This window comes from Cobetia sp. BL01 (assembly GCF_056493605.1).
The window spans coordinates 1-230686 of record NZ_JBVBEE010000005.1 but is presented as its reverse complement, the minus strand read 5'-3'; the positions used below and the strand labels follow the sequence as shown (position 1 = coordinate 230686).

The 230686-nt window shown below is 62.2% G+C and carries 196 protein-coding genes, 1 tRNA gene, 1 other RNA gene and 1 pseudogene (1 of these 199 cut by a window edge); 108 read left to right on the top strand and 91 right to left on the bottom strand.

From position 1 onward, the window contains the following. On the top strand, positions 1-152 hold the end of the coding sequence (gene glnK, locus ACZYGA_RS11650) for a P-II family nitrogen regulator (protein WP_024951507.1). The gene continues 187 nt to the left of window position 1, outside the view; the window shows 152 of its 339 coding nt (coding positions 188-339); the start codon falls outside the window, past its left edge; its stop codon occupies positions 150-152. Positions 153-342: 190 nt separating this feature from the next. Here glnK and ACZYGA_RS11645 read toward each other — a convergent pair whose 3' ends face one another. Then, a complete protein-coding gene (locus ACZYGA_RS11645; RefSeq protein ID WP_077379620.1) occupies positions 343-1119 on the bottom strand; it encodes a ferredoxin--NADP reductase in 777 nt (258 codons plus the stop codon). A 281-nt stretch (positions 1120-1400) separates the two neighbouring features. On the opposite strand from ACZYGA_RS11645, the gene ACZYGA_RS11640 reads away from it, so the two are divergent. After that, positions 1401-2348 carry a LysR family transcriptional regulator gene (locus ACZYGA_RS11640; protein ID WP_077379622.1) on the top strand — a complete coding sequence of 316 codons (948 nt, stop codon included), beginning with the start codon at positions 1401-1403 and terminating at the stop codon, positions 2346-2348. Between the two features lie 147 nt (positions 2349-2495). Here ACZYGA_RS11640 and ACZYGA_RS11635 read toward each other — a convergent pair whose 3' ends face one another. Next, positions 2496-2924 (bottom strand): host attachment protein, encoded by a 429-nt coding sequence (locus ACZYGA_RS11635; protein WP_077379624.1) that lies wholly within the window; start codon positions 2922-2924, stop codon positions 2496-2498. 290 nt (positions 2925-3214) lie between these two features. Here ACZYGA_RS11635 and ACZYGA_RS11630 point away from each other — a divergent pair, with 290 nt between their 5' ends. Then, positions 3215-3751 carry a hypothetical protein gene (locus ACZYGA_RS11630; protein ID WP_479399253.1) on the top strand — a complete coding sequence of 179 codons (537 nt, stop codon included), beginning with the start codon at positions 3215-3217 and terminating at the stop codon, positions 3749-3751. A gap of 144 nt (positions 3752-3895) precedes the next feature. Here the strand turns inward: ACZYGA_RS11630 and ACZYGA_RS11625 are convergent, their stop codons facing one another. The 7 genes from ACZYGA_RS11625 to hemE form a co-directional block, all read right to left on the bottom strand. Continuing rightward, on the bottom strand, positions 3896-4624 hold the full coding sequence (locus ACZYGA_RS11625; protein WP_479399255.1) for an amino acid ABC transporter ATP-binding protein: 729 nt from the start codon (positions 4622-4624) through the stop codon (positions 3896-3898). 78 nt (positions 4625-4702) lie between these two features. Continuing rightward, the gene (locus ACZYGA_RS11620; protein ID WP_191236440.1) at positions 4703-5827 is read right to left on the bottom strand and encodes an amino acid ABC transporter permease; all 1125 of its coding nucleotides are present in this window, start codon (positions 5825-5827) and stop codon (positions 4703-4705) included. Between the two features lie 10 nt (positions 5828-5837). Further along, positions 5838-7028, bottom strand: a complete 1191-nt coding sequence (locus tag ACZYGA_RS11615) for an amino acid ABC transporter permease (protein ID WP_136939467.1) — start codon at positions 7026-7028, stop codon at positions 5838-5840. A 229-nt stretch (positions 7029-7257) separates the two neighbouring features. Further along, positions 7258-8283, bottom strand: coding sequence for an amino acid ABC transporter substrate-binding protein (locus ACZYGA_RS11610; RefSeq protein ID WP_077379634.1), 1026 nt, complete (start codon positions 8281-8283; stop codon positions 7258-7260). Between the two features lie 413 nt (positions 8284-8696). Then, positions 8697-9560, bottom strand: coding sequence for a polyamine aminopropyltransferase (gene speE, locus ACZYGA_RS11605; protein WP_077379636.1), 864 nt, complete (start codon positions 9558-9560; stop codon positions 8697-8699). A 271-nt stretch (positions 9561-9831) separates the two neighbouring features. Continuing rightward, on the bottom strand, positions 9832-10203 hold the full coding sequence (locus tag ACZYGA_RS11600) for a VanZ family protein (RefSeq protein WP_136939468.1): 372 nt from the start codon (positions 10201-10203) through the stop codon (positions 9832-9834). 56 nt (positions 10204-10259) lie between these two features. Further along, positions 10260-11357 carry a uroporphyrinogen decarboxylase gene (hemE, locus tag ACZYGA_RS11595; RefSeq protein WP_077380000.1) on the bottom strand — a complete coding sequence of 366 codons (1098 nt, stop codon included), beginning with the start codon at positions 11355-11357 and terminating at the stop codon, positions 10260-10262. Between the two features lie 339 nt (positions 11358-11696). Between hemE and ribA the strand changes: the two genes are divergently transcribed. Together ribA and trhA are read left to right on the top strand one after the other, a co-directional pair. Next, on the top strand, positions 11697-12332 hold the full coding sequence (ribA, locus tag ACZYGA_RS11590) for a GTP cyclohydrolase II (RefSeq protein WP_077379640.1): 636 nt from the start codon (positions 11697-11699) through the stop codon (positions 12330-12332). A gap of 134 nt (positions 12333-12466) precedes the next feature. After that, positions 12467-13150 carry a PAQR family membrane homeostasis protein TrhA gene (gene trhA / locus ACZYGA_RS11585; RefSeq protein WP_479399251.1) on the top strand — a complete coding sequence of 228 codons (684 nt, stop codon included), beginning with the start codon at positions 12467-12469 and terminating at the stop codon, positions 13148-13150. 154 nt (positions 13151-13304) lie between these two features. Here the strand turns inward: trhA and ACZYGA_RS11580 are convergent, their stop codons facing one another. The 5 genes from ACZYGA_RS11580 to xseB form a co-directional block, all read right to left on the bottom strand. Continuing rightward, a complete protein-coding gene (locus ACZYGA_RS11580; protein ID WP_479399249.1) occupies positions 13305-14609 on the bottom strand; it encodes a Fic family protein in 1305 nt (434 codons plus the stop codon). A 607-nt stretch (positions 14610-15216) separates the two neighbouring features. Next, complete coding sequence (locus ACZYGA_RS11575) at positions 15217-15840, bottom strand: glutathione S-transferase family protein (protein WP_176493810.1); 624 nt, start codon at positions 15838-15840, stop codon at positions 15217-15219. 187 nt (positions 15841-16027) lie between these two features. Further along, positions 16028-17950, bottom strand: coding sequence for a 1-deoxy-D-xylulose-5-phosphate synthase (dxs, locus tag ACZYGA_RS11570; protein WP_136939472.1), 1923 nt, complete (start codon positions 17948-17950; stop codon positions 16028-16030). Between the two features lie 12 nt (positions 17951-17962). Then, the gene (locus ACZYGA_RS11565; protein WP_077380002.1) at positions 17963-18862 is read right to left on the bottom strand and encodes a polyprenyl synthetase family protein; all 900 of its coding nucleotides are present in this window, start codon (positions 18860-18862) and stop codon (positions 17963-17965) included. Between the two features lie 26 nt (positions 18863-18888). Next, entirely contained in the window at positions 18889-19173 is a 285-nt protein-coding gene (gene xseB, locus ACZYGA_RS11560; RefSeq protein ID WP_077379650.1) for an exodeoxyribonuclease VII small subunit, read from the bottom strand. A 312-nt stretch (positions 19174-19485) separates the two neighbouring features. Here xseB and serA point away from each other — a divergent pair, with 312 nt between their 5' ends. Beyond that, a complete protein-coding gene (serA, locus tag ACZYGA_RS11555) occupies positions 19486-20736 on the top strand; it encodes a phosphoglycerate dehydrogenase (protein ID WP_077379652.1) in 1251 nt (416 codons plus the stop codon). Between the two features lie 237 nt (positions 20737-20973). Here the strand turns inward: serA and ACZYGA_RS11550 are convergent, their stop codons facing one another. The 11 genes from ACZYGA_RS11550 to ACZYGA_RS11500 all read right to left on the bottom strand — a co-directional run bounded on the left by ACZYGA_RS11550 (position 20974) and on the right by ACZYGA_RS11500 (position 29541). Further along, complete coding sequence (locus ACZYGA_RS11550; RefSeq protein ID WP_077379654.1) at positions 20974-21159, bottom strand: tautomerase family protein; 186 nt, start codon at positions 21157-21159, stop codon at positions 20974-20976. A 298-nt stretch (positions 21160-21457) separates the two neighbouring features. After that, complete coding sequence (locus ACZYGA_RS11545) at positions 21458-22723, bottom strand: dihydroorotase (protein WP_479399247.1); 1266 nt, start codon at positions 22721-22723, stop codon at positions 21458-21460. Beyond that, a complete protein-coding gene (locus ACZYGA_RS11540) occupies positions 22720-23772 on the bottom strand; it encodes an aspartate carbamoyltransferase catalytic subunit (protein WP_479399245.1) in 1053 nt (350 codons plus the stop codon). Before ACZYGA_RS11540 ends, ACZYGA_RS11545 begins: the two co-directional genes overlap by 4 nt. Beyond that, positions 23769-24317, bottom strand: coding sequence for a bifunctional pyr operon transcriptional regulator/uracil phosphoribosyltransferase PyrR (gene pyrR / locus ACZYGA_RS11535; RefSeq protein WP_127736567.1), 549 nt, complete (start codon positions 24315-24317; stop codon positions 23769-23771). Before pyrR ends, ACZYGA_RS11540 begins: the two co-directional genes overlap by 4 nt. Positions 24318-24399: 82 nt before the next feature. Continuing rightward, entirely contained in the window at positions 24400-24855 is a 456-nt protein-coding gene (gene ruvX / locus ACZYGA_RS11530) for a Holliday junction resolvase RuvX (RefSeq protein WP_077379660.1), read from the bottom strand. Beyond that, a complete protein-coding gene (locus tag ACZYGA_RS11525; RefSeq protein ID WP_077379662.1) occupies positions 24848-25405 on the bottom strand; it encodes a YqgE/AlgH family protein in 558 nt (185 codons plus the stop codon). Before ACZYGA_RS11525 ends, ruvX begins: the two co-directional genes overlap by 8 nt. Before the next feature lie 15 nt (positions 25406-25420). Next, positions 25421-26326: a TonB family protein gene (locus ACZYGA_RS11520; RefSeq protein WP_077379664.1), complete on the bottom strand. Its 906-nt coding sequence runs from the start codon at positions 26324-26326 to the stop codon at positions 25421-25423. Between the two features lie 111 nt (positions 26327-26437). Beyond that, positions 26438-27409: a glutathione synthase gene (gene gshB / locus ACZYGA_RS11515; RefSeq protein WP_479399243.1), complete on the bottom strand. Its 972-nt coding sequence runs from the start codon at positions 27407-27409 to the stop codon at positions 26438-26440. A gap of 203 nt (positions 27410-27612) precedes the next feature. Continuing rightward, a complete protein-coding gene (locus tag ACZYGA_RS11510) occupies positions 27613-28359 on the bottom strand; it encodes a 16S rRNA (uracil(1498)-N(3))-methyltransferase (protein ID WP_479399241.1) in 747 nt (248 codons plus the stop codon). 194 nt (positions 28360-28553) lie between these two features. Then, positions 28554-29057 (bottom strand): protein-export chaperone SecB, encoded by a 504-nt coding sequence (gene secB, locus ACZYGA_RS11505; protein ID WP_077379671.1) that lies wholly within the window; start codon positions 29055-29057, stop codon positions 28554-28556. A 64-nt stretch (positions 29058-29121) separates the two neighbouring features. Beyond that, positions 29122-29541, bottom strand: coding sequence for a rhodanese-like domain-containing protein (locus ACZYGA_RS11500; protein WP_077379673.1), 420 nt, complete (start codon positions 29539-29541; stop codon positions 29122-29124). A 457-nt stretch (positions 29542-29998) separates the two neighbouring features. Between ACZYGA_RS11500 and gpmI the strand changes: the two genes are divergently transcribed. The 3 genes from gpmI to ACZYGA_RS11485 all read left to right on the top strand — a co-directional run bounded on the left by gpmI (position 29999) and on the right by ACZYGA_RS11485 (position 34410). Next, positions 29999-31561 carry a 2,3-bisphosphoglycerate-independent phosphoglycerate mutase gene (gene gpmI / locus ACZYGA_RS11495; RefSeq protein ID WP_479399239.1) on the top strand — a complete coding sequence of 521 codons (1563 nt, stop codon included), beginning with the start codon at positions 29999-30001 and terminating at the stop codon, positions 31559-31561. After that, a complete protein-coding gene (locus ACZYGA_RS11490) occupies positions 31554-32843 on the top strand; it encodes a murein hydrolase activator EnvC family protein (RefSeq protein ID WP_167593070.1) in 1290 nt (429 codons plus the stop codon). The genes gpmI and ACZYGA_RS11490 overlap by 8 nt, the downstream gene beginning before the upstream one ends. Positions 32844-33012: 169 nt before the next feature. Continuing rightward, complete coding sequence (locus ACZYGA_RS11485; RefSeq protein ID WP_479399237.1) at positions 33013-34410, top strand: S41 family peptidase; 1398 nt, start codon at positions 33013-33015, stop codon at positions 34408-34410. 139 nt (positions 34411-34549) lie between these two features. Here the strand turns inward: ACZYGA_RS11485 and ACZYGA_RS11480 are convergent, their stop codons facing one another. The 4 genes from ACZYGA_RS11480 to ACZYGA_RS11465 all read right to left on the bottom strand — a co-directional run bounded on the left by ACZYGA_RS11480 (position 34550) and on the right by ACZYGA_RS11465 (position 39425). Next, positions 34550-35878, bottom strand: a complete 1329-nt coding sequence (locus ACZYGA_RS11480) for a UbiH/UbiF/VisC/COQ6 family ubiquinone biosynthesis hydroxylase (RefSeq protein ID WP_479399236.1) — start codon at positions 35876-35878, stop codon at positions 34550-34552. A 157-nt stretch (positions 35879-36035) separates the two neighbouring features. Then, positions 36036-37283, bottom strand: coding sequence for a 2-octaprenyl-6-methoxyphenyl hydroxylase (ubiH, locus tag ACZYGA_RS11475; RefSeq protein ID WP_479399234.1), 1248 nt, complete (start codon positions 37281-37283; stop codon positions 36036-36038). 4 nt (positions 37284-37287) lie between these two features. Further along, positions 37288-38631, bottom strand: coding sequence for a Xaa-Pro aminopeptidase (gene pepP / locus ACZYGA_RS11470; RefSeq protein WP_479399233.1), 1344 nt, complete (start codon positions 38629-38631; stop codon positions 37288-37290). Between the two features lie 152 nt (positions 38632-38783). Beyond that, entirely contained in the window at positions 38784-39425 is a 642-nt protein-coding gene (locus tag ACZYGA_RS11465; RefSeq protein ID WP_077379685.1) for a UPF0149 family protein, read from the bottom strand. A gap of 259 nt (positions 39426-39684) precedes the next feature. Between ACZYGA_RS11465 and ACZYGA_RS11460 the strand changes: the two genes are divergently transcribed. The 3 genes from ACZYGA_RS11460 to ACZYGA_RS11450 all read left to right on the top strand — a co-directional run bounded on the left by ACZYGA_RS11460 (position 39685) and on the right by ACZYGA_RS11450 (position 41069). Further along, positions 39685-40047: a cell division protein ZapA gene (locus ACZYGA_RS11460; protein ID WP_479399232.1), complete on the top strand. Its 363-nt coding sequence runs from the start codon at positions 39685-39687 to the stop codon at positions 40045-40047. An 88-nt stretch (positions 40048-40135) separates the two neighbouring features. Then, positions 40136-40318, top strand: a non-coding RNA gene (gene ssrS / locus ACZYGA_RS11455) — 6S RNA. Between the two features lie 22 nt (positions 40319-40340). Then, positions 40341-41069, top strand: a complete 729-nt coding sequence (locus ACZYGA_RS11450) for a 5-formyltetrahydrofolate cyclo-ligase (RefSeq protein WP_136939481.1) — start codon at positions 40341-40343, stop codon at positions 41067-41069. A gap of 673 nt (positions 41070-41742) precedes the next feature. Here ACZYGA_RS11450 and ilvA read toward each other — a convergent pair. Beyond that, positions 41743-43278, bottom strand: a pseudogene (ilvA, locus tag ACZYGA_RS11445) (threonine ammonia-lyase, biosynthetic); the annotation flags it as partial. Between the two features lie 256 nt (positions 43279-43534). Here ilvA and rpiA point away from each other — a divergent pair. Further along, positions 43535-44206, top strand: a complete 672-nt coding sequence (gene rpiA, locus ACZYGA_RS11440) for a ribose-5-phosphate isomerase RpiA (protein ID WP_077379692.1) — start codon at positions 43535-43537, stop codon at positions 44204-44206. 13 nt (positions 44207-44219) lie between these two features. Then, on the top strand, positions 44220-44915 hold the full coding sequence (locus ACZYGA_RS11435) for a DUF3157 family protein (protein WP_479399231.1): 696 nt from the start codon (positions 44220-44222) through the stop codon (positions 44913-44915). 119 nt (positions 44916-45034) lie between these two features. On the opposite strand, the gene ACZYGA_RS11430 is transcribed toward ACZYGA_RS11435, so the two are convergent. Next, on the bottom strand, positions 45035-45889 hold the full coding sequence (locus tag ACZYGA_RS11430) for an outer membrane protein OmpK (RefSeq protein WP_077379697.1): 855 nt from the start codon (positions 45887-45889) through the stop codon (positions 45035-45037). A 279-nt stretch (positions 45890-46168) separates the two neighbouring features. Further along, positions 46169-47437 (bottom strand): NupC/NupG family nucleoside CNT transporter, encoded by a 1269-nt coding sequence (locus ACZYGA_RS11425; protein WP_077379699.1) that lies wholly within the window; start codon positions 47435-47437, stop codon positions 46169-46171. 307 nt (positions 47438-47744) lie between these two features. Here ACZYGA_RS11425 and ACZYGA_RS11420 point away from each other — a divergent pair, with 307 nt between their 5' ends. Beyond that, complete coding sequence (locus tag ACZYGA_RS11420) at positions 47745-48521, top strand: DeoR/GlpR family DNA-binding transcription regulator (RefSeq protein WP_077379702.1); 777 nt, start codon at positions 47745-47747, stop codon at positions 48519-48521. Between the two features lie 177 nt (positions 48522-48698). Here ACZYGA_RS11420 and waaA read toward each other — a convergent pair whose 3' ends face one another. The 3 genes from waaA to ACZYGA_RS11405 are packed head-to-tail and all read right to left on the bottom strand — an operon-like array spanning position 48699 to position 52617. Then, positions 48699-50021, bottom strand: coding sequence for a lipid IV(A) 3-deoxy-D-manno-octulosonic acid transferase (gene waaA, locus ACZYGA_RS11415; protein WP_479399229.1), 1323 nt, complete (start codon positions 50019-50021; stop codon positions 48699-48701). 2 nt (positions 50022-50023) lie between these two features. Further along, positions 50024-51454 (bottom strand): bifunctional D-glycero-beta-D-manno-heptose-7-phosphate kinase/D-glycero-beta-D-manno-heptose 1-phosphate adenylyltransferase HldE, encoded by a 1431-nt coding sequence (hldE, locus tag ACZYGA_RS11410; RefSeq protein WP_479399228.1) that lies wholly within the window; start codon positions 51452-51454, stop codon positions 50024-50026. Further along, the gene (locus ACZYGA_RS11405; RefSeq protein WP_077379708.1) at positions 51454-52617 is read right to left on the bottom strand and encodes a glycosyltransferase family 9 protein; all 1164 of its coding nucleotides are present in this window, start codon (positions 52615-52617) and stop codon (positions 51454-51456) included. The genes hldE and ACZYGA_RS11405 overlap by 1 nt, the downstream gene beginning before the upstream one ends. On the opposite strand from ACZYGA_RS11405, the gene ACZYGA_RS11400 reads away from it, so the two are divergent. From ACZYGA_RS11400 to ACZYGA_RS11390, 3 genes are all read left to right on the top strand, one after another. Further along, positions 52616-53404, top strand: a complete 789-nt coding sequence (locus ACZYGA_RS11400; protein ID WP_479399226.1) for a 3-deoxy-D-manno-octulosonic acid kinase — start codon at positions 52616-52618, stop codon at positions 53402-53404. The two genes, ACZYGA_RS11405 and ACZYGA_RS11400, sit on opposite strands and share 2 nt — an antisense overlap. A gap of 156 nt (positions 53405-53560) precedes the next feature. Next, positions 53561-54418 (top strand): glycosyltransferase family 2 protein, encoded by an 858-nt coding sequence (locus tag ACZYGA_RS11395; protein ID WP_136939488.1) that lies wholly within the window; start codon positions 53561-53563, stop codon positions 54416-54418. Between the two features lie 2 nt (positions 54419-54420). Further along, entirely contained in the window at positions 54421-55554 is a 1134-nt protein-coding gene (locus ACZYGA_RS11390; RefSeq protein WP_479399225.1) for a glycosyltransferase family 4 protein, read from the top strand. 151 nt (positions 55555-55705) lie between these two features. On the opposite strand, the gene ACZYGA_RS11385 is transcribed toward ACZYGA_RS11390, so the two are convergent. The 3 genes from ACZYGA_RS11385 to rfaD form a co-directional block, all read right to left on the bottom strand. Next, positions 55706-56611 carry a hypothetical protein gene (locus ACZYGA_RS11385; RefSeq protein ID WP_479399224.1) on the bottom strand — a complete coding sequence of 302 codons (906 nt, stop codon included), beginning with the start codon at positions 56609-56611 and terminating at the stop codon, positions 55706-55708. Positions 56612-56613: 2 nt separating this feature from the next. After that, complete coding sequence (gene waaF, locus ACZYGA_RS11380) at positions 56614-57633, bottom strand: lipopolysaccharide heptosyltransferase II (protein ID WP_271302748.1); 1020 nt, start codon at positions 57631-57633, stop codon at positions 56614-56616. A gap of 153 nt (positions 57634-57786) precedes the next feature. Further along, positions 57787-58743: an ADP-glyceromanno-heptose 6-epimerase gene (gene rfaD, locus ACZYGA_RS11375; protein ID WP_077379721.1), complete on the bottom strand. Its 957-nt coding sequence runs from the start codon at positions 58741-58743 to the stop codon at positions 57787-57789. A gap of 170 nt (positions 58744-58913) precedes the next feature. Here rfaD and glyQ point away from each other — a divergent pair, with 170 nt between their 5' ends. From glyQ to ACZYGA_RS11350, 5 genes are all read left to right on the top strand, one after another. Further along, the gene (glyQ, locus tag ACZYGA_RS11370) at positions 58914-59876 is read left to right on the top strand and encodes a glycine--tRNA ligase subunit alpha (protein WP_103751491.1); all 963 of its coding nucleotides are present in this window, start codon (positions 58914-58916) and stop codon (positions 59874-59876) included. Continuing rightward, a complete protein-coding gene (gene glyS / locus ACZYGA_RS11365; protein ID WP_479399222.1) occupies positions 59873-61942 on the top strand; it encodes a glycine--tRNA ligase subunit beta in 2070 nt (689 codons plus the stop codon). Before glyQ ends, glyS begins: the two co-directional genes overlap by 4 nt. A 377-nt stretch (positions 61943-62319) precedes the next feature. Beyond that, positions 62320-62949 (top strand): D-glycero-beta-D-manno-heptose 1,7-bisphosphate 7-phosphatase, encoded by a 630-nt coding sequence (gene gmhB / locus ACZYGA_RS11360; RefSeq protein WP_077379725.1) that lies wholly within the window; start codon positions 62320-62322, stop codon positions 62947-62949. 138 nt (positions 62950-63087) lie between these two features. Beyond that, positions 63088-63600 (top strand): S-ribosylhomocysteine lyase, encoded by a 513-nt coding sequence (gene luxS / locus ACZYGA_RS11355; RefSeq protein WP_077379728.1) that lies wholly within the window; start codon positions 63088-63090, stop codon positions 63598-63600. A gap of 156 nt (positions 63601-63756) precedes the next feature. Further along, on the top strand, positions 63757-64686 hold the full coding sequence (locus ACZYGA_RS11350; protein WP_479399220.1) for an alpha/beta hydrolase: 930 nt from the start codon (positions 63757-63759) through the stop codon (positions 64684-64686). A 152-nt stretch (positions 64687-64838) separates the two neighbouring features. Here the strand turns inward: ACZYGA_RS11350 and gyrB are convergent, their stop codons facing one another. The 4 genes from gyrB to dnaA all read right to left on the bottom strand — a co-directional run bounded on the left by gyrB (position 64839) and on the right by dnaA (position 71325). Next, complete coding sequence (gyrB, locus tag ACZYGA_RS11345; protein WP_084209549.1) at positions 64839-67256, bottom strand: DNA topoisomerase (ATP-hydrolyzing) subunit B; 2418 nt, start codon at positions 67254-67256, stop codon at positions 64839-64841. Between the two features lie 19 nt (positions 67257-67275). Beyond that, positions 67276-68361, bottom strand: a complete 1086-nt coding sequence (recF, locus tag ACZYGA_RS11340) for a DNA replication/repair protein RecF (protein ID WP_077379734.1) — start codon at positions 68359-68361, stop codon at positions 67276-67278. A 224-nt stretch (positions 68362-68585) separates the two neighbouring features. Then, complete coding sequence (gene dnaN / locus ACZYGA_RS11335; RefSeq protein ID WP_077379736.1) at positions 68586-69689, bottom strand: DNA polymerase III subunit beta; 1104 nt, start codon at positions 69687-69689, stop codon at positions 68586-68588. Between the two features lie 148 nt (positions 69690-69837). Then, on the bottom strand, positions 69838-71325 hold the full coding sequence (dnaA, locus tag ACZYGA_RS11330) for a chromosomal replication initiator protein DnaA (RefSeq protein ID WP_077379738.1): 1488 nt from the start codon (positions 71323-71325) through the stop codon (positions 69838-69840). A gap of 838 nt (positions 71326-72163) precedes the next feature. Between dnaA and rpmH the strand changes: the two genes are divergently transcribed. From rpmH to ACZYGA_RS11300, 6 genes are all read left to right on the top strand, one after another. Then, on the top strand, positions 72164-72298 hold the full coding sequence (gene rpmH / locus ACZYGA_RS11325; RefSeq protein ID WP_043331656.1) for a 50S ribosomal protein L34: 135 nt from the start codon (positions 72164-72166) through the stop codon (positions 72296-72298). Between the two features lie 11 nt (positions 72299-72309). Continuing rightward, positions 72310-72699, top strand: coding sequence for a ribonuclease P protein component (gene rnpA, locus ACZYGA_RS11320; protein ID WP_077379742.1), 390 nt, complete (start codon positions 72310-72312; stop codon positions 72697-72699). Between the two features lie 118 nt (positions 72700-72817). Further along, complete coding sequence (gene yidC / locus ACZYGA_RS11315) at positions 72818-74482, top strand: membrane protein insertase YidC (protein WP_479399219.1); 1665 nt, start codon at positions 72818-72820, stop codon at positions 74480-74482. A gap of 215 nt (positions 74483-74697) precedes the next feature. Then, the gene (gene mnmE, locus ACZYGA_RS11310) at positions 74698-76116 is read left to right on the top strand and encodes a tRNA uridine-5-carboxymethylaminomethyl(34) synthesis GTPase MnmE (RefSeq protein ID WP_479399217.1); all 1419 of its coding nucleotides are present in this window, start codon (positions 74698-74700) and stop codon (positions 76114-76116) included. Between the two features lie 136 nt (positions 76117-76252). Continuing rightward, positions 76253-78151 carry an ABC transporter ATP-binding protein gene (locus ACZYGA_RS11305; RefSeq protein ID WP_479399216.1) on the top strand — a complete coding sequence of 633 codons (1899 nt, stop codon included), beginning with the start codon at positions 76253-76255 and terminating at the stop codon, positions 78149-78151. Continuing rightward, on the top strand, positions 78148-79992 hold the full coding sequence (locus tag ACZYGA_RS11300; RefSeq protein ID WP_479399214.1) for an ABC transporter ATP-binding protein: 1845 nt from the start codon (positions 78148-78150) through the stop codon (positions 79990-79992). Before ACZYGA_RS11305 ends, ACZYGA_RS11300 begins: the two co-directional genes overlap by 4 nt. A 136-nt stretch (positions 79993-80128) precedes the next feature. Here the strand turns inward: ACZYGA_RS11300 and ACZYGA_RS11295 are convergent, their stop codons facing one another. From ACZYGA_RS11295 to rdgB, 4 genes are all read right to left on the bottom strand, one after another. After that, positions 80129-81763: a 23S rRNA (adenine(2030)-N(6))-methyltransferase RlmJ gene (locus ACZYGA_RS11295; protein WP_479399212.1), complete on the bottom strand. Its 1635-nt coding sequence runs from the start codon at positions 81761-81763 to the stop codon at positions 80129-80131. Positions 81764-82003: 240 nt separating this feature from the next. Beyond that, positions 82004-82666, bottom strand: coding sequence for a YiaD family glycine zipper/OmpA-like lipoprotein (locus ACZYGA_RS11290; RefSeq protein ID WP_077379755.1), 663 nt, complete (start codon positions 82664-82666; stop codon positions 82004-82006). Positions 82667-82750: 84 nt separating this feature from the next. After that, complete coding sequence (gene hemW, locus ACZYGA_RS11285) at positions 82751-83950, bottom strand: radical SAM family heme chaperone HemW (RefSeq protein WP_479399211.1); 1200 nt, start codon at positions 83948-83950, stop codon at positions 82751-82753. After that, positions 83950-84570 (bottom strand): RdgB/HAM1 family non-canonical purine NTP pyrophosphatase, encoded by a 621-nt coding sequence (gene rdgB, locus ACZYGA_RS11280; RefSeq protein ID WP_479399210.1) that lies wholly within the window; start codon positions 84568-84570, stop codon positions 83950-83952. Before rdgB ends, hemW begins: the two co-directional genes overlap by 1 nt. Positions 84571-85053: 483 nt before the next feature. Here rdgB and ACZYGA_RS11275 point away from each other — a divergent pair, with 483 nt between their 5' ends. From ACZYGA_RS11275 to ACZYGA_RS11245, 7 genes are all read left to right on the top strand, one after another. Next, entirely contained in the window at positions 85054-85704 is a 651-nt protein-coding gene (locus ACZYGA_RS11275; protein WP_077379759.1) for a LuxR C-terminal-related transcriptional regulator, read from the top strand. A gap of 600 nt (positions 85705-86304) precedes the next feature. After that, positions 86305-86970, top strand: a complete 666-nt coding sequence (locus ACZYGA_RS11270) for a LuxR C-terminal-related transcriptional regulator (protein ID WP_255304487.1) — start codon at positions 86305-86307, stop codon at positions 86968-86970. An 11-nt stretch (positions 86971-86981) separates the two neighbouring features. Beyond that, on the top strand, positions 86982-87485 hold the full coding sequence (locus tag ACZYGA_RS11265) for a CsgE family curli-type amyloid fiber assembly protein (RefSeq protein WP_077379763.1): 504 nt from the start codon (positions 86982-86984) through the stop codon (positions 87483-87485). 78 nt (positions 87486-87563) lie between these two features. Then, positions 87564-87977: a curli assembly protein CsgF gene (locus ACZYGA_RS11260; protein ID WP_077379765.1), complete on the top strand. Its 414-nt coding sequence runs from the start codon at positions 87564-87566 to the stop codon at positions 87975-87977. A 27-nt stretch (positions 87978-88004) separates the two neighbouring features. Then, positions 88005-88841, top strand: coding sequence for a CsgG/HfaB family protein (locus ACZYGA_RS11255; protein WP_077379767.1), 837 nt, complete (start codon positions 88005-88007; stop codon positions 88839-88841). Between the two features lie 356 nt (positions 88842-89197). Beyond that, positions 89198-89686: a hypothetical protein gene (locus ACZYGA_RS11250; protein WP_136939501.1), complete on the top strand. Its 489-nt coding sequence runs from the start codon at positions 89198-89200 to the stop codon at positions 89684-89686. Positions 89687-89952: 266 nt separating this feature from the next. Beyond that, entirely contained in the window at positions 89953-91059 is a 1107-nt protein-coding gene (locus ACZYGA_RS11245) for a hypothetical protein (protein WP_084209559.1), read from the top strand. A 149-nt stretch (positions 91060-91208) separates the two neighbouring features. Here ACZYGA_RS11245 and ACZYGA_RS11240 read toward each other — a convergent pair whose 3' ends face one another. The 6 genes from ACZYGA_RS11240 to ACZYGA_RS11215 all read right to left on the bottom strand — a co-directional run bounded on the left by ACZYGA_RS11240 (position 91209) and on the right by ACZYGA_RS11215 (position 98227). Then, positions 91209-91619, bottom strand: a complete 411-nt coding sequence (locus tag ACZYGA_RS11240; RefSeq protein ID WP_077379774.1) for a hypothetical protein — start codon at positions 91617-91619, stop codon at positions 91209-91211. A gap of 120 nt (positions 91620-91739) precedes the next feature. After that, the gene (locus ACZYGA_RS11235; protein ID WP_240499628.1) at positions 91740-93317 is read right to left on the bottom strand and encodes a bifunctional aminoglycoside phosphotransferase/ATP-binding protein; all 1578 of its coding nucleotides are present in this window, start codon (positions 93315-93317) and stop codon (positions 91740-91742) included. 128 nt (positions 93318-93445) lie between these two features. Further along, entirely contained in the window at positions 93446-94738 is a 1293-nt protein-coding gene (gene hemL / locus ACZYGA_RS11230) for a glutamate-1-semialdehyde 2,1-aminomutase (protein WP_077379776.1), read from the bottom strand. Between the two features lie 252 nt (positions 94739-94990). Further along, positions 94991-95830 (bottom strand): bifunctional hydroxymethylpyrimidine kinase/phosphomethylpyrimidine kinase, encoded by an 840-nt coding sequence (thiD, locus tag ACZYGA_RS11225; protein WP_479399208.1) that lies wholly within the window; start codon positions 95828-95830, stop codon positions 94991-94993. A gap of 14 nt (positions 95831-95844) precedes the next feature. After that, positions 95845-96276 carry a protoporphyrinogen oxidase HemJ gene (hemJ, locus tag ACZYGA_RS11220; protein ID WP_084209561.1) on the bottom strand — a complete coding sequence of 144 codons (432 nt, stop codon included), beginning with the start codon at positions 96274-96276 and terminating at the stop codon, positions 95845-95847. A 190-nt stretch (positions 96277-96466) separates the two neighbouring features. Then, positions 96467-98227, bottom strand: coding sequence for a chloride channel protein (locus ACZYGA_RS11215; protein WP_077379782.1), 1761 nt, complete (start codon positions 98225-98227; stop codon positions 96467-96469). 245 nt (positions 98228-98472) lie between these two features. On the opposite strand from ACZYGA_RS11215, the gene argC reads away from it, so the two are divergent. From argC to ACZYGA_RS11190, 5 genes are all read left to right on the top strand, one after another. Next, positions 98473-99516 carry an N-acetyl-gamma-glutamyl-phosphate reductase gene (gene argC / locus ACZYGA_RS11210; protein WP_077379784.1) on the top strand — a complete coding sequence of 348 codons (1044 nt, stop codon included), beginning with the start codon at positions 98473-98475 and terminating at the stop codon, positions 99514-99516. Positions 99517-99662: 146 nt separating this feature from the next. Next, on the top strand, positions 99663-100016 hold the full coding sequence (gene erpA / locus ACZYGA_RS11205) for an iron-sulfur cluster insertion protein ErpA (RefSeq protein ID WP_077379786.1): 354 nt from the start codon (positions 99663-99665) through the stop codon (positions 100014-100016). Positions 100017-100222: 206 nt separating this feature from the next. Next, on the top strand, positions 100223-100984 hold the full coding sequence (locus ACZYGA_RS11200; protein ID WP_479399206.1) for a transporter substrate-binding domain-containing protein: 762 nt from the start codon (positions 100223-100225) through the stop codon (positions 100982-100984). A gap of 157 nt (positions 100985-101141) precedes the next feature. Next, complete coding sequence (locus ACZYGA_RS11195) at positions 101142-101813, top strand: amino acid ABC transporter permease (protein ID WP_077379791.1); 672 nt, start codon at positions 101142-101144, stop codon at positions 101811-101813. A 94-nt stretch (positions 101814-101907) separates the two neighbouring features. After that, positions 101908-102654 carry an amino acid ABC transporter ATP-binding protein gene (locus ACZYGA_RS11190; protein ID WP_479399205.1) on the top strand — a complete coding sequence of 249 codons (747 nt, stop codon included), beginning with the start codon at positions 101908-101910 and terminating at the stop codon, positions 102652-102654. Positions 102655-102695: 41 nt separating this feature from the next. Here ACZYGA_RS11190 and ACZYGA_RS11185 read toward each other — a convergent pair whose 3' ends face one another. Beyond that, a complete protein-coding gene (locus tag ACZYGA_RS11185; RefSeq protein WP_404626175.1) occupies positions 102696-102977 on the bottom strand; it encodes a hypothetical protein in 282 nt (93 codons plus the stop codon). 1065 nt (positions 102978-104042) lie between these two features. On the opposite strand from ACZYGA_RS11185, the gene mnmG reads away from it, so the two are divergent. The 17 genes from mnmG (at position 104043) to rluF (ending at position 122002) form a co-directional block, all read left to right on the top strand. Continuing rightward, a complete protein-coding gene (gene mnmG / locus ACZYGA_RS11180; RefSeq protein WP_077379795.1) occupies positions 104043-105965 on the top strand; it encodes a tRNA uridine-5-carboxymethylaminomethyl(34) synthesis enzyme MnmG in 1923 nt (640 codons plus the stop codon). Beyond that, complete coding sequence (gene rsmG, locus ACZYGA_RS11175; RefSeq protein ID WP_077379797.1) at positions 105962-106612, top strand: 16S rRNA (guanine(527)-N(7))-methyltransferase RsmG; 651 nt, start codon at positions 105962-105964, stop codon at positions 106610-106612. The genes mnmG and rsmG overlap by 4 nt, the downstream gene beginning before the upstream one ends. Before the next feature lie 148 nt (positions 106613-106760). Further along, complete coding sequence (locus ACZYGA_RS11170; RefSeq protein WP_077379799.1) at positions 106761-107528, top strand: ParA family protein; 768 nt, start codon at positions 106761-106763, stop codon at positions 107526-107528. An 18-nt stretch (positions 107529-107546) separates the two neighbouring features. Further along, positions 107547-108512, top strand: coding sequence for a ParB/RepB/Spo0J family partition protein (locus tag ACZYGA_RS11165; RefSeq protein ID WP_084209564.1), 966 nt, complete (start codon positions 107547-107549; stop codon positions 108510-108512). A 392-nt stretch (positions 108513-108904) separates the two neighbouring features. Next, the gene (locus tag ACZYGA_RS11160; RefSeq protein WP_077380014.1) at positions 108905-109309 is read left to right on the top strand and encodes an ATP synthase subunit I; all 405 of its coding nucleotides are present in this window, start codon (positions 108905-108907) and stop codon (positions 109307-109309) included. Positions 109310-109318: 9 nt separating this feature from the next. After that, positions 109319-110182 (top strand): F0F1 ATP synthase subunit A, encoded by an 864-nt coding sequence (gene atpB / locus ACZYGA_RS11155; protein WP_077379803.1) that lies wholly within the window; start codon positions 109319-109321, stop codon positions 110180-110182. Between the two features lie 100 nt (positions 110183-110282). Next, a complete protein-coding gene (atpE, locus tag ACZYGA_RS11150; protein ID WP_011508579.1) occupies positions 110283-110531 on the top strand; it encodes a F0F1 ATP synthase subunit C in 249 nt (82 codons plus the stop codon). 64 nt (positions 110532-110595) lie between these two features. Beyond that, positions 110596-111066, top strand: a complete 471-nt coding sequence (locus tag ACZYGA_RS11145; protein WP_065392628.1) for a F0F1 ATP synthase subunit B — start codon at positions 110596-110598, stop codon at positions 111064-111066. Between the two features lie 13 nt (positions 111067-111079). Next, positions 111080-111622 (top strand): F0F1 ATP synthase subunit delta, encoded by a 543-nt coding sequence (locus ACZYGA_RS11140; RefSeq protein WP_077379805.1) that lies wholly within the window; start codon positions 111080-111082, stop codon positions 111620-111622. 16 nt (positions 111623-111638) lie between these two features. After that, positions 111639-113183: a F0F1 ATP synthase subunit alpha gene (gene atpA / locus ACZYGA_RS11135; protein WP_065392630.1), complete on the top strand. Its 1545-nt coding sequence runs from the start codon at positions 111639-111641 to the stop codon at positions 113181-113183. A gap of 67 nt (positions 113184-113250) precedes the next feature. After that, a complete protein-coding gene (gene atpG, locus ACZYGA_RS11130) occupies positions 113251-114117 on the top strand; it encodes a F0F1 ATP synthase subunit gamma (RefSeq protein WP_065392631.1) in 867 nt (288 codons plus the stop codon). A gap of 56 nt (positions 114118-114173) precedes the next feature. Next, complete coding sequence (gene atpD / locus ACZYGA_RS11125) at positions 114174-115547, top strand: F0F1 ATP synthase subunit beta (RefSeq protein ID WP_479399203.1); 1374 nt, start codon at positions 114174-114176, stop codon at positions 115545-115547. Positions 115548-115576: 29 nt separating this feature from the next. After that, a complete protein-coding gene (locus tag ACZYGA_RS11120; protein ID WP_054556360.1) occupies positions 115577-115999 on the top strand; it encodes a F0F1 ATP synthase subunit epsilon in 423 nt (140 codons plus the stop codon). A gap of 326 nt (positions 116000-116325) precedes the next feature. Continuing rightward, on the top strand, positions 116326-117696 hold the full coding sequence (gene glmU / locus ACZYGA_RS11115; protein ID WP_479399202.1) for a bifunctional UDP-N-acetylglucosamine diphosphorylase/glucosamine-1-phosphate N-acetyltransferase GlmU: 1371 nt from the start codon (positions 116326-116328) through the stop codon (positions 117694-117696). A 208-nt stretch (positions 117697-117904) separates the two neighbouring features. Next, a complete protein-coding gene (locus ACZYGA_RS11110; RefSeq protein ID WP_077379812.1) occupies positions 117905-118684 on the top strand; it encodes a DeoR/GlpR family DNA-binding transcription regulator in 780 nt (259 codons plus the stop codon). Between the two features lie 11 nt (positions 118685-118695). Further along, entirely contained in the window at positions 118696-120543 is a 1848-nt protein-coding gene (glmS, locus tag ACZYGA_RS11105) for a glutamine--fructose-6-phosphate transaminase (isomerizing) (protein WP_077379814.1), read from the top strand. 169 nt (positions 120544-120712) lie between these two features. After that, positions 120713-122002, top strand: a complete 1290-nt coding sequence (rluF, locus tag ACZYGA_RS11100; RefSeq protein WP_479399200.1) for a 23S rRNA pseudouridine(2604) synthase RluF — start codon at positions 120713-120715, stop codon at positions 122000-122002. Here rluF and ACZYGA_RS11095 read toward each other — a convergent pair. Further along, a complete protein-coding gene (locus ACZYGA_RS11095; RefSeq protein WP_479399198.1) occupies positions 121999-122691 on the bottom strand; it encodes a YitT family protein in 693 nt (230 codons plus the stop codon). The two genes, rluF and ACZYGA_RS11095, sit on opposite strands and share 4 nt — an antisense overlap. Positions 122692-123024: 333 nt before the next feature. On the opposite strand from ACZYGA_RS11095, the gene ACZYGA_RS11090 reads away from it, so the two are divergent. Both ACZYGA_RS11090 and ACZYGA_RS11085 read left to right on the top strand, forming a co-directional pair. Then, positions 123025-123852: a DUF72 domain-containing protein gene (locus tag ACZYGA_RS11090; RefSeq protein ID WP_479399196.1), complete on the top strand. Its 828-nt coding sequence runs from the start codon at positions 123025-123027 to the stop codon at positions 123850-123852. Between the two features lie 401 nt (positions 123853-124253). Then, the gene (locus tag ACZYGA_RS11085) at positions 124254-125621 is read left to right on the top strand and encodes a sodium-dependent transporter (protein WP_077379825.1); all 1368 of its coding nucleotides are present in this window, start codon (positions 124254-124256) and stop codon (positions 125619-125621) included. A gap of 483 nt (positions 125622-126104) precedes the next feature. Here the strand turns inward: ACZYGA_RS11085 and ACZYGA_RS11080 are convergent, their stop codons facing one another. Beyond that, positions 126105-126323 (bottom strand): PA3496 family putative envelope integrity protein, encoded by a 219-nt coding sequence (locus ACZYGA_RS11080; RefSeq protein ID WP_077379827.1) that lies wholly within the window; start codon positions 126321-126323, stop codon positions 126105-126107. Positions 126324-126489: 166 nt separating this feature from the next. On the opposite strand from ACZYGA_RS11080, the gene hexR reads away from it, so the two are divergent. The 3 genes from hexR (at position 126490) to ACZYGA_RS11065 (ending at position 131030) form a co-directional block, all read left to right on the top strand. After that, entirely contained in the window at positions 126490-127356 is an 867-nt protein-coding gene (gene hexR, locus ACZYGA_RS11075; protein ID WP_043331730.1) for a transcriptional regulator HexR, read from the top strand. A 144-nt stretch (positions 127357-127500) separates the two neighbouring features. Next, entirely contained in the window at positions 127501-129723 is a 2223-nt protein-coding gene (gene uvrD, locus ACZYGA_RS11070; protein ID WP_479399195.1) for a DNA helicase II, read from the top strand. 206 nt (positions 129724-129929) lie between these two features. Then, complete coding sequence (locus ACZYGA_RS11065) at positions 129930-131030, top strand: TRAP transporter substrate-binding protein (RefSeq protein WP_077379831.1); 1101 nt, start codon at positions 129930-129932, stop codon at positions 131028-131030. 129 nt (positions 131031-131159) lie between these two features. Here ACZYGA_RS11065 and ACZYGA_RS11060 read toward each other — a convergent pair whose 3' ends face one another. Continuing rightward, on the bottom strand, positions 131160-131585 hold the full coding sequence (locus tag ACZYGA_RS11060) for an acyl-CoA thioesterase (RefSeq protein ID WP_077379833.1): 426 nt from the start codon (positions 131583-131585) through the stop codon (positions 131160-131162). Positions 131586-131973: 388 nt separating this feature from the next. Here ACZYGA_RS11060 and ACZYGA_RS11055 point away from each other — a divergent pair, with 388 nt between their 5' ends. The 6 genes from ACZYGA_RS11055 (at position 131974) to cysZ (ending at position 139677) form a co-directional block, all read left to right on the top strand. Then, the gene (locus tag ACZYGA_RS11055; protein ID WP_479399193.1) at positions 131974-132972 is read left to right on the top strand and encodes a PstS family phosphate ABC transporter substrate-binding protein; all 999 of its coding nucleotides are present in this window, start codon (positions 131974-131976) and stop codon (positions 132970-132972) included. A 139-nt stretch (positions 132973-133111) separates the two neighbouring features. Then, positions 133112-135142, top strand: coding sequence for an ABC transporter permease subunit (locus ACZYGA_RS11050; RefSeq protein ID WP_479399191.1), 2031 nt, complete (start codon positions 133112-133114; stop codon positions 135140-135142). Continuing rightward, complete coding sequence (gene pstA / locus ACZYGA_RS11045; RefSeq protein ID WP_479399189.1) at positions 135139-136938, top strand: phosphate ABC transporter permease PstA; 1800 nt, start codon at positions 135139-135141, stop codon at positions 136936-136938. The genes ACZYGA_RS11050 and pstA overlap by 4 nt, the downstream gene beginning before the upstream one ends. Continuing rightward, positions 136935-137780 carry a phosphate ABC transporter ATP-binding protein PstB gene (pstB, locus tag ACZYGA_RS11040; protein WP_077379842.1) on the top strand — a complete coding sequence of 282 codons (846 nt, stop codon included), beginning with the start codon at positions 136935-136937 and terminating at the stop codon, positions 137778-137780. Before pstA ends, pstB begins: the two co-directional genes overlap by 4 nt. 256 nt (positions 137781-138036) lie before the next feature. Then, positions 138037-138762, top strand: a complete 726-nt coding sequence (gene phoU, locus ACZYGA_RS11035; RefSeq protein ID WP_479399187.1) for a phosphate signaling complex protein PhoU — start codon at positions 138037-138039, stop codon at positions 138760-138762. A 186-nt stretch (positions 138763-138948) separates the two neighbouring features. Then, positions 138949-139677, top strand: coding sequence for a sulfate transporter CysZ (gene cysZ / locus ACZYGA_RS11030; protein WP_084207711.1), 729 nt, complete (start codon positions 138949-138951; stop codon positions 139675-139677). Positions 139678-139782: 105 nt separating this feature from the next. Here the strand turns inward: cysZ and phoR are convergent, their stop codons facing one another. The 4 genes from phoR to ACZYGA_RS11010 form a co-directional block, all read right to left on the bottom strand. Then, a complete protein-coding gene (phoR, locus tag ACZYGA_RS11025; protein WP_279855721.1) occupies positions 139783-141078 on the bottom strand; it encodes a phosphate regulon sensor histidine kinase PhoR in 1296 nt (431 codons plus the stop codon). Between the two features lie 7 nt (positions 141079-141085). Beyond that, on the bottom strand, positions 141086-141775 hold the full coding sequence (phoB, locus tag ACZYGA_RS11020; protein ID WP_077379851.1) for a phosphate regulon transcriptional regulator PhoB: 690 nt from the start codon (positions 141773-141775) through the stop codon (positions 141086-141088). 227 nt (positions 141776-142002) lie between these two features. Then, positions 142003-142884, bottom strand: a complete 882-nt coding sequence (gene ubiA, locus ACZYGA_RS11015; RefSeq protein ID WP_084207713.1) for a 4-hydroxybenzoate octaprenyltransferase — start codon at positions 142882-142884, stop codon at positions 142003-142005. Between the two features lie 30 nt (positions 142885-142914). Beyond that, on the bottom strand, positions 142915-143562 hold the full coding sequence (locus tag ACZYGA_RS11010) for a chorismate--pyruvate lyase family protein (protein ID WP_240704350.1): 648 nt from the start codon (positions 143560-143562) through the stop codon (positions 142915-142917). Between the two features lie 151 nt (positions 143563-143713). On the opposite strand from ACZYGA_RS11010, the gene ACZYGA_RS11005 reads away from it, so the two are divergent. From ACZYGA_RS11005 to ACZYGA_RS10995, 3 genes are all read left to right on the top strand, one after another. Beyond that, complete coding sequence (locus tag ACZYGA_RS11005) at positions 143714-144898, top strand: NAD(P)/FAD-dependent oxidoreductase (protein WP_279855719.1); 1185 nt, start codon at positions 143714-143716, stop codon at positions 144896-144898. A 274-nt stretch (positions 144899-145172) separates the two neighbouring features. Further along, positions 145173-145448 carry an HU family DNA-binding protein gene (locus ACZYGA_RS11000; protein WP_024952843.1) on the top strand — a complete coding sequence of 92 codons (276 nt, stop codon included), beginning with the start codon at positions 145173-145175 and terminating at the stop codon, positions 145446-145448. A 178-nt stretch (positions 145449-145626) separates the two neighbouring features. Then, positions 145627-145983, top strand: coding sequence for a hypothetical protein (locus ACZYGA_RS10995; RefSeq protein WP_136939521.1), 357 nt, complete (start codon positions 145627-145629; stop codon positions 145981-145983). A gap of 83 nt (positions 145984-146066) precedes the next feature. Here the strand turns inward: ACZYGA_RS10995 and ACZYGA_RS10990 are convergent, their stop codons facing one another. Then, positions 146067-146483: a DUF2780 domain-containing protein gene (locus ACZYGA_RS10990; protein ID WP_077379862.1), complete on the bottom strand. Its 417-nt coding sequence runs from the start codon at positions 146481-146483 to the stop codon at positions 146067-146069. Positions 146484-146685: 202 nt separating this feature from the next. On the opposite strand from ACZYGA_RS10990, the gene yccS reads away from it, so the two are divergent. Continuing rightward, positions 146686-148938: a YccS family putative transporter gene (yccS, locus tag ACZYGA_RS10985; RefSeq protein WP_136939522.1), complete on the top strand. Its 2253-nt coding sequence runs from the start codon at positions 146686-146688 to the stop codon at positions 148936-148938. An 80-nt stretch (positions 148939-149018) separates the two neighbouring features. Here the strand turns inward: yccS and recG are convergent, their stop codons facing one another. After that, positions 149019-151160 carry an ATP-dependent DNA helicase RecG gene (gene recG, locus ACZYGA_RS10980; protein ID WP_077379866.1) on the bottom strand — a complete coding sequence of 714 codons (2142 nt, stop codon included), beginning with the start codon at positions 151158-151160 and terminating at the stop codon, positions 149019-149021. Further along, positions 151157-152122, bottom strand: coding sequence for a hydrogen peroxide-inducible genes activator (locus ACZYGA_RS10975; protein WP_077379868.1), 966 nt, complete (start codon positions 152120-152122; stop codon positions 151157-151159). The genes recG and ACZYGA_RS10975 overlap by 4 nt, the downstream gene beginning before the upstream one ends. Before the next feature lie 71 nt (positions 152123-152193). Here ACZYGA_RS10975 and ACZYGA_RS10970 point away from each other — a divergent pair, with 71 nt between their 5' ends. Continuing rightward, complete coding sequence (locus ACZYGA_RS10970) at positions 152194-153081, top strand: NAD-dependent epimerase/dehydratase family protein (protein ID WP_077379870.1); 888 nt, start codon at positions 152194-152196, stop codon at positions 153079-153081. A 211-nt stretch (positions 153082-153292) separates the two neighbouring features. Here the strand turns inward: ACZYGA_RS10970 and ACZYGA_RS10965 are convergent, their stop codons facing one another. The 4 genes from ACZYGA_RS10965 to gmk all read right to left on the bottom strand — a co-directional run bounded on the left by ACZYGA_RS10965 (position 153293) and on the right by gmk (position 157422). Beyond that, the gene (locus ACZYGA_RS10965) at positions 153293-153682 is read right to left on the bottom strand and encodes a RidA family protein (protein ID WP_077379872.1); all 390 of its coding nucleotides are present in this window, start codon (positions 153680-153682) and stop codon (positions 153293-153295) included. A 208-nt stretch (positions 153683-153890) separates the two neighbouring features. Next, the gene (locus ACZYGA_RS10960) at positions 153891-156056 is read right to left on the bottom strand and encodes a RelA/SpoT family protein (RefSeq protein ID WP_479399185.1); all 2166 of its coding nucleotides are present in this window, start codon (positions 156054-156056) and stop codon (positions 153891-153893) included. A gap of 111 nt (positions 156057-156167) precedes the next feature. Continuing rightward, on the bottom strand, positions 156168-156419 hold the full coding sequence (gene rpoZ / locus ACZYGA_RS10955) for a DNA-directed RNA polymerase subunit omega (RefSeq protein WP_077379876.1): 252 nt from the start codon (positions 156417-156419) through the stop codon (positions 156168-156170). Between the two features lie 346 nt (positions 156420-156765). After that, the gene (gmk, locus tag ACZYGA_RS10950) at positions 156766-157422 is read right to left on the bottom strand and encodes a guanylate kinase (RefSeq protein ID WP_077380016.1); all 657 of its coding nucleotides are present in this window, start codon (positions 157420-157422) and stop codon (positions 156766-156768) included. A 546-nt stretch (positions 157423-157968) separates the two neighbouring features. Here gmk and ACZYGA_RS10945 point away from each other — a divergent pair. Then, a complete protein-coding gene (locus ACZYGA_RS10945; protein WP_077379879.1) occupies positions 157969-159156 on the top strand; it encodes an MFS transporter in 1188 nt (395 codons plus the stop codon). A gap of 115 nt (positions 159157-159271) precedes the next feature. On the opposite strand, the gene ACZYGA_RS10940 is transcribed toward ACZYGA_RS10945, so the two are convergent. Continuing rightward, positions 159272-160273, bottom strand: coding sequence for a GlxA family transcriptional regulator (locus ACZYGA_RS10940; protein ID WP_479399183.1), 1002 nt, complete (start codon positions 160271-160273; stop codon positions 159272-159274). Between the two features lie 294 nt (positions 160274-160567). On the opposite strand from ACZYGA_RS10940, the gene ACZYGA_RS10935 reads away from it, so the two are divergent. Both ACZYGA_RS10935 and ACZYGA_RS10930 read left to right on the top strand, forming a co-directional pair. Beyond that, complete coding sequence (locus ACZYGA_RS10935; protein ID WP_479399182.1) at positions 160568-162145, top strand: BCCT family transporter; 1578 nt, start codon at positions 160568-160570, stop codon at positions 162143-162145. 340 nt (positions 162146-162485) lie between these two features. Next, positions 162486-164066 carry a BCCT family transporter gene (locus tag ACZYGA_RS10930; protein WP_479399181.1) on the top strand — a complete coding sequence of 527 codons (1581 nt, stop codon included), beginning with the start codon at positions 162486-162488 and terminating at the stop codon, positions 164064-164066. A 96-nt stretch (positions 164067-164162) separates the two neighbouring features. On the opposite strand, the gene ACZYGA_RS10925 is transcribed toward ACZYGA_RS10930, so the two are convergent. Then, positions 164163-164591 carry an organic hydroperoxide resistance protein gene (locus tag ACZYGA_RS10925; RefSeq protein WP_054556341.1) on the bottom strand — a complete coding sequence of 143 codons (429 nt, stop codon included), beginning with the start codon at positions 164589-164591 and terminating at the stop codon, positions 164163-164165. 258 nt (positions 164592-164849) lie between these two features. Here ACZYGA_RS10925 and ACZYGA_RS10920 point away from each other — a divergent pair, with 258 nt between their 5' ends. The 4 genes from ACZYGA_RS10920 to ACZYGA_RS10905 are packed head-to-tail and all read left to right on the top strand — an operon-like array spanning position 164850 to position 169531. Further along, a complete protein-coding gene (locus tag ACZYGA_RS10920; protein ID WP_479399180.1) occupies positions 164850-166454 on the top strand; it encodes an ATP-binding protein in 1605 nt (534 codons plus the stop codon). Positions 166455-166465: 11 nt separating this feature from the next. Beyond that, positions 166466-167281, top strand: coding sequence for an HNH endonuclease (locus ACZYGA_RS10915; protein ID WP_479399178.1), 816 nt, complete (start codon positions 166466-166468; stop codon positions 167279-167281). Further along, positions 167278-169107 (top strand): DEAD/DEAH box helicase, encoded by a 1830-nt coding sequence (locus tag ACZYGA_RS10910; RefSeq protein WP_479399177.1) that lies wholly within the window; start codon positions 167278-167280, stop codon positions 169105-169107. The genes ACZYGA_RS10915 and ACZYGA_RS10910 overlap by 4 nt, the downstream gene beginning before the upstream one ends. Next, the gene (locus ACZYGA_RS10905; protein ID WP_479399176.1) at positions 169091-169531 is read left to right on the top strand and encodes an EcoRII N-terminal effector-binding domain-containing protein; all 441 of its coding nucleotides are present in this window, start codon (positions 169091-169093) and stop codon (positions 169529-169531) included. Before ACZYGA_RS10910 ends, ACZYGA_RS10905 begins: the two co-directional genes overlap by 17 nt. A 62-nt stretch (positions 169532-169593) precedes the next feature. Here ACZYGA_RS10905 and dcm read toward each other — a convergent pair whose 3' ends face one another. Further along, positions 169594-171000 (bottom strand): DNA (cytosine-5-)-methyltransferase, encoded by a 1407-nt coding sequence (gene dcm / locus ACZYGA_RS10900; protein ID WP_479399174.1) that lies wholly within the window; start codon positions 170998-171000, stop codon positions 169594-169596. A gap of 126 nt (positions 171001-171126) precedes the next feature. After that, positions 171127-171990, bottom strand: a complete 864-nt coding sequence (locus ACZYGA_RS10895) for a YicC/YloC family endoribonuclease (RefSeq protein ID WP_479399172.1) — start codon at positions 171988-171990, stop codon at positions 171127-171129. Positions 171991-172189: 199 nt separating this feature from the next. On the opposite strand from ACZYGA_RS10895, the gene rph reads away from it, so the two are divergent. Next, positions 172190-172936 (top strand): ribonuclease PH, encoded by a 747-nt coding sequence (gene rph, locus ACZYGA_RS10890; protein ID WP_077379897.1) that lies wholly within the window; start codon positions 172190-172192, stop codon positions 172934-172936. 132 nt (positions 172937-173068) lie between these two features. Here the strand turns inward: rph and ACZYGA_RS10885 are convergent, their stop codons facing one another. After that, positions 173069-173836, bottom strand: a complete 768-nt coding sequence (locus ACZYGA_RS10885; RefSeq protein WP_479399171.1) for an exodeoxyribonuclease III — start codon at positions 173834-173836, stop codon at positions 173069-173071. Between the two features lie 86 nt (positions 173837-173922). On the opposite strand from ACZYGA_RS10885, the gene pyrE reads away from it, so the two are divergent. The 4 genes from pyrE to rep all read left to right on the top strand — a co-directional run bounded on the left by pyrE (position 173923) and on the right by rep (position 177989). Further along, complete coding sequence (pyrE, locus tag ACZYGA_RS10880; protein ID WP_077379901.1) at positions 173923-174597, top strand: orotate phosphoribosyltransferase; 675 nt, start codon at positions 173923-173925, stop codon at positions 174595-174597. Positions 174598-174652: 55 nt separating this feature from the next. After that, complete coding sequence (locus tag ACZYGA_RS10875; protein WP_077379903.1) at positions 174653-175213, top strand: YfaZ family outer membrane protein; 561 nt, start codon at positions 174653-174655, stop codon at positions 175211-175213. A gap of 145 nt (positions 175214-175358) precedes the next feature. Beyond that, positions 175359-175832 (top strand): tRNA (uridine(34)/cytosine(34)/5-carboxymethylaminomethyluridine(34)-2'-O)-methyltransferase TrmL, encoded by a 474-nt coding sequence (gene trmL, locus ACZYGA_RS10870; RefSeq protein ID WP_479399169.1) that lies wholly within the window; start codon positions 175359-175361, stop codon positions 175830-175832. A 75-nt stretch (positions 175833-175907) separates the two neighbouring features. Continuing rightward, positions 175908-177989, top strand: coding sequence for a DNA helicase Rep (rep, locus tag ACZYGA_RS10865; protein WP_077379907.1), 2082 nt, complete (start codon positions 175908-175910; stop codon positions 177987-177989). A 13-nt stretch (positions 177990-178002) separates the two neighbouring features. Here rep and ACZYGA_RS10860 read toward each other — a convergent pair whose 3' ends face one another. Beyond that, positions 178003-178497 (bottom strand): c-type cytochrome, encoded by a 495-nt coding sequence (locus tag ACZYGA_RS10860; RefSeq protein WP_479399167.1) that lies wholly within the window; start codon positions 178495-178497, stop codon positions 178003-178005. 145 nt (positions 178498-178642) lie between these two features. Between ACZYGA_RS10860 and ACZYGA_RS10855 the strand changes: the two genes are divergently transcribed. Next, a tRNA-Arg gene (locus ACZYGA_RS10855) sits at positions 178643-178719 on the top strand. Positions 178720-179012: 293 nt separating this feature from the next. After that, the gene (locus ACZYGA_RS10850; RefSeq protein WP_479399166.1) at positions 179013-180470 is read left to right on the top strand and encodes a coniferyl aldehyde dehydrogenase; all 1458 of its coding nucleotides are present in this window, start codon (positions 179013-179015) and stop codon (positions 180468-180470) included. Between the two features lie 6 nt (positions 180471-180476). On the opposite strand, the gene rnk is transcribed toward ACZYGA_RS10850, so the two are convergent. The 3 genes from rnk to typA all read right to left on the bottom strand — a co-directional run bounded on the left by rnk (position 180477) and on the right by typA (position 184368). Then, the gene (gene rnk / locus ACZYGA_RS10845; RefSeq protein ID WP_077379911.1) at positions 180477-180890 is read right to left on the bottom strand and encodes a nucleoside diphosphate kinase regulator; all 414 of its coding nucleotides are present in this window, start codon (positions 180888-180890) and stop codon (positions 180477-180479) included. 152 nt (positions 180891-181042) lie between these two features. Next, entirely contained in the window at positions 181043-181933 is an 891-nt protein-coding gene (locus ACZYGA_RS10840) for a WYL domain-containing protein (RefSeq protein WP_479399164.1), read from the bottom strand. Between the two features lie 626 nt (positions 181934-182559). Next, positions 182560-184368, bottom strand: a complete 1809-nt coding sequence (gene typA / locus ACZYGA_RS10835) for a translational GTPase TypA (RefSeq protein ID WP_077379915.1) — start codon at positions 184366-184368, stop codon at positions 182560-182562. A gap of 373 nt (positions 184369-184741) precedes the next feature. On the opposite strand from typA, the gene ACZYGA_RS10830 reads away from it, so the two are divergent. The 7 genes from ACZYGA_RS10830 (at position 184742) to ACZYGA_RS10800 (ending at position 193956) form a co-directional block, all read left to right on the top strand. Then, positions 184742-185035: a hypothetical protein gene (locus tag ACZYGA_RS10830; protein ID WP_136939534.1), complete on the top strand. Its 294-nt coding sequence runs from the start codon at positions 184742-184744 to the stop codon at positions 185033-185035. After that, on the top strand, positions 185028-186434 hold the full coding sequence (gene glnA, locus ACZYGA_RS10825) for a glutamate--ammonia ligase (RefSeq protein ID WP_065392424.1): 1407 nt from the start codon (positions 185028-185030) through the stop codon (positions 186432-186434). Before ACZYGA_RS10830 ends, glnA begins: the two co-directional genes overlap by 8 nt. A gap of 417 nt (positions 186435-186851) precedes the next feature. Beyond that, positions 186852-187493: a DUF4124 domain-containing protein gene (locus ACZYGA_RS10820; RefSeq protein WP_284729159.1), complete on the top strand. Its 642-nt coding sequence runs from the start codon at positions 186852-186854 to the stop codon at positions 187491-187493. A gap of 313 nt (positions 187494-187806) precedes the next feature. Continuing rightward, on the top strand, positions 187807-188886 hold the full coding sequence (glnL, locus tag ACZYGA_RS10815) for a nitrogen regulation protein NR(II) (protein WP_479399162.1): 1080 nt from the start codon (positions 187807-187809) through the stop codon (positions 188884-188886). Then, positions 188883-190292 carry a nitrogen regulation protein NR(I) gene (gene ntrC, locus ACZYGA_RS10810; protein ID WP_077379917.1) on the top strand — a complete coding sequence of 470 codons (1410 nt, stop codon included), beginning with the start codon at positions 188883-188885 and terminating at the stop codon, positions 190290-190292. The genes glnL and ntrC overlap by 4 nt, the downstream gene beginning before the upstream one ends. A gap of 224 nt (positions 190293-190516) precedes the next feature. Continuing rightward, the gene (locus ACZYGA_RS10805) at positions 190517-191854 is read left to right on the top strand and encodes a deoxyguanosinetriphosphate triphosphohydrolase (protein ID WP_084207729.1); all 1338 of its coding nucleotides are present in this window, start codon (positions 190517-190519) and stop codon (positions 191852-191854) included. Between the two features lie 350 nt (positions 191855-192204). Then, complete coding sequence (locus ACZYGA_RS10800; protein WP_191236391.1) at positions 192205-193956, top strand: BCCT family transporter; 1752 nt, start codon at positions 192205-192207, stop codon at positions 193954-193956. A 103-nt stretch (positions 193957-194059) separates the two neighbouring features. On the opposite strand, the gene ACZYGA_RS10795 is transcribed toward ACZYGA_RS10800, so the two are convergent. The 8 genes from ACZYGA_RS10795 to tkt form a co-directional block, all read right to left on the bottom strand. Then, the gene (locus ACZYGA_RS10795) at positions 194060-194896 is read right to left on the bottom strand and encodes an ATP-grasp domain-containing protein (RefSeq protein ID WP_077379923.1); all 837 of its coding nucleotides are present in this window, start codon (positions 194894-194896) and stop codon (positions 194060-194062) included. 139 nt (positions 194897-195035) lie between these two features. After that, positions 195036-195956, bottom strand: a complete 921-nt coding sequence (locus tag ACZYGA_RS10790; protein ID WP_077379925.1) for a nuclease-related domain-containing protein — start codon at positions 195954-195956, stop codon at positions 195036-195038. 34 nt (positions 195957-195990) lie between these two features. After that, complete coding sequence (locus tag ACZYGA_RS10785) at positions 195991-196440, bottom strand: YbaY family lipoprotein (protein WP_479399161.1); 450 nt, start codon at positions 196438-196440, stop codon at positions 195991-195993. A gap of 74 nt (positions 196441-196514) precedes the next feature. Then, the gene (locus ACZYGA_RS10780; protein ID WP_084207732.1) at positions 196515-196889 is read right to left on the bottom strand and encodes a translation initiation factor Sui1; all 375 of its coding nucleotides are present in this window, start codon (positions 196887-196889) and stop codon (positions 196515-196517) included. 154 nt (positions 196890-197043) lie between these two features. Then, the gene (fba, locus tag ACZYGA_RS10775; RefSeq protein WP_077379931.1) at positions 197044-198108 is read right to left on the bottom strand and encodes a class II fructose-bisphosphate aldolase; all 1065 of its coding nucleotides are present in this window, start codon (positions 198106-198108) and stop codon (positions 197044-197046) included. Between the two features lie 181 nt (positions 198109-198289). Continuing rightward, the gene (locus ACZYGA_RS10770; protein ID WP_084207733.1) at positions 198290-199453 is read right to left on the bottom strand and encodes a phosphoglycerate kinase; all 1164 of its coding nucleotides are present in this window, start codon (positions 199451-199453) and stop codon (positions 198290-198292) included. After that, entirely contained in the window at positions 199450-200586 is a 1137-nt protein-coding gene (locus ACZYGA_RS10765; RefSeq protein WP_077379935.1) for a type I glyceraldehyde-3-phosphate dehydrogenase, read from the bottom strand. The genes ACZYGA_RS10770 and ACZYGA_RS10765 overlap by 4 nt, the downstream gene beginning before the upstream one ends. 435 nt (positions 200587-201021) lie before the next feature. Next, positions 201022-203016 carry a transketolase gene (gene tkt, locus ACZYGA_RS10760; protein WP_479399160.1) on the bottom strand — a complete coding sequence of 665 codons (1995 nt, stop codon included), beginning with the start codon at positions 203014-203016 and terminating at the stop codon, positions 201022-201024. A 446-nt stretch (positions 203017-203462) separates the two neighbouring features. Here tkt and metK point away from each other — a divergent pair, with 446 nt between their 5' ends. The 3 genes from metK (at position 203463) to ACZYGA_RS10745 (ending at position 206770) form a co-directional block, all read left to right on the top strand. Next, positions 203463-204683 (top strand): methionine adenosyltransferase, encoded by a 1221-nt coding sequence (gene metK / locus ACZYGA_RS10755; RefSeq protein ID WP_077379939.1) that lies wholly within the window; start codon positions 203463-203465, stop codon positions 204681-204683. A gap of 155 nt (positions 204684-204838) precedes the next feature. Then, on the top strand, positions 204839-205342 hold the full coding sequence (locus ACZYGA_RS10750) for a M48 metallopeptidase family protein (RefSeq protein WP_176493854.1): 504 nt from the start codon (positions 204839-204841) through the stop codon (positions 205340-205342). 156 nt (positions 205343-205498) lie between these two features. Then, the gene (locus tag ACZYGA_RS10745; RefSeq protein WP_191236389.1) at positions 205499-206770 is read left to right on the top strand and encodes a cation:proton antiporter; all 1272 of its coding nucleotides are present in this window, start codon (positions 205499-205501) and stop codon (positions 206768-206770) included. Between the two features lie 99 nt (positions 206771-206869). On the opposite strand, the gene ACZYGA_RS10740 is transcribed toward ACZYGA_RS10745, so the two are convergent. Next, entirely contained in the window at positions 206870-207610 is a 741-nt protein-coding gene (locus ACZYGA_RS10740) for an aspartate/glutamate racemase family protein (RefSeq protein WP_479399159.1), read from the bottom strand. Positions 207611-208003: 393 nt separating this feature from the next. Between ACZYGA_RS10740 and ACZYGA_RS10735 the strand changes: the two genes are divergently transcribed. The 3 genes from ACZYGA_RS10735 to ACZYGA_RS10725 all read left to right on the top strand — a co-directional run bounded on the left by ACZYGA_RS10735 (position 208004) and on the right by ACZYGA_RS10725 (position 211871). Beyond that, on the top strand, positions 208004-209479 hold the full coding sequence (locus ACZYGA_RS10735; RefSeq protein ID WP_479399158.1) for an NCS1 family nucleobase:cation symporter-1: 1476 nt from the start codon (positions 208004-208006) through the stop codon (positions 209477-209479). Positions 209480-209689: 210 nt separating this feature from the next. Then, positions 209690-210838 carry a GGDEF domain-containing protein gene (locus ACZYGA_RS10730; RefSeq protein ID WP_170212646.1) on the top strand — a complete coding sequence of 383 codons (1149 nt, stop codon included), beginning with the start codon at positions 209690-209692 and terminating at the stop codon, positions 210836-210838. A gap of 139 nt (positions 210839-210977) precedes the next feature. Then, entirely contained in the window at positions 210978-211871 is an 894-nt protein-coding gene (locus ACZYGA_RS10725; RefSeq protein WP_176493856.1) for a UDP-2,3-diacylglucosamine diphosphatase, read from the top strand. 3 nt (positions 211872-211874) lie between these two features. On the opposite strand, the gene ACZYGA_RS10720 is transcribed toward ACZYGA_RS10725, so the two are convergent. Beyond that, positions 211875-212804, bottom strand: a complete 930-nt coding sequence (locus tag ACZYGA_RS10720; RefSeq protein WP_077379953.1) for an AEC family transporter — start codon at positions 212802-212804, stop codon at positions 211875-211877. Positions 212805-213151: 347 nt separating this feature from the next. Here ACZYGA_RS10720 and metF point away from each other — a divergent pair, with 347 nt between their 5' ends. Further along, positions 213152-214003 carry a methylenetetrahydrofolate reductase [NAD(P)H] gene (gene metF / locus ACZYGA_RS10715; protein ID WP_077379955.1) on the top strand — a complete coding sequence of 284 codons (852 nt, stop codon included), beginning with the start codon at positions 213152-213154 and terminating at the stop codon, positions 214001-214003. Between the two features lie 159 nt (positions 214004-214162). Beyond that, positions 214163-214732, top strand: coding sequence for a superoxide dismutase family protein (sodC, locus tag ACZYGA_RS10710; RefSeq protein ID WP_084207737.1), 570 nt, complete (start codon positions 214163-214165; stop codon positions 214730-214732). Positions 214733-214847: 115 nt separating this feature from the next. On the opposite strand, the gene ACZYGA_RS10705 is transcribed toward sodC, so the two are convergent. Together ACZYGA_RS10705 and prlC are read right to left on the bottom strand one after the other, a co-directional pair. After that, the gene (locus tag ACZYGA_RS10705; RefSeq protein ID WP_077379959.1) at positions 214848-215099 is read right to left on the bottom strand and encodes a YheV family putative zinc ribbon protein; all 252 of its coding nucleotides are present in this window, start codon (positions 215097-215099) and stop codon (positions 214848-214850) included. Between the two features lie 172 nt (positions 215100-215271). Next, positions 215272-217320 (bottom strand): oligopeptidase A, encoded by a 2049-nt coding sequence (gene prlC, locus ACZYGA_RS10700; protein ID WP_479399156.1) that lies wholly within the window; start codon positions 217318-217320, stop codon positions 215272-215274. A gap of 282 nt (positions 217321-217602) precedes the next feature. On the opposite strand from prlC, the gene ACZYGA_RS10695 reads away from it, so the two are divergent. From ACZYGA_RS10695 to ACZYGA_RS10685, 3 genes are all read left to right on the top strand, one after another. Beyond that, complete coding sequence (locus ACZYGA_RS10695) at positions 217603-218946, top strand: sodium-dependent transporter (protein WP_479399155.1); 1344 nt, start codon at positions 217603-217605, stop codon at positions 218944-218946. A gap of 167 nt (positions 218947-219113) precedes the next feature. Next, positions 219114-219656 carry a gamma carbonic anhydrase family protein gene (locus ACZYGA_RS10690; protein ID WP_077379965.1) on the top strand — a complete coding sequence of 181 codons (543 nt, stop codon included), beginning with the start codon at positions 219114-219116 and terminating at the stop codon, positions 219654-219656. Positions 219657-219903: 247 nt separating this feature from the next. Further along, positions 219904-220611 carry a metal-dependent hydrolase gene (locus tag ACZYGA_RS10685; RefSeq protein ID WP_077379967.1) on the top strand — a complete coding sequence of 236 codons (708 nt, stop codon included), beginning with the start codon at positions 219904-219906 and terminating at the stop codon, positions 220609-220611. A gap of 36 nt (positions 220612-220647) precedes the next feature. Here the strand turns inward: ACZYGA_RS10685 and ACZYGA_RS10680 are convergent, their stop codons facing one another. From ACZYGA_RS10680 to ACZYGA_RS10670, 3 genes are all read right to left on the bottom strand, one after another. Continuing rightward, a complete protein-coding gene (locus ACZYGA_RS10680) occupies positions 220648-222093 on the bottom strand; it encodes a sigma-54-dependent transcriptional regulator (RefSeq protein ID WP_479399154.1) in 1446 nt (481 codons plus the stop codon). Next, entirely contained in the window at positions 222090-224450 is a 2361-nt protein-coding gene (locus tag ACZYGA_RS10675; protein WP_479399152.1) for an ATP-binding protein, read from the bottom strand. Before ACZYGA_RS10675 ends, ACZYGA_RS10680 begins: the two co-directional genes overlap by 4 nt. 77 nt (positions 224451-224527) lie before the next feature. Then, positions 224528-225295, bottom strand: coding sequence for an FCD domain-containing protein (locus ACZYGA_RS10670; RefSeq protein ID WP_077379971.1), 768 nt, complete (start codon positions 225293-225295; stop codon positions 224528-224530). Positions 225296-225707: 412 nt separating this feature from the next. Here ACZYGA_RS10670 and ACZYGA_RS10665 point away from each other — a divergent pair, with 412 nt between their 5' ends. Together ACZYGA_RS10665 and ACZYGA_RS10660 are read left to right on the top strand one after the other, a co-directional pair. Next, positions 225708-227414 carry an L-lactate permease gene (locus ACZYGA_RS10665; protein WP_271302782.1) on the top strand — a complete coding sequence of 569 codons (1707 nt, stop codon included), beginning with the start codon at positions 225708-225710 and terminating at the stop codon, positions 227412-227414. 64 nt (positions 227415-227478) lie between these two features. Beyond that, positions 227479-230418 carry an FAD-binding and (Fe-S)-binding domain-containing protein gene (locus ACZYGA_RS10660; protein ID WP_479399150.1) on the top strand — a complete coding sequence of 980 codons (2940 nt, stop codon included), beginning with the start codon at positions 227479-227481 and terminating at the stop codon, positions 230416-230418. Positions 230419-230686: the final 268 nt, after the last annotated feature.

Genomic DNA, 230686 nt, shown 5'->3' with positions numbered 1-230686 from the left:
TCGCCGTGGATGATGCCATGATCGATTCCGTGATCGAGGCGATCACCAATGTCGCCAACACCGGCAAGATCGGCGACGGCAAGATCTTCGTCTCGCCGCTGGAGCAGGTCATTCGCATCCGTACCGGCGAGACCGGCAAGGACGCCGTCTAAGCCCCTGGCGAAAGCCCTGGCGATGACGTGCTGCCCCGACGGGTGACATGAGCACACAAAAAACCGCAGGCCATTGGCCTGCGGTTTTTTCGTTTCAGCACGTGCCGTTCATGCGTGATGCTCGTGGTTCATGCTCAGGGCATCACTTCTCGACATGCTTACGTCTCGACACGCTCACTTCTCAACACGCTCACTTCTCGACAAAGGCACGCTCGATCACATAGTCACCCGGCACACCCATCTTCGGCGAGATGGCGAAGCCACGGGCATCCAGCATGGCGCTGATATCGTCGAGCATCGCCGGCGAGCCGCAGATCATCGCGCGGTCACGCTTCGGGTCCAGCGGCGGCAGGCCGATGTCCTCGAACAGCTTGCCATTCTCGACCAGATCCGTGATGCGGCCCTGATTGCGGAACTCCTCGCGCGTCACGGTCGGGTAGTAGATCAGCTTCTCGGCGATCTCTTCCCCAAGATACTCGTGCTTGGGCAGCTCTTCCGCGATCATGTCGGCATAGGCCAGCTCTGAGACATGGCGCACACCGTGCATCAGGATGATCTTGTCATAGCGCTCATAGGTCTCCGGGTCCTGAATCACGCTCAGGAAGGGCGCCAGGCCAGTTCCGGTGGAGAACAGGTAAAGATTCTCGCCCGGCAGCAGATCGTCCAGCACCAGCGTTCCGGTGGGCTTGCGCGAGACCATGATCTGGTCACCCGGCTTGAGGTGCTGAAGGCGTGAGGTCAGCGGGCCGTCCTGCACCTTGATGGAGAAGAACTCCAGATGCTCTTCGTAGTTCGGGCTGGCGATCGAGTAGGCGCGCATCAGCGGCTTGCCTTCGACTTCCAGGCCGATCATCACGAACTGGCCATTCTTGAAGCGCAGGCTGTCTTCCCGCTGGGTGCGGAAGCTGAACAGCGAGTCGTTCCAATGATGGACGTCGATGACTTCGGTAGTGGTCAGACTGCTCACCTGGTGGCCTCCCGGGGTCGCGCCCCTTGAAATCAAGCATTCTATTATGGAATAAGCAAATAACAGCTTATGACCCAATGAACTATGCAGCGATTGTAGTCACTGTTGGGTTATGCGTTAAATGGTTTATCTGGATATAGGTTATCCAGACTATCAATATTGATTGCGAATGAATCGCATTACAAGCCCGGCAATGGCCTGCTTCACATTGCAGCGCGAACCGGGTGTTGCGCTGGCCAGCGAGCTCCTCTCGACACTGCCTGCATGCACAAGGAGGCGGAATGCGTTACAGCCTGCGACAACTGGCGGTCTTCGTTGCCGTGGCACGCCATGACAACGTCTCGCTGGCAGCCGAAAGCCTCGCGATGTCACAGTCCGCCGCCAGCACGGCCTTGGCCGAACTGGAGCGCCAGTTCGACTGCCGCCTGTTCGACCGGCATGGCAAACGCCTGCGCCTCAATGGTCTGGGGCGCGAACTGCTTCCCAAGGCCATCGCCTTGCTGGATCAGGCGGAAGAACTCGAGCAGCTGCTCGGCCAGCAGGATGCCACCGGTTCACTGGAAATCGGCGCCACCCTGACCATCGGCAACTACCTGGCGCCCCAGATCGTCGGCAGCTTCCTTGAGCATCATCCGGCCAGCCGTGTGGAGCTGCATGTCCTCAACACCCACCAGCTGATCGAGAAGCTGGCGCATTTCGAGCTCGATATCGGGCTGGTGGAAGGCGAGGTGGAGCACCCATTGCTGGAAGCCACGCACTGGGTAAGTGATCGCCTGAGCATCTTCTGCGCTCCCTCGCATCCTCTGGCCCGAGGAGAGGTGACGCTCGCACGTCTGCTGGAGGCGCGCTGGATCATGCGTGAACGGGGCTCTGGCACCCGCAGCACCTTCGAACAGGCACTGCGCCCACACCTCGAGAGCCCCTCGGACAGCGTGGCCCAGCGACTCGACATCATGATGGAACTGGAGCACACCGAGGGGATAAAGCGCGCGGTGGAGGCCGGCCTGGGAATCGGCTGCGTTTCACGACTGGCGCTGCGAGACGCCTTCCGGCGCGGTAGCCTGGTCGAGCTGCCCACCCCATGGCTGGAGCTGACTCGCGCCTATCGATTCGTCCATCATCGCGACCGCTTCATTACCCAGGCCATGCGCGAGTTCGTGACAAGCTGCCGCACCCTGAGTGGCTCTGCCTCACGCAGCGACGAGATCGAGATGCATCAGGTACCGTGACCATCAAGCAGCATGGCTACAGGTACGCAAGCACTCACTTACCCTCCATATTGCATGACGCCAACGCACAAGCACCGCCAGCGAGTCCGCTGACGGTGCTTTCAGATTCAGCAGGCCGTATAACGCCCTGCCGTCATGTCACCGACTTCAGTGATTCAGGCCAGTGAAGCGTTGCTTGATGTCGTCGGCACTCTCATGGGAGAGATCCTTGTCGACGGTCTCGCTGACCAGCTTGGCCACCGGCTTGTCGAGCTTGTCACGCAGCGCACCGAGGAACTTGGGTGCGGCAGCGATGATCAGCTGATCAAACTTGCCGTCGTTGGCCGCCTGCTTGAGATATTGCGCCACTTCCTTGGCGAAGAAGTCCTGATGCTTGTCCGAGGTCGCGCCATCATCTCCCGTCTGATGCAGGCTACCGTGCCCGCCACTGGACTCGCCCTTGCCACCGGTTCTCAAGTCACCGGTATGCTGACGGCTTTCAGGATGTACGAGGCTGTCCACTTCAGTGACCTTGCCGGCAGCACGGGCAAAGATACGAGCGCGGGCGGCATCAGCAGCAACGATGTAAGTAACCATTTACACACTCCCTGTCTCTCGTGAGGCGTCGTTGATCAGATATTGACGATCATCTTCTGCGTTCATCAGAGGACATGCTGGCAGCGGAGTGAACATTCAACCCTTGCCGGACTGTGGGGGTAATTTTTCCACACCCAAGCGAGGAGAATTGCCGACATGACGACATGGCCGTCGCCACTCCCGGACATGACGCGGCTGGCGAAGTGCGTGCTAACATCCGCTGCACACAGGGCCCGCTCTGTCCTCTTTCTCGCCCTCTCACTCTTTTGCTCTGTTCCGGAGATGTCTCGATGCGCGATCTGCTCCTGATGCGCCGCCCACTGCCCCGCCGTGTGCTGGTCACCGCTCACCTGTCGATTCAGCTGGGCCTTCTGGTCGCGGCTACCGGTTGGACGCTGCAGCACCTGACGCCCATCGGGCCGGACAATTCACTGCTGGCACAATGGCCAGTCCTGTCTCAGGGTGTCGGCAGTTTCCTGCTGGCCTTCGTTCTCACGCGTCTGCTGTTCGAGCTGTTGATGGCACCGCATCACGTGATGAGCGTACGTGGCGCCAACCACTCGCTGGATGCGGCCGCGCTTGTCACGCGCTCCATCTCACGTCGCCCTGCCGTGCATGACGATGACGACAGCTGGGTCGGCAAGCCGCGCAGTGTCACCTGGCCGCGCGAGGGCGAAGAGGCATCAGCTGCCACACCGGCGGCACCGACGCCTGCCGAAGCATCGTCCAAGGCCGCCGCCAAGCCGCAGGAACCGAGCCTGGGCGGCGACGATGAGCTTCCGGACACCAGCAGCACCGAGGCACGCAGGACGGAACCCAGTCTCTGATGACACGTCACGATGAGTGGCGCTCGGACGAAGCGAGCACTCACTGACACCCTTGTGGAAGACATACGAAAACGCCCTGTGTGATTGTCATCACACAGGGCGTTGTCTTTTCTGCGGCTCACATCATCCAATCAGTCCGTGGCCTCAATGCCCCAGTATCTGGCTGAGGAACAGCTGGGTCCGCTCGGACTGCGGATTTTTGAAGAACGGCTCCGGCGCGTTCTCTTCGATGATCTGCCCCTGATCCATGAAGATGACACGATCCGCCACCGTCTTGGCGAAGCCCATCTCGTGGGTCACGCACAGCATGGTCATGCCTTCATTGGCCAGTTCGACCATGACATCCAGCACTTCCTTGATCATCTCCGGGTCCAGCGCCGACGTCGGCTCATCGAACAGCATCACCTCCGGGCTCAGACACAGCGAGCGTGCGATCGCGACACGCTGCTGCTGGCCACCGGACAGCTGCCCCGGGAACTTGTGAGCCTGATCGGCGATGCGCACCCGCTCCAGGTACTTCATGGCTTCGGCTTCCGCCTCGCGGCGTGGCCGCTTCTGTACCCAGATCGGCGCCAGACAGCAGTTCTCCAGCACCGTCAGATGCGGGAACAGATTGAAGTGCTGGAAGACCATGCCGACGTTGCGACGGATCGCCTCGATCTGCTTGATGTCCTGGGTCAGCGGCATGCCGTTGACCACGATATCGCCTTCCTGATGCTCCTCGAGATGGTTGATGCAGCGGATCATCGTCGACTTGCCGGACCCTGAAGGCCCGCAGATGACGATACGTTCGCCCTTGCGCACGCTCAGATTGATGTCGCGCAGCACGTGGAAGTCGCCGTACCACTTGTTGAGGCCCTTGAGTTCGATCATCGGGCGCTCATCGGCACCGGTGTTGCCCTGCGAGACAGATGTTGTCGTTGTCATGATGAAGATTCCTTGGCGCCGTGATCAGCGCTTCTTGTGACCGGTATGCAGCAGGCGCTCGAGATACTGGCTGTAGCGCGACATGCTGAAGCAGAAGACCCAGAAGACCAGTGCCACGAAGGCATAGCCCTCGATGGAGTAGCCCAGCCATTTGGGGTCGGCGAGACCGGCCTGCACGATGGCGAGCAGATCGAAGAGCCCGATGATCAGCACCAGCGAGGTGTCCTTGAACAGGGCGATGAAGGTGTTGACGATGCCGGGGATCATCATCTTGAGCGCCTGGGGCAGCACGATCAGCCCCATGTTGCGCCAGTAGCCCAGCCCCAGCGCCATGCCGGCCTCGGTCTGCCCTTTCGGGATCGCCTGCAGGCCACCACGCACCACCTCCGCCATGTAGGCACTCTGGAACAGGGTGATGCCGATCAGCGCACGCACCAGCTTGTCCAGATTGACCTCACCGGGCACGAACAGCGGCAACATCACCGAGGCCATGAACAGCACGGTGATCAACGGTACCCCGCGCCAGAACTCGATGAACACGACGCAGATGCTCTTCACGATCGGCATCTCGGAACGCCGTCCCAGCGCCAGCAGGATCCCCAGCGGCAATGCCGCCACGATGCCCACCACCGCCAGCACCAGTGTCAGCATCAGGCCGCCCCACTCGTGGGTGCCGACGACCTCGAGCCCGAAGCTGCCACCATGCAGCAGGAAGTAGGCGATGAAGGGGAAGACCGCCAGCGTGACGATGGCGACCCAGCCCTTTGCCGGCAGTTTCGGAATCGCCAGCCAGGCGATCAGCGCGGCAAAGATGGCGAACACGATATCGACCCGCCAGGTCTCCTCACTCGGATAGAAGCCATAGATGAACTGATCGAGGCGCGCACTGATGAAGACCCAGCAGGCCCCCTCACCCGTGCAATCAGCACGCGATGTGCCACTCCAGTCGGCATCGATCAGCGCCCATTGCAGGCTGGGCACCACCAGCAGGTAGACCAGATACAGCGCGAACAGCGTGAACAGCGTATTGATCGGTCCGGCGAACAGATTGGCTCGCAGCCAGGCCACCGCACCGATGCTGTCGCTTGGCGCCGGGCGGGAATCGATCATCTTCTCGGTAACCCGTGACAGGGTCTTTTCAATCGACATGGGCAGACCCTCAGCGCTCGACCAACGCCATGCGGGCGTTGAACCAGTTCATGAACATGGAGACCAGCAGACTGATGGTCAGATACACCAGCATCGTCATGGCGATCACCTCGATGGCCTGACCCGTCTGGTTGAGCGTGGTACCCGCGAAGACCGAGACCAGATCGGGATAGCCGATGGCCGTGGCCAGCGACGAGTTCTTGATCAGGTTCAGGTACTGGCTGGTCAGCGGCGGGATGATGACGCGCAGTGCCTGTGGCACCACCACGAGGCGCAGCGTCATGCCACCGGTCAGCGACAGCGCCCGTGAGGCTTCCGTCTGGCCGTGCGGTACCGCTTCGATGCCGGAACGCACGATCTCGGCAATGAACGCCGCGGTGTAGACCGACAGCGCGACCCACAGGGCGAGGAACTCGGGAACGACCGTAATGCCGCCACGGAAGTTGAAGCCCTTGAGTTCCGGCAGCTCCCAGCTCAGCGGCATGCCCATCGCGAAGTAGGCCAGCAGCGGCGCCACGATGATCAGACCGAGCGAGATCCAGCCCGCCGGCAAGCGCTGACCGGTACGGGCCTGACGCTGGCGGTTCCAGTAGCTGAAGATGCCGCTGGCGACGACGGCCAGCACGAACACGGCAATCACCACCGAGAAGCCGCTGGAGGTGATCGGTGCCGGCACGAACAGACCGCGCACGTTGAGGAAGAAGGCCTCGCCCAGCGACAGCGAACCTCGCGGACTCGGCAGAGTGCGAAGAACGGCGAAGTACCAGAAGAAGATCTGCAGCAGCAGGGGAATGTTGCGGAAGACTTCGATGTAGACCGCCGCCAGCCGCGAGATCAGCCAGTTGGGGGAGAGACGGGCGATCCCCATGATGAAGCCGATCACGGTGGCCGCGATGACGCCCAGTGCGGATACCAGCAGAGTGTTGAGCAGACCGACGATGAAGGTATCGCCATAGGTGGACTGCTCGGAATAGTCGATCAGACTTTGCAGAATGCCAAAGCCTGCGGTGTTGTCCAGGAAGGCAAAGCCGGTGGTGATGCCACGGCTTTCGAGGTTGGTCAGGGTATTGCTGACGATGATCGCCAACACGCCGAACACGCCTGCCAGCATCAGAAGTTGGAAGATCAGTGCTCGCTTGGCCGGGTCACGCCAGAATGGCGGCTTGACCGTGGCCGGCGGGCGAGAAGCAGGTTGTGTCATACAGGCAATCTCCGCCGGAAAGCTATGCGACTTCCGTCTGCCGCCCTATCGAACGGCAGATCAGTTATCTCTCGGCACTCGAGGAAAGGATCACGGGGAACAGACCAAGCCCCTCACGACGCTGGCCAGGGGAAATGACCGTATGGCCACTTCTCCCTGGCCAGCGTCCTTGCTCAGCCTGCGTCACGGTTCACCCGGCTCGCGCTGGACCTCCAGGCGAGCCGAGGCATCAGCGAACGGGCGGTGCGTACTGGACGCCGCCGTCGGTCCACAGCGCGTTCAGACCACGCTCGATCCCCAGAGCGGAGCCGGTGCCGACATTGCGCTCGAACATCTGCCCGTAGTTGCCCACCTGCTTGATGACCTGATAGGCCCAGTCAGCCGGCAGCCCCATGGCTTCGCCGTAGTTGCCATCGGCACCGACCAGACGCGCGACATTGGGATTGGTATCCGACTTCTTGGCTTCGATGTTGTCGGAGGTCAGGCCCATCTCTTCGGCGTTGATCTGAGCGAACAGGGTCCATTTGACGATGTTGAACCACTGGTCATCGCCCTGACGGACGACGGGGCCCAGCGGCTCCTTGGAGATGACTTCCGGCAGTACCATGGCGGAGGCCGGATCGGAGAGCTTGATGCGCAGGGCGTAGAGCTGGGACTGGTCGGAGGTCAGGACGTCACAGCGGCCCGCTTCGAAGCCCTTGACGGTCTGGTCGGAGGTGTCGAAGACGACCGGCTCGAAGGACATCTCGTTGAGGCGGAAGTAATCCGCCAGGTTCAGCTCGGTGGTGGTACCGGACTGGATACAGACCGCCGCGCCATCCAGCTCCTTGGCACTGGAGACCCCCAGGTCCTTGCTGACCATGAAGCCCTGGCCGTCGTAATAGTTCACGCCGGCGAAGTTGAGGCCCAGAGACGTGTCACGCGTGGCGGTCCAGGTGGTGTTGCGCGACAGGACATCGATTTCACCGGACTGCAGCGCGGTGAAGCGTTCCTTGGCCGTCAGCGGGACGTAGCGCACCTTGCTGGCATCACCCAGCACAGCCGCCGCGACACCACGGCAGACATCGACATCCAGGCCCTGCCAGTTGCCGGCGTCATCCGGCGCCGAGAAGCCCGGCAGACCGGTGCTGACACCACACTGGACAAAGCCCTTTTCCTTGACGCTGTCCAGAGTCGCGGCACTGGCACCACTGGCTACCGAGGCAGCCAGGAGGGCGGCGCTAGCGATCAGCAGTGGCTTCTTGTTGTTATGCATCTTGAATCCCTCGCGTATGTCTGGAATCCGCTCGGAAACACCCCGAGACGGTGATGGTGCAATGCTGTGCATGGCACCCCTCGACAATAGCAAGCTCCGTTCCAATTTCCGCCTATCGTGTGATCCGCTGCGTTCAACGCTGAAAAAACAGCCGAACGGCAGTGAAAACGGCCAAACCTCCCGATGCCGACCGTCGATCATATGGCGAGACAAGCGTGCAGATAGTGGCGTCTGACGCCTCGTTCGCTTCATATCGGTGCAAAATAAAAACGGCCGTTTCATGACGAAACGGCCGTTCTTGAACTTTCCTGCGCTCCGGTCTGGGGAGTTGCGACCAATGTCGCAGCCCCCCTGACTCAACGCTACCGCGCACTGAAACGCATTCTTCACGCCCCGATGCGCTTCTGGATGACTCAGTCTTCCAGCAGACGCTGCATGAAGGGAGGCAGTACCAGGGCGGCACGATGGCCTTCCACGGTATAGAAATCGCGCGCGAAGCTGGCCGCAGCCGCGTCTTCCTCACGGAAGGACTTCACGTCACATCCCTTGCCCGCCAGGGTGCAGCTCCACCAGCCGGACGGGTATACCGGCTGCGGGAACGGCAGGGTCGCGACGCTGTCGAAGCCCGCTTCGCCCATGTCGTTGCGCAGGTCCTTGATGATGGAGTCGGTGTGATACAGCGGCGACTCGCTCTGCTGCACCATCACCCCCCCCTGCTTGAGGATACGGTGGCAGCGCTTGAGGAAGTCGGTCTTGAACAGACCTTCCGCCGGACCGACCGGATCCGTGGAATCGACGATCAGCACGTCGATGCTCTCGTCCGGGCAGTTGTCGACCCACTTGACGCCATCCTCGAACAGCAGCTCGGCACGCGGGTCATCATTGGACTCGACCAGTGCCGGGAAGAACTGCTCGGAAGCCCGCGTGACCGCCGGATCGATGTCGATCTGGGTGACCTTCTCCACGCCCGGGTGCTTGAGCACCTCACGCAGGGTGCCACAGTCGCCCCCCCCGATGATGACGACACGCTTGGGGGCCGCGTGGGTGAACAGCGCCGGATGCGACATCATCTCGTGATAGAGGAAGTTGTCGCGGTCGGTCAGCATCACGCAGCCGTCCAGCACCATCAGATTGCCGTAGGTCTCGGTGGCATAGACCTCAAGGTGCTGATAAGGCGTCTGCTCGTCATGCAGCTTGTGGCTGACCTTGAGTGAGAAGGCGCTGCCGTGGCGGTCGAAGATTTCGGTGAACCAGGAGCCATCGAGATGTTCGGTCATGAGAACCCTCACAAGGGATATCGGAGTCGGATATCAAGGTATGAATAAGAGGACGGGACATCAGACCCTCAAGGCCTGAATCATCGACGCACGCGTCATCGGGCGATGCAGTCCTGATCAATCAACAGGACTCAGGCGCAGCACCATAGCCAAAGACACGCGGAGTGGAAAGAGCTTGTGCACGATCTCGAGGCACTGGGGTTGATGCGCGATGACCAATGACTCACCCGCCAGGCCTCTTCTGGCGGGTAGAGGCCTGGCACACGGCCCGTCACAGGCGGCTCAGGCGCACCATCAGACGTCCGCCCAGATGGCAGCCAAGCCCGGCAAGAATGCCGAGGAAATCCGCCAGCGCATCCAGCACTTCTGCCCCGCGATAGGGAATCACCAGCTGCAGCCCCTCGATGCCAACGCCCAGCAGCAGCAAGGCGGGCAGGATGACAAGACTGCTCAACCCGGCCAGCCGCGTGGTCAGTGCCAGCAAGGCGAAGGCGGAGAAATGCTGCAGCTTGTCCCAGGGGAAGGTCTGCTCCGGGTGAGGCTCACCCGGCGAGAGCGTGCCGAACAGGATCAGCAGCAGGCAGAACAGTGCCACGCACGCCCAGCCTCGCCTCGGCGCGAGGCGTTGCTCCAGCGGCGTCATGCGTGATACCCCGCCATGAAAGACACGGCGGGGCTGTCAGCCATCAGTGACATGGTTCAATCGCGCGCCAGCGGCGTGGCGTTGGCGGTGTCATCCTGATGATAGGCGGGGCTCAGCTCATGCAGAGCGTCCATCAGAGCATTGACGTTGCCCGGGTCAGTGAACTGGCTGATGCCATGCCCCAGGTTGAAGATGTGGCCAGGCCCCTGACCGTAGCTATCGAGAATGCGGCCGACTTCGGCACGAATCGCGGCGGGAGTGCCGAACAGCGCATTCGGGTCCAGATTGCCCTGCAAGGCCACGCGATGGCCGACGCGCGCGCGCGCATCCGACATCTCGGTGGTCCAGTCCAGGCCGACACCGTCACAACCGCTGGCGGCGATGTGCTCGAGCCACTGGCCGCCATTCTTTGTGAACAGGATCACCGGCACGCGATTGCCTTCGCTGTCAGGCTTGAGGCCAGCGACGATCTGCTCCATGTAACGCAGCGAGAACTCGAGATAGGCCGGTGTGGACAGGGTGCCGCCCCAGGTATCGAAGATCTGCACTGCCTGGGCACCCGCCGCGATCTGGGCGTTCAGGTAATCGGTGACGGCCTGAGCGAGGGTGTCGAGCAACTGATGCATGGCTTCGGGGCTGGAATACATCAGGCCTTTCACATGGCGGAAGTCCTTGCTGGAACCGCCCTCGACCATATAGGTCGCCAGTGTCCAGGGACTGCCGGAGAACCCGATCAGCGGTACGCGACCGTTCAGCTCGCGGCGGATGGTCGAGACAGCACGCATGACGTAATCGAGATCACGCTCGACGTTCGGAACGCTCAGCGCCTCGATTTCCGCGGCGGTGCGCACCGTCTTGCGGAATTTCGGACCTTCACCTGTCTCGAAGTAAAGCCCGAGGCCCATGGCATCCGGGATGGTCAGGATGTCGGAGAACAGAATGGCGGCATCGAGCGGGAAACGCTCCAGCGGCTGCAGCGTCACCTCGCAGGCACGCGCGGTGTCCATGCACAGGTCCATGAAGCCACCGGCCTGACCGCGGATTTCACGGTATTCCGGCAGATAACGGCCCGCCTGGCGCATCATCCAGACAGGGGTACGGTCAACCGGCTGACGGGCCAGCGCGCGCAGGAAGCGATCATTCTTCAGGGTCATCGGAATCACACATCAGCTCGGGAATGTCCCGGCATTCTACCAGAGCCTGAGCAAAATCCCGCCCATCGCGACGATGCAACAAATGCATTGGCTTTCCCCTCGCTTTCCGCCCAGACACCCGCCCGGCCTCTCCTCCTGAAGTGCTTCTACGGATTGTGGTGGTGTCGGCAACAACGCTTTTCCATCGCAGGCGATGAGTCGCACGCTTCAGACTGGTAAACTCGCCTGATGATTGCATGCTGGCCGCCAATGACGTGAATCACTCATCGAGACATTGCCGAGACCCTGCATGCCCGTGCTTTTTCAGCCCGGCGATTGTTCGGGCGTTCGAGGTGAACAGTGACCATTCGATTCATCGCCGCCTCGCGGCTGCCAACCCCCTGGGCGACCTTCACCATGCACGGTTTCGAGGACGAAACCACCGGCAAGGACCACATCGCTCTGACCCTGGGCGACATCGATGACGGTGCCCCGGTGCTGGGCCGTGTGCATTCCGAGTGCCTGACCGGCGACGCCCTCTTCTCCATGCGCTGTGACTGCGGCTATCAGCTGCAGGAAGCGCTCAAGCGCATTGCCGCCGAAGGACGTGGCGTGCTGCTCTACCTGCGTCAGGAAGGGCGCGGCATCGGCTTGCTCAACAAGATTCGCGCCTATGAGCTGCAGGATGGCGGTGCCGATACCGTCGAAGCCAATGAGCGCCTGGGCTTCGGCGCTGACATGCGCCGCTACGATATCTGCGTCCCGATGCTGGAGCATCTCGGGGTCAGCACCCTCAAGCTGATGACCAACAACCCGCGCAAGGTCGATGCGCTCACCCGCGATGGCGTCACCATCAGCGAGCGTCAGCCGATCACCACCGGTCTGAACCCGCACAACGAGCAATACCTCTCGACCAAGGCCGGCAAGCTTGGCCACATGATGGCACTCGATGACTTCACCCACGCCAGCGACGTGGATATCGAGCGCAGCGAGTAGAGATCGAGATGCGGGAGGGGGCACTGATGTGCTCCCGCCCATCGAGAGCCCATGAAGGCGGCGAAAGAGCGTGACATGACGGCGTCATCCTATAGAGAGTAGGCTTGAGAGGAATCCGCGCCGGAGACATCACCATGCGCAAGCCCTCACCCTCACCGACATCGTCACGTCCCGCTCTCTATACCCGGTTTGAAGAATGGCTACATAGTGCCAGCCACGGTCTCGGCGCTGTCATGGGACTCATCGGCACCGTGGTGCTGATCGTGATGGCCTGTCTGGCGGCAGAGGCCGATCCCTGGAAGATCATCAGCATCAGCCTCTATGGCACCACCCTGGTCGCGCTCTACGCTGCCTCGACGCTCTATCATGGCATCCGCCACCCACGCCTCAAGTCCGCTTTCCAGTTGATGGACCACTGCGCCATCTATCTGCTCATCGCTGGCACCTATACCCCCTTTCTGCTGGTCAATCTGCGGGGTCCGACAGGCTGGACACTGTTTGCCATCATCTGGTCCCTCGCGCTGGGCGGCATCTTTCTCAAGCTGCGCTGGCCAGCGCGTTTCAGTGCGGTACGCGTCACCGTCTATCTATTGATGGGCTGGCTGATCGTGTTCGCGTCACCCCTGCTGGTCGAGCAGCTCTCCGAGACGGGGCTCATTCTGCTGGTGGCCGGAGGCATCACCTATACCCTGGGCGTCATCTTCTTCCTGATGACACGCCTGCGCTATCACCACGCCATCTGGCATCTGTTCGTGCTCGGCGGCAGCACCTGCCACTTCTTCGCGATCTACACAGGTGTGCTGCCGTATGAGGTCTGACACGAGGCCGGCTCTCTTGAGCACACTGGCTTGAGAGCACTGACTTGAGAGCACTGGCAAGCCAGATGAAAAAAAGCGGGAAGGGTCATGACGACCCTTCCCGCTTTTTTTCGCGATATTTCCGCTTTCAAGGCGCGCTTTCAAGGCGCGCTTTTCAGGACTCGTTTCTCACGGCGCTGTCTTCCTGCGGCGCGAAGACCGGCAGCCGATAGCGCGTGCCGCGCCCGACACCATAGCTTTCCAGCACCTGCTTGGCGGTCAGATCGGCGAGATCTCGCGCTGCCGTCGGGTCTGAGGTCTCGACAAGCGCGCGATACTCCGCACGCCCGATACCCTCGTCGTCATCACGCTCCAGCAGGGTCAGCACCAGTTCGCGCTGACGGGAATTCAGTGGCGTTCTGGCATGTTCCATCCACAGGCGCTCGGCACGCTGCACTCTCAGGTAGTGGGATGCCGTCCGTCGTCCGCCATCGCGCAGCTGTCTCAGCCACCACGCGACCCAGGCATTCATGTCACCCGGCAGCACCTCATCGGCCGCATCGCCATTCAAGGCCCGGTTGAGCTCAGGCGGAAGCGCTTGTCCACTCGGCGAGGTGCCCGGCGTACCAAGACAATGCTGTTCGAGCTCACGCAGCTCCTCCTGACGCTCCGCCACCACCGTGAACAATGTCTGGCGACGCCAGCAGAGCTGCTCCAACGCCTCTGCTTCCCAGTGTTTCGCCACCTGCCCCGTCCACTCTCCCTGCTGCTGCAATGCCACCAGCGTATCGACGCGCGTCAACCAGCGAGTCAGCAGCAAGCGTCCGATCAACCCGTTGCCCAGCGCCAATGGTGAGAGCGCCTGCCAGTGGGCATGCAGCCTGAGGGCGTTGATCACTCCGGGATTGCCAGCCTCCGGCTCCTCCTCTTCCAGACGCTGCCAGAAACGCTCCAGCTCATCCGCAAGTTCATCACCGGTCATACCAGGCGCTCGGTAGCGCAATCGCTTGAGGCCATAACGTCCGCTGACCGCTTCATGGGGCCCATCACGCCATTCACCGAGACGCTGACCACTGCTGCGCGGCAGGAAGGGGCCCAGCCGGCGATGCCATTCCAGTACCTGCTCACGCGCCAGCGGCTGGAAGGCCGTCCGCACCACTTCGAGCATGACATCCACGAAGACATCAATCCCTGGCACCTGCCCACGGGGCGCCTCCAGCTGTCCGGATTCCAGCCCCAATGCCTGGTAAAGGGCATCGCGCAATGCGGCCCTGCCAAATACCACGCCGGACAAGCGGGCACAGGCCTCCATCTCTTCACTGAGCAAGGTGGCTTCGAGGCGCAGACGTTGGCGAGCCTTCAATTGCTGCCCTTGCGCCACCAACGGTGACATCACCGCCTGCGTTGCGCTCATCTCGCTCAACAGCGGCATGATCGCCAGTCGTCCCTGCGGCCAGTCAGGCTGCTGCCAGATCCACATAAGTCGTTATCCCCATTGAGGTTTCTGTGCAAATCATACCACGAGGATTCGCAATTAACGATATATCGAATCAATAAATGATGCGAAAGAATCATTTATTGCGATACCCGATCAACTTTTACTCAAATCCATGTCTGACAATCGCCACGTCATAGGCAAGCGACTGATTCACATGGCGTTTTAGCGGCTGCACCGGACTCCCTGGCCCTCTCAGACCTCACGACCGATCAACAACCAATCAACTCAATGATATATTGATGATTGCGAATCATATTTAGATACGAAAATCACTCAAGATCGGATCAACCTCCATTCCGGCAGCGCGGATGACGCCTGACAGATCTCGGACGCCGCGACCTAGCCTGCAGCCCCACCCGCGGCACGTGGCCCGCCCCGCTGTCGTGAGGCTTCGCCTGGCCCCACGATTTCGGACGCGACAGAACGCCCGGAGAGCCCGCCTGAGGTCTGGAAACAAAAAAGGCGCCACCCTGATGTCAGGGTGGCGCCTTGGCGCTTGTGCGAGCTTTCAGAGGCCTTGTCTCACGCGCCTCATTTCATGGCTGTGACAGAGCGAGAGGCATCTCTCGGTGTGGATGTCTCATATGTGTCAGGGGCGATTGGCGGCAGCCTGGGCCTCACGTTCACGCGCCCGTGCGCAGGCCGGGCGCGCAAGAACTTCCTGCATCCAGCGCGCAAGCGACGAGGGGATCGGCTGCTGCGCCTTGTGGGCCCAGCCCAATACCTGAGCGAGGAAAAGATCAGCGAGGGTGAAGTCGTCGCCCAACAACCAGCCCTGTCCCTCGAAGCGGCGCTGGAGCGCTCCCAATGCACGCTGAAATTCCCACTGCGCGGTCTGCTTCACGTCTTCACAGCGTCGTTCTTCCGGCAATGCGAAGGTGTGCTTGGCCAGCGTCCACAGCGGCTGCTCAAGTTCGGTGGTCAGAAAGCTCAGCCACTGGTCTAGCTGCGCCTGACCTTCCAGCGAAGACGGTATCAGGCGGCCTTCCCGGGCGGCGAGATAGCGACAGATGGCACTGGATTCAAACAGTACCAACTCCCCCTCGACGATGGCGGGCGCCTTGCCGTCGGGATGAATGGCCAGATACTCGGGGCTGCGTCCTTCTCCTGCCTTGAGATCGAGGCTGTGGATCCGATAGTCGAGTTCCAGCTCTTCCAGCGTCCAGGCGACGCGCAGTGAGCGGGAATTGGGGTAGCTGTAGAGAGTCAGCATCGGGGCGGGCGTTCCTTGGCAGCGTTGCGAAAGGGGATCGGCAGTCCGTCCCAGCATGGCGCGCCAGCGTCGATCATGCCAGCAGAGTGCGGCGCATCAGGCACGTTTTTCACGCAAGAAAAAACGCCTGTGGACAACTCGAATGTTCGAATCATCCACAGGCGTTCCTGTGAGCCAGGTGGCAACTTCAGCGTGCGAGACGCCCTTCGATACTGGCGCGAATGCCAGCCGCATCCAGCCCGCAATCACGCAGCAGCTCTGCCGGCTTGCCATGCTCGACGAAGTCATCCGGCAGCCCCAGCAGCAGCATGGGTTGCGCGAGACCGGCATTCAGGTAGAGCTCTGCCACGCCGGCACCCGCACCACCGGCCACGGCATTCTCTTCCACCGTGACGACCAGGTCATGCTCGTCGGCGATCTCCAGCAGGGCCTCGCGATCCAGCGGCTTGATGGAGCGCAGATTGAAGTGGGTCGCGTCCAGTGCCTCGGCGACCTCCGCCACCGGCGTGTTCATGCTGCCTACGGCAACGATGGCAATACGCACGTCGGGACTGGCACTGATGCGACGACGATATTCGCCCTTGCCGATCGTCAGTGGCGTCAGGTCATGGCCCGTGGCGACGCCGGGTCCGGTGCCACGCGGATAACGCACGGCCGCCGGACCGGGATGTGCCAGCGCCGCACTCAACATGCCACGACACTCGCTCTCGTCCGCCGGCGCCATCACCACCAGCTCCGGCACGCAACGCAGGAAGGACATGTCGAGGCTGCCGTGGTGGGTCGGTCCATCCTCACCCACCAGTCCCGCGCGATCGATGGCAAAGGTGACATCCAGCTTCTGTACCGCGACATCATGGATCAACTGATCATAGCCACGCTGCAGGAAGGTGGAATAGATCGCCACCACCGGCTTCATGCCTTCACAGGCCATGCCGGCCGCCACCGTCACGGCATGCTGCTCCGCGATGGCGACATCGTAGTAGCGATCAGGATATTCCTTCGAGAAACGCACCAGATCCGAGCCTTCCCGCATGGCAGGCGTGACACCGATGACACGAGGGTCAGCCGCGGCGGCATCACAGATCCAGTTGCCGAAGACGCTGCAGTACTTCTGCGGCCTGGGTGCCGGTGCATCCGTCACGGAAGGCGCCTGTCGTGCCTGCTCCGACGAGGCCTTCTCCAGCTTGGTGATCGCGTGGTAGCCGATGGGGTCGCGCTCGGCCGGCAGGAAGCCCTTGCCCTTGCGCGTCACCACATGCAGGAACTGCGGGCCCTCGAGATCGCGCATGTTGCGCAGTGTCTGGACCAGTGTCGGCAGATCATGCCCATCGATGGGACCGATGTAATTGAAGCCCATCTCCTCGAACAACGTCGCCGGGCTGATGAAGCCCTTCATGTGCTCTTCGGTACGCTTGGCAAGTTCCAGCGCCCCCGGGAGCGGCGACAGCAGTTTCTTGCCGTTGGCGCGCATCTGGGTATAGGGCTTGCTGGCCAGGATACGCGCCAGATAGCTCGCCAGACCGCCAACATTTTCCGAGATAGACATCTCGTTGTCGTTGAGCACGACCAGCAGGTTGGCTTTGACGTGCCCGGCATGCGCCAGCGCCTCGAAGGCCATGCCGGCCGTCAGGGCGCCATCACCGATCACCGCACAGGCGCGACGGGATTCTCCCGCGGTACGCGCGCCCAGTGCCATGCCCAGCGCGGCGCTGATCGAGGTGCTGGAATGTCCCACCCCGAAGGTGTCGTAGTCACTCTCGGCGCGCTTGGGGAATGCAGACAGGCCGTTATATTGACGCATGCTGTGCATGGCGTCGCGCCGGCCGGTCAGGATCTTGTGGGGATAGGCCTGATGACCGACATCCCACACCAGGCGATCACGCGGGGTTTCCAGCGCATGATGCAGGGCAACCGTCAGCTCGACGACACCGAGGCCGGCACCGAAGTGCCCCCCGGTGCAGCCGACGCTGTAAAGCAGGAAGGCGCGCAATTCATCGGCCAGCTGGCGCAGCTGTGCCGGACTCATGGTCCGCAGTGCGTCTGGTGTCTCGACCGCATCGAGCAATGGCGTCGCGGGGCGCGCCTCAGGTATCTCGTCAAACAGCTTCATAGGCGTCAGGAATCAGTGGTCTCGCTCGATCATGTAGCGCGCCAGCACCGCGAGAGGCTCTGCGGCCTCTCCCAGCGGTGCCAGGGCATCCAGGGCCTCGTCCAATAACTGACCTGCCCGGGTTCGGGCTCCTTCCAGGCCAAGCAATGACGGGTAGGTCGGCTTGTCGCGTGCAGCATCCGCACCGGCGGTCTTGCCCAGCGTGGCGGTATCGCCGGTCACATCCAGGATGTCATCCTGAATCTGGAAAGCCAGGCCGATGGCAGAAGCGTAGCGCTCGAGAGCCTCAAGACGCGAATCCGATTCCTCGACCGCCACCAGCCCGCCAAGACGAACAGCCGAGCGAATCAGCGCGCCAGTCTTGTAGGCGTGCATGCGTGACAGCGCCTCGACCTCTCGGAACTGCCCCACCGCCTCGAGATCCAGCGCCTGCCCCGCCACCATGCCACGTCGACCGGAAGCCTCCGCGAGGGTGCGTATCAGGGCTGGCGTTCTCGCATGTGCGGTATCGGCAATGACCTCGAAGGCCAGGCTCAGCAGGGCATCGCCCGCCAGAATCGCGGTCGCCTCATCGAAGGCCCGATGGACGGTGGGCTGGCCACGGCGCAGGTCGTCGTCATCCATCGCCGGCAGGTCATCGTGAACCAGTGAATAGGCATGGACAAGCTCCAGAGCGGCCGCAGTAGCATCCAGCGCTGTACGCCCTGCCTCGTCCTCATCGCCTCCCAGCGCACGTCCGGCAGCGTACAGCAGGACAGGCCGCAGTCGCTTGCCACCTCCCAGCACGCTGTAACGCATGGCCTCTTCCAGCCGATCACTGACCGCCCCCGCCGGACTGAGCAATGCCTCGAGCACGGCCTCGCTACGCGCCTGCCCACCACGAATCAATTCGCTTGCCTGCGCGGACGGCATGGCTTGCGTCGTCGATGCACCTGACATCACCAATCGTTCTCCTCATCCCCTGCACCGACGGAACTGCCGGGCATCTCGGGCGCTTCGAATGCAGTGGACACCAGCGTGCCATCAGGCCCTTCGACCAAGGCCTGCAGACGCAGCTCGGCGTCGTCGAGCCGTCGTTGTGCTTCACGTGCCAGACGCACTCCCTCCTCGAAAGCGCCCAATGACGCTTCCAGCGACATGTCGCCGGCTTCCAGTTGCGTCACCAATCCCTCGAGACGCGCAAGGGTGGCGGCGAAATCCTGCGGCGCTTCCTGTTCGGCCATGAGTGCTCTCGCTGATCAGACCGGGCTGAACCCGGGATGTCCATGTGATATGCCAGTATAACCTGATGGGCCCTGTGACGCTGCCCACCCGACACCGGCGTGAGCACTCGTTTCAAGCTGTACATTTTTCATGCTGACCGATTGGACATTTCAACCGGGGCCCGCACCAGCTGTGATATTCTTTGCCCCCCTGTTGACAGCACGCCCCGCTGTTTTTCTGGCATTTTCTAAAGGCGTGACACGCCAGCAGGACATGAAAAAGACCAAACGAACAGAAACGTCGGCATGACCGGCGAGAGGGTTGATTCGACAATGGCCAAGACGTCCCTGGACAAGAGCAAGATCAAGATTCTATTGCTCGAGGGTGTCCACCAATCCGCCGTGGATAACTTCCTCAACGCGGGTTACACCAACATCGAGCTGCTTCAGACCTCGCTCGCCGAGGACGAACTGATCGAGAAGATCCGTGATGTGCACTTCATCGGCATCCGCTCCCGCACCCAGCTCAACGAGCGCGTGATCAGCGCTGCCGAGAAGCTCACCGCCATCGGCTGCTTCTGCATCGGCACCAATCAGGTCGACCTGGAAGCTGCACTCAAGCGCGGCATTCCAGTCTTCAATGCGCCCTACTCCAATACCCGCTCCGTCGCCGAGCTGGTACTGGCAGAAGCGATCATGCTGATGCGTGGCGTGCCGGAAAAGAGCGCCAAGGCGCACCGTGGCCAGTGGATGAAAACTGCCAAGAACAGCCATGAAGTCCGGGGCAAGACACTGGGCATCGTCGGCTACGGCAGCATCGGCTCGCAGCTGTCCGTACTGAGCGAATCTCTCGGTCTGGATGTCATCTACTACGATGCGGTCACCAAGCTGGGCATGGGCAATGCCCGCCAGGTGGCAAGCCTGGAAGAACTGCTGGCGCGCGCTGACATCGTCACCCTGCACGTCCCGGAAATCCCCTCCACCAAGTGGATGATGGGCAAGCAGCAGTTCGCGCTGATGAAGCAGAACAGTGTCTTCATCAACGCCGCTCGCGGTACCACCGTGGTGATCGAGGACCTCGCCGAAGCCCTCTCCAGCGGCAAGCTGCTGGGCGCGGCCATCGACGTCTTCCCGGTCGAACCGAAAGGCAATGGTGAAGAGTTCGTCTCCCCGCTTCGCGAGTTCGACAATGTCATTCTGACGCCGCACGTGGGTGGTTCCACCATGGAAGCTCAGGAAAACATTGGCGTGGAAGTGGCGGAGAAGCTGGTGACCTACTCCGACAACGGCACCACCATCGGCTCCGTCAACTTCCCGGAGGTCGCGCTGCCGGCCCACCCGGAGAAGCACCGTCTGCTGCACATCCACGACAACGTGCCGGGCGTGATGTCTCACATCAACCGCGTACTGTCCGAGGAAGGCATCAACATTTCCGGCCAGTACCTGCAGACCAACAATACCGTCGGTTACGTGGTCATCGATGTCGACAAGGCCTACGGCAAGAAGGCACTCGAGGCCCTCAAGACCGTCGACCACACGCTGCGCATTCGTACTCTCTACTCGGAAGCTGATTTCGAAGGGTGAATCCGACAGTGCACGTCACAGTGACGGAACCATGGCCGTGGGGATGTCGCTGATACAAGAACGCCGCAGCCATCAGGCTGCGGCGTTTTTTTCAATACGACTCGGAACAGAGAGGCGATGACGCACTGACTGTTTCACGTGGAACATCTTCGATTTTTTGGTAAAACCAAATATATTCAATCACTTGTATCACAACACGACGCTTGTGAACAGCAGTGACCATCGCGCCCATTGCACTCAGCGGTCTGACAATGGCGTACCCGCAACCGCCCAGTTTTCCGGCTCGACTTCCTGCAGTACGATCCATACCGACTCCTTGCGCACCTCCAGTACGCGAGCTGTCTCACGGGTCAAGGCTTCGACCAGTTCCCGTTTCTGTGCCTCTGTCTTGCCACTGATGAATTCCGCACGAATCATGGGCATGCTTTCGACTTCCTATGTGTTCCAACATTCTCTTTCCCAGCACTCGAGGCTCGCGCAACGACATGCTGGCCATGTGGCGTGATGCCGGGCTTCGATGTTCCACGTGAAACATCTGCTGATCGTGGCGGACATGTTGCTCAGGTCGGCACTGGCTTCTCTCGCGAAGCAACCAATAGCTCCCCAGCACCACAAGCCATGAAATCGCTGGCTTATCAGCAAGTTGTAACCAGCCACCCAGAGACTGACCTCAAGAGACCGGCCTCCTGGTGAAGCATGGATGTTCCACGTGAAACATCTTTCAAGCGTAGCGCGTATCGCCCAACAGCACGCGTTCGACACGCCCGGTCAACTGCATGCCGAGCAGTGGCGTATTATGTCCAGCACTTGCCAGCGTCTCGCTGGAGACACGCCATTTCTGCTCCATATCAATCACCGCGAGATCACAATACTCACCTTCCTTCAGCATGCCCCCCTTGAGCCCGAAGCGCCGGGCGCTGAACGTCAGGGTCTCGATCAGGCGCGGCAGCTTGATCATCCCGGCCTTGACCAGCGCCAGCCCAAGCGGCAGCACGGTTTCCAGACTGGTCATGCCGGGCTCGGAGACCGCGAAAGGCGCACATTTCGCGGCTGCCTCATGTGGCAGGTGGTCACTGACGATCGCATCGATGGTGCCATCCGCGACAGCGGCACGAAGTGCCTCACGATCGTCGGCACTGCGCAGAGGCGGCTGAAGATGGAAGTTGGCATCAAAGCCTTCCAGCTGCTCATCGGTCCAATGCAACTGGGCGATCGAGACATCCGCGGTGATATCCAGCCCTCGGGCCTTGGCATCACGTACCAGTTCCACCGCGCGAGCACTGGAAAGCAGCGAGACATGCGCCCTCACCCCGGTCTGCTCGATCAGCAGCAGCCATTGAGTCAGCGCGATGGTCTCTGCCGATTCGGGAATTCCTGCCAATCCGAGGCGTGACGCGATGGCCCCCTCGTGTGCGCATCCCTGCCCCGCCAAGGTGGCTTCCTGTGCCTGGAAGACCACCGTGATATCGAAGGTGCGTGCATATTCCAGACAACGTCGCAGCACACCAAGATCACGGATCGGCCTGCGCAGGTTGGTCAAGGCGACACAACCGGCGGACTTGAGTGCGGCCATGTTGGCGAGCAGCTCCCCTTCCAGCCCCTGGGTCAGCGCTCCCAGGGGGGCCACCCTGACACCTGCCACATCACGAGCACGATCGAGCAGGGTGCGCACGTGAGAGGCACTGTCGAGCACCGGACTGGTATCCGGACGAGGCAGGATGACGCTGTATCCCCCTGCCAGAGCCGCGGCCGATTCACTGGCCAGACTGCCCTTGTAGCGCGGTCCGGGATCACGCAGATGGGCCCCCAGGTCAGCGAAGGCCGGCACGACAAGCTTGCCCGAGAGGTCCTGCTGCTCATCCGCGACGAAGCCACGCGGTGGCGCACCGATCGCGACCAGACGTCCCTCTTCGAGGTGCAGGTCATACTGGCCATCGAGGCCACTGGAGGGGTCGATGACCCGAGCATTGATGAGGCTGAGTTTCATGCTCCAGCTCCTCGAGAACGTTCATTTCTGCGCTCTGCGCGCGCCTTCATCTGGCCTGATACCGCCATCGACAGCACCGCCATCCGGACGGCGATGCCATTGGTGACCTGATCGAGGATCAGCGAGCGCGGACCATCCGCGACGGCGGACTCGATCTCGACACCTCGATTGATGGGTCCCGGATGCATCACTACCGCCTCAGGATGCGCGTGGGCGAGGCTTTCGCGGGTCAGGCCGTAGCGACGATAGTATTCCGACTCCGAGGGCAGCAGCGCGCCATCCATGCGCTCCTTCTGCAGACGCAACATGATGACGACATCGACATCCTTGAGCCCGGCATCAAGCTCGGTGAACACCTGGCAGCCCAATGTCTCGACGCCCACGGGCAGCAGTGTCCTGGGGGCCACGACACGCACCTCGGCTGCCCCCAGGGTGTTGAGTGCCAGAATCTGCGAGCGCGCGACTCTCGAATGCAGGATGTCACCGACGATGGCGACGCGCAGGTTGGCAAAATCACCCTTGTGGCGACGAATGGTCAGCATGTCGAGCATCGCCTGGGTCGGGTGGGCATGACGCCCGTCACCGGCGTTGATGATCGCCACATGGGGCGTGATCTGGCTGGCGATGAAGTGCGCCGCGCCCGAGTCACCATGGCGCACCACGAAGGCATCCGCCTGCATGGCCTCGAGATTGACCAGCGTGTCCATCAGTGACTCGCCCTTGGCTGCGGAAGACGTCTTGATGTCCAGGTTGAGCACATCCGCCGACAGGCGCTTGGCGGCGAGCTCGAAGGTGGCCCGGGTACGCGTGGAGTTCTCGAAGAACAGATTGGCCACCGTACGCCCTCGCAGCAGAGGCACCTTCTTGACCTCGGCATCACCGATGCCGCGGAAGTGATCCGCCGTGTCGAGAATCTCGGTCAGGACTGCACGCGGCAAGCCTTCGATATCCAGGAAGTGGCGCAGACGCCCCTGCTCGTCAAGCTGGACCTGGGACGGGGAGGCCGCACGCACCTCTGCGCTGGCCTGGGTGAGATCGAACAGGTTCATGCCGCACTCTCCCCGGTATCCACCAACGTCAGACGCAAGGCATCCGGCCCTTCCAGCTTGATGCGCTTGCCGGGCGCCAGGGCCAGACTGGCGCCCAGCGCATCCGGCTGAACCGGCAGTTCACGCCCCGGCAGCTCCAGCAGGCAGGCCAGCAATACGCGTCGTGGACGCCCGTAATCGAACAGTTCATTGAGCGCAGCACGCACGGTGCGGCCACTCATCAACACATCGTCGACCAGCAGAAGATCGCGATTCTCGATATCCGGCAGCTGTGAGCCCTTGCCGGCGTCCGGCAACCCCTTGTGCCCGAAATCATCTCGCCAGAAACCGATGTCCAGCGTCGCCAACGCTTCGCTGAGCCCCAGACGCTCACGCAGTGCCTGGGCAATCCATACCCCGCCGGTATGAATGCCGACAGGAATCAGCCGCTCACGCTCGATCTCACGACGCTCGAACAACAACTCGAGCTCTTCGGTCATCGCCTCGAGAAGCGCTTCCACATCGGGCAGCGTCTCGTGGTCGTCGTGTACCTCGGAATGTTGCATGGGTATCGCATCCTCATACTTCCGCCAGCGGCGGCAGACAGACAAAAAAAACCCGCTTCCGTGAAGGAAGCGGGTGGGGTATTCAGTAACCGACAAGGTCGCCCTCGCCTCGCTGGCTTGCAAACCAGCTCTCGAGTATCAGCTGAGCGGCGAGGCCATCCACGCCATCATCACGATAGTTGCCGCGGTGACCGCGTTCACGTGCCAGCCCCTTGGCCGCCTTGGTGGAACCACGCTCATCCCACATCTCCAGCGGCTTGCCATATCGGCCGTACAGACGCTTGCCAAACTTGCGGGCACGGCTGCACATCAGGCTTTCGGTGCCGTCCAGCTCCAGTGGCAATCCCACCACGAACAGATCCGGCTGCCACTCCTCGATCAGACGAGTGACCACATTCCAGTCCGGGATGCCGTCACGCACGTGCAGGGGCACCAGCGGTGAGGCCGTGCCCAGCATCTCGGTGCCCACTGCCACCCCGATACGGCGCGTACCGAAATCGAAGGCCAGTACCGTCCGGCTGACGACCCGCTCAGCCATGCCCGATCTCCCGTGACATCAGGCTCATGTTGACACCCAGCTTGCGGGCCGCTGCATCAAGGCGCGACTCGCTGTCGGCATCAAAGAGAATGCCGCTGTCGCCTTCGACGATCAGCCAACTGTTCTCCTTGAGCTCATTCGTCAGCTGGTCAGGCTCCCAGCCAGCACAGCCGAGGCAGACCATGAAATCTTCCGGCCCCTTGTTGTCGGCGATCGCCTTGAGAATATCCAGCGAGGTCGTAAGGGCAAGCTCATCCGTCACCTGCAGGCTGGAATCCCATTCCGCGGCCTGGCCACGGTGCAGGATGAAGCCGCGGTCCTTGTGCACGGGGCCGCCATAATAGACGACGTCTTCCAGGCACTCGCAGCTGTCCGCCGCGATCTCGAGCTGCTCGAACAGACCACGCATGGTCAGCTTGATGGGCTTGTTGACGATGACACCCAAGGTGCCCTTTTCATCATGATCACAGAGGTAACTCAGCGAGCCGGAAAAGTTGTCATCATCGAGATGAGGCATCGCCAGCAGGAAATGGTCTCGCAGACTTTGCATGGTCCTCCCGAGGCGTCAGGGCGCGCCAGAATCGTTGCCGGGGCCGAATCGCCAGATGCGGGTGATGGTCAGTTGGCTCATGCCCCTGAGACTCTCATCGAAGGGAGCATAGGGGGCCGCGCCATAGACCGTATCCAGAGCCGCCTGGTCGAGCTCGGCATGTCCCGAGGATTGTAACACTTCCGCGTACTCAAGCTGACCGCTGGGCAACACGACGGCACGAATGCGCAGCTCCCCGCTCAGATTGGCGGGCGCGGGATAGTGGAGATTGCCGAAGGACTGCACCGTGCCGGTCCAGTCATTGATGTAGCGAGCCCGCGCCGAGGCGCGGGCCGCCTTGCGCGAGGCCACATCACCGGCCACCTCGCGGGTCTGGCCCGAGGCCTGGATCGCCCCGACATCCTGCTCGATGGCTTCCTGCTCATTGTCCGGCGTATCCGGCAGGATCTCGGAATGCGAGACCTGCTGTGGCGAATCATTGCGGGTCGCGATGACCTCCGGGATGCGCTCCGGCAACACCAGGGGCACGGCAGCTGCCTCGGGCACCGGGGCCTCGCCGCTGACGGGAGCTCTCTGCTCACCCGCCCGGGGGGGCGTCTGACTGGCTGGCCCGGCTTGCACCGCCGCCTCACGCCCGCTTCCACTGGCCTGCTGATCCTGCTCGGCGACGACATCCGATGTGACGGCACGTGAGCTGGCCTGGCTGACCAGCGTGACGTCGAGCATCACCGGGTCAGGCAATGGTGGCACCTGAGGGGGCACCATCAGGCCACTCCCCAGCAGCCACCAGCCGACTACCGCATGCACCCCCAGTGCCGCGCCCCAGGCCACCACGCGACGATGCATCCGGGTCACCGGCACGTAGGTGATCGGATCGGTCACGCTATGGTTGACTCCCCACCACTCGACGGGTGCTGCCATGCCCCACTCCCTGTCTGCGAAACCGCTGTCGTGTCAGCTTCGGCATCCCTGCCGTTTACTGCGAACTTGCTGGCCGCCATCTGACGCCACCGACGCCATTGACGGCGGCAATCAAGCGGACTGCTGCGCCGTGAGGCGTGCCTCGATGGCATCCATCAGCAGCCCGGCGATGTCCGTACCGCGCTGGTCATCGATTTCACGCACGCAGGTCGGGCTGGTGACGTTGATCTCGGTGATGTAATCCCCGATCAAGTCCAGACCGACGAACATCAGTCCCAGCGACTTCACCACCGGCTTGACCTGCTCGACCAGCCAGTAATCGCGATCCGTCAGCTCACGCGACTCACCACGTCCTCCAGCCGCCAGATTGCCACGCGTTTCTCCGGCGCTGGGAATGCGCGCCAGACCGAACGGCACCGGCTCACCATCGACCAGCAGGATGCGGGTATCGCCGGCACTGATCTCCGGCACATAACGCTGTGCCATGATCTGACGCTGGCCACGCAGGGTCAGCTGCTCGATTACCGATCCCAGATTGCGACCATCTTCGGCGACGTGGAAGATACCGCTGCCGCCCATGCCATCGAGCGGCTTGAAGATGACATTGCCATGCTCCGCGTGGAAGGCGCGCAACACCTTGTCATTGGCCGAGACGGTCGTCGGCGGAATGCACTGGGTGAACTGCTGCGCGAACAGCTTCTCGTTGCAGGTCAACAGCGCGGCCGTCGGATTGACGACCAGCACGCCTTCACGTTCGGCGAAGCCCAGCAGGTGGACCGCGTTCAGGAAGTGCTCGTCGACGGGCGGGTCCTTGCGCATCAGAATCACGTCAAGCTCGGCCAGCGGCGTCGCGACGACCTCGCCCAGCTGATAGAAGTGATCAGGATCCCGATAGACCTCGAGATCCCGCATCCGCCCCATCGCACGGCCATTCTCGAGATAGAGATCTTCCTGCTCCAGGTAATGCAACGACCAGCCACGCTGGGCGGCGGCCCACAGCATGGCCAGGGTGGTGTCCTTCTTGTAGGTGACGCTGGACATCGGGTCCATCACCACGCCGATCTTGAGCTTGCGAGCAGTCATCGAGGCAACCTTCTGACGACACTGCCGACCCAGCCGGCCGGCAATGAGAAAAGCGGATGTTACCCGGCGCGATACCCCGAAACGGGTTGCGCGGGAAGATGGGACAAGTATGCAGCAGCACCACGCTGCCCACCACTGACATGAGGACGCTCAAGGCCTCACGCAGTGTTGCCGGGGCTTCAACAATGCTGGTGTCATCCTGCCTAGCGCGGCAGATCGCCGAAGCGCTGCTGCAACAGCGTCAGCGCGACCACCGGCGCCGTCTCGGTACGCAGTATCCGTGGGCCCAGCCCCAGGACGTCACACCCCGCGCCAGCCGCCTGGGTGACTTCTTCCGGCGTGAAGCCGCCCTCAGGGCCGATCAGCAGGCTGGCACGCGTCACGCCGCCCTCGCTCTCGGCGGCATTCAGCGCCTCGGCACCGCCCGGCTGCAATATCAGGCGAAGTGACTCATCGCGCTCGTCCAGCCACTGGGCCATGGGAATCGGCGCATGCACCACCGGCACCACGCTGCGACCGCACTGCTCGCAGGCGCTTGCCGCCACGCCCTGCCAATGCGCGAGTTTCTTGTCGGCGCGCTCGCCCTTGAGCTTGACGTCGCCACGCGCGGTGTAAAGCGGGGTGATGGCAGCGACCCCGAGCTCACAGGCCTTCTGGATGGCGTAATCCATGCGATCGCCCTTGGAGATCGCCTGGCCCAGATGCACCGCCAGTGGCGACTCGCTGTCATTGGCGACCGCATCAATCACCCGCACGCTGACCCCCTTGCGGGACACCTCCTCGAGCGACACGCGCACTTCCTGCCCGTGCCCATCGAACAACTGTGCTTCGCTGCCCACCCGGGCCCGCAACACCAGACCGAGATGGCGTGCAGGCCCCTCGGGCAGTGCAAAGGTCGCCCCGGCGCTGACATGGAGATCAAGATCGGGACAGTGCAGACGAATGGCCATGGGAAAGTCTCGCGAGCAATGCGCCGCGCGGCAGCGCCATGAGAGACACTCAGCACGCCGACACGGAGATGAAAGGGAAAGAGAAATAGGTTCAGGAAAGCACGGCCATCATGGTAGCCACCAACGCAGTGACGGGCCACTGGGGCCCGTCACTGTCATTACCATCTCACGGCCATTGCTGGCCGTCTCACGGATCAGTGAGCGGTGGCTTCACCCGCCTGTTGCGCTTCACGCTGCTTGCGCTGAGCGTACATGGCTTCGAAGTTGACCGGTGCCAGCATCAGCGGAGGGAAGCTGCCGCGGTTGACCAGATTGTCGACGGCTTCACGCGCGTACGGGAACAGCACGTTCGGGCAGAAGGCCCCCAGGGTGTGATCCAGCTGCTCGGCGGACAGACCGGCGATGCGGAACAGACCGGCCTGCTCGACCTCGGCCAGGAAGGCGGTGGTCTGATCTTCACCGTTGGAGACCTGGGCGGTGACCTTGATGGACACCTCGAAGAGCTCTTCACCGACCTGCTGGTGCTCGGTATCCAGTTCCAGGCTGACCTTCGGCTGGAACGGCTGGGAGAAGACTGCCGGAGAATTCGGCGCTTCGAAGGACACGTCCTTCACATAGATGCGCTGCAGGGCGAACTGGAGCTGATCCTGAGCCTGTTCGGCACCCTGTGCCGCCTGTGCGTTCTGTTCTTCAGCCATGAGACATATCCTTGAATGTACGGAGAATTATTGTTGGGCCATCGGCCTGCTTCCCGCAGGTCGCTCAGCGAGTCACGACCGGCAGACTGTCGGCTTCCCACTGACCCATGCCACCCTTGAGCTTGACCGCCTGCTTGAAGCCGGCCTTCTCCAGGCGCGCCACCAGCGGTCCAGCGGTCTGACCATGCTTGCAGACGATGATCACCGGACGGTCCTTGTACTTGTCCAGCGGCGTGGTCGCGCTGGCAAGCTGACTGCTGGGAACATTGACGGCACCGGCGATGTGGCCGGCCTTGTATTCCTTGCTGTCGCGGATGTCGATGAAGACACCCTCTTCGCGATTGACCAGTCGCGTGGCCTCGCTGACGCTGACCCCGTGGTTGCCACGCATGGTTTCCATGACGATGAGGGCGACCAGCAGGGCGACGAAGGCGCCCACCAGCAAGGGATGATTCTGCGCGAACTGAAGCAGCTGTTCGATCATGAGACGGGCTAACTCCGCTGTGACGTGCATGCCGGTACGTACGCGGCAAAGGAAATAGACCGCTACCCGAGGTAACGGAGCCAGCATTATACATGACAGCCCCTGTCATGAATGCCCGCGACATGGCATCAAAAAGGCGTAACGCCGCCCTGCCCTCGCCTGCGCCACGGGGACGCACTGAACTTGCCCGCGATAGGGGAATCCAATCTTGCCGATACGCTTCCAGCACTTGCACTCGGCACCTTACCGCCTCTCTAATAGAGGTCAGAATGAGCAGGTAGTTTTATCACTACATCTTGCCTCACCCGTGCAGCAAGCGGTGAACGCACCGGATGAGGAAGACGGCAGAGGATGCCCGCAGGACATGACAGGCACGTGATCGCCTGACAGCCACCCTGCGCGATTGCCCCTGCCGTCCTGCTCCAGAGGATTCATTCGTCATCACAGCGAGGAAGTCATGGCAGCTCAAGCACAAGGTCCGCGTCCCGTCGCCCTCATCATTCTCGATGGCTACGGCCACAGCGAGGAAGAGAAGGACAACGCCATTCTTGCCGCCAACACGCCGGTCATGGATCGCCTGCGCCAGCAGTATCCCAGCGATCTGATCCATACCGACGGTGGCCATGTCGGCCTGCCGGATGGCCAGATGGGCAATTCCGAGGTCGGGCACATGAACCTGGGGGCCGGGCGCATCGTCTACCAGGACTTCACCCGCATCACCAAGGCCGTGCGCGAGAATGCCCTCAAGGACAACACCGTCCTGACCGCGCCTCTCGATGCCGCCATCGCGGCTGGCCGCGCCGTGCACCTGATCGGCCTGCTGTCTCCCGGGGGCGTGCACTCCCATGAAGACCACATCCTCGCCATGGCCGATCTGGCCGCCGAGCGGGGCGCCAAGCGCATCTACCTCCACGCGATTCTCGATGGCCGCGACACCGCGCCCAAGAGCGCCGAGGCATCCATCGCGCGTGCCGATGAACACCTGGCAGGTCTCGGACTCGAGGAAGGCCGTGTCGCCACCCTCGTCGGTCGCTACTTCGCGATGGACCGTGACAACCGCTGGGACCGTGTCGAACAGGCATATCGCGTGATCGCCGAAGGGCAGGGCCTCCACGAAGCCGCCAGCGGCGTGGAAGGACTTGCCGCCGCCTACGAGCGTGACGAGACCGACGAATTCGTCAGCGCCACGCGTATCGGCGACGCCGTCCCCATGCAGGAAGGCGATGCTGCCCTGTTCCTGAACTTCCGTGCCGACCGTGCCCGCGAACTGACCCGCGCCTTCGTCGAGCCGGACTTCTCCGGCTTCGAGCGCACGCCGCCCAAGCTGGCCCATGACGGTCTGGTGATGCTGACCCAGTACGCCGCCGACATTCCGGCGCCGGCTGCCTTCCCGCCCTCCGACCTGCCCAATACCCTGGGGGAAGTGGTCTCCAATCGCGGCCTCACTCAGCTGCGTATCGCCGAGACGGAGAAGTACGCCCACGTGACCTTCTTCTTCTCCGGCGGCCGCGAAGACGAATTCGAGGGCGAGACCCGCATCCTCGTGCCCTCGCCGCAGGACGTGAAGACCTACGACGAGAAGCCGGAAATGAGCGCCGGGGAGGTCACCGACAAGCTGGTCGAGGCCATCGAATCCGGCCGCTATGATCTGATCGTCTGCAATTACGCCAATGGCGACATGGTCGGACACACCGGCAAGTTCGATGCGGCCGTCAAGGCGATCGAATATCTGGATGGCTGCGTCGGCCGCGTGGTCGAGGCGCTGGAGAAGGTCGGTGGCGAATGCCTGATCACCGCGGACCACGGCAATGCCGAGCAGATGGTGCACCCGGAGACCGGCAACCCGCAGACGGCGCACACCACCTTTGAAGTGCCGCTGATCTACGTCACCCAGCGTGACGTCAAGCTGGCCTCCAAAGGACGCCTGTGTGACCTCGCCCCGACCCTGCTGACCATGATGGGGCAGGCTGTCCCCGAGGAAATGGACGGCAACGTGCTGGTCGATTATGCCGGTGCCTGATAGCCCCTTGCAGGGCGCGCCGAGTGGCGTACCCGGCGCCTCCCCCGGTCCGGATGCCTGTCTGGCATCCGGACCGGGCAGGCGCTACCGATTCTTCAAACGCCGGAGCCCTGTCTCCGGCGTTGTGCTGTCTGCCTGCCTGCTGCTCATGACTCCGCTGCTGGCCCCCTCCTCGGCACTGGCCGCGGACAGCAGCGCGACCCTGACCCAGAAGAAGCAAGCCTCCGAAGCCGACCTCAAGCGTCTCAAACACGAGATACAGGCGATGCAGGGCGAGCTGAAGGCCACTGCCGCGCGGCGCAGCGATACGCGCAATGGCCTGGAGAAGATAGAGCGCCAGCTCAACGAGACTCGCCAGCAGACCGGCAGACTCGAGGATGAGCGCGACGACATCACGCAGCAACTGACCAGGCTCACGCGCCAGCGTGAGACCCTCATCCAGCAGCAGACGGCGCAGAAGGCTGCCGTGGCCGAGGAGATGGCCGCCCTGTATCGGCTGGGTCGCCAACCCGAATTGAAGCTGCTGCTCAATCAGGATGATCCGGCGCGTCTCGAACGCCTGCAGGTCTATCTGAATCACTTGAGCGATTCGCGCCGGCAGGCGCTTGAGCGCCTCGCCAGACTGGATGCCTCACTGGCCAGTACTCGCGCCAGTCTACTGGCACGCCAGACACGACTGGAGGAGGTGCAGCAAGGCCTCAAGCAGCAAGCCAGCAAACTGATGGCCCAGCAGAATGAGCGCGCCGCTCTGCTGCGCACCCTGGATGCCCGCTATGCCAGCCATGAGGCGAAGATCGCCGAGCTGGATCAGGACCGCGCCCATGCCAACCAGATGATCCAGACGCTCGAGAAGCGCCTCAAGGCCATCAAGAGTGCCCCGCCCCCCAGGACACGCATCACGCGTGCGATGGGCAAGATGGACTGGCCGGCCCCCGGGCGGGTCATCTCGGCCTATGGCGGGGGAGAAGGCGTCAATCGTGATGGCGTGCTGATCCAGGCGTCCCAGGGCACGCCTGTGACGGCGCCGCATGCCGGTCGTGTCGTCTTCGCGGACTGGATGCGCGGCTACGGCAACCTGTTGATCATCGACCACGGCGACAACGTGCTGACGCTCTACGCACATCTGGCAAGCTTCAGCGTCGGCCCCGGTGACAGCCTGTCACGCGGCCAGCAGCTGGGCAGTGTCGGCAGCAGTGGTGGCCGTGACGGTGCCGCGCTGTATTTCGAAGTACGCCGCGCCGGCAAGCCCGTCAACCCGCAACGCTGGCTGTCGAGCCGCTGAGCCAGTCAGCCATGGCGCAACATGGCGACAGGCTAGGCGGCAGGTACCCGGGCGGGATATGCTCGCAGTCATCCGTGACTGCGAGCGTCGGGGTCGCCTCTTCCCCTCTGGCTGAACTGCCAGGCGCTTCGGCATCAGTCGAGCCAGTCTCCGTCGAGAAGGAAATCGCATGTCCGCATCGTCGTCATTCCGTCCTGCCCCGCGTCGCCTGCGTCAGCTGGCGGTCAGCGTGCCGCTGAGCCTTGTTCTGCTGGGCGGCGGAGTGCCGGCCCATGCTGAAGATGCGCGGCAGGGAGCCACGCCTGCCTCCTCCAGCGAATCGGCCAATGGCCTGCCGCTGGAGGAACTGCGCACCTTTGCCGAAGTCTTCGAGCGCATCAAGCGCACCTATGTGGATGAAGTGGATGACCGCACGCTGCTCAAGAATGCCATGCGTGGCATGATGGCAGGGCTGGATCCGCACTCGGCGTATCTGGATCAGGATGACTGGCAGGACCTGCGCGAGAACACCGATGGGGAATTCGGCGGTATCGGCATCGAGGTCGGCATGGAGGAGGATGGCCAGCTGACCATCATCGCCCCCATCGACGACACCCCGGCCTCACGTGCCGGCCTCCAACCACGTGACGTGATCCTCAAGATCGACGACACGCCGATGGAGGGTCTGTCGATGACGGAATCCGTCAAGCTGATGCGTGGCGAGGAAGGATCGACCATTCGCCTGCTGGTACTCTCGGAAGGCGCCGACATGCCCCGCGAGGTCGTGCTCAAGCGGGCCATCATCAAGAGCAGCAGTGTCAGTCAGCGCCTGCTGGAGCCGGGATATGGCTACCTGCGCGTCAGCCAGTTCCAGAGCGCGACGGGCGATGAGGCGAAACGCGCCCTTGCGGAGCTGCGCGAGGAAAGCGGCGATGTCGCGCTGAAGGGTCTGGTGCTGGATCTGCGCAACAACCCCGGGGGGCTGCTGTCAGCGGCCGTCGAGATAAGCGACCTCTTCCTCACGAGCGGCCGCATCGTCTATACCGAGGGGCGCCTGCCGGACAGCGAGCTGTCCTTCTCGGCCAGAGCCGAGACACCGGCCGGTGATACGCCGCTGGTGGTATTGATCAACGGCGGGACGGCCTCCGCCGCGGAAATCGTCTCAGGTGCCCTGCAGGACCAGCGCCGCGCCATCATCATGGGCACCGAGAGCTTCGGCAAGGGCTCGGTACAGAACGTGATGCCACTGGGCAACGGCGACGGCCTCAAGTTGACCACGGCACTCTACTTCACGCCCAACGGGCGCTCGATCCAGGCAGAGGGCATCCGCCCGGATGTCGAGGTGGTGCGCGGACGACTGGAGCGCGACACGCGACGTGATTTCAGCGTACGCGAGGCGGATCTCGACGGACGTCTCGACAATGCCAATGGCGACTCATCGACGCCTTCCAGCAAGGCACCGGACAGCCCGGTGGTCGCCGAAAGTGATTACCAGCTGGGGGAAGCACTCAACCTGCTCAAGGGCATGAACGTGCTGGGTCGCAGCGCCGCTCTCAAGGCCACGCTTCCCGCCACCTCGGAGCAATAGTCTCTCTTTCGCCGTAAACGACACGACCCCGCCAACTGGCGGGGTCGTGTCGTCTTTCGCGCGCCAATCGGCAGGTCTGCCATCTCCCGCCTGGCCTGTCGTCGTGCTAACTGTCACGTCCAGAGGTGAGCGCTCACTGTCAGCGTGGTCGGCAGCTCTCCGGCAACTCCCCACGCTCCCCCATCGCCTGGCGCATCAGCAGGCGCTTGAGCTCGACGCTGCCATCCACCCAGCCAAGTCCCAGGTTACGCACCAGGCGTACCCCCGGCTTCCGGCTGCCGAACAGCAGGCGGAAGCCATCCATCATCTTCAGCATCACGGCATTGTCGCTGCGCCGGCGTCGACGATAGCGCTTCAACCAGCGCTCATCGCCCAGTGCCACGCCGCGGCGGTGCCCATCCAGCAGTTCTTCCGCCAGCACGGCGACATCCATCAGGCCAAGATTGACCCCCTGCCCCGCCAGCGGGTGAATGGCATGCGCGGCATCCCCCACCAGCGCCAGCCCCGGCAGCACATACTCCTGCGCATGGCGTTGATGCAACGGGAAGCTGAAGCGTTCGGCACTATATTCCACCGTGCCGAGCTTTCCCTCGAAGGCTGCTTCGAGCTCATGACAGAAGTCCGTCTCGGGCAATGCCAGCAGGCGCTCGGCTTCCTGCGGAGTGGTGGACCAGACGATGGAGCAATGGCGCTGGGCGCCGGATGCCTCGCCCTCGGGATGTGCCAGGGCGGAATTGACCGCCAGCGGCAGGAAGGCCAGCGGCCCGGTGGGCAGAAAGCGCTGGCGGGCGACGCCCTGATGCGAATGCGCCGTGCGCACCGTGGTGACCAACGCCACCTGGCCGGTATCGTGCTCACGGGTCTCGATGCCCGCCAGCTCGCGCAGACGGGAACGCGCCCCGTCAGCCGCCACCACCAGCCCCGCCGCGACGCTGCTACCGTCGCTCAGTGTCAGGCTTGCTGCCTCGCCCCCCTCAAGTTGGTAAGCACTTACCACCGAGACTGACCCCGTCCTGGGCAATCCCAGACCGCTGACCCGGACACCATAACGGCGCGTGATCGAGGGACACCGGGAAATCGCTTGCTCAAGCGCGGCCTGAGTGACCCGATTCTCGACGATGTGCCCAAGCTCCGACACGCCGCTTTGCTCGGCACTGAAGCCTATCTCGCCATTGCCTTCGGCATCCCAGACCTGCATGCCGGTATAGGGCATCAGACGACTCTGTGCGATGTCCTTCCAGACCCCCAGGCCGCTGAGCAATTGACGCGAAACCGGCGTCAGCGCACTGACACGCGGCTCCGGTGCCAGCGCCGGCTGCCAGTCGACGATGCCCTCGCGACCCTCGATCAGAAGGACGCGCAGGCCGCCCTGCCCCAACAGCAGCGCCAGCGTGGCGCCGACGATACCGGCGCCCACGATGGCGACATCCACCTCATGCGGTGCATCAAATCTCCGATGCTCGTTCATGCCTGCTCCCTTGTATGACGCCTGTCGCGCGTCGCTCTCCTGGCGAGAGTCTCGTGAATCCGGCGGCGATTTGGTCACTCATCGACACCACCCTGTGGCGCAAGCCTGTGGCGCAACTCACGACATCGCTTGGCCCGTTGGCAAGTACTCGCTACGCCTAGCGCTCAATGCCCATCGAGCGCCTTGCCAGCAGGCGCTTGAGCGGTGACACCAGATTCAGACCGATCAGCCCTGCCGCCCGAGCATGCCCCAGCCAACGACTCTCGACGCCAAACAGGCGGATCAAGCCATCACTGAACAGCACGACATTGTCGCGGTCCGCGCCGCGCCGCGACTCGAAATCACTCAGCACACTGACATCGCCAGCGGTATCACCACGTGCCTGTCCCGCCGCGATGGCGGCCACCAGATCCGTCACGCCGCGCAGCGCCAGATTGAAGCCCTGCCCTGCCACCGGATGCAGCGAGTGAGCGGCATTGCCGAGCACCGCAAGTCCGGGACGTGTCCCCTCGCTGGCACGTATCAACGACAGGGGATAGGCATGGCGCTGCCCGACCCGCCGGAAACGGCCGGCCCGCTCGCCGAAGGCAGCCTGAAGCGCCTTGAGAAACTCGGGCTCCGGCATGTCCATCAGCGCAGCCGTCTCGTCGGGAGAGCGCGTCCAGATCAACTCCATTCGGCGGCCACCCAGCGGCAGCAGCGCCATCGGTCCCTCGCTGGTGAAACGCTCATAGGCCACCCCTGCGTGGGGCTGGCTCATATCGACGGTGGCGATCAGCGCCTGTTGTTCGTAGGCATGCGTCTCGCTATGGATGCCGAGACGCTCCTTGAGCCCCGAGCGCCCGCCATCTGCCAATACGGTCAGTCCCGCCTCGATCAGGCGGCCATCCTCCAGCAGCAGGCGGTGCCCCTGCGCGCTGACGCTGATCTGCGCCACGCGTGCCGGGCAGTACCAGGTCAGCGGCAGTTCCGCCAGACGCCGATGGAGCACGCGCCCCATCCAGGCATTAGGGATCACATGCCCCAGCGCGGGAACCCCCAGTTCCTCGGCCCGCATGCGTGTGGCCCCGAGATGGCCGCGCTCGCTGACATGGATGGTACGAATCGGCGTGGCGTGCTCACGCATCGCCTCCCACAGCCCGAAGGCGATGAAGCGCTGGCGTGAACCGGCAGCGATGGCACTGGCTCGCGCATCGAAACTGGGCTGGAAACGCCCGGTATCCTCCGCGGGAGGCAAGGGGTTGGCCTCGACCACCGCCACGCGCAGCCCATCCTCCTGCTGCCCTTTCATCAAGGGTGCAAGGGCACAGGCCAGGCTCGCGCCCACCAGGCCACCACCGATGATGACGACATCGAATCGCTCCGGCGCAGACGTTACCGGGGATGCTGCCGCTGGCTCACTCATGATGTCAGGCTCCTTCGCGCATCAGTGCCTCGATGGCCTCGACGGATTTGGGAACCGTGGCACTCAGCACTTCGTGCCCGTCCGCGGTGACCACCACATCGTCCTCGATGCGAATCCCGATCCCCCGATACTCGGCTGGAATGTCACTGGCGTCCGGCACATAAAGCCCCGGCTCGACCGTCAGCACCATGCCGGGCAGCAACGGACGCGGCTCACCGTTCTCGCGGTAACTGCCGACATCGTGCACATCCAGTCCCAGCCAGTGCGAGGTGGAATGCAGATAGAAGCGGCGATAGGCCTCATCGGCGATCAACGCCTCCACTTCACCTTGCAGCAGGCCCAGTTCGACGAGGCCGGCGGTCAGGTCATGCACCACCTGTTGGTGAATGCCCACCAACGTCGCCCCTGGCACCACGGCGGCCACTGCACGTTCCTGGGCCTTGAGCACGATCTCGTAGAGACGCTTCTGGGGCTCGCTGAAGCGGCCATTGACGGGGAAGGTACGGGTGATGTCGCCGGCATAGAGTGCGTACTCCGCGCCAGCATCGATCAGCACCAGCTCGCCATCGATCAGCGGAGCACAGTTCTCGATGTAATGGAGCACGCAGGCATTCACGCCACCACCGACGATGCTGGTATACGCGGGTGCCGGGGCGCCCTGCCACTGGAATTCATGCTCGATCTCGGCCTGCAGATGATACTCGTGCAGCCCGGGGCGGCTGGCCCGCATGGCACGGATGTGGGCGCGAGCGGAAATCTCCGCCGCGTGACGCATCAGCGCCAGCTCACGCTCATCCTTGATCAGGCGCTGCTCATGCAACAGCGGGGCGAGGTCTTCAAAGGCGACCGGCGGGCGGGCACCACGACGCACGGCCGCGGCCAGCTCCTCGCGCAGCGATTGCGCCAGCGCCAGAGCCTCGTCGTCCTCGAACAGCACGAAGAGACGCCCACGGCCATCCAGCAGACCGGCCATGACGTCCTCACGCTGATCATTGGTGAAGGCCTGGTCGAATCCCGCCTGCGTCACGGCCCCTTCGGCACCGATACGGATACCGGTCCAGGCTTCCGCCAGCGGATCCTTTTCCTGACAGAACAGTACGCTCTCGCCTTCCGCGCGCCCCGGCAACAGCAACAATGCCGCTTCCGGTTCCGGCCAGCCGGTCAGGTAGTGAAAGTCACTGTTCTGACGGAAGGTGAACTCACTGTCACGGTTGCGCTGCGCCAGGCCGGACGACAACACCAGTACCGCGGCATCACGAGGCAGCTGCGTCATCAGACGCTGGCGACGCGCCGAGAAGTCATCAGCAGTCAGCGCCGCCGGCGCAGGCAGGATTTCAGGGACGATCATGGCGTTCTCCGTCGGGGTCCGTGTCGGGCAGGCATGTCATGGCCTGCCCGACACGAATCAGAATGTGGCGGGAAAGGACGAGGCTCCCGAAGGGACAATCCTTCCCGAAATGGGGTCGGCCGCCGGGTATTGCGAGCGGCAATCTGCCTCACTCAGTGAGTGTCGTTGCGCGAGCTGACCCCGAGACTGCCTTCAAGTCCGCCTTCCGGCAACTGATCGTCACTGGGCTTCTCGACGTCCGGGTTGCCCGGGTGCTGCTCGGTATACAGCAGCAGGGCCGCCATGCGCACGTGGTCGGCCAGCGCGAACAGATCCGCCTCGTCCTCGGCATTGTCGTCATCCAGGTCCTCGGCGTTGGCCAGACCGCTCGAAATGGCCTCGACATCGCTCAGCGCATCACGCAATGCCTGGCTCCAGCCCTTGCGGACCTCGCCATCGACGCCTGCCAGCTCTTCCTGGAAGCCCAGCGTCCACTCACGCAGGCTCTGGCCACGCTCGGCCAGGGAGAACATGTCGTCCGGCAACAGCGGCTCGAAGCTCATCTCGCTGGCCGCCAGGCGCTCCTGGTTGCGCGTGCGCCAGCTGAGGAACACCTCGCCCGCTTCACGGGTGGCCGGTTGCTCCACTCCCAATGCGGCACAGACGCGGCTCAACCAGTCTTCCGCGCTGATGTCATCCATCGCCAGGGCAGCGACCAGCTGTCCATCAAGGAAGGAAGGGTTGTTCAGGCTGCCGTGAACCAGGAACTGGTCCGCGACGAGAGAGAAGTCGAAGGTATCGTTGATGATGGCCATGGTGCGGGTCCATTGAGTCGGTGAGAAAGGCATCGGCAATCGACGATTACCGCTCGAACCCTGAGCGCCATGCTGGGTGACAGCCGCACTGCGCAGCGCGTTGACCCTCCAGAAGCGGCTCTCTATAGTGGCTCGAGAATGCCCCCATCTTACCGCACTGGCCCTCCTTCTGGCTTGCCGTCCTCACTGCGAGGTGACGCCCAGTCAAGGACGCCGCCGTCAATCAGGACGACGCCGGACATGGCCCGAGAGGACTGACATGAGCGACTCCACGACTCCCCGCAATACCACCGAGATCAGCCTGCTCGGCCGCAGCTATACTGTCAGCTGCCAACCCGGCGAGGAAGATGGCTTGACCCGTGCGGCGGCCTACCTGGATCTCGCCATGCAAGGCATCCAGCAACGTGGCAATACCATCAGTGCCGACAAGGTCGCCCTGATGGCCGCGCTCAACATCTCTCACGAACTGATCAACAGCCGCGACAGCGAACGCGCCATGCAGCAGGATTTCGAGACACGCCTCACGGCGCTGGATCGCCAGCTGGATGCGGCCCTCAAGCAGGTACCAGCCGAGTCTGTCCAACGTGCGAAGGCGCGCGCTGATAAAGCAAAAAACGCTTGAGAATCAAACAACTGATAAATTTCAGCAACAGTCTGTTCCCGACAGGATTAAGCCTTGGGCCGGCAGACGGGGTTTGGTAGACTGAAGGAGTTCTCTGGGGTGTACGACAGTTGCCGATGTCCCTCGAGCTTATAAGCTATTCCCAGGGAGTCCACTGCGCAGTGCTGTGTGCATGTCCGTGCGTCGGAAAGCCTGATGCGCTGCGCGGGACTACCCACCTTGAACCGCTGGGTTCAAGGGCCCCCGGTAACACCGGCACCTTGGAGAACCCTGTCTGACGGAGAATGTCAGGCATGCTCAAACCCCCTGCGGCTCGCGCCGCCCTCGCGAATCACTATTCGCCTCCCTCGCTTTCACGTGATGTCACGCTCTGGCCATTGTCCAGCGAGCTTGATCACCCCACTGCGGATCGCCGCGCCCTGAGACGCTTGCTACGCCAACGGCGACGCCAGTTGACGGCCCCCGAGCGCCGTAATGCCGAGCAGGCCCTATTGCGACGACTGAAGCGTCTGCCGGAACTGCTGCGTGCCCGGGACATCGCCCTGTACCTGCCCAATGATGGCGAAATCGACGCCACCCGTCTGTGCCGATGGCTGCAACGTCGGGGAGCACGCGTCTATCTACCGGTCCTGCGACCCTTCGCGGTCAACTCACTCTGGTTCGTCCGCTACGACGACCATACCCCACTGGTGAGCAATCGCTTCGGCATCGCCGAACCTGACACGCGCTTCGGAGCCCACAAGGGCCGACGCCTGCCGGCCTGGGCATTGGATATCGTGCTGATGCCGCTGGTGGGGTTCGATGAGGCTGGCGCACGGATCGGCATGGGGGGCGGTTTCTATGACCGCAGCTTCGCCTTCACCCGTCGCGCCGGGCCAAGACCGAGGTTGATCGGCCTCGCCCATCACTGTCAGAAGGTGCCGGCCTTGCCGGTACAAGCCTGGGACATACCGCTGGATGCCATCGTCAGTGATCGCGAGATCGTGCGCCCAGGCCGCAGGCATGGGAACGCATCGTCATGATGCTCACGCAGGGGCAGTCACGCACGGGCGGTCAACGGCGCCAGCATGTCGCGGGCGTGCTCGGACTTGAGGGGGAGCAGACGTGCCTGGAGATCAAGGAGAAGAGCGGGAGGGAAAAGAGGGCAGAAAGGCAGAGCGCGAGAACGACTCTCCCTCTGAAAACGCCACTGCCGCCCGAAGGCGGCAGTGCACGATTCAGGAACCCATGACGGTCTGGGCGTAGCCGGTGGCGACGACACCAATCCCGAAAATGAATACCAGGGCCATGACCAGATCGGGCTTGCGTTTCATGAGAGCGGGCTTCTTCTTATATCGTCAGTGGCTTTCGCGTGACGGTTGTCGATGACTGTCTTCCTGACAGTGCCCACGATGATAGGCATCTGACCTGCGTATGACAATCACCATGCAGCCGTATGAATGAACGTTTTTCCACGCTTGCATTTCGCGCTGCAGGCGAGGGCTGGCAAGGCCTGGAGGGAAAACAACGTTCGATATCTCTGACGCCCCACCTGAGTACAAGTCATCAGTCATGCCATTCACCATCATGACGAGAAAAGCCCCTGCTCTCAGACGAGAACAGGGGCTTTTTCATACTGCCAATCATGAATGCCATCCGCCTGATGCCCACTTGATTCAGAGCGACCTCATCCAGGCAGGCGAGGCATGGCCGACATCACGACAGGAAGAGGCGATAGGCCGGATTGTCGCTTTCCTTCCAGAAGCGATAGCCGATCTCCGCGAAATACTTCTCGACCTCGGCGCGATCCCCATTGGGCACCTGCATGCCGATCAGGACTCGCCCATGGGACGCGCCGTGATTGCGATAGTGGAACAGCGAGATGTTCCAGTCCGCAGGCAGATGGGTCAGGAAGTTCATCAGGGCACCAGGACGTTCCGGGAACTCGAAGCGATAGACCTCCTCCTCGAGGTCGCTGCTGGTGCGCCCCCCGACCAGATGACGCGTGTGCAGCTTGGCCAGCTCGTTGTCGGTGAGATCCTCCACCGCGTAGCCCGCCTCACGCAGCTTCTCGACCACCGCTGCGCGGTCTTCCCCGCCCGGCTTGACCTGGACACCGACGAAGACGTGCGCCTCCTCCGGATTGGCATAGCGGTAGTTGAACTCGGTGACCATGCGCTTGCCGATCACCTTGCAGAACTGCTTGTAGGCCCCGGGGCGCTCCGGCAAGGTGACCGCCAGAATGGCTTCCCGCTGCTCGCCGAGCTCGGTGCGCTCGGCGATATGCTGCAGGCGATCGAAGTTGGTATTGGCCCCGGAGTTGATGCAGACCAGCGTCTGCCCTTCCGCGCCAGTCTGCTGGATGTACTTCTTGAGGCCCGCCAGCGACAGAGCGCCGCTGGTCTCTGACACGGCGCGCGTGTCCTCGAAGATATCCTTGACCGCCGCGCACATCTCATCGGTATTGACGGTGATCACTTCATCGACGGTATGGCGGATGATCTCGAACGGCGCCTCGCCGATCTGCGCCACGGCCACCCCCTCGGCGAACACGCCGACCTGGTCCAGCACCACACGCTCGCCGGCCTCCATGGCCGCCTTGAGGCAGGCCGCATCCTCAGCCTCGACACCGATGACACGAATGTCCGGACGCAGATACTTCACGTAGGCCGCGACACCGGCAATCAGGCCACCGCCGCCCACCGGCACGAAGATCGCATCGATCTTGCCCGGGTGCTGACGCAGGATCTCCATGCCCACCGTCCCCTGCCCGGCGATCACGTCCGGGTCATCGAAGGGCGGAATGAAGGTGTAGCCATGCTCTTGCATCAATGCCTGGGCATGCGCGAGCGCCTCGGGAAAGGCATCGCCCTTGAGCACCACGCGTGCGCCGCGTTCACGCACCGCCTGCACCTTGATCTCCGGCGTGATGCGCGGCATGACGATGACGGCCTTCACGCCCATCAGCTTGGCTGCCATCGCCAGTCCCTGGGCATGGTTGCCCGCCGAGGCGGCAATCACGCCACAGGCCTTCTGCTCATCGCTCAGCTGCGCCATCTTGTTGTAGGCGCCGCGAATCTTGAAGGAGTAGACGGGCTGCAGGTCTTCCCGCTTGATGAAGATCTGGTTGCTGAAACGACGTGACAGCATCGGGGCTGACGAGAGCGGGGTTTCATGGGCGGCTTCATAGACACGAGCCGACAGGATTTTCTTGACGTAGTGTTCGAGCATTATAGGAATGTCCTGATGTGTCGCAGCGCGGGCCGCATGGGTGCGACCGAACCCCCATTGTTATCAGACCGCCGGCGAGAGCGTCCAGCGCCATCGCGACGTTTGCCGTTATAATGTGGCGTTTTCTCGCGTTGCGTCGCCCGACTCGCTCCCTGTCTGCGCATCTGGTTGCCGTGCAGCAGCATGAGGCACAGACACGTCGGGATACGCGCCAGGCTCCCTTGCCGACGCGATGACCGCCACTCTCCACCCCTGCCCCACCGACCCGAGGTATGACATGACCCAGGATGAGCTGAAGCAAGCCGTGGCCCGCGCTGCCCTTGATGAGATCCGCCCGCTGCTGAACCGCGACACCATCATCGGCGTCGGCACCGGCTCCACCGCCAACCTGTTCATCGATGCTCTGGCGGAGGTTCGCCACGACTTTGCCGGCGCCGTCGCCAGCTCCGAAGCCACTGCCCAGCGCCTCAAGGGCCACGGCATCGACGTCTACGAGCTCAACCATGTGGGCACCGTGCCGGTGTACGTGGATGGTGCCGACGAGATCGATCCGCGTCTGGCGATGATCAAGGGCGGTGGTGCGGCGCTGACCCGCGAGAAGATCGTCGCGGCCTGCGCTGAGCGTTTCGTGTGCATCGCCGATGGCTCGAAGCAGGTCGACATCCTCGGTGGCTTCCCGCTGCCGGTGGAAGTCATTCCGATGGCACGTTCCTACGTCGCGCGCGAACTGGTCAAGCTGGGCGCGGACCCGGTCTATCGTGAAGGCGTTCTGACGGACAACGGCAACCGCATCCTCGATTGCTACAACTTCCTGATCGAAGACCCGATCACCATGGAAGCCCGCATCAATGCCATCGTCGGCGTCGTCACCAATGGTCTGTTCGCCGCCCGTGGCGCCGATGTGCTGCTGGTCGGTCGCGAGACAGGTGTCGAGCGCATCACTGCCTGAGGAGGCTCGCCTGATGACATGGAAGATCACGCGCCACCTTGGCACCCGAGGCCTGTCGCTTCTGGCCGCTGCCCTGCTCAGCCCGGTGCTGATGGCAGACAGCCTGCCGATCAGCTCTCCGACGACCATCACGCTGGATAATGGCGTCAAGGTGCTGCTCAAGCCGGACCACAGCTGGGAGTATCTGCTGGAAGTCTCTGACGAGCAGAGCCCACGCTCGACGCTCGGCAGCGCGACGATACCCACCTCGTCCGCCCTGCCGGTGGTACCCGCGAATACGCCTGCCGCTGGCGATGCAGGGCAACCAGTGCCGGCCCGCGCCAACGTCTCGGCTCCGGCCCAGGCACGCCTCAATGCCAGCGCACTGGCCAATCCGACGCTGCTGAGCGAGGGACATCGTGATGGGGTCGTCGCACGACTGACCGCCGTGGACATCGACGATGGCGACGCCGTGCTGCGCTTCGAGATCCAGAACACCGCCGGGCAGAACGTCATCGCCACCCGGGCAAGACTGCGTCTATATGGCGACGATGGCCGTCTGCTGGCGACGCGCGAGGCGCCGCTGTGGGTCGGCGAGTATCGGCTGCCCGAGACCTACCTGCGCCCCGGCCAGACCCGTGAGGGACGTAGCGTGCGCATCGCCCTGCCGGACGGCAGCTGGTCCCGCCAGCTGGTGCGCGTGGAAGTCAGCGAGGTCGAGTTCCGCTGATCACCATATGTCAGCTTCCAGGTGTCAGACGCCAGAGCAGCCAGACGAAAAACGGGAAGCCCTGAGGGGCTTCCCGTTTCTGTTTGCGCGCCGGTCGCTCATCGAGAGCGAAGCGGTGATCAGAACTTGTAGTTGATGCTGAAGTAGTTGCCGAAGCCGGTGGTGTCCTGACGCACGCCAGTGGCGGTGGAGCCATCGGTGAAGAACGCCATGTTGTTGTAGTACTTCAGGCCGTAACCCACCGCGAAACGCTGGGTGTGGTAGTAGATGCCGTTGAACCACTCCATGCTGTTGATGCTGCGACCGTCCTGGCTGCCCACTTCATCGGCATCGAACTTGTAGTCCAGATAGCCCTGATAGGCGATGAAGCTACCGTCCTCGAAGTTGACGAACGGCTTGAACCAGTTGGTGGACGCCATGTAGCCGTCCCACTTGCTCTCGTCTTCACCGCCGTAGTTCTCACGCACGTAGCGGGCGTAGAGGTTGAAGCCCATCTTGCCGAACCATGGCACCTGCACATCGCTGCCCAGACCGACATAGTGCTCCCACAGACCGCCGAATGCGCCGTTGTCACCGATGTTGGTGACGGTGGCGATGTAAAGCTCGTCCACCGGGCCGAAGGACAGGTCGTGACCGGTCATGGCGTCCAGCGAGAAGCGCGGGGCCAGCTTGGCGAAGAAGTTGTCGCCGCCATTGAGGTCATCCGAGCTGTCATCGAAGATGTCGAAGAAATCGACATAGCCGTAGAGATCGACGATGCCCGAACGGCCACCGAATTCCATTTCCAGATAGGTATCTTCACTGTTGCGGAACGGCAGACGGTTGTCCTCGCTGCGCATCAGATTGAAGGTCAGCCACTTGTAGTCATTGGCGTGGATGTCGCCATTGAAATCGGTGGCCTGGGCTGGCGCGGCAGCCGTCAGGAGGGTAGTGGCGGCCAGTGCACTGGCCGCGACGGTCTTGAGCATAGTCATCGCGAAATGATCCTGTCTTGAGTAATCAACTGTTCTGAATTGTTGTGGTTATTGCCCGTCATGAACGACGTCTGCCATCAGCGTCGCCCCATGCCGCCCGCTTCGTCGTCGGGCTGCGCCGGATTTGCAAAGGGCGCGATGTTAGCACTTCCTCGCAAAAACGATAGGGCGACGTTTGGCGGATTTCCCTGTCACCAACGGCTGGTTTGTGAACATTTACACACCGAAGGCGACACCTCTTCGAATCGCCCATCCACTGTGAGATGGGCGACATCCCGATCAGGCCGCCAGCGCCAGGAAGAAGCCGGCGATCGCCGCCGACATCAGATTGGAAAGCGTACCGGCCAGTACCGCCTTGAGACCCAGGCTGGCGATCTCATGCCGGCGCGTCGGGGCCAGGCTGCCCAACCCGCCGAGCAGAATGGCGATGGACGACAGGTTGGCGAAGCCGCACAGCGCGAAGGACAGCACGGCCATGGTGTAGGGCGTCATCACCGCACCCGTGGCGGCCACGAGACTGTCGCCACTCAGGTAGGGCGCCAGATTGATGTAGGCGACGAACTCGTTCACCACCAGCTTCTGACCGATGAAGGACCCCGCCAGCGTCGCCTCGCTCCATGGCACGCCCAACAGGAAGGCCAACGGCGCGAAGAGCCAGCCGAGAATCATGTCGAGACTCAGTGTGTCCATGCCGAACCAGCCGCCGACGCCACCGAGAATGCCGTTGATCAGCCCGATCAAGGCGATGAAGGCCAGCAGCATCGCGCCGACATTGGCGGCCAGTTTCAGGCCGGAAGACGCACCGGATGCCGCAGCGTCCAGCACGTTGGACGGTGCGTCGTCATCCTTGAGCGAGGCATCCGCCACGGCGATCGAGTCATCCGGCTTGTCAGTCTCCGGGAACAGAAGCTTGGCGAACAGCAAGCCGCCGGGCGCTGCCATGAAGGACGCCGCCACCAGATACTCCATCGGGATGCCCAGCGCCGCGTAGCCACCCAGTACGGAGCCGGCGACGGATGCCAGACCACCACACATCACGGCGAACAGCTCGGAACGCGTCATGCTCGCCAGATAGGGCTTGACCACCAGCGGTGCCTCCGTCTGTCCGACGAAGATGTTGGCGGTCGCGGAGAGGGATTCCGTGCGCGACGTTCCCAGCACGCGCTGCAGGCCGCCCCCCAGCAGGCGAATCACCCACTGCATGATGCCGAGGTAGTAGAGCACCGCGATCAGCGACGAGAAGAAGATGATGATCGGCAGCACCTTGATGGCGAAGATGAAGCCGACACCGCTGCCCGGATTGGCCAGACTGCCGAACAGGAAGCTGATGCCTTGATCGGCATAATTGACGACCTGACTGACGGCGCCTGAGACACCGGCCAGCACACCCTGGCCGAAGGAGGTGTAGAGCACGAAGGCACCGATGGCCAACTGGATGGCAAAGGCACCCCCGACGGTGCGCAGGCGGATGGCGCGTCGATTCGATGACAACGCCACGGCGATGAGGATGAGCGATGCCATCCCGACCAGACTCATGAGGGGATTCATTGGGAAGGTCCTGATGTGTTCTTGTGCTTGTTATGGAATGCGCTTGTGCGCGATGTCGCCGCGATTCTCAACGGGACACGGTGTTATGATTTTTTCTCAGCATGTTAAAAGAGTCACAATCTGACCAAGGAGTCAATGCAAACGCTTGAGCGATTCGGGCCTTGCTTTCCTGCAACGCCCGCGCGGATCTCTCACGCGAGAAAAGTTATCCCTGCCAGTCAGTGAGTTATCATCACACCATGACCCGAGGGCATGTTGGCTTCTCCAACGCTTTCTCACCGCCATCGGCAAAAAAGGACCCTGCCGCATGAACAACCAAAGCGCTGCACGCCTTGACCGCTTGCAGGCCATCCTGCGCGAGGGCAGCCCACTGCAGCTCAGCGACGCCGCGCAGCTCTGCGGCGTGTCCGAGATGACGATTCGTCGTGATGTCACTCACAGCAACGGGCTGTTGGAGATACTGGGGGGACGCCTGCTGCTAGCGGAATCTTCCGCCAGCAGCGTCTATCGTCTCGACCGCGAGATCGATGCCAGCGCTCCTATCAAGCAAGCGTTGTGCCAGCGACTGGCCAGTCACATCGAGGACGGCGATACCCTGTACGTGGATTGCGGGACGACCCTGGTCCACCTGGCCGCGGCACTGGATCGTCAGATGACACTGACCCTGGTGACCTGCGCCCTGAATGTCGCCAATGCCGTCGGCCACCTGCCCGGCGTGCGACTGGTCATGCTGGGCGGACTGTTTCATCCGGCCACCCAGTCCTTTACCGCCACCGACATGCCGGAAGCCATTCGCCGTCTGGGCATCAACAAGGCATTTCTCTCGGCCGGTGGCGTGCACGCCGAGCGCGGCGTCAGCTGCTTCCACTTTCATGAGGTGGCGGCCAAGCAGGCCGCGCTGGAAAGCGCCATGCAGCGCTTCCTGATCATCGATGCCCGCAAGTTCGAGATGGTACGCCCGGCCTTCATCGCGCCACTGGAAAGCTTCGATGTGGTGATCAGCAATGCCAGCGCCGCAGCGCGCGATTGCCTGGAGGGTCTGGATGCCGACATGGGCGTGACGGCGCAGCTCATCGAGTGCTGAGACAGGGCCTGCGCTTCGGTGAGTGAGCGCTGACCTCGCCCCACGCGAGGTCCATACGCAGAAACGCCGCACGATGGTGCGGCGTTTCTGCGTATGATCTTCCCATTGATGCCCCAGTGGCGTGCATCCCCCACGACCGAAATCGGCATGGCGAGCTCACCTCCGTCTCTCGTCGGCTCAGCTCGGCAACAGGTCTTCCAGCTGCTGCAGTGTCCCTGCCAGCGCCCCGCGATTGCGGGCTACCCGTTCACGCGCCGCCTGCCCTGCCCGTTGGCGCTGCGACTCATCTTCCAGCAGGGTGATGACGGCCTCGGCCAGCGCCTCGGCATCATCGACGACCTGCAGAGCTCCTTCCGCCGTCATCACCTCGGCGATCTCACTGAAGTTCTCAAGCGATGGGCCACTCAACAGTGGCAGCCCAAGCGCGGCCGGTTCGAGCAGATTATGCCCGCCGATGGGCACCAAGCTGCCGCCGACGAAGGCGACATCGCTCGCCGCATACAGGGCGAGCAGCTCGCCCAGGCTATCGCCGACCAGCACCGACAGACGGCTCTTCTCGAGGCGGCTTTCCGCATGCATGTGGCTGCGACGCAGGCAGGTTTCCCCGCGTGACTCACACCAGCTCGCACTCTGTGCGGCGACCGTCTCGAAGCGTTGCGGATGGCGCGGCACCAGTAGCAGCAAGGCATCAGGATGCCGAGCACGCACGGCTGCGTGGGCGTCCAGCATCAGGGCATCTTCCCCCTCGTGTGTCGAGGCGGCGATCCACACCCGCCGCCCCTGGAACTGCTCGCGCAGTCCCTTGCCTGCCGCGACGGCCTGTGGCGGTATCTCGAGCTCGAACTTGAGTGAACCGACCGTCTTCCCCCGCGCCGCAGGAAGCCCAAGCGCGATGAAACGCTCGAGATCTTCCGGCGCCTTGGCCGTCAGCGCGCTCACCTGCGACAACGTCTCGCGCATCAAGGCCCCGATCTTGCGGTAGCGTGTGAAGGCGCGCGGTGACAGCCGCGCATTGACCACGCTCACGGGTATCCTCTGGCGCGCACAGCTTGCGATCAGATTCGGCCACAGCTCGGTTTCCACCAGCACGACCAAGGCCGGCCGCAGGCGAGACACGAAGCGACGTGCGCTGCAGGGAAAGTCCAGTGGCAGATAATGATGCCGCGCAGGGGCAAGCTCGGGCGTTCCCTCAGGCGTGTGCAACAGGCGAGCCGCCTGGGCAGCCCCCGTCGCGGTCATGGTGGTCACGATCAGCGGGCGGAGGGGATAGCGGCGCCGCAGCGCCTCGATGGCGCTGGCCATCATGACCATCTCGCCCAACGAGGCCGCATGCAGCCAGATGGGGCGCTCGCGGTCCGGCGCGGCGGCAGGCGTGGCAGGGAGGATGCCCAGCCGCTCCAGGCGCGAGTGCCGATCATCGTGTTCGCGCCAGACCCGCTGCCAGATGAGGGGAGACAGCAGGGTCAGTGCGGTGCTGTAGAGGCCACGGGCAAGGCTCACGCCTAGTCCTCGCGATCGAGAATGGTGGCGATCATCGCCGTGGTGGAGACGCCATCCTCGAAACCGAGCACACGCACCTCGCCACCGTTGGCGATCACCGCCTCGCCCCCGGCGATCTCTTCGGGACGATAGTCACCGCCCTTGACCAGCACATCCGGCAGCACGGCCTCGATCAGGCGTGCCGGGGTGTCTTCGCTGAAGGGCACGACCCAGGCGACCGCGCCGAGGCCCGCCAGCACCTGCATGCGACGCAGTACCGGGTTGATCGGACGCGTCGGCCCCTTGAGGCGTGCCACCGAGGCATCGTCATTGACCGCCACGATCAGACGGTCGCCCTGACGTGCCGCCTCCTGCAGGTAGGCCACATGACCGGCATGCAGGATGTCGAAGCAGCCATTGGTCATCACCACGCGCTCGCCGCGTGCCTGAGCGGCCTTCACTGCCGGGATGAGCGCGGACTCCTGGATCACGCCGAATTCCGCCAGCTTGTCACCATGCAGCGCGGTGTAGAGCTCCGCGACCGACAGGGTCGCGGTGCCCGGCTTGGCGACGACCAGGCCTGCGGCCAGATTGGCCAGCATCACGGCCTCCGGGAAGGCATGGCCAGCCGCCAGCGCCAGACCCAGTACGCCGATCACGGTGTCACCGGCACCGGTGACGTCATAGACCTCACGCGCATGCGTCGGCAGATGCAGCGGCTGATAGCCCTCGCGGATCAGGGTCATGCCCTTCTCGCTGCGCGTCACCAGCAGGGCTTCCAGCTCGAGCTCGGCACGCAGCGCCTCGCCCTTCTCAGCCAGTTCCTCATCGCTGCGGCATGGCCCGACGATGGTCTCGAATTCGGTCAGATTGGGCGTGATGATGCTGGCGCCACGATAGCGCGAGAAATCACTGCCCTTGGGGTCGACCAGCACGCGCTTGCCCGCCGCGCGCGCCGCGGCGATCAGCGCCTCGACCTGATTCAGCGAGCCCTTGCCGTAGTCGGAGAGAATCATCACGCCGCTGGCCCCCAGCTCGGCCTCGACATGGCGCACCAGCGCGCTGGTATCCACCTCGTGCAGCGGCTCCTCGAAATCAAGGCGCAGCAGCTGCTGATTGCGGCTCATCACGCGCAGCTTGGTGATGGTCGGCACGCTGTCACTGGCCTGGAAGCGCGTGATGACATTGGCGTTTTCCAGTGCGCGGGTCAGGATGGCGGCGTTGTCATCCTGACCGACCACACCGGCGAGAGTGGCATGCGCACCGAGCGACGCGATGTTGAGCGCGACGTTGGCGGCACCGCCCGGGCGGTCTTCACTCTCGCCGACGCGCACCACCGGCACCGGGGCTTCCGGCGAGATGCGTGAGGTGCCACCGTGCCAGTAGCGGTCGAGCATCACATCACCCACGACCAGCAGGCGAGCCTGTTCAAGCGCAGTCAGATCAAGCTTCATCAGGCGTCTCCGCGTGCAGAGGGAAATTCAGAAGAAGAGGTGTCAGTAGACGAGACAGCCGCGACCGGCAGACGTTCGCAACTCTGGCCGCGAATGACGCCATCGGTGTCCGCCAGCAGCTCAGCGAGGCGCGCGATGACATCCTCGGCGCGGATCAGGCTCATGGCGTCCTGATGGCGTACGCGCTGGCCCCAGTGGATCTCGTCCATCTGCTTGTGCAGATAGGTTTCCACCGCATCCGGATAGCGATTGACCACCAGATGCTGCCAGCAATAGGGCGCCGCACGCTCGGGGTTGGTGGTGGCGTACAGGCCGATCACCGGTGTATTGAGCGCATTGCCCATATGCACGGGGCCGGAGTCCGGCGCGATCACCGCGACGGCGCGATCGATCAGCGCCAGCAGGCCCTTGAGCGAGGTACCACCGATGGCATCGATGACCGCGCCTTCACTGACCAGCGCCTTGATGCGCGCGCCCATCTCGCGTTCCTGCGGGCTGCCGCCGCCGGTCATCACGCTGCGGATGCCGTATTGCTGCCAGGCATGATCGACGACCGCCGCATAGCCCTCGGCCGACCAGTTGCGGAAGTTGCGCAGGCGCGGATTGGCACACGGACTGATGACCAGATAGGGCGCTTCACCGGTCACGCGCGCCGCCTCACCATAGGCCTCGGGCGGCACATCGAGACGCCAGTCGAGCCGGCAGTCCTCGACACCCAGGGCACGTGCGAAGTCCATGAACGACTCCAGCACGTGAGCGCGCTCGCGCGGGGCCAGCTGATGGGAGGTAAAGAGGTACTGCCAGTCCTTGGCGCGCGCACGGTCGTAACCGATGCGCACTCGGGCCTTGAGGCCCAACGACAGAGCGCTGGCCCGCAGCGCCTGCTGCATGTGCAACAGCACATCGAAGTGCGTGTCCTTGAGCTGACGCCAGATGGCGCGCATGCCCGCAAGGCCGGTGGACTTGTCGTAGACCACGAACTCGACCCCGGTCAGGCCGGACAGTAGACTGTGCTCCCCCTTGCCGACGATCCAGGTAATGCGGGCCTCAGGCCACTGACGCTGCAAGGCGCGTACCGTTGGCACAAGATTGCAGACATCGCCGAGAGCGGAGAGCCGGAGCACGCAGATATGTGCGGGCTGGGCAGGGAGAGGATGCTTCATGCGGATGGCAGTTTTCCGAAATGAGAATGCCCACATTCTATATGATGGCGAAACAGCGCCACAAATGACGCCGGACTGGTTCATGCCATCGTTCTGGCGCGAACACGGCGCCGTGACCGGAGAAGCACCGGGGCGTGGGGCGAGTCTGTTCCTCGATGTCTGTCGTTTGCCCGCTGAGCTGCACCCCGTCCATGCCACTGGCGCCCCGGCTCAACGCTGGGCGCTGCGCCCCTATCGACGCGGGGGGCTGATCGCGAAGATCGCTCGTCAGCGCTACCTCTACACCGGCCTTGAGCGCACCCGCGCCTTCGCCGAGCTGCGCCTGACGGAAACGCTGCATCGCCAGGGGCTGCCGGTGCCAGAGCCGGTCGGCGCCTGCGTATGGCGGCATGGCCTGAGCTACGAGGCCGCCCTGATCACGGTACTGATTCCCGGCGCGCGCGCCTTCGCCGATGATCTGATCGCCCTCGAAGCACAGCGCCTGCCTGCCGGGGCCGAGCTGCCCGATTCCCTGCTGACAGTGCTGGAGACGACAGGTCGCGCCATTCGCGCCGTACATGACGCCGGGCTCGAGCATGTCGATCTCAACGCACGCAACCTGCTGGTCGATGAAGGCGGACGCGTCTACGTGATCGATCTCGATCGCTGCCAGCTGCATGACGAGGCTCCCACTGACGCACGCTGGCGCGAGAACAACCTCTCACGCCTGGGGCGCTCGCTGGCGCGCTTCACGCCGACACATCATGCGGCGTGCCTGGCCGCCATTCGCAGCGCCTATCACGCCTGACGCTTCAGCGTATCGCCCTGCAGGCATCGGTGCCCATGCAGTGTACGATAGCGACATGAATCGTCGGCAGGCGCATCATCCGATTCCCGCCTGCCACTGCGTCCCATCGGCGCCTGTCACACACGTGAGCCAGGCGCTCTCAAGACAGAGACCGTCATGAACCCGAGCGACGAGGCCCCGGCCGTCACCCCGACCGCCCCTCCTTCCGATGGCAAGCTGCGCACCGCCGTGCCCATCACCGGCTGCGTCATCACTCTCAATGAAGCCCACAACATCGAGGATTGCCTGCGCTCGCTGGCCCAGGTCTGCGATGAGCTGATCGTGGTCGATTCCGGCTCCACGGATGCCACCTGCGAGCTGGCGCGCGCCATGGGCGCCGTGGTGATCGACCAGCCCTACCTGGGTGACGGGCCGCAGAAGAACGTCGGACCGAGCCATGCCAGCCACCGCTGGGTGCTGTCACTGGACGCTGATGAACGCCTGACCGACGGCGCCGTCAGCGCCATCCGTGAACTGGCACTCGACAGCACGCCACATGATGGCTTCGCCCTGCGGCGTCGCAACTTCATCGGCTCGCGCTGGGTGCGCCATGCCGGCTGGTATCCCGACTACTGCCTGCGCCTGTATGACCGCGAGAAGCTCGCCTTCCGCGATTCGCGCCAGCACAGCTCCGTTCAGGCCAGCCACCCCTGCGAGCTGGATGCGGACCTTGAGCATTACAGCTTCGCCAATCTGGGTGAGCTGTTCGTCAAGGCCAGTGGCCGCTTCTCGAATCGCGCCGCCAAGATCATGTATCAGAAGGGAAAACGCGCCAACGCCTTCACGCCCTTCCTGCATGCCAGCAATGCCTTCATGCGCAAGTTCGTCTTCCAGGCCGGCTTCCGCGATGGCGTCGATGGCTTCTCGGTGGCGCTGTCCGCCAGCGTCAATGCCTACCTGAAATACGCCAAGCTGCTGGAATTCCAGCGCGACGCCAAGGTGCGTGAGGCGGAAGACTTCAACAAGGTATGGTGACCATGACCTCTGCTTGTGAGCAGGCGGCGTCGCAAGCTCCGTCTCGGCCGCTGCACGTGCGCCACGTCAATCTGGCCCGCGGCTTTCGCGGCGGTGAGCGCCAGACGCTCAACCTGATCGCGGACCTGGCGCGACGCGCCAGCCCGGGAGAGAACGGCGAAGCCGGCGCGCCGATCCGTCAGTCGCTGGTGTGCCTGCAAGGCTCGCCATTGATCACCGAACTGGCGGCGCTCGAGTTGCCCGTGACGGTGGACGTCATCGAGATCCACGGGCGCTTCAAGGGCCATCTCGGTCAGCCTCGCGCCGATATCGTGCATGCTCACGAAGCCAAGGCCGTGCACTGGGCGTGGCTGCATCAGCGCCTCACCGGCACGCCTTATCTGCTGACCCGCCGGGTGCCTCAGCCGGTGAAGGACAAGTGGTTCAATCGTCTGACCTATCGCGCCGCCGTCTGCCGGGTGGCGATTTCCTCGGTGATCGAGTCACACCTGCGTGAGCGCCAGTGGGGGGAGACGGCTCTGATTCCCAGCACCCTCGCCCACCTGCCCAGCGATGAGACAGCCGTGGACAGACTGCGGGAGCGCTTCGGCAATACGCCCGCTGGGGGTCGCTTCGTCGTCGGGCATGTCGGTGCGCTGGTGGACCGCCACAAGGGCCAGCGAGTGCTGATCGAGGCGGCCCGTCAGCTGCGCGACAGTCACCCGCAGCTGCTGTTCGTCTGCCTGGGCGCGGGAGAGGATGAAGCCGCCTTCAAGGCGGAGAGCGCCGATCTGGACAATCTTGTCTGGGAGGGTTTCCACACCAATGTCGGCGACTATCTGGAAGCCTTCGATCTGTTCGCCTTCCCGTCACGCAATGAAGGACTTGGCTCGATTCTGCTCGACGTGATGGATCACGGCGTCCCGATCATCGCAAGCGAGGTGGATGGCATCCCCGATATCGTGCATGACAATGCCACCGGCGTGCTGGTGCCCACCGACGATGCACAGGCGCTGGCCAGCGCCATCGTGGCACTCGTCGCTGATGCACCACGTCGGGAGCGGCTGGTCTCGGGCGCGCGGGCGCATCTGACTCGCTTCACCCCCAGCGCCATGGGCGAGGCCTATCTGGGGCTTTATCAGCGACTGGCACGCTAGACCGCTTTTCGCCTCAGGCATCTATCGCCTAAGTACCTGTCGCCCAAGTACCTGCTGTCGCTCGAACAGAGAGAACGAAAAAGCCCTGTTTCATGTGAAACATCACGATGAAACAGGGCTTTTTCGTTTTTATAAACAACAGGTTATCGGCTCAACTGCCGGAATTTGCATCCTCGAGTCCACGCAGATCTGGCCACCCCTCATCCACTCCCAGCACGGGATAGGTCTTGGGGTCCAGCGGGCCGGGTTCGCTTTCGGGACGACACTCTTGCAGCGCAGCCTGCAGACGCCGCAGAGCCTCATCACCTTCGGCACCGGCGGTCACCTTGTCCCAGAACTCACGATGTACCGCCTTGATGACGACAGGCACGCGGGGCACTCCCACCTGCTGCGCCATCGCCAGGCGATGCAGGCCACGATTGATCTTGAGCAGACGGCCATCACGCGTCACCGCGACGCCCATCTCATCCTTGGTGATGCCCTGGCGGAAGCCATTGGCGGCCATGTCCTGCAGATAACCGCGATAACAGCGCAGGTAACCGAGAATCTGTTCCTCACTGTCCATCAGCAGGCCATCACGCGGCGATGCCCAGGGCTTGCCCGCCTCCAGCAAGGCCTTGAGCTGCTGATAACGCTCGGTCACCGTCAGATCATCACCATGCTCGATCAGGTCACGCATCAGGCGCGAGCGTGAGCCGAAGCGGAAGGCGCCACGCCGCAGGTCCCAGTCGCCGTCCCAGATGAAGGCGTTGGAGGAAGGCCGCTTGCGCTTGTCACGCCCGAAGTTGACGTCGCGCACCAGTTCACGCGGATTGATCCACAGTGTCAGCGCCTCTGGTCCCATCACGTCTTCCACGGCATGTCGCGGCAAGCCACGCTGCTCAAGCCCCTGATGGCGCGAGCGATGCCGGCACCAGCGCACCAGCCATGCCCGGCTGAACGGCAGTACCAGGTGCTGCTCACACCAGGCACGCCACGCCTCGATACGCTGTGCACGCGTCATCGCCCCGCGCATCCGCGGATGGATCAGATCATCCGTCGTACGATTCTTCGGCAAGCTCACCGCTCATCCTCATCCAGCGCGATCGCCGTCAGCAATCGCTCAGGCGCGATGTGATTCAGGCAGTTGGTATGCCCCAACGGACAGACGCGCTTGAAACACGGTGAGCACTCCAGCGCCAGCCAGTGAATCTCGCGATTGGCCGTCAGCGGGGGCGTGTAATGTGGTGACGAGGAGCCGTAGATGCCCTGGATACGGGCCCCTACCGCGGCCGCCACATGCATCAGGCCGGAATCATTGCTGACCACTTCCCGACACTCGGCGATCAGATCCACCGCATCCGCCAGTCGCGTCTTGCCACACAGGTTGTGGACGCCGGCCAGCCCCTGGGCAATCTCCTCACCGGCCGCCACATCCTTGGGACCGCCAAAGATACGCACCTCCGCCCCGGCCTGCGTCAGTGACTCGGCAAGCTCGCGAAAGTGCGCCAGTGGCCACTGCTTGGCCGGCCCGTATTCCGCGCCCGGCATCATGCCGATGATGGGGGCCGGTGGCGCACTCAGGCCCAGCGCCTCGCGCAGACGCCGCTGATTGGCGCTGTCGGTGACGAGACAGGGTTCGGGGATGCGCTGCGGCGGGTTGGACTCGTCCAGCGGCAAGCCCAGTGAGGTGAAGCGCTTGACGGTCTGATCGAGAATCGACTTGTCGAGCTTGCGGCACTCGGTGAGCAGGCCGTGGCGCTGCTCACCGGTGAAGCCGACCCGCACTGGAATACGCGCGAAGAATGGCACCAGCGCCGACTTCCAGGAGCGCGGCAGCACGATGGCGCGATCGAAACGCCCGCGCAGCGAGCGCCCCAGTCGCCAGCGCGCCTTGAGGGCGAAGTCGCCATGCCCCGCCGGCAGTGCCAGCGCTTCCTCGACCTCGGGCATGCGCTCGATGATCGGTTGCGACCAGGCGGGCGCCAGCACACTGATCCGGCAGCCGGGCGAGCGCTGCTTCAACGTCATGAACAGGCTCTGCGCCATCACCATGTCGCCGACCCAGCTGGGCCCGACCACCAGAATGCGCTCACTCATGCCTTGCTCCTCTTCACGGCCAACCCTCTTTGCGGATGCGCTTGCCCTGCCCCATCGCACTTGCGATGCAGGCGCCCATGCTCATTCCACACGCGCTTACCCTCAGTCCACACGAGCTCAGTCCACACGAGCTCAGTCCACACGTGCTCAGACTCAGCGATTCAGCCATTCGAGATAGGCGCGAGTGCCCTGGGCAACGGTCTTGAACTCGACGTTGCAGCCGGCCTTGCGCAGCTTGCCGATGTCGGCACGCGTGAAGCTCTGGTAGCGGCCCTTGAGGTTTTCCGGGAAGTCGATGTACTCGATCTCGCCCTTCTCGTAGTACTCGATGACGGTCTCGGCGATCGCCTTGAACGGCTCGGCACGGCCGGTGCCCAGGTTGAAGATGCCGGAGGCTTCCGGGTGATCGAGGAACCACAGATTGACGTCGACCACATCACCGACGTAGACGAAGTCACGGCTCTGCATGCCGGCTTCATAGCCATCGTAGGCGCCGAACAGCTTCGGGTTCTCGCCCGCCTTCACCTGGGTGTGATGGTGGTAGGCGACGCTGGCCATCTTGCCCTTGTGCTGCTCACGCGGGCCATAGACATTGAAATAGCGGAAGCCGACCACCTGGGTGGTCAGGCTGTCCCAACGCTGGCGCACGTGCTGATCGAACAGCAGCTTGGAGTAGCCGTAGACGTTGAGCGGCCCTTCGAACTCCGGTGTTTCCTTGAAGACCTGGCTGTCGCCATAGGTCGCCGCGGAGCTCGCGTAGAGGAAGGGAATCTGATTCGCCTCACAGAAGTTGAGCAGCACCTTGGAGTACTCGAAGTTGTTCTCGAGCATGAACTGGCCGTCCCACTCGGTGGTATCGGAGCAGGCGCCCTCGTGGAAGATCGCCTCGATCTTCGGCAGCTCGGCATACTCCCCCATCAGGCTCGACTGGACGCGAATCAGGAAATCGTCCTTGTCGAGATAGTCGGCAATGGTCAGATCCGCCAGATTGACGAACTTGGTGCCGTCACTCAGGTCATCCACCACCAGGATATCGGTACGGCCGCGATCATTGAGTGCCTTGACGATATTGGCACCGATGAAGCCGGCGCCTCCGGTAACGACGATCATTTGAGCTCCCAGAGCCTCTCAGAGGCTTGTAGGCAATACGCGCGTGCAGGGACGCGACGCATCAGAATTTGGAAATGGCACGCACTCGGTTACGTCTGCGGCCTATAACCCGATAAGCGGGGATTGTATACTTGGCAGTTCTCGAATTCATGGGCCAACGGGCTTCACCAATGACACAGCCAGACGTGAAAACCTTCCAGGGCCTGATTCTGGCCCTGCAGCAATACTGGGCCGAACAGGGTTGCATCATCCTGCAGCCATTGGATATGGAGGTTGGCGCGGGGACTTTCCACCCGGCGACCTTCCTGCGCTCCATCGGTCCTGAAACCTGGAACGCTGCGTATGTGCAGCCTTCCCGCCGTCCCACCGACGGCCGCTACGGCGAAAATCCCAATCGCCTGCAGCACTACTACCAGTTCCAGGTGGTGATGAAGCCGTCACCGGCCAACCTGCAGGAGCTCTATCTGGGCTCGCTGGAGCGTCTGGGCATTGACCCGCTGGTCCACGACATCCGCTTCGTCGAGGACAACTGGGAATCCCCGACGCTGGGCGCCTGGGGACTTGGCTGGGAAATGTGGCTCAACGGCATGGAAGTGACCCAGTTCACCTACTTCCAGCAGGCAGGCGGCATCGAGTGCTTCCCGGTCACCGGCGAGCTGACCTACGGTCTCGAGCGCATCGCGATGTACCTCCAGGACGTGGACAGCGTCTACGACCTGATCTGGACCACCGCACCGGACGGCTCCGTGGTCACCTACGGCGATGTCTTCCTGCAGAACGAGAAGGAGCAGTCCGCCTACAACTTCGAGCACGCTGCCGTGCCGGAGCTGTTCGCTGCCTTCGATCACTGCGAGAGCGAATGTCAGAAGCTGCTGGCGGCCAACCTGCCGCTGCCGGCCTATGAGCAGGTGCTGAAGGCCTCCCACACCTTCAACCTGCTGGATGCGCGTCACGCCATCTCCGTCACCGAGCGTCAGCGTTACATCCTGCGCGTGCGCACCCTCGCCCGCGACGTGGCCCACGCCTATTACGACTCGCGCAAGGCCGCTGGCTTCCCGCTGGCACCACAGGCACTGCGTGACGAGCTGCTCGCCGCCGATGACACCACTACCGAGGGAGACGCGTCAGCATGACCTCCGTGAATACCCTGCTGATCGAACTGGGCTGCGAAGAACTGCCGCCGGGTGCTATCGATGCCCTCGCCGACGGCCTGGCCAATGGCCTGGCCGATGGCCTGCGTGAGGCCGAAGTCGCCTTCGGTCAGGTCCGCGCCTACGCCACACCACGTCGTCTGGCAGTGATGATCGAGTCGCTGGCCGAGCGTCAACCGGACCGCGAGATCGAGAAGCGTGGACCGGCCAAGGCTGCGGCCTTCAAGGATGGTGAGCCGACCCGCGCCGTGCAGGGCTTCGCTCGCTCCTGCGGTGTCGAGGTCAGTGATCTGATCGAGCTGGAAACCGACAAGGGCATCTGGCTCGGCTATCGTCATACCCAGCCGGGTGAGCATCTTTCCGCCCTGCTGCCGGCCATGCTGGAACAGGTCGTCGCCCGCCTGCCGGTGCCGAAGAACATGCGCTGGGGTGCCTCACGCATCGAATTCTCTCGTCCAGTGCATTGGCTGGTCGCGCTCTACGGCAGCGAAGTGATCGAGGCCAGCGTGCTGGGCCTCGAGGCAGGCCGCACCACCTTCGGTCATCGCTTCCATGCCCCGCAGGCCATCACGCTGGCGCACGCCGAGGACTACCTCGACGCGCTGGAAGATGCCCGCGTGCTGGCCAACCGTGAAGTACGCCGTGAGCGCATCCGCGAACAGGTCCAGGCCGAGGCGGAAGTCTATGGCGCCAATGCCGTCATCGAGGAAGCCCTCCTCAACGAGGTCAACGGTCTCGTGGAATGGCCGGTCGCACTGACGGGCACCTTCGATGAGCGCTTCCTGGAAGTGCCGGCGGAGTGTCTGATCTCCTCCATGAAGGCCAACCAGAAGTACTTCCACCTGCTGGACAACGACGGCAAGCTCAAGCCGGCCTTCATCACCATCTCCAATATCGAGAGCAAGGACCCGCAACAGGTCATCTCCGGTAACGAGAAGGTGATTCGTCCGCGTCTGGGCGATGCCGCCTTCTTCTACGAGACCGACCTGCGCAGCACGCTGGAATCGCGTCGCGAGAAGCTCGAGAGCGTCGTCTTCCAGCAGAAGCTGGGCAGCATGGCCGACAAGGCCCGTCGCAGCGAAGCCGTGGCCCGCCACATCGCGGAGCGCATCGGTGCCGATGTCGAGCATGCCGCACGCGCCGCACAGCTGGCCAAGACCGACCTGGTCACCGAGATGGTGCTGGAGTTCCCGGAACTGCAGGGCATCATGGGCCACTACTACGCCCGTCACGATGGCGAAGATGCCACCGTCGCGCGTGCGCTGGAAGAACAGTATCTGCCGCGCTTCGCCGGCGATGCGATTCCCACGACCAAGGCCGGCATGGCGATCGCCCTGGCCGACCGTCTCGACACCCTGACCGGCATCTTCGGCATCGGTCAGCGTCCGACCGGCGCCAAGGACCCGTTCGCGCTGCGTCGTGCCACCATCGGGGTGCTCAACATCCTGATCAAGGGCGAACTGGACCTCGACCTGCGCGAGCTGCTGACCGTCAGCGCCGAGCAGCATCGTGACCTGCCCAAGGCCGAAGGACTGGTCGAGGACGTGCTCGAGTACATGCTCGATCGCTTCCGCGCCTGGGCCAGTGACGAGGGCATGGGTGCCGAACTGTACCTGGCCGTGCGTACCCTGAAGATCAGCAACCCGCTGGACTTCGCGCGTCGTCTGCGTGCCGTGCACGCCTTCGGCGAACGCCCGGAAGCCGCCGCTCTGGCAGCCGCCAACAAGCGCGTCTCTAACATCCTCGCCAAGGCCGAGCACGATGGCCGCACCGAGGTGGACACGAGCCTGTTGAGTGAGCCGGCCGAGCAGGCACTGGCAGAGGCCCTCAAGGCACGTGGCGCGGAAGTGGCACCGCTGTTCGCGGCGGCACGCTACCAGGAAGCCCTCGATACGCTGGCCAGCCTGCGCGAGCCGGTCGATGCCTTCTTCGATCAGGTCATGGTCAACGCCGACGATGCCGCCGTGCGCGCCAATCGCCTGGCGATGCTGGCCAGTCTGCAAGGCCTGTTCATGGGTGTGGCCGACATCAGCCTGCTGACCCAATAAGGGCTGCCGGCCCACGGTGTCCCCGACATCGGTAAATGGCAGTCTCTGCAAAAGAACCCCGCCACGGCGGGGTTCTTTTGCATCCAGCCTCCTCGAAATGACGTATTGCGTGACAGGATTACACGCAATGTGGTCGCGATGTCACAAATTCTGCCTTGATCCCCTACCTAGGTCGCACTAGAATCCAGTATAGAAACAGTGTTCGAAAAGCGTGGCAGCCTGTCGCACCCACGCTCTTCGGTCACTCGGCGCCATTTGCCCAATCCCCGTGCGAGCGTCATCTTGTGACTTGGCTCACAATTTCCCAGGCAAAGCGGCGACCCCCTGACAAGCAGCCCGGCTGACGCCCCTGACTGCCCTGAGGTGAAGAGTTGACCATGCAAAAACTGATCGTGCTCGACCGTGATGGTGTCATCAATGAAGACTCCGATGCCTTCGTCAAGAATGCCGAGGAGTGGATCGAATACCCCACCTCCATTCAGGCCATCGCTCGCCTGACGCGAGCGGGCTATACCGTGGCCGTCGCGACCAATCAGTCCGGCATCGCTCGCGGCCACTTCGGTCACCGGGAACTCGACCAGATGCACGCCAAGATGATGCAGCTGGTGAAGGAAGCCGGTGGCGATATCGCCCACATCGCCTACTGCCCGCATGGCCCGGATGATGGCTGTGACTGCCGTAAACCGGAACCCGGCCTGCTGCACCAGATTCAGGACGCTCTGCAGATTCCGGACTTCGAAGGCGCCTGGATGCTGGGCGACAGTCTGCGCGATCTGGTCGCTGGTCAGAAGGCCGGTTGTCGCGCCGCGCTGGTGATGACCGGCAAGGGCCAGAAGACACTGGCCGATGGCGAGGGCCTCAAGGACGTGCTGGTGGTCGCCAACCTGGCCGACTTCACCAACCGCCTGCTGGATGGCGAGCTCAACCACGCCATGTCGGATGGTGAGCCGGGAAAGTCCCAGCGCCGCTGCGTGAGCTGTGAAGCCGCTGCCGAGAGCTATCTGTGAGACACACAAGCCGCGCGCACTCCCTGCGCCGGCATGTGCTTGCCCCTCTATTCAATAGCGGCGATATGCTACCCTTCAGACATGAATCCGGGCAGGCAACGGCCTGCCCATCTCACTCCCTCATGCTGGAGGCCTCGTATGCCACTGCTGGATAGCTTCACAGTCGACCACACCATCATGAAAGCCCCTGCCGTGCGCGTGGCCAAGAAGATGGGAACCCCCAAGGGCGACAACATCACCGTATTTGATCTGCGTTTCTGCGTGCCGAATGAAGAAATTCTCTCCGAGAAGGGCATTCACACGCTGGAACATCTGTTCGCTGGCTTCATGCGCGAGCACCTCAATGGTGATGGCGTCGAGATCATCGACATCTCGCCGATGGGTTGCCGTACCGGCTTCTACATGAGCCTGATCGGCGAGCCGGACGAAGCCCGGGTTGCCGCTGCCTGGTCTGCCGCCATGCAGGACGTGTTGAACGTCGCACGCCAGGAAGAGATTCCGGAGCTCAACGTCTATCAGTGCGGTACTGCACAGATGCATTCTCTGGAAGAAGCCAAGCAGATCGCCAGCAACATCCTGTCACGCGATATCGGCATCAATCGCAATGATGAGCTGAAGCTGGACGAAGGCTTCCTCAATCAGGCGCATTGAGTCTTGAGACACCAAGTCTTGAGATACCAAGCCTTGAGGCACCGGACTTGATCAGCCTGTCGAGTGCGCCGGGTCCTTGAACGAAAAAGCCCGCTATCTGACCTGATCAGATAGCGGGCTTTTTTCATGCCACAACATCCCGAGCGAGTGACGCGAATGCCCGATTCCAACAGCCATGCCTTTGATTTCACGACTTTCCTGGCAGACAAGGAAGCGTGGTCAGCACCGAATGAACTCGTCCCCTACCGCTGTCGCGATGGCAGCAGCCTGGGCTGTCGTCACTACCACCCGACGCGCATTCCAGCGATCACGACACACCTCATCCTGCTGCATGGTTCCAGTGCTGACAGTCGCTACCTCGCCTCACTGGCAACGCATCTGGCCACTGAGGGGTATCACGTCCACACGCCTGACTTGCGTGGCCATGGCCCGACGCCTGCCCGGCGCGGCGATATCGATCACCCGCTGCAGCTCGAGGAGGATCTTGAAGATCTGATCCGCTCACTGGATCTCCCCGCTGACGCCAGCTTGTGGATCGCCGGGCACTCTGCGGGAGGCGGCCTGGCACTGCGGTTCGCGGCATCCGCTCTGGAAAACGGGCTTGCCGGCATCCCGCTGGCTGGCCTCATTCTGCTGGCTCCCTATCTGGATCACCTCGCCCCCAACATGCGTCGCGATTCCCGCTGGGCACAACCGCGGATAGCACGCATGCTGACATGCATGCTCTTGAACAAGCTGTCCATCCATCGCCTGGATCATCTCGAGGTACTCACCTTCAACATTCCCGCTGAATATCGCGATGCCAACACCACGAGCGCTTACTCCTGGCGCTTGATGACAGGCCTCAATCCACGCCATTACCAACGAGATCTCGAGACTCTGTCACGGCATCACGTGCCCTTGCTGGCATTGATCGGTGATCAGGATGAGGCGTTTCACGCCGACCGACTCGAGGAATGCCTGCAGCCGCAACATCCCGCCGCGCACGTCACGATACTCGAGGACGTGGATCATCTGGGGCTGGCGACGGCAACCGTCACGGCAGAGCGTATCGCTGAATGGCTGACAAGCGATCCGGCAGCCTGAGACGGCCCCGTGCCTCATTCTGTCATCCCCCTCTTCCCTTTCTCATTTCTCCTTTGTGCCGCCTTCTGCACGCTCCAGCTCTGGCAGCAAGGCATAAAAAAAGCCCTGATCAAGGATCAGGGCTTTTTTTTCAGCTGGCGACGATCACGACATCAGACGTCGAGATTGGCCACCAGGGCGAAGCGCTCGATGAAGTCACGACGCGGCTCGACCTCATCTCCCATCAGGGTGTTGAACATCTGATCGGCACCGATCGCGTCTTCGACCGTCACACGCAGCATGCGGCGTGATTCCGGATCCATGGTGGTTTCCCACAACTGATCCGGATTCATTTCTCCCAGCCCCTTGTAGCGCTGGATGCTGAAGCCACGCGCCGCTTCCTTCATCAGCCAGTCAAGTGCCTCGTAGAAGGTGACGACCTCCTTCTTGCGCTCACCGCGTGAGACATAGCTGCCCGCCTCCAGCAAGCCTTCCAGCATGGAGCCCAGCTCGCTGATCTCACGGTAGTCCGCGGACTTGAAGAAATCGACGTCCCACAGATAGTCACTGCTGACACCGTGCGCCGTCAGTGTGACTGCCGGCAGATAGAGGTTGCGCTCACTGTCATGGCTGAGGCTGAAGCTGTAGTGCGGGCCGCCCTCATAGGCGATCAGGTCATCCATTTCCTTCTGGAGACCATCGATCCAGCCCTGCACCATGGCTTCATCCTTCAGTGCCGACTCATCCAGATGCGGGGCATGCACGATCTTGCGCAGCACGGCAGACGGATAGACGCGCGCCAGACGATCGATACGCTTCATCACGCCGCGATACTGATTGACCAGTGCTTCGAGCTGAGCGCCAGCGATACCCGGCGCATCGGCATTGACGTGCAGCTTGCCGCCGTCCAGCGCCGTGGCTGTCAGGTAATCCTGAAGCGCCTGCTCATCCTTCAGATACTGCTCGTGCTTGCCACGCTTGATCTTGTAGAGCGGTGGCTGCGCGATGAAGATATGACCACGCTCGATCAGCTCCGGCATCTGACGGAAGAAGAAGGTCAACAGCAGCGTACGAATGTGCGAACCATCGACGTCAGCATCCGTCATGATGATCACGGAGTGGTAACGCAGCTTGTCAGGATTGAACTCCTCCCGACCAATACCGCAGCCCAGCGCCGTGATCAGCGTGCCGACTTCTGCAGATGACAGCATCTTGTCGAAGCGCGCCTTCTCGACGTTGAGGATCTTGCCCTTCAGCGGCAGGATCGCCTGGGTACGACGATCACGCCCCTGCTTGGCGGAACCGCCGGCAGAATCACCCTCGACCAGATACAGTTCGGAAAGACTCGGGTCCTTCTCCTGGCAATCAGCCAGCTTGCCCGGCAGCCCCGCGATATCCAGTGCACCCTTGCGACGCGTCATGTCACGCGCCTTGCGGGCCGCTTCACGCGCACGTGCCGCATCCAGCATCTTGTTGACGATGGCCTTGGCTTCGTTGGGCTTCTCGATCAGGTACTCGGAGAACAGACGGCCCATTTCCTGCTCGACCGCTGTCTTGACCTCGGAGGACACCAGCTTGTCCTTGGTCTGCGAGGAGAACTTCGGATCCGGCACCTTGACCGAGATGATCGCGGTCAGGCCTTCACGAGCATCATCCCCGGTGGTGCCGACCTTGGACTTCTTGAGCAGCCCTTCCGCCTCGATGTAGCTGTTGAGGGTACGGGTCAAGGCTGCACGGAAGCCCGCCAGGTGAGTTCCGCCATCCCGCTGAGGGATATTGTTGGTGTAGCAGAAGATGTTCTCGGAGAAAGCATCATTCCACTGCATCGCCACCTCGACACCGATACCGTCCTCGCGCTCCATTTCAAAATGGAACACCGGATTCAAGGCTGCCTTGTTGGTGTTGAGGTGATCCACGAACGCCTTGAGACCGCCCTCATAGTGGAAGAGCTCTTCCTTGCCGCTACGCTCGTCGATCAGACGAATCGCCACACCTGAATTCAGGAAGGAGAGTTCCCGCAGACGCTTGGCCAGAATCTCGTAGTGAAACGCGATGTTGCCGAACGTCAGCGGTGAGGGCTTGAAGCGCACCAGGGTGCCGGACTTCTCGGTGTTGCCGACCACTGCCAACGGGGCCTCTGGCACGCCGTGACGATAGATCTGCTCATGGACCTTGCCCTGACGCCAGATGGTCAGCTTCAGCTCTTCGGACAGCGCGTTGACGACGGATACGCCAACGCCATGCAGGCCGCCGGAGACCTTGTAGGAATTGTCATCGAACTTACCACCAGCATGCAGCACCGTCATGATGACCTCAGCTGCGCTGACGCCCTCTTCCTCATGAATCTCGGTCGGCACGCCACGGCCGTTGTCGCTGACGGAGACCGACTCATCGGCGTGGATGACCACGCGGACTTCGCTACAGTGCCCTGCCAGCGCCTCGTCGATGGAATTATCCACCAGCTCGAACACCATGTGATGCAGCCCCGTGCCATCATCGGTATCGCCGATGTACATCCCGGGGCGCTTGCGTACGGCATCCAGGCCCTTGAGGACCTTGATGCTCGATGAGTCGTAAGCCTGTTCGCTCATTGGCTTCTCCGTCGTGAAGTCATTCCGTGTGCAGTCGCCCGTGTTCCACGTGAAACATTCTGACATCCGTGCCCGGCAGCCAGACCCGATCCAATGCTTCGGGTTCGACACAGGTCACGAAGACCTGACACTCGAGGCTGGCCAGCAACTGGCAGAAGAGTCGGCGATGTTCGCCATCCAGTTCTGCCGGCAGGTCGTCGATCAGATAAACACAGGTACGTCCGTTCATTTCCTCAAGCAACCGCCCTTGGGCCAGCTTGAGTGCGCTGACGACCAATTTCTGCTGGCCACGGGACAGCACCTCTACCGCAGGGCGGCGCCCGAGACGAATGCGTAGATCAGCGCGCTGCGGTCCGGTCTGGGTAAACCCCATGTGGCTATCGCTGTCACGCCCTGCTGCCAGCACCTCTCCTAGAGAGCGCTTCGCATCCCAGCCACGTTGATAACGCAGACTGAGATCCGGCAGCTCGATCAGCTCAGCGAGAGTTGCCTGAAACAGGGGGGCCAACGCTTGCATATATTCCATGCGCAGGGCATCGAGACGCTCACTCCAATGAGCAAACTCACGATCCCAGACGTTCAATGCCTGAACGTCCATCTTACCATGTCTGAGTAACGCGTTCCGATGTTTGAGCGCACGGCGAACCCGCTGCCAGACATCGAAGAAATCATGTTTCACGTGAAACACGCCCCAATCGAGAAACTCGCGGCGTGCCGATGGCGAGCCTTCCAGCAGCCGGAATGCATCCGGATTGATCAGCTGCAAGGGAAGCGCCTGCGCCAGCTGCGCCACACGCTCGACCTTCTCTCCATCCAGTCGCATCTCGAGGCCATCTGCAGCCTGCTCACGGCGCACTCCCAGCGGGCGAGGGGGATCCCCTGCCAACCGACCGAACAGCGTCATGCCGGGCGTATCGTGCGCGATGGCATGCTTCAGCTTGTGGGTGCGGAAGGAACGTGCCAGTCCCAGCACATGCACACCTTCCAGCAGGCTCGATTTCCCGCTGCCGTTGGCGCCGCTCACCAGGTTGACCCTCGGACCCGGCGCGATATCGACAGGCGCAAGGTTACGCAGGTTCTGGAATTGCAGACGTTCAAGGGCCATGGCGACCTCAGTCAGGACAAATGAAGAAAACGAAGACGATATGCACGTTCAGCCTGTGATCGACACGATGTTTGCCGTGCCATCATCTCTTGGCCCTGAATGTGACGACACCCGCCACCTCACGGGAGAGGATGGCGGGTGTCGTCGGTCATGTGTTGAAGAAACTCGCGAAGACTTTGCGATAATTACGAATCAAGCACATGATTTTTAACGATTTTACACTATTACAGACGCATCGGCATGACTACGTAACGCGCATCACCGCCGCCCGGCTCTTCCAGCAGTGCAGAGCTGTTGGCATCGGAAAGCGTCAACTGGACACGATCCGAATCCAGCACGCCCAGAACGTCGATCAGGTAGCCGACATTGAAGCCGATCTCCAGACCACCGCCTTGATAATCCAGTGCGATGTTCTCTTCGGCTTCTTCCTGCTCCGGGTTGTTGGCCAGCACGCGCAGATTGCCGGCCTCCAGGTACAGGCGGACACCACGATACTTCTCGTTGGAAAGAATCGCGGTACGTGACAGTACCTGCCGCAGCTCGGCACGCTCCGCCACGATGACCTTGTCACCGCCACGCGGCACGACACGCTCGTAATCCGGGAACTTGCCGTCCACCAGCTTGGAAGTGAAGGTGAAGTCGCCGGTCTGCGCCCGGACGTGAGTCCCGCTGACTGTGAGCGTCAGCGGCTCATTGCTGCCGTCCAGCAGACGCGTCAGTTCCAGAATGCCCTTGCGGGGAATGATCAGCTTCTGGGACTCGGCAACACTGATGTCAGCGGCCTGCTCACATACCGCCAGGCGGTGTCCATCAGTGGCCACGGTGCGCACCAGATTGCTGGTCAGTTCCAGCAGCATGCCGTTGAGATAATAACGGACATCCTGCTGCGCCATGGCAAAGGAAGTGGCATCGATCAGATGCTTGAGCGTGCCGCGCGGCAGGCTGATGGTGATATCACCCTGACCATCATCGATGTTGGGGAATTCCGCGACCGGCAGCGTCGAGAGCGTGAAGCGTGAACGACCACTGCGCAGGATGGCACGGCCTTCCTCGAGCGCCAGGATGATCTCGCTGCCTTCCGGCAGCGACTTGCAGATATCCATCAACTTGCGCGCTGGTACCGTCGCGGAACCCGGCTCATCGACACGGCTGGGCTCGACACGCCCGATCAGCTCGACCTCCAGGTCGGTCCCCGTCAATGACAGTTGCTGATCAGACACCTCCAGCAACACGTTGGACAGCACCGGCAGGGTTTGACGACGCTCGACCACACCCGCCACCAGGGACAGCGGGCGCAGCAGGGCTTCACGCGAAATGGCAAATTTCATGGAGACTCCACTCTCTGGAAACGGGAGAAGTGCTTGCCGGTGACCAGCACACACTCATCAAATATTCCGGGCCGTCGCACGACAGGGCCCGGTGCACTAAGCGCCGGACAGGTTGACCTCACCCTCTCGGCGCTGCGTGGCAACTGAATCAGCTGGTCAGAAGACGCAGCAGATTCTTGTAGTCTTCGCGAATGTCGGCGTTCTCTTCGCGCAGTGAGGCCACCTTGCGGCAGGCATGCAGCACCGTCGTGTGGTCGCGTCCACCGAAGGCATCGCCGATTTCCGGCAAGCTGTGATTGGTCAGCTCCTTGGCAAGTGCCATGGCGACCTGACGCGGACGTGCCACCGAGCGCGAGCGACGCTTGGAATGCAGATCGGAAATCTTGATCTTGTAATACTCGGCCACGGTGCGCTGGATATTGTCCACACCCACCTGCTTGTCCTGCAATGCCAGCAGATCCTTCAGGGATTCACGGATGAAGTCCTGGTTGATCGCACGCCCCATGAAATGGGAGTCCGCGATGACCTTTTTCAGGGCACCCTCGAGCTCACGCACGTTGGAACGGATCTTCTGGGCAATGAAGAAGGCGGCATCATGAGGCAGGTCGACCTTCGCCTGGTCCGCCTTCTTCATCAGGATCGCGACACGAGTCTCAAGCTCCGGCGGCTCGATGGCCACTGTCAGCCCCCAACCAAAGCGGGACTTCAGGCGCTCTTCGACACCATTGATCTCCTTCGGGTAGCGATCCGAGGTCAGGATCATCTGCTGCCCCCCTTCCAGCAAGGCATTGAAGGTATGGAAGAACTCTTCCTGAGAACGCTCCTTGCCGGCAAAGAACTGGATGTCATCGATCAACAGCGCATCCACCGAGCGGTAGAAACGCTTGAAGTCATTGATGGCATTGAGCTGCAGCGCCTTGACCATGTCAGCCACGAAGCGCTCGGAGTGCAGATAGACCACCTTGGCATTCTCGCCACCCTGCTTGGCCAGATGGTTGCCCACCGCATGCATCAGGTGGGTCTTGCCCAGACCGACGCCACCATAGAGGAACAGCGGGTTGTAGGCGCCACCCGGGTTCTCGGAGACCTGACGGGAGGCGGCACGCGCCAGCTGGTTGGACTTGCCTTCGACGAAGGTTTCGAAGGTGAAGTTCGGATTCAAGCCACTGGAATGCTTGAGGCTGCCTTCTACCTGCACCTGCCGCGCATTGCGACGCGGTGCCGCCTCCTGCGCACCGTCACCCGCCATCTCACGCTCTTCTGCGTAATTGCCACGCGGGGGCGTATGCACTGACGGCGCACGCGGGCTCGGCATCTGGCCGGGCGCAGGGGCCTGAGCGGACACCGATGAAGTCGATGCCCCCTCTGGCCGCGGATTGGAGACCGTGCGGCGGCTTCCCACGCTGAGCTCGACCTTGGGCGGCTTGCCCGGAGCAAGCTCACGCAGAAGCTCATGAATCCGCTTGAGGTACTTGTCATTGACCCAGTCGCGTACGAAGCGATTGGGGGCGAGCAGGCACAGCTCTCCGCCGTCACCTTCCTCAGCCTGCAAGGGACGAACCCAGGTGTTGAACTGCTGTGAATTCAGCTCGTCTTGCAGGGCGTCAAGACATTGTTGCCAAAGTGCGAGCGACACGCGACCTCACATCCAGTGATCAAAGGGGCGGCCATTGTATAGGCCAAGCCACGAGTTATCCACACGACATCGGCAGGGAAATCCACTGTGGACAACCTGGGTATCAAGATTCTTCTGCCATCTGGACATTCTGGGGAGTGATGGAGGCCATCTGGACCGCTGGGGATAAGGCGATACTTATGCACAGTGTCATGCACAGGCTGAACTCAGGTTCTTCACCCTTTATCATCAGGGATATCCTGAGGGCAGTAGATTGAACTTCTTCGACAAAAACAGGTTATCCACAGAACCTTCCCTCCTTTATAGTTACTGTATATTCAGAACTACCTTTCTGTAGCAATGATAGCAAGGGCCTTGCTCGGGAATGCGCTTTCCCTCTCGAGGAGGTGGCGACGCACGCACAGGCAAGGTTATCCACCGGTGCTTTCCTGCCGCGAATCTGTCATTCGCTGGTCGGGCAAGACAGCCCGGGAGGCAGGGGCTATCCCCCGAAAGAGCGGGACCCGATGCACGAGTCGCTGCCCCCCCTTCGCAAGTCTTCCCCTCGGTCAGCATGAGGCGCAGTTTCTCCTCTCCTTTCTCGACAAGGATTTTTTGGCCCTGCACACGTGCTCCGTGGCTGGCTCGATAACCGTGAGAAACGCCAGCTGACGGGCGGCGTGGCACGAATCAGCAGTGAAATGTCGGGAAACGGCTGTGGACAACTTCTCACGCGACATTGCAAGCGACTTGCAGATTCACTAGAATCCCTGCCCCTGACCAATCTGCCCTGTCCTCATGTGGATACAGGGCAACATTCGTTGACCTTTTCCAAACAACCACGTGGGAAGAAGCAGCTATGAAACGCACATTTCAGCCGAGCGTCCTGAAGCGCAAGCGCACACACGGTTTCCGTGCTCGTATGGCGACCAAAGGTGGCCGTGAGGTCATCCAGCGTCGTCGTGCGAAAGGCCGTAAGCGTCTGAGCGCCTGATCGAGGCCCGGATGTCCCGTCAGGGATTTCCCCGGCAGCTTCGCTTGCTGACTGCCGGGGATTACCGGCACGTCTTCGATCACACCACCCTCAAGGTACACGGCAAGGGGCTTCTGGCTCTGGCGTGTCCGAACGACCTGGGACATGCCCGCCTGGGGTTGGTGTTCAGCAAGAAGAACGTGCGCCGTGCCGTAGATCGCAACCGCCTCAAACGTCTGACACGCGAATCCATTCGCCTCCGCCAGCATCGCCTTCCGGCCGTCGACATCGTCGTATTGGCCAAGCGAGGTGTGAATGAGCTGGACAACGAGACACTACATCGCCAGCTTGACGGCATGTGGGCTCGTCTGGAGAAGGATGCCAGACGTCTGAAAGCGGCCAAGTCAACGCCACCTGCCTGACGCGACACCTCTCCGGTGCGTCCGGCATGTGGCGTTTTTTTCGTTATGCGCCCCACCGTTCGTACCCGGACTCATCTGACTCCCGCCAGATTGATTCACCCTCCACCGGGTATACACAATGGATGTCAAACGATTACTCCTCGTGATTCCGCTTGCGGTTGTCGCCTATCTGCTGGTCGTCCAGTGGAACAAGGATTACGACCAGCCCGCTGCAGAGACACAGGCTCCCCAGGTGGCCTCTCAGGCTGCCAACGCCACTGCCCAGGGCCTTGAGGCTCCGAGCAGCAGCAATGTTTCCAGCGGCGATACCGGTCTTGCAACGCCGGACAGTGCGACCAGTACTCCGAGCAACAGCCTGATCGAAGTCAAGAGCGACGTGCTGGACCTGCGTATCGACCCGCAGGGTGGCGACGTCGTCTATGCCGCCCTGCTCGAGCACAAGCAGAACAACACCTCTGAAGCTCCCTTCGTCCTGCTGTCTGACAATCAGTCACGCAGCTACGTGGCCAAGTCCGGCCTGCAGCTGGATGGTCACAAGGGACGTATCGCCTTCTCCGCCGATAGCAACAGCTACCTCATGGGCGAGAATGACGATAGCCTGCAGGTGGATCTGAAGGCCGACGTCAACGGCGTCGCGATCATCAAGCGCTTCACCGTCAGCAAGGACAGCTACCAGCTCAAGGTTGACTATCTGCTGGACAACCAGTCCCAGCAGCCGGTCGGTGCACGCTTCATCGGTCAGCTGGCTCGCGACAACAGTGCCGATCCGTCCACCGGTGGCGGCATGGGCATGAAGTCCTATCTGGGTGCGGCCTTCTCGTCAGAAGAGAACCACTACCAGAAGGTGGATTTCGAAGATATCCAGGACGGCAGCTTCAAGAATGTCGACATCCAGGGTGGCTGGGTCTCCATGATCCAGCACTACTTCGTGTCTGCCTGGGTGCCGGCTGACAATCAGAAGAATCTGTACTACACCAGCGTCGACAAGCAGAACCGCAACGTGGCGGCCTTCGCCAGCCCGACCACTCAGGTCGCGGCCGGTCAGCAGGCTGAGCTCGGTGCCACCCTGTACGTCGGACCGAAGGATCAGGACCAGCTGGAAGCGACCGCGCCCTATCTGGAACTGGTGGTCGACTTCGGTTGGCTGTGGTTCCTGGCCAATCCGCTGTTCTGGCTGCTGGAGCACATCCACGCGCTGGTCGGCAACTGGGGTGCCTCCATCATCCTGCTGACCGTGCTGGTGAAGGTCGTGCTGTTCCCGCTGTCCGCGACCGCATACCGCTCGATGGCCAAGATGCGCAAGATGGGCCCCGAGATGCAGCGCATCAAGGAGAAGTACGGCAGCGACCGCCAGAAGGTCTCCCAGGAGATGATGAAGTTCTACCAGACGGAGAAGATCAATCCGCTGGGCGGCTGTCTGCCGATCGTGATCCAGATGCCGGTCTTCATCGCCCTTTACTGGATGCTGATGGAGTCCGTCGAACTGCGTCACGCGCCGTTCATGCTGTGGATTCAGGATCTTTCCGTGAAGGATCCGCTGTTCATCCTGCCCATCGTCATGGGTCTCACGATGTTCATCCAGCAGCTGCTGAACCCGACGCCTCCGGACCCCACCCAGGCGAAGATCATGAAGATGCTGCCCATCGTCTTTACCTTCTTCTTCCTGTGGTTCCCGGCAGGTCTGGTGCTGTACTGGATCGTCAACAACACGCTGTCGATCGCTCAGCAGTACGTCATCACCCGTCAGATCGAGAATGCCGAGCCGACCAAGAAAGGCGCATGATGCCTTTCAGGTTCGCCTGACATGACTCACCCACGACCCTCGCCTCTGGCGGGGGTCGTGGCGTTTCAGGCCTCTGTTTTCTCAAGCGATCGTGACCGCCCTGCTGCCAGCTGATGCTTCCGGACACACCCTCGCTTGCTGTCGCGGGGCGTCAGCCGCGACAATAGCGCCCATCCCCTACACCTTCATTCCGGCTTCGTGCCCGAGGTTTCTGCATGTCTACCGCCTACCAGCCTGACTCCATCGCGGCACTGGCCACTCCGCCCGGCCGTGGTGGCGTCGGCATCATCCGTGTCTCCGGGCCGGCCTGCCAGACCATCGCCCAGGCCATGCTGGGCCAGTGCCCCCCGCCGCGTCATGCCCACTATGGCCCGTTCATGGGACTGGACACCCAGGGCAACCCCATCGCCCTCGACGAAGGCATCGCGCTCTACTTCAAGGGCCCGAATTCCTTCACCGGTGAGGATGTGCTGGAACTGCAGGGGCATGGTGGCCCGGTGATCATGGATCTGCTGCTGGAGCGCTGCGTGCAGCTGGGCGCACGCCTGGCACGCCCCGGTGAGTTCAGTGAGCGTGCCTTCCTGAACGACAAGCTGGACCTCGCCCAGGCCGAAGCCATCGCCGACCTGATCGATGCCAGCTCACGCGCGGCGGCCGAGAATGCGCTGCGTTCGCTCAAGGGCGAGTTCTCGACGCGTGTCAGTGCGCTGGTACAGCGCCTGATCGAGCTGCGCATCTACGTCGAGGCCGCCATCGATTTCCCGGAAGAGGAAATCGACTTCCTGGCCGACGGGCATGTCGCGGCGCGCCTCAATGAGGTCAAGGCCGAGCTGATGGGCGTGCGCGCCGCCGCCAACCAGGGTGCCCTGATGCGCGAGGGCATGACGGTGGTGATCGCCGGCCGCCCCAATGCCGGCAAGTCGAGCCTGCTCAATGCGCTGACCGAGCAGGACACCGCCATCGTCACCGACATCGAAGGCACCACGCGCGACGTGCTGCGTGAGCACATCCACCTCGATGGCATGCCACTGCATGTCATCGATACCGCCGGCCTGCGAGACACCCCGGATGCCGTCGAGCGCATCGGCGTGCAGCGCGCCTGGGACGAGATCGAGAAAGCGGATCGCGTCCTGTTGCTGGTCGATGCCGCGACCACGTCAGCCACCGACCCGATGGAGATCTGGCCGGAATTCGTCGCACGCCTGCCGGATCCGTCACGCCTGACGCTGGTCCGCAACAAGATCGACACCAGCGGCGAGACGCCCGGGTTGACCAACGTCACTGCCATCGAGGATGGCGATGCCGAGCAGGCGCGTCATCAGGCCAGCGTGGTGCGCATCTCGGCGCGCGACAATCAGGGCCTGGATGCCTTGCGTGATCACCTCAAGGACATCATGGGCTTCACCGGCACGGCCGAAGGTCGCTTCAGCGCCCGCCGTCGTCACCTGGATGCGCTGGAGCGTGCCGGCGAGTCTCTCGACAACGGCGAGGCCCAGCTGCTTGGCGCCGCGGCGGGGGAGCTGCTGGCCGAAGACCTGCGTGCTGCCCAGATGGCGCTGTCCGAGATCACCGGTGAATTCTCGGCCGATGATCTGCTCGGGGAAATCTTCGGCAGCTTCTGCATCGGCAAGTGATCCCGCCGGACTGACCTTTTCCTCCCGAAAGCCTCCCGCCGCCAGCGCTTGCGTCTGGCTGTCAGACTCTCGTTATACTGCCTCTGCCGAACATCTCCGAGTGGCGAAGATGGGCAGGGGCAGACAGGGAGTCGACATGGCGGGACGCGCAACATCGAACAGGCCGCAGGATTCCCATCGCGAGTCCCGTGACTCCAGCACCTCACTCCCGCCGAACCCCGCCGCCGAGCTGAGCACAGGGCCTCTTCCCGAGGCCCCGTTGCGACATCTGCTGCTCGATTTCTTCACCCGCCACTGGCCCCGCTACCTGCTGGCCATCGCGTTCCTGATCGGGGTCGCGGGGCTGAATCTGCTGCTGCCGTGGGCCATTGGCGCCACCATCGATGCCCTGCGTGATGGCAGTCTGGATCATGATGCCCTGCTGACCCGCCTGTGGTGGCTGGTGGCAGCGGGCCTCGCGCTCTATGCCCTGCGCTATGCCTGGCGCGTGGCGCTGTTCGGGACCGCCTATCGGCTGGGGACGGAGCAGCGTGATGCCTTTCACGCCAAGCTGACACGCCTGGACCCCGGCTTCTATCAGCGTCATCGCACCGGAGACCTGATGGCGCACGCCAGTCAGGACATCGATGCCGTGGAGATGGCCGCCGCAGAAGGTGTGCTGTCCAGCGTCGATGGCGCCATGACCTTCGTACTGGTGCTGGGCATCATGCTGTTCGCGATCGATGTGCCGCTGACATTGCTTGCCTTGCTGCCGTTCCCCTTCATGGCCTGGGCCTTTGCCCGAATCTCCCGACGTATCGGACTGCGTTTTCGCGAATCGCTGGAACGCTTCTCGGACCTCAACGACCAGACCCAGGAAGCCTTCGCCGGCATTCGCATGCTCAGGAGTCATGCGCTGCTCGATGACGAAGCCCGCGCCTTCTCGAAACGCGCCGCGGCCGCCGAACGCGTGGATTATCGCGTCCAGACACTCGAGGCCGCCTTCAGCCCCGTGGTGTTTCTCTCGCTCTCGTTGGCCACCTTGTTGACGCTGGGCATCGGCAGCTGGCGCTATCTCCAGGAGGCCATCACGCTTGGACAACTGACCAGCTTCTCGCTCTATCTCGCCCAGTTGATCTGGCCGATGTTCGCGCTCGGCTGGTGCCTGAACATCCTGCAGCGTGGTGCGGCGGCCGCTCGTCGCCTGGCCATCTTCCATGCGGCCCCGGAAGCGCTGCAGGATACCGGCACACGGGATGAAGTGAGCGACCACTCACTCCGCCTTGAGATCAAGGAATTCCACTACCCCGGAAGCCAGCAGCGTGCTCTTGGTCCGATCTCGCTTGAGGTGGCGGCAGGGGAAAGCCTGGGAATCGTCGGTGCGACCGGCAGCGGCAAGTCCACGCTGCTGCGCCTGCTGTCTCGCAGCTGGCCGCTGTCAGACGACCAGGGAACGCTGACACTGGGAGGTCACCCCGCAAGTGAGTACACACTTCACGCATGGCGTGGCCAGTTCTCGCTCGTCCCGCAGGATCCCTTCCTGTTTGCGCTCTCGGTGGCCGACAATGTCGCCCTCGCGTGTCCCGAGGCCAGCCATGCGCAGATACGCCAGGCGTTGAGCGCCGCCGCCTTCGACAATGATCTTGCGCATCTTCCCGCCGGGCTCGATACCATGATCGGCGAGCGTGGCATCACGCTCTCCGGCGGTCAGCGTCAACGCTTGGCACTGGCGCGCAGTCTGCTCACCGAGGCTCCCATCCTGCTGCTGGATGACACCCTGTCCGCCGTGGATCAGGTCACCGAGCGCACCCTGCTGACCACGCTGGCACATCTGCAACACTCTGAGCGCCAGGGACGACGGCGCACGCTGATCATCAATAGTCATCGTCTGTCAGCCGTCCAGCGCTGTCAGCGCATTCTGGTCCTCGAGGACGGGCGCATTCTCGAACAGGGCAATCACCGGACGCTGCTCGAGGCACGTGGCGCCTACTGGCGACTCTGGCAGGCCCAGCAGGCAGACCGGGACAGCGATGCACCGCAGGGAGTGCGCTCATGAGTCACACGCAATCCGAGGCTCCCGTGGTATCACGCTTGCTCAGCCGTCGCCGCCTGATACTGCTGTGGCAACCGCTGAGGCAGCGCCTGGGGGATGTCCTGCGCGCGCTGTCGATCCTGATCGTTGCCACGGCGCTGGACGTCCTCGGCCCGTGGCTGACACAGCGTTACCTGGATGAGCACCTGATTCCCGGCAATCTGGCCCCCGAGGCGCTGGCAGGGCTGATGGGTCTGTACCTGATCACCCAGGGTGGGGCAGCCGCCGGGCGCTATCTACAGCAACTGCGCTTCGCACGCCTGGCCCTCGCCAGCGTGCGCGATCTGCGTGAGCGAGTCTTCACTCACCTGCTCCACCAGCCACTGACGACATTGGATACTCTTGCGGCCGGTGAACTGGTGGCACGCGTGACCAACGATACCGAGTCCCTGAAGGAGCTGTATGTCGGAGTGCTGGCCACGCTGGTCGGCAACGTGGTGCTGCTGATTGGCATACTGTCCGCCATGGCGTTGATGGATGGCACCCTCGCGCTCATCGCGATGGCACTGATTCCGCTTTCCGTCGGATTGATCTGGCTCTATCAGCGTTTCTCCGGTCGTGCTGCCAGTGAAGTACGCCGACTGCGCGCCTTTCAGAATGCACGTATCGCCGAGGCGATCGGCGGGATGAGTGTCCTGCAGGCCAGCCACCAGACGACGCGCTTCGGCGAGCGCTATCATCGCCTCAATCTCGCGCAATATTCAGCGCGCATGCGCACGGTACGCGTCTCGGGCCTGTTGCTGCGTTCCGCCATCGACCTGATGGCCATGCTGATCACGCTGACACTGGTCGCGGTCTTCGGGCTGCGTGAACTGGGCGGAGGCGCTGAGCTGGGCGTGCTGTATGCCTTCATCGCCTGGCTGGGGCGCATCAGCGAACCGCTGATCGAGATTACCCAACGCCTGCAGGTCTTCCAGTCAGCGCTGGTAGCCGCTGGACGTCTGGAAGAAGTGCTGGAGACTCCGCGGGAAGGAGAAGCGGCGGGGACAATGATGGAGTCCGGGGCAAAGGCTGCCCCCTCCTCCACGCCGGCGTCAGCACGAGCGAGCGAGACAGATGCCATCACGACGTTGGTGAGTGGTCACTATCAGCTAGAGCATCTGACCCACTGGCACCAGGGGGCAGAAGCCCCTGCGCTGGATGGCATCACGCTCATGATCGAAAGTGGTGAATTTCTGGGGGTCGTCGGTCCGACCGGCAGTGGCAAGTCCACCCTGCTCGACCTGCTCAGTGGTCAGCGCCCGGCTCACCGCGAGCAACTCCGGCTGGATGGACGGCCATTGGGAGAGTGGTCAGCACACCAACGCGCAGCGGCCATCGCCATCGTTCCCCAGGAGCCCTTCATCCGTGCCACGACATTGCGCGACAACCTGCTGCTGGGACGCGAGATCAGCGATTCACGGCTGGACATGGTGCTGGACAAGGCACACCTGACGCCGCTGATCCGCGGACTGCCGGAGGGCCTCGACACGCTGCTGGGCGAGCGAGGCCTGAGCCTTTCCACCGGGGAGCGGCAGTTGCTGGCGCTCGGCCGTGCTCTGGTGGCCACCCCACGCGTCCTGCTGCTGGATGAGGCCACCGCCAGCATCGACAGCCATACCGAGGCGCTGCTGCAGCATGCGCTGCAGGAGTTGCGCGGCGAGGTGACCCTGATCGTGGTGGCACATCGTCTGGCCACGGTGCGGGACGCAGATCGATTGCTGGTGCTGGAACAGGGGCGCGTCACGCAGCTGGGGTCACACGAAGAATTGATGACGACGCCCGGCCTCTACCAGCGCCTGTGGCAGGAAGATATTCCCCACTGACGCGAGGCGTCGCCTTGATCATTCATGTGAACGGGAACTGGATCACGCAAGACGCCCCCACAGGCGAAGCCTGTGGGGGCGTCTGTTCTGCGAAGCCTGAGTGACGGGCTTCCGCCTTCAGCTCTCACGCCGACCTTCAGGGCTTGCGCGGACCGCGCGGCTTGCTGCCCTGCCCCTTGTCGGGGCTTCCCTTGGTCGCCTTGCCCTTCATGGCATTGTGTTCCTGCTTCTCACGCAGGGCACGCGCCTCACGGGCATCCAGCGGCTTGCCGACGTCGCTGGTGTCTTCAGGACGCTGCCTGGCGGCATACTTCCTGGGCAACTTGGTGGTGCTGGAAGAATTGACCTGACCATCGCGGCCAATCGCCGGCGTACTGCGCTTGCTGACGCGAGTAGAGCCTTCACGGCGCCCCTTGCCCGGCATGCTGGAAGACCAGTCGCTCCAGCTGGCAGAATCCTTGCCTGCAGCCTTGCTCGCCATCTCGCCCTTGCCACGCGGTTGTGCCGGCTCGGGGCGTAACGTCGACTTGCGCTCGGCGGGCTTTTCGCTGACCCGCTTCTCACTGGGGGCGGAATGCCCATGCACCTGGTCCTTGATCTGCGCCTTGATGCTGGTCTTCGGCTTGGCCGTCGCGGAATGACGCTTGCCCTTGGCCTTGGGCGTCGCGCTGTCATTGCGGACGCGCGGCTTGGCCCAGCCTTCTCCGCGCTTGAGCTTCTCACGCTTGGGCTTGGCCTGAGTCACTTCCACGTCGGCGTCGCGCTTGACCTTCTGGTTGAGCTTGCGCAGCGCCAGCAGCCGCTCGCGCGGCATCGGCTTGGGTTCGCTACGCGCTCGTGCGACCTCTTCCGACAACCACCACAGGCCCTTGTGCTCGACGGCAACGGACTGCGGAGCCGGCAATGCGCCCTTGAGCACCTCGACCACCTCCTGCATGGCAGCAGAGAACTGACGATCGAACTGCCACGGAGGATTGATCACCAGCATGCCAGAGCCATACATGCCGTGATCGCCCTCGGGCGAGTCAATCACCAGCTCGCTGCGCCACATCGGCGCGGGCGACTGCTTCTTGAGGCGCTCGAGCAGGTCATGTTGACGGCCGGCCGGCAGCAGCGGATACCAGATCATGATGGTGGCATGACGAGACTTGCGCAGCGTCTCGACCACGACATCCGCCACATCACGGTAATCGTTCTTGAGCTCGTAACTGGGGTCGATCAGCACCGCGACACGCGGCGTGGTGACCGGCACTGCTGCCAACAGGCCAGACAGCCCGTCCTGCTGGCGGCGCATCACCTTGCCAAGACTGTCACGCTGCACCGGCGCCTGGTCGAAGTGGTAGATCTCACCCGGATGCAGTTCATACGCCAGCAGCCTGTCCCCCTGACGCAACGCCTGGCTCAACCACCAGGGCGAACCGGGATAGACGCTCAACGTGGACGGCGCTCCCTTGCCACTCTCGGGCTGCATGTCGGCCAGCCTGGCCAACCAGCGTGCCAGCGGCTTGTCCGTTGCACCCGGGGCAGGTTCGCCCGCGTCCGTCAGCCAGCGATCGCGCATCTGCCACACTGGCAACACGCCCTGCTCATACTCGCGCAATTGCTCTGTTTCACGTGCCGCCAGGGGATACCAGCCGCGTCCGGCATGGGTATCGATGAACGTAACGGGCGACTCTTTACGTAATAGATGCTCGGCGAGCGTATTGGCCAGCAGGTGTTTGTGGAGATCGGCGAAGTTGCCGGCATGATAGGCGTGCTGATAGGCGAGCAAATGCGCCTCCTTGATACGGCGATGTCAGCGGCATGATGCCGGCTGGACAGAAATCTGGGGGCGGTAGCTTCAACCAAAGTGACCGATGGATGAAGACCGCTGAAGGGGCTGAAGGATAGCAGAGATGGTCACTTGTCACCCCAAAAGCCGTCCTTCACAGACGACAAGGCCCACGCCGAAGCGCAGGCCTTGTCTGAAACATCGATGCGACCCGCTGCCGTCAGGACAGCTGGCTGAGACTCAGCTTTCCAGCGGCGTCAGAGTGATCTCGACGCGACGGTTCTGTGCACGACCGGACTGGGTATCATTCGATGCCACCGGGCTGGCTTCGCCATAACCACGCATGTTCAGACGATTGAAGGCGATGCCACCACTGGCCAGATAGTTGCCGACCGCCTGGGCACGCAGCTCGGACAGATTCTGGTTGTAGTTGCTGGCACCGGTAGAATCGGTATAGCCCGCGATGTTGACGCGAGTCTCGTCATATTCCTTGAGGACCGTGATCACACCATCCATGACCGGCTGAATCTGGCCGGACAGAGTGCTGGAATCGGAACCGAAGGTGACGTTGGACGGCATGTTGAGGATAATCTGATCGCCGACACGGGTCACGCTGACGCCGGTGCCCTGCAGCTGATCACGCAGCTTGGCTTCCTGGACATCCATGTAATACCCGATGCCACCACCGGCTGCCGCGCCGGCTGCCGCGCCGATCAGCGCCTTGTCGAGACGATGGTTGCCACTCTTGGTCGCCCCGGCGATGGCACCAACGACAGCCCCGATACCGGCACCCTTGGCCGTACTGGAGGTCTGCTGCTCATTGGTATACGGGTTGGTCGTGGTGCAACCCGCCATCGCGACGGCAGCTGCCAGCGGCAGGGCCAGGAGTACGGACTTCTTCATGGTAACGCTCCCTATCTTCACTCTCATGGATGGCAAGACGACATCGGCGTAGTGCCACATTCTGGTGTGATCATGCCTGATCGTTCAGGTGTCGAACATGGCCAGCAGGTCATTGAGGAACAATAAGCCCTGCGGCGAGGCACGCAACAGCGCGTCATCCTCAACGATAAGCCCGCGCGCGCGCGCCAGACTCAGCCCCGGCTCCAAGGCCTCGCGCTCAAGCCCGGTCGTGCGGCGCATCTCCTCGAAGCTGACGCCATCCGTCAGACGCAGCGCATTCATCATGAACTCGAGTGCCAGCTCTTCCGGGGCGATCTCCTGCTGACCGGCAATGAAGCCACGCGGGTCCTGCATGCGACGCAGATAGGCCTGGGGCTGCCGGCTCTTCCAGCGTCGCTGGAGCTGCAGCTCGCCAGTGAAGTTCCCGCTGCTGTCCGTCTTCGCCAGCGTCAGCTTGCCGTGCGCGCCCGCACCGATGCCGAGATAATCTCCGAATTTCCAGTAGTTCAGGTTGTGGCGTGCCCCTCGCCCCTCAAGGGCGTAGGCGGAAATTTCATAGCGACGGAATCCGCCGCTTTCCAGCATCTCGTGACCATGATCCTGAATGTCCCACAGCAGATCATCTTCCGGCAGCACCGGGGGGCGCGAGTAGAACTCGGTATTGGGCTCCAGCGTCAGTTGATACCACGAGAGATGAGTGGGCTTGAGCGCCAGTGCGCGCTGGATGTCATCCAGCGCCGTTTCCAATGTCTGTCCCGGCAGGCCATGCATCAGGTCGATGTTGAAGTTGTCGAAACCGGCGGCACGTGCGCTGGCAACCGCCCGTTCGGCCTCCTGTGCGGAGTGGATACGCCCCAGTACGCTGAGCTGTTCCGGCTGGAAGGTCTGTACCCCGATGGACAGCCGATTGATGCCGGCAGCGCGATAGGCAGCGAAGCGGCCTTGTTCCAGCGTGCCGGGATTGGCCTCCAGCGTGATCTCGCATCCCTCGGACAGTGCCACGCGCTCGCGAATGCCATCGAAGAGCCACTGATAGGCCTGCCCGCTCAGCAGGCTCGGGGTCCCGCCACCGATGAAGATACTTTGCAGTTCACGCTCAGGCTGCCCTTGGAGGCATTGGAGATCCTGGTCCAGATCCGCCAGCAGTGCCGTGATGTACTCCACCTCCGGCAGATGGGCATCGCGGCCCACACCATGGGAATTGAAATCACAGTAAGGGCATTTGCGCACGCACCACGGCACATGAATATAGAGGGATAACGGCGGCAACGACTCGACGGACATCAAGCGCTCTCACTTGCAACAGTCAATGCTTGAAGCAGCTGCTGCATGGCACGGCCCCGGTGACTGAGTCGATTCTTGGTGGATGCCTCAAGCTGTGCCGCACTCATGCCCTGCTCTGGCAACCAGAAGAGGGGGTCATAGCCGAAACCGCCATCACCACTCGGAGCGGTCAGCACCCGGCCCTCCCAGCTGGCCTGCACGATGATGGGGACAGGGTCTGCCGCATGCCGAAGGTAGACCAGCACACACCAGTAGCGCGCCGTACGCGCCTCCTCCGGCACACCTTCCAGCGCTGACAGCAAGGCCGCATTGTTGTCCTGATCTCCCTGGCCTTGCTGACGACGCGAGGCGAAACGTGCCGAGTAGATACCGGGCTCGCCGTCCAGCGCATCGACCTCGATCCCCGAATCATCGGCCAGCGCCGGAAGTCCGGTGATGGCGGCGGCATGACGCGCCTTGATCAAGGCATTCTCGACGAAGGTCAACCCGGTCTCTTCGGCATCACTGACACCCAGCTGGCTCTGAGGAATCGGGGCAATACCCAGTGGAGCCAGCAAGCGAGCGAATTCCCGCAGCTTGCCAGCATTGCCGCTGGCCAGCACAAGTGATGAGGCAGACATGAACATCTCCGGGGGTGGTGTCAGAAGAAACGTGCGACCCTGCGAGAACATCATGAAAACAGGCAGAGGGTACAAGACACATTCTATCGTGTGAGTCCGATAGGTACACGCGGGGCAGCTTTCATTCTGACTGAGCAAACTGGTATTGAAGCCTCACGAAAATCACCCGGCTCACTTGAGCTCGTCTGCCCCCGGATGCTCGATGGCTTACCAATCTCCACTCATCCCAACACGGGATTTCACTATGCCTGTTACCCACCAAGACTGACACCTTCCCAGGGCTCCTCCCAACCCACTGATCCCAAAGGGCTAATTCAAAGAATAACAAGAAGAGATTCTTATGCCATCTGGCACTATCCAAGGACGGCATCGCCTCATCACGCTTGTCTAGACTGAGAGTGATGACTCGCTGACCTGGCAAGCACTACATCCTTCGGTCTGTCACCGTTCCATCAGGTTCTGACACCACGGCAGGAGTGCCCCATGCAAACGACCAAAGTCCTGTTCGTGACCGCCTTGTCTCCACAGACTGAGCTGTTTGTCGATTATCTGCATGAACAGCTTCAATGCTCCGTGGAAGCCTGCGACAGGGAGGCCGACACGCCTGCCACGCCGAATCTGGTGCTGATCGACAGCGCACAATGCGACCTGGCGAAGATGACCCACTGGAGCTCGCTTTCCAGGTCAGCCGCATTCAATGTCGAGCATGAGGACGCTGCCATCGCCCTGCTTTTGCATGTTCCCTTGAACGGCATCTTCTACCGACATGATAATCTTTCTCAGATAAGTCAGGGTATAAAGGCGATGCTGGACGAGGAGATATGGTTATCGCGAAAATTGATGCAATCGCTGATTCGTCATTATCGTCAACAACAACAGATCGCCTTCCAACCTGTCATGGGATTGACGCAAAGGGAACTGGAAATATTATCCCTGATCGCCACTCGACAGAGTAATGTCGATATTGCTCAACGTTTGAACCTCAGTCAGCACACGGTAAAGTCTCATTTATATAATATCTTTCGTAAAATCAGGGTTCACAACCGGCATCAGGCCATCGAGTGGGCGCACGAGCATCTCAATCTCTACCTCCCGCAGCACGCCCCCCATCGATCACCGAACCCGGAAACCTGAAATTCGGGGCGATCTGATACGAGCGACTGGCGTAGGCCAGACCGACGCATCACACAGTGACTACCAGCACTCCTGCAGGGCTCTTGCAGGTAGTAAGCACTCCATTCGAGTGATCTAGTTCTGAAATCCTGGCAGAGTGCGTCGCTTTTCAGTCACGGCCGCACCCTTCAGTTACAAAAAAACAAGGCCTATTACACAACGATATGGAAGCGATGCACGAAGGCATTAGACTTGTGGTACCTTCGTACCAACAGAAGCCCTAACCCTAAAAGCGCAATGGTCTGGTTTTTATTGCACTCACCAGGATGAAGGTCAGGCGACAGATACCCCTATCATGGATTAGGTGCTGTTTTCGTTGTTATTTTCCAGAATCCGCCATATCAAATTTAGCAATAACAAATCTAATAGTTTAGCAAGTGCTGAATATAGGTTGCCTTATCGTGCCTATCAGGCAAATATAAAGGGGTGCCCGATGCGTAATGCCCGACGCAGAGGAGTGCCACTCGTCACAGCAACATCTCCAACCACTTTCGCAATGGCTCCGCCAAGAAAATCGGTAAGACAACTCAGAGGTCTCGCACCATGATTACAGGGAATGCAATGGTGCTGCTGGTGACTGACTGCAATCCGCAGTCAGCGCTGTTCATGGATTACATTCGCCAGCAGCTTGAGTGTCAGGTGGCTTCCGCAAGCCCCGACGAGGATTACACCCCAGGGCAGGCAGACAGGACGATCGTGCTTCTCGATACCGACCACGTCGACGAGACCACGATGCAACGCTGGGATGCTGATGCCAGTCAGGATGCCAGTGCCGAGCTGGCAGCGATCAACATCAGTGATGAGGAAGAGGCCGCAAGCCTGCTGGTCAGCACGCACCTGCAGGGTGTCTTCTATCGTCAGGACAGTCTGTCGCTGATCAGCAAGGGAATCGCGAAATTGCTGGAAGGCGACATGTGGATGTCCCGCCCGCTGATGACTCGCTTGCTGGACTTCTACCGTCGTCAGCAGCTGAACGCCTATCGCCCCGTCTGCGGTCTGACGCAGCGCGAGGTAGAGATCATCGGCCTGCTGGGCACGGGTGCCTCCAATACCGAGATAGCAGACCAGCTGTTCGTCAGCGAACATACGGTCAAGTCACACCTCTACAACATCTTCCGCAAGATCAAGGTGCACAATCGCATCCAGGCCATGAACTGGGCTCGCCAGAACCTTGCCATGCCGGTATCACGTACACCGCGTATCGCTCGTCGAGCACAGATGTCGTGAGCGCCGCAGGCATGGTTGTCCACCATGCCTTTGCATGGGGACTGGCACTTTCCCTGATGTCGCATGCCTCCGCGCAATCAGCGCCGGAGGCGGTGAAACCAGAAGTCTCGGTTGCCAGCGAAGGCAGCGGGGCCCGGGCGGATGGCCACGATGGGGTCGCCATCCAGCGGCCTCGCGCCAGACTCAGTGATGGCCTGAACGGGGTGATGATAGATCGCACCATGACGATGATCGGCAAGACCTTCTATCGTCAATTCAGCCAGCAACGCCTTGATAGTCCAGCCCTGAGAAACACCTCTCTGAGTATTCACGAGCGTCCTTCGGCACGCTGGGGCAGCCTCATCTGGATCACGGAGGGCAATACCGTTCTCTATGAGGCGACCCTGCCCCCGAGAGTGAATGACGTCGACCTCTACGCAAGCTCAGCCGTTACCACCGTCTCCAACCAGTTCTTGCGTCGCAAGGTGCTGGAAGCACTCCAGGACGATCCGGACATGGCGGGCGATGAATTCTGAAAAGCACAGGTTGAATCCATAATAAAAGGGCTTCGATCACGAAGACCCTGACAATGTGCAAGGGAACAGGGGAACATCATGAAGCATCAGACACTCGCGGTGTCGTTGCTGTTATCGGCGATGCCGCTATATGCCGGCGAACTCATCTATCAGCCCGTCAATCCAAGTTTCGGCGGCAACCCTCTCAATGGCAGCTATCTGCTCAGCAAGGCCCAGGCACAGGATACCCATGAGGATCCCGATGCCTACTCGTTCGACAGTCTTTCAGAGACAGAACTCTTCATCAGTGACCTTCGCAACAGCCTGGTCTCCGACGCCATCACCGATGCCGTCGATACCAGTGAGCCAGGCCGTACCAGCGTGATCGACAGCGCCCAGTTGCGTGTCGAGGTCGTCAGTAACGGCAATGGCGGTTTCTCCATGCAGGTGCTGGATCGTGCGACCGGAGAAACGACCGTCATCAATCTTGGCACCTCAGGCAATGCGTTCTGACACGACTTTTGATGAAGGGTATCGCGAATGAAGAAGATGCTTACCTCGCTGATGGCCGTGACCGGCCTGGCGCTTGCGGGCTGTGCTCCCATGGTGGCGCATACCGAGGGGCTGGCAGGGATGCCCAGCACCTTGATGCCAAGAACCACCACCTACAACGATCTGATCAATCTCCCGCCACCAGCCGGGCGAATTCCCGTCGCCATCTACGATTTCCGGGACCAGACAGGCCAGTACCGACCGGCTCCGGCCAGTACCTTCTCCACGGCAGTGACCCAGGGAGGGGCGGCCATGCTGAGTGCCGCTCTCTCCGACTCCGGCTGGTTCATTCCTCTGGAGCGTGTGGGCCTGCAGAACCTGCTCACGGAACGCAAGATCATCCGGGCCAATCTGGAGAGAACCGGCCAGGGGGATATTGAGGCATTGCAGGCAGCCAACCTGCTTTTCGAAGGCGGCATCATCGCCTTTGATTCCAATGTCAGGACAGGTGGCTCTGGGGCAGAGTACTTCGGTATCGGGGCATCGGGTCAGTATCAGGTCGACCAGGTGACCGTGAATCTGCGCGCAGTGGATATCACCACCGGGCAGGTCATCGCCAACGTCAATACCAGCAAGACGATCTACTCTCGCGAGCTTCGAGCGGGCGTCTATCGCTTCATCGATTTCAGTCGATTGCTGGAAATGGAGACAGGCTATACCAACAATGAGCCAGTCCAGCTAGCCGTGATGTCGGCCATCGAGGCCGCTGTCATCCACCTGATTGCTCAAGGGGTGGAGCGCCAGCTATGGGCCTTGGCAGACCCGGCGGACATGCAGAAGTCGGAACTGATGAGTTATCTCCAGGCGCCCACGCCAATGCTGTAACGCGAGCGAAGACACTCGACATCCGGCTGGCTCTTCTGTCATGAAAGGCACCCTCTATAGGGTGCCTTTTTTATATATCATTGAACATATTGATACCATTGAGAAAAACAACACCTGACATTACATGAGATTAAAGTGAATTTCTGAAGTATTAATAGTCTGAGTCTTCGCGAAGCGAGCCACCTCATCATTCTGTTGGGAATGACACCATTATTACTCACTAACTCCCTCCTCAAGATTGACGATAAAAGACAGTCTCTTCTCACTCTCATAACCCTCAAAACAGCTGATGGCACCAGCTCCTGTAAAGATCAATAGTAAGTCCATCAGTAACGTGATCAAAACAGGTCGATACCATGAGTCTGGATAGCAAGCCGCGACAGAGATTATCTCAGGCAGGATTATTATTCGCAGCTTCCACCTTCAGCTTGCTTGCCATGGCGGGCGACCTGGCGATCCGTTCAGAACTGGAGTCATCCCGCTCCGTCGCCGACATTGCTCAGTATGGCTTCCGCAATGAGGCAACTCTCTCTCAACATGGATTGGCCAACGTCTCGATGATCGCCCAGCAAGGCGTCATGAATACGGCGATCAGTGTGCAGCAGGGAAGCGGAAACAGCGCCTATATCCTGCAAGATGGCACCCTGAATGAGGCAAACATACTCCAGCAAGGCCAGGGTCATGATGCCTTGATCGCGCAGCAGGGCATCTCCCAGTCCGCGCTGATTCAGCAGACCGGACTGGGGGGAGGCGCGATGCTGCTTCAACAGGGCAGCAGTCAGGTGCCCGTCAGCATCATCCAGCATGCACGCGGCCGTATGCAGGTCCAGGTCATTCAACAATGAACCTGATTGAGCTCATCACGCTCTCGAGTGCATGCGCTGAAAAAGAACAGACGAGAATAAAACGCCGGAAACAAAGGCATCGAATTCAATGGGAATGTCACCTTCAACGCTGGACTGATGACATTACCAACCTCTGATATCACGGCGCTGAAGTACGGCGCCAACCGAGCAGTATCGGCATGATCTCCGTCATGCCATGGGGACGCATCACACGTAATACATAATAAAAAACAGAAGACACCAATATCAATACAAGGGAACTTACCATGAAGATTCAAATCAGCCTTCTCGCTGCTGCCATCGCCATCTCTTCTCACGCCATGGCAGACAATAACACGTCGGATGTCGACCAGACCGGCTTCATGAACAAGGCCAAGGTAGGTCAGACGTCTCGAGATGGCGGCTCGCTCAACAGCTCACATGACAGTGATATTGACCAGACAGGGGCTTTCAACAAGGCCAACACCTATCAGAACGGCGTCAATCATACGATTCGCGTCAATCAGCTGGGGGGTGCCAACAAAGTAAAATCACAGCAGTACAGCAGCACCAACACCGGTATCGTCAATCAGACGGGTGCCTACAATTCCGTTGACCTGAACCAGAAGAGCTACAAGCACCTCACCCGCGTCACCCAGGATGGTTTTGCCAACCACTCTGAATCCTGGCAGGGTGCCAGCGGCTCGCCGGCAGGGCGTGAAAATACTCTGGTCGTGACACAGACAGGGGTATTCAATGATTCCATGGCCACTCAGCAAGGCAGTTATGCGATTGCCCGGGTGTCCCAGACCGGCTACCAGCACGCCTCGGATGTGATGCAGACCGGTGAGTACAACCGTGCACGTGTCACTCAGGAAGGACGCTTCAACAACTCCACGGTTTCACAGACCGGTGAACTGGGCCTTGCCGTCGTGACCCAGACCGGCTCACGTATCGATTCAACCGTCACCCAGGCCGGTGCAAATCAAGTCGCACGAGTCACTCAGGACGGCAGCTCCCATGACTCGCTCGTCAATCAGAGCAATGCGAACAACACTGCGCGGGTGACTCAGTCAGACATGCTGCAGTACTCCGACATCAGCCAGACGGGAAGCGAGAATCTGGCCATCAACAGTCAGAGCGGATATTCCAACTACGCCATCGTCGAGCAAGGTGGTACCAACAGTGACTCTCTGATCACCCAGACTGGCTACAACGATCACGCCCGCGTCCAACAGACTGGCTCTGGCCACAGCTCCGAAGTCCTTCAGCAGGCCGGTGGCATCCTGAGCTTCGTCGCCAACCGTGCTCACGTCGTGCAGTCCGGTGCGATGAACACGGCCAGCGTGACCCAGACCGGCGGTGGCAACGTGGCGAGCGTGATGCAGTACTGATCACGCCCAGCCAAGATGTCTTACAGAACCCCGCGCAAGCGGGGTTTTTCGTCTTTAAGCTCTGGTGATGGCATCAAAGGAAAAGGCCGCCGACACGAATGTCAGCGGCCTTCCAGTATCAGCTGCGAAATGATTATCGCGATGGCGGGTTACTTCTTTTCCAGTGTCACGGACTGTTCCGGGAAAGACTGGCGATAGGTCGAGAGGCTCTCATCCACCATCTTGCGACCCTGGGCGACCTGCTTGTTGCCACTGGTGATACGGCCCTTGCCTTTCTTGATCTGCTTGTTGCCCTTTTCGATCAAGGCCTGGCCCTTGCGAATATTGGCTTCTCCATCATCGACGAGATCTTCACCACTGACGATCTGTTTCTCACCTGCCGCGACCAGTGACTTGCCCTCTTCCCACTGGTCGGCCAGTTGATCGCGCACCTGGGCGACAGCCTTGGCTTCCTCTGCCTGCCCCCGCATCAGATCCGCCGTGGAAGGCTGACTTGAGCAACCGGCGAGCAGTGCAAGGCTGATGGCGACGGCAGCGGTAGGTGCAAGATTATGACGCATGGTATTTCCTTATCTGATGCAGGGTTCTCAAATGCAGATCGGGGATTCGTGCAAGCATTTGCCAAAAATGAAAGGAGCATGACGATCACTCGCCATGCTCCTTTCAGCATGTCGTTGGGCTCAGTGCAGTCTAAGCTGCTCGCGGATCAAGCGTGCCAACGTTACGTTAGCGTTGGGCGCTGTCGTGTCGATATGGATCAGTTGACCATGCTCCTCAGGAGCGAACGGCTCACGATTGGCCAATTGCTTGTCCAGCACCTCAAGCCCCGCCTCGGACGCCTCGCCACTACGCTGACTGCGCTTGACGATGCGCCTGCGCAGCGTCTCCTCATCGGCCTCGAAGCTGATCATCAGCACGGGCAGGCCACGGGCTTCTGCCTCGTGACGCAGACGATCACGCTGTGATTTCTTCAGGCAGGTGGCATCGATGCACACGGGGATTCCCGATTCCAGCAGGGTGGCTGACAGATTCGACAGCCGCTCGTAGGTCGCATGCGTCGCCTGCGGCGTATAGATGCCACCATTGAGACCCGAGCCGGTATCGGCATCCGCGGCAAAGCCATACAGACGCTTGCGCTCGACATCGCTGCGGATGCGCACACCCCCCAGCTCACGCACCATTTCTTCGGTGAAGCGACTCTTGCCGCTACCGGAGACCCCCACGCCGATGATCATGTACGGGAAGCGGATCTCGCTGTAGCGCTCCGCCAGCTCGATATAGCGCTCATACTCCGCCATCACGTCGAGACGATCCGCGTCACTCAACTCCGGCTGGTGATAGCGAATCATCGCGACCTTGGCCCGAATCAGCGCGCGATAGATCTTGTAGTACGGCAGCAGACGCACCAGCGAGTAATCACCCGAAAGCTCCAGGTAACGATTCAGGGCGTGATGGGCGAAGGCCGGCTCATCGCGGGCTTCCAGATCCATCACCAGGAAGGCCAGATCACAGCCGACATCGTTCCAGCGCAGCTCTTCATTGAACTCGATACCATCAAAGAGCAAGGCTCGGCCTTCGTGACGTACGGCGTTGCCCAGATGGATGTCGCCATGGGTCTCGCGCACGAAGCCTTCCTGCCAACGACGCTCGAATTCCGGTTGGAGACGCTGGAAGGTCTCTTCCGTCCACTCCTGCAACAGCGCCAGACGCTTGAGCGCAGCCTCCTCTTCGAGGCGCGGACGAATCAACGTGAACTCATTGTCGATGGTACGGCTGACCATCTGCGGGCTGCCAAGATCACTGTCACCCTGGATGCGTTCAGCCTGCTCGTGGAAGGCCACCAGCTGATCGACCAGGTCGTCCAGCAGCTCCAGCGACAGCTCACCGCTGGCCTGCAAGGCGCTGAACAGGTGCCGGTTGGAGAACTGACGCATCTTCACCGCATACTCGAAGACGGCACTCTCATCATTGATGCGTGGCGCCTCCGGCGTACCGGAAATCGGCACGGTATCCAGATAGAGCGTCGGTGCCAGACGGCGGTTGAGGCGCACCTCCTGTTCACACAGGTGCTTGCGACGCTCCAGCGTGGAGAAATCCAGGAAGCTGCCGAAATCCAGCGGCTTCTTGATCTTGTAGGCGTAGTCGCCGGTCAGCACGATCCACGAGATGTGCGTCTCGTGCACTTCGATATCCTTCACGGGGTGATCGAAGCAATCGGCGGTGTGAAGGGCTCGAATCAGGGCCTGGCTCAAGGTCATCTCCGCTAAGGCAAGCTGGCTATAGGGTCATTAGCGCAATCGCTATCGTTGGCGGCAAGTGTACCGGATGGCGGCCCGCCCGGCAGCCTGCCGAGCGGGTCGATACCGGCTTCTACCGTCTGACCGACTCAGGCCGAGGCTGCCATCTGCGCAAAGACGCGCTCGGCAGCCTCCAGAGTGGCCTGGATATCCTCGTCGCTGTGGGCGGCGGACATGAAACCTGCCTCATAGGCTGACGGCGCCAGATAGACTCCCTCTGCCAGCATGCCGTTGAAGAAGGTCGCGAAGTCTTCCTGGCGACAACGCGTGGCGGACTGGAAATCGGTGACCGCGGACTGATCCGTGAAGAACAGTCCGAACATGCCACCTGCCCGCTGGGTGATCGCGGCGATGCCGGCGGCCTTGGCACGACTCTCCAGGCCGTCACACAGCATCTCGACCTTGCGGGTCAGCTCGGCATGGAAGCCCGGTGCCTGGAGCTTGCGCAGCAGCGCGACCCCGGCAGCCATCGCCAGCGGATTGCCGGCCAGGGTGCCCGCCTGGTAGACGGGGCCCAGCGGCGAGAGATGATGCATGATCTCGCGCTTGCCACCGAAGGCGCCCACCGGCATGCCGCCGCCGACGATCTTGCCCAGGCAGGTCAGGTCCGGCGTGATGTTGTAATGCGCCTGAGCGCCACCCAGCGCGACACGGAAGCCCGTCATCACCTCATCGAGGATCAGCACGCTGCCATGGGCATCACACACTTCACGCAGGCTCTCCAGGAAGCCCGGCACCGGCGGAATGCAGTTCATGTTGCCGGCCACCGGCTCCACGATGATGCAGGCGATCTGATCACCCAGCTCGGCGAAGCAACGGCGCACACCTTCGGCGTCGTTGTAGTCCAGCGTGATGGTGTGCTCGGCGAGCGAGGCCGGCACGCCCGGGGAGCTGGGCTCGCCATGGGTCAAGGCGCCGGAGCCGGCCTTGACCAGTAGCGAGTCCGAGTGGCCATGGTAGTTGCCTTCGAACTTGACGATCTTGTCGCGACCGGTGAAACCACGCGCCAGGCGGATCGCCGACATGGTGGCTTCGGTGCCGGAGTTGGTCATGCGCACCATGTCGAGACTTGGCAGCATCTCGCAGATCAGCTCGGCCATCTCGGATTCGATCTCGGTGGGCGCACCAAAGGACAGACCGCTCTCGAGTCGCTCACGCACGGCGTTGAGCACGTCTTCATCGGCATGGCCGGTGATCATCGGTCCCCAGGAACCGACGTAATCGATATAGCGCTTGTCTTCGACATCGAAGAGATAGGCGGCCTTGGCATGATCGATGAACACCGGCGGACGATGCAGTCCCTTGAAGGCGCGAACCGGCGAATTGACGCCACCGGGAATGTGACGGCTGGCGCGTTCGAACTGGGCAGCGGACGTGGTCATGACATACCTCTTGAGGGACACGGTGCGGCACGACGGCCGCGAAAAATGGGAATAGAGTCATTGATGACTCAAGACGGTGTGGATAAACGAGACATCGCGTTATCCACAACTGCCGAGGATGGGAGCACCCAGCCGCGAGACATCAGCCGTTGTGGATAACCTGATGCGCTTGATGGCGACAGCTTAACGCGACTCACGGGCAGGATGCAGCCGCGGCAGTGCCTGGAAGCCGGCATGAAAGGAGCAGGACCGCTAGCGCCAGGGCAGCTGCTGGGCTCCGGGCGCAAGGCCTTTGAGCTCGCGCTCCCGGCCAGCGACCAGACTCTGCCAGGTCGCCTGCTGCGCCGCACGCCATGCCGGTTCCAGCGACATGCCACGAGCCAGGCGCACGGCCAGATGCGAGGCGAGAGTGCAGCCACTGCCATGGAAGCTGCCCGGCAGCCGCGGACAGTCCAGAGACAGCCTGCGATGCTCGCGACGATAGAGACGATGGGTGACGGATGGCTCAGAGAGCGAGGCGTCATCGTGATCCAGGGGGTCAGTCCCGGTGACCAGCACGGCGCCTGCACCTTCCATCAGCAAGCGCTCGGCGAGCTCATTCTCGCCGGCACCCGCAGGACAGGCTGCCAGACGTGCAAGCTCGCCACGATTGGGCGTGATGACATCCACCCGCGCCAGCAGCGTTTCGCGCGCCTGCTGGATCAGCGCTTCACTGGAGAGCTCATGGCCTCCGCCGGCCTTGAGCACCGGGTCCCATACCACCGGAAGCCCGGGCCAGCGCTGGCGAAGTTCATCGATCAGCGTGACCGTCGCCATCAGCGCTTCGTGACTGGCGAGAAGCCCGATCTTGAGCGCCCGAGGCCGAAAATCATCGAGCAGGGCATGCGCCATCGCCAGAATCGACTCGCCTGACTGCGCCATCACTGCCTGGACATTGCCGGAATTCTGTACCGTCAGCGCCGTCGGCACCGTCAGCGCCCAGCCACCACCGGCCCGAATCGCCTCACTGTCGGCGATCAGACCCGCGCCGCCGCTGGGGTCATGGCCCGCCAGCACCAGAACACAGGGCAGTCTTGCTGGGCACTCAGTCATGGCAGCGCTGGCTCTCAGAACGGTTTGACGATGACGCAGATGACGATCACCACCAGCATCAGTACCGGTACTTCATTGAAGAAGCGGAAGTAGCGTGAGGTTCGCTTGCAGGTATCGGCAGCGAACTGCTTCAGGTACAGCCCACAGGCATGGTGATAGCCGACCAGCAGCACGACCATGGCCAGCTTGAGGTGCATCCAGCCCATGCTCATGAAGCTCGGCACCAGTGCCAGCAGCCAGATGCCCAGCACCAGAGTCGCGATCATCGACGGCATCATGATGCCGCGGTAGAGCTTGCGCTCCATGGTCTTGAAGTACTCGATGGCCTTGATGTCGCCGGCATCACGCGCCTGGGCGTGATAGACGTAAAGACGCGGAAGATAGAACAGGGCGGCAAACCAGCACACCACGGCAATCAGATGGAACGCCTTGATCCACAGATACATGGGGAAACTCCGTCAGTCAGGGGCGGAAGATACAAGGAAAGGGGCAGTGTCACTCAACTCGACAGGCCGACAAGGTGCCATGTTCGCAGCGCCGGGCACATGCGGTATCCGGTCACATCCCGAAGCCCTGCCGGATGTCGAGCGCCGATACCGACGACCTGAACCACGCTCGGGTCGAGATCACCCCCTTTCACGGCTTGTATCGATAGTAGCTCTCTATTGCATCACGCGTGATGATACCCGAAATCTTGCGAATCATCGGGGCCGTGGTGTGCTCCACATAGAGCGCATCGACATTGCTCGGCAGCAGCCGCTCATAGGCTTCCGACAGCGTTGCCTGCAGATGGATCGGGGCGAGATCCAGACGCTGGGCTGGAATCTCGAGCAGGTCGAGCGCTTCCTGCTCTCGCCAGTGCTCATCCATCAGCACACGCACCAGATCCGCCGCCGGCAGCGCCACCATCGGCTTTTCCGGCGTCGAACGCGTGACCACCAGCCAGACAGGCTTGCTCTCGAGCAGGGCGCGGGCACGCTCACGAGTGATGCGCCGCGGCACGCTGACCACGGAGCGCTCCATCACCGCCGGCACCGCGACTCGGGAAAGCGCCTGCATCAAGGGTTGCTGAAGCGGGTGCAAGCCCTGCGCCGTCAGCGTCGAGATGAAGAATCCCTGGCAATGGCACAGCTGGCGGCAGGTCAGCCCCGCCACTACCACGGCCAGCATGCCGGGCAGGATGATATTGGGAGAATGCGTCAGTTCGAGCAGTGCCATCAGCGCCGCCAGCGGAGCCTGAAGCACTGCCCCCATCATCGCCGCCATGCCGAGCAGGGCGTAGAGCGCGATGTCCGAGGCCTGGTCCGGCAAGATCCAGCCGCCCAGCATGCCCATCAGGGCACCCGCGGCAGCACCGGCCACCACGACGGGGCCGATGATGCCGATGGGCACTCCACAGGCGACGCATATCGCCGACAGCATCAGCTTGCCGATGACCAGCGCCAGCAGCACATCCAGCGCCAGCTGACCGTCAAGCAGCTGAGCGAGGCTGTCATAGCCGATTCCCTGCACCTGCGGGTACCACCAGGCCACGGCGGCCGTCGAGAGCCCCACCAGTGCCATCCGTCCTGACCATGTCAGACGCGCGGCACGCTCCTGCTGCCGGGCCAGGTGCACGAAACCTCCCGCCAGCAGCCCGATCACCAGTGCCGTGATCACGACCCAGGGGAGATCCAGCAGCGAGTGCAATAGCAGAGAAGGCACCGCGAACGCCGGTTCGGCGCCATAGACGAGCTGCGAGACGACCGCACCCGCGGTCGAAGCCAGAATCACCGGCATGAAGCCTGTCAGGGTGTACTCCATCATCACCACTTCCATGGCGAAGATGACACCGGCGATCGGCGTATTGAAGGAGGCGGAAATTCCCGCTGCCGTGCCACAGGCAACCAGCACTCGCAGACTGTTGTTGGGCAGCTTGAGACGCTCCCCGACCCAGCTGGAAGCGCCAGCCCCGAGGTGGATGGCCGGTCCTTCACGCCCGGCGGACAGGCCACCCAGCACGCTCACGACCCCGACCACGATCTGGTTGAGCCAGGCACGCAGCGGCATCTTGCCCTGATGGTAGGTCAGGCGTTCGATGACATGACCGATACCAAGCTTGCGCTGAGCAGGATGCTGACGACCGAGCACGATGCCGATCACCAGCACGGCCAGCAAGGGCAATGACGCGCGCACCCAGGGCGCCAGGCCCTCGAAGTTTTCCGGACTGTCATCCGGCATGAAGCCGAGTGCCCCCGCGCTCAGCAACAGTCGGAAACCGACCATCAACGAGCCGGTCAGCAGGCCAGCGATCAGTCCCAGCAGACACAGCTGGGGAAGGGCATCGACCGCCGCCAGCTTGCGCCGGAAATTGTCGAGGCTGGGACGAGGCAGATGCGGGCGCGACAGGCGTGACACTCACGACTCCTTGAAAGGCACTGACGATGACGATGAACATCCATGTCGGCAGCACATTACTGCCCGCCTGACACCTGTGTATCATATCGATTGCGCACCGTCGCGACCGTGCACAATCCGACAACCTCGGCACAGCATGGCGCAACGCCTGTCTCGCGCACAGGCCGCAAAAGGTCGCATCAGCAAGCCGGACACACGAGTCACATTCGTATCAACAGGACACCGCTCGAAAGCGGGGAGGCAGCATGATCAAGGTAGGTATCGTCGGCGGCACCGGTTACACCGGAGTGGAGCTCCTCAGGTTGCTGGCCAGCCACCCGCAGGTGGAAGTGACCGTGATCACCTCACGCAGCGAGAAGGGCGTGCGTGTCGACGAGATGTACCCCAATCTGCGCGGCCACTACGACACCCTCGCGTTCAGCGAGCCGGATGCCGAGGTGCTGGCAGCCTGTGACGCCGTGTTCTTCGCCACGCCGCATGGCGTCGCTCATGCGCTGGCCGGCGACCTTCTGGCCCGCGGCACCCGCGTGATCGACCTGTCCGCGGACTTCCGCATCAAGGACGCCGACGTCTGGGCCGAATGGTATGGCCAGCCGCATGGTGCACCGGAACTGCTCGGCGAAGCCGTCTACGGCCTGCCGGAAGTCAATCGCGACGCCATCCGTGAAGCCCGTCTGATCGCGGTGCCGGGCTGCTACCCGACCTCCGTGCAACTGGGGCTCATTCCGCTGCTGGAAGCCGGCCTGATCGAGACCGACAACATCATCGCCGACTGCAAGTCCGCCGTTTCCGGGGCCGGTCGCGGTGCCAAGGTCGGCTCACTGCTGTGTGAAGCCGGCGAGTCCATGAAGGCCTACGGCGCCTCCGGTCACCGTCACCTGCCGGAAATCACCCAGGGGCTGGACATGGCAGCAGGCAGCGCGGTCGGCCTCACCTTCGTCCCGCACCTGACGCCGATGATCCGTGGCATCCACTCCACTCTCTATCCGCGCCTGAGCGGCTTCAGCGGTACGCTGGAAGATCTGCAGGCGCTGTTCGAGCAGCGTTACGCCGATCACCCCGCCGTCGATGTCATGCCGCTGGGTAGCCATCCGGAGACGCGCAGCGTGCGTGGCACCAACCTGTGCCGCATCGCCCTGCATCGTCCGGGCAATGGCGACACCCTGGTCGTGCTGTCGGTGATCGACAATCTGGTCAAGGGCGCATCAGGTCAGGCCATCCAGAACCTCAACCTGATGTTCGGCCTGGATGAGATGACCGGCATCGGGGCGCCGGCGATGATGCCCTGAGCCGCCAGCGTCGCCAGCAAGGCAGCACGTCAGACAAAGTTGACCCTTTTGCTCGGATATAGGGATAATAGGCAGCATTCCGTTCTCTATACCGTGCCGGGCGCTGTCTTCAGCGCCCGGCCTCCGACTCCTTCGAGGAGGCCCGCATGAGCGAAGCACAAAGCTTCATCCCCACGCCGCTGTATCTATCCGAGAGCGCCAAGGCCCGGATCGCTGCGCTGCGCGCGGAAGAAGCCAACCCGGAGCTGCGTCTCAGGGTCTACGTCACTGGCGGTGGTTGTTCCGGCTTCCAGTACGGTTTCGATATCGCCACCGACATGGCTGAGGACGACACCGTGGTCGAGCTGGGCGAAGCCGCGGTCGTGATCGACCCGCTGTCCTACCAGTATCTGGTCGGCTCGACGATCGACTACGAGGAAGGTCTGGCCGGGGCGCGTTTCCTGATCCAGAACCCGAATGCCACCAGCACCTGTGGCTGTGGTTCGTCCTTCATGGTCTGACGGCGCAGCATGACATCCGGCGCGATGCCGCCACCTGATCGCCCCCTATCGGTTTCCGATAGGGGGCGATTTTTTTTCGCCATCTCAGCAGGTTGCGAATGCCAACCCGCCGCATGGCGGCGCTCGCAGACTTGACGGGATCTTGTGCTCTCGTCACTCTGAAAACGCACTACATCCTAAAATCTAAATATAAAGAGGCATGTAAAATGCGTAGATCCCACCTGCTGGCCTCGCTGTCCGGTCTCGCGGCCGCCACCCTGATGGCCAGTGCCGCCCATGCCGTCACCCTCAAGGCCGCGACTGACCCGAGCTTCGTGCCTTTCGAGATGCTCGATCAGGAAAGCGGCAAGATGGTCGGCTTCGATATCGACATCCTCAACGCCATCGGTGAGCGCGCCGGTTTCGATATCGACCTCAAGACCATGGACTTCAATGGCATCATCCCGGCCGTACAGACCGGCAGCGTCGATGTCGCCATCGCCGGCATCACCATCACCGAGGCCCGCGAGAAGATCGTCGACTTCACCGACCCCTATTACGACTCCGGCCTGCGGATCCTGACCTCGGCCAACAATGGCGACATCGAGGGCATCGAGGGGCTGGAAGGCAAGAAGATCGGCACCAAGATCGGCTCCACCAGCTATGACTATCTCACCGCCAATCTGGAAGACTCCACCATCACGCCCTATCCCGGCAGCGCCGACATGTACATGGCACTGATGTCCGGCAGCGTCGATGCCGTCTTCTATGACGCTCCCAATGTCGGCTACTTCGCCAAGACCAAGGGCAACGGTCGCGTGAAGACAGTGGGCCCGCTCTATGAAGGTCAGCAGTACGGCATCGCCTTCACCGAGGGCAGTGAGTGGACCGACGCCGCCAACAAGGCACTGGCCGAGATGAAGTCCGATGGTAGCTACGCCGAGATCTATCAGAAGTGGTTCGGCGCCCTGCCGAGCGACAGCGAATAACGCCATCCTCGCCAGAGTTCTCTGACGCCTTCTTCACCACGAACCATGATTTCTGCCATCCGGACGCCACGGCATGCCAATGGCCGTGGCGTCTGTCCTGACGAGCTCCCCCTCACCATGTCCTGAGGCGCGAGATGATGGTGCCAAGGAGCCCCACGTGGACGTTCAATTCCAGTTTGACTGGCAGGCGGCGATTTCCTCCGTGCCGTACCTGCTCGAGGGGATCCCCTGGACCCTCGCCATTTCCTTCGGTGGCCTGGCCATCGGCTTCGTGCTCGGCATCCTGTTCGGCCTGCTGAGCCTCTCCCCCAGCCGGATACTGCGCTGGGTCGCCACCGCCTATATCGAGATCTTCCGTGGCACCCCGGTACTCGTACAGGTGCTCTTCATCTTCTATGGCCTGCCACAGATCATCGGCGGCCCCATCGATGCCCTGACCGCCGGCATCGCCGCGATCGCCTTGAACTCGGCCGCCTATATCTCGGAAATCGTGCGCGGTGGCGTGCAGTCCATCGCCCGCGGGCAACGCGAGGCCGGACTGTCACTGGGCCTTTCCACCCCCCAGACCTTCCGCTACATCATCTGGCCGCAGGCACTACGTCGCATGATCCCGGCGCTCGGCAATCAGGGGATCGTGTCCATCAAGGACACCTCGCTGTTCTCGGTGATCGGTGTCGGTGAGCTGGTCCGCCAGGGCCAGATCTACATTGCCACCACCTTCAACGCGCTGGAAACCTACTTCATGGTCGCCATGCTCTACCTCGTCATCACGCTGAGCCTGTCCTTCGGGCTACGGATGCTGGAGCGTCGCGGACTGGTGGGCCAATGATCTCTACCGTGCTTTCCCACCAGGCGACAACCGCGCTGACACCCTCTTCCTCTTTCCCGATCAGCCAGCCCTTCGCGCCGGCCAGGAGCGCCTGATGACCGCCATCGTGAACATGCAAAAGATCAACAAGCACTTCGGCAGCCTGCATGTGCTCAAGGACATCGATCTCGAGGTCGCCCAGGGGGAAGTGGTGGTGATCATCGGCGCCAGTGGTTCCGGCAAGTCGACGCTGATCCGCTGCGTGAATGGCCTCGAGGAGTTCCAGGGCGGCAGCATCGAAGTGGACGGACAGTCCTTGATCCCCCACGGCAAGAGCCACCGAGCGCTGAAGACGATTCGCACCGAAGTCGGCATGGTCTTCCAGCAGTTCAATCTCTTTCCGCACATGAAGGTACGTGACAACGTCAGCCTGGCCCCCATCAAGGTGCGCGGCAGTGACCGGGCGACCGCCGAGCGACAGGCCGACACGCTGCTCGAGCGGGTCAATATTCTCGAGCAGGCCGACAAGTACCCCGGCCAGCTGTCAGGCGGCCAGCAGCAACGCGTCGCCATCGCCCGCTCACTGGCGATGGAACCCCGCTTGATGCTGTTCGATGAGCCCACCTCCGCACTGGACCCCGAGATGATCGGGGAGGTGCTGGACGTGATGCGTGAGCTGGCACGCGACGGCATGACGATGATGATCGTCACGCATGAGATGAGCTTCGCGCGTGAAGTCGCGGATCGCGTCGTCTTCATCCACCAGGGCAGCATCGTCGAGGAAGGCACTCCGAGCGAGGTCTTCGACACCCCTCGTCATCCGCGCACCCAGAGCTTCCTGGCACGCGTTCTCAAGCACTGAACCCCCGCTGCCATCTCTTGAGAGAGGCCATGCCCCGACCGTCAGGTCGGGGCTTTTTTTTGCCCGAATGCCACGCCGTGAAGAGGCAATTCCTGGCCAATCCAGAGCATCACCTGGCGATAGACGTGTCTGTTGTGGCCCGAATGACGGGAGTTCTGGCATTCGAAATGAAGTTTTTCGATCTCGACTGACGATTTCGCGCTTTTTTCATGCAACGAAATCAGATGATTCGCCCCGCCTTGGCTGCCTCTCACGTCACGCCCCCAGCCTCGCTGAGGCTCTCGATTCACTTCATCAGTCGCCGAAGGGCCGGTCTTTGACACCGCATGTCCTGACGCGAAAGGCGCTCGAAACATCACCTGCAAGGGGCCGTGGCTGGTGATAACACACGCCTGATGTCAGCCCATGAGTCGTCTGGCCGGCCAGGCACCGGTATGCAAGCCTCAATCACGCCAACAACTATCCACAGCAGTATCATCGTATCTCTCAGGGCACCACTGCTGGGCAGCGTAGCCATTCACTCACGGCTTATCCCCGTACTATCTACAGAGTTGGCGTGTCGAGGTGAAGACGATTTGCCTCTGTGGACATTTTGCGGCATCATCCGCGGCCTTCTGTACGTTAGCCCTTGCAGCACTAGGGGTTGTGGGTAAACTGGCCACTTGTGCACAGCAGGGCAGAAAAGTCCGGTACCAGCACGGTATGAAAACGAGGATAACTGGGCTTGTGGACAAGGCGGTGTTTCATCCACAGGAAGCCACCGGTGGCGTCCTCAGGTAGCACGCATTTTCTCCCCAACTATATCAACATCGTAAGATACTGATTTTTAAGAGATAAAGTCGATTTCCCACTGATTTTGTCCACAACAGTAGTTACAACATCAACAGAACCCCTTTTTCTTTTCTTTATATAATCTTGTTATCCGGAAACCCGAAGGACGTTCGGACACCCCGAAAGACCGGGTTCGAGGAAGCTCACTTCCCAAGGTGTTCGGGATAACGAACGGCAAGACGATCCGACCCAGTCCTCGGGAAAATCCCCTACGCCACACACACTCGACACGGGCTCGACTCACTGTCGTGATTGATGCCCTGAGAGAAACATCCGCGAGTCCACTGCATGGCACGTCTTGCCATGGCACTGTGGAAAACTCCTGACGCTTACCCACAGGCGGTTTATACTGTGCGGCCCGAACGTCATTCGATTGGCTTGCAGGCTCCCCATCGGGTCGAGCTCATGCCGTCTGCGGCGCCTTGTCTTCGCCATGACGTTCGTCAGTCCCGGATTCATCCAGACATCGAGTCATCGTCGTGTCTGGCCGATTTGCCTGATTCGCCACCATGCGAACAGCGCTTCATCCAAGTTTCGTGATACCCCGAGGTGCCAACGTGGATTACCCGAACCGCTTTGACGTGATCGTCATCGGCGGCGGTCATGCCGGTACGGAAGCCGCACTGGCGGCTGCCCGCATGGGCCGTCAGACCCTGCTGCTGACCCATAACATCGAGACCCTGGGGCAGATGTCCTGCAATCCCGCCATCGGTGGGATCGGCAAGAGCCATCTGGTCAAGGAGATCGATGCGCTGGGCGGTGCCATGGGCCTGGCAACCGACATGGCGGGTATCCAGTTCCGCACGCTGAATGCCCGCAAGGGCCCGGCGGTACGTGCCACTCGAGCACAGGCCGACCGGGCGCTGTACAAGGCGGCGATTCGCAACGTGCTGGAGAACCAGCCGAACCTGACGCTGTTCCAGCAGGGTGCGGAAGACCTGATCGTCGAAGGCGAGACCGTACGGGGTGTCGTCACCCAGACCGGCATCCGTTTCCACGCCACCACGGTGGTGCTGGCGACCGGGACCTTCCTCGGTGGCGTGATCCATATCGGCCTGGATCACCATGCCGGTGGACGTGCCGGGGATCCGCCCGCCAATGGCCTGGCGTCACGTCTGCGCGAGCTGCCATTCCGGGTTGATCGGCTCAAGACCGGTACCCCGCCGCGCATCGATGCCAAGAGCGTCGATTTCAGCAAGATGGAAGCTCAGCCGGGTGACGCACCGCGCCCGGTGATGTCCTACATGGGCAGTCGGGAAATGCATCCGGAGCAGGTCAACTGCTTCATCACGCATACCAACGAGCGCACTCACGAGATCATCTTCGCCAATCTCGATCGCTCGCCGATGTACTCCGGCGTCATCGATGGCATCGGGCCGCGTTACTGCCCGTCCATCGAGGACAAGGTGCATCGCTTCGCCGACAAGAACAGCCACCAGGTCTTCATCGAGCCGGAAGGCCTGAATACCCACGAGCTGTACCCCAATGGCATCTCCACCTCGCTGCCCTTCGATACGCAGCTCGAGGTGGTACGCTCGATTCGTGGCATGGAAAACGCGCACATCACGCGTCCCGGCTACGCCATCGAATACGATTTCTTCAATCCCCAGGATCTGCATCACTCCCTGGAGACGCGTTTCATCAAGAATCTGTACTTCGCCGGTCAGATCAACGGCACCACCGGCTATGAAGAAGCCGGTGCCCAGGGCCTGCTGGCAGGCGTCAACGCCGCCTTGCGCGCCACTGACGACGAGGCCTGGCATCCACTGCGCGACGAGGCCTACACCGGCGTGATGGTCGATGACCTGATCACCCTCGGCACTCGCGAGCCGTATCGCATGTTCACCTCACGTGCCGAATATCGTCTGCTGCTGCGCGAGGACAATGCGGATCTGCGTCTGACTGCCAAGGGCCGCGAACTCGGCTTGATCGATGACGCGCGCTGGGCGGCGTTCGAGCAGAAGCGCGAAGCGATCGAGCGCGAGACCGCTCGTCTGCAAAGCACCTGGCTGACGCCGAAGAGCCCGGAGCTGGCCCCGCTGAGCGACAAGCTCAGCTCACCGCTCAAGCGTGAAGCCAGCCTGATGGAGCTGCTCAAGCGTCCGGAGCTCGAGTATCCGGATGTGGCAGGCCTGAAAGGGGAAGGAGTCGACGACTGGCGCATCGCCGAGCAGGTGCAGATCACCGCCAAGTACGCGGGCTACATCCAGCGTCAGCAGGAAGAGATCGACCGCCTGCGTCGTCATGAGCACACCGAATTGCCGGCCAGTCTCGATTACGACTCCGTCGATGGCCTGTCCAACGAGATCAAGCAGAAGCTCAATGAAGCGCGCCCGGCGACGCTTGCCCAGGCAGGCCGCATTTCCGGTGTCACGCCAGCAGCGGTTTCCATCCTGTTGATTCACTTGAAGAAACGGCAGTTGATCAAGGCGGAGACTCCAGCAGATACCGATACGGCTGACACGGGAGTCGCGCAATGAGTCAGACGCTCAACGAGACGCAGCGTGCGCGTTGCGCCCAGTTGCTCAGTCGCGGTGCCAGCGCCATGGGAGTGGCGCTGAGTGATGAGCAGCATGCGCAGCTGATGACGCTGCTGGTGCTGTTGCACAAGTGGAATCGCGCCTATAACCTCACCGCGGTACGTGAGCCGGAGGCGATGGTGACGCGCCATCTGCTGGATAGCCTCAGCGTGCTGCCCCACATCAGCGGGCCACGCCTGCTGGACGTCGGTGCCGGCCCGGGCCTGCCGAGTCTCGTGATCGCGATCATGCGTCCCGACATCGCTGTCGTACCGCTGGATTCGAATGGCAAGAAGGTGCGTTTCCAGATTCAGGCCGGCCACGAGCTGGGCCTGAACAACCTGAGCCCGACTCAGGTGCGTATCGAAGCCTATGATGGCGCGCCCTTCGAGCAGATCATCTCGCGGGCCTTCGCCGATACCGACGCCTTCGTCAATCTGTCAGGCGCCGTACTGGCAGAAGGCGGCGAATGGCTGGCGATGAAAGGTCGCATCCCCAATGACGAGATCGCACGGTTGCCGGCGGGTGTCTCGCTGGTCGAGACGCTCAGACTGTGTGTCCCGGGAGAAGAAGGTGAACGTCACCTTCTGCGCTTGAAACGCGACTGACCGCTCGTCTCGCGGCGCGTGCAGGGATTGTGCCGGGCGCAAAAGGCAGGCAGCCTGAGGCTCTGGGAGGGCAGATCCATGATCTGCCCTCGTGAGCATGCGGCTGGTGCCAAAGGCCCCGCTTCTCAAGGAACCAAGGAAGTCGCTCGTGACCAAGATCATCGCGCTGACCAACCAGAAAGGTGGTGTCGGCAAGACCACGACAGCCGTCAATCTCGCCGCTTCGCTGGCGGCGCTCGATCGCCGCGTATTGCTGATCGACCTCGACCCCCAGGGCCACGCCACCATGGGCAGTGGCATCGACAAGCATGACCTGGAAGGCAGCGTGCTGGACGTGCTGCTGGGTGAACTGCGGGCCAGCGACGTGATTCTCGACTGCCCGGATGCCGGCTATGCCCTGTTGCCGGGCAATGGCGATCTCACGGCCGCCGAAGTCGACCTGCTGGATGTCGAAGGGCGCGAGCGGCGTCTTGCCGAGGCACTCGCCCCGATCGCCTCGGAATATGACGTGGTGCTGATCGACTGCCCGCCCTCGCTCAACATGCTGACCGTCAATGCCCTGACCGCCGCCCATGGCGTCCTGATTCCCCTTCAGTGCGAGTTCTATGCTCTGGAAGGCCTGTCAGCGCTGCTGGATACCGTCGAGCAGATACAGGGCAACGTGAATCCGGCCCTCGACGTGTTCGGGATCGTGCGCACCATGTACGACGCCCGCAACAGTCTGACCCGCGATGTCAGCAAGCAACTTTCCGATTACTTTGGCGATACCCTGATCAAGGCCACCATTCCACGCAACGTGCGGGTGGCCGAAGCGCCGAGCCATGGTCTGCCGGTCACCAAGTACGCGCGTCTGTCGCGTGGCAGCCAGGCCTATCGCGTGCTCGCCAAGGAATTGATTCGTCGTCTCTCGCTGTAACTTCACCGAGGAAGGTCCATGACGCGTAAGCGTGCCCTGGGAAGGGGCCTGGATGCCCTGATCGGCGCTGGCAATCGCCGCCGCCATGCCGAATCTGATGCCGAAGGCGCCCTGCCGGCGGCCACGACTGACGCCTTGTCGCCCGACGGCGGGAATGCCGCTGGTGGTGCGACGGATACCGGGGCCGAGGCAGCCGTGCTGTCCGGCGAGCGCCTCGAGCGCCTGCCACTGGGGCAGTTGCAACGTGGCAAGTACCAGCCGCGGCGTGACATCCAGCCGGAAGCGCTGGAAGAACTGGCGGATTCCATTCGCGCCCAGGGGGTCATGCAGCCCATCGTGGTGCGGCCCATCGCGGAAGGACGTTACGAGATCATCGCGGGTGAACGGCGGTGGCGGGCGTCTCAGCTGGCGGAACTGGACACCATTCCGGCCGTCATCCGGGAAGGCATCAGTGACGAGATCGCGCTGGCTCTGGCGCTGATCGAGAACATCCAGCGCGAGAATCTCAATCCGGTCGAAGAGGCCATGGCGCTCAAGCGCCTGCTCGACGAGTTCGAACTGACTCAGCAGCAGGTCGGGGATGCCGTCGGTCGCTCACGTGCGCAAGTGGCCAACCTGTTGCGTCTGCTGACGCTGGACCAGGAAGTGCAGACACTGCTGGAACGCGGTGAGCTGGACATGGGCCATGCCCGCACCCTGATCGGGCTCAGTCCTGCACGTCAGCGAAAGCTGGCTCATGAGGTGGTCGAGCGTGAGCTGACCGTGCGCCAGACGGAGGCGCTGGTGAAAAGCGTGCAGAAAGGAGAGCAGACCAAGCCTTCCGCGCCCAGGCCAGATGCGGACATCCAGCGCCTGGAGACCCGGCTGTCAGAGCAGTTGGGGGCGGCGGTCAATATCCGTCATGGCAAGAGCGGCAAGGGCAAGGTCACCATCTCCTATACCAGCCTGGATGAGCTGGATGGCATTCTCGGTCATATCCACTAGGCATGGCGTGCCTTCGGTGCAGGTGATCGGCTGACATCGAATCTTTCCGTGCTTCTCTGGTCGTTTTCGTGGCCCTGTGACGCATTGTCGCAGGGCCACGAAGTGCGTTTCTCTGACCGGAGCGGCAAGATCGTCTTGACGGCGGGTTGTGATAGGCGCAACCCTACGTCGCCTGCATCGCAAGCGACTGTCAACGTAAGCCAACTGTCATCTGTTTCACGCAAGATGGTGAGGCTTTGGTCGTAAGCTTGCGAAAGATCAAGGAATTTAGCCGGCAGTTTGGTTGATGGCGATGCGGCGCTCCCCTATAATCCGGCGAGTTTGCTCCCCGGCTGCAGGATGCGCAGTGACAGGGATTGGCGAGAGTCATCACTGCGATGGACAGGTTCACGATGCACAAGACGACACCCGCTGCCTTGCGACGCCCTCAGGTCGCGCGACTTCTCTGGGGCCAGGCGCTGGTGATTCTGTGTGCCGTACTCCTGTCCTGGGTGAGCAAGGGAAGCGGCGCGGCATTGTCTGCCCTGTGTGGTGGCCTGGTCTGCCTGCTGCCCAACCTGTTCTTTGCCTGGCGTTCATTGCGCGTGACGGGTGCACGTTACGCCCAGGCGATGGTCAAGGCCTTCTATCAGGCTGAGGCCGGTAAGTTCGGTTTGACGGCCGTATTGTTTGCATTCTTCTTCATTGCAGTGCCGCCCTCAAACCCCGCTTTATTTTTTTGCGCTTACGTGGCGGCAATGGCGGTTCACTGGCTGGGCCCCTGGCTGGTGAAGCGAACACCGTACACACGAACCTGAGGCAGAGTAATGGCAGGCACCAACCCGAGTCCCTCCGAATATATTCAGCACCACCTGCAGAATCTGACGTTCGGTAACCACCCCGAACACGGGTGGTCCATGGCGCACAGTGCCCAGGAAGCCTCCGACATGGGCTTCTGGGCCATCCATCTGGACACCATGGGCTGGTCCATCGGGCTGGGTCTGATCTTCCTGTGCCTGTTCCGCAAGGTCGCCAAGTCCGCGACCACCGGCGTGCCGAGTGGTCTGCAGAACTTCGTCGAGCTGATGGTCGAGTTCGTCGATCAGTCCGTCAAGGAGACCTTCCACGGTCGTTCCCGCTTGATCGCGCCGCTGTCGCTGACGATCTTCTGCTGGATCTTCCTGATGAACCTGATGGACCTGGTCCCCGTCGACTGGCTGCCGGGCGTTGCTGCCAAGGTTGGCGAGATGTTCGGCGCCGATCCGGCTCACGTGTTCTTCAAGGTGGTACCGTCCACCGACATCAACGCCACACTGGGCATGTCACTGTCCGTGTTCGCGCTGATCATCTTCTACTCCATTCGCGTCAAGGGCCTCAAGGGCTTCGTGGCCGAACTGACGCTGCACCCGTTCAATACCCCGAACAAGTTGGCACAGATCGCGCTGATCCCGGTCAACTTCCTGCTTGAATTCGTGACGCTGATCGCCAAGCCGATCTCTCTGGCGCTGCGTCTGTTCGGTAACATGTATGCAGGCGAGTTGATCTTCATTCTGATCTCGCTGGTCGGTATCTGGCAGCTGCCGCTCCACTTCCCGTGGGCAGTCTTCCATATCCTGGTCATCACCTTGCAGGCATTCATCTTCATGATGCTGACCATCGTCTATCTGAGCATGGCCAGCGAAGATCACTGATGTACCCGCCCCGTGCCATTCGTGGCGCGGGGCAAGATTTCCGAGCTCTGCTCACACCCTCAACCCTTGACTTAAACTTGACTAAAACTGGAGTTCCACAATGGAAGCACAAGTTCTTGGCATGACCGCTATCGCCGTCTCCCTGCTGATCGGTCTGGGCGCCCTGGGCACCGCCATCGGTTTCGGTATCCTCGGTGGCAAGTTCCTGGAAGGCGCCGCGCGTCAGCCGGAAATGATCCCGCAGCTGCAGGTCAAGATGTTCATCGTCGCTGGGCTGCTGGATGCCGTGACCATGATCGGTGTCGGTATCGCGCTGTTCTTCACCTTCGCCAACCCGTTTGTCGGTTAAACATCGGCTGGCCACAGGCCAACCGTGTTTATGACCCAACAATCGTGAAGCGAGAGGTGCTGGCGTGAATCTGAACTTAACCCTGATTGGTCAGGCCATCGCCTTTGCGGTCTTCGTTTTCTTCTGCATGAAGTATGTCTGGCCGCCGGTCACACAGGCTCTGGCAGAACGTCAGAAGAAGATTGCAGATGGTCTGGATGCTGCCAGCCGTGCTACCCGTGACCTCGAACTGGCGCAGGAAAAAGCCAGCGAGACACTGCGGGAAAGCAAGGAAGAAGCAGCAAGCATCATTGAGCAGGCGCACAAGCGTTCCAACCAGATGATCGAGGAAGCTCGTGAAGCTGCCCGTGCCGAAGGCGAGCGTATGGTCGCTCAGGCGCGCGCAGAGATCACCCAGGAGATCAACCAGGCCAAGGACGAGCTCCGTGGTCAGGTCGCATCTCTGGCAGTGATCGGTGCAGAGCGCATCCTGGAATCCTCCATCGACGAAGCCAAGCACCGCGAGCTGATTGACAAACTCGCTGCTGAGCTCTGAGGAGACTGATTCCATGGCTGAAACGTCTACCTCCACCGCGGCTCGCCCGTACGCCAAGGCGGCGTTCGAGTTTGCACGCGGCCAGCAGGCGCTAGAGGCCTGGTCCGGAATGTTGTCGACAGCGGCGAACGTCGCTGTCGACGCGACCGTCAAGGCGGTGCTCGACAACCCGAAGCTCTCTACCGAGCACAAGGTCGACACCTTCATTGACGTGTGCGGCGACGCGTTGGACGACAACGCACGCAACTTCATCCGGACTCTCGGTGAGCAGGACCGCCTCGCGGCCCTGCCCTCCGTGGCCGAATTGTTCGAGGCCCAGAAGGCCGAGCAGGAACAGCGTGTCGAGGTGACCCTGGTGTCCGCCTTTGCACTGGAAAGCGAGCAGGAAGAGAAGCTCGCCACCGCCCTGCGCAAGCGTCTGAACCGCGACATCTCCATTACCACTCAGGTGGATAGTACGCTGCTCGGCGGCGTCATCATCCGTGCCGGAGATACCGTCATTGACGGCTCCGTGCGCGGCAAGCTGGCCCGGCTTTCCGAAGCACTGAACTCCTGAGTCCGAGGGACATGGCATGCAGCAACTGAATCCTTCCGAGATCAGCGACATCATCAAGCAGCGTATCGAAAAGCTTGACGTCGCATCCGAAGCCCGTAATCAGGGCACCATCGTCAGCGTCTCCGACGGCATCGTGCAGATCCACGGCCTCGCAGACGTCATGTTCGGTGAGATGATTGAATTCCCGGGTGGCGTCTTCGGTATGGCGCTCAACCTTGAGCGTGATAGCGTCGGCGCTGTCGTCCTGGGCGACTACCTGCAACTCGAAGAAGGCATGACCGCGCAGTGCACCGGTCGCATTCTCGAAGTGCCGGTGGGTCCGGAAATGGTCGGCCGTGTGGTCGATGCTCTGGGTAACCCGATTGACGGCAAAGGCCCGATCGACGCCAAGCTGACTGACGCGGTCGAGAAGGTCGCTCCGGGCGTCATCGCCCGTGAGCCGGTCGACCAGCCGGTGCAGACTGGTCTGAAGTCCATCGATGCCATGGTGCCGATCGGCCGTGGTCAGCGTGAGCTGATCATCGGTGACCGCCAGATCGGTAAGTCCGCCATCGCGATTGATGCCATCATCAATCAGAAGGGCAAGGGCATTACCTGCGTCTACGTCGCCGTCGGCCAGAAGCAGTCCACCATCGCCAACGTCGTGCGCAAGCTCGAAGAGCACGGCGCGATGGAACACACCATCATCGTCGCGGCTGGTGCCTCCGACCCGGCTGCCATGCTGTTCCTGGCACCGTACGCCGGTTGCACCATGGGCGAGTACTTCCGCGACCGCGGCGAAGACGCGATGATCGTCTATGACGATCTGACCAAGCAGGCATGGGCGTATCGTCAGATCTCCCTGCTGCTCAAGCGTCCGCCGGGCCGTGAAGCCTACCCGGGTGATGTCTTCTATCTCCACTCCCGTCTGCTTGAGCGTTCTGCACGCGTCAACGCCGATTATGTCGAGCAGTTCACCAAGGGTGAAGTGAAAGGCAAGACCGGCTCCCTGACCGCGCTGCCGATCATCGAGACCCAGGGTGGCGACGTCTCCGCGTTCGTTCCGACCAACGTGATCTCCATCACCGACGGTCAGATCTTCCTCGAGACCAGCCTGTTCAACTCCGGTATCCGTCCGTCCATCAACGCGGGTCTGTCTGTTTCCCGTGTCGGTGGTGCTGCCCAGACCAAGATCATCAAGAAGTTGGGTGGTGGTGTGCGTCTGGCACTGGCTCAGTACCGTGAACTGGCAGCCTTCTCGCAGTTCGCCTCCGATCTGGACGAAGCGACCCGCAAGCAGCTCGAGCACGGTCAGCGTGTCACCGAGCTCATGAAGCAGAAGCAGTACTCTCCGATGTCCGTGGCCGACATGGCGATCTCGCTGTTCGCGGCCAACGAAGGCTACCTGGACGACGTCGAAGTCGCCAAGGTGCTGGGCTTCGAGAAAGCGCTGCTTGACTACATGCGCTCCGAGCACGCGGATCTTCTGGACAAGATCAATCAGTCCGGCGGCTACGATGACGAGATCAAGAATGGTCTCAAGGCTGGCGTCGAGAAGTTCAAGGCGACCCAGAGCTGGTAAGTGACATGGCCCGGCCAGTCCGGGCCTTGTCGTTTCCCTTCGGGTGGCATGAATAAGGCAGATCGCTATGGCAGCTGCAAAAGAGATTCGCTCCCAGATCGGGAGCATCAAAAATACGCAAAAGATCACCAGCGCCATGGAAATGGTGGCTGCGTCGAAGATGCGTAAAGCGCAGGATCGCATGGCGGCCAGCCAGCCTTATGCCCATCAGATCCGCAAGGTTGTAGGACACATCGCCCGGGCCAACCCGGAATATCGCCATCCGTATCTGATGGAACGCGATGTGAAGCGTGTCGGTTATATCGTGGTCTCCAGTGATCGCGGCCTGTGTGGTGGCCTGAACGCCAATCTGTTCAAGGCTGTCACCAAGCATGCGAAGAGCTGGCGCGACCAGGGTGTCGAGGTGGACTTCTGTGCCCTCGGCTCCAAGGCCGGTACCTTCTTCCGCAACTACGGTGGCAACCTGCTTGCCGCCAAGTCCGGTCTCGGGGATTCCCCGGGTACCCAGGATCTGATCGGTAGCGTCAAGGCCATGCTGGACGCATTCGACGAGGGCAGCCTCGACCGTCTGTACGTGGTGTTCAACGAGTTCGTCAACACCATGACGCAGAAGCCGGTCGTGCGTCAGCTGCTTCCTCTCGAAGCTGATCAGAACGACGAAGAAACCGGTCCCACTACATGGGACTACCTGTATGAGCCGGATGCCGTCTCGTTGCTCGACAAGCTGCTCAAGCGCTATGTCGAGGCCCAGGTCTATCAGGCCGTGGTCGAGAACATCGCCTGCGAACAGGCAGCGCGAATGATCGCAATGAAGAGTGCGACCGATAACGCCGGCGACCTGATCGACGACCTCCAGCTGGTCTACAACAAGGCCCGCCAGGCAGCGATCACTCAGGAAATCTCCGAGATCGTATCCGGTGCCGCCGCCGTCTGATGACAGCGTGGCAACAGGCAAGCAGGTTTCAATCGCAGGTTTAAGAGGAACCAGGAATGAGCGGACGTATCGTACAAATCATCGGCGCGGTGATTGACGTCGAGTTTCCGCGGGACGCAGTGCCCAAGGTCTACGACGCCCTGAACGTCGCCGATAGCGAGACCGTACTCGAAGTCCAGCAGCAGCTGGGCGACGGCGTGGTCCGAACTATCGCAATGGGTTCGACCGAAGGCCTCAAGCGCAGTCTCGTAGTTGAGAGCACTGGTGCTCCGATCTCCGTGCCGGTCGGCACGGCGACTCTGGGTCGCATCATGAACGTGCTGGGTCAGCCGATCGATGAAGCGGGTGACGTGGGTGCGGATGAGCACATGCCGATCCACCGTGCAGCCCCGAGCTTCGCGGAACAGGCAGCATCAAACGAGCTGCTGGAAACCGGCATCAAGGTCATCGACCTGGTCTGCCCGTTCGCCAAGGGCGGCAAGGTCGGCCTGTTCGGCGGCGCCGGTGTCGGCAAGACCGTCAACATGATGGAGCTGATCCGTAACATCGCCACCGAGCACAGCGGTTACTCCGTGTTCGCGGGCGTGGGTGAGCGTACTCGTGAAGGTAACGATTTCTTCCACGAAATGAAGGAATCCAACGTTCTCGACAAGGTTGCCCTGGTCTACGGTCAGATGAACGAGCCGCCCGGCAACCGTCTGCGCGTAGCACTGACCGGCCTGACCATCGCCGAGAAGTTCCGTGACGAAGGTCGTGACGTTCTGCTGTTCGTCGACAACATCTATCGTTACACCCTGGCAGGGACCGAAGTGTCCGCACTGCTGGGTCGTATGCCGTCCGCGGTGGGTTATCAGCCGACACTGGCGGAAGAGATGGGCGTCCTGCAGGAGCGCATCACTTCTACCAAGACCGGCTCGATCACTTCCGTGCAGGCCGTCTACGTCCCCGCGGATGACTTGACCGACCCATCTCCGGCGACCACCTTCTCGCACCTTGACGCGACTGTCGTACTGTCTCGTCAGATTGCCGAGCTGGGTATCTATCCGGCCGTTGACCCGCTCGACTCCACCTCTCGTCAGCTCGACCCGCTGGTCGTCGGCGAGGAGCACTACAACACTGCCCGTAACGTTCAGGGTGTGTTGCAGCGCTACAAGGAGCTGAAGGACATCATCGCCATCCTCGGGATGGACGAGCTGTCTGACGAAGACAAGCAGACCGTGGCACGTGCGCGCAAGATCCAGCGCTTCCTGTCACAGCCGTTCTTCGTGGCGGAAATCTTCACCGGCGCGCCGGGCAAGTACGTGTCCCTCAAGGACACCATCCGCGGCTTCCAGGGTATCCTGGACGGCGAATATGACGCACTGCCGGAGCAGGCGTTCTACATGGTCGGCACCATCGACGAAGCTGTCGAGAAAGCCAAGGGCATGTAATTTCCCTGTTCAGGCATGAGGAAACAGGTATGGCTATGAGCGTCCATTGCGACATCGTCAGCGCTGAGAAAGGCATCTTTTCCGGCCTGGTCGAGCGTCTCGTGGCTGCCGGCAGCGAAGGTGACCTCGGCATCATGCCGGGTCACGCACCGCTGCTGACCGAGCTGCAACCCGGCCCGATTCGCGTTCAGCGTCAGGGTGGGGCCGAGGAAATCTACTACGTCAGTGGTGGATTCCTCGAAGTGCAGCCGAACCTCGTTTCAGTCCTCGCCGACACCGCAGTACGTGCCGACGATCTGGATGAGGCGGCAGCCCAGGAAGCCAAGGAAGTGGCCTTGAAGGCCATGAACGATCAGGCTTCCGAACTGGAATACTCACGCGCCACGGCCGAACTGGCCGAGGCGATGGCCAAGCTGCGCACCGTGCAGCAGATGCGTCGTCACACGCGCTGAGATGCACTGGGCCATGACGGCCAGTGACAGGAAAGAGGCGACCTTCGGGTCGCCTTTTTTTATGCCCGAGAGGACTGATGCCTCTAGCCATCGAAGGTCGTCCCTTTGACGCCGGGGACTGACCGGGCTCATCAGGAAGGGTGCCGAGCCCATCGGAGAGATGGCTCAGGTGTCTTGCGGGCGACTGATGCTTTCGCGGGTCTGTTCTCGGCGACAGGGCCGTGGGTAAACCTCGTCACTGGCAGCTCAGGGTTCAGCTGCTATGATGGCGCCATTATTTTCAGGGGCTTCAGGTATGAAGACCCGCTTTCTACAGGAGTTCACCGATGAGCAGTGCAGAGCGTACCGACGTCGTCATTCTTGCCGCAGGCCAGGGCACCCGCATGCGTTCCAAATTGCCGAAGGTGCTGCACCCGTTGGCAGGCAAGGCGATGGTGCGTCATGTGGCTGACACCGCTGCAGGCCTGGACGGTGCGCATCTGAATGTCGTCATCGGTCATGGTGGTGAGCGTGTGCAGCAGCAGCTGGCCGACACCGGCGCGAGTTTTGCCGTTCAGGCAGAGCAGAAGGGCACCGGTCACGCCGTGGCCCAGTCACTGGAAGCCATCGGCGATGGCAAGGTGCTGATCCTGTATGGCGATGTGCCGCTGATTCGTCGCGAGACCCTCGAGGCGCTGCTGGCCGAAGTCAGTGAGCAGACTCTGGGCCTGCTGACGGTGATTCTGGAAGACCCGACAGGCTATGGTCGTATCGTGCGCGATAGCGAAGGTCGCGTCAGCGCCATCGTCGAGCACAAGGATGCCACGCCGGAGCAGCTGGCCATCCAGGAAGGCAACACCGGTATCCTCGCCACCACCGGTGCCCAGCTCAAGCGCTGGCTGCCTGCGCTGTCCGCCGACAACGCCCAGGGCGAGTACTACCTGACCGACATCATCGCCATGGCGGCCAGCGAAGGTGTCAACATCGCCACCGCCCAGCCGGCGGCGGTCGAGGAAGTGCAGGGCGTCAACAATCGTCTGCAGCTGGCCGATCTCGAGCGCGCCTTCCAGCGTCGTGAAGCCAACCGCCTGATGACCGAAGGTGCCAGCCTGGCGGACCCGGCGCGCATCGACGTGCGCGGCAAGCTGTCCATCGGTACCGATATCAGCATCGACGTCGGTTGTGTCTTCGAGGGCGAAGTGAGTCTCGGAGATGACGTGGTCATCGGCGCCCACTGCGTGATCCGCAATGCCACCATCGGTGCCGGCGCCAACATCGCGCCGCATAGCGTCATCGATGGTGCGGTATTGGAAGGTGACAACAATGTCGGGCCCTTCGCACGTCTGCGTCCTGGAACCGAACTGGCGCGCGGCGCGCGCATCGGCAACTTCGTCGAGACCAAGAATGCCCAGGTGGGCGTGAACGCCAAGATCAATCACCTGAGCTATGTCGGTGATGCCTCCCTCGGCGAGGCGGTCAACGTCGGTGCCGGCACCATCACCTGCAACTATGACGGTGCCAACAAGTTCCGAACCGAAATTGGTGACAATGCCTTCATCGGCTCCAACTCCGCGCTGGTGGCGCCGCTCAAGATCGGCGCGGGTGCCACCGTGGGCGCTGGCTCGACCCTGAGCCGCGATGTCGCCGAAGGCGCGTTGAGCGTGGCGCGTGGCAAGCGTATCGACAAGCCGGAATGGCCGCGTCCGACCAAGAAGTGAACGGCAGCTTCAGTCGCGATGCTTGCTGGTGAGTGAAGGTGGGCATCAGAAACGGGGAGGCACCGACAGGTGTCTCCCCGTTTTGTCATCGCGGTCAGCTCTGTGGAACGGCGTGCAGGAATGAATCGTCTCATCCTGTCTCGTCTTTCACTTGATGTTTCGTTATGCCTCACTTATCTTTCGTTTCGAAACTTTATAGGGGGCCCTGATGTCCAAGCGTCTGACACCACAACGGCGTCACCAGATCCTCGAACAACTGGGACGTGACGGTGAAGTCAGTGTCGAGGCACTGGCGCGGGAACTCGCCACTTCCGAGGTCACCATCCGCAAGGATCTGGCCTTTCTCGAGAAGAGCGGCCTGCTGCTCAGGCGCTACGGCGGCGCCGTGGCCATGCCGCGTGAACTGCTGGTGCATGACGAACCGGTCAGTGCCGCCAAGCAGGCCATTGCCCGCCTGGCAGCCAGCCGTATCGGCGCCCATCAGCGCATCATCATCGACAGCGGTACCACCACGGTGGTGCTGATCCCCGAGCTCAAGGGGCGTGATGACCTGATCGTGATGACCAACTCGCTGAGCGTGGCCAATGCCATTCGTGAGCTGGAAAACGAGCCGGTATTGCTGATGACCGGTGGTACCTGGGATCCGCACTCCGATTCCTTCCAGGGACAGGTGGCGGAGCAGGTGCTGCGCAGCTACGACTTCGACCAGGTCTTCCTCGGCGCGGATGGTCTGGACCTCGAACGTGGCACTACCACCTTCAATGAGCTGATCGGCCTGTCACGCGTGATGGCCGAGGTGTCGCGAGAAGTCGTGGTGATGGCGGAATCCCACAAGCTGGGTCGTCGCATTCCCAACCTGGAGCTGGCCTGGTCCAGCATCAGTACCCTGATAACCGATGACGCGTTGCCTGATGCTGCGCGTGACCAGATTCGCGCTCATGGAGTCGAGGTGTTGATCGCCCCGCTCGTGGCGCCAGCAACAGCATAAGGAGATTGCTCATGTGTGGCATCGTAGGCGCCGTCGCCAGTCGTAACGTCCAGAACATCCTGCTCGAGGGTCTGCACCGCCTCGAATACCGTGGCTATGACAGTGCCGGCATGGCCGTGCTGTCCGAAGAGGGCCGCTTGAATCGCGTGCGTGCGCTGGGCAAGGTCGCGGCGTTGCAGGAGCGTCTCGAAGAATCACCGCTCAAGGGACGCGTGGGTATCGCTCACACTCGCTGGGCCACGCATGGGGCGCCGAGTGAAGCCAATGCTCACCCGCACCAGTCCGGTGACAGCCTGGCCGTGGTCCACAACGGCATCATCGAGAATTACGAGACGCTCAAGCGCGAGCTGCAAGGTCAGGGGTATGTCTTCACCTCCGAGACCGACACCGAGGTGGTCGCCCACCTGCTGGCACGTGAATACACCCTGAGCCAGGACCTGCTGACCGCCGTTCAGAAGGCCGTCGCCCTGCTGGATGGCGCCTTCGCGCTGGGCGTGGTGCATCGTGCCCAGCCGGACGTGCTGATCGGCGCGCGTCAGGGCAGCCCGCTGGTGATCGGTGTCGGGATCGACGAGCACTTCCTGGCCTCCGATCAGCTGGCGCTGCTGCAGGTCACCGATCGCTTCATCTATCTCAAGGAAGGCGATCTGGTGCGCATGACCGCCGAGCAGATCGAGATCTTCGAGCAGGGCGAGCGTCTGATCACCGAGGCCAACGAGCGCCCGGTCCAGACCTTCGAGCACGCGCAGGATGCCGCCTCCAAGGGCGACTATCGCCACTTCATGCTCAAGGAAATCCACGAGCAGTCCCGTGTGCTGGCTGCCACGCTGGAAGGTCGCCTGAACGGTGATCACGTGCTGGTGCGCAGCTTCGGCAGCGAGGCGGAAAATCTCTTCCGTCAGGTCAAGCAGGTGCAGATCGTCGCCTGTGGTACCAGCTACCACGCCGGCATGGTGGCGCGTTACTGGATCGAGCGTCTGGCCGGCATTCCGGCGGCGGTCGAGGTCGCCTCCGAGTTCCGCTACCGTCCGGTGGTGGTGGCCGATGGCACCCTGTTCGTCACCCTGTCCCAGTCCGGCGAGACCGCCGACACGCTGTCCGCACTGCGCTATGCCCAGTCGCTGGGCGGCTTCCTCGGCAGTCTGGCGATCTGCAACGTCCCGGGCAGCTCGCTGGTGCGTGAATCGGACCTCAGCCTGATGACCATGGCCGGACCGGAAATCGGCGTCGCCTCCACCAAGGCCTTCACCACCCAGCTGGTCGGTCTGATGCTGCTGACGCTGTCGCTGCGTCGCGTGCGGGGTGGCGATGAGGCCGGAGAAGCCGAGGTGGTGCGTGAGCTGCGTCAGCTGCCGTCACTGGTCACCAAGGCATTGGCCATGGACAGCGAGATCGAGCGTCTCTCAGAGGCCTTCGCTGACAAGCACAACGCGCTGTTCCTCGGGCGTGGCACCCAGTTCCCCATCGCGCTGGAAGGCGCGCTCAAGCTCAAGGAAATCTCCTATATCCACGCCGAGGCCTATCCGGCGGGCGAGCTGAAGCACGGCCCGTTGGCGCTGGTGGATGCCGACATGCCGGTGGTCGCGGTGGCACCCAACGACGAGCTGCTCGAGAAGCTCAAGTCGAACCTGCAGGAAGTGCGTGCACGTGGCGGGGAGCTGTTCGTCTTCGCTGACGAGAACATCAGTCTCGAAGAGAGCGAAGGCGTGCGCGTGCTGCGCATGCCACATGTCAGCGAAGTGCTGGCACCGATTCTCTACACTCTGCCGCTGCAGCTGCTGTCCTACCATGTCGCCGTGCTCAAGGGCACCGATGTCGATCAGCCGCGCAACCTGGCCAAGAGCGTCACGGTCGAGTGATCCGCGATGCAAGACGGCTGCGTCATGTCTGGCGCAGCAGCAGATGAGCTCAGTCTCATCGTGCCAACGGCAGCCTCAGGGCTGCCGTTTTTGGTATCCTGTGCGCCTGCCTTCTTATCCTCTTACGTCCGCTGCGCGTTCATCGCCCGGCGCACGCACGTGACCTGCCATGACTGATCGCGACGCATCGCTCACCCGCCTCAACAAGTTCATCAGCGAAACGGGCTTCTGCTCGCGGCGCGAGGCGGACCGCCATATCGCCGAAGGGCGAGTGACCATCAATGGTGTCGTCCCCGAGATGGGCACCAAGGTCGCGCCAGGCGATGAGGTGCTGGTCAACGGCAAGCCGTTGAAGGCCAAGCAGGAAGCGGTCTATCTGGCATTCAACAAGCCGGTGGGCATCACCTGTACCACCGAGCGCCACGTGGAAGGCAACATCATTGACTACATCGGCCATCCCAAGCGGATCTTCCCGATCGGTCGCCTCGACAAACCTTCCGATGGCCTGATCTTCCTGACCAGTGACGGCGACATCGTCAACAAGATCCTGCGGGCCGGCAACGCCCACGAGAAGGAATATGTGGTGCGGGTCGACAAGCCGATCAACCCGGACTTTCTCAAGCGCATGGCAGCCGGCGTGCCGATTCTGGATACCATCACCCAGCCGTGCCGCATCGAGCAGATTTCCACCTATGTGTTCCGAATCATCCTGACGCAGGGGCTCAATCGCCAGATTCGCCGCATGTGCGAGGCGCTGGGCTATGAGGTCTTCAAGCTCAAGCGGGTGCGCATCATGAATGTCAGCCTGGACGGGCTGGGCATCGGCGAATGGCGCTATCTCACCCAGCGCGAGATGGACGACATCCATCGGATGATCGAAGGCTCCAGTGGTACCGAGGAGGCCTCACGACTGGCGGAGGCGCCGACGCCTTCCCAGCACGCGACTGCCGCGCGCCATCAGCGTGCCGCGCAGGATACGGATAGCGGCCGGCGTGGTGGTGCTCGGCGCGAGGACAGCAGCAAGCGCGCCATGGGCCAGCGCAGCTCGGATCAGCGCGGCTCAGGTCAGCCCAAGACAGGCCAACGCTCGGGTGCTCGCCAGGAAGGGGCGGGGCGGCGGGAGCGTACCGATGAGTCCAGGTCCGTTCGTGGCAATCAGGAACGCAGCAGCGCCGGCAAGGGCGGCTCCCAGCCGGGCAGCAAGAGCGCCAATGGCGCGGGCAAGCTCGCGAGCGGCCTCAAGCCACGCACGCGTGGCAAGGCCGGAGAGCGTCGCGATGAGCGCGATGCGGCGAGCAGGGGGGCTGGCGAAAAGTCCTCTGGTAGCAAGTCTTCTGGTAGCAAGACCTCTGGCAACACGACCTTTGGCAAGAAGAATCCTGGCGGCAGAAGTGCCGGGGGCAAGAGCTCGTCGTACAAGGGCGGCAGCGGCTCCAATGGCGGGCGTGGTCGCCGCTAGTGAGCTGCCTGCACCTGCTTGCCATCGTCTTGAGCGGTGGTGCTGGCATCTGATCCTTGAGGCGTGCGGCGGTGGTAGCGGCCCAGTACGAAAGACAGCGTGGCGAACGCCAGTGCCGAGCAGATGACCTGCGGCCAGGAATAGACCAGCGCGGCGAGCGCGATCAGCAGCAGGTCGAAGGCGAAAGTCGTGCGGCCTGCATGGATGGCGAAGCGTCGCTCCAGATCCAGCGCGAGAATGTTGAGTCCGCCGAGGGAGGCGTTTTCGCGAAACAGCAGGGTGACCCCCAGCCCGATGAGCAGGCCTGCGGCAATCGCCACCACCGGCAGATTGACGTCGCCCAGCGGCAGACTGACCGCCAGTAGATCCGTCAGGACCGAGAGCAGACTGACACATCCCAGGGTGCGCAGCGTGAAGTTGAGCCCCAGCTGCTTCCAGGCCAGCCCGTAGAAGGGCAGGTTGATCGGGAAGAACAGACTGCCGAAGCTCAAGCCCGTCAGGTCCGAGCCAAGCAATGACATCCCGGCGGTACCACTGACCAGCAAGCCGCCGGCCTGCAGCAGGCGCACGCCGAGTGCCACCAGCAGACAGCCCTCGAAGAGCGTGATCAGGCTACGCAGCGTGATGGCATTGGCCGCACGGGAGCGGCTGTCGTTGGCACGCAGGATGAGTCGTTGGAAAGCAGTCATGACAGGCTCCGGGGTATGGGCAGTCAACAATGATGGCTTCCGACCTGCTTGTGGCGGGCAGAAAGCGATGTCGCGGCGAGGGGTGGTTCGCCTGTGACGGTTCATGCAGGAAGCGGACCATAGCACGCCGTGATGACAGTTTTTATTGTGCTTACGTCGCTCTAGCAGACGATATTATTCGGTGTATTGGGCCTTTGACCCTCACATTCCTCTAGCTATGGCGCCTTCATGCACCATTTTCATGCATCCTCCGCACCGACGGAGACGAATGTTCCGCACGCTGCGGGCCATGACAGAGCTTGCGAGGCGGGGCATCTTCATCTAGGGCTCGCGATGTGGGCCAACGATGACTGGCGCGGCAGCCTGCTGCCGGGCAGTGGCCCGCGCGAGCATCTGGCGGATTACGCGCAGGTCTTCGACTGTGTCGAAGGCAATACCAGCTTCTATGCTCTGCCGCCGGAGAGCGCCGTGGCTAGCTGGGCCCGCCAGGCGCCCGAGCACTTCCGCTTCTGCTTCAAGTTGCCGGGACGACTGACCCATGAGTTGAGGCTTCAGGGAATCGAGGAGGAGCTGGCGGAATTCCTGGCGCGGCTTGCGCCGCTTAAGTCGCGCATGGGGCCGATCATGATCCAGCTGCCGCGTGACCTGGGCGAGGAGGTACTCCCGCGTCTTGCGCAATTCTTCGCGCATGTCGAGGGTGCTGGCCTTGATTGGGCCGTGGAGCCCCGTGCCCCGAGTTTCTTTGCCAAGGGCTCGGTGGAACGACAGTTGAATCGCTTGTTGATAAGTCACGGAGTCGATCGCGTGATGCTGGATGTCCGTCCACTCTTCAGTGGCCCCGATACCGCGCATCCAGGGCTTGCCGTGGCACGCTCGGAAAAGCCGCATCGCCCATTGCATGTGTTCTCCAGCGCACGCCAACCGCTGGTCCGCTTCATCGGGCATCATGACGACGCGACCAATCTGGCCTTCTTCCAGGCCTGGGTGGAACGCCTTTCCCTGTGGATAAGTCAGGGGAAAAGCCCTTTCCTGTTTGTGCATACTCCTGACAACAAGGCGGCTCCGGCCTTGGCACGTCGTCTGGCCAATCAGGTGCTGGAGCGGCTTGATCGGCCATTGATCGGTGCCTTCCCCGGGGAAGGACAAGGACGTCTCTTCTAGCGCCACCCGCTGCCTGTCGCGCTTCAGTGTCTTGCGGGACGGGGGAAGTGACCTGCCGGCCTCAGTCGCTGTTTTCTATCGTGAGGCGATGGTCTGAGGGTGGCTTGCTGGTAGATATCGGGTCAATCGAGTAACTTTACCTACCTATTGTCGTTACCACGGCGATATTTACCGGGGCGGGCAGCGTGTCCATTCCGGCGTGTCTATCGACACCAGTCTGTCTGTCATTCGGGCCTATCCGGCCATGATGACGGCCAGATGCACCACAGCAGTGATCCTGCGACGCCATCCTGTCGGCCACGGTTCATCCTTCCGTCTCGCCAGCATGATGCAACAAGCACAACAAGATGCCACAGGCCGCTACCCGTGGCTGGCATCATCGCGACGAATCAGGGACTCACATGTCATCCAAACCGCATTCCCACGCTCAGTGGTCTTCTCGCCTGGCCTTCACCCTGGCCGCCGTCGGTTCCTCCGTCGGACTGGGCAACATCTGGAAATTCCCGTACATGACCGGTGAGAGCGGCGGCGGTGCCTTCGTTCTTGTCTATCTGGTCTGCATTCTGTTGATCGGCCTGCCGATCCTGATGTCCGAGTGGCTGCTGGGCCGCCTGGGACAGAAGAACCCGATCTCGACCATGAGTCACATCAGTGCGCGCCTCAAGCGTAGCCCCGCCTGGGTGTTGATCGGGGTGGCCGGTGTGCTCGGCGCCTATCTGATCCTGTCCTTCTACAGTGTCATCGGTGGCTGGGCACTGGCCTTCATCGCTGACGCCGCCAGTGGCAGCTTCGAAAGCCTGACCTCTGACACGGCAGGCAGTCTGTTCGGTGGTCTGCTGGGCGACCCGACCACCCTGCTGGCCTGGCACAGTGCCTTCATGCTGATGGTGATCCTGGTCGTGGCCGGGGGCGTCGCGGGTGGTCTGGAGCGTGCCGCCAAGATCCTGATGCCGCTGCTGGCGGTCATGCTGGTCATGCTGGTCGGGTATGCGGCGACCACTGATGGCTTCGCCGAAGCGGCTGCCTGGCTGCTGACACCGGACTTCTCCAAGCTCGACAAGGATGGCGTGCTGGCGGCGATGGGGCATGCCTTCTTCACCCTGTCACTGGGCATGGGCATCATGATGGCCTACGGCTCCTATCTCTCCGATGACGTCAACATCGGGCGTACCGCGCTGATCGTGGTGGTGCTGGATACCGTCATCGCTCTGCTGGCGGGGCTGGCCATCTTCCCGGTGGTGTTCTCCAATGGTCTCGACGCCGCTGCGGGCCCGGGCCTGATCTTCCAGACCTTGCCGCTGGCCTTCGGCCACATGCCGGGCGGAGAAGTGTTCGGCGTGGTGTTCTTCGTGCTGCTGGTCTTCGCGGCCTGGACCTCAGGCATCTCGCTGCTGGAACCCATCGTCGAATGGCTGGAAGAGAAGACGCCGATGTCACGCGTGGCCTCTGCCTGGGTGGCGGGGATCGCGACCTGGCTGCTGGGGATCGCCACCATCCTGTCCTTCAATCTGTGGAGTGATGTGGCGCCGCTGGGCATGTTCGCCAAGTTCGAGGGCATGACCATCTTCGACCTGCTCGATTACGCGACCAGCAAGCTGATGCTGCCGCTGACCGGCCTGGCGACCATCGTCTTCGTCGGCTGGTTCATGGGGCGTGATGAAGTGCGCAGTCAGCTCAACATGAGCGACTCGGCCTTCAAGCTGTGGAGCTTCGTGGCGCGCTTCATCGCCCCGATCGGCGTGGTGGTGGTCTTCGCCTCCAGCCTGTAATCCCGGCCCCACTCTTCAGGCTGTCCTGATGTTCTGTCAGCACGGTTCTGACGGCATTGAAGAACGACAAGAGGCTCGCCTATCCGGCGAGCCTCTTGCGTTTCTGGCCGAGATGGCCCGTGCAGGACGCCCTGGCGGCGACTCGATGCTCAGTGTGGGAGGTGGCGGACGTCACGTTCATGTCGGTGTGTACTTGCACCCTGTTGGTGCATCGTCCTGGGCAATGACATGACAATGAGGCAGAGAATGTCGGTGCAGATGAAGGACGATCGAGAGTGACACCGTGGCGAGCGCGCGGCAGAAGGCAGAGTTGTTGCAGAGGGAAATGAAGGCTGAGGGCCCGAAGGCAGAAGAAAATGTCGCGAGGGGGGCTGACCATGCTCATCAGAGATGGCGGCAAGGAAGACAGAAGCCCGCGTCCCTGAGCTGGCAGGGAGATGGGGGACTGCTCGGCGGGGAGACGTATCGCTCCCCGCCCGAGAATCAGTGGGTATCGATATCGCTTTCCGTTTCCAGCACTTCGATGTCGCTTAAATCCTCGCTCAGGCGCTTGATTTCGTTGTGCATTTCGATTCCGCGTCTGGCGCGGAGGTGGCGGACTGCGCTTTGTTTCTTGCGGGCCTGATGTTCGTCGGCACCGAGGGTCATGAAAATATCGAGAAGCTCGTTCTTGAGCGTATCTACCTGCTCTGAATTACGCATGATTCGACCTCCATGGCATCCAAAGGATGTGGGCTTTCACTGGCGCCACACCGTTTTACTATAGCTCACTTGACAAAATTGTGACCATAGACCGCCTGTGATGGCGACACCCCCCGGGGGATGTCGTAAGCTCAGGCATGCCCATGAAGTCTGCAAGGAGTGTGCCGTGAGTCATGCCATCTTCGACGACCTGAGGAGCCGGATGGAGAATTTCCGCCGCTCTGAACAGAAGGTTGCCCGTTACGTCCTCCGCCATCCGGAGGAGGTGATTCACATGCGGATCGTCGATCTGGCCAGTGAATCCTCGGTCAGTGAACCGACGGTAGTGCGCTTCTGTCGTGCGATGGGCTTTGCCGGCTTCCAGGACTTCAAGCTCCAGCTGGCGCAACGCCTGGCCACGGGCACCCAGTTCGCCCAGTTCTCGATGAATGACTCCGACAGCGTGGCGGAGTTCTCTCACTCGCTGTTCGATTCCACCATCGGCACGCTGCTGTCAGTGCGTGACCGTCTGGATGCCGAAGCCGTCGCACGCGCCATCCACTCGCTGGCCTCCGCCAGCCGGGTCGAGTTCTACGGCTATGGCGCCTCGGGTGCCGTGGCCCACGATGCCCAGCACAAGTTCTTTCGTCTGCAGATCTCCACTGCCGCCTACACCGACCCGCACATGCAGAACATGTCAGCGGTGACGCTGGGGCCGCGCGACGTGGTGGTCGCCATCTCCCAGACCGGACGCACCAAGGCGCTGATCGCCAGCGTGCGTCTGGCACGGGATGCCGGCGCGACCGTCATCGGCCTGTGTCCCAGCGGCTCGCCGCTGGCGGATGAAGTCACGCTGCCGCTGCACATCGATGTGCATGAAGATACCGAGATCTATACGCCGATGAGCTCACGCATCGCGCATCTGGTGATCGTCGATACGCTGGCGGTGGGGGTCGCCAAGGCACGTGGTCCCAAGCTCAAGGAGCAGCTGGAAGCGGTCAAGAAGAGCCTTGCCACCCTGCGCATCGATGATCACGACTTCGATACGCACTGAGTGCCGTACAAGCGTCACCTGTCAGGGATGACGCGTGCAGGGAAGAGCAGGGCAGGCCGCTGTGATAAGGTGGATGCCTGAACAGGGGCAGCCCCCGACCCGCTGCCCCGCCCCTCGACTTCTCTGCCCTGTGGTGAGCCCTGCATGTCCGAATCGCCCCTCCTCGATCACCTCAACACGCATCAGCGTGAGGCCGTGTCCGCGCCGCCGGGCAACATGCTGGTACTGGCGGGCGCCGGTTCCGGCAAGACCCGCGTGCTGGTCCATCGCATCGCCTGGTTGATGGACCGATATCAGTTCTTGCCCTATGCCATCCTGTCGGTGACCTTCACCAACAAGGCCTCCCGCGAGATGCGCACGCGTCTCGAGGCGCTCAATGGCAGCAGTCTGCGCCACATGTGGGTCGGCACCTTCCACTCCATCAGTCACCGTCTGCTGCGCACCCACTGGCAGGAGGCGCGTCTGCCCGAGCACTTCCAGATCATCGACAGCGATGACCAGCTGCGCATGGTCAAGCGACTGCTCAAGGAGCACAACGTCGATGACGAGCGCTGGCCGCCCAAGCAGGTCCAGTACTTCATCGCCGGCTGCAAGGAAGAGGGGCTGCGGGCCCATCAGGTCCAGACCCACGGCGACGCCTACATGGGCAAGATGGTCGAGATGTACGAGCTCTATCAGCTGGCCTGCGAGCGTGGCGGATTGGTGGATTTCGGTGAGCTGCTGCTGCGCTCGCTGGAGCTGCTGCGTGACACACCGCACCTGCTGGCGCATTACCGCGAGCGCTTCGCCCACCTGCTGGTCGACGAGTTCCAGGATACCAATACCCTGCAGTACGCCTGGCTGAAGCTGCTGGCCGGTGATCGCGAATGCATGACCGTGGTCGGCGATGATGACCAGTCCATCTACGGCTGGCGTGGCGCACGGGTCGAGAACATCCAGCGCTTCACCGAGGAATTCGCCAATACCCGTGTGGTGCGTCTGGAGCAGAACTACCGCTCCTCCAGCGCCATCCTGGAGGCTGCCAACGCCCTGATCAGCCACAACGGCGGGCGCATGGGCAAGGAGCTGTGGACCGACAGCGGCCGTGGCGAGCGGATTCGGGTCTATGCCGGCTTCAACGACATCGACGAATCGCGCTACATCGCCGATACCATCCGCGAACTGGTCAATGAGCATGGTTACAGTCGCGACGAGATCGCGATCCTGTATCGCTCCAACGCCCAGTCACGCGTGCTGGAGGAGACGCTGATCCGCCAGGGCATGCCGTATCGCATCTATGGCGGCCAGCGTTTCTATGAGCGTCTCGAGATCAAGAACGCGCTCGCCTACCTGCGTCTGATGAACAACCGCGAGGACGATGCCGCCCTGGAGCGCGTGATCAACGTGCCGGCGCGTGGCATCGGCATGCGCACCGTCGAGCAGCTGCGCGAGCGTGCGCGCTACGGCAACCTGACCATGTGGCAGGCGATGAGCGATGCGGTTTCCGACGGCGTCCTCAAGGGGCGCGCCGCCACCGCCGTGCGTGCCTTCGCCGACATCATCGATGGCCTCGACAACGACACCGCCGGCATGGCGCTGCATGAGCTGGTCGAGCACGTCATCCACGTCTCCGGCCTGCGCGAGCACCACGCCGCCGAGAAGGGCGAGAAGGGCCAGGCGCGTCTCGAGAACCTTGCCGAGCTGGTCAACGCCTGTCGTGCCTTCAGTCAGGGCGAGCGCATGGACCCGGAAGCCCCCAGCGAAGGGGCCGAGGCGCTGGAGCCCTTCCTCGCCGAAGCCGCGCTGGATGCCGGTGATCATGAAGCCGCCGAAGGCGAGGAATGCGTACAGATGATGACGCTGCACTCCGCCAAGGGGCTCGAATTCCCGGTGGTGTTCGTCGCCGGGGTCGAGGAAGGGCTGTTCCCGCACAAGATGTCACTGGAGGAGCCGGGGCGCCTCGAGGAAGAGCGTCGCCTGTGCTACGTCGGTGTCACCCGTGCCATGCAGCGCCTCTACCTGACCTACGCCGAGCTGCGGCGCATGCACGGCAAGGAGACCTTCCAGCGACCGTCGCGCTTCCTGCGTGAGCTGCCGGAAGAGCTGCTGGAGGAAGTGCGCCTGCGTGGCCAGGTCTCGCGTCCGGTCTCGACCCAGCGTGCTACGCCGAATCGTCGCCCCTCCGGGCCGCGTCAGGAGAGTGTCGAGGCCAATGGCGACATGCCGGCGCTGTCGCTCGGCAGCCTGGTGCGTCATCCGCTGTTCGGCGAGGGCGTGGTCATCAACGCCGAAGGCCAGGGCGAGCGAGCGCGTGTGCAGATCAGCTTCGAGGGCGAAGGCGACAAGTGGCTGGTGCTGGGCTTCGCCAAGCTGGAAGTACTCAGCTGATCCTGCATTGATGGCAGACGCAGGCATGAGGCGCTGACAGCAGGCGCTGGCGAGAAGTGAAAAGCGGTGCAGGGGGCGCGGTATTCGTGCGCCATTACGGCCTTGGTGCAGTTGTGGGCCATCCATGGGTCGCGGCATAGTGGCAGATAATCTGCTGTCTTGATGCCGCGTCATGCATTGCCCACAACTCGAACAAGGAACGCCCCATGCAACGCCGCCGTTTTCTCTCTGCTCTGGGGGCCGGTGCTGCCGGTCTCGCCGCTGCACCTTTCGTCTCCACGGCCAATGCCGCCGAGGAGGAAACCATCCACTGGAAGATGGTGACCTCCTGGCCGAAGAACTTCCCGGCGCTGGGCACCGGTGCCAATGAGTTCGCCAGTCTGATCGGGAAGCTTTCCGGTGGTCGTCTTCAGGTCAAGGTCTATGGGGCCGGTGAGATGGTGCCGGCGCTGGAAGTCTTCGACGCCGTGTCTTCCGGGACTGCCCAGATGGGCCACTCGGCGTCCTATTACTGGAAGGGCAAGGTACCTGCCGCCCAGTTCTTCACCGCCGTGCCCTTCGGCATGAATACCACCGAGACCAACGCCTGGCTGTATCACGGCGATGGCATGAAGCTGTGGGACGAGATCTACGCGCGTCACAACCTCAAGCCGCTGGCGGTGGGCAATACCGGCACCCAGATGGCCGGCTGGTTCAACAAGGAAGTGAACAGTCTCTCGGACATGAAGGGCCTGAAGATCCGCCTGCCGGGGCTCGCGGGTGAAGTGATGAACCGCATCGGTGCCAGCGCGGTGAATCTGCCGGGCAGCGAGATCTTCACTGCGATGGAGACCGGTGTGATCGACGCCACCGACTGGGTCGGTCCCTACAATGATCTGGCCTTCGGTCTGCATCAGGTGGCCAAGTATTACTACTCCCCGGCCTGGAACGAGCCCTCCGCCATTCTCGAAGGCACCGTCAATCTCGAGGCCTGGCAGGCGTTGCCGGAAGACCTCCAGCAGGTGGTGATCCAGGCAGCCAGGATTGCCAATCATGCGATGGTGGATGAATTCGCGCTGCGCAATGCCACCGCCCTGACCTCGCTGGTCGAGGAGCATGGCGTTGAGCTACGCGAATTTCCGCAGGATGTCTACGCGGCGTTGTTCAAGGCGTCCAACGAGGTGCTGGACGAGTTCATCGCCAAGGATGAGGACGCCAGGCGTGTCTACGAGTCCTACCGTGCCTTCCAGCAGCAGGTCGCCCCCTGGACGCGCATCGGTGAACAGGGCTTCCTTGATGCGCGTGCCCGGGTGCTGGGCGAGAGCTGAGGTGACCGCCCGCCGCTGTGTGTGGGGACATCGCGACTCGCTCGTCAGGCAGTGTCAGGCGGGCGCTGGTGGGAAATGAAGAAGCCGCCCCTCGGGGCGGCTTCTTCATGAATGGCGGTGTCCATCACGTCAGACACTTTCCTCGTCGTTGCCCTGCTCCGGCACCGCGCGGATTCGGCCATTGTCGTCCAGGGCCACCATCACGTAGTTGGCCTCGGTCACCTTGGTCAGCGCACGATGGTTGCGCTCCTGAGGCGGCCGAATCCAGACCTCGACCGTGAGCCGTACCGAGCTGCGTCCGACTTCCGTGACGTGCGTGAAGATATTGACCACCGAGCCGACGCGCACCGGTGAGAGAAAGTCGAGGCCCTCCACGGCGACGGTGGCAGTCCGTCCGTTGGCCACACGGCCGGCGGCCAGTTCGCAGGCCTCATCCATGCGATGCATCAACCAGCCACCGCTGATATCGCCATAAAGATTGGTATCGTGACGCTGAGCGATCAGCTTGAGCGTCAGCGTGCCGTTCGGCACCGGGGCATCATCCAGGGCTTGCATGTCGTCACTCGCTGTCTTGTTGTTATGTCTTCAGGGTGCACTGGCGTCGGCGGTTTGCCCAGTGGCGTCGATGGTTTGCTTAGTGGCGATGGAAGGAGAGCCCGAGCGGGCAGTGGCTCACGAAAGGCATCTCATGTCCGGTATCCTACTCTGCCAGTGGAAGGGATGTCCTCTCTCGCCAGGCGTTGCAGCGGGAATTTTCTTGCATTGCAGCATGTTGGTCTCGTGCCTCAACGTTGCAATGAAGGATACTCGGCGCAGCAATGCCGCTGGTGAGGCAGCCTCACGCAGGGAAGTGGTATTGAAGGAGTGGCAGGAGTTGAAGGAACAACGCGATAGTCATCACCGCCAATGAGCGCATCATTCATCTTTCAGGCCTGAAATCGTCATGTTCTTCATCGCATCCTTGCGTCGTCCCCGTTGGCTCTCGAGTCGCCTTGCGTTGCTGGCCTGCCTGCTGATGCCGGTCGTGCCCGCGTTTGCCGAGGTACCTGAATATCGCCCCGTGCCGGGGGTCGTCGGCAACCTGACGGCCGTGGGCTCCGATACCCTCTCGGTGCTGGTGACGCGGTGGGCGGCTCAGCTGCGTCGCTACCATCCAGGGGTGCGGGTCCAGTTGCAGGCAGCGGGGTCCTCGACGGCGCCGCCTGCCCTGATTGCCGGCACCACACGGGTGGGGCTGATGTCGCGGCCGATGAGCGATCAGGAGCGCCAGGACTTCATCCGGGCATTCGGGTATCCGCCATTGGAAGTCCCCGTGGCGCTGGATGCCATGGGCATCCTCGTGCATCGCCGCAATCCGCTGGAGTCGATCAGCATCGCGCAGCTCGATGCCATCTTCTCGGCCAGTCATGAGTGTGGCAGTCAGCGGGCCGATCGGTGGGGGCAACTGGGGCTGTCGGGAGACTGGGCTGAGCGTCAGATCAGCCGCTTCGGGCGCAGTGCCACCTCCGGGACCTACGGTGCCTTCCGGCGCGTCGCCCTGTGTGGCGGCGACTTCCGACTGGACGTGAGCGAGCAACCGGGGTCGGCGTCGATCATCGGCGCCGTGGGCTCCTCGCCGGGCGGGATCGGCTACGCCAGCTTCAGCACCTCATCTCCCATGGTCAAACAGCTGTCGGTGAGTCGTGACGCCGGCAGCATGGCGATATTTCCGAGTCGGGCCAGTATCCGCGACGGGCGTTACCCGCTGACACGCGCCCTGTACATCTACGTCAATCGTGTGCCAGACGAGCCGCTGCCGTCATTGGAGCAGGCGTTCCTGTCGTTGATCATGTCGCGTCAGGGACAACAGGCCATCCTGCGGGAAGGCTATGTACCGTTGCCGGACGATCAGCTGAACCAGTGGCGTGAACGTCTGGGGCTGGATGAGGGCGAGGGTCTCTGAGTACGCTTGTCATCTCGCTGTCATCTCATGGACATAATCTTGAGGCAGACCCCATCTTTCGCTCGCGGGAGTGATCCCTCCCCGCGCGCTTCTTCTCTTGTGGTGAATATTCATGCCGGCTGCTGCTGAAGCCTCACGAATGCAATCTCGCCGTCTGCGTCGCGATCGCCTGGCAAGCCTGTGGCTGACGGTTGCCGGTCTTGGCGTGATGGCGCTGGTGGTGGTGATGCTCGGCTATCTGATCAGCGTGTCATGGCCGCTGCTCAAACCGCCCGGCACGACGCCGAGCAGCTCGCAGGTACTGGAATCTCGAGCATTGGACACTCGCGCCGCGGACATGGACGAGTGGCGGATCGAGTGGCTGGCCGGCAACCGGTTGCAGCTGATCCAGCACACCGATGACGGTTTGCGTCGATCGAGTTCCCTCCAGGTACCCGAGGGACTGGATCATCGGCAGGCTCACCTCACGCAGAGCCGACAGCAGCTATGGCTGCGCATGCCCGACCGACAAGGTGATCGTCTGTGGCTGGCAAGACTGGCCTCGACCACGCCGCAAGGCAGCTGGCAGCAGCAATGGCTGCCCGGCCCGGCCAGCCTTTCGGCCCTGGTGGGGCAGTTGCTGGTCACGGCAGGGCCGCATGCCTTCACTCAATGGCAGTTGAACGATGCGTCCGCCGGCCAGGTACCTCTGGCCCGCAAGCTGGGCCGGCAGGAGCATGCTGCCCAGCCGATCACCGCCCTGAGTATCCTGCGCGGCGGCAAGAGCCTGATCCTGGGGGATGCCGGCGGTGGACTGAGTCATTACCTGCTGCCCGCGCATGCCAGCCCGCTGATCAAGGCGGGAGACTTCGACAGTGGCCTGTCGGCCCCGGTGAGAACCATCGCCGCGGCACATCATGGGTTGGGCTTCGCGGCACTCGACGCGGATGGCCGACTCGGGCTGTATCTCGCCACGGCCGAGCGTCGTCGGCAGCTGGTGGACTGGCTGTCACCCGCACAGGTGGCGGCAGGAGTCGAGTTGAGCTTCCAGCAGGAGGATCGTCGTCTGCTGGCACGGCCAACGTCCGTGGCAGGTGGCCTGGGGGCTCTTGAACAGGCCTATGCGGGTCTCGAGATCCGTGATCCGCATCAGGTCGTGGGGCTTGGCGCGATCTTCGGCAAGGTCTGGTATGAGGGGCGTGACGCACCGGCCTGGATCTGGCAGCTGGAGAGCACCGGTGCCCATGAACCCCGCCTGTCGCTGGTACCCATCATGTGGGGGACGCTCAAGGTCGCGCTGGTCGGCCTGCTGTTTGCCGTGCCGTTGGGATTGGGCTGTGCCATCCATGTGGCCTGTTTCATGGCCCCGCGCCAGCGGGCGCGCATCAAGCCGATGCTGGAGATGATGGAGGCCTTGCCCACGGTGGTGATCGGCTTCATCGCGGCGCTGGTGGTCGCGCCCTTCGTCGAGCGTGAATTGATGGCCGTGCTGCTGGGGCTGGTACTGATTCCGCTGGGCACCATGGTGGCCGGTTTCGTGTGGACCCTGTCGCCGCGCGCACTGCGCAGTCTGATGCCGGAAAACATGGCCGCCTTCGGGCTGTTGCCGCTGTTGATGCTGCTGCTGTGGCTGGATGTGACGCTGGCTCATCAACTGGAAGCCTGGTGGTTCGAGGGCGACATCCGTCAATGGCTGTTTGCCCATCACGGCATCGATTACGCCCAGCGCAATACCCTGGTGACCGGCATGGCGCTGGGGCTGGCGGTGATGCCGACACTCTTCACGCTCAGTGAGGATGCGCTGTCCTCAGTCCCTCGCGGACTGGCGGCGGGGTCCGCGGCACTGGGGGCGACGCCCTGGCAGAGTCTGCGCCGCGTGATCCTGCCGGCTGCCGCCGTCGGGCTGTTCTCCGCGATGATGATCGGCATGGGGCGCGCCGTGGGCGAGACGATGATCGTGTTGATGGTCGCCGGCAACACGCCGCTGGTGGATGCCAGCCTGTTCGAGGGAGTGCGCTCACTGGCGGCGACCCTGGCGATCGAGTTGCCGGAAGCCGAGGTCGGCAGCAGCCATTACCGCCTGCTGTTCCTTGCCGCGCTGGCCTTGTTCCTCTTCACCTTCGTGGTCAATACGCTGGCGGAAGTGCTGCGCCTGCGCTTCATGCCGCCGCAACGTGGAGGCTGGGGATGAGTCGTCCTGATGCGGTACCGCCGTCCTCGTTGCTCAGACCTCGTGAGCCTGTGACGGCGCGTCTGGCACGTTACTGGCGTGATGGTGGCCCCTGGGGCTGGCTGAATGCCATGGCGGTCAGTGTCTCGCTGGTACTGGTGCTGGGGCTGATCAGCCTGCTGGTGGTGGGCTCGCTCAGTCACTTCTGGCCCTCACGGCTGGTCGAGGTCGAACTCACCACCCAGCCGGGGCAGAGCGTCACGGCGCTCAAGACCCCCCGTGGCGAGCCGGCGGCGGACAACCGTCACCTGCTGGGCGAATTGATGCATGAGGAGCTGCGTCCCTCGGCAGCGGACACCGGTGATCAGCAACGTGAGCGACAGTCGCAGCGCTGGTGGCTGCTGCAGACCTCCTCTCAGGATGGGGCCTCGGCGAGCTGGCAGTGGCTGCCGGATACCCTGATGGAGAATATCCGCTTTCCTCGCCAGGCACTGATGCTGGAAATGCGCGACGGGCGAGTGCTGTATGGCATGGCCAGAGCGCTGAGTGATCCGCTCACTGGTGAGCTGGATCATTCTCCGCAGCTCTCCTCCGACAGTACGGTCCCGGGGGCACCGACTCCTTCACTGCACCAGAATGCCGAGGCACTGCATGCGCGGTTGGCGGCGCTTGAGGGGCAGCGCCGTCAGCTGGCGGCACTGCGCGCTGACAGCGAGGCCTTGAGCGCGCGCCTGCTGGCCTTGCAGCAGCAACTGTCCGCTCGACAAGGGCCTGTCACGACGCAGGACGAGGCGGATGCCTCCTTGATCGCGGAGCTCGAGACGACACGCGAGGCACTGATCACCCGTGAGGGGCAACTGCTGGCCCTCCGGGGAGCCCTGGACGCCGGCCAGCTGCTGCTCGGGGGCAATGGCGGTCATGAGGGGCGCATCGCGCTGAATGACATCCGTCATGTCTGGCAGCCGAATGCCATGGGCTTTGGCGGACGACTGTTGCTGACGCTGGAGCGCTTTCGCGACTTCGTCTCCGGCTCGCCCAATGAAGGCAGTGGCGGCATCTGGCCCGCCATCTTCGGTACCGTGCTGATGGTGGTGTTGATGGCGATTCTGGTGATGCCCTTCGGCGTGATGGCGGCCCTCTATCTGCACGAGGTCGCGCATCAGGGGCGTCTCACGCGACTGACCCGCATCGCGCTGCGCAATCTCGCCGGCGTGCCTTCCATCGTCTATGGGGTCTTCGGGCTGGGGTTCTTCGTCTACGGGCTGGGGGCCGGCCTGGATGAACTGTTCTTTTCCGAGCGTCTGCCGACCCCCACCTTCGGCACCGGTGGATTGCTGTGGGCATCGCTGACGCTGGCGCTGCTGACGCTGCCGGTGGTGATCGTGGCCACGGAGGAGGGGCTGGCGCGGGTGCCGCATCGCCTGCGCGAAGGCGCGCTTGCACTGGGTGCCACGCGCTTCGAGACCCTCAGGCGCGTGGTGATACCCGCGGCATCTCCGGCCTTGATGACCGGGCTGATTCTGGCGGTGGCGCGTGCGGCAGGCGAGGTCGCGCCCTTGATGCTGGTCGGCGTGGTCAAGCTGGCGCCGGACCTGCCGCTGGATGACAGCTTCCCGTGGCTGCATCTGGATCGCAAGTTCATGCACCTCGGCCATCAGGTCTATGATCTGGCTTTCCAGAGCAGCGATGCCTTCAGCAGTCGCCCGCTGGTCTATGCGACCGCACTGGTGCTGGTGGTCGTGATCCTGTGCCTCAATCTGAGTGCCATTCGCCTGCGTCACATGCTGGCACAACGTTACAAGGGAGCCACCGAATGAAGCGTGACTCTGCACGTGAGAGCGTCCAGTCGAGCTCGCAGCACCCCGAGGTCGTCAATCCGCAGGACACGTGCCTGGAAACCCGCCACCTGTGCCTCGATTATCAGGCGCAGGTGGGCAAGGAGCGTCACCGACGGCGTGCGCTTGACGACATCAGCCTGCGCATCGCGCGCAAGCGCGTGACGGCTTTCATCGGCCCCTCGGGATGTGGCAAGTCGAGCCTGCTGCGCACCTTCAATCGCATGACCGATCTCGATGAGCAGTCACGCCTGAGCGGCAAGGTCTGGTTGGAAGGCGAGGACATCCATGCCCGGGGCGTGGATGTCCCCATGCTGCGCCGGCGCGTCGGCATGGTGTTCCAGACGCCCAACCCCTTTCCGATGTCGGTCTACGAGAACGTGGCCTTCGGGCTGCGGCTGGTCGGCGAGAATGACAAGCGCCATCTGGATGACAAGGTCGAATCCTGTCTGCGGGCCGCGGCGCTGTGGGAGGAAGTGAAGGACCGGCTGTTCGACAGCGCGCTGGGGCTTTCCGGTGGCCAGCAGCAGCGCCTGGTGATCGCGCGCACGCTGGCGGTGGAGCCGGAAGTCCTGCTGCTGGATGAGCCAGCCTCGGCGCTGGACCCGATCTCGACGCTCAAGATCGAGGAGCTGATCCGCTCGCTGCGCTCACGCCTGACGTTGGTCATCGTCACCCACAACATGCAGCAGGCAGCACGTGTCTCGGATGCCACGGCCTTTCTGCATGAAGGGCAGCTGGTGGAATATGCCCCGACCGATCAGCTGTTCACCAACCCGCGTCGTCGCCAGACCGAGGACTACATCACCGGCCGTTTCGGGTGAGATCACCGAAGCGGCACTGCAGGTGGCTGACACGTGTCTCGCGCGGGACGTTGGCGGATGGGCCATCGCGTCGTGGATATTTCAGCGCGGCGCGAGATTCGATTGGCGTCCCAGCGCTCGAGTGAAATATAACTGCAATCAAGAGGCGTCATGCTAGGAGGGAGCCGCCTGCGCCAGACCCTGCTGCAGCGCTTCTACATCAATGCCACATGTCAGAGACCGCCTGCCTCGGCGGATGACTTCCCGGGAGAGGGTAATGGATATCACCAGCGATTCGCACGGCAAGCACATATCCCAGCAGTTCAATCACGAGCTGGATGCGCTGAAGACACACCTGCTGGCCATGGGCGGTCTGGTGGAGAAGCAGCTGCAGGATGCCGTCACGGCCCTGCTGGAGGGTGACAGCGAGACGGCGACACGCGTGCGTGACAATGACAAGGGCGTCAACGACATGCAGCTGAAGATCGACGACGAGTGCACCCGCGTGCTGGCGCGCCGTCAGCCGGCGGCCTCTGACCTGCGTCTGGTGCTGGCCGTGATTCGCGCCACCTCCGATCTGGAGCGCATCGGTGACGAGTCCAGCAAGATCGCGCGCAATGCCATCTCGCTGGTCGAGAACGGCCAGAGCCCGCGTGGCATGGTCGAGGTGCGTCACCTCAGTCAGCATGTGCGCAGCATGGTGCGTGACTCGCTGACCGCCTTCGCCCGCTTCGACACGGATCTGGCGCTCAAGGTACTGCGTGAGGATGCCTCGGTGGATCTGGAATACCAGAGCGCGATGCGTTCGCTGATGACCTTCATGATGGAAGACGCGCGCCAGATCACCCCGGTGCTCAACGTGATGTGGATTCTACGTGCGCTGGAGCGTATCGGGGATCACGCCGACAACCTCGCCGAGTACGTCATCTTCCTGGTCAAGGGCGTGGACGTGCGTCACACCGACACCCATGACCTCCAGCCGCAGGATCTCGACAAGCCCTGACGTGCAGGCCCCTTCCCCGGGGCCTGACGCCTGTCTGCCGATGACGCCCCGCCTCTGTCCCGCCGACGGAGTGCGGGGCGTCTGCCATTCGATGCGCCGACAGCTGCGTGGGACGGGTGGTAGTGCTAGGGTGTGGCTCCGGCCGCCCGAGGGCAGCCGCCTTTCACGAGATGACGAGGACGTCGCATGATTGATGCCGTATCGGCGCTGGTCCGCGGGACCCGCATGGTCTATACCCCCGGGCTACGCCGTTTCGTGTTCGTACCACTGGCGATCAACCTGGTGCTCTACAGTGCCACGCTGTGGCTGTTGTTCAGCCAGTTCGAGGGCTGGATCGATTACTGGATGCTCAAGGTGCCCAGCTGGCTGGAATGGCTGAGCTGGTTGATCTGGCCGGTGCTGGTGCTGAGTCTGTTGCTGGCGGTGTTCTTCACCTTCAGCCTGGTGACCAATCTGATCGCGGCGCCGTTCTACGGCATTCTGGCCGAGAAGGTCGAGCATCGTCTGGATGGCACCCTGATCGAAGATGAGCGTGGCCTGGTGAAGATCGGGATCGACTCGCTGGGGCGCGAGATGGCCAAACTGGGTTACTTCATTCCCCGCATGATCGCGCTGTTCATTCTCGGCTTCATTCCGGGCCTGAATCTGCTCTCACCGCTGCTGTGGGGGCTGTTCTCGGCCTGGAGCATGGCGATCCAGTATCTGGACTATCCGATGGACAACCATCAGGTCAGCTTCGGTGACATGAAGCAGCGTCTCAAGGCGCGCTGGTGGCCGTCACTGACCTTCGGTGGTGCCGTGTTCGTGCTGACGCTGGTGCCCTTGGCCAACCTGCTGTTCATTCCCGGGGCCGTGGCGGGTGCCGTCCTGATGTGGCAGAGCCACTACCGACAGCTGCCTGCCCCGCGCCGCTGAGCCAGGCTTTATCGCGAGCGTTGACGAACGCAGATACCACGACGCCCCGCCGTGACCTCATGCAGAGGGCGCGGCGGGGCGTTCGTGTCAGTGGGGCTGCAACCGTCAGGCAGTCGTCGCGCAGCGGCGTTCCACCGGGAAATGACAACGGAAGCGTGCGCCCTCGCCGGGCAGGCTGTCGATCTCCAGGCGGCCCTGATGGCGGATCAGCACATGCTTGACGATGGCCAGCCCCAGCCCGGTGCCACCAGTGGCGGTGCTGCGTCCCTTGTCGATGCGATAGAAGCGCTCCGTCAGGCGCGGTAGATGCACGGGATCAATGCCGTCACCGTCATCCTCCACCTCGACCATCACGCCCTCGCTGGTGCTCTGGCAGCGCAGCGTGATGTGGCAGTCTTCCGGCGTGTAACGCACCGCATTGAAGACCAGATTCGAGATCGCGCTTCTCAGCTCCTGCTCCTCACCCATCAGGGCCAGTCCGGGCTCGACCTCCACCGTGATGACATGCCGCTCCTTCGAGAGGCCTTCGGCATCTTCCCGGATACGTGTCAGCAGCTGTGCCATGTCGATGCGACGTCCTTCGCCCGACAGCTCGTCGGTCTCCAGGCGCGACAGGGTCAGCAGATCCTCGACGAGGTGCTGCATGCGGTCGGTCTGACTCTGCATCTGTCCCAGGCCACGCTGCCAGCGCGGGGGCAGGTCATCGGCATAGTCGGAATAGGTCTCGAGGTAGCCGGCCAGTACCGTCAGCGGCGTGCGCAGCTCATGGGAGACATTGGCCACGAAATCGCGGCGCATTTCCTCGAGACGGTAGAGACGGGTGACATCGCGCACCATCACCAGGCGCTCGTTGTCACCGAACAGGGTGATGGAGATCTGCAGGGTCAGGTTGTCGGAGAGCGGCGATTGCAGGGTCAGCGGCTCACGATAGGCCAGCCGATTGAAGTAATCGATGAACACGGGGTCACGCAGATAGTTGGTGACGTGCTGGCCGCGGTCGTGACTGGCCTTGAGGCCGATCAACTGCTCGGCAGCGCTGTTCCACCACTCCATGTCGCCGTGATTGTCGAGCATCACCAGGCCATCGCGCATCGCTTCCGAGGATTCCTGGATGCGGTTGAGGATACTGCGCAGTCGCTCCTGCGCCTGACGCTGACCCTTCTGGTAGCGATACAGACGATCGAGCAGATCCCCCCAGACGCCATCGCCGGGCGGCGGCTCTTCATGGGGGTTGGTGATCAGCCAGGTGTAGAGGCTCTTGAGGTGCTTGAGATGGACGAACAGGTACAGCGCCAGCCCCAGCGCCAGGCCCCAGCCCAGCAGGCCGAGCAGTCCGCCGACCAGCCCGAAGCCGCCCGCCAGATAGCCCAGCCGCCATAGCTCGTTCGTCCAGTAGCGCATCCGCGTCTCAGGCCTGGGCGCTGAAGCGATAACCGGTACCGCGGACGGTCTGGATCAAGTGCTGATGCCCCTCGCCCAGCGCCTTGCGCAGACGACGAATGTGCACGTCCACGGTACGTTCCTCGACATAGACATTGCCGCCCCAGACCTGATCCAGCAGCTGGCTGCGGGTGTAGGCGCGCTCCTGATGGGTCATGAAGAACTGCAGCAGGCGGTATTCGGTGGGGCCGACCTCCAGGGAGTTGCCGTGTGCGGTCACGCGGTGGCTGGCGGGGTCGAGCATCAGACCCTCGACTTCCACCGACTCCTCGACGCCCTTGGGCGTGGTGCGGCGCAGCACGGCCTTGAGGCGTGCCACCAGCTCGCGTGGCGAGAAGGGCTTGGTGATGTAATCGTCCGCCCCGGCCTCGAGCCCCTGGATCTTGTTGTCTTCCTCGCCCTTGGCGGTGAGCAGGATGATCGGCAGCTCCGCGGTGGTCTCGTCACGCTTGAGGCGGCGCGCCAGTTCCAGCCCGCTGGTGCCGGGCATCATCCAGTCCAGCAACAGCAGATCGGGCTTTTCATCGACGACGATGGCGTGGGCGTCCTGGGCATTGTCGGCCTCCAGCACGCGGTAATCCGCCATTTCCAGGGCGACGGCGATCATCTCGCGTATCGAGGATTCGTCGTCGACAATCAGTACGGTCTTGGAGCTCATCGCTAGATCCCATGCAGCAGTCGGCGCACGCGCCAGAATGACAAGTCGATGACGATTACAACCTGCTTATATGACAGTGAGATGACAATCGCCAGCTTGGCAGCTTGCCGCCCGGCTTGCCAGCGAGTCCCTCAACTCTCTCAAGGCGTGAATGCCACGCCTCGCCGCATGAGGAAGATCGCTGGCAGATCGGATGAGGACTCGGGCCCATTGGCCGGAAAGAGGGGTCAGGCAGCTGGCCAGGTCGCCAGCGCGATGCCCGCGAAGATCAGCAGGCCGGACCAGTGGTTGTTGAGAAATGCCTGGAAGCAGGGGCCACGCTCCCGCTCGCGAATCAGGCGCTGCTGCCAGACGAAGGTCACGGCCGCCGCGGCCAGCCCCAGCCAGTAGAAGATGCCCAGTGCCAGGTGCAGGCCGATGCCGATCAACACCGCCAGCATGCCCAGCTGCAGCAGACCGATCATCAGCGTGTCGGCGCGGCCGAACAGCACGGCGGTGGACTTGATGCCGACCTTGAGGTCGTCATTGCGATCGACCATCGCATAGGCGGTGTCGTAGGCCACCGTCCACATCAGATTGGCCGCGAACAGCCACCAGCCATAGGTCGGCACCTCCTCAAGCGTCGCCGCGAAGGCCATCGGAATCGCCCAGCCGAAGGCGGCACCCAGCACCACCTGCGGCAGATGATGGAAGCGCTTCATGAACGGATAGCTGGCCGCCAGCAGCACGGCGACGATCGACAGCAGCACCGTGGTCAGGTTGGTGAAGCACACCAGCACGAAGGCGGCCGCGACCAGCACACCGAACAGGGTCAGCGCCTCGCGCTCCGTGATGCGTCCTGAGGTCAGCGGGCGATCGCGGGTGCGTTCGACATGCTTGTCCCAGTGGCGATCCGCGTAGTCGTTGATCACGCAGCCGGCGGCACGCATCAGATAGACACCAGCCACGAAGATCAGCAGCGTATCGCGGTCCGGTAGCCCATCGGCCGCCAGCCACAGGGCCCAGAGGGTCGGCCACATCAGCAGCCAGGTGCCGATGGGGCGGTCCAGACGAGTCAGGGCGAGGTAATCGGCCAGTTTGGACGGGCGGGAAGCGGATGACGCTGACATCAAGACTCCTGATCGAACGGCAGTGGGGAATCAGAGTTCCAGAGCGTGCTGGAACCGAGGGGTGAAACCTTCCTGGACCAGTACCCGGAAGCGACCGTGCGAGAACATCGAGCGGCGCATCCACAGGCTGGCGGTGCGTGCCAGCGGCTGCGTGCTGGCAAGCCTCAGTGGCGCCCGGCTGACATCGATGGCGCTGCGGGTCAGGTCGGGCTGGCGGAACAGCCAATGGCCCAGCGAGCCTTCTCCGAGCGTCGAAAGACGGTGGCCATGGGCCAGGTCCAGCGCCGCCAGCGAGCGCGCGATCACCCAGGGCTCATCGCCATGACACAGGGCCACTTCGCGCCGCCAGACATGGCGTCGTGGCGCGATACCCAGCATCCGCGCCTCATCACGCCGGGCAGGGCCGGTGTCCTGCAGCAGCAGGCGCACGCGCAGCCCCTGACCATCGAGCATGCGCATGGCGTGATCGAGACGCTGGGTCAGCGAGTCGCTGGAGGACAGCCATGGCCACCAGCCGGCCGGCATGACGCCTTGCAGGCTCGCGGCGGGCTGCCAGTGGCGGCGGACCGCCGAGTCCATCGCTCTCTGGTGAGCGCAGGGAGTGCTGAGTTCCGAGCGAGACATGGCCCGGATGGCGATCTTGCCGGCAAACGCTGCCGAGTGGGAGTGACAGACCACGATGAATTCCCTGTCAGGATGACAAGTGGCGAGTCTAGCACGCCCGAACCGCAAGGCCTGCAGCGTGAGCATGCCCGCGCCAGTGGCAGGCTGGTATGCTGGGGCCCGACTACCCTCTTTTCCTCTCGGATCGATCTCAGGAGATGGCGCCATGCGCGACCCTCGTACCCTTGTCATCATCGGCACCGGCATGGCCGGCATTGGCCTGGCGCGTGCCCTGCGTTCGCGTGACAAGGACAGTCGACTGATCCTGGTCAGTCAGGACAGTGGCCACGATTACGCCAAGCCTCTGCTGTCCACCGCCTTTGCCAAGGGCATGAGCGCCCGGGCATTGGCACGGCAGACCTCCGTGGCCCTGGTGGATGAACTGGACGCCGAGCTGCGCACCCATCAGCGAGTGACGAGCATCGATACCCACGCGCGACAGGTCTGGCTGGGCGAGGAATGCCTGGCCTATGACGAGCTGGTGCTGGCACTCGGTGCCGCGCCGCGGCGACCCTTCCCCATCGATGACTCGGTCGGCTCGCGCGTGATGAGCATCAATGATCTCGATGACTATGCCGCCTTCAGCGCCACGCTGACGGCAGCGCGTGAGGCGGGGGAGAGTGGCCGTGTCGTGATCGTCGGTGCCGGTCTGGTGGGGTGTGAATACGCCAATGACCTGAAAGCCGCAGGACATGAGGTCACCCTGGTCGCGGCGGAAGACACTCCGCTGGATGGCTTGCTTCCCCAGGCGCTCGGCCAGCGACTTGGCAAGGCCTTCGATGCCATCGGCGTGCGTCGGCTGCAAGGCGAGATGGTCGAGACCATCACCGCCGGCAAGGCAACGCAGGCGCCCGTCAGCGTGGTGCTGCAGAGTGGTCATGCGGTGGAGGGCTCGCTGGTGCTGCTGGCCACGGGGCTCGCGCCACGCATCAAGCTGGCACAGGGCGCGGGGTTGAGTGCTGGTGGGGACGGCATCCGCGTCGATCGTCACCTTGCCACCTCCCGGCCGCATGTCTGGGCGCTGGGAGACTGCGCCAGTGTCGAAGGGGTCAATGCCATGTACGTGCAGCCCCTGCAGGCCGCGGCTCGGGTGCTGGCCGCCAATCTGTGCGGCGAGGCGGTCGAGCTCGACTGGAAGGCCTGGCCCGTGCTGGTCAAGACACCGGCGCTGCCCATCGTGGCCTACCCGCCTCGGACGGCCGTGGCGCGCTGGGACATCACGGGCGAGGGAGATGATCTCGATGCACGCGCTCTCGATGCGAACGAACGCTTGATTGGATATGCGTTGACAGGCGCCTCCGTTCGCAGGAAAGTCGAGCTGGCGCGGCAGGCACCGCCGTTGCTAGGCTAGGCGATGCCATGGCCGATGGTCGCAGACCCCTTGAAGCCAGCGTAGTCAGGCACGATAGTGAAGTTTCCGTCACAGAGCGTCAGGCGAGAATCAGGGACGACGTGTTACCGGTGACGTTCACCCCGTGAAAGGGGGACCCGGTATCGCATCGCCCAAGCGCCATGCAATGCCAGCAAGTGCAGCAACATCCGTGCAAGAACAACATTCGTGCAAGAACAACAATGAATCGGCGGCTGAGCCGCCCGTGCAGAATGCCAAACCAGGAGGGCTTTTCATGCGCAAGCCAGAACTCGCTGCGGCCATCGCCGAGCGTGCGGATCTGTCCAAGGACAAGGCTAGTCAGGTGTTGAACGTGATTCTCGACGAGATCACCCACACGGTCGCCAAGGGCAACGATGTTTCATTGATTGGTTTTGGCTCCTTCACGGTGCGTCAGCGTGCAGCGCGTACCGGCAAGAACCCCCAGACAGGCAAACCCCTGACCATCCCGGCCAGCAAGACAGTGGCCTTCAAGCCGGGCAAGTCATTGAAGGATGCGGTGACCAAGTAAGTCTGGTCCACGCCGCCGCGCCCCTGCTGGCGTGGCGGCCCGCCATGCTTGCCCGATGTCAGTATCGATGCCACCGGCTCCGCCACTCGGGCCCGGTGGCATTTTGTCATGGACGGTATCGATGGCTGTTCGCGGCTGACCGCTTGACCGTGCCGCCTCTCAAGGAAGGAATGACGCCATGAAGCTCAAGTTGCTGTTGTGGGTACTGGGCCTGCTGCTCAAGCGTGCCTTCCGGCGCGACCCCGAATTTCGCGCTCAGCTCGAGACGCGTTCGCTGGATTGGGGCGTTGCCACGGAGGATCTGAGCATCGCGCGTCATTATCGGATGTCTCGGGAAGGTGTGACCTCCGGCACCGGTCTGCCGGTGGATACGGAGCTTGAGCTGCGCTTCGCGGAGGCTGAGAGTGCGGTGGCCTTCCTGCTCAAGCCGTCTCCCAAGGCCTTCTTGAATGGCATGATGGAGCAGCGCGTGCGTCTGGTCGGGGATTCCGCCCAGCTCAATCGTCTGCAGTCATTGCTCAAGCGGATTCGCTGAACCGACGGCCATGCCGTAGTGACCCAAAAAAACGCCCCGCTGATCTGCTCAGCGGGGCGTTTTTCGTGAGGGCACGCAAGGTGTCACAGCAGATGCTTGAGGCCCGGGATGCCCTCGATGACCTGGTCGACCACACCATCGCCGGCTTGCTCGCGCGCATAGCTCAGCGTCTCATCGGCCACGCCACGTGCCTGATCCATGTTCAGGTCCAGTCCCATCAGCTTCTGGCCCAGCTCCAGTGCTCCCCCTCCGCTGCCTCCGGTGAATGCACTGACCGCCCCCATCAGGCCGCCCATGAGGCCACCGCCCCCGGACTCGGCGGCTTCCTCGCCAGCGCTGCCGATCAACCCTTCGGCGCCCGGAATGGCCCCCAGCAGTGATGCCGCCGGCCCATCCGGGCCCTGTTCACGCACGAACTTGAGAATGAGGCCGACCGCCTGTTCGGCAATCTCTGGTGACAGCCCGAGGGCGCCAGTGACACGTTCGATGAGTGGGTGCATCGGTATTCTCCATGAAATCCGGGGTAGGCATGAGTGGGTAGCATGAGTGGGTAGAGTGGCACGGACGGAGAGTTTGGCGCCTGAAGCGCTTGCCAACGCTTGTGTGAGCCGGAGCTATCGGACACGGCAGAACAGGGTGGTATGCTAGCGGCATAAATCTAAAGTCTAATGCGCTGCTCGCGCCCTGGTCACGGAACACTTCATGACACGCTCCCTGCAACACTCGCTCATCCACTCCCTGCGTCGACTGTGGACGCTGGATGCCTTCAGCTATTCGCTGCGCATGCTCATCGCGCTTGGCGGTGTGATGGCGGTAGGGTTCTGGCTGGACGAGATGGCGCTGGTGATCCCGCTGTTTCTCGGCGTGATTGCCTCGGGACTGGCGGAAACGGATGACCATTGGCGCGGGCGACTGCGCGCGCTGGGCATGACACTGGCCTGTTTCAGCATCGCCGCCGTCTCGGTGGAGCTGCTGTTCGGCATGCCGTTGCCCTTCGTGATCGGCCTGGCGCTGGCCACCTTCACCTTGCCGATGCTGGCGGCGATCGATGCCCGCTACGGGGCCATCGCCCGCGCCTCGCTGATTCTGGCCGTGTACACCATGATCAGTCTCGAGCAGCAGCATGGAGATGGGCAGATCGCGCTGCTGGAGCGCAGCCTGCCCGAGTGGCTGCGTGAGCCGGGACTGGGCATCAATCTGGTCCAGCCGTTGCTGCTGGTGATCGGCGCGACCTGGTACGGACTGCTGTCGGTATTGTGGTGCGCGCTGTTCTCGCGTCAGCCGCTCAAGCACAGCATGGCGACCCTCTACCGTGAACTGGGCCGCTATCTGATTCTCAAGGCTCAGCTGTTCGAGCCACTGCGCAACGTGGATCGCTCGGCGCGTCGTCTGGCGCTGGCGGAGCAGAATGGTCGTGTGGTCGTGGCGCTCAACCAGACCAAGGAGATGGTCTTCCGGCGTCTCGCCGGGCGGCGCGACACCAGCAAGCTGGATCGCTACCTGCGGCTCTACTTCATCGCCCAGGACCTTCATGAGCGGGCCAGTTCGAGCCATTACCCCTATGGCCAGCTCAGTGATGCCTTCTTCCATCACGATATCCTGTTCCGCTGTCAGCGCCTGCTGGAGCAGCAGGGCGGCGCCTGCAAGGGACTGGGCCGGGCGCTGCTGATGCGTCAGCCCTTCGAGGCCAGTGACAGCCAGCAGGCGCTGGAAGACCTCAACGCCTCGCTCGAGTATCTCAAGCAGCAGCATCGGCCTGAATGGCGTCATCTGATGCAGGCGCTGGAGGCGCTGGCGGGCAACCTGCGGTTGATCGAAGGGCAGATCGAGCGACTCGGCGATCTGGAAGCCAGCAGCAGTGAAAGCGACAACAGCCTGCTGGATCGCTCGCCTCACGGCACGCGGGACATGCTCGAGCGCATTCGCAGCCATCTGACCCCGCGCTCACCGATCTTCCGTCATTCACTGCGCCTGACCGCGACCCTGGTGGCCGGCTATGGCGTGCTGCTGGCGGTCCACCCGACCCAGGGCTACTGGATTCTGCTGACGGGGCTGTTCGTCTGCCGGCCCAGCTTCGGCGATACCCGGCGCACCCTGGCTCAGCGCATCGTCGGTACCTTGATCGGTCTGCTGGCCGGCTGGGCGCTGATCAGCCTGTTCCCGGCCCCCACCCTCCAGGCCGGCATCGCCGTGGTCGCGGGGGTGCTGTTCTTCGCCACGCGCGGGTCACGCTACACCCTGGCGACGGCGGCCATCACCCTGATGGTGCTGGCCTGCTTCAACCAGGTCGGTGATGGCTTCGATCTCATCTGGCCGCGACTGTTCGATACGCTGGTCGGTGGCCTGCTGGCGGGGCTTTCCGTGGTGTTGATCCTGCCGGACTGGCAGGGCCGCAAGCTCTATCGTCAGGCCGGTGTCAGCCTCAAGACCAGCGGGCGCTATCTGGGGGAGGTGCTGTCCCAGTATCGCCACGGCAAGCGCGATGACCTGGCCTATCGCCTGGCGCGGCGCAATGCCCACAATGCCGACGCCGCCTTCTCGAGCCTGCTGGCGACGGCGCGCAAGGAGCCGGGCCATTTCCGGCGTGACGTGGAGCCGGGCTTCGGCTTCTTGCTCCATGCCCATACCGCGCTGGGGTATCTGTCGGCATTGGCGGCGCATCGTGGTGAACTGGAATCCACCTCGTCCGCCAGCAGCGGCATCGAGACGCTGTTGCGCCATGGCGAGCGCCTGAGCCAGCAGCTGACGGCATTGGGTGAGCAGCTGGAGGCGGGCGGCGAGATCACCCTCACGCTGGAAAGCGATCATGAGATCGCGGCGCTGGAGGCCGAGATCGAGCAGGTCGAGTCCACCACCGGGCGCCTGGCGCTGTCACAGCTGATTCTGGTGCTGCGGCTGTTGCAGCCGCTGGAAAGTGCCGGCACCCAGCTGATCAAGGCCAGCCGCGCCAGCTGAGGGCTGGCGCGGCTGGCAAGTGGCCAGATGAACGAGTGACCAGGTGAACGAGTGCGTTGGGGGGCAGGTGGGCAGGGCGCTCAGACGGCGCCGTATTGGCCAGCCGCCTCCCCCAGCCAGCGGCGGATCAGGGGCTCCGCGGCCTGGGGGGCCTCAGTGAGAATGGCGTCGGCCAGGGTGGTGGTCGGGGCGATCAGGTCGCTGTCACGCTCGAGATCGGCGATCTTCATCCCCGCCAGTCCCGTCTGACGCGTGCCCAGCACTTCGCCGGGCCCGCGCAGCTCCAGGTCCTTCTCGGCGATCTTGAAGCCGTCGGTGGTCTCGCGCATCACCGCCAGGCGTTGCCTGGAGTGCTGAGAGAGCGGCGGATGATAGAGCAGCACGCAGAAGCTCTCGGTACTGCCACGCCCGACACGCCCGCGTAGCTGGTGCAGCTGCGACAGGCCGAGACGCTCGGGGTTGTCGATCACCATCAGGCTGGCATTCGGCACATCGACCCCGACCTCGATCACCGTGGTGGCCACCAGCAGGTCATGTTCGCCTTCCTTGAACGCCGCCATCACCTCGGCCTTCTCGGCCGCCTTCATGCGGCCGTGCACCAGACCGATGGACAGCTCCGGCAACGCCTCGGTCAGCTCGTCACGCGTCACCTCGGCGGCCTGACAGGTCATCACCTCGGATTCCTCGATCAGCGTGCATACCCAATAGGCCTGACGACCCTCGGCGCAGGCGGCGCGAATGCGCTCGACCACCTCGGGACGCCGCGGGTCGGCCACTGCCACGGTCTGTACCGGGGTACGCCCCGGGGGAAGCTCGTCGATCACCGAGAGATCGAGATCCGCGTAGGCGCTCATCGCCAGAGTGCGCGGGATCGGCGTGGCGGTCATGATCAGCTGATGGGGGGTCAGGCCGCCGGCCTCGCCCTTCTCGCGCAAGGCGAGACGCTGATGCACGCCGAAGCGATGCTGCTCATCGACGATCGCCAGCCCCAGGCGCTGGAAGGTCACGTCGGCCTGGAACAGTGCGTGAGTCCCGACCACCATGCGTGCCCGGCCATCGGCGATGGCCGCCTTGGCATCCAGCCGCGCCTTGCCCTTGAGCTTGCCGGCCAGCCACGCGACCTCGATGCCCAGCGGCTCCAGCCATTCGCGGAAGTTGCGATAGTGCTGCTCGGCGAGGATCTCGGTGGGGGCCATCAAGGCGGCCTGACAGCCGCCACCGATGGCGATCAGGGCCGCCATTGCCGCCACCACCGTCTTGCCCGAGCCCACGTCGCCCTGCACCAGGCGCAGCATCGGCACTTCGCGCGCCAGGTCACGGCGTACCTCATCCAGCACACGGCGCTGGGCGCCGGTCAGCGAGAAGGGCAACTGGGCAAGAAAGCGGGTGCTCAGGCCACCGCTGGCGCTCAACGAGGGGGCGCCATCCTGCTGGATGCGCGCTCGCACCTGCCGCAGGCTCAGCTGATGGGCGAGCAGCTCTTCCTGGGCGAGACGCCGCTGACTGGGATGCACGCCGTCGCTCATCTGATCGACGGGCGCATCCGGCGGCGGCTCATGCAGGAAACGCAGGCACTCGATCACCCCGGGCAGGCGAAAGCGTGCGCGCAGGGCCTCGGGGATCAGGTCCGGCAGCTCATGGGGCGTCTCCTCGAGCTGCTTGAGGGCCTGGCCGATCAAGCCGCGCAGGCGCGCCTGATTGAGTCCTTCGGTGGCCGGATAGATGGGGGTGAGGTGGTCTTCCACCGGGGCCGCGCCCTGACCGAGCAGACGGTATTCCGGATGATAGATTTCGAGACCGGTGGCCCCGGCACGCGCCTCGCCGAAGCAGCGCACGCTGTGGCCACGCTGGAACTGCTGTTGCTGGGCGGGAGAGAAGTGGAAGAAGCGCAGACTGAGGATGCCGCTGCCATCGCGCAGGCGCACCAGCAGGCTGCGCCGGCGACCCTTGACGATGTCGCAGGCCGTCACCTCGCCTTCCACCACGGCCTCCATGCCGCTCTTGAGCGTGCCGATGGGGGTGACGCGAGTCCTGTCCTGATAACGCAGCGGCAGGTGGAAGAGCAGGTCCGCCACGCGCTCCAGTCCCAGCCGCGACAGCTTCTCGCTCAGCGCGGGGCCGACCCCGCTCAGGCTGTCCAGCGGTTGCGCCAGCGCGCCGGTGGCAAAGACACCGGCGCTGGCGGGCCCGGCAGATGAGGCGTCCGTGCCCGCCCTGCTCATGCCGGTTCGTGGCTCTGGGAAGCGGAACCCTGCATGCCGTTCTCGTTGCTCTGGCGGGCGCGGGTCGAGCACTCGGCGATCGCCTGGCTGATCACGTCAATCGCCTTGGGGCGCGGGAAGCTGGCACGCCATGCCAGGGCCACGCTGCGGCTGGGGGCGGGGTCCTTGAAGGGACGTGTCTCGAGCACGCCGCTCTCGTAATGGCCGGTACCGGTGGCCGAGTAGGGCAGCACGGTGATACCGAGGCCTGAGGCGACCATGTGACGAATGGTCTCCAGCGAGCCCCCCTCGGCGATCAGGGTGTTCTCGGGATTGTTGATCTGATGGCCGATGGCCGGACACGCCTCGAGAATCTGATCACGGAAGCAGTGGCCCTCGCCCAGCATCAGCAGACGCTCATTGATCAATTGCTCCTTGGCGATGCTGTCCTGTTCGAGCAGCGCGTGACCCGATGGCAACAGCACCTCGAAGGGTTCTTCGTAGAGCGTCTTGGTCAGCACGTCGGTCTCGGTGAAGGGCAGCGCCACGATGATGATGTCCAGCTCACCGTTTCTGAGCTTGCGGCGCAGATCGCCGGTCATGCCTTCCTCGATGTAGAGCGGCATCTTCGGCGCACGCCGCGTCAGTTCCGGCACCAGATGCGGAAACAGGTAAGGTCCAATGGTATAGATGGCGCCGATGCGCAACGGGCTGGAGAGCTGATCCTTGCCGGCATTGGCCAGCTCCTTGATCACGCTGGACTGTTCCAGCACGCGCTGGGCCTGCTGAACGATCTTCTCGCCGAGCGGTGTGACCTGTACGGTGGACTTGGAACGCTCGAACAGTGCGACTCCCAGCTCCTCTTCCAGCTTCTTGACGGCCACCGACAGGGTCGGCTGCGAGACGAAGCAGCGCTCTGCGGCGCGTCCGAAATGACGCTCCTGGGCCAAGGTTACGATGTAGCGGAGTTCTGTTAGAGTCATGATTCCTGCCCGGAACTGGCATCCTGGGATGCGGTGGGTACCGATTCGTTTTACCAAGGAGCACGGCAAAGGTGAAGAAGACGAGTCTCATCCTCGGTTGTGGCGACGTTGGCAGCGCGCTGGCGCGCGAGCTGCTCAAGGCCGATCAGCACGTCATCGGTGTCAGACGCGATGTGTCCAGGCTGGCGGATCTCGGTATCGAGACGCTGGCACTGGACATCACCGCGGAAGGTGCTCTGGCCAGCTTGCCAGATGCCGACACCGTGGTACACGTGCTGAGCGCTGACCACTTCGACGAAGACGCCTATCGGGCTGCCTACGTCGATGGCATTCGTGCGCTGGTCGCGGAGCTGGAATCGCGTGCCAACCCGCCGACACGCGTATTCTTCGTGTCCTCGACCTCCGTCTACGCCCAGAAGGAAGGCGAAGAGGTCGACGAGCAGTCCCCCACCGACGCCACCAGCTTCTCGGGGCAGCTGATGCGGGAAGGCGAGCAGGTCCTGCTCGACTCCTCGCTCAATGGCACCGTGGTGCGCTTCTCCGGTATCTACGGGCCGGGTCGCGACATGCTGATCCGTCAGGCGCGCGATGGGCGCATCGCCGCCAGCAATCCGCCACTCTACTCCAACCGCATCCATCGTGACGACTGCGCGGGGGTGCTGGCGCACCTGATCGCACTGAGTCTCGAGGGCAAGCCGGTCGAGCCGATCTACCTGGCCACCGACTGTGATGGTGCACCGCTGCACGAGGTGATGGCGTGGTTGGCACGTCAGCTCAAGGTCGAATCCACCGAGGTGATCCAGTCGCCGCTGCGGCGTCGCTCCAGCAAGCGCTGCGGCAATGCGCTGCTGCTCGAGAGTGGCTATCGCTTCCGTTACCCGACCTTCCGCGAGGGCTATGCCGAGGTGCTCAAGGAGCATGGCGTGACGGTACCGGAGAGCGAGCTTTCCGGACGCTGAGCGCCGCACGGCGATTGACTTGTCCACAGGAGGTCGCGCGTGACGCATCCTGACCGGCTGTGGACAAGTCGAGGCGCCGGGAGCCAAGGCTGCCTGGCCCGATAACTGACAGTGCCCGCCCCGGGTTTCCGGGGCGGGCACTGTCGTTTCAGCAGACCACGTTTCAGCAGGTCAGGCATTTCGGCAGATCAGGCGGCAAGATCCACCGTGATCAGTCGCCGATGACCATCACGCCTTCGGCTTCGAAGGCCACGCCCTTGGGCAGTGCCTTGACGCCGACGGCGGCACGCGCCGGGAAGGGCGCGCTGAAGAACTCTTCCATCACCGCGTTGACGCGAGCGAAGTCATCGAGGTCCGTCAGGTAGAGGTTGAGCTTGACGATGTCGCCCAGGCTGCCGGCGGCCTCTTCACACACGGCGCTCAGGTTGGTGAACACCTGACGCGCCTGCGCCTCGATACCGCCTTCGACGACTTCCATCGTCTGCGGGTCCAGCGGAATCTGGCCGGAGAGATAAACGGTGTTGCCCGCCTTGATGGCCTGGGAGTACGGCCCGATGGCAGCGGGTGCCTTGTCGGTGTTGATGATCGCGCGATTGCTCATGTTGTGCTCCTTGTGACTGTCTTTCCTACTGGTCTTGTGCCAGTTGCCTTGTGACAGTGAATTGCGATTGTGTTTGTGAGTGCGCTGCTCGCCTGTCTCGGCGAGGTGTCGGGCAGAGGCCCGTCGTGTCCATGGACGACCTTGCGGAAGTCCCAAAAACGAAAACCGCGCCGCCCGCCGGTGGCGAACGACGCGGCCTTGAATCCGATCAACTGATGACGCGGGTAATGCGCTCCACGTGCAACAGGTTGCGCATGCGCTTGATGATGCGTGCCAGATGAATGCGATCACGTACCGCCAGGGTCAGATTGACGATGGCCAGGTGAGCGTCGCGCTCCTCGATACCGATGCGTTCGATATTGGCTTCCGCGTCGGTGACGAGTTCGGCCAGCTCGGCGATCAGCCCGCGCTGGGTCTGGGCTTCGATGCGCAGGGCGACGGTGAAGTCGCCTTCGATCTGCTCGGCCCAGGTCAGCGGGAAGACACGCTCCGGATCGCTGGCCAGCTCGGTCAGATTGCTGCATTCCTGACGATGGACCACCAGGCCCTTGCCGGCTGACAGGTGGCCCATGATGGGCTCTCCTGGCAGCGGGTGGCAGCAGCGTGCATAGCTGGTGACCATGCTGTCGCCGCCACTGACCTGCATCGGCCCGATGCCACTGTCCTCCGGCTGGACGTTGCCATCCTTGGCCGAGAACTTGGGCTGCTGTGCCGCGGGACTCATCCTGTCGTTCAGCAGGCTCTGCGCCACGCTGTAGGCGGCGCGGGTACCGAGACCGATGGACTCGAGCAGATCATCACGCCCGCCTTCCAGCTCAAGCTCCGCCGCCAGGGTATCCAGGCGCTGGGGCGGCAGCTGTTCGAGGGTGATGTCCAGGCCGGCGAGTGCCTTGATCAGCAGGCGCTGGCCCAATGCCACGGACTCGCTGCGCTGCTGATGCTTGAGGTAGTGGCGAATGGCGGAACGCGCCTTGGCGGTGGTGACGAAGTTGAGCCACGCCAGGTTGGGCTTGGCACCCGGTGCGGTGATGACCTCGACGGTCTGGCCGCTCTCCAGTGGCGAGGATAGCGGCGCCAGATGACGATCGATGCGACAGGCGATGCAGCTGTTGCCGACATCGGTGTGCACCGCATAGGCGAAATCGACCGCCGTCGCACCGCGCGGCAGCTCCATGATGTCGCCCTTGGGGGTGAACACGTAGATATCATCGGGGAACAGGTCGTTCTTGACGTGCTCGATGAATTCCAGCGAGTTGCCGGCATGGCGCTGCATCTCGAGCAGGCCGCGTACCCACTCGCGGGCACGTGCGTGGCTGCCGGCGCCGATGGGACGGTCGGTCTGCCCGGCCTTGTACAGCCAGTGGGCCGCGATGCCGTTGTTGGCCATCGCTTCCATCTCGCGGGTGCGGATCTGCACCTCGATGGGCATGCCGTTCATGCCGAACAGCGTGGTGTGCAGACTCTGGTAGCCATTGGCCTTGGGGATCGCGATGTAATCCTTGAAGCGTCCCGGTACCGGCTTGTAGAGATTGTGCACCACGCCGAGGATGCGATAGCAGCTGTCCACGTCATCAGTGATGATGCGGAAGCCGAACACGTCCATCAGTTCATTGAAGGGCTTCTGCTGGTCACGCATCTTGCGGTAGATGGACAGCAGATGCTTCTGACGGCCGATCACCGAGCCGGGCAGCTGATCGCGCTCCAGCGCGTTCTGCAGGCTGGCCTGGATCTCGCGCATCAGGGTACGACGATTGCCTCGCGCGGCGGTGACGGCACGCTTGATGCGTTCGGAGCGCATCGGGTGCAGCGCCTGGAAGGACAGATCTTCCAGTTCGACACGGATGGTGTTGATACCGAGGCGGTTGGCGACGCGGGCGTAGATCTCGAGCGTCTCACGGGCGATGCGCCGCTTCTTCTCGGGGCGCAGGGCACCGAGGGTACGCATGTTGTGGAGACGGTCGGCCAGTTTGACGATGATGACGCGGATGTCCTGGGACATCGCCAGCACCATCTTCTGGAAGTTCTCGGCCTGAGCGACGGCCTTGTCCTCGAAGGTGATCTGGGTCAGCTTCGAGACGCCATCGACCAGCAAGGCCACCGGCTCGCCGAACTGGCCGGCCAGTGCCTCGAAGGTCACGCTGGTGTCTTCGATGACATCGTGCAGCATGGCCGCCATCAGGCTCTGATGGTCCATGTGCATGTTGGCGAGAATGTTCGCCACCGCCAGCGGGTGGGTCACATAGGGTTCACCGGAACGCCTGCGCTGGCCATCGTGGGCCTGCTCGGCGTAATAGAAGGCGCGCCTAACCTGACGGATCTCTTCCTCGGGAAGATAACCGCCCAGGCGGTCTGCCAGGTCATCGATCGTGAACATTCAGCGGCCTTGGCTCAAGGTGGTTCCGGGCCCGCACCCCGCGTGATGGCCATGATGGCGCGACGTTGGAGGTGCGGATCAGCACACGTACAGGAGAGGGAGAGCCGGGGCTCAGTCCTCGATCTGCGGCAGTACCGGCTTGCGCTGGATCGGAGCTTCGACCGGCTCATTCAGGATGTCGCGGTTGACCAGACCCGCCGCCACTTCGCGCAGGGCCAGCACGGTCGGCTTGTCGTTTTCCCACGGCAGTTGGGCGTTGCGGCTGCCACGTGACAGCTGACGGGCACGACGAGTGGAGATCATCACCAGCTGGAAGCGGTTGTCGACGTTCTCGAGGCAATCTTCTACGGTTACGCGGGCCATGGCAGTGCACCTTCAATAGCGGGATATTCGGGGGTTCGCTGTCGGCGTGTAATCAGCGCAGAGTGCCGCGACCGCTAGGGGCCGCATACCCTGATCATCTGACAGTATCTCGCACACGACGCAAGCACAATGCCGCTGCGCCAGCCCGCCAGGGGCGAGACAGCGCAGCGGCCAATGATTCTGAAAGGGAATCGAGTCTACTCGACGCCCTTGTGGCGTGACAAGTAGGGCGCTATCCGGTGGCGCGACATGGCGCGCTCTCGGCGGCGTAAGCGACCAGAGCGCGCATGATCAGCACCGTAGGCCGCAACAAGTCCTTGTCATGCCTGGACTTCGTGCACGGGCGTCATCCGGCGAGCAGGGAGTCCAGCAATGCGGCATGGCGCGCCTGGACGCGCGGGCGGCGTGCGCGCTCGGCGGTGATCAGACTGCACAGCTCGTCCAATGCCTGAGTAAAATCATCGTTGATGACGATCAGGTCGTACTCGTCGTAGTGGGACATCTCGCTGACGGCGTCACGCATGCGCCGGGCGATGACGTCTTCCCCATCGGTACCGCGGCCGGACAGACGCTCGAGCAGCGCTTCACGCGACGGCGGCAGGATGAAGATGGAGACGGCTTCCGGCACCTGGGCGCGTACCTGCTGGGCACCCTGCCAGTCGATCTCGAGGATGACGTCCTCGCCCTTGCTCAGGCGAGCTTCGACCGCCGGACGCGAGGTGCCATAGAAGTTGTCGAAGACCTGGGCGTGCTCGAAGAAGTCGCCCTGCTCGATCATCGTCTTGAAGTGATCGACATCCACGAAGTGGTAGTTGACGGCATCCTGCTCGCCCGGGCGCTGGCCGCGGGTGGTGTGCGAGACGGATACGCCGATGCCGTCCATGCGCTCCAGCAATGCCTTGACCAGTGTGGTCTTGCCGGCGCCGGAGGGCGCGGAAATGATGTAGAGAGTGCCACGGGCGTTGCTGGCGGCAGTGGAGGGTGCTGATGATGTCGAAGACATGGAAGGGATCCGCTTGCTGTCGCTGAATCGGCGCATTATCGCACACTCACCCCTGCTTGGGCTGCAGGCAGACATGACGGTGTCATGTACCGATGTTGCACTTCCGGCACCACAGTTGTCGTGATGAATCGGTTGGGCCGGCGTGGCGTTATCTGCAACAATGGTCGTATATTTCATTGATCGCTCAAGCATCGGCCAGCCCGCGAGTCGGCTCGGCCCCATGAGGGATCGCACGGTTTGCTGACGCCTCGCCCAAGGCAACTTGAGGAGGGTTGCCGCAATACCGTTTGCCAGACGATAGAGCAGCGCCATGACGTGCAGCAGGCGTCCAAGAGAGACGCCACGCACGAGCGCATCACCTGTTACCTGTCCCGCGCGCCATTCATTCCCGCCTTCCTGGCAGATGATGAATGGCGCGCGGTCTTTTGCCTTGCGTAGCGCCAGCCATGCGCAGGCAATGCCATCCGTGGCCTGCACCTGTCAGCGGTGCTGCGGATGAGCACGGACACGGGTGATATCCCCTTTCAAGTTTCAGGAGACCCGGACATGTCTGCCTCCCCCGTTGCGCGCCATCCGCGCATCGCCGAACTGGCGCTGGCACTCGGTGCCTTTGCCATCGGCACTACCGAATTCGTGATCATGGGGCTGATGCCCAACATCGCCGCGGACTTTCAGGTGTCATCCCAGCAGGTCGGCTATGCCATCAGCGCCTATGCGATGGGGGTGGTGGTCGGTGCTCCGCTGATCTCGGCGCTTGGCGCACGCCTGCCGCGGCGCGGCTTGTTGATCGGCCTGATGCTGCTGTTCGCGCTCAGCAACGTGGCCAGCCTGATGGCCCCCTCACTGACCAGCTTCGCCGCGCTGCGCTTCATCGCGGGGCTGCCGCATGGCGTCTATCTGGGGGTGGCCGCACTGGTGGCGGCGGATGCTGCTCCCGCCGGCGAGCGTGGCCGTGCCGTCGGGCGCGTGATGATGGGGCTGACGGTGGCGATTCTCATCGGGGCGCCAGCGGCGACCTGGTTCGGCAGTCTGTTCGGTTGGCATTCCGCGTTCCTCCTCGTCGGCCTGCTGGCGCTGGCGACGGCCGTGCTGGTGCGTGGTTTCGTGCCCTATCAGGCAGGCAATCAGAACGCGACGCCGCTGACCGAGCTGGCCGCGCTGATCAAGCCGCGGGTGCTCTATACCCTCGGCATCGCCTGCATCGGTTTCGGCGGCATGTTCAGTGTCTACAGCTATGCGGTGGAGACGCTCAACGTCCAGGCCGGACTGTCCCAGAACCTGGTGCCGATGGTGCTGGCCGTCTTCGGGGTGGGCACCATCATCGGCAACCTGATCGGTAGCCGTGCTGCGGACATCGACCTGATGCGCACCATTCCTGCCGTGCTGATCTGGAGCGCGCTGGTACAGGGTGGCTTCTACTTCGCCGCCGACGGTGTCTGGAGCGGTATCCTGTTCGTCGGACTGGTTGGCACGGGCATCGGCCTGGCACCGGCACTGCAGATGCGCCTGATGGATGTGGCGGAAGACGCCCAGACCATGGCGGCGACCCTCAATCACGCGGCCTTCAACATCGCCAATGCGCTGGGTGCCTGGTGTGGCGGCCTGGCCTTCGCGTATGGCCCGTCCCACTCCTCCATCGGCCTGGTCGGGGTGGCCATGGCCATCGCCGGCTTGATCGTCTTCCTGCTCGGGCAGCGCCATGAGCGCCGCGAGCTGCAGACGGCTTCCGCCTGATGTGGGCATGAAGCGAGGCCGTGAAAGCCCCGTGAGCACAAGACGTCGCAACGCAGAACGCCGCCCTTCGGGGCGGCGTTCTGCGTTTCTGGGGCTCATCAGTGGCAAGGGACTGTCAGCATCTCTGGCGAGCGCGCGTCGGTGACATGCCGAAGTAATCCCGAAAGCAGTGACTGAAATGTGTGGTGCTGACGAAGCCGCAGGCCACGGTGACATCGGTGATGCTGGCATTGCCCTGGGTCAGCAGCTGGCGGGCGCGTGTCAGGCGCATCTCCAGATAATGGCGAGATGGCGTGGTATCCAGATGTCGCGTGAAAAGCCGCTCTATCTGGCGCCGCGACAGGGAGACGCAGTGCGAGATGTCGGTCATGCTCAGCGGCTCCTCGAGGTTGCTGCTCATCAACTCGAGAATGGAGCGCAGTGCCTCGGGAAGGTGACTGTCCGGTGCGGGCAGCGTCTGCTCGACATGCCACGGACTGGGCGTGGCCGGGCGCTCGCAGGCCAGAATCTCCTCGACGCTGCGCGCCAGATCCTCTCCGTGACGCTGACGCATGCCTTCCAGCATCATGTCCAGCGCACTGGCGGCGCTGGCACTGCTGAGACGCGCTTCCTCGACGACCAGCGGGGCTCGGGACAGCTCGAGCGCGGGGAAGGTCTCGCTGAACAGCGCCGCGTTCTCGGGGTGAATGGTGCAACGATGGCCCTCCATCACCCCGGCCGAGGCCAGGAAGTAGCTGCCGTTCCACAGACTGCCCAAGCGACAGCCCTGCTGGGCGGCACGGCGCAGCAGGTCGTTGAGCCTCGGAATCTCTTCCAGCATCACGCGATAGCCTCCGCACACGATCAGCAGATCGCACTGGACGGGGTCCAGCTCGGCAAGCGTCAGGCCGGGCATGATGTCGATGCCCAGATCGCTGCGTACGCTGCCATCGTTCAGGCCACAGGTGTGCAGGCGATAGAAGGGATCGTCACGGAGCAGATTGGCAGTCACCAGCGCATCCAGCCCGGAGGTGAAGGCGGGGAGGGAGAAGTGCTCCAGCAGCACGAAGGCCACATCGAGCGGCGCGCTCCGGGAGCAGGTCACGTCCTGAAGCAGGCGCTGGTTGCGCAGTTTCATCGAGGGGGTGAAATCACGGCGGCGAGGCGATGTCATGGTATCGAGGGAGCACTATCGCGGATGAAGGAGGGGGCGGGGCAGGCAATGCCTCACGTGTCAGCTTCATCCTCTCAGGAGTTGGCAGGCACGGCGAGTGGCAATCCGGTGTCCTTGTGTTGGGCAGAATGTAATGCCGCTGTGGGCTTGGTGATACTTCGCGTAACACAGCAGTAAAATCATGGACTTGTCACAGCGATGCCAAGGGTGTGGCTGATAGACTGCCCGGCTAATCAGACCATGCCCAGAGGCAGATAAATGACGGATACCACCCGGACCCTTTCGTCCGGCGCCGCAACTTCAGCAGCCCCTACCCCTTCCCGCGCTTCCTCCCGGGGCCTCGACTGGCCCGTCTTCCTCCTCAGCGGTGGCGTGATGGCGGTGTTCGTGATCGCCGCACTGGTCAATCTCGAGGGCGTCTCGTCGCTCATCCAGCATGCCTTCGATCTCTCGACCGCCTACTTCGGTGCCTATTGGCAGGCGCTGATGATCGCCACCTTCCTTGTCGCCATCGGCATGACGTTCGGTCGCACGGGACGGGTGGTGCTGGGTGGCCTGGACACGCCGGACATTTCCACGCCGCGCTGGATGGCGACCATCCTGTGCACATTGCTGGCGGGGGGTGGCGTCTTCTGGGCAGCGGCGGAGCCGATCGCCCACTTCACCTCGCCGCCACCGGTGTTCGGCTCGGACGCCGCCGTGGGCAATCTCGATGCTGCCTACAACGCGCTGGCGCAGAGCTTCATGCACTGGGGATTTCTCGGCTGGGCAGTTCTGGGCAGCCTGACCGGCGTGGTCTTCATGCATCTCCACTATGAAAAGGGCCTGCCGCTCAAGCCGCGCACGCTGCTCTATCCGCTGTTCGGCGACCGGGTGATGCGTGGACCTGCGGGAGCGCTGGTGGATGCCTGCTGCGTGCTGGCGGTCATCGCGGGCACCGTGGGGCCAGTGGGCTTTCTCGGCATCCAGCTCAGCTTCGGGCTCAACGCGCTGTTCGGCATTCCCGACACCTACACGACGCAACTGGTGCTGTTGGCCATGTTGACCGCCGTCTACACCCTGTCAGCGGTGAGTGGTGTCATGCGCGGCATTCAATTCCTGAGCAGCGCCAATGTGCTGATCGGCGGCGCGATGTTGCTGTTCATCCTGATCATGGGACCGACGGAATTCCTGCTCAAGGCCTTCCCGCTGGGCATGGTGGACTACCTGAAACACATCGCGCCGATGGCGGTCTTTCGCGCGGACACTGGGTGGCTGAACAGCTGGACGCTGTTCTTCTGGGGCTGGTTCATCGGTTTCGGACCCCTGATGGCGATGCTGGTCGCGCGTATCTCGCGGGGCCGCACGCTGCGCCAGATGGTGTGGTTGATCACTCTCCTGTCGCCGCTGGCGACCTGCGTGTGGTTCACCATTCTCGGTGGCAGCGGTCTGGCCTTCGAGCTGGCCGATCCCGGCAGCGTGTCCGGCCCGTTCACCGGCTTCAACCTGTCGGCGGCCTTGATCGCCATCACCCAGCAGCTGCCGTTCGGTTTCATCATGTCCGTGATGTTCCTGATTCTGTCGGCATTGTTCGTGGCCACCACTGGCGACTCGATGACGTATGCCATCTCGATGGTGATGAGTGGGCATGACGACCCGCCACGCAGCGTGCGCGTGTTCTGGAGCCTGATCATGGGCGTGGTGGCAGCCTTGCTGATCTCGATGGGCGATGGTGGCATCAATGCGCTGCAATCCTTCATCGTCGTCACCGCCGTGCCGGTCTCGCTGATCCTGTTGCCGAGCCTGTGGAATGCGCCCGGCATCGCGCGCAGGATGGCCCGCGAGCAAGGACTCTGATTCATCCTCATGACTCATCCGACATGACTTTGGCCGGCATGATTCGTCCGGCATGATTCGTCCGGCAGGATGGGCAGGGCCATGTCATCCGATGACGAGAAAGAAGACGCCGCCCTCCAGGGCGGCGTCTTCATGAGGAGAGGGACTGAGGGCACAAGCGGCGCGAAGGGGCACGACTCGAAGGATGCGTCTTGTTACGGCGCGCCAAGAATGTAAAACGGCTGTAGGCTTGATGATACGTCGCGTTACATAGGTGTAAAAACAACCGCTTATCGCCTATTTCCTCCTGTCTCGACTGATACACTGCACCGTCACTCAGATCATGCCCAGAGGCTGACTAATGACGGATTCTTCCCGGACTGTTTCGTCCGGCTCCGCCACACCGGTAACTCCCCCCGCTGATTCCGCACACTCCCCGCAAGGTATCGACTGGCCTGTCTTCATCATCAGTGGTGGCGTGCTGGCGCTGTTCGCCATCGCCGCACTGGTCGATCTCGACGGTGTCTCCGCGCTCATCCAGAGTGCCTTCGGTGTCTCGACCCACTACTTCGGTGCCTACTGGCAAGCGCTGATGCTGGCGACCTTCGTCATCGCCATCGTGCTGACCATCGGCCGCACCGGACGGGTGCGCATGGGCGGACTCGCCGTGCCGGATATCTCGACGCTGCGCTGGATGGCCATCATCCTGTGCACGCTGCTGGCGGGCGGTGGTGTCTTCTGGGCAGCGGCCGAGCCGATCGCTCACTTCACCTCGCCGCCGCCGGTGTTCGGCGCCGATGCCCCGACGGGCAACGCCGATGCCGCCTACAACGCGCTGGCGCAGAGCTTCATGCACTGGGGCTTCCTGGCCTGGGCGATGCTCGGCAGCCTGACCGGCATCATCTTCATGTACCTGCACTACGAGAAGGGCCTGCCGCTCAAGCCGCGCACGCTGCTCTACCCGCTGTTCGGCGACCGCGTCATGCGTGGCCCCATCGGCGCACTGGTGGATGCCTGCTGCGTGCTGGCGGTGGTCGCCGGCACCGTCGGCCCCATCGGCTTCCTCGGCCTGCAGGTCAGCTATGGCCTCAATGCGCTGTTCGGCATCCCCGATACCTACGCGACCCAGCTCACCCTGCTGCTCGTGCTGACCGTCATCTACACCCTGTCAGCGGTGAGCGGCGTGACCCGTGGCATCCAGTTCTTGAGCAGCACCAATGTCCTGCTCGGCGGCGCGCTGTTGCTGTTCATCCTGATCATGGGCCCGACCGGCTTCCTGCTGGATGCCTTCCCGCAAGGGCTGGTGCGCTACGTCGGCGACTTCGTCTCCATGTCCACCTTCCGTGCTGACGATGGCTGGCTGAATGGCTGGACGCTGTTCTTCTGGGGCTGGTTCATCGGCTATGGTCCGCTGATGGCGATGTTCGTCGCGCGCATCTCGCGTGGCCGTACCCTGCGTCAGATGGTGCTGTTGATCGCGGTCATCTCGCCGCTGGTCACCTGCCTGTGGTTCACCATCATCGGTGGCAGCGGTCTCGCCTTCGAGCTGAGCAACCCGGGCAGCGTCTCCGGCCCGTTCACCGGCTTCAACCTGCCGGCAGCGCTGATCGCCATCACCCAGCAGCTGCCGTTCGGCTTCACCATCTCGGTGCTGTTCCTGGTGCTGACCACGCTGTTCGTCGCCACCACCGGTGACTCGATGACCTACGCCGTCTCGATGGTGATGAGCGGTCACGACAATCCGCCGCGTGGCGTGCGCGTGTTCTGGAGCCTGATGATGGGCGTGGTCGCGGCGCTGCTGATCTCGATGGGCGATGGCGGCATCAATGCGCTGCAATCCTTCATCGTCGTCACCGCCGTGCCGGTGTCACTGATTCTGCTGCCCAGCCTGTGGAACGCTCCGCTGATTGCCCGCCGCATGGCGCGTGAGCAGGGCGTCTGATCGGCTCGCACGCTCGAGAGCAATGAGCGTGTCGCACCATCAAAAACGCCGCCCCGAGGGGCGGCGTTTTCGTGTCTGGCGATCAGACGTCAGTCATCAGACGCTGACGTTCAGCGTCACATCGATATTGCCACGCGTCGCGTTGGAGTAAGGGCACACCTGGTGCGCCTTCTCGACCAGCGCATCCGCCTCGGCCTTGTCCATGCCCGGCAGGCTGATATCCAGCGCCACCTCGATACCGAAACCGGCCGGAATCTGGCCGATACCCACCTTGCCGGTGATCTCCAGGCCTTCCGGCAGCGTCACGCCGTCAGTGCTGGCCACGTGCTTCATGGCACCGATGAAGCAGGCAGAATACCCCGCCGCGAACAGCTGCTCCGGGTTGGTGCCTTCACCGCCACCACCGCCCAGCTCCTTCGGCGTGCTCAGGGTGACATCCAGCGCTCCATCGGAAGAACGCGACTTGCCCTCACGCCCCCCAGTGGTAGTGGCTTCTGCACGGTACAGCACTTGTTCGATAGACATGCCTGACTCCTTGAGCGGAAATGCCCTCAGCTGAGGGATGCAGACAAGATGGCGCCTGTCGGGCAGAGTTTCAATTGCTGAGGGAAGAGGAATGTACAGGATCCGACATTGTCTAACTCAAAAAGTATACATTAGATAAATTTTCTTGATCAAATGTATGATAGATATTGAAAATAAATTCAGTCAGTGCAATATTGTTAATGTAGGTTAGTGCTAATAAAATATTTCACATGTAGTCGACAAGAATAGGGTGGTGTAATGAGCAATCTACTAAATGAACCGGATCCTTCACGATTGATACATGGGCTTAGAGATACTGGCTATGATTTTTACACTGCTGCCGCAGATATTATAGATAATTCAATAGCTGCCGATGCTAGTAATATAAACATACGAATAGAGTTGACTTGCGATGGTAAAAAATACGTTTATTTTGGCGATGATGGCGAAGGCATGGATGCAGATGGCCTCCATAATGCCATGAGGTATGGTGCAAATATACGAGCAAACCTTGCTTCACTAGGTAAATTTGGGCTAGGGCTTAAAACTGCATCAAGCTCAGTTTGTTTGAAATATTCATTAGTTTCCAGAAGAGCACATACAGAGAAGCTCGAAAAGCTTACTTGGGATTTAGAGCATGTCGCTAGCGCAAATCGCTGGGAGATGATAAATGAACCTGTTACGGAAGACGAGGAAGAATTATTTGAGGAATTATGTGGAGAGTCCGGAACATTAGTCATATGGGCTAAGTGCGATAGACTTTTGAGTAAGATTTATGAGCAGCCTGGTGGAACGAAAGAGCAAAATGCTATCAAATACAGAGCTGCTAAACTAACAGAGCACTGTGCACTGATATTCCATAAGTACTTAAATCCCAGTGATCATGAGTATAAAACAGTGTCTTTAACTATCAACGACAATAAAGTGAAGTATTGGAATCCATTTTATCCGGAGCGTTCAGAACAGTTACTAGCCGATAAAATGACTGTTTTGCCTATAGAGATTAGTAGTGGTGATGTATATAGCGCTACAATAAAGGCATGGGTGTTACCACATGCCAAAGATATGACCCCAGAAGAAAATAAGGAGTTCGCTAAAATTTCCAATAGAGGTCAGGGGTTTTATATTCATAGAGAAGGAAGAGTAATTCATAGTGGTGGATATTTAGGTATCTGGAGAGCAGACGACCCTCATTGGTCATTGCTTAGAATCGAATTTGACTTTGGTTATCAGCTAGATGAAGCATTTAGTGTTGATGTAAAAAAAAGCAGGATTATACTCGATCCGGCACTTGAAGATGCATTAAAAGAGCGCCTAGCACCTGCATATCAGGAAGCGAACCAACGGTATAGAAGGAAACAAGCAGCTAAAATAAATGGCGGCATATCGCATGGAGATTCTAACAAAACTATTTCGGAGACAAAAAACACATCAAAAGTAACCGCGGCATCGGTCGATGTAAATACAGATGAAGCAATCGTAAATAATAATCAGGGGGAAGGGGTTAAAATACATACGCCGGTAGAAAGTTATGTTAAACCAGAGAATCTATATGTTAGTGCTGTAGAGAATATACCTAGTGGTGCTTTATGGCAGCCATGCCTGAGCAGTAAAGACGATAAGTATCACACCACAGGTGTTAGGTTGAATAAATATCATGACTTCTACACTAAAATTTACAGTCAAGCAGGTAACAGCTTGGCTTCAGAAGGGTTAGATTTATTGTTATGGGCACTTGCCGCCGCTGAACATAAAAATACAGATCAAGAACTTTCGTATATGTGGGAAGACATTAGAGATGAAGTTTCATCAAATTTAAAGAAGCTATTAAGATCAATGGATATGCCTACTGAAACTGATTGAGTATATTAGTAATGAATGAGTATATGGTTGATCAAGTGTCAGATATTATTTTATCTTTACTAAAGATCCAGTTACATGGAGAGACTAGGAAGGAAAATGGGCGCACAGGCTTGTTATACTGGTTTGATGGCTATACTAGGTCCAATGGGCCAGTATTTAAGATAAGGCCTGCTGGACTAAATAGACATATAGTATCCGTTGAGTTCGGTCCTTATGCTTCTGAATGCATTAGTCATATTAAGGCTAGAGGTCCATTGCGTGACCCAATATTAGAAAACGCGCTTATAGAGCAGCTCGATAATGATCCTGAAATTATTGAAGTAAAACCAAGCAAGCCGAGTGACTGGAAGATTTCATCTTGTTTCAAAGTGTACGTGGTAAGAAAGGTTGTTGATGTGCATTCTAAGGAGAAAATAACAGATTCTATAATTAATGCAATGGCTCCACTGATAGCTATTTTTAGTGAGATGATTGGTTATACAACAGAAGAACTCCCACTTGACACTGATTATGCTGGTTTGGAAGGCGATGATTTTTATATCTTGACAAAGAAGAGGGAAAGAGACCCAAGAAATCGCTATCTATGCCTTGCTATACATGGCTATGTATGTGGTGTTTGTGGATTTGAGCCACAAATTACTAACGGTGTAGATTTTAGAACAATTATTGAAGTGCATCATATAGAACCATTGTCAGAAATAGATATGGCAAAGCCTTATAATCCTAAATGTGACTTAATACCATTATGCCCGAACTGTCATAGGTCTATTCATAAGAGAAAGCCAGCCTATACTCCAAAAGAATTAATGGAGATTATGTGTTTATGAGCTTATCTTTATGTTCATTGGACCCCAATTATGAAAAAATCGATTTTGACTCACTAGAATTACGAGTATCTAATAGGCTGCTAAATCCTAGTTTTTATATAACTAAAAAAGATGCTAGATATGTACTTAGATTAGGTGCTTTTGTTAAAAGAGGAGGAAGTAAGACGTTCTACCCTTGTATTAGTACGCTCCACAATTGGCTTTTTGTAGAAGACCGGATACGACTTCTACCATGTGATATTACAAATGTAATAGATAAGGAAATAAAAAAATATAATGTCGATGATATAAGCTTCGCTTCAATTATCAGCCTGAATAAGCTTGGGTTGGCGGGGGTTGATGTTGTCGTAGATAATGCTATTATGGAAAGTGCTAACTCTAAATCTAATAATATCCCACTTATCGACCCAAGCAAAGACCTAAAAGCGACTCTTTACCCTTATCAATTGAGAGGGGTATCATGGCTAAATGATTCATTAGCTATAACCGGCGGGGCAATATTAGCTGATGAAATGGGGTTAGGAAAGACCTTACAAGTTATTGCTGTTATGTTGAATCTTAAGTTGGATATAAAGAGCCCTATACTTATTGTGTGCCCTACTACTTTAATAGCCAACTGGTGTCGCGAGATTCGTCGTTTTTCACCGAAGCTTACTTATTTGGTACACCAAGGTAGTGAGCGTACTGGTTACTATAAAAATTTAATGCGATCAAATGTGGTTATAAGTACCTATGATACTGTAGTTAACGACAGTGTATTGTTTGAAAGTATAGATTGGGTATGTCTTGTGTGTGACGAAGCTCAAGCTGCGAAAAATCCGCACTCTAAACGACGTATTGCTCTTTCAAGAATACCTAGGAGTAATGCTATTATTGTTACTGGGACTCCAGTAGAAAATTCTCTTTTAGATTTATGGTCTTTATCTGATTTGGCGATACCAGGTATACTAGGTAGTGAAGAAGATTTTTTGGCAAATTTCCCTGATAGCGAGGAATCGGCACAGGAAATCAACAAGATTGCTAATACATTCGTATTGAAGCGTAAGGTAGAGGATGTTGCAGGTGACTTACCAGAACGTACAGATATAGATATACCTTTGAACCTCGATAGCGCAGGGGTTATTGAGTACAATAAAATAAAAGAATCAGTAATAGATAAGTATGGCCCCGTGGGAAACTTAGTAGCAGTGGGTCAATTGTCTATTTATTGCGCTCATCCGTGGCTTAGATCCTCTTCTGACGATGAGGTGCATGTTGATACTACTTCAAGTCATTTGCTAATGTCACCCAAGATGCGAGTTTGTGTTGAGTTGTTGAGAGAAGCATCAATAAGCAACAAGAAAGTTTTAGTTTTTGTTAACTTTAACGAGTGCGGAGATATATTGCAACAGGCCGTAAGTAATAATGGGATTGACTTTAGTTATTGGGGGGCTATTAATGGTAGTACGATGCAGCAATATAGGCAGACCATCGTAGATGATTTTACCCATGTTGATGGTCCTGCTGTATTAGTGCTGAATCCAAAAGCAGCTGGAACAGGATTAAATATTACTGCAGCAACGATAGTGATCCATTATACATTGGGCTGGAATCCTGCTTTAGAAATGCAAGCTTCCGCTAGAGCTCATCGTCGGGGACAAAATCAACCTGTAACTATATATAGACTATTTTATTTAGGGACTGTAGAAGAGACTATGTTAGGAAGAAGTGAGTGGAAGAGGGCTCTAGGTCATCATGCCCTGCCTATCTCACAGCGTGAAAAGCAAGATTTAAATAATGCATTAAATTTAAGTCCTAGCGAGGGTAACAATGGTCGAGTCTTATGAGAAAGTGCTGACTAAAAATGATGTAGGTATGACTGGAACTCACCAAGCAGGCATTACGGTACCTAAAGGAAATCCAAGCCTATTGGGTTTTTTTCCTCTATTGGACTATAAAAAATTCAATCCAGACTTTGAGATTAGCTGTATTGATCCTAAGGGTACTCGCTGGATCATGCGTTATGTATATTATAATGGAAAAACATTCTCGCCGATTAAAAGCACCAGAAATGAGTATAGGATTACTCATATGACTAAATTTTTCACCAAATGGGAGGCTGAGCCAGGAGATACGGTGCAGTTCACCAGCACTGAAGTTAAAAACGAATACAATATTCAAATAAACAAGAGCAGTGGTAAGGTTAAACCTGACGATAAGGAGGCTGCTGAAAAGCCAGTTGTGCTTCGGGGGTGGAAAGCAGTATATTAGATGCAAGCTTGTGGATGATTAGCCAGCCCGTTTAGTGGTATTCTAGGGCTGGCGCTTTGATTTTATTTTTCTTGTTTAGTGCTTTTAATAATCATTTTGGCTTCTTGTATTCTTTCTTTTAAAAGAAAGCCAACAGCCTCGAAAACAGGTACAACTACGGAATTTCCGAATTGGCGATAAGCTTGTGTATCTGACACAGGTATTATGAAATTACTTTCATTAACCCTATCGAAACCCATTAAGCGCGCACATTCCTGTGGGGTTAGTCGCCTTGGGCGTTTGGCCATATTACTCTCTGACATAAAGGGTTCTGAATAGTCGAGTCCGCGGTCAACTAGAATCTCGGAACCATCTTTATGGTAGCGTGCAGATAAAGTGCGGGCAATATCATTGGGACGTGTTAGTCCGAAACCGAAGCCATTACCTTTTTCGCGATGTTTTTGTGCATATCGATAGAGGTACTCCCATAGTTTGGGTGTAAGTATGTATTTGTCTGGAACATCTTTGCTTAAAATGTCTCCAAAACTAGGCTTGTTCTCTGGATATAGTTTCTCGATATCACGAAGAGTAAAGCCTTCATTAATTTTAAGGTCTCGACGGAACCCGACAAGTACAATACGCTCACGATGCTGAGGTATAAAATGCTTTGCATCGATGACTTTTGGGTCTTTACCCTTCGGCGCGTTCACATCTGCGACATCATAACCTAGTTCGTCTAGGGCTTCACAAATTACTTTAAAGGTTTTGCCCTTATCGTGACTCTTAAGATTTTTTACATTTTCTAGCACGAAGGCAGGTGGGCGTTTTGCTGCAATAATACGAGCTACATCAAAGAATAATGTACCTTGGGCATCACATTCGAATCCATGCTTACGCCCCAAAGAGTTTTTCTTGGAGACGCCTGCCAGCGAAAAAGGCTGACATGGAAAACCTGCTAGCAAAACATCGTGATCAGGAATTTTTTGAATAATATTTTTATATGCTGTTTCTTCATCTATATCTAAGTTTCCGGATAAAGTAATGTCTCTGATGTCATGATTGAACCGATGTGTGATCGGGTCGCAGTAATGGTTAGCTTTATAGGTGCGCACGGCAAATTTGTCCCACTCAGATGTGAAAACACATTCCCCGCCAACAGCATCAAACCCTTTGCGTATACCACCTATGCCAGCAAATAAATCTATGAACGTGAAATCTGCATTACCATAGTGGTTAGGCTTCTTGGGAAGCATACCAATTAATGCTAATCGCTCGCCAGTTGTAAACCTTGGGTTTTTTTTACTCTTTATTTTTCGGTTAAGAGTTTCCCGACACCAATGATCTTCAACTTTATGCAATGTATCTGCAATTGTTCCTTGATCATATATCTCTAATGCTTTTTCAAGAAGTTCGAGGTCCTTGATTTCGTAATATGTGCAGGACTCGTTTTGGTCTAATGTCTGCTCTGTTGATCGTTGGGGTAAAGGCACGGGGCTTCCTCTGGGTGAAAACTGTGACGAAATGCCACTATTGTATTCCGATTTATGTCGCGGCGCCAGACTTGACTGGTTATTTATCCAGTATAGTGGGACAGCTAGTTTTCACCCGTTTTGCTATTACTCGATATTCTGAATCTGCTCGCGCATCTGCTCGATCAGCACCTTGAGCTCGACGGCGCAGCGGGTGGTGTCGGCGACGACGGATTTGGAGGAGAGGGTGTTGGCTTCGCGGTTGAGTTCCTGCATCAGGAAGTCGAGGCGACGGCCGATGGGGCCCTTCTGGGTGAGCTGACGACGGACTTCGCCGACGTGGGTGTCGAGGCGGTCGAGCTCTTCGTCGACGTCGGCCTTCTGGGCCATCAGGGTCAGTTCGGCTTCTAGGCGTTGCGAGTCGAGGGTGGCGCGGACTTCTTCGAGGCGGGCGAGCAGGGTTTCGCGCTGACGGGCGAGGATGTCCGGCATCAGGCGGCGGACTTCGGCGACGTGGGTGTCGACGCTGTCGAGGCGAGCGGTGATGAGTTCAGCGAGGCGTTCGCCTTCGCGGGCGCGGCCTTCGATGTGCTCGTCCAGCGCGCGCTTGAACAGACTCAAGGCATCGGCCTTGATGCGCTCCTGGTCAGCGCCTTCGCGTACCAGTACACCGGGATAGTCGAGCAGGGCGAGGCGTGAGGGCTGCGGGGCGTCCGGGCAGTGCTGGCCGACTTCGGCGAGCACGCGACTGAGTTCGCCAAGGCGTCTGGCATCGACGGCGAGGCTGTCGGCACCGGCTTCGGCGTCAAAGCGCAGCGAGAGTTCGACCTTGCCGCGATTGAGGCGCTTGCGCAGGCCTTCGCGGAAGGCGCTTTCGAGTTCGCGCAGGCTGTCGGGCAGGCGGAAGTGCGGTTCCAGATAACGCTGGTTCACCGAGCGCAGTTCCAGTGTCAGGGTGCCGTAGTCGGCTTCATGGGTCTGGCGGCTGAAGGCGGTCATGCTGTGGACCATGACGTGCTCCTTGTCGGTTGGCAGTCGGGAAGAAGGGGCGGAGCATGAAGCGTCCGTGATGATTGTCTTGAAGTGTACGCTCGCCGCTCTTGAGCGCCCAGTGCTCTCGGGCGGGCGGCCCGGTGTGCGGTGAAGGTCGTCGCCCGTGGGCGTGGCGTGTAGACTCTGGCCTCCCGAAGACTGCAACAAAGGAATCCCCATGAGCGAAGCCAACGTGATCCGCCCCAGTGGCCGCACCCCGGAGCAGCCGCGCGAGATCCGCCTGACCCGTGAGTTCACTCGTCACGCCGAGGGCTCGGTGCTGGTGGAGTTCGGGGATACCCGCGTACTGTGCACCGCCTCTGTCGTGGCGGGCGTGCCGCGCTGGCTGCGCGGTTCCGGCAAGGGCTGGCTGACCGCCGAATATGGCATGCTGCCGCGGGCGACCCACACCCGCAGTGATCGTGAGGCGGCGCGTGGCAAGCAGGGTGGTCGTACGGTGGAGATCCAGCGTCTGATCGGCCGTGCGCTGCGCGCTGCGGTGGATCTCAAGAAGCTGGGCGAATACACCATCACCATCGACTGCGATGTGCTGCAGGCTGATGGCGGCACGCGTACCGCGGCGATCACCGGTGGCTGTGTGGCGCTGGTCGATGCGCTGCAGGGCCTGCAGCGTGAGCGCAAGATCAAGACCGACCCGCTGGTGAGTCTGGTCAGCGCCGTGTCCGTCGGTATCTACAAGGGCGTGCCGGTCACGGATCTCGACTATCCGGAAGACAGCAAGGCCGATACCGACATGAACGTGGTGATGGCGGAAGGCAAGGGGCTGATCGAGGTGCAGGGCACGGCCGAAGGCGCAGCCTTTGATCGCGCCGAGCTCAACGCGCTGCTGGATCTCGCCGAGCGGACCGGAGCGGAGCTGTTCGCGGCGCAGCGTGCGGCGCTGGGCATGCCCGCCGAGGCCTGATTCCTCTTCGGGACCCGACGGAAAACGCCCCCATCGCTTGCGCGGTGGGGGCGTTTTCGTCAGTGCCGGATGGCACATCATGCGACTGGCAGGGTGGCCCGAGGCCGAGCGCTCAAGGCGAGACGCGGCGGATCACAGTTCGAGGTCGTACTCGACGATCACCGGTGCGAATTCGCTGAAGGTCGCGTCGGTATCGATCCATGCGTTCTTGATGTGACGACGCAGGTTCGGGTCGATGACCTGATAGTCCAGGCGCCAGCCTTCCTGACGGGCGCGCGGCTGGTCACTGTCCAGCGCCGGCCACCAGGAGTACTGGTGAGCCTCGCGATTGACCTCACGGAAGGCATCGATGAAGCCGATCGGGCCGAAGACCTGATCCATCCAGGCGCGCTCTTCCGGCTTGAAGCCGGGCGTCATCTGGTTGTCGGACCAGTTGGCGAGATCGACGGTCTTGTGGGCCACATGCCAGGTGCCGCAGATCATGTAATCACGACGCTTGCGGCGCAGCTTGCTGAGGTATTCCTGATACTGCTCCATGAAGGCGCCCTTGGCGTCCGGATCACTGCCGTCAGGCATCAGGAAGGAGCAGATGCTGAAGCGGTCGTAATCGGCCTGCAGGTAGCGGCCTTCGTTGTCGCACTGCTCGAAGCCCAGTCCATACATGATGGCCTTGGGAATCTGGCGGCAGTAGAGGCCTACGCCCGAGAAGCCGTCTTTCTCGGCGTCAAGGAAGTAGCCTTCATACCCTTCCGGGTAGAGGATGCTGTCGTCGAGCTCGAAGCTCTTGGCCTTGAGGTTCTGGATGCAGACGACGTCGGCGTCCTGACTGGCAAGCCAGTCGAGGAAGCCGCGGCTGACCGCTTCTCGAATACCATTGACGTTAACTGTAGCGATTTTCATACGTGGTCCCTGGTTCGTCGCGCCTGTATGATACCCGAGCTTTAGACGATTTGGTAAATGGCTAACGAATTCAAAGGTGATATCGGATGCAGGACTACCAGCGGGAGTTCATTGAGTTTGCCATCGAGCAGGACGTGCTGCGGTTTGGCGAGTTTACGCTCAAGTCCGGGCGGGTGAGCCCCTACTTCTTCAATGCTGGCCTGTTCCGCTCCGGTCAGGCGTTGGCGCGCCTGGGCCGTTTCTACGCCCGCGCCATCGTCGACTCGGGTCTGGAGGCCGACGTGCTGTTCGGCCCTGCCTACAAGGGCATCCCGCTGGGTGCCGTGACGGCCGTCGCGCTGGCCGACCACCATCAGCGCGACATGCCGTTTACCTTCAATCGCAAGGAAGCCAAGACGCATGGTGAAGGCGGCTCGCTGGTCGGCGCGCCCCTGGAAGGCCGCGTGATGATCATCGATGACGTCATCACCGCCGGTACCGCCATCGGCGAAGTGATGGAGATCATCCACGCCGAGCGTGCCAAGGCGGCGGGGGTCGTGATCGCTCTGGACCGTCAGGAGCGTGCTCCGGATGGACAGGGTGGCCTGAAAGCGAACAGTGCCATCCAGGAAGTGGAAGCACGTTTCTCCATGCCCGTGGTCAGTATCGTGACGCTCGACCAGGTGCTGGAGTATCTTGAGCAATACGCACAGCAGGAACTGTCTGGGTACGCGGCAGCTATCCGCGACTATCGTGCGCAGTACGGTCTCCAGAGCGCCTGAGAGCGCTCATGACCCGCGCACACCACATTTCCCAGTCACGTAGAGAGACATTCACATGACAGCTTACCGTAACATTCTCGGCCTTTCGGCAGCTATCCTTGCCGCTAGCCTGTCCGCCCCGGCACTCGCCGGCAACGCCGATCTCAACCTCAACAGTGAAGCCGTCCAGGGCGAGCTGAACGGCGAGATCAGCAACGGTGTCCAGCTCGGCGGCGGTATCCTGTCCAGCGATGACCACGATGATGTCACCGCCGGTCACGTCCAGCTGCTGGGCACCGAGCGCACCAGCGAATACGACGTGGGCCTCGGCGCACGCTGGAGCCAGTACGACACCGACCACGGTGACGGCGGCGGTCTGGGCCTGGGCGGCTATGGCTACTACTACCTGCCGGGCGCGCCGCGCGTCTCGCTGGGTGGCTATGGCTACGTCACCCCGAACGTCGTGACCAGCGACGAGCTGGAGCACAGCTACGAATACGGTCTGCGCGCCCGCTACCAGGTCATCGACAACGTCGAAGGCTATGTCGGCTACCGCAAGGTGAAGGCGGACTTCGACAACCGTGACGAGCGCACGCTGGATTCCGGCCCGCTGGTCGGCATGCGTCTGCAGTTCTGATTCCCGCCCTGCGCGACGGATGCGCATTGCGGTAAGATGGCGGGCCCTTCGGGGCCCGCTTTGCGTTGTCCTGACGGGCGGTGCTGCCATGAGGGGAATGCTGGCCTGCCAACGCCCTGTTTCGTCATCTGCCGCGAGTTCGCTCATGCTCGATATCGTGCTCTATCAGCCCGAGATTCCGCCCAATACCGGCAACATCATCCGCCTGTGCGCCAATACCGGCTTTCGCCTGCATCTGATCGAGCCGCTCGGGTTCGAGCTGGAGGACAAGCGCCTGCGGCGTGCCGGACTCGATTATCATGAGTGGGCACGTGTGCAGCGTCATGCCTGCCTCGATGACTTCGTCGCGAGCGTGAAGCCTGCGCGTATCTTCGCGCTCTCGACGCGGGGCCGCACCGCGCCGCATGAGGCCAGCTTTCAGGCCGAGGATGCGCTGGTGTTCGGCCCGGAGACGCGCGGCCTGCCACAGGCGATGCTCGACAGTCTCCCCCGCGAGCAGGTATTGCGCCTGCCGATGCTGGCCGACAGCCGCAGCATGAATCTGTCGAATGCCGTCGCCGTCGTCGTCTACGAAAGCTGGCGTCAGCTCGACTTTGCCGGGGCCGTGCAGCTTGATTGAGTGCGCTGCCCGGTCGTGCCCGGCACCACCAGAGATGTTTCTTCGATTGATTTCCTCGCCCAGCAGGACACCGTGATGACCGAGATCCGTGATCGCCTCGCCAAGCTCAATCCCCGCCAGCAGGAAGCCGTGCGCGCCATCGATGGCCCCTGTCTGGTACTGGCAGGGGCCGGTTCCGGCAAGACCAGCGTGATCACGACCAAGATCGCCTATCTGGTGCAGGAATGCGGCATGAAGGCACGCAACATCGCCGCCGTGACCTTCACCAACAAGGCGGCGCGCGAGATGAAGGAGCGAGTCGGCAAGATGCTCAAGGGCCGCGAGGGCCACGGGCTGATCGTCTCGACCTTCCACACCCTCGGCCTGACCATCATCCGCGGCGAGCTGAAGACACTGGGCTACAAGCCGGGCTTCTCGCTGTTCGACACCGATGACGCCAAGGTGTTGATCAAGGAACTGATGCACAAGGAAGCCGACACCGACGCCGAGCAGATCAATGCGGTGCAGAGTCAGATTTCCACCTGGAAGAATGACCTCATCCTGCCCGGGGCGGCGCTGTCGCATGCCGAGGATGAAGACGCCCAGTACGCCGCAGTGATCTACGAGGCCTACAACCGGCATCTCAAGGCCTACAACGCGGTGGACTTCGATGACCTGATCCTGCTGCCGGTGGTGCTGTTCCGTGACCACCCCGAGGTGCTGGCACGCTGGCAACGGCGCATCCACTACATGCTGGTCGATGAGTATCAGGACACCAACATCAGTCAGTACCTGCTGGTGAAGATGCTGATGCAGGAGCGTCAGACCTTCACCGTGGTGGGGGACGATGATCAGTCGATCTACGCCTGGCGTGGCGCGCGCCCCGAGAACCTCGTCACCCTCGGCGAGGATTTCCCGCGCCTCAATCTGATCAAGCTGGAGCAGAACTATCGCTCCACCGGCATCATCCTGCGCGCGGCGAACACCCTGATCGCCAATAACCCGCACGTCTACGACAAGACGCTGTGGTCGCAGATGGGCGATGGCGACCCGATCCGCATCATCATGAATCGCAACGAAGAGGCCGAGGCCGAGCGCGTGGCGGGGGAGATCCTGACGCGGCGCATCAAGGAAGGCGCCGAGTGGCGTGATTTCGCGGTGCTCTATCGTGGCAACTTCCAGGCGCGCCTGCTGGAGCTGAAGCTGCAGCACTATCAGATTCCCTACAAGCTCTCCGGCGGCACCTCCTTCTTCGGGCGCAACGAGATCAAGGATGCGATGGCCTATCTGCGTCTGTTGATCAACCCGGCGGACGACAATGCCTTCCTGCGCATCGTCAACGTGCCGCGACGCGAAGTCGGGCCGGGCACGCTGGAGAAGCTGGCCAACTACGCCACCGGACGTGGCGTGTCACTCTACGCCGCCTGCAGCGAGATGGGCTTGCGTGAGCAGCTCAGCGAGCGCGCCCTGGACCGCCTCGGCCGCTTCACCCACACGCTGGACCGCGTGCGTCGCGAGATGGACGCCGGTCAGTCGATCAGCGCGATCCGCGAGCTGTTTCATGAAGTGGATTACGAGGGCTGGCTGTATCAGAACGCCAGTGCCCCCAAGATCGCCGAGCGGCGCATGGCCAACGTCTGGATCCTGATCGACCAGCTGGAGAAGTCGATCAGTGGCAATCCCCAGGAGGAGGTGGAAGAGCTTGAGGGCAGCGAGGCGATGGTCGGTGACACCGAGACCGGTGATGTCGCGGCGGCCATCTCACGTCTGGTGCTGCGCGACATTCTCGAGCAGCAGGCCGAGGAGGACGATTCGGACCGTGTGCAGCTTTTGACGCTGCATGCCTCCAAGGGCCTGGAATTCCCGCACGTCTACGTGATGGGGCTGGAGGAAGACCTGTTGCCGCACCGCAACTCCATCGAGATGGAGACGGTGGAGGAGGAGCGTCGCCTCGCCTATGTCGGCATCACGCGGGCACGGCGCACGCTGGTGCTGACACTGGCCCGGCAGCGCAAGACCTACGGCGAGATGATGGACTGTGTGCCGAGTCGCTTCCTGGACGAGCTGCCCCCCGAGGATCTCGAGTGGGAAGGGCGTGCCGACAAGCCGCAGGATCAGGAGAAGAAGGTGGCCCGCGGACGGGATGCCATCGCGGGCCTGCGTTCCCTGCTCGGTTAGTCGCGCTCGAGGGTCAGCGCACGGAGTCGAGCAGATAGTCCACGGCGGCCTTCACTTCCTCATCGGACAGCGCCGGGTTGCCGCCCTTGGCCGGCATGGCATTGAAGCCTTCGATGGCATGGGTGTAGAGCGTCTCGTCGCCCTTGGCGAGACGCGCTTCCCAGTCGCCGACCTCTCCCAGACGCGGTGCGCCGGCCGCGCCCGTGGTATGGCAGGCCATGCAGATACCGCCGTAGACCTTCTCGCCGTCGATCGCGCTGGCAGCGCTGGCGGAGTCGGTCTCCGCCGCCGCAGACGGCTGTTGGCCCGCTCCGGCCATGTCACCTGCGCAACTCTCACCTTTCAGGCATAGCTCACCCACCGGCTTGAGGCGCTCGGCGATGGCGTCATGCGAATTGTCCGCGGCGAGCGCCTGTGAACTGACAAGCACGCTGAACAGCATCGCGCTCAGGGAAACCGGCAGGGATGAGTGCGTGAGGAATGACGCGGATGGCTGGCGAGCTTGCATGAGGAGCACCTTTTGAAGGCTGTGTATCGAGCCAGTATAGCGCTGGCCGAGGGGGCGGCAACCGTGTGACGGGCGTGATATCTCGACAACGTAGAATCAAGACGTTACCATAAGCGCGCCTTGGTTCTCCGCAACCATGGCATGCGCGCCCATAGCTCAGCTGGATAGAGTACTGCCCTCCGAAGGCAGGGGTCGCAGGTTCAAATCCTGCTGGGCGCGCCAACGAATTCCGTCATCGGCCGCTCGGCAAGATGACATCCGAGAAGCCCTCGCACCTCACGGTGCGGGGGCTTCTTGCATTCTGGCTTGCGTGGATTGTCGTGCAGACTTTCTTTGACGCCATCAAACGAGTGTTCTAAAACGGAGTGAGCCACGACGACGTCTGTCATTCTCGACAGCTCCCACCGGATACGCTCATGACGCCTGCTTCCCCTGAAGACCCCCGTGCTGTTGACGACCTGCCTGCCACCTCCGACGCTGCGACTGCCTCATCAGACCACGAGGGAGAGGCCGAGATGGCTCGCATGCGTGAGTTGCTGGACGCTCAGCGAGCAGCCTTCGCCCACGCGCCGATGCCGAGTGCCGAGGAGCGGCGTGGCTGGCTGGCAGCGCTGCGTGATGCGCTCAAGGCGCACGAGGAGGCCTTGGTCGCGGCCATCAGCCGAGATTTCGGTCATCGCAGTGCTCACGAGACACGCCTGGCGGAACTGGTACCGAGCTACGAGGGCATTCGCCATGCACGCCGTCACCTGAAGGGCTGGATGAAGCCCTCGAAGCGCCACGTCAGCGCCGCCTTCCAGCCAGCCAGTGCAAGTGTCGTCTACCAGCCACTTGGTGTGGTCGGCATCATCGTGCCGTGGAACTATCCGCTGTATCTGGCGATCGGCCCCTTGATCAGCGCGCTGAGCGCCGGCAATCGGGTGATGATCAAGATGAGCGAATTCACGCCGGAAACCGCCGAGGCGCTGCGCGGCATGCTCGCGGATGCCTTCGAGGAAGTGCAGGTCGCGGTGGTGACCGGCGAGGCCGAGGTCGCGGCGGCCTTCTCGGCACTGCCCTTCGACCACCTGCTGTTCACCGGCAGCACGGCGGTGGGCCGGCATGTGATGCGCGCCGCGGCGGAGAATCTGACCCCCGTCACGCTGGAGCTGGGCGGCAAGTCGCCGGTGATCATGTCGCGCCAATTGATGGCGGACGACGCGCAGCGCCGCGAGGCGGCCTCACGTCTTGCCTTCGGCAAGGGCATGAATGCCGGCCAGACCTGTGTCGCTCCGGATTACGTGCTGTGTGCGGAAGATCAGATCGAGTCGCTGGTTCAGGCGTTGGGGGAGTGCTTCCAGCGCTTCTATCCGCGCTTCGCCGAGACGCAGGATTACTCGCGCATCATCAATCAGCGTCAATACCAGCGCGTGAGGGAAGTGCTCGAGGATGCACTGGCCAAGGGTGCGACGCTCAGGCCACTGCTCGACACCGCTGACTGGGATGACCCGGCGCTGGTCGAGAAGCGTCTGATGCCGCCGCTGGCACTGCTTGAGGTGACGGATGAGATGCGGGTGATGCAGGAGGAGATCTTCGGGCCGCTGCTGCCGATTGTCGCGCTGCCGGACGCGGCGGTGGATGAGCTGTCCGCTGCGATGGCCTACGTGAATGCGCGCCCACGCCCGCTGGCGCTTTACTACTTCGGCCACGACAAGCACGAACAGCAGCGGGTCACCGAGGGCACGCATGCAGGTGGAATGTGTCTGAACGACACCTTGCTGCATGTGGCGCAGGATGACATGCCGTTCGGCGGCATCGGGCCATCCGGCATGGGGCATTACCACGGGCGGGAAGGATTTCAGACGCTGAGCAAGGCCAAGGGCGTCTTTGCCAAGGGGCGCATGAATGGCGCGAAGCTGATGTATCCGCCCTATGCCGACGGGCCGGCAGCACGCGCCATCCATGGTCTGATCCGCCGCCTGCTGATGCGCTAGGCGCTGTCAGCGATGCAGATCGCCCGCGCTTTCCGGCTGGTAGTGGAGCGCCTCGATGCGTACCTCGTGCAGGCTGCCATCCGGCAGCTGCCACTCGATGAGGCTACCGACCCGCAGCCCCAGCAGAGCGGCTCCCAGAGGCGCCAGTACTGACAGGCCATCCTGCTGGTCTGACAGGGCGTGTGGATAGACCAACGTGCGTATCAGGGTCTGCTGGCGGGTCAGATCCGTGAACTCCACGCGGCTGTTCATGCTGACGATATCGGCGGGCACCTCGTGAGGCTCGACGATATCGCCGCGCTCCAGTTCGTCCTCAAGCTGTTCCGCCACCTGGCGGTCGGCAGCCGAGACGCGATCAATCAGGCGCTCGAGGCGTTCGGCATCCAGACGATTGATGATGATCGAGGGAAGTGTGGCCATGTGACCTCCTGTCAGGTGTGGTATCCGCGCCTTGCTGACAAGGCCTGGCGAGTTACCAAAAAAACAGCCCTCCGCCGGGTAGGCGAAGGACTGTGTGCAGAAGTCATCATATAAACTTCACTCAGCGCTGGATAGTCCTGCAAGCCATCGTTTCAGGCGCTGGAGCTGACGAACAACCAGTCGCTGATCTCGGCATGATTCAACACCACCAATTGCTGCGCACGGGGCGACTCATCCAGATAATCCGGATTGATGCCCAGCTCACGCAGCACATACTGGACGAGGGCGCCGCGAGTCGGGAGGTGAAGCTCGCCGTCGACCATGCCGTGGTCCTGTTCGATCAGGCCACGCTCATCTGGCGTCAGGCGAGGGTCTGCCCCCAGGCGCAGGGTGACCCGGGTTTCCCAGCCGTCATCGAATTCACGTTGACTGCCTTCAAGGGCCTCGCCGAACAGCTCAGGGACATCGCGGAATCGAGACAGCACGAAGTCGCGAAAAGCCCGGTTCTTCTCACAGAAGGCCCGCACATGCCAGCGACCTGCGGCATAGACCAGCGTATGTGGACACAGGATACGCTCTTCCCCCTGAGGGGAGTTCAAAGAGGTGTAGGTGACCTCCAGGCGTGCTCCCTGGCTGGCCGCTTCAATCAATGTCCGGACCACGGGCGGGCTGGCGCTGCGGGACGGCAAGCGGAGCGCCTCGGTGTTGGCCTGACCGAGTCCGAGTCCGGTGAAGTGGGGATTCAGATTGTCATGATTGCCGAGCAGCTGCAGATATTCATCCACCTCACCCCGCGTCAGCATCGGGTGAAAATTGGCGGAGGGGCGGTAGCCCTTGATCACGGGATCATATTCAAGATTGTGTTCGGCGACGGTCTCGCGATAGGTCTTCATGACGCGTGACGCCTGCTGGCGTGCTATCCCGAAGGCGTTGCCCAGATGACGTGACGTGACGCGGCCTTCCCACAGGGCGATGATCTCGATCAGACGGTAGCGTGCCAGCGTGTCCCAGGGCAGGGTTTCCAGGCGTTCCTTGATGCTCATTGATGAATCCTTTCATACGGGTCTTCTATGGCGCCGAAATGCGAGATTGCTGGAGAGGGCCCTGGCAATGGCAGCGCGTGGCAGGCGTCATTGATGATCGGGAAGATGACCCGGTTCCGGGCTTCCTGTGATGGCTGAGGACTTCTTAAATGCTGGGTAGGCATGAAAAAAGCTCCGGCAGAAGATACCTGTTCGGATGCGTTGACCCCAGTGTCCGCGAAAGGCGCGACTTCATTGCGTCGCATGAAAGTGACGCATTGAAATAATCTGTTGCCATATAAACAGGTTCCAGTTTTCTATTGCGGCTTCTGGCCATTACGGGCAACAAGTTGGCGCATCCGAAAACCACTATCGCCGGGTGGAAGAGAGCAGCACTGCGATATGCGCAACAACAGAAGCTTGATATGACTCACATTTAAGAGGTTAGAACGCGTTAGGCCAAGGAACGGACGTTTGAGGGGGGAAACTGCCGGCCCTAATGGCGACGCACTATCTGCAATGACATGCTCGAGTATTAGGGAAGTGGCGTTGTTCAAGCCTGAAACGCAAAAGACCCGCCGGGAGGCGGGTCTTTTGCGTTTCAGGCTTGCCCTCCACTTGGGGTGGAGGGCTGCACGGGCAGCGTCTTACTTGCTGGCGCGCTTGCGCTCGTTCTCTTTCAGGTACTTCTTGCGGATACGGATGTGCAGCGGAGTGACTTCCACCAGCTCATCGGAATCCAGGAACTCGATCGCCTGTTCCAGAGTGAAGCGGATCGGCGGCGTCAGCACGATGTTCTCGTCGTTGCCGGTGGAGCGCATGTTATCCAGCTTCTTGGCCTTGGTCGGGTTGACGACCAGGTCGTTGGCACGGTTGTGGATACCCACCAGCATGCCTTCATAGACTTCGGTACCGTGACCGATGATCAGCTTGCCGCGCTCCTGCAGAGTGTACAGGGCGTAGGACAGTGCCTTGCCCGGCACCATGGAGATCATGACACCGTTGCGACGCTCGACGCCTGCGCCTTCCTTCAGGTCACCGTAGTGATCGAAGCGGCTGGTCAGGATGCCGGTACCGGAGGTCAGGGTCAGGAACTGGCCACGGAAGCCGATCAGACCACGTGACGGGATGATGAAGTCCAGACGCACACGACCCTTGCCATCCGGGTTCATGTTGGTCAGCTCACCCTTGCGGTAGCCCAGCTCTTCCATGATGGAGCCCTGGTGCTGCTCTTCACAGTCGATGATGACTTCTTCGTACGGCTCCTGCTTCTTGCCGTCGATTTCCTTGATGATGACTTCCGGGCGGCCCACGGCCAGCTCGAAGCCTTCACGACGCATGGATTCGATCAGCACGGAGAGGTGCAGCTCACCACGGCCGGAAACGACGAATTTCTCCGGCGTCTCACCCTGTTCGACGCGCAGGGCGACGTTGTGGATCAGTTCCTGATCCAGACGCTCACGGATGTTGCGGCTGGTGACGAACTTGCCGTCCTGACCGGCGAACGGAGAGTCATTGACCTGGAAGGTCATGGAGACGGTCGGCTCATCGACGGTCAGCGGCGGCAGCGCTTCGACGGTCGCGGTGTCGCAGATGGTGTCGGAGATCGCGAGGTTCTCGATACCGGTGATGCAGACGATGTCGCCGGCGGTCGCCTTGTCGGTCTGCACGCGGTCCAGACCCATGTGGGTCATGACCTGGCCGATCTTGCCCTTGCGGACAGCGCCTTCCTTGGTGACGATGGAAACCTGCTGACCCGGGCTGACAGAACCGCGCTTGATGCGGCCCAGACCGATGACGCCGACGTAGCTGTTGTAGTCCAGTGCGGAGATCTGCATCTGGAACGGACCGTCCAGCTCGACCTTCGGCGGCTCGACGATGTCGACGATGGACTGGAACATCGGGTCCATGGTGTCTTGCAGGTCTTCCGGATCCATGCCGGCAATGCCGTTGAGGGCAGAGCAGTAGATGATCGGGAAGTCGAGCTGCTCGTCGGTCGCGCCCAGGTTGTCGAACAGATCGAAGATCTGGTCGACGACCCAGTCAGGACGAGAGCCCGGACGGTCGATCTTGTTGACGACGACGATCGGCTTCAGACCCTGGGCGAAAGCCTTCTGGGTCACGAAGCGAGTCTGCGGCATCGGGCCATCGACAGCATCGACCAGCAGCAGCACGGAATCGACCATGGACATCACGCGCTCGACTTCGCCACCGAAGTCAGCGTGCCCAGGGGTATCCACGATGTTGATGTGGTAATCGTTCCACTGGATCGCGGTGTTCTTCGCGAGAATGGTGATGCCGCGCTCTTTTTCCTGGTCGTTGGAATCCATGATGCGTTCCTGACCCTCGGCCTTGCGGTCCAGGGTGCCAGACTGACTCAGGAGCTTGTCGACTAGGGTAGTTTTACCGTGGTCAACGTGGGCGATGATGGCTATGTTGCGAAGTTTCTCGATCACGACGGGAACCTGTGCGGAAAATGGGCGCTCGCGTACCGGGCGCTTGTGATTTGGGGCGCATTATAGGGGGCATGGCATGCCTCCTGCCAGCATCGTGCATTCACGAGGCGGGTCAGTGAGGGCCATGGATTGGCCTGAAGTGCCCAAATGATTGTCTCTCAAGTCTTTTCCGCGCGCTTGTGACAGATGAAAAAAAACTTGTGGCCAGGGGCTGCCATGACGATCACGAGCGAAAAAGACCGTCATCGACAGCGAGTTCTCTCGAATTGACGCGGCCAGCGTGAGGCTGATGTGACCGGTCAGATCGGCCTGATGGCTCGCTGTGCACCATATTGGTGCCAGGGCATTTTTTGATGCACCAATATGATAATTCGTGCCTGCGCAATCCTCTTTTCTGCACCTTGTGGGGTCATGTTTCTCGCTGCAAAATCCAGCATGTCATCTTTGGGTGCATGTATTTCTTCATTGTTTTCAGTTAGTTATTGTTGTTGATGTTCTGGTGTGCTTCATTCTGGCACGCTCGATGCATTATCAGGTCATCCTCTTCATGGCTGGCATCCATTGGCTGACCATGAGAAAAAAGACAGACAACGAAAGACCTGAACAGACAACGCTGACACCAACTGCAACCGAGCCGCCGGCTCCATCGGAGAATTACCATGGCTGAGAAGACACTTGCCCTGATTGAAGAACACGAAGTCAAGTGGGTTGATCTGCGCTTCACCGACACCAAGGGCAAGGAGCAGCACGTCTCCATCCCGGCGCGCACGGTTGACGAAGAATTCTTCGAGAATGGTCAGATGTTCGATGGTTCTTCTATCGAAGGTTGGAAGGGCATCAACGAGTCCGACATGATCCTGATGCCGGACGACGGCACTGCCTTCCTTGACCCGTTCACCGAAGACACCACTCTGGTGCTGCGCTGTGACGTCATCGAGCCGGCCACCATGCAGGGCTATGAGCGCGACCCGCGTTCCGTCGCCAAGCGTGCCGAGGAATATCTGAAGTCCACCGGTCTGGGCGATACTGCCTTCTTTGGTCCGGAGCCGGAATTCTTCATCTTCGATGAAGTGCACTGGAAGAACGAGATGAACGGCGCGATGTTCAAGATCTCTTCCGAAGAAGGTGCATGGGCGACCGATTCCACGCCGGAAGGCGGCAACCTGGGTCACCGTCCGCGTCTGAAGGGCGGCTACTTCCCGGTCCCGCCGATCGATAGCTTCCACGATATCCGTGCTGCCATGTGCAACACCCTGGAAGCCATCGGTCAGGAAGTCGAAGTTCACCACCACGAAGTGGCGAACGCCGGCCAGAACGAGATCGGTGTCAAGTTCAACACCCTGGTCAAGAAGGCCGATGAGGTTCAGGAACTCAAGTACGTGATCCACAACGTGGCGCACGCTTACGGCAAGTCCGCGACCTTCATGCCCAAGCCGCTGGTCGGTGACAACGGTTCCGGCATGCACGTTCACCAGTCCTTCTGGAAGGATGGCGACAACCAGTTCGCCGGTGACGAGTACGCGGGTCTGTCCGAAATGGCCCTCTACTACATTGGCGGCATCATCAAGCACGCTCGTGCGCTGAACGCCTTCACCAATGCGTCCACCAACTCCTACAAGCGTCTGGTGCCGGGCTTCGAAGCCCCGGTCATGCTGGCCTACTCTGCCCGCAACCGTTCCGCTTCCATCCGTATCCCGTACACCGCCAGCCCGAAAGGCAAGCGTGTCGAGGCTCGCTTCCCGGATCCGACGGCCAACCCGTACCTGGCGTTCTCCGCGATGCTGATGGCCGGTATCGACGGCATCAAGAACAAGATCCACCCGGGCGATGCCATGGACAAGAACCTCTACGACCTGCCGGCCGAAGAAGCCAAGTCCATCCCGACCGTGGCCGAGAGCCTCGAACAGGCACTGACCGCGCTGGACGGCGATCGTGAGTTCCTGACCCAGGGTGGCGTCTTCACCGACGACATGATCGATGCCTACCTCGAGCTGAAGGGCGAAGACATCCAGCGCCTGCGCATGGCGACTCACCCGCTCGAATTCGACATGTACTACAGCGTCTGATCTACCGACGGCGCATGTCGCTCACGGCCCCGCCCGGAGCAGTCTGAGCGCGGGGCATGCGTGAGGCGAGACACACAGGGTCATACCGACAGGTATGGCCCTGTTCTCGTTTCTGAGACATGTGCTCCAAGAGCTGACTCCCGGCTGTCCAGGACCCGCGACCCGTCGCGGAAAGTCGCGTCGCAACAAGCAGGGCTGGTATCAACGCGGGAAGCTTTGTAACTTGGCAGCAGGATATGTCACTTCTGGCACGCTGGTAGCGTTCGAGTGAGTGACACGACTGGCAGGAGCGGATGCGCGCTTCTGGCTTCCCATGACTTCTTCAGGAATTCCCGGATGTGGCCCTTCACTTCTTCTTCGCGTGGCATCGGTTCAGTGGGTGACAGCAGGTCCTTGCCGGTCAAGGGAATGCGGCGGATGGCTCGCCTGCCCGGCATGACGACGCTCGGCCTCTGCCTGTCAGCGGTGCTGGCCCTGGGCAGCGTCTCGGCGGAGCTCGAGGCGGCTCAGGTCTACCGGCACGTGGATGCCAACGGCAACGTGGTGTTCAGTGATCAGCCGGCGGGCGGCAGCAAGGTCAAGCTGACGCCGCTAAGTGTGGTGCCTTCCACCGAGTCTGCTCCCTCGCGCGCGCCTGCTTCGCGTGGCGTGTCATCTTCCCCGTCCGAGACCGCTTCCCGTAGCCGACCCTCCGCGCCTGCCGTGGATGTCAGCTTCCGTGGCTATACCCGCTTCTTCATCCAGAGCCCGAGCAATGAAGAGACGCTGCCCACGGGGCAGGCCGGCAACCTGGCGGTGCGCCTGGCCATCGAGCCGCAGCTGCGTCCCGAGCATAAGGTACGCGTGACCGTGGATGGCGCGCCGTCGCAATCGGCCATGAACAGCAGTGTCTTCATGGTGCCGGGGCTCGAGCGTGGCAAGCATGTCATCCAGGCGGAGCTGCTGGATGCCTCCGGACGAGTGCGCCAGACCACCGAGCCCCGAGTGGTCTACGTGCAACGCGCCAGCGTCAATCTCCCGCGCAATCCCAACAACCCGGCCAATGCCGGGGGTGGCTGAGAGACGGGGGTGACAGCCCTCCTGGCTTGCGAACGACACGTGACTCGCGCGCCAGGTCATCAGGCCACCTTCGGGTGGCCTTTTTTGTCGCCAGGTCTGGCAACGGTATCGCCCGCGATGCAGCAGCACGCCCGCTGATGAGCAGGTCTGCTGCATCGGGTTGGCAGTGCGATCCTTTGGTGCACCATAATGGTGCTTCAAATCGACGCCCGAAAGAGGTGCATCGGCGCGGGTGCCATGCACGCGGCATTTGCACCAGACTGGCGCGGTTATTGCAGAACAGGGAGACGTACTGCGAATGGCGGATAAAGGCATGCATCAACGACTGCTCGAACACCTGAATACTGCCGTGGTGGTGCTGGATGCACAGCTGCGCGTGGTATGGCTGAACCCGGCGGCCGAGACGCTATTGGCGGTCAGCCTGGTGCGCGTCAAGGGCAGCTCCCCTGAACATCTGACCGGGCTGGATGAAGAGCCCATTAAGGTGCTGCGCAAGGCGCTGGAAGAACAGCATCCCTATACCCAGCGTGAGGCCGAGATCGTCAATGCGGCCAACGAGCCGCTGACGGTGGACTTCACCGCGACCCCGGTCAGCGCCAATGAGCTGCTGGTGGAAATCGAGCCGCGTGATCGTCTGATGCAGATCTCCCGCGAGGAGGCGCTGATCGCTCGGCAGGAAGCCGTCAAGGTGCTGACACGCGGGCTGGCGCATGAAGTGAAGAACCCGCTTGGCGGTATCCGGGGCGCGGCCCAGTTGCTGGAGCGCGATCTGCCGGAGCCGCAGATGGTGGAGTTCACGCGCATCATCATCGAGGAGGTGGATCGCCTGCGCGATCTGGTCGATCGCATGCTGGGGCCGAATCGGCCACCGCTGCAGTCGCCGGTCAATATCCACTCGGTGACCGAGCGGGTGCGCTCCCTGCTGGCGGCGGAAGGGCATCACATCAAGCTGACGGCCGACTATGACCCGAGCCTTCCTGAAGTCATCGGCGATGAAGGCCAGTTGATCCAGGCGGTGCTCAACATCGCGCGCAACGCGACCCAGGCCCTCAACGAGCAGCCGCAGCCCGAATCAGCCGATGACAATGAGGCGCCCTGGGAGATCACCCTGCGCACGCGGGCCCGGCGGCAGTTTACGCTGGGTCATGAGCGCCATCGTCTGGTCTGCGAGCTGGCGATCAGCGACAACGGCCCGGGCATCCCCGAGGCGCTGCGCGAGACGCTGTTCTACCCGATGGTCTCGGGGCGCGCCGAAGGCTCAGGGCTCGGGCTTTCCATCGCCCAGGGCATCCTGCACCAGCATCAGGGGTTGATCGAGTGTGACTCGCGCCCCGGCCATACCGAATTCCGACTATTAATCCCGCTTGCCGGCACTTCTGGAGATCCCTCATGAGCGAGACTGCACGCGTCTGTATCGTCGATGATGACCGCGCCATCCGCTGGGTACTGGAGCGCGCTCTGGCCCAGCCTGACCTCGAGGTGGAAAGCTTCGAGCGCCCGGATCAGGCAGAAGCCAGCATCATGCGCCAGTGCCCGGATGTGCTGATCACCGACATCCGCATGCCCGGTATCGATGGCCTCGATCTGATGGCACGAGTCCGCGAGCGTTATCCGGACCTGCCGGTGATCGTGATGACGGCCCATTCCGACCTCGACAGTGCCGTGGCCTCCTATCAGGGCGGTGCCTTCGAGTATCTGCCCAAGCCCTTCGATGTCGATGAGGCGCTGGCGCTGGTGCGGCGCGCCGTGGCGCACGCGCGGGAATCCAAGGCCCCCGCGGTGGTGCCGGAAGGATTGACCAAGGAGATCATCGGGGAAGCGCCAGCGATGCAGGAGGTCTTTCGGGCCATCGGTCGCCTGTCCCAGTCGCACATCACCGTACTGATCAACGGCGAATCCGGGACCGGCAAGGAGCGTGTCGCCCAGGCGCTGCATCAGCATTCGCCCCGCAAGGCCAAGCCGTTCATCGCGCTGAACATGGCGGCGATCCCCAAGGACCTGATGGAGTCAGAGCTCTTCGGCCACGAGAAGGGCGCCTTCACCGGTGCCACCGCTCTGCGTCGCGGACGCTTCGAGCAGGCCGATGGTGGCACCCTGTTCCTGGACGAGATCGGCGACATGCCGGCGGAAACCCAGACACGCCTGTTGCGGGTGCTGGCGGATGGCGAGTTCTACCGCGTGGGGGGCATCACGCCGGTCAAGGTGGATGTGCGTATCATCGCCGCGACCCACCAGCACCTGGAGGCGTTGGTGGAGGATGGTCGTTTCCGCGAGGATCTCTTCCACCGCCTCAACGTGATTCGCGTCCACCTGCCGCGGCTGTCAGAGCGCCGTGAGGACATCCCGCGCCTGATGCAGCACTTCCTCGCTGAAGCCGCACGCGAGCTGGCCACGGACCCCAAGGTGCTCACCGAGGCGGCCGAGAAGCACCTCACGCGCTTCGACTGGCCGGGCAACGTACGTCAGCTGGAGAACACCTGTCGCTGGCTGACGGTGATGGCCTCGGGCCGCGAGGTGATGGTCGAGGATCTGCCGCCGGAACTGCGTGACGTCAGTGGCACCGAGGCCGCGTCCGGGGACTGGCGTGGTGCCTTCCGTGAGTGGGCGGACCGCGCGCTCGCCGCCGGCCATACCCATCTGCTGGAAGAGGCGGTGCCCGACTTCGAGCGCATCCTGATCGAGACGGCGCTCAAGCATACCGGCGGTCGCAAGGGCGAAGCCGCCGAGTTGCTGGGCTGGGGACGCAACACGCTGACGCGCAAGCTCAAGGTGCTGTTGCCGGCACTGGCCGAGGATTGAGCCGCCCCGGCGCCAGGCAGTGTCGAGCACCCTTCTCAGACTGAGCGGGTGATGAACCGCCTGAGCGGGTAGAGAAACCGTCTGGGCGGACAGGAGAACCGCCCAGCGGTCTGGAGAGAAAGAGAACAGGGTGCCACAATCCCTGTTCTCTTTTTTTCTGCCCGTCATTCACCGTTGTCTGCTCGCCGGCGTCGTTTCTCGGGCGCCTGCCAAGGAGTTGCCTGATGTCATCAATGAACTGGGAACGACTGCTGGAGCCGAGTCGCCTGCATGACGCACCGGGCACCGTATCGCGTGAGATGGGCCGTACGCCCTTCCACAAGGATCACGACCGGATCGTGTTCGCGGGCTCCTTCCGACGGCTGGGTCGCAAGACCCAGGTGCATCCGCTGACCGACAACGACCACATCCACACGCGTCTGACCCACTCCCTGGAGGTCGGCTGCGTCGGGCGTTCGCTAGGCATGATGGTCGGCGAGAAGTTGAAGGACCATCTGCCCGAGTGGGTCACGCCCGCCGACCTCGGCGTCATCGTCCAGACCGGCTGTCTGGGACATGACATCGGCAACCCACCCTTCGGGCATGCCGGAGAATATGCCATCCGGGACTGGTTTGCCGCAGAGGCCGCCAGCGACCACGGGCGTCTGTCAGGCTTGAGCGAGGCCGAGCGCGAAGACCTGCTCACCTATGAAGGCAACGCCCAGGGCTTTCGTATCGTCACCCAGATCGAATACAACCAGTTTCATGGCGGCATGCGCCTGACGGCGGCGACGCTGGGCACCCTGCTCAAGTATCCCTGGACGGTGAAGCACGCCACGGCAGGCGGCAAGTTCGGTTGCTACCAGAGTGAGCGTGAACTGCTGGATCAGGTGGCCGAGCGCTGCGGGCTGCTGGCGCGTGACGATGGCCGCTGGTGTCGCCACCCGTTGGCGTGGCTGGTCGAGGCCGCCGATGACATCTGCTATGCGCTGCTCGATCTCGAGGATGGCCTCGAGATGGGCATACTGCAGTTCGAGGAGGTCTACGAGATTCTGACCGGCATCAGTGGTGGCGCGCCGCGGGAGTATGACGACATGGTCGCGCGTGGCACGTCACAGCGGCGCAAGGTGGCGGCCCTCAGGGGCGCGGCGATGGAGCGGGCGGTCAATGACGTGGCCCAGGCCTTCGTGCAGCATGAGGCGGAATTGCTGGCGGGCACCCTCAGTGAGGACCTGCTGGATCTGTGTCATCCCGATCTCGGCTGGGGCGTGCGGGAAGCCAAGAATCTGGCGCGCCAGAAGATCTTTCGCAACGAGCGCAAGGCCAAGCTGGAAATCGGCGCCTACACCACGCTGGGCATCCTGCTTGAAGCCTTCATCGGGGCTGCCCATGAGCTGCACACCACGGGGCGCTCCAGCTTCAAGCATCAGCGCGTGCTGGCGCTGATCGGCGAGAACACCCCGACGCGTGACTGGGATCTCTACCGCAGTTACCGGCGCATGCTCGATTTCATCGGCGGCATGACCGATCACTTCGCCGTGGATCTCGCTCAGGAGATGGGTGGCCGCCTGCGCGGCGACTGAGCCTTCCGCTCGAGGGTGACGACTGCCCGGCAAGCCGTGCCGGGCAGTCGTGGTCTGTCGTGTCATTTCCGCGTTGCCTTGCCGGCCTCCTGCCGGTCACGCGCCCCATCTGTTCCGGCAACTCCTTTCCCGCTTTCCCTCCGTCCCTCTTTTCCTCGATGTCTCCGTCGACGTGATCCTGGCCGGCTGCTGTCTCGCGTGACGTCCTTGCGCTGACAAGCGGTAAATTTTCTTTACGTAGCCTATCGAGTTGTTGTACTAGCTTTGTACGAAGTGTGAACGCGCAGGTCACTTTTCATTCATGATAAGCTATTATCATGCAGGGCAATAACGATAAACGAGGCTTATTTATGAGCAAGAAAACCCCCGGAGGAACCGCTGCCAACGCGGAGAACAAGCCAGAGAAGGCCTTCGACATGATCGACAAGCCGACCTTCTTCGGCTCGATCTTTCTGCTGCTGGCAGTGACGTTGCCATTGGTCATCTTCCCCGAGCAGGGTGCGATGTGGGTATCGGCGGCCAAGAATTTCGTCACCAGCAAGCTGGGTGTGCTCTACCTGATGCTGGGTGTCGGAGCCGGTGGCTTCATGATCTACATCATCTTCAGTGATATCGGGCAGATCAAGCTGGGCGACGCCGAAGAGAAGCCCGAGTTCTCGATCGTGTCGTGGGCGGCCATGCTGTTCTGCGCCGGTATCGGGGCCTCCATCCTCTACTGGTCGATGATCGAGTGGGTCTACTACTACCAGTCGCCGCCGTTCCATGTGGAAGGCCAGACACCGGAGGCCGCGGAATGGGCCGCCGCCTACGGTATCTTCCACTGGGGGCCGCTGGCGTGGGCGATCTATCTGATTCCCGCCGTGCCGATCGCCTACTTCTACTACGTGCGTCACCACAGTGTCCTGAAGATTTCCGAGGCGCTGATGCCGGTGCTCGGCGAAAAGCTGGCGCGTGGCTGGCTGGGCAAGCTGGTCGACATCAGCTTCGTCTTCGGCATGCTGGGTGGCGGGGCGACCACGCTCGGTCTGGCAGCTCCGATGATCAACGAGGGGGTGCATGAGCTGTTCGGCGTACCCAAGTCGCTGATGACCCAGGTCGTCGTGCTGCTGGTGTGTACCGCGCTGTTCGGCTACAGCGCCTACGTGGGGCTCAAGAAGGGCATCAAGCTGCTGTCGGATATCAACTTCTGGCTGGCGGTCGGGTTGCTGCTGTTCATCTTCATCGCAGGTCCGACCCTGTTCATGGCCAATACCGGTCTGGACGCGCTGGGGCGCGTGATGAGCAATCTGATCCACATGGCGACCTGGCTTGAGCCGTTCGCCGAGTTCAAGGGCTTCGAGAACACCCACTTCCCGCAGGACTGGACCATCTTCTACTGGGCCTGGTGGCTGGTGTTCGCGCCCAGCGTGGGGCTGTTCATCGCGCGCATCTCGCGGGGTCGCACCATTCGCGCGATGGTGGCGGGCTCGATGTTCTTCGGCACCATGGGCTGCTTCCTGTTCTTCATGGTGATGGGCAACTACGGCCTGTACCTGCAGCTGTCAGGTGAGCTGGACGTGGTGACCATACTCAACGAGCAGAGCCCGACCGCTGCCATCTTCGCCATGCTGCATACCCTGCCGCTGGACTATGTGGTGATCTTTGCCTTCACGCTGCTGGCACTGATCTTCACGGCCACCACCTTCGACTCCATCTCCTACATCCTGGCGGCCGTGGTCCAGAAGGAAGTGGATGAGGAGCCGATGCGCTGGAACCGTCTCTTCTGGGCCTTCGCGCTGTCGTTCATGCCGATCGTACTGATGTTCGTCGGCGGGCTGGAAACCCTGCAGACGGCCTCGATCATCGGTGGCGTGCCGTTGCTGGCGGTGGCGTTGCTGCTGTGCATCTCCATCGTGCGCGCCGCGCACTATGACCTGCGCTACCAGCCGGATTACACGGTCAAGGAGATCAATATCGAGGAATTCCCGGAAGACGACCCCTGGACGGAAGAGGGCACCTGGGAGATTCCGGACGAGGACGTGCCTGCGGCGGGCAAGCCGCAGCAGGACACGCCCAAGAATCATGTCGAAGGCGACCCGCACAGCCGTCCTTCCCGACTGTGATCCGGCCGGCCTGAAGGATCAGGCCGCCGACAGCAGAAAGCCGCCCCTCGGGGCGGCTTTCTGCTGTCTGGATGACGGGCTGGTGAGTCTCAGGGGCGATGATTCAGGCGGTTTCCTGCAGTGTCTCGCTGCGGGCGCGGCGCGGTGTCAGCACCGGCGGCGTCGGGTCCTTGTCGTCATTGTCGAGGGCCAGATAGCGACTGATGGCGGCACCGATACGCCGTGAACTGTCCTGAATGCCCTGGTTGCCGAACAGACGATTGAACTCGAAGACCATCGGATGGCCATCGACCATCGCGATATCGAAACCGGCGTGGTCGACACTCAGCGCCTCGGCCAGCTGCAGCGCCAGCTCGATGGCGGGCGCCGGGATGTTGTCATAGGCCGTCTCGCCGCCCTGACTGACATTGGAGCGATAGCCGCCCAGCGGCGTGACGCGCCAGTAGGCAGTGATGACTTCGCCACCGACCACCACGATGCGCAGGTCGCGATCGATATCCAGCCGCGGCTGGGCATACAGCACCGGATGCTCGGCTGCGTGGGCTTCCAGCTCGCCACGTGACTGGATCAGCTTCACCCCGGCCCCCATGGAGCTCTTCACTTCCTTGACGATCAGCGGATAGCCGAAGCGTGCCTCGATGTCGTCGATTGCCTGACGGCTGGCACCCCGAATCTCGGTGGGCGGCACATTGTCCGGGCAGATGGCCTGAAAGACGCGCGTCTGCTCGACCTTGTCGTGGCCGATGGCGTAGCTGGGCAGGCTCGGGAAGATGCGTTTTCCCAGGCCATAGACCAAGGTGGTGATCTGCCAGTATTCGGGAAACAGCAGGATGTCGGCGGCGCGGATCTCGTCGAGGTGATCCAGCATGCGTTCCGGCTTGATATAGCGAACGCCGGCGATACCGAGAGTGCGAAATGCGTCGAAGGTGATGAGTTTCATGGGGGATATGTCGCCAGAAGCGCCATCATTGCGACGGCGCGATCAAGGAGCCAGGGCTGGACCGGCGCGTATTTAACGTCGCGCCGGCCCGCTTGGCAAGTCCTTGTGACAGGCGGATGGGAGACCGCCAGTCGTTGGCCTAGGGCGTTTCCATGCGTTCGGCCTGTACCCGCAGCAGAATCGCCTCGTTGATGCGCTGCTTGAGTGCCTCATCCAGCGCCGGGCAGCCATCCTCCGGGGTCATGCAATGGGTGCTGAGCCACTCGGCCAGCCCTTCGCCATTGACGACGTCCGGGTCTCCCTTGCGCTGTTCACCACGCCGGATGATCTGCCAGCCCGGCAGCGCCAGAATGCCGTGTACCGGTACCTCGACACCACACTCGCGCTTGAGCCAGGCGGCAGTCCAGTCACGCGCGACGCGTGTCTCGCGCAGCGGCTTGCGCTCGCGCCCGCCGGGGAAGTGCAGGCGCCCATCCTCCAGCTTGACCTCGTTCTTGATCGCTCCCAGAGCATCCAGCGGACGCGAGCGCGCCTTGGTGCGGATGGCATAGGCACCGAGCGGCGTGAGCACCAGATGGTCGATATGGAAGCCGTCGGCGGGGACGTCATGATAGACCACGCTGCTCAACTGCTCCGGGCGAATGAGCTGATCCAGCTCCTGGCCGATGGACAGCTCGCAGGCCAGTCCCAGCTTCAACTTGCGGATGCGCTGGAAGTGGCGCGTGAGGCGCAGCGCGAAGATCAACACGAACAGCGCGCAGGCCAGTCCATAGCCCGCCCACTCCAGCCAGTTCTGCTCTTCGCCGAACACCATGCGTCCCATGCCATAGATCAGCGGGCTCAGGGTGATGAGCGGTCCCAGTGCGCCATCGAGAAACAATGACTGGAAGGCATCATCGAGGCGGTCTCGCAGGCTCTGGCCCGGCTCGCGCAGCTGGCGGCGGGTCAGGGGTGACTGGATGCGGCGCTCATGCAGGCCGCGCATGCCCAGCACCACCAGCGCGATGGCGCCCAGCGGGGTGAGAAAGAAGACAGGTAACAGGTATTCCAGCCAATCCATCGGGATGTCCTATCTACAGGAGAGGGGAGCGTATTCAGTGGCCCAGCGCACGTGGCAGCGGCACGATCGGCACCTCGACCTCACCCTGCGCTGCGTTGTGGGTAGTGTCCAGTACCGGCACCACGCTGTCATTGATCCAGTACAGCTTGCCGTCACTGCGCACGTCGGCCTGCAGTGCATAGCGATGGCCATCCTTGATGGCATTGCGATCATATTGCAGGCTGACCGGGAAAGGCCCCTGGCGCAGACCGCCGAAGCGGGTGCTGGCGATCAGGTTGGCCGGTGCATCGGCTCTGGAGATATCCACCATGCGGACCTCCAGCAGCGCATCACCCGGTGCCTGGAAGGCCTGCTGTGGCACCACGCGTGCCTCCAGCTGAGCGAAGTCAGGGCCGGTCATGCAGCCCGCCAGCCCCAGCGTGCCGAGCAGCAGTGCGCCGATGGCCAGAGAGCGGGAAGGATGAAGCATGGAGAGTTTCAGCATGGAGGTCCCTTGTGCGGTCGGCGATACGCCGCCAACCGAGATGTCTGATGAGACGGATGCCGGGGCGTGCAGGTTCAGCCGCCGGCCAGCTTGACGGTATAGCCGCGTCGCGTCAGCTCGGTCTTGAGCGTCTCGCGGTGATCGCCCTGGATCTCCACGATACCGTCCTTGAGGCTGCCGCCGGTGCCACACCGCTGCTTGAGAGTCTTGGCAAGCGCCTTGAGTTCCTTCTCCGCCAGCGGAATCCCGCTCACGGTGGTCACGCCCTTGCCCTTGCGGCCGCTGGTCTCGCGGCGGATACGCACCACGCCATCGAGGCTGTCGAGCCGTTCGCGCTCGGCGAGGTCCGCGCACTCGCAGTCGGCTTCGGCGCGGCGGCATTCGGGGCAGGTGGCGCCGTGTTCAGTGGAATAGACAAGCCCGGAAAGTTGATCCTTGAGCGAGGCCATGATGTCTCCTGCGGTACCAGAAAAATGATGCGTTGTTGGCGGTGTCTGAGGAAAGGATACCCGTGCGCGTCGGCAGCGGCACCCTGATGCGTCAAAAAAAGGCGGCCCCTGCGGGCCGCCTTTCGTTCATGCCGTCGTGCGCATGGCCGTCAGATCAGTTGATCTTCGGGTCCAGCTCGCCACGGTGGTAACGCTCGAACATCGCTTCGAGGTTGATCGGGTCGATCTTGCTGCCGTGGCCGGCAGCACCGAAGGCTTCGTAGCGTGCGATGCAGATGTCGCGCATCGCCTTCACGGATTCCTTCAGGTACTTGCGCGGGTCGAATTCAGACGGGTTCTGGGCCATGAAACGACGGATGGAGCCGGTGGAGGCGAGGCGCAGATCGGTATCGACGTTGATCTTGCGCACGCCGTGCTTGATGCCTTCGACGATCTCGTCGACCGGAACCCCGTAGGTTTCCGGAATCTTGCCACCGTATTCGTTGATGATTTCCAGCCAGTCCTGTGGCACGGAGGAAGAGCCGTGCATCACCAGGTGAGTCTCGGGGATACGGGCGTGGATTTCCTTGATGCGCTGGATGGACAGGGTGTCACCCGTCGGCGGCTTGGTGAACTTGTAGGCGCCGTGGGAGGTGCCGATGGCGATGGCCAGGGCATCGACGTGGGTCTTCTTGACGAAGTCGGCGGCTTCTTCGGGGTCGGTCAGCATCTGGTCGTGGTCCAGCTTGCCTTCGGCACCGATGCCGTCTTCTTCACCGGCCATGCCGGTTTCCAGCGAGCCGAGGCAACCCAGCTCGCCTTCGACGGACACGCCACAGGCGTGGGCCATCTCGACGGTGCGACGGGTCACATCGACATTGTATTCGTAGCTTGTCGGGGTCTTGCCATCTTCCCCCAGCGAACCGTCCATCATCACCGAGCTGAAGCCCAGCTGGATGGAGCGCTGGCAGACGGCTGGCGAGGTGCCGTGATCCTGGTGCATGACCACCGGGATATGCGGGAATTCCTCGATCGCGGCCAGAATCAGGTGGCGAAGGAACGGCGCGCCGGCGTATTTGCGAGCGCCTGCAGAGGCCTGGACGATCACCGGAGAGTCGGTGTGGTCGGCGGCTTCCATGATGGCGCGCATCTGCTCGAGGTTGTTGACGTTGAACGCGGGAATGCCGTATCCGTACTCGGCTGCGTGGTCCAACATCTGGCGCATGCTGATCAATGCCATGACATCACCTGTCTTCTTGGGGAATGGAAAAGGGAGTAGCGTCTGGCCACCCTGTGCCGCAGGCAGAGGATGGCCCTGTTACCGTGACCCAGTTACCGGGTACCCCGGGCATGTGGCTGGCTCAGGGTACCGGGACAGTCGATGAGGACCTTGTCGCTGCGCCATTCGAGCGCAGCCCGGGTCAGCTTGCAGCGGCTTCCAATGCCGCCACGGCCGGTAGCGTCTTGCCTTCCACGTACTCGAGGAAGGCACCGCCACCGGTAGAAATGTAGGACACGCGGGACTCGACAGCGTATTTGTCGATGGCCGCCAGGGTGTCCCCGCCGCCAGCGATGGAGAAGGCGTCGCTCTCGGCGATGGCCATGGCCAGCTTCTCGGTACCGTTGGCGAACTGGTCGATCTCGAACACGCCCACCGGGCCGTTCCACAGAATGGTGCCGGCATCCTTGAGCAGCGCCCCGAAGCGCGAGGCGGTGTCCGGGCCGATATCCAGGATCATCTCGTCATCACGCACGTCGGCAACGTCACGCACGATGGCCTCGGCCTTGTCGGAGAACTCGGTGGCCACGACGACGTCGGTGGGCAGCGGGATCTCGACCTTGTCCATCAGCGCGCGAGCGGTCTCCAGCAGGTCAGCCTCGTAGAGCGACTTGCCGACGTTGTAACCGGCGGCGGCGATGAAGGTGTTGGCGATGCCGCCACCGACGATCAGCTGATGGCACTTGTCGGACAGCGCCTTGAGCACGTCCAGCTTGGTGGAGACCTTGGAGCCGCCGACGATGGCGACCATCGGCGCGCGCGGCGCGGCGAGTGCCTTCTCGAGGGCTTCCAGCTCGGCGGCCAGCAGCGGGCCGGCGCAGGCGTCCGGGGCGAAGCGTGCCACGCCATGGGTGGAGGCCTGGGCGCGGTGCGCAGTGCCGAAGGCGTCCATCACGTAGATGTCGCACAGGGCGGCGTAGGCGCGAGACAGCGCTTCATCGTCCTTCTTCTCGCCGGCATTGAAGCGCACGTTTTCCAGCAGCACGACCTCGCCCTCGGCGACGTCCGGTGCCGTGTCGAGATAGTCGGTGATCAGACGCACCGGGCTGCCCAGCAGCTCGCCCAGGTGTGCCGCGACCGGTGCCAGAGAGAACTGCTCTTCCGGCTGCCCTTCGGTGGGACGGCCCAGATGGCTCATCAGCATGACGCGCGCTCCCGCATCGCGGGCCGCCGTGATGGTCGGCAGGCTGGCGCGGATACGCGCGTCGCTGGTCACCTGACCATTGCGAACCGGCACGTTGAGATCTTCGCGGATCAGCACGCGTTTGCCTGACAGGTCGAGGGCGGTCATCGTTTGCACGTTCATGACGGGTTCCTTGGTCGTGAATCGGTGGAGAGAGCTCCCGTCGCCAGAGGCGTTGTCATCTCGCAGGCGTGCCAATGGGTGGCGACGTCCAGCATGCGATTGGCAAAGCCCCATTCGTTGTCGAACCAGCACAGCATCTTGATCAGCCGGCCGCCGGCAACACGGGTCTGGGTCGCATCCACGATACCCGAGCGCGGATCGTGGTTGAAGTCGATGGACGCCGTCGGCTCCTCGCTCAACCCCATCAGGCCCTGCAGGCGTCGTGCGCAGGCCTCGCGCAGCAGGTCATTGACCTCGTCCGCGCTCACGTCGCGCTTCACCTCGATGGACATGTCCATGCAGGACACGTTGATGGTCGGCACCCGCAGGTGCAGACACTCGAAGCGTCCTTCCAGATGCGGCATCAGGCGGTTGATGCCCTTGGCCAGCCCCGTATCCACCGGCACGATCGAACTCATCGCGGAGCGCGTCAGGCGCAGGTCCGTCTGGTGGTAGGCGTCGATCACCGGCTGGTCGTTCATCGCCGAATGCACCGTGGTGGTGACGCCACGCTCCAGCCCGAAGGCCTGCTCCAGCACCGTGAGGATCGGGATCAGGCAATTGGTCGTACACGACGCCGCCGAGACGATGCGCATGCCGCCAGCGTCCTGCCCTGTCCCGGCGGGGGCCAGCGCCGACTGGTTGATGCCGCACACGATGGTGGCATCGACATCGGCGTCGGTATCGCCGGGCTGGGAGAACAGCAGCCGTCCCGCGCCTGCCGACAGATGGCGCTCGGCGGTGGCGCGGTCCTTGAAGCTGCCGGAGCACTCCAGGACCAGGTCAATCCCCAGTGCCCGCCAGGGCAGGCAGTCTGGATTGGCCTCGGACAGGATGCTGATCGCATGGCCGTTGACGACCAGCTGGCCGTCGCGCTGCTCCACCGTGCCGGGGAAGCGGCCATGGGTGGTGTCGTAGCGTGTCAGATAGGTGATGGTGTCCAGGTCTGACAGCTCGTTGATCGCCACCACTTCCAGTGGCAGCGTCTCGCCACGTGCTTCACGTTCCACCAGCGCTCTCAGCACACACTGACCGATGCGTCCGTAGCCATTGATGGCCACTCGCAAGGGGGCGTTCCCCTGGCGAAGGCGCATGCTGGCCTCCTGGGAGGCGTCGGAGGTGGGCAGAGGGGACTGATGGCTCAATGAGGTCTCGTTCCGGGTGTTTTTCAGGGGGTCCATGGTAGCGCATCGCTTTGCTGGGCGGAGGGAGCGAAAGGCGCGCAAGCGCCTGATTTCTGGTTTTTTTCGTCTAAGAACACGTAGTCACACTACCCAACTGGAGGGGTTGTGTAGTCGCCATCCACGCTGTCTGTCGAGGGCTGGATCGCCGGAGAATGACCGTTCATGCAGGATGAATCGTGTCATCAAGCTGTGACTGACATGGAGCGCGTCGACTACAGGCGACAGCCGGTGACGGTGGAGGGCTTCTCGAGTGTCGCACAGACGAAAACGCCGCCGCTCCCAGCGGGAGGCGGCGGCGTCGATCTGCATCCCACTCCGTCATGGACGGGGTGAGTCAGGCGGTGATCAGCCCAGCAGCGTGTTGGCGCGTTCGACCACGTTCTCGACCGTGAAGCCGAAGTGCTTGAACAGGTCGCCAGCCGGCGCGGATTCCCCGAAGGTCTCCATGCCGATGATATCGCCGTTCAGGCCGACATACTTGAACCAGTAGTCACGATGCCCGGCTTCGATCGCCACGCGCGCGGTGACGGAAGACGGCAGCACGGATTCGCGGTATTCCGCGTCCTGGGCATCGAACAGGTCGGTGGCCGGCATGGACACGACACGCACGGCGCGACCGGCGGTTTCCAGCTCGGCGGCGGCATCCATCGCCAGACCGACTTCGGAGCCGGTGGCGATCAGGATCAGTTCCGGCTGGCCGTTGGCGGCGTCCTTCAGCACGTAACCGCCACGGCTGATGTTGGCCAGCTGGGCCTTGTCGCGGTTCTGGTGCGGCAGGTTCTGACGCGACAGGATCAGCGCGGTCGGGCCGGAGTGACGCTTGATGGCCGCATCCCAGGCGGCTGCGGTCTCCACGGCATCCGCCGGACGCCAGGTGGATAGGTTCGGCGTGGTGCGCAGGCTGGTCAGCTGCTCGATCGGCTGGTGCGTCGGGCCATCTTCGCCCAGACCGATGGAGTCGTGGGTGAAGACGTAGACGGCCTGCTGACCCATCAGGGCGGCCATGCGAACGGCGTTGCGCATGTATTCCATGAAGATCAGGAAGGTCGCGCCGTACGGGATGAAGCCGCCGTGCAGACCGGCGCCGTTCATGATCGCGCCCATGCCGAACTCACGCACACCGTAGTGCAGGTAGTTGCCGCTGAAGTCTTCGCGGGTGATCGCCTGGGCGCCCTTCCAGAAGGTCAGGTTGGACGGGGCTAGGTCGGCACTGCCACCGAGCAGTTCCGGCAGCTGCGGGCCGAGCTGGTTCAGGCACTCGAAGGAGGCCTTGCGCGACGCCGGGCTGTCGCCGGCGGCCTGAGCGTCCTCGATCATCTTCTCGCTGCTCAGGGCGTGCGGCAGCTTGCCTTCCAGACGACGGGTGAACTCGGCGGCCAGTTCCGGGTGCGCGTCGGCGTAACGGGCGAAGCGCGCATCCCAGTCACTCTCGAGCTTGGCGCCGCGCTCGCTGGCATCCCAGCCCTGATAGATGTCTTCCGGGATGTGGAAGGGTGCGTGGGTCCAGCCCAGCTTCTCGCGGGTCGCCGCGACTTCGTCATCACCCAGCGGAGCGCCGTGGCAGGACTCGGTGCCTTCCTTGTTCGGGGAGCCGAAGCCGATGACGGTCTTGCAGATGATCAGGCTCGGCTTGTCGTCGTGGCTCTTGGCCAGGGCGATGGCGGCGTTGATCTCTTCCGGCTTGTGGCCGTCGACGTTGGCCACGACGTGCCAGCCATAGGCTTCGAAGCGCTTGGCGGTGTCATCGGTGAACCAGCCTTCGACTTCCCCATCGATGGAGATGCCGTTGTCGTCATACAGGGCGATCAGCTTGCCCAGACCCAGGGTGCCGGCCAGCGAGCCGACCTCGTGGGAGATGCCTTCCATCAGGCAGCCATCGCCCAGGAAGCACCAGGTGGTGTGGTCGACGACGGTGTGGCCCGGACGGTTGAACTGCGCCGCCAGTGTCTTCTCGGCGATCGCCATGCCCACGGCATTGGCCAGCCCCTGGCCCAGCGGGCCGGTGGTGGTCTCGATACCCGGCGCATAACCGTATTCCGGGTGACCGGCGGTCTTGGAATGCAGTTGGCGGAAGTTCTGCAGATCTTCAAGGCTCAGCTGGTAGCCCGTGAGGTGCAGCAGGGAGTAGAGCAGCATGGAGCCGTGGCCGTTGGACAGCACGAAGCGGTCACGGTCGGCCCAGTTCGGGTTGGCCGGGTTGTGCTTGAGGTGGTCGTTCCAGAGCACTTCAGCGATGTCGGCCATGCCCATGGGGGCGCCGGGGTGGCCAGACTTGGCCTTCTGAACGGCGTCCATGGAAAGTGCACGGATGGCGTTGGCCAGGTCAAAACGGGAAGGCATGCAATAGCTCCTCGCCTGCGGGGCGTCAAGAGTGTGGCAATGAATCACGGCGTTCTGCCTGTGGTGCGCAGCGCGCCGGAAAGGACAGTGCGTCGCGTGAACCTTGTGCGTACGAAGCTTCGCCCGTACGCGATCTCCGGGCCAGTATTGTCACCGAGATGACGGGGCGCGGCAAATCGCATCCGGGCCCCGCAGCCGTCCATGCGTCTTGCTGACTTATGCCGGTTGGTGTCCTTCTTGTGGCAAAAAGGTCTCGAAACGGCCGTCGTGCAGTCCGCATGGCGCTAGGCACTCACATAAGTGGCGTGTAAACTCGCCCCCCCGAGGCCGGGCCGTCTGTGTCAGTCCTCAACGTGCGCCGCAAGCGTGTTTCTACTCGGTCTCAAGCAGCCATCTGCCGTCAGTGGCCGAATCATCCCCGCATCCGAAAAGAGGGTCGAGGACCAATGAGCGAATACTCACTCTTCACATCCGAGTCCGTGTCCGAAGGGCACCCGGACAAGATTGCCGACCAGATTTCCGATGCCGTGCTCGATGCCATCATCGCGCGCGACAAGCAGGCACGCGTGGCGTGCGAAACGCTCGTCAAGACAGGCGTGGCCATCGTGGCCGGTGAGATCTCCACCAGCGCGTGGGTCGATCTCGAGGAGCTGGTACGTCGTGTCATCACGGACATCGGCTACACCTCTTCCGATGTCGGTTTCGACGGCGAGACCTGTGGTGTCCTGAACCTGATCGGCAAGCAGAGCGTCGATATCGCCCAGGGCGTCGATCGCACCAAGCCGGAAGATCAGGGCGCGGGCGACCAGGGCCTGATGTTCGGCTATGCCACCAACGAGACCGACTCCTTCATGCCGGCGCCGATCCACTACGCTCACCGTCTGGTGGAGCGTCAGGCGGAACTGCGCAAGAACGGCATGCTGCCGTGGCTGCGCCCGGATGCGAAGAGCCAGGTCACCTTCCGCTACGACGAAGCCGGCAAGCCGGTCGCCGTCGAAGCCGTCGTGCTGTCGACCCAGCATGACCCGGAAGTGTCCCAGGAAGACCTGCGCGCGATGGTCAAGCGCGAGATCATCGAGCAGGTGCTGCCGGCCGAGTGGCTGTCCGAGACCACCGAATACCACATCAACCCGACCGGCAACTTCGTCATCGGTGGCCCGGTGGGTGACTGTGGTCTGACGGGTCGCAAGATCATCGTCGACACCTACGGCGGCATGGCCCGTCACGGTGGTGGTGCCTTCTCCGGCAAGGACCCGTCCAAGGTCGATCGCAGCGCCGCCTATGCCGGTCGTTACGTGGCCAAGAACGTCGTCGCCAGCGGTCTGGCCGACAAGTGCGAGATCCAGGTCTCCTACGCCATCGGTGTCGCCGAGCCGACCTCCGTCTCGATCAACACCTTCGGCACCGGCAAGATCAGCGATGCCAAGATCGTCGAGCTGGTGCGCGAGCACTTCGACCTGCGTCCGTATGCCATCACCACCATGCTGGATCTGGCGCACCCGATGTATCAGCTGACCGCTGCCTACGGCCACTTCGGTCGTGAGCCGTTCGAGCACAGCTACAGCTGGACCGACGTGACCGGCGAGAAGAAGACCGAAACCTTCACCGCCTTCCCGTGGGAAAAGACCGACCGTGCCGCTGGCCTCAAGGCTGCTGCCGGCCTGTAAGGTCGTCAGCTCGACAGGCCTGGCAGGGGAGGGACATCTCGCCCCTGCCGGCTCAGTGTCATGACAGGAAAACCCGCTTCGGCGGGTTTTCCTGTCTCTGCACGACTGACACGCAGGTCTGACCCTTTGTGGGACAGCAACAGGAGAGAGGCCCAGTGGCTGATCTACGCTATCTCAAGGGCTACGGCCCCGAGATCCAACAGCAGGCGAGTGAACTGCTGGCGTCGGGCAAGACGGCAGCCTTCTTTCTCGCTAGATATCCCGAGCCTCATCAGCTGCAGGGGGCCCGTGCGCTGCATGACTACACCATGGCGCTGAAGAATCAGTACCTGCGCAGCTCGGCGCCGATCAGCAAGGTGATCTATGACGACCGGATTCACGTCATCGACAACGCCCTGGGGCTGCACACCTTCGTGTCGCGGGTGCAGGGCAACAAGCTCAAGGCCAAGCACGAGATCCGCATCTCGTCGCTGTTTCGGCGCCTGCCGGAGCCGCTGCTGAACATGATCGTGGTCCATGAGCTGGCGCATCTGCGCGAGAAGGCCCACGACAAGGCGTTCTATCGACTCTGCTGTCACATGCAGCCGGAGTATCATCAACGTGAGTTCGAGCTGCGTCTCTATCTCTGTCACCGTGAACGTCACGGCGATCTCTGGTAGTCACGGCCAGTGCTGGGAATCACGACCCGTTCTGGCAGTCACGATCAGCTCTGCTGGCCACGCGAGTGGCTCACCACACCAGCTCGTATGAAAGACGAATGACAAGGACGTCATGCCCTCCAGGGTATCGGCGCCACTGCAAAGGATCGTTTTCGGATGCTCAATCTCGCTGCACTGTTCATTACCATCACTGCCGTGTGCATGTGGTTCAACCACCGGGTCCTGCGCCTGCCCCCGACCATCGGCGTGATGGCCATCGGTCTGGTGCTGTCACTCGGCGTGATCGGACTGGATCACTTCGCGGTGACCACCGTCGTGGCCGACATCGCGGAAGACTGGCTGGGGCGCATCAACTTCAACAGCCTGCTGATGGACGGCATGCTGTCCTTCCTGCTGTTCGCCGGTGCGCTGCACGTGGATCTCTCGCGTCTGAAGGCCTATCGCCGCTCCATCGGCCTGCTGGCCACGCTGGGCGTGCTGGTCTCGACCCTGGTGATCGGCTCCGCCGCCTGGTGGCTGTTCCAGTGGGCCGGCATCGAGGTGCCCTACCTGTATTGCCTGGTGTTCGGCGCGTTGATCTCGCCCACCGACCCGATCGCCGTGCTCGGCATCATGCGCAGCGCCGGAGCGCCTGCCGACATGGAGATCCGCATCGTCGGCGAGTCACTGTTCAATGATGGCGTGGCGGTGGTGCTGTTCACCGCGCTGTTGAGCGCGGCCTCGGCGGGCAGCGGTGAGGTCGAGCTCGGCCACATGGGGCTCCTGTTCCTCGAGGAAGCCGGCGGCGGGATTCTGCTCGGTCTGGCACTGGGGGCGCTGGTCTATCAGCTGATGCGCAGCATCGACCAGTATCAGGTCGAGGTGATGCTGAGCCTGGCGCTGGTGTTGGGCGGCTACGCGCTGGCCTCGGCGCTGCACGTCTCCGGCCCCATCGCGATGGTGGTGGCGGGGCTGATCATCGGCAACATGGCGCGTGATGGCGCCATGTCCGACAACACCCGCCGCTATCTGGACGGTTTCTGGGAGCTGGTCGACGAGATCCTCAACGCGGTGCTGTTCGTGCTGATCGGTCTCGAGCTGGTGCTGATGCCGATCACCCTGACCTCGATCGGCATCGCCCTGGCGCTGGTGGCGGTCATCCTGCTCTCGCGTCTGGCGCTGATCGGCATTCCGCTGAGCATCTTGCGGCGCTGGTATACCTTCCGGGCCGGCACCACGCGCGTGCTCACCTGGGGGGGACTGCGTGGCGGCATCTCGGTGGCACTGGCCCTGGCGATTCCCGAAGGTGACTTCCGCGAGCCGCTGGTGGTTACCACCTACATCATCGTGCTGTTCTCGATCCTCGTGCAGGGCCTGAGCATCGGCAAGCTGGTGACCGCAGTCGTCGGGGATCGCCGTCATTCGCAGGAGTCGAACGACCAGCATTGAGTCAGGGCCTGCCAAGAGAAACGCCCCCTCACTGACAGCAGTGAGGGGGCGTTTTCGTTGCTGTCGAGAGAGGCAAGCCAAGGGCATCGCAATGGCAGGTCAAAGGGCAGCCAGCCCCCGGGCAAAGACGCCGCTGAGCGGCTTGGCCTCGCCGCCCGGTGCCGCGCGGGTGACGGCGGGCTGGCGCATCAATGTCAGCAGCAGATCCCGTCCCGTCAGTAGCGGGTCGACCACCGGCAGACCGATATCCCGAGCGATGGCGTCGCGCAGCGGCCCCATCGCGGCGCAGCCCAGCACGATGCTGCCGGCACCGCTCGCCCTGGCCTGCTCACAGCTCTCGAGCAGCGCCTGCGGGGGAGTGCGTGCCTCGGACAGCGCCAGTACCGGGACGTCACAGGCCAGCAGCGCCTTGCACAGCGGACGCATCGCATAGCGCTCCAGCAGCTGCTCGGACATCGGCAGCGTGCTGGTCATGCTGGTGACGATGGCAAAGGAGGGTGCCGCCAGCGTGGCCATGTGCATGGCGGCCTGGGCGATGCCGATCACCGGCACGGGGCTCAGTTCGCGGGCGGCCTCAAGGCCGGGGTCACCGAAGCAGGCCAGCAGATAGCCATCGGCGGGGGGCGTGTCCAGCAGGCCTTCCCGGTCCCGGGCGATCAGACTCAGCAGCGCGACCACCGCCATGGCTTCCTCGACGGCCGTCTCGATGCTGGGGGCGCCATGCTCTGCGGTCAGTACCTCGAGTCGGACGTCGTCCGCGAGCTGTCGTTGCAGCGAGTGCGCCATCTGCTGGCTCATCGCCTGGCTGGTGTTGGGATTGATGACCTTGAGACGCAACATGGCGCGTGTCTCCTGTGATGAGGTTCGGCTCGCGGGGATGGGTGAGACGTTCGAGCAGGATGGGCAATACGTGAGCAGCATTCGTGCCAGACGGGCAATCACCGCTTCAGCAACGTTCGTTTCATCGTTGGTGCGCCCTGGTGGTGCATATGGCGAATTCAGGGGGAATCGATGGTGCTTGAGGGGGCAGCGATTTCGGCTTGAGAGGCACTACTGGCAGGAGGTGCAGGCAGAGCGGGGGTTGGGGGAAACGCTGGGAGATTGAAAAGCCGCAACATGTGTTTCATTGGCATGCTTGTTGATAGGGGGATAGGCATGGCGAGGCGTGATGCCTCGTGACCGGCCCACGGACGGAACGTCCACTCGGGCACCAAGCCCCCTCTGGAGACAACAATGACACCCCAGACTCCCCCTGACCTGAGCAACGCCAGCAAGCGGCTCATCAACGACGACCTCGCGCCCTGCGAGCAGAACTGGAACTGGTACAACATCTTCTCGTTCTGGATGTCCGACGTGCACAGCGTCGGTGGCTATGTCTTCGCCGCCAGTCTGTTCACCCTGGGTCTGGCCAGCTGGCAGATTCTGGTCTCGATGCTGGTGGGGATTCTGGTGGTGCAGGTGTTCGCCAATCTGATCTCGCGGCCCAGCCAGCAGACGGGGGTACCGTTTCCGGTGGTCTGCCGCCAGTCCTTCGGCATCTATGGCGCCAATATCCCGGCGATCATCCGCGGGCTGATCGCGGTGGTGTGGTACGGCATCCAGACGTATCTGGCGGCACATGCCTTGATGCTGGTGCTGCTGCGTTATGTGCCGTCGCTGGAGGGGCTGACCGAGGTCCAGTACCTCGGCCTCTCGCAGCTTGGCTGGTACTGCTTCCTGTTCATGTGGGTGCTGCAGGCGCTGGTGTTCTGGTGGGGCATGAACGCGGTGCGCCGTTTCATCGATTTCGCCGGGCCGGCGGTCTATGTGGTGATGTTCGCGCTGGCGGGCTGGATCGTCTGGCAGGCCGGCTGGGACAACATCAGCTTCACGCTGGGCAGCAAGACACTCTCCGGCAGTGATGCCCTGTGGCAGATGGTGATCGCCGCGGCCCTGGTGGCGGGCTACTTCGCGGGTCCGACGCTCAACTTCGGTGACTTCTCGCGTTACTGCGCCACGCCTGGTGACGTGAAGCGTGGCAACTTCTGGGGCCTGCCGGTCAACTTCCTGCTGTTTGCCGTCATCACCGTGGTAGTAGTGTCCGGCACCCAGCCCATCTTCGGCGAGATGCTGCATGACCCGATGGAGACCGTCGCGCGCATCGACAATGGCGTCGCGGCAGCGTTGGGTATCCTGACCCTGGTGCTGGCGACCATCGGCATCAACATCGTGGCCAACTTCGTGTCACCGGCGTTCGATTTCTCCAATGTGGCGCCGTCGCGCATCAGCTGGCGGATGGGTGGCATGCTCGCCGCCGTCGGCTCCATCTTCATCACGCCGTGGAATCTGTTCAACAATCCGGAAATCATCCAGTACACCGTGGGCATTCTCGCTGCGGCCATCGGCCCGGTGTATGGCGTGATCCTGTTCGATCACTACTTGATCCACAAGGGCGGCATCAACACCCGGGCATTGTTCACCGACAGCGCGCAGGGAGAGTATTTCTTCGAGAAGGGCGTCAATGTCGCGGCGGTCAAGGCGTTGCTGGCCTCCTCGGCGGTGACGCTGGTGATCAGCTTCCTGCCGCTGGGTGACGTCACCCACTTCACGCTGTTCATCGGCGGCCTGATGGCGGCAGGGCTGTATGGCATCTTCTCGGGATATTGGCTGGGAGATGCCGCCTCCGCGCGCATCTATGTGCCTGCTGGCTCACGCGGCAAGGTCGTCTGATCGCAGGCGAAAGGCGCGAGTCACGTCGAGACGCTCAGGGCCCGTACCTTCCCGGTATCGGGCCCTGAGTGCATCTCGCCGCCAGGACACGTGGCAGTAGCGTTGGCGGGACGCGAGCCGTCGGGATAGGGGGAGGCTGGCGGCAGGTGTAGCATGAGGCCATGCCCCAGCTTTCCGAGAGGACGTGCCGTGTCGTTCCATGATCACCTCATGCCATGCAGTGAGATGGAGGATGAGGAGTCTCGCCATTATCGGGCGCGACTCAATCATACCTTCGTGCTGTTCGCGATGGCGGGTCTGGCGTGCTTTCTGCTGTTCGATTACTTCCAGGTCCCTGACGCCTGGCCGACCCTGTGGCTCGGGCGCTTCCTGCTTCTCGGTGTCTGTGTGCTGTGTGTAACGCTACTGCGTCGGCAGCCACGTCGGCCCGACGATATCGCATTGCTCGGCGCCGTCTGCGCCAATCTGTATTTCTGCTTCGGCGCGACGATGATCCAGGATGCCATCACGCTATCGCTGTGGAACCTGAGCTTCTCGACCTCCATGCTGATCGCCATGCCGGCGTGGCTGGTGTGGGGCTGGCGGTACCAGCTGGTCAGCAGTCTGCCGTTGATACTGGGCTATCTGCCGCTCTTTCTATGGCTGAGCCCGCTCTCGCTCAAGGACCTTGCCGGCGCGGGAGGTGCCTACATGGTCGCGACGATGATCATGGCGCCGGCGCTGGCGCACGCCCGCAGCTCCACCTTCCTGCGTACCGTCAAGCTGCGCCGGGCACTGGAGGTGCGCAACGCCGAGCTCAGCCACATGAATCAGCAGCTGCTCACGCAGCAGCATGAGCTGGAATACCGTGCCAACCATGACCTGCTGACCAGTCTGCCCAACCGCCGCTGTGGTCTCGAGTTTCTCGACAGGACGTTGGCCGCCAGCCTGCGAGAACGCCGGTGTCTATCCATCCTGTTCGTGGATGTCGATCGCTTGAAGTACGTTAACGACACCTTTGGCCATCCCCAGGGGGACCGGCTGATCCAGTTGGTCGCCGCAGGCGCGGCACAGGCCGCGGGAGAGGAAGGGATGGCCTGCCGTCTGGGCGGAGACGAGTTTCTGGTCGTGCTGCCCGGGGCCTGCGACATGGCCAGTCAGCAGGCGGCGAATCAGCTGATGCATCACCTGGAGGCGCAACGTCTCGAGGAGCAGATCGCCTTTCCGGTCGAGGTGAGCATCGGGCGGGTCACGCATGACTCGGTACTGCAGGGCGAGATCAGCGTGCAGGATCTCATCCACATCGCGGATGATCGCATGTACCGCCAGAAGCGCGCCGGCCGGCATGCGGTGGTAAAGGGGAGCAATCAGCAGGCGTGAGCGGCGGGTTGTCATCGCCCGGTCATGGTCCTGTTATGGAGGCGTCATCGCACGCGGTCACTCTGGTCCGGCAATCCGGGGCGTAGCCATGTCTGTCTGCGCTCGCCGATCCCGAGGTGATTGATCAGAGGTAACTGACATGCCCGTGCCGCACTTCGCTCCCCCGTCTTCTCCGGCGTCTTCTGCAGAGGCGGCGCCACGGCATGCGTCACTCGGCCAGGTGCGGACATTGTTCATCTCGGACGTGCATCTGGGCACGCCGGACTGTCAGGCGGCGCTGCTCGCGAAGCTGCTGCGGCGCGTGCGCCCTGAGCGTCTGTATCTGGTCGGCGATATCGTGGATCTGCTGGCGATGCGCAAGCGTGCGGTGCTCGACAAGGACCAGCAGGCGCTGGTGGCGCGGGTACTGCGCCTGGCACGCAGTGGCTGCGAGGTCATCTACATTCCCGGCAATCACGATGCCGCCTTCCGTCGGCTCTGTGGCCTCAAGCTCCACAACGTGAGCATCGAGCGGCGCGCGATCCACACCACCGGCAGCGGGCGCCGCCTGCTGGTCTCCCACGGCGATGAATTCGATACCCATGTGCGCATCGCGCCGTGGCTGCTCACGCTGGGGGATGGCATGCACGGCTTCATCCTGTCGCTCAATCGCTGGTGCAACCGCGCGCGTGGCATGTTCGGTCTGCCTTACTGGTCGCTGGCCAGCGCGCTCAAGCGCCGCAGTGGCGTCGCCCAGCGCTACGTGGCCCAGTTCGAGGAGGCGGCCATGCGCCAGGCCCGTCTCGAAGGCCTGGATGGCTATGTCGGTGGGCATATCCACCAGGCGGGCTTTCGGGTCGAGGATGGCGTGCTCTACTGCAACGACGGCGACTGGGTAGAGCACTGCACTGCGCTGGCGGAAGATGGCGACGGCGCACTGCATCTGATCGACTGGCAGGGGCAGATTCTCGAAAGCGCCCCGCGTCATGTGATGCCGCGTCAGGCCGTGCCACCCGCCACCGAGGCCGTCACCCCCGAGATGGCCGGGGCCTGAGCCTCACCCCAGCCCGCTGATCGTCAGCATCCATGACAGGTAGAGTGGGATGATCAGCGGGGCCGCCAGGGTAGTCAGCATCACCGCGATCGCGCCCTTGGCCGGCTGGATGTTCAGCTCGATGGCCAGCACGACCACATTGGCGGCCATCGGCACCACCCCCAGCAGCAGCAGGACCTGCGCCAGTACCGGGTCGAGTGCGAACAGGCTGCCCAGCAGCATCACGCTGCCCAGACTCAGCAGCGGCCACATCACGAAACGCAGGGCAGTCGCGGCCAGGATGAAGCGCGGGTCGACCTCGCGCAGGCTTATGCCCCCCAGCGTCATGCCGATGATCATCATGCCCAGCACCGTGTAGCTGTACTTGAAGTAGTCGAGCCCCTCCATGACCGCCCCCGGCACCTGGAGCCCCAGCGTGCCGACCAGCAGTGCGGCCATGAAGGCGTAGATCAGCGGCAGCCGCGCGATCTTCACCAGACTTTGCTGCATCGAGAACTGCCCGCGCGCACTGACGTAGAAGCCCAGCGTGAACTCATACAGGGTGATGCCGAGCAGGCAGAACAGGTACTGGGTCACGCCTTCCGGCGGCAGCAACAGCATCGCGACCGGCAGGCCGAAGTAGCCGGTGTTGCCGGTGCCGGAAGAGAAGGCGAGCAAGGCGGCCTCCTGCGGCGGGAAGAACTTCGCGGCCAGTGGACGCACCAGCAGACAGATGAGGCTCGACAGCGTGAACAGGCCCAGTGTCAGACCCAGATCGCTCAAGGAGGGCTCGCCCAGCACCAGTCCGCGGAAGAAGGTCAGCGGCGCGATCACGTAGATCAGCAAGGTGGCGATGGGGCGTGGGTCGATGGCCAGCTTGCGGGCGCAAAGTGCGCCGATGGCAACGAAGGTGATCAGCATCCAGAGCGGTTGCTGCAGATCCAGGTGATCCATCACGGTTCCTTGTGAAGTGGGGCGGGGCGTGCGAGCCATCATGCCGTGAGTCATGTGCCGACGTCATCTCGAAAACGGCGCCCGCTCAGGCCGCAGGGAGGATGTGGCGCAGCAGGTGAGTCGGGTAAGGCGTTGTGGTTATAAAAAAGCAGATTCTTATATGAATGATATTGATGTTGAGGCGAAAACCTTTCATTGGCCGTGGATCGAGGCGCAGGTCATGATGCATGACATGCACCGTGCGCGTGCTTGTGTCATCAGCGCAGCGCCACACGGCAGCACGCACACCGCGACGTGTGCGGCACAAGAACATCAATGCCGGACACGACCGACCAGGAGGCCGCCCCATGAGCGCCAGCGAACACCCCTCAGGCATCAGTTTCGAGTTCTTTCCACCGAATACCGAGGTGGGACGTGAAAAGCTGATGGGTGTCCGTGACCGCCTGGCCGCGCTGGACCCGGCATTCTTCTCGGTCACCTATGGCGCTGGTGGCTCCACGCGTGAGCGCACCTTCAATACCGTGCAGTCCGTGCGCAGCAGCGGTATCTGCACGGCGCCGCATCTGTCATGTGTCGGCAGCGACCGTGGTGAGCTGCGCGAGATTCTCGGCGAGTATCGCGAGCAGGGCATCAAGCGCCTGGTGGCGCTGCGCGGTGATCTGCCGTCCGGGATGGGCGCGCGCAGTGAACTGCGCCATGCCAATGAGCTGGTGGAGTTCGTGCGTGACGAGACCGGCGATCATTTCGAGATCGCGGTGGCCGCCTACCCGGAGTGTCACCCGCAGGCTGACAACTACCGTATGGATCTGGAGAACTTCGCACGCAAGATGAATGCCGGGGCCGACATCGCCATCACCCAGTACTTCTTCAATGCCGATGCCTACTTCCACTTCGTGGAGCGAGCACGTGATCTGGGCATCCAGCAGCCGATCATCCCGGGCATCATGCCGATCACCAATTACACCAAGCTGGCGCGTTTCTCCGACTCCTGCGGTGCCGAGATTCCGCGCTGGATTCGCAGGCAGCTCGAGAGCTACGCCGATGACAGCGAGAGCCTCCAGGCCTTCGGTACCGAGGTGATCTCGCGGATGAGTCAGCGTCTGCTGGATGGCGGCGCGCCGGGTCTGCATTTCTATACCCTCAACCAGGCCGGGCCGTGTCTCAAGGTGCTGGAAAACCTGGGGATCTCTTCTCGCTGAGGTGTGCTCGCCCGGCGTGCGCGGCAAGTCATTGGCAGAATTGCATTGAATGTGACGTCTCTCGCCCTGAGGTCTGAGGGGTAGCCGCTTGCGACAGCGGCCCGCAAGCCACTCAAGGCGTCGGCAGTGGAGCCGGCCTCAGTGAAGGAGAGATTGCTCATGAATCACGAGACACAGCACACGGCATCCTTTGCGTCATCTACCAGAAAGCCCTTCAAGAGCGCCGCTGCGGTGGCGCTGGGTGCCTGGTTGTTCGGGGGTGTCGCCCAGGCGGCCACCGAGGTGGAAATGCATCGTGTCAGCAGTGACGGGGTGGGCGAGACCGTCGGTAGCATCATGGCCGAGGACACTGCTGATGGTCTGCTGCTGACGCCGAAGATCGAAGGGCTCGAAAGCGGCATCCATGGCTTCCACCTGCATGCCAATGCCAGCTGCGAACCCGCCGAGAAGGACGGTGAGGCCGTGGCCGGTGCCGCGGCAGGTGGCCACTTCGACCCAGAGGAGACCGGCACCCACCAGGGCCCGTATGGCGATGGCCACCTGGGCGATCTTCCGGCGCTGAGCGTCGATGCCGATGGCAAGATCTCGCTGCCGGTGTTGGCTCCGCGCCTCAAGGAGAGCGATCTCGGCGGTCATGCGCTGATGATCCACTCTGGCGGTGACAACTACACCGATACGCCCAAGCTGGGCGGTGGCGGCTCGCGCGTTGCCTGCGGCGTGGTCAAATGAAAGCCGTGCCCTGCTGACGGCCAGTCGAGCTGATACGCAAAAGCCCCGCCATCTGGCGGGGCTTTTTCATGCAGCAAGCATGGATGCCACGGGGGGCTCGCGATATCACATGCGGTCAGTGCCGCTTGCCGGGGTCCAGGATACGCACCGGCTGGACCTCATCACTCGCGGGCTCGTCGCGTGGCGCGTTCACGCGCGTGGACAGCTCCTCGAGGGTGGGCGGTTCCTCGATGGCCTGTTGCTCGAAGAAGTCACAGGACACGCAGTCACGGTAGCGTGTCTCGTTCTGCTCCCAGGTGCGCAGGCGGTCCATTGCTCCGCAGCGTGGGCAGACGGCACCCGCGATGAAGCGCTTGATGGTAGACATGGTGCCTCCAGTCAGGATCTGGTTGTGTCAGGCCGCTCGGCATCGGGCAATGCGAGCGTCAGGCGGACGATGCGCCATATGATACGCCCCCGACCGGCAAAGGTCAGGGGCGCAGGGACAGCGGTGTGTGATCAGGCTTGCGCCGTCATCAAGACCGGCGTCTGGGCGAGGCTCAGGCCGCCTGGGCACCGATACCGGAGTGACGCAGCAGGGCATCGACCTGCGGGTCACGGCCCCGGAAGGCGCGGAACAGCTCGGCGGCATCACGCGAGCCACCCTTGGCCAGTACCTCTTCCCGGAAGCGCTGACCGGTGGCGGTGTCGAAGACCGCGCTTTCCTCGAAGGCGCTGAAGGCATCCGCCGACAGCACTTCGGCCCACTTGTAGCTGTAGTAACCCGCGGCGTAACCGCCGGCGAAGATGTGGCTGAAGCCATTCTGGAAGCGGTTGAACTCGACTGCCGGGACCACGGCGACCTTGCTGCGTACCTCGTCGAGCAGCGTCTGGACATCGCCGGCGGACGGCGTGTCGAGCTCGTGATGCAGGCGGAAGTCGAACAGCGAGAATTCCAGCTGGCGGACCATGGTCATCGCCGCCTGGAAGTTGCGGGCTGCCTGCAGGCGCTCGAGCATGTCGTCGGGCAGACGCTCGCCGGTGTCCACGTGACGCGCGATCAGATCCAGCCCTTCACGCTCGTAGCAGAAGTTCTCCATGAACTGGCTGGGCAGCTCGACGGCGTCCCACGCCACGCCATTGATGCCGGAGACTTCGGCGACTTCCTGACGGGTCAGCATGTGATGCAGACCGTGACCGAACTCGTGGAACAGCGTAACCACTTCATCGTGGGTCAGCAGCGCCGGGCGGCCACCCACCGGGCGGGTGAAGTTGCAGGTCAGATAGGCGACCGGCAACTGCAGGCTGCCATCCTCGCGGCGACGACGCACGCGGCACTCGTCCATCCAGGCGCCGCCACGCTTGCCTTCGCGGGCATAGAGATCGAGATAGAAGCCGGCGATCGGCGTGTCATTCTCGATCACCTCGTAGTAGCTGACGTCGTCGTGCCACACCGGCACTTCACGCTGCTTGAAGGTGATGCCGTAGAGGCGATTGACCACCTCGAACAGCCCGTCGATGGCCTGCGGCGCCGGGAAGTAGGGGCGCAGCTGTTCCTGATTGATCGCGTAGCGTGATTCGCGCAGCTTCTCGCTGGCGTAGCCGACATCCCACGGTTGCAGGTCATCGATGCCGAGGCTTTCGGTGGCGTAGGCCGCCAGCTCGTTGAACTCTTCACGCGCCTGGGGCACTGCGCGGGTCGCGAGGTCCTCGAGGAAGCTGATGACCTGTGCCGGCGAGTCGGCCATCTTGGTCGCCAGTGACAGTGAGGCGTAATCGTCGAAACCGATCAGCCTGGCCAGTTCCTGACGCAGGGCCAGAATCTCCTCGATCACCGGACCGTTGTCGAAATCACCGGCGTTGGGACCCTTTTCCGAGGCGCGGGTGACGAAGGCGGTGTAGACCTCCTCGCGCAGCTCGCGGTTGTCGGCGTAGCTGAGCACCGGGAAGAAGCTCGGGAAGTCCAGGGTGATGCGATAGCCTTCCAGCCCCTTGGCCTCGGCGTTGGCCTTGAGCGCCGCGAGGCCGCTTTCCGGCACGCCCGCCAGCGCCTCTTCCTCGACATCCTTGTGCCAAGCCTGGGTGGCATCCAGCACATGGTTGGAGAAGGTGTTGGAGAGTTCGGACAGGCGCGCCTGGATCTCGCCATAACGCTGCTTCTTGTCCTGGGGCAGATCGACACCGGCGAGACGGAAATCGCGCAGACTGTTGGTGATCGCCTTCTGCTGGGCTTCATCGAGGCTTGCGAATTCGTCGCTGTCCGCAAGGCGCTGATAGGCCGCAGCCAGATCGCTGTTCTGACCCACCCAGGTGGAGTAGGCCGACAGCTTGGCCAGACAGGCCTGATAGGCCTCGCGCAGCTTGGGGGAATTCATGGTCGAGTTGAGGTGCGAGACCGGTGACCAGGCCTGACTCAGGCGGTCGCCCAGCGCTTCCAGCGGCGCGGCGAAGTTGTCCCAGCGCGTGTCGTCGCGGGTGGCCTCGATCAGGCGCTCGATCTCCTGCTGGTTGTGCTCCAGCAGTTCGCTGATCGCGTCTTCGACATGCTCGGCCTTGAGGGTGTCGAAGGGGGGCAGAGTGTTGCGTTCCAGCAGGGGATTGATCGACATCGTGTACCTCGCGTCATTCGGGTGGGCGGCAGCGGTGAACGGTAAAGGAAGACTGGCGCATCGGAGGCGCCACGAGAACGGTGTCACCGTCGCCGCGGGGATACCTAGAATGTGAGGCCTTGGCGCGTGTTATTCAATCTATCGACCCGATAGGAGGCGGCCCGGACCTCTCCGCGTGGGACGCCCGAGCCGAGCCCGCATTGGCCCTGAACGACGCGGCTGCTATCTTGCAGCCCCTGATGAGCCTTCATTGACTATCGATTCTTCACCACGAGAGCAGACATGAGCGAAACCACCGAACGCTGGGGCAGTCGCCGCGCCTTCATCCTGGCCGTCACCGGCGCTGCCGTCGGGTTGGGCAACATCTGGCGCTTCCCGTACATGACGGGCGAGAACGGCGGTTCGGCCTTTCTGCTGCTGTACATCGGCTTCGTGCTGCTGCTGGGCCTGCCGGTGATGATGGCCGAGATCATGATCGGTCGCGCCGGTCGGCGCGGGCCGATGCAGGCGCTCGCCCATCTGGCGACCAGCGCTGGCCGTACGCCGAACTGGCGCTGGCTGGGCTTCTTCGGTGCCATCACCATGTTCTTCATCCTGTCGTTCTATTCGGTGGTGTCGGGCTGGTCGATCGAGTATCTGGTCGATTCACTGAAGGGGGACTTCAGCGGCATGAGCCCGCCGGAGATCGGCGCCTCCTTCGGTGCCTTTCTGGAAGACCCGGTCACCATGACCTTCAACCACACCGTCTTCATGCTGATGACCATGAGCGTGGTGGCCGCCGGCATCTCCTCGGGGCTCGAGCGTCTCAACAACCTGATGATGCCGCTGCTCTACGCGCTGTTGCTGGCATTGGCCGGTTACAGCATCAGCACTCCGGGCTTCGGTCCCGCCATCAGCTGGCTGTTCATGCCCAATCCCGACGCCATCACGCTGGACGTGATACTCAATGCCATGGGGCATGCCTTCTTCACGCTGGCGGTCGGCGCCTGTGCGCTGATGGCCTATGGCGCCTACATGCCGGAGCGCCAGAGTCTGCCGACGGCCGCGATCGCCGTGGCGGCGCTGGACATCGGGGTGGCATTGCTGGCGGGGATCGCCATCTTCGCGGCGGTGTTCAGTCAGGGGCTGGACCCGGCTTCCGGGCCCGGCCTGATGTTCGTCAGCCTGCCCATCGCCTTTGCCAATCTGCCGGGCGGCAGCCTGCTGCTGGCGCTGTTCTTCCTGTTGCTGCTGCTGGCGACCTGGACCAGCTCGATCAACATCGCCGAGCCCATCGTCGAGGTGCTGCAGGGCTGGGGAATGACACGTCGGCGTGCCGCGCTGGCGGTGGGTATCGCGGTCTGGGCGATGGGCCTGTTGTCGGTACTGTCCTTCTCGAGCCTCAAGGAGGTGCACCTGCTGGGCGAGATGAACGCCTTCGATGTGGTGACGACGATTCCGCCGGACTTCTTCCTGCCGATCGGCGGCCTACTGATCGCCATCTTCGCGGGCTGGATCATGCCGCAGAATCTGGCATTGGCGGGGCTGGGGACGTCGCGTCGTTTCTTCCGTCGCTGGCGATGGGTGCTGCGCTGGATCTCGATTCCGCTGGTGCTGGTCGTGCTGGGGTGGAGCTTCTTCAAGTAGGCCGTCAAGGGTTACGTGAGCAGGGCGTTTAGTCCTCGGGAGGGGCGGTGCCGCAAGGCGGGGAAATAAGCGTCGTCGAGCAAACCGCAACGCGATTCAGGCTGCCGCGCTATTGGCATCATGACGATGGGAGCAGTAGGCTGGTGGCCTAATTCAGGAGGCAAGGCATGAGCATTCGATCCTTCAAGGGCCTGACGCCGCGGCTGGGCGAACGGGTTTTCATCGACCCCAGCAGTGTCGTACTGGGCGATGTCGCCCTCGGTGATGACAGCTCGGTATGGCCACTGGCCGTGATCCGCGGCGACATGCACCGTATCCGTATCGGCGCGCGTACCAGCGTGCAGGACGGGGCAGTGCTGCACATCACTCACGCCAGCGACTTCAATCCGGGCGGCCATCCGCTGGAAATCGGTGACGACGTCACCATCGGCCACAAGGCCGTGCTGCACGGCTGCACCATCCATGACCGCGTGCTGGTCGGCATGGGAGCCATCGTGATGGACGGTGTGGTGGTGGAGGATGAGGTCATCATCGCGGCGGGCGCACTGGTGCCGCCTGGCAAGCGTCTCGAAGGCGGGCATGTGTATGCGGGCAATCCCGCGCGTGCGCTGCGTCCCATCAAGGACAGCGAGCGTGAGTTCTTCACCTATTCGGCGGTGAACTACGTCAAGCTGAAGGATCAGCATCTGGCTGAGGATTACGCCGGCTGAACCTCCTTCAAGGAGTTCCCCGAGCGCAGCAATGAGCACTCCCCCGTCGGCCCAGGCTGGCGGGGGAGTGCGCGTTTCGGGGGCTGTATTTCCCGAGCGTTGACGGTGGAGGCAGCATCTGCATTCACAAACCCGGACAAGCCATTGTTTTTCATGAAATGCTTGCGTCATAATCTGGACATATATCCAGTGCCAGCGTGTGGTGACTGGTCCAGTGACATCGTCGAGGGCTCGCGACCCGTATCTCATGGCCAATTTTCGTACCCATATCACCGTGGCAGCCTTTGCCGGCGGTATCGTGGCGGCGGCCGGCTGGCAAGGCGGCCTGTGGTCGCTGGCGGAGGGTGTGCCGCTGGCGAGCCTGACGACCTTCGGTGGCATCCTGCCGGACATCGACTCCGACAACTCGCGCGCCATCCGTATCCTGTTCACGCTGTTTGCGGTGCTGGCGACCATGGCCTGCGTGCTGCTGCTTCAGGACCGCCTGCTGGCGGGGCCGCTGATGATGGCGGGCGGCGCGACCTATCTGGGCGTGCGCTATGTGGCCAGCGCCATCTTCAAGCGTTTCACCGTCCATCGCGGCATCTGGCACTCCCTGCTGGCCTCATTGCTGTGCTCGCTGGGCGTGACGGCCGCCAGTCTGCATCTGCTCGGCCAGAGCGAGGAGCAGGCCTGGTGGCAGGGCGCCGCCCTGTTGTTCGGCGCCATGATCCATCTGTTGCTGGATGAGATGTACAGCGTCGACATGGTCGGAGCGCGTCTCAAGAAGAGTTTCGGCACTGCCTTCAAGCTGTTCGATTACCGCGAGCCGGGCAACTCGCTGGCGATGGTGGCGGTGATCGCCGCGATGACTCCCTGGCTACCGCCGCTGGCGGTGCTGGTGGACATCATGCACCTGCAGGGACCGCTGTCCGTCTTCGGCGCCAGCCTGTCTCGCCTGATGGCCGGTGTCTGACACGACGGCTACCTCTCCCGCAGCCCGCCTTGCGCTTCAGCGCCGGTAGGGTTCGGCACTCAGGCCATGCTTCTTGAGCTTGTCGTAAAGTGTCTTGCGCGGCAGTCCCAGTCGCTCGCAGGCCATCACGACCTGTCCGCGGCACGCGGCCAGCGCGTCACGGATGAGCGCGGCCTCGAAGGCCTCCATGCGTGTCGGCAGTGCCTGCCCTTCGGTTGCCTGGCTGACGCTCTCTTCCAGTGACATCTCCGCCTGCAGGCTGCGTTGTTCGGCGGACGCTCCCGGCGGCTGCCCCTCCGCCATGCTGTCGCCGATATTGCCCTCCAGTCCCCCCAGCAGCACATGACGCTCCGCACAGTTTCTCAGCTCACGCACATTGCCCGGCCAGTCATGGTCGAGCAGCGCCTGCAGCGTACGCGAATCCAGCGGCGGAACCTCCAGACTGGTGCGCTCGCTGGCCAGAATGGCGAAGTGTCGAAACAGCTGCAGGGTATCCTCGCGATGCTCACGCAGTGGCGGTAGATACAGCGTGACGACGTTCAGGCGGTAGTAGAGGTCTTCACGAAAGTCGCCGGCGCTGGCCGCTTCACGCAGGTCACGCTTGGTGGCCGCGATGACGCGGATATCGATGGGGCGCGGTGTATTGCTGCCCAGTCGCTCGATACTGCGCTCCTGAAGGACACGCAACAGCTTGATCTGCAACGACATCGGCATGGACTCGATCTCATCGAGAAACAGGGTGCCGCCGTCGGCGTGTTCCAGCTTGCCGATCCGGCGCTCGCTGGCGCCGGTAAAGGCCCCCTTCTCGTGGCCGAAAAGCTCCGACTCGATCAACGTCTCCGGCATGCCGCCACAATTGAGTGCCACGAAGGGCTTGCTGGCACGGAGACTGCGCTCGTGCAGACAGCGGGCCACGCGATCCTTGCCGGCTCCGGTCTCGCCGTACAGCAGGGTATCGGCATCCACCGCCGCCAGCCGTGAGACCTGGGCATCCAGGCGCTGAATCACCTCGCTGCTGCCGACGAGGCGCGGCCCGGCGCTGTTGCGCTGGGTATCCAGCTGCTCGCGCAGTGAGCGGTTCTCCAGCGCCAGACGTCTGGCGGCCACCGCACGCCGCACCCCGTCCAGCAGCCGCTCACGATCGAAGGGTTTCTCGATGAAGTCCCAGGCGCCGCCCTGCATGGCGGAGACGGCGGTATCGACATCGCCATGCCCTGTCATCACGATCACCGGCAGCTCGTCATCCAGCTCACGGGCGGCGCGCAGCAGGCTCAGACCATCCATGCCCGGCATGCGGATGTCGGTGATCACCACGCCCTCGAAGGGGGCTTCGGTGTTCAGGATCTCAAGCGCTTCCTCGGCACTGGCCAGCGGCCGGGTGAGGTAATCGGCCAGCATCAGGCTCTGGCTCAGGCTGTCGCGTAGATGAGGTTCGTCATCCACGACCAGCACCTGCATGTCAGCATTCGTGACATCACTCATGACGGCTCCTGTGAATTGGCGGCGGCGGATGGGGAAAGGGGCTGTGAGGGCGTGCCCGACGCCGGCAGCGTCAGCCGGAACAGTGCGCCCCCCAGCGGTGAGGGATGCGCCTCGAGGGTGCCGCCGAGATCCGCCACGATACGCGCGCTGATCGACAGCCCCAGCCCCAGTCCCTTGCCATCGGCGCGCTGGGTATAGAAGGGTTCGAAGACTCGCGTCAGCTGGGCTGGCGCAAGCCCCGGGCCGTTGTCATGCACTTCCAGCACCACTTGCGTGCCTTCACTGCCGGCTCGTTCATGCAGGTTCAGCTGGAGGCAGGCTGGCGCTGACGGCCTGTCAGCCAGCGCATCCAGTGCATTACTGAGCAGATTGACCAGTACCTGCTCGAGGCGTACCGGTTCGGCGCGCACCCTGGGCAGGGCGGTGCTCTGCTCACGCGTGATGTCGACTGCCTGGGCATCACTGCGTGGCTGCAGCAGGCGCAGGGCATAGTCGAGACTGGTGGCGAGGTCGACCGCTTCCAGGCGGTCACCACTCTTGCGCGAGAACTGGCGCAGCTGGGCGCTGATCTCGCCCATGCGCTGGGTCAGCTCGGTGATCTGGCGCAGGTTGCTCTCGACCTGAGGTGTCTGGGCACGGGCGAGGAAGGCGCTGGCATTCTCGGCATAGGCGCGGATGGCGGCCAGCGGCTGGTTGAGCTCGTGGTTGATGCCGGCGGCCAGCTCGCCAAGCACTGCCAGCTTGGCGAGCTGGATCAGTTCATCGCGGGTCGCGCGCAGCTCACGCTCGGCGCGGGTGCGTTCCTCGACTTCCGCGCTCAGGCGCGCATTGCTGGCAGCGAGGTCACGGGTGCGCTCGACCACGCGTTGCTCGAAGGCATCGCGTGCCTGGGCGAGAGCCTCGGCCTGGGCGCGCCGCTCGCTGACATCGAAGACCGTCACCAGCCAGCGCGGGCCATTGGGGCTCGGTAGCGGGGCGCAGGACAGCTCCAGCGGCACGGCCACTCCGCTGCGCAGGCCATGCACTTCCAGCGGCCCGATCGGGCGGGGGCGGGTCAGGTGGTCCAGCAGCGCACGCTCGGCCGGCAGGAACAGTTCGCGCAGGTCACGCCCTTCGCGTGCGCTGGGCTGCCGGGGGCTGTCGTCCCGTGAGGCATCGGCGCTCAAGGGCGAACCGAACAGCGCCACGGCGGTAGGATTGAGGTACACCAGGTGAGCACGTTCATCGAGGATACACAGCCCCGCCTGAGTGCGGTCGATGATGCCCCGCACCCGTTGCTGACTGGCGGCGAGCGACTGTCGTTCACGTTCGGCGAACAGACGCCGCTCGCGCAGGATGCGCAGCCGTTGCCAGCCCAGCCCCGCCAGCAGGCACAGCAGTACGTAGCCACCGGCGGCCAGTCCGGCGGCTTGCCAGATGCTGCCGCGCAGCGGGGCCAGTGGCTTGAGCACATGCAGGCGCCAGCCGATGTCCGGCAGCGGGCGTGACAGGCTCAACCAGGCGTGCTGCCAGAGATCGCCCGGCGTCAGTTGCAGCAGCTCGACCGTGGTGACAGCGTCGAGACGCAAGGGCGGCTCGGGCGTCGACAGATCGGACAAGGCTTCACGGTGATAGAGCCGCAGGGGGCGCAGGCGTTGATTGGCATAGCGCTGGGTGTCGAGCAGCCGGTTGCGGGTCTCGTCACTGAGGGGGTCCAGCGTGCGCAGTACCCGGTCGGGCTGACTGGCGATGAAGATTACGCCGTGCGGGTCGGTGACCATGATGTCGGCATTCTGATCCAGCCATGCCGCTTCCAGCGCGGCGATCTGCACCTTGGCCACCACCACGCCGCGCCGCCCGCGGGGACTCACCACGCTGGCGCTGAAGAAGTAGCCACGCTCGCCGGAACTGGTCCCCAGCCCGTAGAAGCGTGCTTCGCCGCCATCGATGGCGTCCTTCCAGTAGGGGCGGAAGCGATAGTTCTGGCCGATGAAGGTGGATGCCGAGCGCCAGTTGCTGGCGGCGATGGTGGTGCCGACGTCGTTGACCAGGTAGAGGTCGGACACCTTCGCGAGCGCGCGCATGCGATCCAGCCGTTGATTGAGTGCCATCTCGGCGCTGGGGTCATCGGGGGCATCAAGGAAAGCGCGCAGCTGATCGTTCTCGGCGACCAGCCGTGGCAGGTAGGCATGCTGACTCAGTTGACCACGCAGGCTGGCGGCGGTCAGGCGCAACTCGTTGTCTGCTTCATGGGTCAGGCGCTCGAGTGACTGGCTGCGCGCGACGGCCACCGCCTGCCAGACGCACAGCATCAGACCGATCGGTAGCACGATCGCCAGCAGCAGACGCCAGTGGTGAGGCAGACGCGTGTCCTTCATCGGCAGGCCTTCCTGGGCAAGGGCTCAAGGGGAAGGGGGGGAGCGGCCACCCTCACTGATCCATCAGCGTTGCACCCTCAGCGCTCCGGCATGGCCTGGGCACGGCGCAGGGCACGCTGTGCACGGGTTTCGGCGCGCTCCAGCTCCAGCAGTGAATCCTCGACGAACACCAGGTGCTCGTGGGCCGCGTTGCGGGCGTCTTCGGCGCGTCCTTCCATGATCGCCTCGAACAGGGTGCGGTGCTGCTGGATCAGGCGCGGACGCGATTCGGGCTTCTCGAACAGGTGGCGCAGGTTGGCCACGATGCTCTTCTCCAGCAACTGGAACAGGCTGCGCATCGAGTGCAGCAGCACCACGTTGTGTGCGGCCTCGGCGATGGCGAGGTGGAAGGCGGCATCCGCGCCGGCTTCCAGTTCCGGATCACGTCCCTCGAAACTCTTCTCCAGCGTCTCGAAGCATTGACGCAGCATCTCCTTGTCGGCCGGGGTGGAGCGCATGGCAGCGTAATAGGCGCTGATGCCTTCCAGGGCGTCGCGAAACTCCAGCAGGTCGAGATTGAACTCGGAGTGCCGACCCAGCAGCGCACTGAGCGGGTCGGACCAGGCGCGCGCCAACTCTTCGGACACGTAGGTGCCGCCACCCTGACGTGAGGTCAAAAGCCCGCGCGCCGCCAGCTTCTGGATGGCTTCCCGTACGGACGGTCGCGAGACCTCGAACTGCTCGGCGAGGGTGCGCTCCGGAGGAAGCCGCTCACCGGGCTTTAGACTGCCCTCGAGAATCATGCTCTCGAGGCGTTCGGTGAGCACATCGGCGATACGGGGTTGGCGGACGGGGGCGTAACGCATGGAAGTGTCCTTGCGGCAGGAGTGAAAGGTGGCGCCGAGTGCTGCAAGCCGGTGTGCGGCATGCAGAAGAGGCGCGACCGAGGATCAGTGTGGCGTGTGGCGACTTCGCGCTACAGCCGACATTGGTCTTACCAATATGTATGACAACCACGCCTCGCGTGGCTGATTGGGATTGCCAACAATTGGTAATACCAATTTTAAAGGGCGATGGTGCTTTGACCAATGTCTAGATATCAGGCAGCTCATGATGTTTGACCGCCATGAGGGCGACGCCTAGATTATGCCGAGGTGCAGCAAGGTAAATTGGTATGACCAATTTATGTGAAGACCTGACCAGAGGGTGCGCCAACCCCGAGTGCTTCACTGCTGTGCCCGACAACAATCACAACAATTCGCCTGCGGAGTTTCCGTCATGTCCGAGCCCCTCCTGGCCTTGCTGGCCTTTGCCCCCATTCTGCTGGCGGGCATCCTGCTCGTCGGCCTGCAATGGCCCGCGCGCCGCGCCATGCCATTGGTCTTCCTCGTCACCGCTGCCATCGGCTATTTCGTGTGGCAGATGTCGCTGACGCGCATTCTGGCCTCCACGCTGCAGGGACTGATGGTCACCGTCTCGGTGCTGTGGATCATCTTCGGCGCCATCTTCCTGCTCAACACCCTCAAGCATTCCGGGGCGATCGCGGTGATCCGTGGTGCCTTCACCACCATCAGCCCGGATCGGCGCGTACAGGCGATCATCATCGCCTGGCTGTTCGGCAGCTTCATCGAGGGCGCTTCCGGCTTCGGGACGCCTGCGGCCATCGCGGCGCCGCTGCTGGTCGCCATCGGCTTCCCGGCGCTGGGGGCGGTGATGGTGGGCATGATGATCCAGTCGACGCCGGTATCGTTCGGTGCGGTGGGCACGCCGATCGTGATCGGCGTGAACGCGGGCCTCGACAAGGCCAGCCTCAGCGAGCAGCTGCTGGCGAATCATTCCAGCTGGGAGGCCTTCCTGCAGCTGATCACCTCGGAAGTCGCCATCGTGCATGGCATCGTCGGCCTGCTGATGCCGCTGTTCATGACCGTGATGATGACGCGCTTCTTCGGCGCGAAGAAACGCTGGAGTGAAGGGCTGTCGATCGCACCGTTCGCGCTGTTCGCCGGGCTGTGCTTCACGCTGCCCTACGTGGCGGCGGGAGTCTTCCTCGGCCCGGAATTCCCGTCACTGATCGGTGCCCTGGTCGGCCTGATCATCGTGGTACCGGCGGCGCGTGTCGGTTTTCTGCTGCCGAAGGACAGCTGGGACTTTCCGCCCGAGGCCGAATGGCCCAGGCATTGGCTGGGCGACCTGACGCTGGAGCGTGATGAGGTCGAGATGGCCGCCGCCGGCAGACGTCCTCTACCACTGTGGCTGGCATGGCTGCCCTATGGCCTGATCGCGCTGCTGCTGGTCGCCTCGCGCGTGTCGGGCGACGTCAAGGCGTGGCTGGTCAGCGTGCAGTTCAGTGCCACGGACCTGCTGGGGGCCAGCGGTGTGTCGGGGTCGATACAACCGCTCTACCTGCCGGGCGGCATCATGGTCTTCGTGGCACTGATCACCCTGATGCTGCATCGCATGCAGACGCGTCAGCTGGTGGCGGCGGCCAGTGAATCCTGGCGCACGCTGGTCGGGGCCGGATTCGTGCTGGTGTTCACCATTCCCATGGTGCGCATCCTGATCAACTCCGGCGTCAATCTGAACGACCTGGCCTCGATGCCGGTAGTGATGGCGGACGTGGTGGCTGACAGTCTTGGTCAGGCGTATCCACTGTTCGCGTCCGGCATCGGCGCGCTGGGGGCCTTCATCGCCGGCTCCAACACGGTCTCGAACATGATGCTGTCCCAGTTCCAGTTCAATGTCGCTGCCCAGCTCGGGCTGTCGGGAGCGCTGATGGTGGCGCTGCAGGCGGTCGGGGCGGCGGCCGGCAACATGATCGCCATCCACAATGTGGTGGCGGCCTCGGCGACCGTCGGCCTGCTGGGGCGTGAGGGACGCACCCTGCGCATGACGGCGATTCCGACGGCTTACTATCTATTGGCTTCTGGCGTGCTTGGCTTGCTGGCGTTCCACTTGCTGGGCCTGAGTGACCCATTGCTCAAGTGACAGAGCCTTTTCGTGATGCCGCCCTGACTGACATCCACACCGTTTTTTCAAAAAGAGATTGGCCATGACTGCTCCTGACGCCATTGCACGAGATGCCTTGAGCGAGACCCCATCGGCGACTGAGCGTGCAGCTGCCTATCTGGCATTGCGCGAGGCGCTGGCATTGCACATTCCCGCTGAGCGCTTGATTCATGACGCGTTGCGGACGCTGGCCTACGGCACGGATGCCAGCTTCTATCGTCTGGTGCCGCAGCTGGTGGTGCGCGTGCATGACGAGCAGGAGCTGGGACATGTGCTGCGCGAGTGTCGGGCGCGCAAGCTGCCGGTAACCTTCCGGGCGGCCGGGACGTCGCTGTCCGGTCAGGCGCTGACGGATTCGGTGCTCATCCAGCTGGGCGGTGAGTGGCGTGGGGCGCAGGTGCTGGAACAGGGCAGTCGCATCCGTCTGCAGCCGGGGGTGATCGGCGCGCGTGCCAATCAATTGCTGGCCCCCTTCGGGCGCAAGATCGGCCCGGACCCGGCCTCCATCAACAGCTGCATGATCGGTGGCATCGCGGCCAACAACGCCTCCGGCATGTGCTGCGGCACGGCACACAACAGTTATCGCACCGTGGAGGACATTCGCGTCATTCTCGCCGATGGCACCTGCCTGGATACGGCGGTGCCGAAGAGCGTACAGGCCTTCCGGGCAAGCCACGCTGGCCTGCTGGCAGCGTTGGAAAGGATGGCCTGCGATGTGCGGGCGGACCCTGAACTGGCGGAGCGCATTCGCCACAAGTACCGCCTCAAGAACACGACCGGCTACAGCCTCAATGCGCTGGTCGACTATGCCGATGGTCTCGAGATCCTCAAGCATCTGATGATCGGCTCGGAAGGCACGCTGGGCTTCATCGCCTCGATCACCTATCGCACGGTGATCGAGGAGTCGCACAAGGCGGCGGCGCTGGTCTACTACCCGAACATCGATGCGGCCTGTCGCGCCACCATGCTGCTCAAGACGGCGCCGGTCGCGGCGGTGGAGCTGATGGACCGCGCGGCGCTGCGCTCCGTCGAGGGCGCGCCGGGCATGCCGGAGGTGCTGCGCACCCTGCCGGAAGCGGCGGTCGCGCTGCTGGTGGATGTGCGCGGCGCGCATCAGCAGGAGCTGGAGGCGCGCATGGCGGAGGTCGCCCGCGTGCTGGAAGGCATCGAGACCTGTGAAGCGTGGGCCTTCACCCAGGATGCGCAGCGCTATGCGTTGTACTGGAAGATCCGCAAGGGGCTGTTTCCGGCGGTCGGTGCGGTGCGTGACCTGGGGACCACCGTGATCATCGAGGATGTCGCCTTCCCCATCGAGCGGCTGGCGGAAGGGGTCGGGGCGCTGACGGAGGTCTTCCAGCGTCATGGCTACTCCCAGGCGATCCTGTTCGGCCACGCGCTGGAAGGCAACCTGCATTTCGTCTTCCCGCAGGGCTTCGAGCGTGAAGGCGAGGTGGAGCGCTATCAGGCATTGATGGATGACGTCGCACGGCTGGTGGGGCAGGAGTACGGTGGTTCGCTCAAGGCCGAGCATGGCACCGGTCGCAACATGGCACCTTATGTAGAGCTTGAGTGGGGCAAGGAGGCCTACGCCCTGATGTGGCGTATCAAGGAGGCTTTCGACCCGGACAATCTGCTCAATCCGGAAGTCATCCTGACGCGCAATTCCCGTCTGCATCTGGAGAACCTCAAGCCTCTCCCGGCAGCAGACCCGCTGGTGGATCGCTGCATCGAGTGCGGATTCTGCGAGTCGGTCTGTCCGTCGAAGAATCTCAGCCTCACTCCACGTCAGCGCATCGTCATCCGGCGTGAGATCGCACGACTCGCCGCCCTCGATATACCGACGGACGAGCAGCGCGCTCAGCTGGCGGCGCTCAAGAAGAATTACGCCTATCAAGGCATGGAGACCTGCGCGGGCGATGGTCTGTGTGCGACCCAGTGTCCGGTCGGCATCAATACCGGGGATCTGATCCGCGGTCTGCGCCACGAGGAGAACGCCGGTGCCGATCATCCGGGCAAGGTGAAGGTGGCGCACTGGGCCGGCGAGCACTTCACCCATGTCACCAGTGGCATGCGCGGTGTCTTGCGCCTGGCAGATGGGCTGCATGGTGTGGTCGGTACGCGCAACATGCGACGGCTGACTCAGGCCGCCCGCAAGGTCTCCGGCGACAGGGTGCAGCAATGGACCCCCAGCATGCCGGCCGCCGCTCCGCGCCCCTATCTCAAACGTCTGGCGCAGCCATTGGGGCGCAACGAGACGCCCAATGGGCATGTCGTCTATTTTCCGTCCTGTGCTACGCGTGTCTTCGGGGTCGCCACTGACGACATCGATCCGCGCAGCGCCACCGAGATGGCGCTGGCCCTGATGGACAAGGCGGGATTCGAAGTCGTTCTGCCCAAGGGAGTGGATGCTCTGTGCTGCGGAATGGCCTTCCAGTCCAAGGGCCAGTTCGAGGCCGGGGATGCCAAGGCCGCCGAGTTGGCAGTCGCGCTGGTGGAAGCGAGCGATGGCGGGCGTCTGCCGATCTTCTGTGATACCAGCCCGTGTCTCGCCCAGGCACAGGCCTACGCACGTGAACATCTCGAGGTATCGCTGACGCTGGTCGAGCCGGTGCAGCTGGTGCTCGACTATCTATTGCCACACCTCTCGATCACACCGCTCAAGGCAAGAGTCGCGGTGCATGTCACCTGCTCCAGTGTTCGCATGGGCTTGGCGGAGCGTTTCGTGGCACTGGCGCGCCAGTGTGCGACCGAGATCGTCGTGCCGGAAGAGATCACCTGCTGTGGTTTCGCGGGAGACAAGGGCTTCGCGACACCGGAGCTCAATGCTTCGGCGCTGAAAGGGCTGAAGGACGTGGTCGCCGACTGTGACTATGGTGTCTCCAACTCGCGCACCTGTGAGATAGGGCTGAGTGAGCACTCAGGGCTCAGTTATCAGTCGATTCTTGGCCTGGTGGAGCGTGCCTCGGCATCAAGGCAAGGATAGAGGGCAAGGATAGGGAGAAGAGGGAGTGTGACGCTCCGTGACAGCGTGATGACAATCTCTTGAAAAAGCCCTTGTGCTCACGCCGAATCGTGCGTAAAGTACGCATCCGCTGCCGGGGACGCATGGCGTTACCAGCGGTGAAAGAGGTTTGCAGGTGGTTGTTTTATTTGATGTTTTTGAAGTCCGCTTCCAAGTCATCGATTGACAATCCCGGGCGATTCGCTAGAATACGCCGCACTCCTTACGGAACAGGTGATCGGGCAACGCC

What these genes read in the sequence shown, in the direction of transcription:
- ACZYGA_RS11640 (WP_077379622.1), top strand. Translation starts at nt 1,401, where the DNA reads ATGCGTTACAGCCTGCGACAACTGGCGGTCTTCGTTGCCGTGGCACGC.
- ACZYGA_RS11635 (WP_077379624.1), bottom strand. Translation starts at nt 2,924, where the DNA reads ATGGTTACTTACATCGTTGCTGCTGATGCCGCCCGCGCTCGTATCTTT.
- ACZYGA_RS11630 (WP_479399253.1), top strand. Translation starts at nt 3,215, where the DNA reads ATGCGCGATCTGCTCCTGATGCGCCGCCCACTGCCCCGCCGTGTGCTG.
- ACZYGA_RS11625 (WP_479399255.1), bottom strand. Translation starts at nt 4,624, where the DNA reads ATGATCGAACTCAAGGGCCTCAACAAGTGGTACGGCGACTTCCACGTG.
- ACZYGA_RS11620 (WP_191236440.1), bottom strand. Translation starts at nt 5,827, where the DNA reads ATGTCGATTGAAAAGACCCTGTCACGGGTTACCGAGAAGATGATCGAT.
- ACZYGA_RS11615 (WP_136939467.1), bottom strand. Translation starts at nt 7,028, where the DNA reads ATGACACAACCTGCTTCTCGCCCGCCGGCCACGGTCAAGCCGCCATTC.
- ACZYGA_RS11610 (WP_077379634.1), bottom strand. Translation starts at nt 8,283, where the DNA reads ATGCATAACAACAAGAAGCCACTGCTGATCGCTAGCGCCGCCCTCCTG.
- speE (WP_077379636.1), bottom strand. Translation starts at nt 9,560, where the DNA reads ATGACCGAACATCTCGATGGCTCCTGGTTCACCGAAATCTTCGACCGC.
- ACZYGA_RS11600 (WP_136939468.1), bottom strand. Translation starts at nt 10,203, where the DNA reads ATGACGCCGCTGGAGCAACGCCTCGCGCCGAGGCGAGGCTGGGCGTGC.
- hemE (WP_077380000.1), bottom strand. Translation starts at nt 11,357, where the DNA reads ATGACCCTGAAGAATGATCGCTTCCTGCGCGCGCTGGCCCGTCAGCCG.
- trhA (WP_479399251.1), top strand. Translation starts at nt 12,467, where the DNA reads ATGCGCAAGCCCTCACCCTCACCGACATCGTCACGTCCCGCTCTCTAT.
- ACZYGA_RS11580 (WP_479399249.1), bottom strand. Translation starts at nt 14,609, where the DNA reads ATGTGGATCTGGCAGCAGCCTGACTGGCCGCAGGGACGACTGGCGATC.
- ACZYGA_RS11575 (WP_176493810.1), bottom strand. Translation starts at nt 15,840, where the DNA reads ATGCTGACTCTCTACAGCTACCCCAATTCCCGCTCACTGCGCGTCGCC.
- dxs (WP_136939472.1), bottom strand. Translation starts at nt 17,950, where the DNA reads ATGAAGCTGTTTGACGAGATACCTGAGGCGCGCCCCGCGACGCCATTG.
- ACZYGA_RS11565 (WP_077380002.1), bottom strand. Translation starts at nt 18,862, where the DNA reads ATGCCGTCCGCGCAGGCAAGCGAATTGATTCGTGGTGGGCAGGCGCGT.
- xseB (WP_077379650.1), bottom strand. Translation starts at nt 19,173, where the DNA reads ATGGCCGAACAGGAAGCGCCGCAGGATTTCGCCGCCACCCTTGCGCGT.
- serA (WP_077379652.1), top strand. Translation starts at nt 19,486, where the DNA reads ATGGCCAAGACGTCCCTGGACAAGAGCAAGATCAAGATTCTATTGCTC.
- ACZYGA_RS11550 (WP_077379654.1), bottom strand. Translation starts at nt 21,159, where the DNA reads ATGCCCATGATTCGTGCGGAATTCATCAGTGGCAAGACAGAGGCACAG.
- ACZYGA_RS11545 (WP_479399247.1), bottom strand. Translation starts at nt 22,723, where the DNA reads ATGAAACTCAGCCTCATCAATGCTCGGGTCATCGACCCCTCCAGTGGC.
- ACZYGA_RS11540 (WP_479399245.1), bottom strand. Translation starts at nt 23,772, where the DNA reads ATGAACCTGTTCGATCTCACCCAGGCCAGCGCAGAGGTGCGTGCGGCC.
- pyrR (WP_127736567.1), bottom strand. Translation starts at nt 24,317, where the DNA reads ATGCAACATTCCGAGGTACACGACGACCACGAGACGCTGCCCGATGTG.
- ruvX (WP_077379660.1), bottom strand. Translation starts at nt 24,855, where the DNA reads ATGGCTGAGCGGGTCGTCAGCCGGACGGTACTGGCCTTCGATTTCGGT.
- ACZYGA_RS11525 (WP_077379662.1), bottom strand. Translation starts at nt 25,405, where the DNA reads ATGCAAAGTCTGCGAGACCATTTCCTGCTGGCGATGCCTCATCTCGAT.
- ACZYGA_RS11520 (WP_077379664.1), bottom strand. Translation starts at nt 26,326, where the DNA reads ATGGCAGCACCCGTCGAGTGGTGGGGAGTCAACCATAGCGTGACCGAT.
- gshB (WP_479399243.1), bottom strand. Translation starts at nt 27,409, where the DNA reads ATGACTGCTCGCAAGCTCAAGATCGGCGTGGTGATGGACCCGATGTCC.
- ACZYGA_RS11510 (WP_479399241.1), bottom strand. Translation starts at nt 28,359, where the DNA reads ATGGCCATTCGTCTGCACTGTCCCGATCTTGATCTCCATGTCAGCGCC.
- secB (WP_077379671.1), bottom strand. Translation starts at nt 29,057, where the DNA reads ATGGCTGAAGAACAGAACGCACAGGCGGCACAGGGTGCCGAACAGGCT.
- ACZYGA_RS11500 (WP_077379673.1), bottom strand. Translation starts at nt 29,541, where the DNA reads ATGATCGAACAGCTGCTTCAGTTCGCGCAGAATCATCCCTTGCTGGTG.
- gpmI (WP_479399239.1), top strand. Translation starts at nt 29,999, where the DNA reads ATGGCAGCTCAAGCACAAGGTCCGCGTCCCGTCGCCCTCATCATTCTC.
- ACZYGA_RS11485 (WP_479399237.1), top strand. Translation starts at nt 33,013, where the DNA reads ATGTCCGCATCGTCGTCATTCCGTCCTGCCCCGCGTCGCCTGCGTCAG.
- ACZYGA_RS11480 (WP_479399236.1), bottom strand. Translation starts at nt 35,878, where the DNA reads ATGAACGAGCATCGGAGATTTGATGCACCGCATGAGGTGGATGTCGCC.
- ubiH (WP_479399234.1), bottom strand. Translation starts at nt 37,283, where the DNA reads ATGAGTGAGCCAGCGGCAGCATCCCCGGTAACGTCTGCGCCGGAGCGA.
- pepP (WP_479399233.1), bottom strand. Translation starts at nt 38,631, where the DNA reads ATGATCGTCCCTGAAATCCTGCCTGCGCCGGCGGCGCTGACTGCTGAT.
- ACZYGA_RS11465 (WP_077379685.1), bottom strand. Translation starts at nt 39,425, where the DNA reads ATGGCCATCATCAACGATACCTTCGACTTCTCTCTCGTCGCGGACCAG.
- ACZYGA_RS11460 (WP_479399232.1), top strand. Translation starts at nt 39,685, where the DNA reads ATGAGCGACTCCACGACTCCCCGCAATACCACCGAGATCAGCCTGCTC.
- ACZYGA_RS11450 (WP_136939481.1), top strand. Translation starts at nt 40,341, where the DNA reads ATGCTCAAACCCCCTGCGGCTCGCGCCGCCCTCGCGAATCACTATTCG.
- rpiA (WP_077379692.1), top strand. Translation starts at nt 43,535, where the DNA reads ATGACCCAGGATGAGCTGAAGCAAGCCGTGGCCCGCGCTGCCCTTGAT.
- ACZYGA_RS11435 (WP_479399231.1), top strand. Translation starts at nt 44,220, where the DNA reads ATGACATGGAAGATCACGCGCCACCTTGGCACCCGAGGCCTGTCGCTT.
- ACZYGA_RS11430 (WP_077379697.1), bottom strand. Translation starts at nt 45,889, where the DNA reads ATGACTATGCTCAAGACCGTCGCGGCCAGTGCACTGGCCGCCACTACC.
- ACZYGA_RS11425 (WP_077379699.1), bottom strand. Translation starts at nt 47,437, where the DNA reads ATGAATCCCCTCATGAGTCTGGTCGGGATGGCATCGCTCATCCTCATC.
- ACZYGA_RS11420 (WP_077379702.1), top strand. Translation starts at nt 47,745, where the DNA reads ATGAACAACCAAAGCGCTGCACGCCTTGACCGCTTGCAGGCCATCCTG.
- hldE (WP_479399228.1), bottom strand. Translation starts at nt 51,454, where the DNA reads ATGAAGCTTGATCTGACTGCGCTTGAACAGGCTCGCCTGCTGGTCGTG.
- ACZYGA_RS11400 (WP_479399226.1), top strand. Translation starts at nt 52,616, where the DNA reads ATGCGGATGGCAGTTTTCCGAAATGAGAATGCCCACATTCTATATGAT.
- ACZYGA_RS11405 (WP_077379708.1), bottom strand. Translation starts at nt 52,617, where the DNA reads ATGAAGCATCCTCTCCCTGCCCAGCCCGCACATATCTGCGTGCTCCGG.
- ACZYGA_RS11395 (WP_136939488.1), top strand. Translation starts at nt 53,561, where the DNA reads ATGAACCCGAGCGACGAGGCCCCGGCCGTCACCCCGACCGCCCCTCCT.
- ACZYGA_RS11390 (WP_479399225.1), top strand. Translation starts at nt 54,421, where the DNA reads ATGACCTCTGCTTGTGAGCAGGCGGCGTCGCAAGCTCCGTCTCGGCCG.
- waaF (WP_271302748.1), bottom strand. Translation starts at nt 57,633, where the DNA reads ATGAGTGAGCGCATTCTGGTGGTCGGGCCCAGCTGGGTCGGCGACATG.
- rfaD (WP_077379721.1), bottom strand. Translation starts at nt 58,743, where the DNA reads ATGATCGTCGTTACCGGAGGCGCCGGCTTCATCGGTGCCAATATCGTC.
- glyQ (WP_103751491.1), top strand. Translation starts at nt 58,914, where the DNA reads ATGACACAGCCAGACGTGAAAACCTTCCAGGGCCTGATTCTGGCCCTG.
- glyS (WP_479399222.1), top strand. Translation starts at nt 59,873, where the DNA reads ATGACCTCCGTGAATACCCTGCTGATCGAACTGGGCTGCGAAGAACTG.
- gmhB (WP_077379725.1), top strand. Translation starts at nt 62,320, where the DNA reads ATGCAAAAACTGATCGTGCTCGACCGTGATGGTGTCATCAATGAAGAC.
- luxS (WP_077379728.1), top strand. Translation starts at nt 63,088, where the DNA reads ATGCCACTGCTGGATAGCTTCACAGTCGACCACACCATCATGAAAGCC.
- ACZYGA_RS11350 (WP_479399220.1), top strand. Translation starts at nt 63,757, where the DNA reads ATGCCCGATTCCAACAGCCATGCCTTTGATTTCACGACTTTCCTGGCA.
- gyrB (WP_084209549.1), bottom strand. Translation starts at nt 67,256, where the DNA reads ATGAGCGAACAGGCTTACGACTCATCGAGCATCAAGGTCCTCAAGGGC.
- recF (WP_077379734.1), bottom strand. Translation starts at nt 68,361, where the DNA reads ATGGCCCTTGAACGTCTGCAATTCCAGAACCTGCGTAACCTTGCGCCT.
- dnaN (WP_077379736.1), bottom strand. Translation starts at nt 69,689, where the DNA reads ATGAAATTTGCCATTTCGCGTGAAGCCCTGCTGCGCCCGCTGTCCCTG.
- rpmH (WP_043331656.1), top strand. Translation starts at nt 72,164, where the DNA reads ATGAAACGCACATTTCAGCCGAGCGTCCTGAAGCGCAAGCGCACACAC.
- rnpA (WP_077379742.1), top strand. Translation starts at nt 72,310, where the DNA reads ATGTCCCGTCAGGGATTTCCCCGGCAGCTTCGCTTGCTGACTGCCGGG.
- yidC (WP_479399219.1), top strand. Translation starts at nt 72,818, where the DNA reads ATGGATGTCAAACGATTACTCCTCGTGATTCCGCTTGCGGTTGTCGCC.
- mnmE (WP_479399217.1), top strand. Translation starts at nt 74,698, where the DNA reads ATGTCTACCGCCTACCAGCCTGACTCCATCGCGGCACTGGCCACTCCG.
- ACZYGA_RS11305 (WP_479399216.1), top strand. Translation starts at nt 76,253, where the DNA reads ATGGCGGGACGCGCAACATCGAACAGGCCGCAGGATTCCCATCGCGAG.
- ACZYGA_RS11300 (WP_479399214.1), top strand. Translation starts at nt 78,148, where the DNA reads ATGAGTCACACGCAATCCGAGGCTCCCGTGGTATCACGCTTGCTCAGC.
- ACZYGA_RS11290 (WP_077379755.1), bottom strand. Translation starts at nt 82,666, where the DNA reads ATGAAGAAGTCCGTACTCCTGGCCCTGCCGCTGGCAGCTGCCGTCGCG.
- hemW (WP_479399211.1), bottom strand. Translation starts at nt 83,950, where the DNA reads ATGTCCGTCGAGTCGTTGCCGCCGTTATCCCTCTATATTCATGTGCCG.
- rdgB (WP_479399210.1), bottom strand. Translation starts at nt 84,570, where the DNA reads ATGTCTGCCTCATCACTTGTGCTGGCCAGCGGCAATGCTGGCAAGCTG.
- ACZYGA_RS11275 (WP_077379759.1), top strand. Translation starts at nt 85,054, where the DNA reads ATGCAAACGACCAAAGTCCTGTTCGTGACCGCCTTGTCTCCACAGACT.
- ACZYGA_RS11270 (WP_255304487.1), top strand. Translation starts at nt 86,305, where the DNA reads ATGGTGCTGCTGGTGACTGACTGCAATCCGCAGTCAGCGCTGTTCATG.
- ACZYGA_RS11265 (WP_077379763.1), top strand. Translation starts at nt 86,982, where the DNA reads ATGGTTGTCCACCATGCCTTTGCATGGGGACTGGCACTTTCCCTGATG.
- ACZYGA_RS11260 (WP_077379765.1), top strand. Translation starts at nt 87,564, where the DNA reads ATGAAGCATCAGACACTCGCGGTGTCGTTGCTGTTATCGGCGATGCCG.
- ACZYGA_RS11255 (WP_077379767.1), top strand. Translation starts at nt 88,005, where the DNA reads ATGAAGAAGATGCTTACCTCGCTGATGGCCGTGACCGGCCTGGCGCTT.
- ACZYGA_RS11250 (WP_136939501.1), top strand. Translation starts at nt 89,198, where the DNA reads ATGAGTCTGGATAGCAAGCCGCGACAGAGATTATCTCAGGCAGGATTA.
- ACZYGA_RS11245 (WP_084209559.1), top strand. Translation starts at nt 89,953, where the DNA reads ATGAAGATTCAAATCAGCCTTCTCGCTGCTGCCATCGCCATCTCTTCT.
- ACZYGA_RS11240 (WP_077379774.1), bottom strand. Translation starts at nt 91,619, where the DNA reads ATGCGTCATAATCTTGCACCTACCGCTGCCGTCGCCATCAGCCTTGCA.
- ACZYGA_RS11235 (WP_240499628.1), bottom strand. Translation starts at nt 93,317, where the DNA reads ATGACCTTGAGCCAGGCCCTGATTCGAGCCCTTCACACCGCCGATTGC.
- hemL (WP_077379776.1), bottom strand. Translation starts at nt 94,738, where the DNA reads ATGACCACGTCCGCTGCCCAGTTCGAACGCGCCAGCCGTCACATTCCC.
- thiD (WP_479399208.1), bottom strand. Translation starts at nt 95,830, where the DNA reads ATGACTGAGTGCCCAGCAAGACTGCCCTGTGTTCTGGTGCTGGCGGGC.
- hemJ (WP_084209561.1), bottom strand. Translation starts at nt 96,276, where the DNA reads ATGTATCTGTGGATCAAGGCGTTCCATCTGATTGCCGTGGTGTGCTGG.
- argC (WP_077379784.1), top strand. Translation starts at nt 98,473, where the DNA reads ATGATCAAGGTAGGTATCGTCGGCGGCACCGGTTACACCGGAGTGGAG.
- erpA (WP_077379786.1), top strand. Translation starts at nt 99,663, where the DNA reads ATGAGCGAAGCACAAAGCTTCATCCCCACGCCGCTGTATCTATCCGAG.
- ACZYGA_RS11200 (WP_479399206.1), top strand. Translation starts at nt 100,223, where the DNA reads ATGCGTAGATCCCACCTGCTGGCCTCGCTGTCCGGTCTCGCGGCCGCC.
- ACZYGA_RS11190 (WP_479399205.1), top strand. Translation starts at nt 101,908, where the DNA reads ATGACCGCCATCGTGAACATGCAAAAGATCAACAAGCACTTCGGCAGC.
- rsmG (WP_077379797.1), top strand. Translation starts at nt 105,962, where the DNA reads ATGAGTCAGACGCTCAACGAGACGCAGCGTGCGCGTTGCGCCCAGTTG.
- ACZYGA_RS11165 (WP_084209564.1), top strand. Translation starts at nt 107,547, where the DNA reads ATGACGCGTAAGCGTGCCCTGGGAAGGGGCCTGGATGCCCTGATCGGC.
- ACZYGA_RS11160 (WP_077380014.1), top strand. Translation starts at nt 108,905, where the DNA reads ATGCACAAGACGACACCCGCTGCCTTGCGACGCCCTCAGGTCGCGCGA.
- atpB (WP_077379803.1), top strand. Translation starts at nt 109,319, where the DNA reads ATGGCAGGCACCAACCCGAGTCCCTCCGAATATATTCAGCACCACCTG.
- atpE (WP_011508579.1), top strand. Translation starts at nt 110,283, where the DNA reads ATGGAAGCACAAGTTCTTGGCATGACCGCTATCGCCGTCTCCCTGCTG.
- ACZYGA_RS11140 (WP_077379805.1), top strand. Translation starts at nt 111,080, where the DNA reads ATGGCTGAAACGTCTACCTCCACCGCGGCTCGCCCGTACGCCAAGGCG.
- atpA (WP_065392630.1), top strand. Translation starts at nt 111,639, where the DNA reads ATGCAGCAACTGAATCCTTCCGAGATCAGCGACATCATCAAGCAGCGT.
- atpG (WP_065392631.1), top strand. Translation starts at nt 113,251, where the DNA reads ATGGCAGCTGCAAAAGAGATTCGCTCCCAGATCGGGAGCATCAAAAAT.
- atpD (WP_479399203.1), top strand. Translation starts at nt 114,174, where the DNA reads ATGAGCGGACGTATCGTACAAATCATCGGCGCGGTGATTGACGTCGAG.
- ACZYGA_RS11120 (WP_054556360.1), top strand. Translation starts at nt 115,577, where the DNA reads ATGGCTATGAGCGTCCATTGCGACATCGTCAGCGCTGAGAAAGGCATC.
- glmU (WP_479399202.1), top strand. Translation starts at nt 116,326, where the DNA reads ATGAGCAGTGCAGAGCGTACCGACGTCGTCATTCTTGCCGCAGGCCAG.
- ACZYGA_RS11110 (WP_077379812.1), top strand. Translation starts at nt 117,905, where the DNA reads ATGTCCAAGCGTCTGACACCACAACGGCGTCACCAGATCCTCGAACAA.
- glmS (WP_077379814.1), top strand. Translation starts at nt 118,696, where the DNA reads ATGTGTGGCATCGTAGGCGCCGTCGCCAGTCGTAACGTCCAGAACATC.
- rluF (WP_479399200.1), top strand. Translation starts at nt 120,713, where the DNA reads ATGACTGATCGCGACGCATCGCTCACCCGCCTCAACAAGTTCATCAGC.
- ACZYGA_RS11095 (WP_479399198.1), bottom strand. Translation starts at nt 122,691, where the DNA reads ATGACTGCTTTCCAACGACTCATCCTGCGTGCCAACGACAGCCGCTCC.
- ACZYGA_RS11090 (WP_479399196.1), top strand. Translation starts at nt 123,025, where the DNA reads ATGTGGGCCAACGATGACTGGCGCGGCAGCCTGCTGCCGGGCAGTGGC.
- ACZYGA_RS11085 (WP_077379825.1), top strand. Translation starts at nt 124,254, where the DNA reads ATGTCATCCAAACCGCATTCCCACGCTCAGTGGTCTTCTCGCCTGGCC.
- ACZYGA_RS11080 (WP_077379827.1), bottom strand. Translation starts at nt 126,323, where the DNA reads ATGCGTAATTCAGAGCAGGTAGATACGCTCAAGAACGAGCTTCTCGAT.
- uvrD (WP_479399195.1), top strand. Translation starts at nt 127,501, where the DNA reads ATGTCCGAATCGCCCCTCCTCGATCACCTCAACACGCATCAGCGTGAG.
- ACZYGA_RS11065 (WP_077379831.1), top strand. Translation starts at nt 129,930, where the DNA reads ATGCAACGCCGCCGTTTTCTCTCTGCTCTGGGGGCCGGTGCTGCCGGT.
- ACZYGA_RS11060 (WP_077379833.1), bottom strand. Translation starts at nt 131,585, where the DNA reads ATGCAAGCCCTGGATGATGCCCCGGTGCCGAACGGCACGCTGACGCTC.
- ACZYGA_RS11055 (WP_479399193.1), top strand. Translation starts at nt 131,974, where the DNA reads ATGTTCTTCATCGCATCCTTGCGTCGTCCCCGTTGGCTCTCGAGTCGC.
- ACZYGA_RS11050 (WP_479399191.1), top strand. Translation starts at nt 133,112, where the DNA reads ATGCAATCTCGCCGTCTGCGTCGCGATCGCCTGGCAAGCCTGTGGCTG.
- pstA (WP_479399189.1), top strand. Translation starts at nt 135,139, where the DNA reads ATGAGTCGTCCTGATGCGGTACCGCCGTCCTCGTTGCTCAGACCTCGT.
- pstB (WP_077379842.1), top strand. Translation starts at nt 136,935, where the DNA reads ATGAAGCGTGACTCTGCACGTGAGAGCGTCCAGTCGAGCTCGCAGCAC.
- phoU (WP_479399187.1), top strand. Translation starts at nt 138,037, where the DNA reads ATGGATATCACCAGCGATTCGCACGGCAAGCACATATCCCAGCAGTTC.
- cysZ (WP_084207711.1), top strand. Translation starts at nt 138,949, where the DNA reads ATGATTGATGCCGTATCGGCGCTGGTCCGCGGGACCCGCATGGTCTAT.
- phoR (WP_279855721.1), bottom strand. Translation starts at nt 141,078, where the DNA reads ATGCGCTACTGGACGAACGAGCTATGGCGGCTGGGCTATCTGGCGGGC.
- phoB (WP_077379851.1), bottom strand. Translation starts at nt 141,775, where the DNA reads ATGAGCTCCAAGACCGTACTGATTGTCGACGACGAATCCTCGATACGC.
- ubiA (WP_084207713.1), bottom strand. Translation starts at nt 142,884, where the DNA reads ATGTCAGCGTCATCCGCTTCCCGCCCGTCCAAACTGGCCGATTACCTC.
- ACZYGA_RS11005 (WP_279855719.1), top strand. Translation starts at nt 143,714, where the DNA reads ATGCGCGACCCTCGTACCCTTGTCATCATCGGCACCGGCATGGCCGGC.
- ACZYGA_RS11000 (WP_024952843.1), top strand. Translation starts at nt 145,173, where the DNA reads ATGCGCAAGCCAGAACTCGCTGCGGCCATCGCCGAGCGTGCGGATCTG.
- ACZYGA_RS10995 (WP_136939521.1), top strand. Translation starts at nt 145,627, where the DNA reads ATGAAGCTCAAGTTGCTGTTGTGGGTACTGGGCCTGCTGCTCAAGCGT.
- ACZYGA_RS10990 (WP_077379862.1), bottom strand. Translation starts at nt 146,483, where the DNA reads ATGCACCCACTCATCGAACGTGTCACTGGCGCCCTCGGGCTGTCACCA.
- yccS (WP_136939522.1), top strand. Translation starts at nt 146,686, where the DNA reads ATGACACGCTCCCTGCAACACTCGCTCATCCACTCCCTGCGTCGACTG.
- recG (WP_077379866.1), bottom strand. Translation starts at nt 151,160, where the DNA reads ATGAGCAGGGCGGGCACGGACGCCTCATCTGCCGGGCCCGCCAGCGCC.
- ACZYGA_RS10975 (WP_077379868.1), bottom strand. Translation starts at nt 152,122, where the DNA reads ATGACTCTAACAGAACTCCGCTACATCGTAACCTTGGCCCAGGAGCGT.
- ACZYGA_RS10965 (WP_077379872.1), bottom strand. Translation starts at nt 153,682, where the DNA reads ATGAGCAATCGCGCGATCATCAACACCGACAAGGCACCCGCTGCCATC.
- ACZYGA_RS10960 (WP_479399185.1), bottom strand. Translation starts at nt 156,056, where the DNA reads ATGTTCACGATCGATGACCTGGCAGACCGCCTGGGCGGTTATCTTCCC.
- rpoZ (WP_077379876.1), bottom strand. Translation starts at nt 156,419, where the DNA reads ATGGCCCGCGTAACCGTAGAAGATTGCCTCGAGAACGTCGACAACCGC.
- gmk (WP_077380016.1), bottom strand. Translation starts at nt 157,422, where the DNA reads ATGTCTTCGACATCATCAGCACCCTCCACTGCCGCCAGCAACGCCCGT.
- ACZYGA_RS10945 (WP_077379879.1), top strand. Translation starts at nt 157,969, where the DNA reads ATGTCTGCCTCCCCCGTTGCGCGCCATCCGCGCATCGCCGAACTGGCG.
- ACZYGA_RS10940 (WP_479399183.1), bottom strand. Translation starts at nt 160,273, where the DNA reads ATGAAACTGCGCAACCAGCGCCTGCTTCAGGACGTGACCTGCTCCCGG.
- ACZYGA_RS10935 (WP_479399182.1), top strand. Translation starts at nt 160,568, where the DNA reads ATGACGGATACCACCCGGACCCTTTCGTCCGGCGCCGCAACTTCAGCA.
- ACZYGA_RS10930 (WP_479399181.1), top strand. Translation starts at nt 162,486, where the DNA reads ATGACGGATTCTTCCCGGACTGTTTCGTCCGGCTCCGCCACACCGGTA.
- ACZYGA_RS10925 (WP_054556341.1), bottom strand. Translation starts at nt 164,591, where the DNA reads ATGTCTATCGAACAAGTGCTGTACCGTGCAGAAGCCACTACCACTGGG.
- ACZYGA_RS10920 (WP_479399180.1), top strand. Translation starts at nt 164,850, where the DNA reads ATGAGCAATCTACTAAATGAACCGGATCCTTCACGATTGATACATGGG.
- ACZYGA_RS10915 (WP_479399178.1), top strand. Translation starts at nt 166,466, where the DNA reads ATGAATGAGTATATGGTTGATCAAGTGTCAGATATTATTTTATCTTTA.
- ACZYGA_RS10910 (WP_479399177.1), top strand. Translation starts at nt 167,278, where the DNA reads ATGAGCTTATCTTTATGTTCATTGGACCCCAATTATGAAAAAATCGAT.
- ACZYGA_RS10905 (WP_479399176.1), top strand. Translation starts at nt 169,091, where the DNA reads ATGGTCGAGTCTTATGAGAAAGTGCTGACTAAAAATGATGTAGGTATG.
- ACZYGA_RS10895 (WP_479399172.1), bottom strand. Translation starts at nt 171,990, where the DNA reads ATGGTCCACAGCATGACCGCCTTCAGCCGCCAGACCCATGAAGCCGAC.
- rph (WP_077379897.1), top strand. Translation starts at nt 172,190, where the DNA reads ATGAGCGAAGCCAACGTGATCCGCCCCAGTGGCCGCACCCCGGAGCAG.
- ACZYGA_RS10885 (WP_479399171.1), bottom strand. Translation starts at nt 173,836, where the DNA reads ATGAAAATCGCTACAGTTAACGTCAATGGTATTCGAGAAGCGGTCAGC.
- pyrE (WP_077379901.1), top strand. Translation starts at nt 173,923, where the DNA reads ATGCAGGACTACCAGCGGGAGTTCATTGAGTTTGCCATCGAGCAGGAC.
- ACZYGA_RS10875 (WP_077379903.1), top strand. Translation starts at nt 174,653, where the DNA reads ATGACAGCTTACCGTAACATTCTCGGCCTTTCGGCAGCTATCCTTGCC.
- trmL (WP_479399169.1), top strand. Translation starts at nt 175,359, where the DNA reads ATGCTCGATATCGTGCTCTATCAGCCCGAGATTCCGCCCAATACCGGC.
- rep (WP_077379907.1), top strand. Translation starts at nt 175,908, where the DNA reads ATGACCGAGATCCGTGATCGCCTCGCCAAGCTCAATCCCCGCCAGCAG.
- ACZYGA_RS10860 (WP_479399167.1), bottom strand. Translation starts at nt 178,497, where the DNA reads ATGCAAGCTCGCCAGCCATCCGCGTCATTCCTCACGCACTCATCCCTG.
- ACZYGA_RS10850 (WP_479399166.1), top strand. Translation starts at nt 179,013, where the DNA reads ATGGCTCGCATGCGTGAGTTGCTGGACGCTCAGCGAGCAGCCTTCGCC.
- rnk (WP_077379911.1), bottom strand. Translation starts at nt 180,890, where the DNA reads ATGGCCACACTTCCCTCGATCATCATCAATCGTCTGGATGCCGAACGC.
- ACZYGA_RS10840 (WP_479399164.1), bottom strand. Translation starts at nt 181,933, where the DNA reads ATGAGCATCAAGGAACGCCTGGAAACCCTGCCCTGGGACACGCTGGCA.
- glnA (WP_065392424.1), top strand. Translation starts at nt 185,028, where the DNA reads ATGGCTGAGAAGACACTTGCCCTGATTGAAGAACACGAAGTCAAGTGG.
- ACZYGA_RS10820 (WP_284729159.1), top strand. Translation starts at nt 186,852, where the DNA reads ATGGCTCGCCTGCCCGGCATGACGACGCTCGGCCTCTGCCTGTCAGCG.
- glnL (WP_479399162.1), top strand. Translation starts at nt 187,807, where the DNA reads ATGCATCAACGACTGCTCGAACACCTGAATACTGCCGTGGTGGTGCTG.
- ntrC (WP_077379917.1), top strand. Translation starts at nt 188,883, where the DNA reads ATGAGCGAGACTGCACGCGTCTGTATCGTCGATGATGACCGCGCCATC.
- ACZYGA_RS10805 (WP_084207729.1), top strand. Translation starts at nt 190,517, where the DNA reads ATGTCATCAATGAACTGGGAACGACTGCTGGAGCCGAGTCGCCTGCAT.
- ACZYGA_RS10800 (WP_191236391.1), top strand. Translation starts at nt 192,205, where the DNA reads ATGAGCAAGAAAACCCCCGGAGGAACCGCTGCCAACGCGGAGAACAAG.
- ACZYGA_RS10795 (WP_077379923.1), bottom strand. Translation starts at nt 194,896, where the DNA reads ATGAAACTCATCACCTTCGACGCATTTCGCACTCTCGGTATCGCCGGC.
- ACZYGA_RS10790 (WP_077379925.1), bottom strand. Translation starts at nt 195,956, where the DNA reads ATGGATTGGCTGGAATACCTGTTACCTGTCTTCTTTCTCACCCCGCTG.
- ACZYGA_RS10785 (WP_479399161.1), bottom strand. Translation starts at nt 196,440, where the DNA reads ATGCTGAAACTCTCCATGCTTCATCCTTCCCGCTCTCTGGCCATCGGC.
- ACZYGA_RS10780 (WP_084207732.1), bottom strand. Translation starts at nt 196,889, where the DNA reads ATGGCCTCGCTCAAGGATCAACTTTCCGGGCTTGTCTATTCCACTGAA.
- fba (WP_077379931.1), bottom strand. Translation starts at nt 198,108, where the DNA reads ATGGCATTGATCAGCATGCGCCAGATGTTGGACCACGCAGCCGAGTAC.
- ACZYGA_RS10770 (WP_084207733.1), bottom strand. Translation starts at nt 199,453, where the DNA reads ATGAACGTGCAAACGATGACCGCCCTCGACCTGTCAGGCAAACGCGTG.
- ACZYGA_RS10765 (WP_077379935.1), bottom strand. Translation starts at nt 200,586, where the DNA reads ATGCGCCTTCGCCAGGGGAACGCCCCCTTGCGAGTGGCCATCAATGGC.
- tkt (WP_479399160.1), bottom strand. Translation starts at nt 203,016, where the DNA reads ATGCCTTCCCGTTTTGACCTGGCCAACGCCATCCGTGCACTTTCCATG.
- metK (WP_077379939.1), top strand. Translation starts at nt 203,463, where the DNA reads ATGAGCGAATACTCACTCTTCACATCCGAGTCCGTGTCCGAAGGGCAC.
- ACZYGA_RS10745 (WP_191236389.1), top strand. Translation starts at nt 205,499, where the DNA reads ATGCTCAATCTCGCTGCACTGTTCATTACCATCACTGCCGTGTGCATG.
- ACZYGA_RS10740 (WP_479399159.1), bottom strand. Translation starts at nt 207,610, where the DNA reads ATGTTGCGTCTCAAGGTCATCAATCCCAACACCAGCCAGGCGATGAGC.
- ACZYGA_RS10735 (WP_479399158.1), top strand. Translation starts at nt 208,004, where the DNA reads ATGACACCCCAGACTCCCCCTGACCTGAGCAACGCCAGCAAGCGGCTC.
- ACZYGA_RS10730 (WP_170212646.1), top strand. Translation starts at nt 209,690, where the DNA reads ATGCCATGCAGTGAGATGGAGGATGAGGAGTCTCGCCATTATCGGGCG.
- ACZYGA_RS10725 (WP_176493856.1), top strand. Translation starts at nt 210,978, where the DNA reads ATGCCCGTGCCGCACTTCGCTCCCCCGTCTTCTCCGGCGTCTTCTGCA.
- ACZYGA_RS10720 (WP_077379953.1), bottom strand. Translation starts at nt 212,804, where the DNA reads ATGGATCACCTGGATCTGCAGCAACCGCTCTGGATGCTGATCACCTTC.
- metF (WP_077379955.1), top strand. Translation starts at nt 213,152, where the DNA reads ATGAGCGCCAGCGAACACCCCTCAGGCATCAGTTTCGAGTTCTTTCCA.
- sodC (WP_084207737.1), top strand. Translation starts at nt 214,163, where the DNA reads ATGAATCACGAGACACAGCACACGGCATCCTTTGCGTCATCTACCAGA.
- ACZYGA_RS10705 (WP_077379959.1), bottom strand. Translation starts at nt 215,099, where the DNA reads ATGTCTACCATCAAGCGCTTCATCGCGGGTGCCGTCTGCCCACGCTGC.
- prlC (WP_479399156.1), bottom strand. Translation starts at nt 217,320, where the DNA reads ATGTCGATCAATCCCCTGCTGGAACGCAACACTCTGCCCCCCTTCGAC.
- ACZYGA_RS10695 (WP_479399155.1), top strand. Translation starts at nt 217,603, where the DNA reads ATGAGCGAAACCACCGAACGCTGGGGCAGTCGCCGCGCCTTCATCCTG.
- ACZYGA_RS10690 (WP_077379965.1), top strand. Translation starts at nt 219,114, where the DNA reads ATGAGCATTCGATCCTTCAAGGGCCTGACGCCGCGGCTGGGCGAACGG.
- ACZYGA_RS10685 (WP_077379967.1), top strand. Translation starts at nt 219,904, where the DNA reads ATGGCCAATTTTCGTACCCATATCACCGTGGCAGCCTTTGCCGGCGGT.
- ACZYGA_RS10680 (WP_479399154.1), bottom strand. Translation starts at nt 222,093, where the DNA reads ATGAGTGATGTCACGAATGCTGACATGCAGGTGCTGGTCGTGGATGAC.
- ACZYGA_RS10675 (WP_479399152.1), bottom strand. Translation starts at nt 224,450, where the DNA reads ATGAAGGACACGCGTCTGCCTCACCACTGGCGTCTGCTGCTGGCGATC.
- ACZYGA_RS10670 (WP_077379971.1), bottom strand. Translation starts at nt 225,295, where the DNA reads ATGCGTTACGCCCCCGTCCGCCAACCCCGTATCGCCGATGTGCTCACC.
- ACZYGA_RS10665 (WP_271302782.1), top strand. Translation starts at nt 225,708, where the DNA reads ATGTCCGAGCCCCTCCTGGCCTTGCTGGCCTTTGCCCCCATTCTGCTG.
- ACZYGA_RS10660 (WP_479399150.1), top strand. Translation starts at nt 227,479, where the DNA reads ATGACTGCTCCTGACGCCATTGCACGAGATGCCTTGAGCGAGACCCCA.